The organism is Micromonospora chersina, from assembly GCF_900091475.1.
GTDB lineage: Bacteria > Actinomycetota > Actinomycetes > Mycobacteriales > Micromonosporaceae > Micromonospora > Micromonospora chersina.
On sequence record NZ_FMIB01000002.1, the window covers coordinates 1,011,405 to 1,238,686 of the forward strand.

Here is a 227,282-nt window from a genome sequence, read left to right on the forward strand (position 1 = left end):
CGCAGGCCTGCGGGCGCTCGACGTGCCCGCCGAGCCGGTGGCCAGGCTCTGGCACGCGGCGACGCTGCTGCGGGAGCACCGCGGGGACGGCCACAACGTCGCTCTCCTCGCCCACGGCATCGGCGGCACCGAAGCCCACGTGCTGCTCGCCCTCTCCCTCGGCATGCGGGCGCAGGAGTTCGGCCGCACCCACCACCTGCCCACGGCACAGCTCGCCGCTGTCGTCGACGGTATGCGCCGCCGCGGCCTCGTGGACGCCGCCGGCGGGTTCACCGACGCCGGCCGCCAGACCAAGGAGCGAATCGAGGCCCTCACCGACGAGCTGGCCGCACCGGCGTACGACGTACTCACCGCCGACGAGCTCGACGAGCTGATCGCGGGGCTCGAGCCGATCGCCGCCGCGACACAGGAAACCGACCACTGAGCGGGCGCATCAGACGACGGCCAGGAGATCGCCCTGGACGAGAGCCGGACTTGTCAGCTGTTTACCGCCGGCCCCACCGCCAACCCACCCCCGCTCACCTGATCGCCGACGCTGGTGCCTGACCCACTCTGCGCGGGTCAGGCACCCGGCCAGGGTCGGCTCAGCTGCGGGTCCAACGCTGGTTGTCGCCGCCGTTGCAGGTCCAGATCGCGACGGGGCTGCCGTTGCTGGTCGCGGCGTTGGTCACGTCCAGGCACAGCCCCGACTCCACCCCGACGACGGTGCCGTCGGCGTTGAGCCGCCATTGCTGGTTCGTTCCGCCGTTGCAGGTCCAGATCTGCACCCTGGTGCCGGCGGATGTCGCGTGTCCCGGCACGTCCAGGCACTTGTTGCCGTACACGATCAGCTGGTTGCTGGCCGTGGCCGTCCACTGCTGGTTGCTGCCACCGTTGCAGTCCCAGATGTTCAGCAAGGTGCCATCGGTCTGGCTGGCGTTCGGCACGTCCAGGCACCGGCCGGAGCCGACCCCCCGCAGCACGCCGCTGGACCCGCCGGTGCCGCCGCTGCCCGGCGTCACGGTCAGGTTGTCGAACTGGGCGGTGATGCCCTGCCCGGTGGCGTAGCCGACCTGCCCGGCACCCGACGTGTAGTCGGTCACGGTGCCGACGGTGGTGCCGTCGATGCTGGCCGTGATGGTCGCGCCGCTGAACTTCAGCGCCAGGGTGTGCCAGCGCCCGGTGCCCAGCGCCGCGACGGTGCCGCTGGCCAACGTTTGCACCTGGCCGCTGGTGTTGTTGCTCAGAATCGACCACGACCCGCTGCTGTTGACCCGCAGGTAGTAGCCGTTGAGGTTGGCCGGCGACTGGAACTGGTACGCGGCCGCCCGGCCGATGAGCTGGGCGTAGCCGGTCTTCTCCAGCATCACGTCGGACGAGACGGTGTAGTTGGTCCAGCTAAGGTCGCCCAGCAGCGTGTACGGCTCGGCCAGCTGCGAGGTCCATTTGATCGGTGCCTGCTCCGACATCTGCCGTACGCACCGTCCGGACCGGCCACCTCCACACGTCACGATCTCGAACGAGCCCTGCGCGTCCATCAGGTACCGGGCCTCGCGGGCGACCGGGTAGCTGTCGAAGGTGTCGCTGTAGGGCAGCGGCAGCGTCCCCTGCGCCGGACTGGTCGCGGTGCCCTTCCCCTGCCCGGTCGTCGTGGTGATGCTGTAGACGTAGCCGGGCTGGACGGTCAGTGACATCGCGCCGCCGGACGGCGTGAGGTCCGCGCCGCGCACGAAGTGATCCGCCGGGTTGTTGGACCGCACATTTGTGGACCAGACGTGCACGGTGCCCTGGGACAGTCCCCCGGTGACGGTGAGGTTGAGGGTCTGTGCGCTGGTGGCGTCCATCGTCTCGATGATGGTGCTGTAGTCGCTTCCGGTGGGCGACCGGAGGGACACGTAGCTGCCGTTGTTGCGGTTGCCGCCCAGGTAGCCGCTGGAGGAGTCGAGATAGCGCCAGCCCGGGGCGGTGAACTGCGTGGTCTGCGCCATCACCCAGGCGTTCTTACCGATCGAGTAGTAGCCCGACCACGGCTGCGGGGCGACCGCGACGCCCATGGTGGCCCACGGGATGTTCGGCGTGATGGCCGCGATGATCGGCCAGTTGATGTACGCGGTCATCTTCCCGTCGAGGTAGCCGCGGTTGATGCCTCGGGCGAGCGCGTTCGCGCCGGCGTTGTAGTCGTCGGACCCGTTCTCGCTGGCCCACAGCGGCTTGCCGCTGTTCACGGCGTTGCTGGAGCTCGGGCAGTCGGTCTGGGCGCTGCGGTACCCACACACGTAGTGCGAACCGAAGACCGCGACGGCCCGGCCGAAGGCCGGATCGCGGAGGGCTTCGTCGGCAGCGCCCCAGCCGAAGTCGTCCGAGGCGACGATCTTCACGGCGGAGTACCCGCCGGCGTCGAGCGCGGCCCGGAGGTTCTTGTACCAGGTGGCGTTGAAGCCCTTCTCGTTCCAGCCGCCGAGGTAGTCAACGGTCAGTCCGTGGGAGGTGGCGCACCCGAGCCAGTGCAGGAGGTAGTTGATCGAATCCGTCGTCCAGAAGTCGCTGCCGATCCAGCCGGGAGCACCCCAGGTCAGGCCCACCAGCTTGACGCCGGGGTTGCGGGCCCTGGCCTGTTCGGCGAGCCACCACTGGTACCCACGGTCGCAGTTCACCACGCCACGCGTGTGTTCGTGGCTCGGCTCGGCGCCGGACGTCGTGTTGGTGTCCCCGCCGATCTCAAGCTTGAGCAGTTGCACCGCCGCGCCGTAGCCGGGCTTGAACAGGTAGTCCAGGAGCTGGGTGCGCTGCGGTTCCGGATAGTCGATGAGCAGACGGCTGTTGCCGCCACCGCCGCTGATCGCGCCGACGCCATCGAACACCCGGCCCCCCGACGAGCCGTTGATGGTGATCGCCGTGGCTGCCTCGGCCGGCGAAGCCGTCACGAACGTCCCGGTGGTGGCGGCGACGATCACCATGACCAGCGCCAAGGTAATCGTTCGGCCGCGGGTCAGTTGGGCGGTGACGAGACGGCGCAGGGCGCCGCCACGATGAGACCTCATGTGTCCGTCCTTACCTCAGAGTCCACTGTTGGTTGGTCTGGCCGTTGCAGGACCACAGGACGACCTTGGTGCCGTTGGCCGTGGCCGCGCCGCTGGCGTCCACGCACAGCCCCGACTGCACACCGGTGATCGTGCCGTTGGCGTTGACGTTCCACTGCTGGTTGGTCTGCCCGTTGCAGTCCCAGATGATCACCTGGGTGCCGTTGGCCGTGCCCTGACCCGAGGCGTCGAGGCACTTGCTGCCGTACACCTGGAGTTGCCTGCCCGACGTGTACGTCCAGAGCTGGTTGGCCTGGCCGTTGCAGTCCCACAACTGCAGCTGGGTGTTGTTGGCCGTCGTGGCGTTCGGCACGTCGACGCAGCGGCCCGACTGGCCGCCCACGACCGGCGTCGGTGTGCCGACGGTTGCGGCCGAGGCGACGCCGTGCGCGGCCGCCAGGGAGATGCCGCCGGCGACGACGGTGACGATCAGCGCGCCGAGCACCGGCGACAGTCGCCGGCGGCTGCGCCGCGGGTACGAGAAGGTCATGAGGGTTCCTTCGAGGGGTAGGGCCCGGCGACGGGTCAGACCGCCGTGATCGTCCATTGGTTGTTGGTGCTGTTGTTGGGCGCCCACATGCACACGGTCGAGCCGGACGTGCCGTTACCCATGCCGTCCAGGGCCGTGTTCGTGCCCCGGTTGACGAGCTGGTAGCGGCCGTTGCCCAGGTTGGCGAGCCGCCACTGCTGGTTGTTGCCGCCGTTCCACGGCGCCTGCCGGGCGTTGGCGCCGTTGGCGCTGTTGCCCCAGCTGTCGACCACCATCCCGTTGGTCCGGTTGACGATGCGGTAGTAGCCGCTGCCCACGTCGACCAGCTGCCACTGCAGGTTCGTGCTGCCGTCCCAGTTCCACTGCTTGAGCACCGAGCCGGACGCCACGTTGCCACCGCTGTCGAGCACCAGGCCGGTGGTCACGTTCGCGATCCGTACGTAGCCCGTGATGCTGCCGGCGCCCAGGGTCGGGATGGCCCCGGCGAAGGTCAGCTTCACCACGTACGCGGGGGCGCTGAACGGGGCGCTGGACGGGAGGGTGACCCGCAGGCCGCTGCCGTCCTGGGTACGGTTGGGCAGGTCGATGTAGGTGCCGGCGGTCGAGCCGAGCAGTTGCACCGACATCAGCGAGCTCAGGTTGATCCGGTTCGCGTTCAGGGTGGTGATATTCAGCGTCGCGCCCGGCCAGCCCAGCACTGTCGCGTACAGCACGCGGTTGTCCTTGCTGCGGGTGAACCGGATGTCCTGCGCGGTCCCGGCGCGCGGCGTGCTGAACGAGCCGCCGCCCATCTGCGTCGGCCCTTCCCCGAAGGCCGACCAGGCGCGGGTGGCGTAGATGGATTCGCCGAAGCGCTTCAGGTAGTCACCGATGCCGAGCAGGATGCTGCGCTGACCGCCGGGAATCGTGCCGTCGGCCATCGGCGCGATGTTGAGCAGCATGTTGCCGTTCTTGCTCACCCGGTCGATGAGCGAGTGCAGCATCTGGTTGAGCGAGTAGTAACCGATGCCCACCGTGTAGCACCAACTGGAGCTCGAGATGCTGTCGTCGGTGAGCCAGTACGGCGTCTGCAGGCCGGCCGGGCCGCCCCGCTCGTAGTCGACAACCTCGCCGTTGGTGTTGAACCCGTCCTTGTACGTGGCGACGACGTCCCTGTTCCAGGCGACCGCGCGGTTGTAGTAGTAGGCCAGGAAGTCCAGCCGGTACGACTCGGGGATGGCGCTGAGGTTGAAGTCCTGCCAGATCAGGTCGGGCTGGTAGCCGTCGACGATCTCGCGCAGCTTGTCGTACCACAGCTGGTACTCCCCCGGGGTGCCGAGCTGGCCGTAGAGCTTGCGCAGGCTGGCGTCGGACTGCTGCGGCGCCCACTGGTAGAAGCCGGTGAAGTTGTACGCGTGGTGCATCGCGACGAGCAGCCGGAGGCCCTTGGCCCGGATGGCGTCGGCGTGCAGGCGCAGCAGGTCGAGCCGGGGCCCCCGGGCCACCGAGTTGTACTCGTTGACGCTGCTGTTCCACATGGAGAATCCGTCGTGGTGCTCGGCCACCGGCCCGGCGAACTTGGCGCCCGCGTCGGCGAACAGTTGCGCCCACTCGGCGGGGTCGAAGTTGCCGCCTGCCGACCGGAGCTTGGGAGCGAACTGCACCCAGTTGCCCGCCCGGTCCCGGGCGCCGTTGATGAAGTTGTGGTACGGCCACGTCGACGGATCGCCGTACACGCTCTTGTGGTGGTTGTTCTCGGCCGAGCCGTTGTTGTACATGTTCCGCGGGTACCACTCGTTGCCGAACGCCGGGACGCTGAAGGCGCCCCAGTGGTAGTAGATGCCGAACTTGGCGTCCTGGAACCATTCGGCGGCGGCCGGGTGTTGGTCGACCGACGACCAGCTGGCGGTGTAGCTGCTCGGTCCGGCGGTGGCCTCGGCCACGGCGGCGCGCAGCACGCCGCCGGCTGCGGCCGCGCCGGTGATCCCGGCTGCCGCGAGCAGCCGTCGGCGGCTGATCCCTGAGGGGGTTGAGGGCATGGCAGGTCCTCTCGGACGGAATTCGGTCGGTGGGGGGCGGGTGGTGCGGTCCAATGTCTCTCGGGGTGGTGTTAGCGCTAACAACATCCGGCCGGTGGCGCCGGTTGTCGATCTGAGGACGGGGGGGCTCGACGTAGGACGTCTGATGACTCAGCAGACTGCCAGAATGCTCACGAGCATTCAAGAGGATCGTTTTCTAATTCGGCCTGTCCGGTGTGGTGAGTCGATCGGCAGGCCGGCGCCGACCGGCAGAACAAAGCGTTCATAACAGTTTTCCGGCGGTTTATTTGACACCGCGGCAGCCCTCATGTCCCGCAGGCGTACTCCGACGATCGCCGACCCCTGTGGATCAGGTGAGAGCAATAGCCACGTGAAAGAGTTGCTACGCCGAGCTACCAGATCAGACCTGGCCGCCGCGGCGGACCCGCGCCGGCAGCGGCTGCTCGAGCTGGGGCAGACACCCGCCGGTAGCCGCGAGGATTACGTAGGCATCTCACCGCCTGGGCGCGCGGCGGGTCGGATATCAGCCGCCGGAATCCCTACCGACTCCGCCGCGGCGGATCCTCGAGCGGTACACCGATGCAGCATGGCACCTCAAGCAGTGTTAGCCGTCACCGAAGGTGACGGCTAACAGACCTGGCGCGGTACCGGCGCCGGAGTGTCGACGATCTGGCAGGTCAGGTGACCCCGACGTTCAGGTAGAAGTGGCCGAGCTTGAGCGAGAGCGAGGCGCCTCCGAAGTGGTGAATGAGCAGCGCCAACAGGATGACGATCAAGATGCAGACGACGAGCCAGATCAGGAACCACACGAACCCTGGGATCCCGTAACGACCGACGCGAGCCATCAGGCCCGCCCCCTCGCGGTCGGCGCTGCGACACGCGCCGCCACGCATGGACGTGTCGGCTGTCGATTACTGCACCCGACGCCAACGGACGTATCCATACAGCCTCCTTCATCAAGGTGTCCGCGAAATTTCCCTACCGAGGCGCGCGTCAAACTGGGACGGAGGAGCCCTGATCCTGTCCAGCGGCTCAGGCGTGTCAGAGCCCCCCCGAACTGGCGTCCGCGCCGCGTGACTTCCTGCACGACGAACGCACGCATCCGCCGCCGATCGCCTGCGTCCGTCCCACGCTCTGCCGGCCCAGCAGACATCGAGGTTGGCGGCCCGACGCGCGAACGAGCCCCGCTTCCAGCGGAGTTTGCGTCATGCGCTTCTGACGCCACCTTTGCGCCGGTTGGCTTCGGGGCCGCGGCTCCGAGCAATGCTCGATCGCCCTGGAGCGCCTCTATATGCGTAGTGCGCCGTACCGGTCGAGGAGGATCAGCACTCCCGTGTGCGACCACGGGAGGTGAACGTGGCCGGCGGACATAGCAGCCGTCCCGCCGAGCCCTCGCGAACGCCGTAACTGATTGCCCGGCATGCACACGGGCGCGGTCGCCCGCTCATGCCTGGATCGACCGTGCCCGGCACGCTGGCCCGGCTTTGTTCCAATCGTGGGATCAGCCGCGGGTTCGGATCTGGCTGAGCCACTCGGCGCCCAGCCGGCGTCCCTCCGGAAGCCGGTCGTCCCGGTCCCAGCGCCACGTGGTGGCCATTGCCAGCGTGAGCGTCCGGCAGTCGCGCAGCAGGTCGTGGTCGAGACCCGGATAGTGCCCGGCTACTTCCTCGGGCGCGTGCGCGAGATCGAATTCGACCGGTCCCCGGCAGCAGGTCTCCAGATCGATGAACAGTGGTCCCGTCCTCGTCGGCAGCAGATTGCCTGGGTGTGGCTCGCCGTGCAGGATCTGCTCGGCGCGGTCGCGTCCGGCGACGGCGTGGCGAAGCCGGCGCAGGGTCGAGTCGAGAAGCTCACGGTCGGCGTCAACAAGGTCGGGCGTACGGTCGCGGTCGGCCACCAGCCGCTGTGCCTGCTCGACGCGGTCCGTGAAGTGCGGCGTCGGCGTGCGAAGGTCGCGCATGCCGGCGTGCAGCCGCAGGAGCGTCGCGGCGTAGTCGCCCGGCGTGATCGTGCGAGTGGACGGCTCGTAGTGGCTCCACAGCGTGACCGTGTAGCCGTCCTGTTCGTAGGGGCGCGGCTGCACGCGAGGGTCGAGAACCGCCACCGGGCTTCCAGCGGCGGTCAGCCGTTGCGCGAGCTCGATCTCGAACTGGGCGACGAGGTCTTCCGCCGGTGAGACCCGGGCCACCACGTCACACGGCAGCAGGCGCAGCGTGATCCGGTTCGATTCCTGAAGAATGATGGCGTCCTGGCTCGGCAAACCGAGCGACGACGCGATCGATCGGGCCGCGGCCACGGCATGCGTCGTCGCCAACTCAGTCTCCGCACGGCGGGATCTCGGCGGCGGCCGGTGGGCCATCGACCGTCGCGATTGGCGAGGCGGCGGAGCGCATGGCCCAGTGTCGCGATGGTACGGCGTAGCCGATGAGCATATCGTCGAGATCGAGCGGGACCAGCGGCACGCGGTCGACCCTAAGCGCCAGCGGGGCGAAGGCCGAGCCATTTGCGGAGACGAGAGAAGTCCTGTCGGTGCCGCTCGGATGACGTCCCCGCCCGGCTCGCCCGGATGACAAGCACGTATGGTCCGGGCATGATCGAATCCCAACGCGAAGCCGTGCCGCGCAACGACGGTGGGGAGCTCGACACATCCCTCGCCTTCTTGTCCTTCGCTCGATCGTGCGTGCTGAAGAAGGTCGCTGGGCTGAACGAGGAGCAGCTGCGGCGCCGGCTGGTCGTCTCCGACACCACGCTGCTGGGCCTGGTCCAGCACCTGACCGACGCCGAACGGTACTGGTTCGGCTACACGTTCGCCGGCGACCCGCGCTACGCCGACGTCGACTTCGATATGGTGGTCGAGCCGGACCGGTCCCCGGATCACATCATCGCCGGCTACCGGGCGGCGATCGCCGACAGCGACGCTTACCTCATCGCAGCCGCTGGCCCCGACGTCCTCACCGCGCAGCCGGTCGGTGACGCGCCTCGTACGCTTCGCTGGGTGCTCGCCCACATGACGAGCGAGACCATCCGGCATGCCGGTCACGCCGACATCCTGCGAGAGCTCATCGACGGTGCCACCGGCCGGTAGGAGATCACGATTCGGAGCCGTACCCCATCCGGCGCGATGAAGCCTCGAGCTGTCGGAGACCAGAAGGGTCGGCCAGGTGACGGTGAGGAACGCAGGGATCTGCCGCTTCCAGGGCTGTCGGTGACGAGCGGAGACCTCACACTCCGCAAGCGTCACCAGCTCGCCAGACTCGACGAAGGGGCTTGTCGGGAGGGTAGGCCGTTGGCCCTTCTGCTGTTCAGCGGTGGCTGACGACGTTGACCACCTTGCCGTCCGGGTCGCGGACGAAGAAGCGCCGGACACCCCACTGCTCGTCGGTGATCGGGTGCACGATCTCCGCGCCCGTCGCGCGTACGGCCTCGTAGGCGGCGTCGACGTCATCGACCTCGACGCTGAGGTCCGGGTTGACGGAGGCCGCGGCATCTTTGGTGATGAGGATGACCTGGGCGGTGGGGTTGGACGGTGAGACCAGGTTGACCACCCAGCCCAGGTTCATCTCCTCGCGAAAGCCCAGAAGCTGGTAGAAGCCGCTGCTCGCGACCGGGTCGGCGGTTGTGATGTCGGGCACGGCACGGCGGATCGTCATGCCGGATTCTGGCATGCGAAGTTCGGGCTCGTACGGGTAGTGGCCCCGCTCACCAGGCGCCAGGGCGGATGTGGCGGAGCGCTCAAACCTTGGCGTGCCGCGGCATCGTGATCTGCCGCTTATCGGCCGCCCGCCTCTGCATCCCAGCCAGCAGTGCGCGGCGGCGGCCTTGAGGCTTCGCACCTGTTCGACCTTGCGCTCGGCGTCCTGCCGTCGGGCTGTCGAACAGACGCGGGATGCATCGGAGACCGCGCGGTGCGTACAGTTCCGGGTCGGACTTGGGGTGGGCCGGGTAGATCCGGCGCAGGGAACGGGACGAGACAGCGACAGAATGACGGCGGACAACATCACCGAAACCGGTCAACACGGCATTGACCGCGAACGGCTGGAGACCTGTCTCAGCGTCTTCGAGGCGTTGGAGGATCTGCCTCCCGATCACCCCGACGTGGTGCGGGTGCAACGGGCCACCGCGAAGCTCTACAAGGTGATCAAGCAGCGACGACGCCAGGGACGGCGGGATGCCATCGTGGCGGCCGACCGCGCGGTGACGGCGGCCACCGCCACCGGCGCCCCGGGCCGGATCGACGACGAGACCCAGGGCATCCCGCTCGCCTCCCCCACCGCCGGTGCCACGGCCGGCTTCCTGCACAATCCGCGCGGCTGCTACGTCTGCAAGCAGCGTTACCGCGAGGTGGACGCCTTCTACCATCAGCTCTGCCCGCCCTGCGCCGCGCTCAACCGGGAGCGTCGGAACGCCCGCACCGACCTCACTGGCCGGCGTGCGCTGCTCACCGGCGGCCGAGCCAAGATCGGCATGTACATCGCGCTGCGACTGCTGCGCGACGGCGCGCACACCACGGTAACCACCCGGTTCCCGCACGACGCGGTCCGACGATTCGCCGCGATGCCGGACAGCGGGGACTGGCTGCACCGCCTGCGGATCGTCGGGATCGACCTGCGCGACCCCGCCCAGGTGATCGCCCTCGCCGACTCGGTCAGCGCTCAGGGACCACTCGACATCCTGATCAACAATGCGGCGCAGACCGTCCGCCGCACGCCAGGGGCATACGCGCAGCTCGTCGCCGCGGAGGCGGCGGCCCTGCCGGACGGCCCCTTGCCGGAGCTGATCACGTTCGCCAAACCTGCCGGCCAGGGCGACCCGGCGAGCCTGATCGCCTCGCCGCAGTCGACCCCGGTCACCCCACAGGCGCTCACCGCGCTGGCCCTGACCAGCGGCTCCGCCTCGCCGGAACGGATCGCTGCGGCCACCGCCATCGACGCCGGCGGTCTGGTCCCGGACCTCGACCCGGTCAACAGCTGGGTGCAGCGGGTGCACGAGGTGGACCCGGTCGAGCTGCTCGAAGTGCAGCTGTGCAACGTGACCGCGCCGTTCGTGCTGGTCAGCCGACTGCGACCGGCGATGGCCGCAGCGACCGCCCGCCGTAAGTACGTGGTGAACGTATCGGCGATGGAAGGCCAGTTCGCCCGCGGCTACAAGGGGCCGGGGCACCCGCACACCAACATGGCCAAGGCCGCGCTGAACATGCTGACCCGGACCAGCGCCCAGGAGATGCTGGCCGACGGCATCCTGATGACCAGCGTCGACACCGGCTGGATCACCGACGAGCGGCCCCACCCGACGAAGATGCGGCTGGCGGACGCGGGCTTCCACGCCCCGCTGGACCTGGTCGACGGCGCGGCCCGGGTCTACGACCCGATCGTCCGCGGCGAACAGGGCGAAGACCTGTACGGCTGCTTCCTGAAGGACTACGCGCCCTGCGCCTGGTGATCAGCGCGCCCACCCCCCGTCGGCCGCCCAGGCTCAGGCCGCCACGGTCAGCCCCGTCGCCCGTCCACCACCGTCCAAGCTGCGGTGGCTGGTGCAGCGTGGCGTTCAACGGGGCCGCGACACTGCCCCCCCCCCCCGGCGCTCATCGGCCAACTCGTCGGTATTGAACCAGGTCACCGGAGCGTCAAGCTGGGTAAGCGCCTCGTCGAGCCGGCCGACGGTGGCCAACAGGCGAGCGCCGGCAACCCGGACCGCTCCGGGTACGACGACGACGCCGGCTCGCATGCGTGGCTGTACATCGACGCCGAGCCGACATGCATGCCGCGATCGGCGCCACCGGCCGACACGGTGTCTGCCTACATCGACAACCTCTGACATATCCGCGAACCTTGCGGTGCCCGCCAGCAGCGCACTCCTCACGGCATCCGCTCACAGCCGCGGTTCAGGGCGCCGCCTCACCGGTCGCTGAGCTACCGGATCTGCCGATGACAGCGGGTCACGACCCCGTACGTTGACGCCATGGCGACTTTCTGGACCTTGGGATGCGATGCCTACGATCCGCAACGGATCGCTGCTTTCTGGGCGCTGGCCCTCGGCTATGTCAAGGAGTCTGGCTTCGACGAGCTCGATAACGCGTCCATCGTCGACCCGGATGGCCGGGGCCCCGCCATTAGTTTCCTGAAGGTGCCCGAGGGCAAGTCCAGCAAGAACCGCATGCATATCGATGTTCGGGTGGCCGGTCCAGGTCCCTGGGACATGGTCGAGCGCGCCCGACTGATCCGGCAGAAGGTCCCCGAGTTGGTCGCCGCCGGCGCGACGGTGATCCGCGAGGTGTGGCACGGCGACGTGCTCGGCCACGTCGTCATGCAGGACCCCGAGGGCAACGAGTTCTGCGTCGCTTGATGCCACGGCCGCCGTCCGCGTTCCGGTATCCGGAGCTGCCGCGTAGCGCTCGTCACGCAAGGCGACGAGCTTACGGGTGTACGCATCCGGACGCGCCGAGTACAGCGGAGGCAAGCACTCGTCCCTGCTCGTCCGGCCCTGGCCGTCACTGTTGATGTCAACAATGGAGGTAAATCCCCGCTGCTTCCCCGCCTCGCCGGCGCGCCTGGGTAGTTGAGTGCGGGCCTGGCGCGGAACGCAACCCTGAAGGGGCTTCCGCGCCAGGCCCGGTAACGGTCTTCAGGCGTCGCTTCAGACCTTTTGCTCGGTGAAGAGGCGCTGCACGTCGGCGTCGCTCAGCTTGCCCTGGTATACGCCGAGGTCATCGACCTGCCCGTACAGCCATCCGTCCGGTCCGGCCGGGGTGGTCGACCGGCCGACCAGCAGGGCACCGGGTGCCTGTCGGGGCTGCCAGGCGGCGTTTAGTCCGGCTGCCCCGGCCGAAGTCCCGTCGACGTAGAGCCGCACCTGCCGGTGCGTGGCGTCGACGACCGCGACGAGGTGGTGCCACTGGTCGACGCCGGTCGCCGGCGTGGTCGCGTAGGTGGTGGCGGCGCCATCCGCCCCGGCGGCCACGCCGAACACCCACTGTCCGCCGTTGTCCGGCTCGTATCCAAGCCGGAAGGCGCTGTGGTCGGTGTCGTCCTGGGAGATGACCGTTTGTGCTCCGCGTGCCGGGTCGAGGCGCACCCAGGTCGCCACGGTGAACGACTGGTCGGTGCGGAGCACCGGCCCGTCCTGCCAGACCGGATTCCAGTCCTCGCCCACGTTGTGCTGGGTACGGGCGTACTCCCGGGTGGCCTCGCCGTAGTGCGGGTCGGACGGGTCGTCAATCCAATGGGTGTCGTCGAGAGTGAGGGCCAGGTCCCGGTGTCCGGAGTCGATAAAGCTGCCCTGCGTGAGGGCGAGTTGGCGTCCGAAGGCGGTGGAGTCCGGCGCGGAGCAGAGTGTCGGGTCGAGGTTCTCCTCGTAGCACGGGGTCGCCGCCTCGAAGTTCCATCCCCCGACCTGCCATGGCCGCAGCAGGCCCGGCTCATTGAACCCTCCGGACGCCGGGTCGTCGGCGAACCAGCCGGTGAAGTCCTGGCCGACGAGCACCCGGTCGTACACCCGGACGTCGGCCAGGTTGCCCTGCCACCAGGCGGTGTCCCCGCGGCCCAGGCGGACCTCGCCGGACGGGTCGTTGACAGCGGTCACGTTGCTCACCGTCGCCTCAGCTACCCCGTCCACCCACAGGGTGAGCGTCTGTGCGGTGGCGTCGTGCACCACAGCCAGGTGGGTCCAGAGCCCGACCTGCGGCGCGGAGGTCGACCGGGCGATGGAGAACTTGGCGCCCTTGCCGGTCTTGGACGGCATCTGGACCTGCCACCGGTTGCTCGCCTTGTCGTAGCCAAGGGAGAGGGTGGCCTGGCCGGCGCTGGCCTTGCTGGCGAAGACGCGGCTGACGGAGGTGTCGGTGAGCCTTACCCAGGCCGCGACTGAGAAGGTCCCCGCAGTGTTGAGAGCCGAGGGCGATGTCGACAGGTACGACGACGTTCCGTCGAAGGCGACCGTCTGGCCGCCGACGAACCGGGCGTCGTCCTGCCAGGCGATGTTCGCGCCGGTCAGCGGGGTGTCGCCGCCGAGCGCGGGCTGCTGGTCGGCGAGTCCCTGCGCCTGGCTTATCCCCGGGTAGGCCTCCAGGAACCACTTCGCCGTCGCCGGCGACGGCCGGTCGAGGGTGGTGGTGACGCGGGGCTTCGCGTCCGCGGTGGTAGCTGCGGCAAGGGGCAGCAGGGCTGCGGTGAGGGCCACGGCCAGGCGCAACGCGGCCCTGCGGGCCGGGCCCTGGGCAGGGTTGAAGATGGAGCTGTTGTTAGTCATCGGACCTTCCCCCGTGAAAACTGATGGCTGTGATCGGCGGGGAAGTGACGAGCGCCCGCCGGATCGTCGAGACAGTGTCACAGGACGATGCATGCACCGCTACCCCGAAATCGGACCAGCCCCTGCGCCTGGATATGGGTTGCAGCGGGCGAGCGACGTGCGCACCAGTTCACCAACTGCCCCGGACGCTCCTTGTCTTTCAGGTCGTCCAGTCCACGTGTCCTGTGCGTCCACATCCCCACGTCATGCAGCACCATGACCCCATGGACCAGGCGACTGCGCGGCAGCGGTGGATGCAGCAGCACATGACCTCCTGGCTCCGCCTTGCCGCCACCCTGCGAAGCGAGGGCTGGGAGGCGCAGGTGACATGTGAGGCGGCTCCGGTGCAGGTGGAAGGCCGCTTGCCGAGTGGCGAGCGGTTCTACTTCCGTGCCCGTCACAGCGATGTGTCGCTCGGCATCGGAGGCGAGGACCCTGCCGACATCCCTGAGTGGGAAGAGAGCGAATCACACGAGGAAGCAAGCTGGCTACCAGCTACCGACGGGGAGGCCATCATCCGACGGCTTGCGCTCCGCTATGCGGGCGGGTGAGCTGAGCGGGCCACCGTCAGTCGGGAATGCGTCCAGTGTCAGCTGGGAAGTGCGTTGATCGGCGGCAGGTCCGCAGACAATGCAATCTTTTCGGGCCGCCAATCATGCTGTCCACATGCGTGAGGTGCGGTCAGGTGTCGCCGGGCGTGACGAGGCCGGTCTCGTAGGCCAGGACGACCGCCTGCGCACGGTCGCGGAGGGCGAGCTTGGCGAAGATCCGCGCCACGTGGGTCTTCACCGTCGCCTCGCTCAGGGTCAGCGCCTGGGCCAGTTCAGTGTTGGAGAGACCGCGGCCGACGAGCGTCAGCACTTCCAGTTCGCGGGGCGTCAGTGCGGCGAGATCCCGGTGGATGGCGCGCTTCGGTCCGTCGCCGGGCAGTTGGCCCGCGTTGGCGAAGCGCTGGACGAGCCGCCGGGTGATCGAGGGTGCGAGAAGTGCGTCCCCGGTGTCGACGAGGCGCACCGCCGCGGCGAGGTGGTCCGCGGTGACGTCCTTGAGAAGGAATCCGCTCGCGCCGAGCGACAGAGCAGCGTAGACGTACCGGTCGAGGTCGAACGTGGTGAGCATGAGCACCCGGCAGCGTGAGCTGTGGCCCAGGATGCGTCGCGTTGCCTCGAGCCCGTCCATCACCGGCATGCGGATGTCCATGAGCACGACGTCGGGACGCAGCCGCCGCTCGGCCGCCACCGCCTCGACGCCGTCGGCGGCCTCGCCGACCACGTCGATGCCGCGGGTGACGAGGATCAGCCGGAAGCCGGTACGGATCAGCTCTTGGTCGTCGGCGATGAGCACGCGGGGCGATGCCGGCGACGTGGACCCGGGCGGGCTGGACGGGTCGGGCTGCGCCTTCACGGGTGCTCCACCGGGATGCGGGCGCGGACCCGGAACCCGCCGCCGAGCCGCCGGCGGGCGTCGAGATCGCCACCGTAGACCGCAACGCGCTGTCGCAGCCCCAGCAACCCCCGCCCGGCGCCGTCTCCGCGGCGCGGTGCAGGTCGGTCGCCCGTCAGCACGCTGGGACCCGTGGTGAGCACCTCCACCCGCAGCGAGTGCCCGGCATAGCGGATCGTCACCTCCGCCTTTCCTCCAGCGCCGTGCTTCAGCGCGTTCGTCAGCGCCTCCTGCACGATTCGGTACGCGGTAACGTCGATCCCGGACGGCAGCGGCCGCGGCTCACCGGAGATACGCACCTCCACCGGCAGACCGGCGAACGCAATTCGGTCGATCAACGGACTGAGCCTGCTGAGGCTGGGCTGCGGCGCCAAATCGGCTCCATCCGTGCCCTCGTCGCCGTCCGCCGCGGGCGCCAGCAGGCCGAGCAGGTGCCGCAGTTCGGTCATCGTGGTCCGTCCGGCGCCTTCCACTGCCGACAGCGCTGCCGCGGCCTCGTCGGGCATGGCCACGAGTACCTCGCGTGCGGCACATGCCTGCACGATCATGAGGCTCACGTTGTGGCTGACGATGTCGTGCAGTTCCCGGGCGATACGGGCACGTTCGGCGTCAACGGCGGTCCGGGCCACGCTCTCCCGCTCCCGCTCGAGGAGCCAGCCTCGCTCCTCCAGCGCCCGACGGTGCCGGCGTCGCGCGCGGACGAGTGTGACACCGAGCCATGCCGCGGTCGCGCAGGCGGCGACGAGCGCGCCGGCCAGCCACACCGCCCCCGATCTCACTCACGAAGTTTCGCAGACCCGGACCGGTGCCACATCATCCCCGGTATGCAGCCGGTACATCCCTGGGATGACAGCTCCGACGGATTACATCCCGGGACCGACGACCGGCGCTACCCGCGGCCATAACGTGCTGCCATGACCACTGACACCTGCGTTGTGCGGCTGGACAACGTCTGCAAAGAGTACGGCGACACGACCGCCCTGGACGGCGTGTCGCTCGAGATCCGTACCGGCGAGGCGGTGGCGGTGATGGGCCCGTCGGGCTGTGGCAAGTCCACCATGCTAAACATGATCGCCGGATTGGACCGGCCGACATCAGGGTCGGTGCGCGTCCACGACGAGGAGCTGAGCCGCCTCAACGAAACGAAGCTGGCGCTGTTCCGGCGGCACCGGATCGGCATGATCTTCCAGTTCTTCAATCTGCTTGACGACCTACCGGCGATAGACAACGTGACTCTCGCCGCCCAGCTGACCGGTACCAAGGCCGGCCCGGCACGCAAGCGGGCCATGGAACTGCTCGACGAGCTCGGCATCGCCGACCGGCGCAACGCATATCCGGCGGCCCTGAGCGGCGGCGAGCGCCAGCGCGTCGCGGTGGCCCGGGCCCTTGTGAACCGTCCGGAGCTGCTGCTGGCCGACGAGCCGACCGGCGCCCTGGACAGCCGCTCCGGCGAGCAGGTGATGGATCTGCTGCTGGACCTCAATCAGATCGGGCAGACCCTGCTCATCGTCACCCACGACGAGCGGCTCGCGACGCGGTGCGCGAGCCGCGTGGTCGAACTGGCCGACGGCCGGATCACCCGTGAACGCAGTCTGGAACGCGCATGAGTGCCGTGTGGCGGGCGTCGCGGTCCGCGGTCCGGCGACGCCGGGTGCAGACGTTCGTCATCGGCTTGGTCGTGCTGCTCTCCACCACGACGATCGTCGTGGCGCTGGCGCTGCTCGAGGCCTCCTCGGCGCCCTTCGACCGCGCCTTCGCCAGGCAGCAGGGCCCACACGCGATCGCCGTGTACGACCCGGCCAAGGTCACCGATGTGCAGCTCACCGGCCAGCGGACCGGCGTGGCAGCCGCGGCGGGACCGTTCGGGCAGGTAACGCTCGACCTTACCGAGGGCGGCGGGCCGGGCCCACAGGGTCCGCTGACCGTCGTGGGGCGCGCCGACCAGGACGGCTCGGTGGACCGTCTCAACCTCTGGCAGGGGCGCTGGCCCACGGCACTCGGCGAGATCGTCCTCAACCAGCCCGAACCCGGCGCCGACTCGAGGGGATTTCCGCCAGACAGCGGAGAGGTGACCCTCGGCGGCAAGCGGTACACCGTCGTCGGCCGGGCCCACAGTCTCAGCCAGACCGCCGACGCATGGGTGTCACCGGAACAGATGACCGCGCTGCACCCCACGTCGGTTCAGATGCTCTACAGGTTCACCGGTGACGTGTCTACGAAGTCCGCGGTCCACGCCGACCTGGCGGCCGTCACGGCCGGCCTGCCAGCGGGCGCGCTGATCGCCGCGCAGCCGTACCTCGTCGTCAAGGAGAAGGCCGCCTCGGACATCGGCGTGTACGTGCCGTTCCTCGCCACGTTCGGCATTCTCGGACTGATCGTCGCTGTCGTCATCGTGGGCAACGTGGTCAGCGGCGCAGTCGTCTCCAGCTTCCGGCACATCGGGATCCTCAAGGCGCTCGGATTCACACCGCGCCAGGTTGTCGCCGTCTACCTCGTCATGGTGTCGGTACCCGCCCTCATCGGCTGTGTCCTTGGCACCGTCGCCGGCACCCTCGCCGCACAGCCGCTGCTGAGCGACGGGTTCGCGGGCCTCGGACTCGACGTCGGCATCAACGTCGGCGTCTGGATCTGGGTCGCCGGGCTGGTCGGCGTGCCGACACTCGTCGCCCTGGCGGCGTTCGTGCCCGCCGTCCGGGCACACCGACTGTCAGCCGCCGAGGCGATCAGCGCCGGCAGTTCCCCACGGACCGGGCATGGGACGCGAATCCAGCGCCGGCTCGCCAGTGTCCGGCTGTCGCGTCCGGTCACCCTCGGGCTGGGCCTGCCGTTCGCGCGACCGGGCCGGACCGTCTTCACCGTCGTGGCCGTCCTGCTCGGAGTGACCACCGTGACGTTCGCGACCGGGCTGGCCGACACGCTGACCCGGATCTCCACGATCGAAGACCGGGCCTCGGGACAGATCGGGGTCCGGCCGTCCGACGGCCGGACGCGGATCGCCCCCGAAGGTCAGCTGCCGCCCACAGGGCCGCAGGCCACCACCACTCGGACCGACGCCCAGGTCGAACAGCTGCTGCGCGGACTGCCGGACGTCGCCCGGGTCACCCCCGTCTTCAGACTGCCAGTCCCCACCATCGGGCAGACCCAGCCGCTGACCGTCAACTTCGTCCGCGGTGACTACTCGTCGATGGGCTACCAGGATGAGCTCACCGCCGGACGCTGGATGACACGGGTGCACGAGACAGTCGTGCCGTCGGGACTCATGCGTGAGCGCGGACTGAACGTCGGGGACAACCTCACCCTGGAGCTCGGCGGACGGCGGACGGTGGTGACCGTGATCGGCGAGACGATGGACGGCGCGGCCGGACCGCCCGGCATGTTCGTGGACTGGCGCGTCCTCACGGAACTCGCGCCGGACCGCGCCGTCAAACCGCACGAGGTGTACTACCAGGTCCAGCTCAAGCGTGGCGGCGATGTCGCGGATTACGTCGCCGCGGTCAAGGCGGCCGACCCGGCGATCGACGCATGGGACACCTCCCAGCTCAGCGACTTCGCGGTGACCGTGATCGGCTTCTCGTCGGTGCTCTCGCTGCTGCTGTCCATCGTCGCGGCCCTCGGCGTCTTCAACACGGTCGTGCTCAATGTCAGGGAACGCCGCCGCGACCTCGGCATGCTCAAGTCGATCGGGATGACGCCACGCCAGGTCGTCACGATGGTGCTGACGTCGATGGCCGTCGTCGGCGCGGCTGGCGGTGTGCTCGGCATCCCCCTGGGGATCGTTGCGCACCGGTACATCGTGCCGACCGCCGCCGACGCGGCCCAGGTCGCCATCCCACACTCGGTGCTGGAGGTGTGGCAGGCGCCGACGCTCGCGCTCATGGCCCTCGCCGGCGTCGTGATCGCAATCCTCGGTGCACTGGTCCCGGCCCGCAGCGCGGCCCGGCTCAGGATCGCCGAGGTGCTCCACAACGAGTGAGCCGTCGGGTCGGGGCCTGCGGAGGCGATACCGCAGGCCCCGAGCCGACAGGGCCGAGAGTGGACCAGCCTGTCCGTCTGCCCCCGGAGCGCGGGGCCGGCCTCCTCGTACGCTTTGTGACGGGCATTGTGTCCACTGTCGAGGACTACGTCGCGCAGTGCACGGTCATAGCATGTCCGCACACCGACTAGCCGGGCGGAGCCGTGACGTCGCGTAGCGGACGGATCGCGGCAAATCAGGATGCTGGCGCGACACGATTCGAGACACGAATTCGCACGACCGCCTCACGGTCCTGCGTGAGTAACAGAGTCTCTCGGGTCGTTTGTTGCCACGACGGCGTCCACCTCGAACTCCACCAACCACTCTGGATCGATGAAACGCGAAACTTCCACGAAGGTGCACGCCGGTCGTACCTGAGAGAACCGTTCGCCATGTGCGCGCGCCGCCTCTCGCCACCGGGCGATGTCAACAAGCATGACCCTGGTTCTGATGACGTCTGCCAGCGTTGCGCCGGCCTCGCGCAGCGCCTGCTCGGCGATGTCCAGGCAACGCACGGATTGCGCGTACACATCTCCCGGACCGGCTGTGGCACCGTCGTCCGCGATCGGCGCGGTGCCGGCCACGGATACGTACGGCCCTATCCGCACGGCGCGTGAGAAGCCGATCTCCGGTTCGAGCGGTGATCCTGAAGTCACCAAGCGACGAGAAGAAGACACGGTACAAGAGCATTGCAGAGCAGCGACCGCGCCACGCGTCCGCCCGGCGCCTACTACCTAGGTTGGACCCCGCTTCGATACCTGTCCGCCGGGGGCGTACCAGCGCATTGAGGGCGTCGATGTCGGCGGCGTGAAGCTCGGCGCCGTTGTGGGCCACGAACATCCGGCGGAGCACCTCGCGCAGCCGATGCAGCCGGGCGAGGTCTACGACTGTCAAGGCGAACTGCGGGCCGAGCAGGCCACGCGCCCGAAGCCGGCCCGCGGCATCCTGGGGGCCCGCCAGGTCGTCGCGCCCACGCCGCACGTCGAAGCTGTTGGCGAGTTCCTGGATCACCGCCAGCCGGCCCTCCCCGGCCGCCGACCCGCGCCGACCGACCTACCGGGCGACCAACTCCTCGACCTGCGGCACCAGCTGCCGGCGGTCCGGCGCCGGCGTGGTGGGCCGGCCGGACCAGAGCACCCGGGCGACGATCGCCGGCGCGAAGAGCCCCGACGGTGGCGTCATCAGATTGGCGACGCTCAGGAAGCGCCGCCCGACGACGGGGTGCCGTGCGGCGGCGGCGTGCAGCCGGGTGACGTACCCGTTGAGGAAGCGTGTCCGGCCGCTGCGTGGCCCGACCACGGCCGGGTGGCGCAGGTCGGCGCCGACGGCCATGTCCCAGGGCACGTCCACCACCTTCGCCGCTGCGGCGAAGAAGCGGCGGGGCAGGTCCCGCCGGCCGCGGCGCAGGCAGTCACGCAGCACGACCGCCTCCGCCGCGGCCACCGTCATGCCCTGCCCGTACGCGGGATTGAAGCTGCACAGCGCATCGGCGACCGCGATGAACCCCTCAGGGAGGCGGGCGAGGCGCTCGTAGCGGCGGCGCTGGCTCGTGGGCAGCCGCATCCGCTTCGGCGGGCCGAGCGGCTCGGCCCGGCTCAACAGCGCGTGCAGCTCCGGCGCGGGCAGCCGACCGGCGAAGGCGAGGTAGCCCTCGGAGTCGACCGGCGGGGCGTGGTCCGGGCCGACGCCGAGGAGCGTCACCATCCACCGGTCGCCCTCTGCGGAGATGGCCACCCCGCCGTACGGGGCTGCCGGCGACGGGCTACTGATGACGGCGGCGAAGTCGGTGTCGCCCGGAGCGCGACGGTAGTCGCGGGAGACGTACACCGTCCGGGGGTCCACCCGCTCCTCTGCGGGCGGCTGGTAGCCGAGCTCGGCGAGCCAGGTGGGACCCCGGTTGCCGCGGCCGGTCGCGTCCACGACGAGCTCGGCGTCGTGGCGCTCCTCGCGGCCGCCGCGAGGAAGGACCCGCGCGCCGGTCACCGCGCCGCCTTCGGCGAGCAGCCCCACGGCCTCGCACCGGTCTCGGATCTCCACGTTGGGCAGCGCACGGACCCGATCCCGGACGTACGCCTCCAAGGCGCGCCGGCTGACGCAGAGCCCCGCCAAACCGGAGGCGACCCGGGGGATCCGGTGGCCGTCGTTGATCCATAGGCAGTCCCGTTGGATGTCGACGGGGACGGCACCGTAGGCGGTCAGGTCGGCGGTCAGGCCGGGGAACAATTCCTCGAGGATCTGGCGACCCCGGGCGAGCAGGCCGTGCGAGTGCTCGCTCTGCGGCACACCCTTGCGGTCGGCGGCCTCGGCCGGCAGGTCGTCCCGGTCGAAGACGGTCACCGTCGCGTACGACTCGCTCAGCACCCGGGCGACGAGCAGGCCGCCGATGCTGCCGCCGAGGACGATCGCCCGCCCGGTCTGGTTGGTGGTGGACACGGCTGACTCCGTTTCGCTTTCAATGGATGTCTCCACAGTCAGCGGCACGCCGTGTGCGGAAGGGAAGCGAATTGGCGGACGACTAGCTGACAGTGAAGTTCCGGTCAGGAGCGCCGCCGGCTCCGACCCGTCCGCCGATCACCCGACGGTGGGTGAAACTCCTGGTCAGGCCTTGTCTTCCGGCTCGGCCGGTCCGGCGGTGACCGACATCTCAGTCGACTAGCGGTCAGTCGTCCCGGGCCGTCGGCTCTGGGCGGACCACCGTGGTCAGGGGCGGGAAAGGATGCACGTTTCGCTTTCGCCCGGCGTCGGGCATGATGTGCGGGCCAAGCGGCGGTCGAGGTCGAGCGGAGAGAACGTGGGCGCGTCGGGATGGTCGTACAGCGTCGCCTACCAGCCGGACGTCGCCGCTGCGCTCGAACAGTTGCGTCAGGACGCGTACAACCGGGGCGCGTACTACCGCGAGGAGCCCGACCCGCTGTACGCCCTGACCGAGGACGAGTTCCGTGCGCGGCTCGATCCCGCCGATGACGACAGCGGGATCAACGAGTGCCTACTCGACGAATGGCGCGCCGCCCAGCGGCGACCCAAACCGATTGACCCGGACACGCTGTTCGCAGCGCAACCCCACTCAGGCACGCACTCCATCATCGATATGGCGAAGGGCGTGTCGGCCAAGCCGGCGCTGTTCACCGTCTCTCCACTGACCGACGAGCAGACGCTTGAGTTCTTCAAAACCCGAACGCCGGCCCCGGATCAGGTCGTGGAGTGGATGAAGACGTTCGACCCGTTCTCAATCCGCGAACGATGGCAGGGCGTATACGTCGTCAGCTACCTCGACGGCCACCCCGAGCAGATCCACTTCTCCGGGTTCTCGGGCGACTGAACGCCGAGATCCGGTGGACTCAGCGGTGTGTGCCGGCACGTAACATCTCGATGGTCTTGGTGACGCGCTGCGCCCGGGTGGCCTCCCGCTTGGCCTCGGTGATCCAGCGGACGAACTCCTTCCGATGCGAGGGGGCCAGCGCCTCGAACGCCACCTGCGCTTCGGCGTCGCCGGCCAGAGCGCCGGCCAGGTCCTCAGGCACCTCGACAGCACGCGTCCCCACGTCGGGGGCGATGCCGACCTCGTACGCCGACCCGATGCTGACCGCGGCCTGCTCCCGCGCCGCGCGGGACAACCCGATCAGGTTCTCGCCACCCATCCGAGCCACCCGCAGCGGCAACGTCACCCCATTGACACTGACCCGCACCGGGAACGCCTTGCGCCCCTCCCCCACGACGGCTACCTGCTCGTCGGACAGCACGAACGCCCCCGCCGGACCGCGCTGCTCCAACGTCAACGTCAACGTGAGGTTCTCGGCCATGACGCCATCGTAGCCGTCAGGTGTCCGGCAAAATCCCCGCCGGATCACCTACAGTCGGCCTGAAGTTGCTGCTTCACGGCGGTCCTGGTGACGGCCAGGTGGCCTCCGGCGCCGGCAAGGTCGGTGAAGAGGCCAGGGCTGACGCGGGCTCTTCGCGGGCAGCGGAATGGGCCCGCCCGCGAAGAGTTCCGCGTGGTGTGGCTGTCAGCGGTGGTGGCAGAGCAGGAGACGGAGGGGCGGTCGCCGCTTGGGCGGGGACGACGCCGTTGCCGAGGACGCGCAACGCGCCGGTGCGGGGAGATCGAGGGTGGGGTCGGTGACCCAGTGGGCGGGTAGGCCCATGAACCATTCCGCGAACGGAGGTGCGACCACGGGCTTGCCGTGCTGGCCGGATTCGGTGGGCGCGGGAGCGGGCCGGCCGATCAGAACCTCCCAGCGTGCGACCGCCGATGCGTAGATCCCCCAGGTCGCCTCATCGGGCGTTCCCAGGCTGCTGGTGGCGAGCTGGGCGACGGTGGTGCGTAGGTCGGGGCCGCCGTCGCCGTAGTGGCCGGGGCCTCGCGCGTCGGAGGCCGGGGCGTCGGTAGGGCAGGCGCTGCGCATCGCACGGCTGCGGACGGCAGGGTGAGGTCTCCGTGGGAGCCCCGTCGTCCCTTGCGGCCTGTCTGGCCGTCCGTCGCCCGTGGGATGGGTAGGAGCCCCTGTGACAGCGGCGGCCGGAAGCCGGCACTGGCTCGGCGGCCGGGGGTGCCGGTGTCGCTGGGGCGTGGGGTTGGCAACAACTTCTGGCGGGTGCCGTGGGGTTCGATGACGTCGGGCAGCCCGTTGTGGTGTCCGGGTCCTTTGCCGTCACGGGCGCAGGGCGTGGGCAGCGCGCATCGTCTCCCCCGCCTCTGGTGGCGAGCAGGAACAGCCGGTCGCGTCGATGGGCGGCGCCGATGTCGGATGCGCGTAGGCACAGCCGGCTCGTGTCGTACCCGAGCGCGGCCAGGTCGGCGTGGACGACGTCGAGTCCGCGCCTGCGCAGGGCGGCGACGTTCTCCACGAACACGAGCGGGGGTCGATGGCGAAGGGCGTGTTGATGTGCTGCCAGAGGCTGGAGAGGGCCGGTGATGCCGGCGCGTTTGCCGGCGTTGGAGATGTCCTGGCAGGGGAAGCCTGCCGTGAGGACGTCGACATGCCGGACGCGGGTCCAGTCGATGGTGCGGATGTCTCCGAGGTTGGGCACCTCGGGCCAGTGGTGGGCGAATACGGTGCGGGCGTGTCGGGCGGTTTCGGCGTACCAGGCGAGGCGGCCGCCGAGCACCAGCTCGACGGCCCGCACCACACCGCGACCAACCCGCACCGGTACACCGGAGACTCCGACGTCAGCTGAGGGGCGGGCCGCTTTCCCACAGCGCTCGTCCGAGTTGACCTCCTAGGCGCGCCCTCCGGAACGGGTCACGCGGGGGATACCGAACCCGGCCGGCCGCGGATAGTGTCCACGCATCGACCGCCCGTTCGTCCGGAGGGCTCCGTCATGAGATTCGGACTGCCGTGGCTGCCCCGAACGGTGGCCACCGTGCTGCTTCTTCTCGGCGGGGTCGGCGTGCCCGCCGCGTCCGCCTCGGCGGCGCCGACGGGCACGGACCTCACCGTCGACCTGGCCGGCGGGACGATTCCGCTGGGGGTCACGAAGAAGACGCTTCACTTGAAGATCAGCAACCGGGGCGACGCGACCCCGACCCAGGTCGTCGTCCGGGTCGACGCGTCGGAGCTGGACCCCTCGAGTTTCAAGATCACGCTCTGGCCGACCGGCGGGCTGGGCGAGTGCGACGGGGATGTCTCCGGCTGGTACTGCGACCTGCTGCGGGATCAGCTTCCGGGGCCGGGCGAGACGGTGGAGCTTCCCGTCCTCGCCACCGTTCAGACCGGAGAGCCCTTCGCGGGCCGGATCAAGGTGACGGTCGAGGTCGAACCGGTCGACACGAATCCGGCCGACAACACGAAGTGGTTCCCGATCGAGGTGGTGGACCACCCCGAAGCCGACCTTTCGGTGGTCGCGCCGGACGTGACGCAGTCGGTGCAGATCGCTGCCGACGGCAGCCTCAAATCCACCGGCACGTTGAATCCGGGCGAGACGGGCGCGGTGCGCTACACGATCGCCAACCAGGGGCGGAAGCCGGTCGGTGGCGTCAAGGTCGAGCTGCGCCTGCCCACGGGCGCGACGTTCACCAGGCCGCCGAGTGAATGCGTCCTCGGTGCCGCCGGTCGCACGGCGGTCTGCACCTACGACCGGCTGGTCCTCATTCCGGTCGACCAGGACACCGACCCGAACGACCAGCTCCACTCCGCCGTCGAGCTGTACCACCTGGCGACGGTGTCGGCCGCCACGAAGGCGCCGGTCACGTTGCGAAACGGGACCGTCCGGGTCGAGGGCCTGAGCGAGCCTCCGTCGGACCTTTCCGGTCTGTCGCGGAGCGACCTCCCCGCGAATGCGGTCGCCGTACCGGCGGTCGACGTGGACGACAGCGACAACCAGGACGGGTTCGCGGTCGTGGTGGTCGCGGACAGCAGCGGCGGAGGTAGTGGCGGCGACCCCGGTGGCGGTGGTGGCGGCGGCCACCCCGGTAACGGTGGTGGCGCTGGTAGTGGCGGCAGCTTGCCGATCACCGGGATCCGGGCCGGGCTGACCGCCGGGACCGGCTTCGCCCTGCTGGTGGGTGGCGGCGTGCTGCTGCTCCTGACCCGACGGCGCCGGGCCATCCGGTGACCATCGAGGGGCGACCGGTGTTGGCGGTGCGCAACTAGCCCTGCGGGACCCCGACCGCCAGGCCGACGATCCAGATGGCCGCGAGGAGCCGGAACGCGGCCCCCGGCCGCGCGCCGCCCACTTGGTCCGGCATCGTCCACTCAAGTCGAGTGATCGGATGACCAGGTAAAGGCACTTCAGGGCGGCCTGTTCGGCCGGGAATTGCCCGCGAGCCCGGACCCGTTCGGCGGTCGCGGGCGTTGAGGGACTCGATGGCGTTGCTGGAGCACATGATCCGGCGGATCTCTGCGTCGAGGTCCAGGAACGGGATGAACTCCGGCCGGTCCGCCCGTCACAGCTTGACGATGGCCGGGTACTGGCCGCCCCAGGCGGCGCTGAACTCGTCGAAGCCGGCCGCTGCCGCGGTCTCTGTCGCGGCGGTGTAGACCGGCCGCAGGCTCTTGGGCTGCACCACCGCTTGCGGCCGGGCGGTCGGCGATCGCCCTGACGTCGACGGGGAGCAACCCCGCCGGCGATCGTCCCGCCTCAGCCCTCGTCTCTATGGTCCCGTCAGCGTGGGCCGCCAGCCCGGCCGATGCCGGCCGGAGGTCGCCAGCAGGCCGGGGCCTGGCTGGCGCGGCCCGCTTGTGGGCCGCCTTGATGCGGTCCGCCCGGCTCGTCGGCACCATGCCTGACCAGGGTGTTTCCGTGGTGCGGCGGGCGGGACTCGAACCCGCGACCGAGCGATTAGATCAAATTGCCATCGCTGACGACCTGCGCGCATAGGGCACTACCAGCGAGACCAACTCTCGGCATCTCACACCACTCCCCCGCCGTCGCCGACCTCTTGCGGACCAGATGCGGATCGATCACCTGTCGGGCGGGCTGGGCGTCAGCTTGGCCTGGGTAAGTCGAGAACGGCTGCGGTACTTTGCCGGAGTGAACCGCGAAGAGGTCGTCCTCAGGCTAAGTCACGACCAGGCGCTGGTGCTCTCGGACTGGCTTGAGCGGATGGAGTCCTCGCGGGCATTCGCTGAAGTGGTGGACGATCGAGCCGTCTGGTCTGCCCTGCACTGCATCGGCGGGACCCTCGACAAGTCTCTAGTCGACATCTTCAGCGCCGACTACACGCAGCGCCTCCAGGCAGCCCGCCTGCGGCTGTCGGAGACGCTAGGCGACTTCGATCCGGGGGCTGACGAATAAACTAAGCGGCCTGCTGATGGTCAAATTAGGCCAGAGAGTCTCGCTTGGCATTCAGCCAAGCCTCAGCCGCCTCGACCTCGCTCGGCTTATCAACGGAGGCCGCCATGGTTTGTCGGATCACAGCGAGCACCGTAGCGAACGGGAGAGGGTAAACACCTCCTCTGCCTGAAGCCCATCTCTGTCGAACGTCCCCGCCGGAGGCATCGGTCTGGGCACCTTGGGCAGTCCGCAGCTATCGGCCGGCGCGTTGGCCGACGCCGGCGCTTGCGCCGCCAGCAGGCCGAGCGCGACCCGCCGCCATGACGGCTCAAAGCCGAACTCGGCAACCGCCGCGGTTAAGCCTCGCGACGCGTTCGGTGGAAGATTGATCGGCGGGCGGTGAGCTGCCCGTCAGCCCTTGCTGAGCTGCTGCGGCAGTCCGCGGCGTCCGAGTACGTCCGTCGGCGTGCGTACCGATCGTCACTCAGTTGGGCGCCCAGACTGGCCGACTCCGATCGATATCAGACGCGGTCACTAAGCTGCGCGCCATGATCACACGACCCACCGTGAAGTGGGGCCGCGAGGTGCAGGACCAGAGAGGCCGCATCGCTGCAGGAACCCTTGCTGAGGATGACGCCTACGCCCTGAACCTGTGGCCAGACGCATTCATCACTGCTGTCGATACTGCTCTTGACGCCTATGAAGCAGACCTACATTCATTCTCGTCACCGTCGGATGATGAAGTCTTCGCGTCGGTCGAGCGGGTCGTCATGGCTCTCAACATGATCAATGAGGAACACGGAAGCAGGATCGAGACGGGCGAGCGCGAGGAGCTGTGTGAGTACATCGACGATGTCCTGACAGACGCGGGTATTGATGTCGATGGTCTCACCTCCCGACGAAACATCGACCGGGCAGAACTTACCGACGAGTGGCGCGACTGGTGAGGCACTGATCCAGCCAGCGAAGCCTCGCCATCCCGTCGCCGTCGACCCACCCTTGCGGGAGCGGGCCGCCGTCGGGGCCGCCACGTCAAGACGGCCTTGACGCACGGACGGACGCTGGCAGCCCTGACGGTCTGCTCGGCTCGTCCGGGTCGTCGGCGGTGGCATGGCGCTACCGCAACCACCGACGGATCGCGACCCGCCGACGGGTGATGCTGCATCCGCTCGCTACGGTCAGCTCGCGCTACGAGGCTGCCCGGCACACCAGGCCGCGAGAGCCTCCTCTGTACAGGGGAGATTGCACTCTCCGATGGCCCTCGGCATCATCGGGCCCTGCCTGAGCAGGCGGACATGTATGACGACGCGAACGACCTCCTGCTGGAAAGGTGAGAGATCATCGAACGCGACGCCGTCCGGAAGCGGACCGTCGGGAAAGGCCAGGCCGAGCAGGAGCCGCAGCGCCAGGAAGTCATGCCGATGCGGGTCCGGAACCCGCATCCGCTCCAGCAGCAGACCAGCGAGCTGTGGCACCGAGTTGGCGGTGAGACCGCCGAGGGCCGAGGCGGTGGCGTTGGCCATCGCGCCATCCGGTGAACCCCAATCCACAACCGGTTCCATCAGGCAATCGGCCAGTTCGGCCAGCAGCGCCGTGTCGGGCGCCGGGACCAGCCGCACCAGTCCGATCAGCGCCGCCCGGTGAACAAGCCAGTCGGAGTTGCCACGCCACCGGCGTACCCCATCCACGATGGCGCCGTCAGAGGGGTGGCCGGCGAGTCCCGCCGCGATGCACATCTCCGCGGCTACGGCCGGGTCCATCTCCACTGAGAGCTGTTGGCCCAGAACGGGTGACATGGTTGCCCACTCCTGCGGGAAGGCGGCGAGCAGATACGCCATCCCGAGACGAAGGTGCGGATCACGATCCTGCAGGACCCGCAGGTACGCGGGGACACCCGCCCGCACCGCCTCATACGCCGCGGCGTGCCAGGGAGCAGTGACCGGGCGTCGGTATCCGCCATGCCTGCGCCACTCCGGCGACCTGGACAGCCACCAGTCCGACCGCTGCGACGCGAGTTCGCTCAGCGTCGGGACGTCCGCCGCAGGCCTCGGCGATTCGTACAGCTCGGCACAATCGAGAATCGTCCGCAGGAGGCGGTAGGCCACCAGCCGATCCGGTGCCTCCTGGTCGGCCAGCAGATCGATCAGGTACGGCGCGGCGGCCGCCGCCGGCTCCTCCACCAAGCCTTGGTGCTGGAGATGGTCTTCGACCTGTTCTTCCGCCTCGGCCCGCGCCGCCGGGTCGTGAGATCGAAGCATCTGCAACAGCCTTGGCACGTCCGAGGCCGGTCCGTACGGACCTTGCAACGATTCCCAGTCGACGGCGCACAGGTAGTCATTCACGGCCGGCAAAGTAGCAGCAGGGACCGACCGCCAGGCTGATCGAGAACCGCCAGCCGTATAGACCCGCGTGCCCGCGCCGGTGGGTCGTCACTCCCCCGCTGACCGTTTCTGTACAAAGCTGCTTTTCCGCAAGCAGAAAGGCCACCTCCCGAATCCGGGAAGTGGCCTTTGACTGGAGACCGTGTTCTGGGGCGCCGGCACCGCCCACCTGCTGCCCCGGCTGATCAAGGGCCGTACGCGCGGGCCGGTGTTCGTCGCCCACCGCCGGCCACCGCCGGGGAAGGTTTCGCCAGCCGGCGCGACGTCTGCCCCGAGTTCGAGCTCATCTGGCTGTCATACGGCCAGGCCCGCGCCCTGCTGGATGAGCACACCGCACTCGGCGGCGTGCCGGGTACAGGCTGGGATCTGCAGGATCAGCGGTGTCGGGCGCCGCCGTCGACGTGGACCGTCTCGCCCGTCACCCATCCCGCACTCAGGAGCCACAGGGCGGTGTCGGTGACGTCCTCGAGCGTCCCGACCCTGCCTGCGAGGGAGGCCGCGGCGGCACTGTCGTACAAGGCACGGCGACGCTCGTTCGGAAGCCGGTCCCAGGTGCCAGAGTCGGTGATACCGGGCGCGATAGCGTTGATACGCAGCGGCGCGAGCTCGACGGCCAGGTGAGTGACCAGCGCGGACAGGGCAGCATTCGCAGTACCTTTGACGACGGTGCCGGGCTTGGGCTGCCAGCCCACTATGCCGGAGAAGAACAGAAACGACCCGTCGGCAGGCATCCGTGGGGCGAAGTGCTTGGCCAGCAGCAGCGGGCCGACGACCTTGGCGGAGAACGCGGCCTGGATCTTGTCGTGTTCCAGGTCGGGCACCGGCACGTCATGGTGAGCAGACGCGGTGGAGATCACGTGGTCGAAGGCGCCGAGCGACTCCGCGGTCCGCGCGATGGTGGTCTCGTCGGTGACGTCGATCTGGACCTCGGGGCCAGACCGTGTGGCGACGACGACGTCGGCGCCGGCCAGCCCGGTCCGCCGGACGATCTCAGCGCCGATACCGCGGGCCCCGCCGACGACCAGGATCCGCTTGCCTGTCAGGTTCTCGCTCATGACCGCGACGGTATACATTTGCTACCGGTATCTTCAACGCTACCGAGAGGACCTCCGTGGGCAAGGCGTACAACGTCATGGCGGCGACGTGCCCGAGTCGCACTGTGCTGCACCGCATCGGGGCGCGTTGGACGGTGTTCGCCATCAACGCCCTGGAGGACGGGCCGATGCGGTTCACCGAGCTCAAAGCGCACATTCGCGGGATCACCCCGAAGGCCCTCACCGAGACGCTGCGCGCCATGGAGGCTGACGGCCTGCTCGCCCGTACCGACCTGGGCGGCAACCCGCCGCACGTCGAATACGCCCTGACCGAGCTCGGCCGCTCCCTGCTGGTTCCGCTGCGTGCCGTACGACAGTGGGCCGAGACGCACGTCCCGGACATCCTCGCTGCGCGTGAACGAGCCGGCATCGTGGAGGCCTCTAGCTGAGGAGGCCTCACCGAACGCCGGCAGCAGCGCAAGGTGCCGACGACAGCGTCATGTCGAGCCTCTCAAGCGGTCTGGTCGCACAGCGAGGAGGGCGACCAGTGCTCCTGGCCTGAGGTCAGGAGCGTGAGTTCTTCCGTTGACCTCACGAGACGGTCGCTGCCGACCGCCCCGTCGCCCGGCATTCATCCGTCAACGGCCGCATGGCGTTCAGAGTCGTGCGTCCACGGCTTGTGCGGCACGCCCTCCCGCTGCTTCCCGCAGGAGGGACACGCATGTCAAGTGCGCCTGGAGCGCCCCAGGGGGCGATCTGACCGGCCCGAACCCGGTCAACCGAGGCAAACCAGGCAGCAAGATCCATGTCGTCTGCGACCGGGCTGGTCTCCCCTTGGCCGTTGGACGACAAACGGTTGTAGGAAGGGCGCGCTTCATCGCTTCCCCAGGTGGCAAGCGCGCTGGACATATCTCCGGGCGCGCGCTGCCGGCGTTATGAACTTCGGTGCAGATTCGAGGCCCAAGCGTAAGCACCGTCGGTGGAGAATGCCGGCGTGCCCACGCCGCTGCTCCTCGCCCGGATCCTGCTGGGGATCCAGGCCCTGATCCTGTCGTCCATCACCCTGTTGGTGGTGCAGGCCCTGTTCCAGGCGGACCCGGAACTCCGTTCGCCGTGGCAGGATCTGCTACTCGGAGCGGCCACGGTCGGCCCGGCCGCGCTCGCCATCACCGCGGTGATCCGGCTCGGCGCGCCCCGCCCGTGGAGCTGGACGGCCGCGGTCTCGGCACACCTCGTGGCGCTCACCGGCTATGGCTGGTTCATGTTCCAGGCGATGACGGCCGACGTGCCAGAGGGCATGCTCTTCTTCTCGGCTGTGGTCGTCGGAACCCCGCTGGTGCTTCTCTCGGTGGCGGGACTTGTCCTGCTCTTGGTGCCAGGGTCAGTGAAGCACGGCTTCGGCCGGCGGGCGACGTGAAGACGGCTGTCTCATCGACGCCGGCCGAAGGAATCCTGCCTCCAAGATCAAGCACCGGACACTCCGGATTACCTGCGCGGCGCTGCTCAAGCACGGCGCGGCGGCCAAATCAGCCAGCTTGGTCGGCGTGCCGCGGTCAGATCGCACTCGCGGAACTCCGCACCGTGTGGATCCTCGTCTACATACCGCGTCATGCTCCGCATACTAGGTCCGAGCACGGCCGCATAGGGCGGTCGGTGTGATCAGGGAAGCCACACGGTGGCGGCGATCAGGACGAGGCTGGCGCGGTAGAGGACGGGCTTTGGCGGTTTCTCCGGGCGACGCTGGTCGTCATCGGTCAATGTCGGTTGGCCTCTGATGGCCCGATGACTGCCCAGGCGGTCCAGCGACGGCCTGGAGTCGTCATCGGCGGCATGCCATAGGGCATGTCACTGCCACAGGTCGGCATCCTCGTCGCCGGACCGGTCCGTCTCCCCCAGAGATTCATGGAGCCCGCCGACTTCGCGGCCCGTCGGGTTGCAATCTGCGTCCGTCTCGATCAGGTGCCAGCCAGGGTCGCCCTCGCGCGCGTCCGGGTCCCGGCCCTCGTCGAGGACGCACACTGCGGCGACGACTGCCTCGTACGCTCCGGCTCGCGCGACGAGCAGCACGTCGTGGGGATCCGCGCCTGCGTCGATCAGCCGCTGGGCGGCCGCCACGTCGCTCAGAGCGCTTGCATCCATCCACGGAGATATCACCTCCCGCCACAGGGCGCGCAAAACCATGAACCGAGCCAGCTGCGGAATGTTCTCGCTGATCTCCGACCTAGCCCACTCCTCCGGGTCTTGGGCTCCAAGCTCCTTGAACCTCTCCGCCAGCGATACAGCAGAATCGCGGACATCCGGCGGCAGAGTGGCCAGCCACTCGCCCCAGGTAGGCCATGAAAACACCAAGTGATCATGCCTTCGCCTCGTCCGCTAGCCAACCCCCAGCGCTCGGTGCGGCGTCTCTCGGCGCCAAGGGAGATGACGCGCCGGAGACCGACCACTTCGGTGTGAAGCAGGACGCTGCACCCACTCCGACCTGTGAAAACGAGCACTCGCAGGTCGTGCTGGGTGCAGTTGGATGCCCTTCAGTGCCGTTGGACGCGGTTCAACGGCGTTCAGTGCATCCGTCTGCTCCCAACCTGCTCCCCCCAATCTCGGCAGGAGACCACCGGCAGCTGATCGGGCGGGCACGGTCCCCCATCGCGTAGGCCGGCGCTGGTCGCCGCCGCCTGCTCCGCACCTTTATCCGCCTATCCGCCATTTCTGGACTCCGCGCCAGGCGTCGCCCGGCCGCCCCGCCTCGCCGAGCGGCGGCCCGGACTGTCCATCCCGACTAGGCCGTGCTCCCGCTCGATGACCCGTACCGCCGCCATGGTGCGCGGGTAGTCCGGGCTGTCGCGTCAGACCTCGCCATAGGCGTTCGCCCGACCCTGGAGTTGCCTCGGTCATGGCGCGTGGTCCGTGGTTGGTGCGGCATCGTTGATCAACCCGGTTAGTCCTCGGCGCCGGCGCGGGTGAGCCGTTGAGCGAGCGCGCGGATGTGGTCCTTGAGTTCGGGTGGGTCGAGGACTTGGAAGTCGATGCCCTTAAGAGCCACGAAGACGGCGATGCTGTCGAGCGAGTCGCCGCCGGCGTAGAAGAGGCAGCTGTCGGCGTCGCGGGGTTCGAGCCGGCCGGCGGTGGGTGAGGTGTGTTCGGCGACGGCGTCGAGTGGTGCGTGGAACAGGATGGTCGCCCGGTGCCGGTATGGGGCGGCGGTGAGCGCGTTGGAGACGTACGCGTGCACGCCCTCGGCGGGTTCGGGCCGGGGTGTGAAGCGCGGGCCGGGCTGGGGGGCGCGGTCGATGCGGTCGACGCGGAAGGTGCGCCAGTCGTCGCGGTCGAGGTCGAAGGCGAGCAGGTACCAGCGCCGGCCGGTGTGGACGAGGCGGTAGGGCTCGGCGCGGCGGGTGTGTTGCTGGTAGCCGAAGCGGATGCCTTCGTGGGCGCGGCAGGCGGCGGCCAACGTGGTGAGGAGCTCGGGGTTCACGGTGGGGCCGGGGCCGGTCAGCGGCAGGATGGCCGACTGCATCGCGCCGACGCGGTGGCGTAGCCGGGACGGCAGGACCTGTTCGAGCTTGGTGAGGGCGCGCAGCGAGGTCTCCTCGATCCCGGTGACTGTGCCGGTGGCGGCGGCGCGCAGGCCGACGGCCACGGCGACGGCCTCGTCGTCGTCGAGTAGCAGGGGTGGGAGCGCGGCGCCGACGCCGAGCCGGTAGCCGCCGGTGGTGCCGGTGGCGGACTCGACGGGATAGCCGAGGTCGCGGAGCCGGTCGACGTCACGGCGCACGGTCCGGGTGGTCACGCCGAGGCGCTCGGCCAACTCGGCGCCGGGCCAGTCGCGGCGGGACTGCAACAGCGACAGCAGCCGCAGCAACCGTGCCGAGGTCTCCAGCATTCGCGTCCAATCTCCGCAACTTGAGGACCGAACCTGTCCTCAACGATCTCTAGGGTCACTCGTACGGGCTCACCCCGGTACCGCGAAGCCAAGGAGAACCCATGATCCTCGTCACCGGCGCCACCGGAAACGTCGGCGGCCACGTCCTCGCCCTGCTGGTCGCCAGCGGCCACGACGTGCGCGCCCTGAGCCGGTCCCCGCAGGCGGCCGCGTGGCCGGCCGAGGTCGGCGTCGTCGCCGGCGACCTGGCCGACCCCGCGGCGCTGGCCGCCGCCCTGGCCGGCGTGGAGTCGGTCTTCCTGTTCGCGGTGCCGGGCAGCGGGCCCGCCTTCGTCGCCGCCGCCCAGCGGGCCGGGATCCGCCGGGTCGTGCTGCTGTCCTCGGGCGCAGTCGACGACGAGGCGGAGGTCCAGGACGGGCCGATCGCCGCCTATCACGCCGAGATCGAGCAGGCGCTGCGCGGCTCCGGCCTGGCGTGGACGTTCCTGCGCCCGGACGTGTTCGCCGCGAACACCCTGATGTGGGCCGGGCAGACGAAGGCCGGTGACGTGATCCGCGGGGCCTACGCCGAGGCGGCGTCCGCGCCGGTGCACGAGGCGGACATCGCCGCGGTCGCGGTGGCCGCCCTCACCGAGGACGGACACTCCGGCCAGGTCTATCGGCTGACCGGGCCCGAGTCGCTCACGCACGCGGAGCAGGCCGCCATCCTCGGCCGGGCGCTCGGCCGGCCGATCCGCTACGAGGAACTACCCGCCGAGACGGTAAGCCAGGAGATGAGCGCCCACGTGCCGGCCCCGATCCTGGACGACATCCTGGCCACCTGGGCCGCCGCCGTTGGCCGTACCGCTCCCACCACCGCCGACGTCGAGAAGCTGACCGGTCGTCCCGCGCGCAGCTACCACGACTGGGCCCACGACCACGCCGCCGCGTTCTGACCAGTGTTGAGGAGCAGTCGAGCCATGACCCGCGTCTACCTGGAGAAGGGCCGTACGAAGATCGTCGCTTGCGCGCTGGACTGGCCCGGCTGGGCGCGCATCGGCACCACCGAGGACCGCGCCGTGGCCGCGCTGACCGCCTACGCCGACCGGTACCGGCGCATCACCGCCGATGCCGGGCTGACCTTCGACCCCGGCCCGGTCGAGATCGTCGCCACGGTGACCGGCGTCAACACTACCGACTGGGGCGCGCCCGGCGTGCCTGTCGCCGAGGACAGCCGGCCCTACAGCGCCGCGGCGGCGCGCCGTAGCGCCGCGATCCTGCGGGCCGCGTGGCGAGCCCTCGACGAACTCGCCCAGACCGCACCGCCGACCCTGCGTAAGGGTCCTCGCGGCGGCGGACGCGACCGGGACGAGATCGTCACCCACGTCGTCGACAACGATCGCGCGTACGCCCGCAAGATTGGCATCCGGCACCGGCCGTTCACGCCCCAGGACCGCATCGCCCTGACCGCGCTTCGCACCGCGATCCTCGATGTCCTGGGCAACCCGGCCGACGGTGGGCCGCTCAATGGCGGCGGCTGGCCACCGGCCTACGCCGCCCGCCGCTTCGCCTGGCACACCCTCGACCACGTGTGGGAGATCCAGGACAAGTCTTGAACACGCGCCGCGAACGAGCCCGCCATGCAGCATGGCGGGCTCGTTTCCGTTGTACGATCACACAACAAGGCGGAAGAGTTGAGGACCGAACCTGTCCGCAGTGTGCGGCAGGCTGGACCCATGACAGCGATCAGCGAATTCCGTATCGACATTCCCCAGACCGACCTCGACGACCTGCGCGAGCGTCTCACCCGCACCCGATGGGGCGGGCAACTGCCGGGCGCGGCGTGGGAGCGCGGCGTGCCAGTCGGCTATCTGCGGGAACTGGCCGAGCACTGGGCCACCACATACGACTGGCGCACCCACGAGGCGGAACTCAACGCCCACCCGCAGTACGTCACCGACATCGACGGGCAGCAGTTGCACTTCGTCCACGTGAAAGCTGCCGAACCCGGCGCATTGCCGCTGCTGCTGGCACACGGATGGCCAGGCTCGATCGTGGAGTTCCTCGATGTCATCGGCCCGCTGACCGACCCACGGGCACACGGCGGCGATCCGGCCGACGCGTTCGATGTGGTGATCCCGTCGCTGCCCGGATTCGGGTTCTCCGGACCGCTGTCCGGGCCGGGCTGGGACAGCCGGCGGATCGCGACCGCGTTCGCCGAACTGATGCACCGCCTCGGCTACCAGCGGTACGGCGCGCAGGGCGGCGATTTCGGCGCGTTCGTGGCGCCGGACCTCGGCCGGGTCGATCCGCAGCACGTGGTCGGCGTGCACGTCAACGCCGCCTCGATGGGCTTCATCCCGTTCGGCGAGCTCAGTGAGGCCGAGCTGGCCGAGCTCACCGACGCGGAACGGGCGCGCGTGGCGCGGATGAAGGCGTTCTTGGGTGAGGGCAACGGGTACTTCCAGATCCAGGCGACCCGTCCGCAGACCCTGGCGTACGCACTGCTCGACTCGCCGGTCGGGCAACTGGCCTGGATCGTCGAGAAGTTCAAGGAATGGACCCACGGCGACCTGCCCGAGGAGTCGGTCGACCGGGACCGGATGCTCACCAACGTCATGCTCTACTGGCTGACCGGCACGGCCGGCTCCGCAGCGAACCTCTACTACGAAAGCATGCACACCCGCAACTGGCCCACACCGAGCGAGGTACCGACCGGCGTCGCCGTGTTCGCCGAAGACATCGCCATCCGCCGGTACGCCGAGCGCGGCCACACCATCGTGCACTGGTCGGAGTTCGACCGAGGCGGACACTTCGCCGCCATGGAGGCACCCGACCTGCTCGTGCAGGACATGCGCACCTTCTTCCGCCGCTTCCGCTGACCCCCGGGGTGCGTGCGGACGCGCCCAACAGCCAACCAGCTAAATCAACGGCAACGCTGGTCAGAACCGTCTGGAGTTCAGCCGCAGCGAACGCTACGGGCGGGCCAACGGCCGGCTCGGCGTGACGTCCCGGCCAGGAAGTCTTCCACTGGACGGCAGCACCGTTGCCACTCAGAGGAGCGGGTACCAGGGCCGCCTACGAAGAACAAGATCACCGGCGGTTGAGGAAGATCCCGACGACGTCGGTGCGGTGGCGGATCTCATTGTTCAGCCGTTCCTGCGGGTTGTTCGACCGGATCCGGCGCGTGGGCCATGTGCGGGCCACCAACAGTGGCGCGCAGCGGGCACAGGCGGAATCAGTGGCTGCGGCTCGGGCAGTCACTATGTCGTCCCAATCCCGCCAGATCACCGGGGCTGGCTCTTCCTACGGTCGTCGGGTGAATGCTCATCCTGCCGACGCAGCCCGGACCCCTCCTCGCATCAGCGGCCTCGTGGTGCTGTTCATGTCGATCGCGGCGGCCCTGGGGACATCGACCATCTATCCGATGCAGCCAGCAATAGCTCAGGTGGCGGACTCGTTAGGCTCGCCGGTCGCTGCTGTCGGGGTCGCGCTCGCCTGTGGACCGACCGGGTACCTGGTCGGCCTCTGCCTGCTCGTCCCGCTCGTTGACCGATACCCGCCTGGGCGGGTCTTCGCAGCCCAGTTCGGGGTTATGGCAGCAGCGCTCGCGGCGAGCGCCGCCGTGGGCGGCGTGCTGGCGCTGGGCGCGGCGATCGGTGTGGTCGGTGCCTGTTCGGCGGTGGGCGCCGGCCTCAGCTCCGTCGCCGGCCGTTTGGCTCCGCCGCATCGGCGCGCGACGGTTCTGGGGTTCGTGACCGCTGGCATCTCCGCTGGAATCCTCGCAGGCCGGATCGTTGGCGGATGGCTCGCGGATGAGATCGGCTGGCGTCGGATGCTCCTGGTCTTCGCCGCCGCCTCGGCGCTCGTCGCTGTGTGGTGCCTGACGGCGCTCCCCGCCGTGCGCGGCACAGCGGCCGGCGACTACCTCTCCAGCTTGCGGTCCCTTCCCGGGCTGTTCGTCCGGCACGCGACACTCCGGGTTGCCGCGCTCCGCGGCGCCCTGTGGTTCTTCGCCTTCTGCGCGGTGTGGGCCGGGCTCGCCGTAGCTCTCTCACAAGCCCCGTACTCTTACCCGGCCGAGCGGATCGGCCTGTATGCCCTGGCCGGACTTGCGGGCATTCCCGCCACTCAGGTCGCGGGCGCCTGGACAGACCGCGTAGGTAGCCGTCGCGTCATCCTCGCGGGCCTGGTGTCGGCTGGGCTGGCCGCGGCCGTCATGGGCTTCAGCCTCGCGAACACCGTCGTGGCCCTGATCTGCTTGGCGCTCTTCGACGCCGGCCTGTTCGCCGCTCAGGTGGCCAACCAAAGCACGGTCCTCGCCATCGATCCTGCAGCACCGGCAGGGTGCAACAGTGCGTACATGTCGGTGTACTTCGTCGGAGGAAGCCTCGGGACCGCCTTCGGTGCTGGCTCAGTCGAATGGTTCGGCTGGCCGGCCACCGCGGTGATTACCCTGGCAGCGATCTCGGTTGCCGGGACGATCACGGCGTTCACGCGTCATGCGTCCACGGGCCTGGTCCCGGTCGGCCAGCAGGCGAGATGACGATGGGCACACCGACCTGAGCCACGACAATCACCGGTACCTGCGGCCCACAAGACGACAAGCAGCACCGCAGCGTCCACTCGCTTGCGAGTCCGTGAGCCATGGCCGGTTGGCCTCGTGCCCGGTGCGCTGCTGGACCGGACAGCCATCGCGATCGTGTCCGCGGTCGCTTCCGCCGCCGGCTGGACTGGACCGCCGCCCTCTGCACCGAGGGCGGCGTCCTGGCCGTCGTCGCGATCCGGACACAACGTCGGGTGGCCCGGTGCGCAACAGGGCGGCGAGGAGGTGCTCGGTGCCGATGTGCTCGGCCCGCTCCTCCAGCGCGACGAGTACCGCCTGCTCCAACACCGCCCGTGCCTCGCGGTCGAAGCGGAGGCCCGGCGCGGCACCGCTAACGCTCGCGGGCGGCACGGTGCCGGCGGTCCTGCATTCGGTGGCGAGCGGCTCGGCCGTGGGCGGGGGTGCTGCGGTGGGGGCGTGCCAGAGCGCGGCGGTGTTGCCCGACGGTGCGGGCAACGCCGCCGCCAGGTCCCAGGTCGGCACCGCACTACGCGCCAAACCCGCGCCGGTCCTCGCAGCCGCCGGCGCCGCAGCCGCCCTCACGCTCGTGGCCTACCGACGCCGCCGGATGAGACAGCCAACGGCGCCGGATCGCTTCGGACGAAGGTGGGCCTGATGGAGGAGCGGTAACGGCCTCCGTCGCTCAACCTTCCGTCAACTCGCGCAGCTTTCGACTCCGCTCGACCCGCTCCGGGTGCAGCTCTTCCTTCAAGACGTGCCGCGGCAGGTTGATGCAGTTCTGACCGGGATTGGCATTGCAGATGGGGCACCCTACGTACGCCGCGCTAAACGGCAACGGGATGCCCTGGGACAAAGCGGCCATGCCCGTCTTGCGGGCAGCCCGGTACAGCTCCTCGTTGCGGTGGGCGGAGGCAGCATCGGTTATGTATTGCAGGGCGGACCAGAACCACAGCCCAGCCTCCTCCCTGCTCAGCCCTTTCAGCTTTCGCATTTCCCGGCTCTCGGGGGACTCCTCCGGATGCTCCATGCGCCGGGTCCCCCCGCCCTTAGGTCGGCAAAACCTCAGGCCAGGACGACCCCGGGCCAACAGTCGCGGTGTCACGAAGGCCATGAGACGGCGTAGCCGACAGTCGGCCAGGTCGTACGCTCCGCCGGTGCCAGTGACGCTGCCCTGGGAGATGCCGGGCGGTCCACCGGTCACCGTCAACCTGGTCATCCACGGTCAGAGGAACGTCGCGATAGATCGGCACACGATGAACCCGCGACACGGCCCGCACGTCCTCAGGCATCCGAGGGTCCGAGCCAGCGGCGCAGGTAGGCACGTAGGCCGATCAGGTCGGTGCCGCCCGCGCGGTAGCCCACGTGCCCGTCCGGACGCACGAGATAGCCGGCGTGCGCGCCGGGATCGACGCCGAGCCGGCGCAACACCTGGTCGTCAGCCTCGGGCGCCGCTCCAACCAGGCCGGCGAGGTGATGTGCGGTGAGCCTGCCGCCGTGGCGCCGGGTCAGGTCGTCGATCTCGTGGGCGGGCCAGCCTTCGGGTGGGCCGCAGAGCAGCAGGTGCCAGCCGGGTGTGGCGGTGAGCCGGTGCAGCGAGCCGCCGCCGGCCAGAGGGGCGTCGGGCAGCCGGTCGCCGGCTCGCGGGCCCGTCCGCGGCGCGTGCCGGGCCTCGGTGGACAGCGGGCTGTGCCGGTAGCGAATGGCAAGCTCGGCGACCGTGCGGAAGGCGGTGGCTCGCACGATCCGGGGCGCGAGGACCGCCGGCAGCAGGGCGGGCGCGAGCCGGGTCCGGGCGAAGCGGACAAGAGGGTTGGCGGTCGTGGCGACGGTGAAGGCCCGGTCGCTGAAACGGAGCACCATCCGGCCGACCGGTGCCCGCTCCGCGTGGTAGCTGTCCAGCAGGGCCGGGTCGGCGTCGCCCTGCAGTGCCTGGGCGAGTTTCCAGCCGAGGTTCACCGCGTCCTGGATGCCGGTGTTCATACCCTGCGCGCCGGCCGGGCTGTGGATATGCGCGGCATCTCCGGCCAGGAAAACCGGTCCGGCCCGGTAGGCGGTGGCGGCCCGGTGGTGCAGCCGGAAGTTCGTCGCCCACACCGGGTCGTGCAGCCGCAGCGCGCCGCCTGCGTACGCGTCGGCCAGCGTCTGCAGCTCGGTGAGATGGACCGGCGCGCTCGGCGGGGTCGCGTCGTTGGCGGGTCGCATTGCCACCATCCGCCAACTGGCCGGGTGTCCGAGCGGGAAGAGGAGCATCAGCCCTCGCCCGGCGAGGAAGGCGTGCGCCGCGCCGGGTTCGACGCCGTCGACCTCCAGGTCGGCTAACACGAACGTCTGCGGGTACGCGCCGCCCTCGAAGCCGATCCCGGCGAACTGCCGCACCGCGCTGTGCGCGCCGTCGCAGCCCACCACGTATCGGGCCGACACCCGCTCCTCGCGGCCGTCGCGGTCGCGCAGCGTGGCGACCGCGGCCTGGTCGGTACGGTCCAGGCCGACCAGCTCGATACCGCGTTCGACACTCACGCCGAGCGTGCCGAGGTGCTCGCCGAGCAGCCGTTCGGTCTCCGCCTGCGACAGGAACAGCAGGTACGGGTACGCGGTGTCGGGCAGGCCCAGGTCGAACAGTCGCACCGCACGCTGCCGCCGTCCCGCGTGCACGATCAGCCGGACCGCTGGGTTGCCGGCCGCCACCATCTTGTCGGCCAGACCGAACCCGGCGAGGACCTCCAAGGTGCGGGGCTGGACCGCGAGCGCGCGGGACTCGTGCACCCGGTCGGTTGTCCGGTCGACCAGGCGCACCCGTACGCCGTGCCGGGCGAGTTGCCCGGCCATGGTGAGGCCGGTCGGCCCCGCGCCGACCACCAGCACGTCGGTTTCCGAGCCCGCGGCGCCGGTCATCGGCAGCTCCCTGGTTCAGCGGTGGGACGTACCGCCTGTCGGGTCAGGGTAGCGCCAGGCGTGTCGTGTCGGGGCGAACCTCAGCTGCCCGGAGCGGGGCTGCTCATGATCGGGGTGGCGGCACCGCAGGCTATTGCGGCGGCGGGCCGGGTTTGTCGTCGTGCTCGTTCCAGTCACTTCTGCTCCCTACGAACCGCATTCCGACGGCGGCCAGGAGGCATGCGGTGGTGACCGCGGCGAGTAGTAGGTGGTAGCCGCCGTGCGGTAGGAGCGTGGCGGCGAGCAGGGGTGCGGCGGCTTTGGCGGTGGTGACGGGGGCGGTGAGTCGTCCGGCGATGGTGGCGTAGGCGGCGGTGCCGTAGCGGTCGGCGAGCAGTGCTGGGGTGGCGAGGCTGGCGATGCCGAATCCGAGTCCGAATCCGGTGACGGTGATGACGGCGCCCACGCGGCTTCCTGCGGTGAAGGGCATGGCGAGGACAGCGACCGCCTGAATGGCAAAGACCGTGGCGACGATGGTGGTGATCGGGAGGCGGCGGCGGGCGCTGGTGAGGACGAGTCGTCCGGTGACGGACAGGACGCCGAGGAGCCCGGCCGTGGTGGCGGCGAAGGTGGCGGGATGGCCGCGGCTGGTGAGGTAGCCGACGAGGTGGACGCCGATGGTGCTGGTGGCGGCGCCGTGGGCGATGAGGGCGGCGGCGAGGATCCAGAAGCGGCGGTCGCGCATCGCGGCGCGCGCCGCGATGCGTCGCAGAGTGTGGTCCGGTCGCGCCGCCGGGATGGGTGCCCTGCCCTGGGGCGGTTTACGGATCGTGAGGGCATGCAGCGGCACAGTCACTACGCCATGGACCGCGGCTAGCGTGAGCAGGGCTCCGCGCCAGCCGAGCTGCGCGACGAGCAGGCCGGTGAGGGGCATGAAGATGGTGCTGGCGAATCCGGCGACGACGGTGACCGCGAGCAGGGCGGTGGGGCGCCGGTCGGGGATGAACCAGGAGACGATGACGGCGAAGGCGGGTTCGTAGAGGACCATTGCGCCGGAGATGCCGATGCCGATCATGACGGCGTAGAGCTGTCCGATGGTGTGGACCTGGGACCAGGCGATCAGGAGCGCGGTGGCGGTGATCGAGCCGGCGGTCATGAGGGCTCGTCCGCCGTGCCGGTCGAGCCACCTGCCGACCGGGATGGCCATCAGCGCGCCGGCGAGGACGCTGGCGGTGAGCGCGCCGGTGACGGCGGTGGTGGAGGCGTCGAGGCTGGCGGCCATGGGGCCGAGGAGGACGGCGAATGCGTAGTAGAGGGTGCCGTAGCCGATGGTGGAGGTGATGGCGAGGGCGGCGACGATGCGCCACCCGTGGCGCCCGCCGACCGTGGGGTCGGCGGGCGCCGTCGTGGTGGTGGTCATCAGCTGGAGCAGCAGCCGCCGGTCTGGCCGCTGGTCGGGGTGTCGAGGCTGATCAGGGTGAGCGGTGCGGAGAGCAGGCCGCCGGAGATCCCGGTGGCGAGCCCTTGTGCGGCCGGCTGGGCTGCACGGGTGGGGCCGCAGCAGCTGTCGGTTCCGGTGGAGTCGGCGGGGTTGCTGTTGCAGACGCCGGTTTCGGGCAGGTCGAGCTGGACGTCGCGGGCGGCGTCCCAGTCGCCGGCGAGGGCGGCGACGACGGAGCGGACCTGCTCGTAGCCGGTGGCCATGAGGAAGGTGGGCGCGCGGCCGTAGCTCTTCATGCCGACGGCGTAGTAGCCGACCTCGGGGTGTGCGAGTTCGTCGGCGCCGTGCGGTGGGACGGTGCCGCAGGAGTGCTCGTTCGGGTCGATCAGCGGGGCGAGGGCGCGGGTGGCGCCCATGATCGGGTCGAGGTCCAGGCGCAGCTCGGCGGCGATGGAGTGGTCGGGGCGGAAGCCGGTGGCGGCGACGATGCGGTCCACGGTGATGGACTCGTCGGTGCCGTCGGCGTGGCGGACGACCACGGCGACGCGGCCGTCGGTCGGGGTGAGCGCGTGGACGGAGAAGCCGGTGAGCAGCCGGATGCGGCCGGCGTCCACGTGGTCGCGCAGACGGGAGCCGAGCGCGCCGCGGGCGGGCAGGGCGTCGGCGTCGCCACCGCCGTAGGTGCGGGCCGGGGACGCGGAGCGGATCGCCCAGGTCACCTCGGTGTCGGGCTCGGCGGCGGCCAGCTCGGCCAGGGAGAGCAGGGTGTTCGCGGCGGAGTGGCCGGCGCCGACGACAAGGGTGTGTCGGCCGGCGAAGCGGTGCCGGTCGGTGCCGAGCACGTCGGGCAGGGCGTGCTCGAGGAACGCTACCGCGTCCTTCTCGCCGCGGGCGGGCAGGCCGGAGGCGCCGAGGACGTTGGGGGTGCCCCAGGTGCCGGAGGCGTCGATGACCGCGCGGGCCAGCAACTCGTCGCCGTCGGCGAGGCGGATCAGGAACGGCGTCTGCTCGCGGCCGGCGGTACGCAGCCGGTCCAGGCCGAGTCGGCTGATCGCCTCCACCCGCGCGCCGTAGCGCAGGTGCGGCTTGAGCTGCGGCAGCTCCGCCAGGGGCTGGAGGTAGTCCGCGACCAGGTCCGCGCCGGTGGGCAGCGCGTCCTCGGCCGGGGAGACCCAACCGGCGTCGTCGAGCAGTCGGCGGGCGGCCGGGTCGACGTTGTAGCGCCACGGGGAGAACACCCGCACGTGCCCCCACTGCCGCACCGCCGCGCCGGCGGTGTCGCCGGCCTCCAGGACAAGGAAGGGCAGGCCACGCTCGTGCAGGTGGGCGGCGGCGGCCAGGCCCACCGGGCCCGCGCCGATCACCACGACGGGCAGTTCGTCCAGGACAGTCATCGGAAACTCCCTTGTGTTGAAAATTGTCGAATCAAGAAGGCGCAGCGGTGCTGTGGCGGGCGGAACTGAACGGGTTCAGGTGATGACGGGGCTACGCCGCTCGAGGAGAACGACATCGCGCCACCGGCCGTGGTGCCGGCCGACCCTTTCGCGGGTGCCGATGACGCGGAACCCGGCCCGCTGGTGCAGGGCGAGGCTGGCGGCGTTCTCCGGGAACACGCCGGACTGGATGGTCCAGATGCCGGCGGCCTCGGTGGAGGCGATCAGCGCGTCCAGCAGCAGCCGGGCCACGCCACGACCTTGGGCGGCGGGGTCGACGTAGATGGAGTGCTCGACCACCCCGGCGTAGACCGCCCGGGTCGACGTCGGTGACACCGCCACCCACCCGAGGATGTTGTCGTCCGCGTCGACGGCCACGAGGCGGTGATCAGGCAGCTTGCCCGAGTCGAATGCGGTCCAGGTCGGTGCGGTGGTTTCGAAGCTGGCGTCGCCGCCGTCGAGGCCGGCCTGGTAGATGGCGAGGACACGATCGGCGTCGTCCGGGGTCATCGGGCGGACGGTGGTGTCGGCCATCAGCAGGCTCCCTTCGGGGTGGGGGCCGGGCGGCCCATGACGACGTCAGCGGCGGAGGGGAAGCAGCCGACGCAGGCGTCGTTGATGCGGTAGTGACGGGCGGTGCCGACCGGCTCGACGAGCACGAACCGCACCTCGGTCAGGATCTTCAGGTGTTGGGAGACGGTGGACTGGGCCAAGCCGACGGCGCTGACGATCTCCCCCACGCTCATCGGCCGGGCGTGCCGGGCGAGGTACTCGACGATCTGCACCCGGGTCGGGTCCGCCAGGGCCCGGAACCACGAGGCGTAGGTCTGCGCGGTGCCCCGGTCGAGGAGGTCGCCCACCATCACTCCCTCTATCGTTTATCGCCGATTGGCGATGAAAGTGTAGCGGGTGCCGCTGCCGCGAGGTGAGCGGTCGCGACAACGAGACGGGCGATGGCGTCGAGAGTGGCGGGGTCGACCTTGTCGGGGGTGTCAGCGGGGCTGTGGTAGCCGCCCATGCCGGCACCGATGCCCACAGCGGCGAAACCGGCGCCGCCGTAGCGGCGGTTGTCTGATGCCACCGGACCTGCGGTCAGGGGGATACCGGTGTGGCGCCCGGCCTGGTCGAGCAGGGCGAGGAGACGGTGGGCAGAGCCGCCGGCCTCCACCGCGGCCGCCCCCTCCAGGCGGCCGGCGCCGTCGACGTTGATGACCATCGGCGCGGCACCCGCGGCGCGGAGTTGACCGGCGTGGTGGGCGGAGCCGAGAGCGCCGACCTCCTCCCCGTCGAGCAGCGCGACGGACAGTCCGGCGCCGTTCGGCAGCGCGGTGGCGAGAATGCGGGCGGCTTCGAGGACCACGGCGACGCCGGTGGCGTTGTCCGAGGCGCCGGGCAGGCGAAGCCCGGGGTGGTCGCCGACACCGTCGTAGTGCGCGGTCAGCAGCAGGTCGGCGCCAGCGGGGACAGGCTGCCGGAGGCAGGCGTGGATGTTGGCGCCGGTGACGTCGTCGCGGCGCAGCGGCGTCGCGCCAGCCAGCCAACCGTCCCCCGCGGTCGCGGCGGTGAGCACGGCGTGGTGGGTGTCCGGGTCGAGCGTCAGCACGGGCAGCGGCCCCGGGTCCGGGCCGGCGAGCATGGTGAACTGCCAACCCTCGGCGTCAACCGGGCGGCGGACCAGCAACCCGGCAGCACCGCGGGTGTCGCGGTAGGCGTCGAACAGGCTCATGTCGGCCGGCACGACCAGCCACCGCCCCGCCGGGTGGTCCTTGCCGGCGACGCCGAGGGCGCCGCGTCGGATGTCCGGCGTGTCGGCGGAGGCCGGGTGGATCGCGACCTGTCGCCCGAACGCCAGCTCCATGGTGCCGTTCCGATCGCCCCAGGTGACTGTCGGCGCCTCATACACCTGCGGCACGGCGCGGACCGGGAACTCCTCGGTGCGCACGCCAGCGCCGAGGGCGGTGAGCTGGTCGACGAGCCAGGCGCGGGCCGCCGCCCCGCCCCGCGAGCCGACCCGTCGCCCGGCTAGCGGGTCGGAGGCGAGGACGGCGATGGTGGCGACCATCCGGTCGGCGCTGACCTGCTCGAGCAGGTCCGCGAGGTTGCTTGAGCCGGTCATGAGCAGCAGCCCTGTCCGGCGGCGACGGCGTCGGCCTTCGCCTCGGCGCCACAGCAGGAGTCAGCCGCCCCGGCGGCCTGGCGGGTACCGCAGCACGGGTCACCGCTGGCGGTTGCGCCGGCCGGCGGGAGCATGCCGCCGACGGCCTGTGCCGGGCTGCCGCAGCAGGCGCCGGAGCCGGTGATCTGCAGGGCCGCGGCGGGGTCGCCGGCGAAACCGCCGGCGGTGGAGGTGTTCTCGCTCATGTCGGTCATCTCCTCAACGGGGGCTGATCAGCGTGTAGGCACTGGTGCGGGCGCGGTCGAGACGGCGCTCGGCGCGCTGGGCGGCGGTGGACACCTGGGCACAGGAGTCGCAGAACCGGACACCAGGCAGCGGTGTGCGCGAGCGGCGGGGGAAGCCGAACATGGCGGTGCCTCTTTTCCTCAAGGACGCCTGTCTCGACGTCCGTCGAATCAGAGAGTTGCACGTTGATTAGAGAGATGTCAACCTAGAGGTATGTCGAAGCAACAGGCGCCGCTCGCCCTCATCGACCTCAACGCCGACGCGCCGTGCTGTCCCCCGCTGGCGCAGAGCCAGGTTCCCGCCGAGACGGCCGCGGTGCTCGCGCCCGCGTTCAAGGCCCTCGGCGACCCGGTGCGGCTGCGGCTGATGTCGATGATCGCCTCCGCCGAGGACGGGGAGGCGTGCGTGTGCGACTTGACGCCGGCGTTCGACCTGACCGGGCCGACGATCTCGCACCACCTCAAGACGCTGCGCGAGGCAGGCCTGGTCGACGCCGAACGGCGCGGCACCTGGGTCTACTACCGGGCTCGACCGCAGATCCTGCGCCAGCTCGCCGCGCTGCTGTCGATCGAGCCGGCAGCCGCGGCCAAGGCCTGACCTCGCTCCCCCATCGCCGTCATCCGCCCGCACCGTCCCTGGCTCGATCGGGGGGCACGGGCGGCGTCAAACGCTTCGCACCGGAGGCCGTGGGGCGTGCCTGACGGGAGAGGCGCGGACGCCGGTCCACGCGTGCGGCGAGGGCTGCCATGACGTGCGCGGCGTCGCGTCCGACGCCGCGCAGGGTGTTCGAGGCGAAGGATCGCTGGAATTCCAGCCCCAGGTAGACCAGGCCGGGATGGGTGGTGGAAATGCCGCTCGCCTGCCGCGGTACGCCCTGGTTCAGTGCGCCGAGTGGGGCGAGGTAGTCGAGGTTCGGGCGGTAGCCGGTGGCGAAGATGACGGCGTCGACGGCTTCCGCGGTGCCGTCGCTCCAGACGACACCGTCGGCGGTGAAGCGGGTGAACATCTCCCGCCGGGGAAGCTCGCCTGAGGTGATGGCGTCGTGGTAGCGGCCGGTGTCCAGCACGGCGGCGTGCCGGATGAGCCGGGTGATGACCGGGCGCGGAAGGCGGTCGGCGCCGGTGACGCGCAGCCAGTGGTGCAGGTCCCGACCGCGGATGCGCTGCGGCAGGAACCGGACCGGTTCGCGGGTCGCCAGCGTCACCCGGGCACGCCCGGTGAGTTCGTAGGCGACCTGGACAGCGGAGTTGCCGGCCCCCACGACCACGACCCGCTTGCCGTCATATGCCTCGGGTCGGCGGTATTGGGCGACGTGGCGCAGATCGCCGGTGTACTCGCTCTGCCCTTCCAGGGTTGGCAGGTACGGGTTGCCGAAGGAGCCGGTAGCGGCGACGACTCCGACGGCGGGCAGTTCGTCGCCGGTGTCGGTTTCGACGAGGTATCCGCCGCTGCGACCGGGACGTACGGCGATGACTCGGGTGCAGGTGCGGATCTCGGCGTCCAGGGCTTCGGCGTAGCGGCGGAGGTAGTCGACCACCTCGTCGCGGTGGGGGTAACGGTCCGGGTCGCCGTCGAAGGGCATGCCGGGCAGGGTGCTGTAGCGGGCGGGCGAGAACAGCGTGAGGCTGTCGTAGTAGTCAGGCCAGGAGCCCACTGGTTCGGCGCCGGAGTGCAGGACCACGGGTCGCAGGCCAGCGTCCAGGGTGGCGCGGGCGGCGGCGAGGCCGGACTGCCCGCCGCCGACGATGATCACGGGATTGGCTTGATCGTTCACACCACGATCATATCGTCGTTTTGTTGAATGACAATATGATGATGGCGAGGGAAGGTGTGACCATGAGTCAGACCGCCGACGACCAGCCGGCCGGGCCGCAGAGCGCCGCTTCGGGCCTCGCGCCGCAGACGCAGGAGTTCCTCAAGGCCCTCGGCAGCCCTACCCGGCAGCGGATCATGATGCTGTTCGCCCGCGGCGCAGAGATGTCCGTGGGCGAGGTGGCCGAGCGGGCCGGCATCAGCCAGGCCACGGCGTCGCAGCAGCTGACGCTGCTGCGACGCGGCGGCGTGGTCACCTCGCGGCGAGACGGCAAGACGGTGTTCTACCGAGCCGACCGGGACGGCGCCGTCGCTGCCCTGACGGATCTGCAGTCCTACCTGGCGACCTGCTGCTGATCAGCCGGCACCAACACCTGCCCCGGTGAGATCCGGGCCTTCACGAGGTCGGCTTGACTCGGCAAAGTTGCTCAGCGATAGTTGACTCAATGAACGCTGAGCCTTCTTCCCTCGACGGGCGAGCCCGCATCCATGCCGCCCTGGGTGACCCGGCGCGCCTGGCGATCGTGGACGCGCTCACCTTGGGCGACGCCTCGCCTGGGGAGATCGCACAGACGCTCGGCATGCCGACGAACCTGGTCGCCCACCACGTCAAGGTCCTCACCGACGCCGGCCTGGTCATCAAGGGCCGCTCCGAGGGCGACCGGCGCCGCACCTACCTTCGCCTGCGCCCGGAGACGCTGGCCGCTCTCGCCACCCCGCGGCTGGGCGGCGTGGGCCGGGTGGTGTTCGTGTGTACCCACAACTCGGCCCGCTCGCAGCTGGCCGCCGCGCTGTGGAAGCAGCGCGCCCACGGCGATGTCGCCTCCGCCGGCACGAAGCCCGCCAGGCGGGTGCACCCGCGGGCGGTGGCCGTGGCCCACCGCCACGACCTCGACCTCGACCCGACCGGCACCGCCCACGTCGCCGATGTCGTCCGTCGCGACGACCTGGTAATCGCCGTCTGTGACAACGCCCATGAGGAACTGACCGGCCCGCTGCGCCCCCGCCTGCACTGGTCGGTCCCGGACCCGGTGCGCGTGGACACCGACGAGGCGTTCGAGGCCGCCTACGCCGACCTGGCCGACCGCGTCGACCGGCTCGCGCCCGCCATCCGGCCCGGAGGTCTCCGATGACCGACCTCACCGCCCACCCCCTCCAGGAGATCACCCTCGACCAGCAGGTCGCGCTGCACACCGTCGCGACGCGACTGGCTGAGGAGTTCGACGGCATCTACGGCACCGAGACCATCGAGCGGTTCCTGCAGACCAGCTACGAGCAGTTCGCCACCGCCGCCAGCATTGCGAACTTCCTGCCGCTGCTCGCCGAGCGCTTCGCCCGCCAGCGGCTACGGGCTCTCGCCCGGGTCGAGGGACACCACCGCGACGGGCGCCCTGTCGTGCTGTTCCTGTGCACCCACAACGCCGGCCGCTCCCAGATGGCCCTGGGTTTCTTCACCCACCTGGCCGGCGACCAGGCGATCGCCTGGTCCGGTGGCAGCGAACCCGGCATCGAGATCAACCCCTGCGCGACCGCGGCGATGACCGAACGCGGCATCGACATATCGGAGAGTTCCCCAAGCCGTGGACCGACGAGGTGGTCCGGGCCGCCGACGTCGTGGTCACGATGGGCTGCGGCGCGCGTGCCCCATCTTCCCCGGCACCCGCTATGAGAACTGGACCGTGGACGACCCCGCCGGGCTCGACCTGGCCGACGTGCGGCCGATCCGCGACGAGATCGAGCGCCGCGTCCGTCGCCTGCTCGACGAGCTGAACGTTTCCGCCACCCGATAACCAATCTGCCCGACGATCCGGGACAGCACCATCATGGGAGATAAAGACTGATGACCATCGCACCTTGGCGGCGCCTGCTGGCCGAGTTCGTCGGCACCGCCCTGCTGGTCACCGCCGTGGTCGGCTCCGGCATCATGGCCGCCACCCTCTCCCCCGGTGATGTGGGCCTGCAGCTACTGGAGAACTCCACCGCCACGGCGTTCGCTCTCGGCGCGCTGATCCTGATCTTCGGCCCGGTCTCCGGCGCGCACTTCAATCCCGTCGTCTCCGCCGCTGACTGGTTCCTCGGCCGCCGTGCCGGCACCGGCCTCACCGCCCGAGACCTGGGCGGCTACGTCGTGGCGCAGGTGCTGGGGGCGATCGCCGGGTCCGTGCTGGCCAATCTGATGTTCGACCTCGCCGCCGTCGACTTCTCCGGCAAGGACCGCGCCGCCGGTCACCTCTGGCTGGGTGAAGTTGTCGCCACCACCGGCCTGATCCTGCTGATCTTCGCCCTCGCCCGCTCCGGCCGCGCCGCGGTCGCACCCGCCGCCGTCGGCGCCTACATCGGCGCCGCCTACTGGTTCACCTCGTCGACCTCGTTCGCCAACCCGGCGGTCACCATCGGCCGCGCGTTCACCGACACCTTCGCCGGCATCGCCCCCACCTCCGTGCCCGGCTTCGTCGTCGCGCAGCTTGTGGGACTTGCCGTCGGTGTCGGCCTGCTCGCCGCCCTCTACCCCGACGCGGGCGCCGCCGCCGACCAGGTCGTCGTCCCCACCGACGAGGACGCCGCCATCGGCCGCCGCTCATGACAACCCCGCACCCACACGGCACCCGCGGCGCTCGGCCTGATGCCGGATTGGTCAACCGCCGCTGTGACCCCGGCCGCTACCGGACGCTCGACCGCAACAGCGACCCAGCCCACCTGTTCCCCGACCCCGACGACAAGCCGGTCAACCGGCCCTCGCACCGCATGGAAGGCACCCGATGAGCGACAAGCCCAGCGTCCTGTTCGTCTGCGTCCACAACGCCGGCCGCTCCCAGATGGCCGCCGGCTGGCTGCGCCACCTCGCCGGCGACACCGTCGAAGTCCGCTCCGCCGGCAGCGCCCCCGCCGACCAGGTCAACCCCGCCGCCGTCGAGGCCATGCGCGAGGTCGGCATCGACATCACCGACCAGACCCCCAAGCTCCTGGAGTACGCGACCGCGCAGTCCTCCGACGTCATCGTCACCATGGGCTGCGGCGACGCCTGCCCCGTCTTCCCCGCCAAGCGCTACGAGGACTGGAAGCTCGAAGACCCCGCCGGCAAGGGCGTCGACGCCGTCCGGCCGATCCGCGACGAGATCCGTTCCCGCGTGGAGCAGCTGCTCACCGAACTGCGCCCCACCGCCTGACAACGCCTTCGTTGCCGCCCACCGGGTCCCACCCCGGTGGGCGGCTCACCCCTGAGCAGGAGCCCCTCGTGTCCGACCCACACCGCCTGATCATCATCGGTTCCGGACCCGCCGGATACACCGCCGCCGTCTACGCCGCCCGCGCCAACCTCACGCCCAGGACATCGCCGTGGTCGGCGGTGGCGACACCGCGATGGAGGAAGCCACCTTCCTCACCCGATTCGCTCGCAGCGTCACCATCATCCACCGCCGGGACACCTTCCGCGCCAGCCGAATCATGTCTGAGCGGGCGCTGACCAACGACAAGATCCAGGTGGCGTGGAACAGCGTGGTCGAGGAGATCCTCGGCCACGACGGCGCCGTCGCCGGAGCTCGGCTACGGGACGTCCGCACCGGCGAGACCCGGGTCTTGGACGTCACCGGCGTGTTCGTCGCCATCGGCCACGACCCGCGCAGCGAACTGTTCCGCGGCCAGGTCACCCTCGACGCCGACGGCTACGTCACCGTCGAGGCCCCCGGCACCCGCACCAACCTGCCCGGCGTGTTCGCCGCCGGTGACCTCGTCGACCACACCTACCGCGAGGCGATCACCGCCGCCGGCACCGGCTGCGCCGCCGCCCTCGACGCCGAGCGCTACCTCACCGCCCTGGCCTGACCGGCGCCGCCCGAGGTCCGGCCAGCTCGGCCGGGCCTCGGGCCGACGATCATCCGCCCAGGCGGGCGGCGATGTCGGCGACCGTCGCTTTCGCTGTCCGGCCGGCACCCACCAGTGTGGCTGACGCCGGCCCCGTCCAATCGCCGTAACCCAGCAGGTAGAGGCGAGGCTCGTCCACCGACCGGGTGCCCTCGGTGGCCACCTCCCCTTGCCGCCATCCGGGCAGCAGCGGCGCGAGGTGGGTGAGGTTGGGCTGGAAACCCGTACACCAGATGATGGCGTCGCAGGGCTGCTCGGCGCCATCGGCCCACCGCACGCCACGATCGGTCAGCCGCGCGAACATCGGACGGGCGTGCAGAACTCCGCGGTCCCGCGCCTGGCGGACGCTGGGCACCATCACGATGTCGCCGAGGTCGCTGACACCGCCACCGGCACCACCGGCGGCCTTGCGGGTAGCCACACCGAACAGCACCCGACCGTCGACGTCGTCGGGCATGAACCGCGCCGGCCGCAAGGTGACCCAGCTGGCCTCGGCGACCCGGGACACGTCCGCCAAGATCTGCGCCGCGGAGTTACCTCCACCGACGATCACGACCCGCTGCCCCCGGAACTGCTCTGGCGAGGTGTAGTGCACCGTGTGCAGCTGCCGGCCGGCGAAGTCGTCACGGCCCGGGATGTCGGGAACGTACGGGCACTCCCACGTACCGGTGGCGGAGATGACGTACCTGGCCAGCCAGCTCCCGTCGCCGGTCTCCACCGCCAGGCGCTCCCCGGAACGCCGCACCTCATGGACCCGGACCGGCCGACGCACCCGCAGGTCGTACCGCTGCTCGTAGGACCGTAGGTAGTCCACGACATGCGCAGCGGTGGGGAACTCCTCGCCCTCCTGCCGAGGCATCCCCCACCCCGGCAGCGGGCTGTACTCGGCCGGAGAGAACAACCGCAACGAGTCCCAGCCATGCCGCCACGCGCCACCCGGCTGCGACTGGCCGTCGAGGATGACGTAATCCAGACCGGCACGGCGCAGGTAGTAGCCCGCCGCCAAACCCGCCTGCCCGCCCCCTACGACCACCACGTCACACGATCCGGACACGCTCCGGCACCTCCTCCGTCCCGCTGATCATCATGCCGAGCGACCCAAGCTCTCTACACGCGGGCCGATGCACACACCCTGCACGCGGGGGCAGGCGGCGCAGCGGCTTCCCCAGCTGACGGGTACGGCCACCAGTACTCGGGGAGCCCCTACCCGCCGGCCGTCGGCGGCCTGGTCGTGGGTTCCGCCAACGTATTGATGGTGTTGGTGGGACGATGGATGACGTGGGAACCCCGAAAACCGCCGTACCTGCTGTCTCGCCGCTTGCCGGTGAGCCGATCAAGCGTGCCGACGCCGAACGCCTCGCGGGAGTGCTGAAGGCCGTCGCCGACCCGGCCCGGCTGCGACTGCTCAGTCTGATCCAGTCCGCTCCCGAGGGCGAGGCGTCCGTCACCGACCTCACCACCCCGCTCGGCCTCTCCCAGCCGACCGTCAGCCATCATCTCCGGATCCTCACCGAGGCCGGCCTGCTCGAGCGGGACAAGCGGGGCGTCTGGGCGTACTACCGCCTGGTGCCGTCCGCGATCGCGGCGATCGCCGAACTGTTGACGCCGCCCCGCAAGCGGGCGACAAGGAAGACTCGCTAAGCGCAGTGTCAGAGACCGCCGGCACCAGAACGGCGGCGAGCCATCGGCGGCGTCCGAGGTTCGGACGCCGCCGATGGCTGGAACCGCACACGGGCTCGCCGCCTTTGCGGGATCGTTTTCCGGTCCGGCTCAGTCCCCCCGGGGGCCATCGGCGTGTTCCTGCCTGCGCCCACCTTCTCCCGTTGACGCATCGGCGGGAACGACATGTCGGCGAGGTGCATCGGTTCTGCAGTGGCCGGAGAGGCGCCCCAAGCAGTCGGCAGTCCCACAGGTGACTGGTCAAGGGGTGGCCTGCGCGCGGCTCCTTTGGTCAGCAGGCTCGGTCGCTGGCCCGATTCCCGGCGAAGCAGCAAGACCGCGGCTGCTACGAATCCCAGGTCGGAACATGCTCAGGTCATGTGGGCAGTCCCTGTTCAGTGCGCATGGGCCGTCGCGCCCGTGGATGGCTTCAGGTTCGGGACGATGAGCAGCGATACGACGGCGGCAACAGCGGCCGTCGCTGCGGCGAAGGTGAAGGCGCGGGTGAAGCCGACGCTGCTGCTGTCAGCGATACTCGCCGCCGCGATGCTGGACACCACTGCGACGCCGAGGGCGGCGCCGAACTCGTGGAAGGTGCTGAGAAGACCGGAGGCCAGTCCGGCTTCGTGATGAGCGACCTGCGCCAGCGCGGTTGTGGAGGCGGCGACGAAGGCGCCGCCGATGCCCGCTGCGCCGACGCTGATCCCGGCCACCACCGCAGCCGCACCGTCCCAGAACACGGGCAGCGCGGTGCCGAGCGCGGCGATCGCAAGCCCTGTGGCCGCGACCGGCCGGGCACCGAGGCGGCCGATGGCGTGACCGGCGGCCTGGGCTCCGATGATCGTTGCCAGGGCGACCGGCAGGAACAGCAGCCCGGTGTGCAGCGCCCCGTAACCCTTGTGGTGTTGCAGGTAGAACGACCCGAGGAAGAAGATCGCGATCATCAGAGCCGTCGCGGCCAGGATGAGGAACGTGCCGGCGGCAACCGGCCGGCGAGTCAGGATCCGCAGGTCCATCAGCGGTGAGCGCACGGCGCGTTGCACGACGGCGAACACGAGGTACAGGACGACGGCACCGGCCAGCGTCCCGAGGGTCGTCGCGGTCAACCAGCCGCGGTCCCCGGCGTTGATCAGAGCGTAGATGGCCGTGCCGGTCGCGGCGGTGACGAGGATGGCGCCCGGCACGTCGAGGCGTGCTCGGGTCGTCGGCGGCAGGTGCGCCGGCAGCATCCGGGCAAGTGCCACCAGCACGATCAGACCGATGGGCACGTTGATGTAGAACACCCACTGCCAACCAGGGCCTGCGGTCAGTACGCCGCCGAGCAGTACGCCGATCGCCGAGCCGGTACCGCCGAGCGCGGACCAGATGCCGAGGGCCTTGTTGCGTTCGTCCCCGTGGAAGGTTCTGGTGAGCACCGACAGCGCCGCGGGCGACAGCATCGCCGCACCGACACCTTGTGCGACTCGGCCGCCGATCAGCAGCGCGGCGCCAGGGGCCAGGCCGGTGATCAGGGATGCGGCGGTGAACACGAGCAAGCCGAGCAGGACCACGCGGCGGGCGCCGAAGAGATCGGCTGCCCTACCGCCGAGAAGCATCAGGCCGCCGAACATCAGGGTGTAGGCGCTGACGACCCAGGTCAGTGTGTCGCGTGCCAGGCCGAGGTCCGTTCCGATGTGCGGCAGCGCGATCGCCACCACGGTGACGTCCAGGATGAGCATGAACTGCGCGACGCCGAGCAGTGCCAGCATGCGCCAGCGGCGTGGGTCGGCGGCGGTGGTGTCGGGTTGGTCGACGGCCTGAGCGGACACAGGGTGGCCCCCAATTCGAACAGTTGTGTTTGAGTTGTGTCGGGTACAGTAACTCGTACAGCACTGTTCGACAAAGGGGTCCGGATGGCCGCAAGGGGGCAGGCGAAGACGCCGGGCAGGCGAGCCGACGCGCAGCGCAGCATCACGGCGATTCTTGAGGCCGCGGTGAAGGCCTTGAGCCGCAACCCGGAGGCCAGCGTCAGCGAGATCGCCAAAGCCGCGGGCGTCGGCAGGGTCACGCTCTACGGCCACTTCCCCAACCGCGACGAGCTGGTGGAGGCGGCATTCGCTAGGGTCATCGACGAGGGTCACGGCGCACTCGACGCGGTCGATCTGAGCGGCGATGCCAGGCAGGCACTCACCCGGCTGATCCATTCCAGCTGGCTGCTGGTGAATCAGTCCCGGTCCCTCCTACTGGCGGCTCAGAAGGTTCTACCGCCCAGCCGGATCCGCGACCTGCACGCCGGCCCGGCGGAGCGCGTCGAAGGCCTCGTCAAACGCGGTCAGGACGAGGGAGTGTTCCGCAGCGACCTCTCGACTGCCTGGCTGGTAGGCGTCATGCACAGCGTGATGCACAATGCCGCCGACGAGATCAACGCCGGCCGCTTGGACAGCGACGAGGCCGCCGCGTTCATCACCGCGACCGTTCTGGCCGCCTTCACCCCGCCCGGCAGCCGCGTTCCCGCCTGAGCAGCCGGCTGTTCCCGGCGCGAACTAGCGGGGACGGGCGCCCATCCCGGCCAGGGTGACGGTGACCAGCCGCTGGACGGCGTCTTGGGGAACGGTGCCGGCTGCCGCGAGGGCATGCAGGCAGTAGTTGGCTAATTCGTCGGCGGCCACGTCGTCGCGGAGGTCGCCGTCTCGGACAGCCTCGGCAATGAGGTCTCGGACGAAGCTGCGGAGTTCCTGCTGGGCGTGGTGGACGTGTCCGCTGCCGTGCAGGTGCGCGGCGAGTTCGCCGCCGTGGTGGCGCGCGGAGTGGTGCTGGAGGCGGGCGTAGGTGTTCAGGGCAGCTTCCAGGCGCGCGATGGCCGGGGCGGCGGGGTCGACGGCGGCGGCGAGTTGGTCGAGGTGTGTGGCGATCTGACGTTCGTGCCACGCGGTGAGGACGGCCTGCGCGTCGGGGAAGTACTTGTACAGCGTGGCGCGCCCGATCCCGGCCTGCTCGGCGATCTGGGACATCGTTACGGCGACCAGCCCGTGCTTGGCCACTAGTGCGGCCATGGCATCCATGGCGGCGTCGCGAACCGCTGCGCGGTGCGCGTCGATCGTTTCGGTCCACAGCTTGGGCACACTCACATGCTACATGCCGTTCACGGGCGGAACAGGTTGCTGTTGACGTAGACAGGTTGTCTCTATAATTTGGGAGGCACCACGACCTGCCGGGCGACACGAATTCCACCCTGACCCTCCACCACTGGGGAGCGGGCCCGCGAACCGCTGGGGTTGCTCCTCGCAACCCACGACCGAGAAGGAACACCGTGCCAGTCCTGCAAGCCCAGATTCAGGCCGACCGAGCCACTCGCTATCTCGTCCAGTTCTGCAAGCACGCCGCCGCCATGGGCAGCGGTGGCCATTCCGCCCGCATGCACATGCGCCGGGAGGTGGAGGTGGCCGCCGAGTGGAGCGACACCAGCGGAAGGGTCACCTTCGGCCCGTGGGGCGAGGCGACGCTCACCGCCGACGGCAACTCGCTCACGGTGCGGATCGACGCGGGGGACGAAGACGGTCTGACTCAGATCCGCGACATCATCGCCCGCGATTTCGAGCGGTTCAGCCGCCGGGACCCTCTGGCCGTAGCGTGGCAGCGTCTCGACTCCCCCGACGAGGCCCCCGTTCGAGACGCCGTCGGCATGCCATCCGGGAAACGGCGGGGCTTCCGGCGATCCCACCTTCAGAGCGCTGTCCTCGCGCTGGCCGTGGTCCTGGTCGCCGCTGTGCATGTGGGGCTGGCGGGCTCGGTCTTGGCGGAGTCGCGATGGACGGGCCTGGCCGCGAACTTCGTCGTGGTGCTCATCGCTGTCAAGATCGCGCTGTTCGCGGTGGCCCGCTTAAGGATCCGTCAGCGCGGGGCCGCCAAGCGCCCCTGACCACACCTGAGCCGGGCGGCGGTCACGGCGGGGCGCCACTTCGTGACGGCTGCCGCCGTTGCGAGTCGTTGCCCCTTCTCCCGACCGGAGCTCGCAGGAGGGTCGAGCCTGACCCGGCCCTACTATGAGCGGGTAGTAGTTGCCCTGGGACGGCGACCGCATCCGGTAGGAGCGATGTGTGGGCGTCGGGTCCACGCCTCCTCGCGGAAGGATCAACTGTGCCTTTCCAGCGGCGTCACCGGGCGGCCTGACCTTGCTTGCCGCATCATCGGGTCTCGCCTGCAAACAGCCGTCAGCGCGTCAGCGCCGCGCGCTGGGCACTACGGGTGTCGCTGGCGCTGTTTCCCGCTCTCGTCGTGGCGTTTGCGTTCGCCTCTCCCGCCGCCGCGCATTTCAAGCTGCTGAAGCCCACATGTCGCTGCGCTGCCTCGCCTCGGCCACCAATAGGCCAGCCACCTTGGTCGGTCCGGAGAAGGGTTCGTTGGAGGCGATCACGACGCTGTTGCGTTCTTCTCGCTCCGTCAGGACCTGCAGGAGGCCAGATCGAGCGGGAAGGCTGGCTTGTCGGTGCTCGGACCTAGTATGCGGAGCATGACGCGGTATGTAGACGAGGATCTACACGGTGCGGAGTTCCGCGAGTGCGATCTGACCGCGGCACGCCTGATCGGCGTCGTCATGCAGGATGCCGTGATCGACGGGCTCGTCACCAACCTCATGGTGAACGGTGTCGAGGTCACCAAGTACGTCGAGGCAGAGCTCGACCGGCGTCATCCGGTGCGAGTGCTGATCCGCTCCGAGGACCCCGCCGATCTGCGCGAGGCATCGCGTCAGCTCCATGCCGGGTGGGCCGCCACGATCGAGCGAATCCGCCGTACGCCCGGCATCGAGCGCCGCAGCGTCAACGACGAGTGGTCGGCGGTGCAGACGATGCGCCACCTGGTCTTCGTCCACGACTCGTGGTTCCGCCGCTGCTGCCTGGGCTCGACAGAGCTGTTCACGCCGATGGGCATCGGGCCGACCGTCGAGCCCTACCGTGGAGCGCACGGTCTTGACCTCTCGCTCGATCCCGCCCTCGACGAGATCGTGAGCGTGCGCGACGCACAGGCCGCCGAACTCGAGGCCTGGCTCGACGAGGTCACCGCTGCGCAGCTCGCAGCGCCAGCGCCGGTGCCCGACGACGATGTCTGGCCGCCGTACGCCCGGGGCCGCTCGGTGCGGCAATGCCTCGGCACCGTGCTCAACGAGACCTTCGAGCACCACCGCTTCTGCGTCCGCGACCTCGACCTGATCGAGTTACAGGACGTTGAGTAGGGCCGGCTACGGACTCAGCATCTTGCGGAGCGGGGCATCGCTGACCGTCTGCGCGGTGCCGACCGTCCGGGACCCCCGGCGGACCCGCTCCCCACCCCTGGCCGACCTGGACGTGCACCCTCGGGTGGCGATGCAGACCCTCCGGCACGCACAGTTCGCCATCACCATGGAGATCTACACGGTGGTGTCCTCGGCAGCCACCCGCGCGGCCCTCAAGCGACTCGGCAGCGCGCTGGACCGATAAGGCGCTACTGCTCTGCTGTACCGGCCCGAACTAGGGCAACAGCGGCCCTGGAAAGGGTCGCTGAGCTACGGAGGAGTGGGCCGTAGGGACTCGAACCCTGAACCCGTCCACGGTCTGTGGATCATCTCAGATCGGGCGGATCGGCGTCCTGACCTGGGCTGGGTCTCTCGTTGCCTGACTGCACGATCTCGTACTGGCACTCGCTACACGGCTCCGGTGGGGATTGCTCCGCACCCGGTGGATTTCCTGCCACGGCTGCGTGGCTGGCTGGGGCACCGCCAGAAACGCAAGGAGAAGCCAGCGCTACAAGGCCCTCCAACCCCAAGGGAACTGAAGGAAGCCACCCGCGACACCGGACATGTGTCGCCACGATCGCAACTGGGCCACGACATCGGCAGGACCGGCACAATGGCGGGCGTGACCACGGACCAGCCCGGAGAAATCAAGCCCGGAGACATCTACGAGGACTGCTCGTTCCACCCCGTCCTCTGCACCTACATCAACGACGGCGACGAAATCGGCGGGATCTCCCTCATCGACGCGAGCAGCCCACGCGCCTGCTCCCTGTCCGGCTGCGGCGTCATCAAGCTATCCATCGCCGACGTGATCGTCGCCCGCGCCGACTGGCCCGCCTACCAGGCACGACGGAAAGAGGAACTCGCCGCCGAGCAAGACCCGACGACCGCCTGACCCATGGCTGGCAGCCCAGTGGCATCCCGTCTGCGACGCCACAGCGCGGCTTGACCACGTGCGCTGTCATCGGCAGATCCGTGCACACCCAGCGGCAGATGCGGATGCCTGCCTCGACCGCTGGCGGCTTAGTCAATCGCTTGAGCGCCAGCCGGCTGGCATCGAAAAGCAGCCGTGTTTACCAAACGGCACTGCGTGGGCTTAGGCCGTGTTTCGAAAGAACGTGGTGCTGCGTTGATGATGAACGCCAGGGTCCGATAGAGACCACGGAGATCGGTGTAAACCGACGGCACAGGATCTTGTTCCCCTGAGGTCCTCAGTAGTCGAACGTCCGTAGCCACCAGGGGAGGTGGGGATGGGCAAACGGGTTATTCAGCCAGAGCGTCTGCAGCCTCTCGTCGGCTGGAGTGACCAGTCGACGCAGCTCCCGGCGGGCCTTCTTGGAAACCCGGCCGAAGGCGATTTCGATGACAGCGCGTGGATCTTCCGAGTTGGCTCGCCAGTCGTAGTCACTGTGCCAGGGGACTTGGGTGCGGGGATAGCCGTAGTCGCGATACTTACGCGGCGGTCGGCACCAGCCCACGATGGCAGAGGCGGTCCAATTGTCCGGCCAACTGTAGAGGCGATCGAGCGCGCGTAGCTGTCGCATTGTCGAGGCGGACAAGCCACGCACATCGAGCCGAACCTTGACTCTGTGTGCGGGCCAGGGGGCCTGCGGTCGTCGCCGGTGGTGACGTTGGAGGGTGGCTCGAACGGCGGCAGGAGGCCGACGGGGCATGCGCACTTCCTGAAAGGCGGTCGCCGTCCATCATGTGGGTTCAACCACACCGTGTCCAGGCCGTCCTGGTGCACGTTTGGGCGCTGCTTCACAGCTTGGTCAGAGCCATTCGTTGATCGCAGCGACGTGGAGTGTGGCCTGGTACCGGACGGCGAGTTTGTCGAACCTGGTGGCCATGGCTCGAAGGCGTTTGAGCTGGTTGATGCCGCACTCGACGGCGTGACGCTGCCTGTAGGTCACGGGGTCGAAGGTCGGCGGTCGGCCGCCCTTCGACCCCTTCCTCCGCCGGTTGGCGGCCTGATCGATCTTGATCGGGATCGTGGCCGGGATGCCGCGTCAGCGTAGCTCCGCTCGGTTGCCGCGGGAGCTGTAGGCCTTGTCCGCGAGGACCCGGTCGGGTCCAGTGCGGGGCCGGCCACCATCGGGCCTGGGGACCCGGATGCGGGCCAGGACCCGGGTGAACTGCGGGCTGTCGCCGCGCTGCCCACCGGTCAGCAGCATCGCCAAGGGTTTGCGGCCCTGCTCGCAGGCCAGATGCAGCTTTGTGGTCCAGCCACCCCGCGACCGGCCCAGAGCGTGATCAGCCGGCTCGTCGTCGACCCCGCCGGGTGGTTCCTTCTGCAGCTCGGGTTAGGTGCGGGCACCAGCGGCGTGCTGGTGCACCCTAGCGATGGTCGAGTCGACGCTGACGTCCCAGGTGATCAGACCGGCGGCGTCGGCGCGGGTCTGCAGCCCGGTGACGATGCGCTGCCAGACTCCCGCGCGTTGCCAACGGCGGAACAGCCCGTAGACCGTCTGCCAGGGCCCGTAACACTCCGGAAGTCCCGCCAGGGCGAGCCCACCCGCACCCGCCACCGGATCCCATCGATGAGTTGCCGTTTACTCCACTTCGGCGGCCGTCCTGGCTTCTCGCCCCTCGGCAGCAGCGGTTCCAGCGCCGCCCACTGCACATCAGTCAGGTCAAACCGTCTCGTCACCGCTATCGTGGCCACGAGGTCTCCGGTGTTCAGGGTGTCGTTTTGGTCGATGAACCCTCTACCGGAGACCTCACTGCGTATCGACCACCGACACGCCAGCAGCCACAGCTGCCCCGTCTGGTCAAACGAACCTATGAAACACGGCCTAGAGCCGAACCCACTCTCCGAGTCGTTCGGCTGGAGCACCGTCCATGAAGGCGACGACCGCCGCCGTTGCCCTGGTCACATTGGAGACGACGTCACCCGAGAATGTGCAGTCGCCGCCGAGCACCGGCACGTCGACGCTTTTCGTCGCGGGCCGCCCGCCATCCCCACGAAGAAGGCGGCAGTCGTCTGGGGACGCGAACAGGTGCATGACCGCGTAGCCCCCTCTGTATGAGAACGTCAACTGGGGGTAGTCCGTATCGACGCGGCGTACCTCCGTGTATCCCTGTCCGACGCTCAGAAGGTGCCGGAGCCGGGACATGAAGCCGTCGACGTCCGACCGGTTTTCCTTGAGGGCCAGGTCGCCACTTCCAGGATCGGTCGCGATCCATGCAACATCCATGCGTGTCTCCAGCAGGCGAGTCAACGCGTCGCATAACAGCGCACGGAGACGCTGTTCTCGGCGCGTCCGGATGCGCGCGCCGCGTGAGCTGGGTACCTTGCGTGACGAGCGCTCAGCGGCAGATCCGGATACGTGACCTTGGCAAATCCGCGCGGCGGTGGTGGCAACAGCCGTGACGGTGACATTCGGTCGTGGTTCAGGCCGGTCAGGCGGCCGGTTTGCTGGTGTGCGACCGGTGGCCTCCGTGGGACGCGACCAACGCGTCTGCCACGATCTGAGCGTCAGCTTCTGCGACGTCCGCTGGGTACTCCGGTAGCAGGTCGTCCCAGACGACCAGCCACGACCCGTACAACTGGGCCTGTCCTTCGGGCCGAGCGAAGAACCAGACGTGCAGGTGGGCGCCACCATCTCCGATGCGGTAGACGTGGGCCCGCGAGATGTGCGGCAGTGCCTGGATGTGGCGGACGATGCGGGTGCTCAATAGCCCCAGTTCGGCGGCCAGTTCGTCAGGTAGATCCGCCATGTCGTAGTGAGCGCGCGGATACAGCATGAGCACCAGCGGAACGCCCACTCCCGGAATCCGGGCCAGCCGCCAGTGATCGTTGAACCAGATCCCTTCGTCCCGGTCGCGGCAGGCGTTGCAGTCCGACGGATCCTCGCCGTGCCGCGCGGGCTCCGGGAGCACCGGCGGGCGCAACGGCGCTACGCGAAGTCCGTCCGGCTCGAACGGACTGATCTCCCATCCCGTCATGCGTGCCAATGGGAGCCGGCGCTCGCTGTCCGCGACGGCGACTGCGTGGTCATAGAACTCGTCCGGTCGCAAGGCCATACGGCGAAGACTAGTACGACAAGATTCCAAGTGATCGCTAGCCCCGTTGTGGCTGCCAGACACCGCCCGATGGTCACGTACTCGATGGTCCGGATGAACCCGGAGCATCCCCTCGTCGGCATGTGAGTGCGCCCGCAGGCATCGAGATGTCAACGGCTTCAGCCGGGGGACGTAGCCGGCGTTGAGGTTGGTGGATCTCTCTGGGCCTGGACGCGGTCGCCAACCGGCTGGACGAGGTGGTGGCGACACGCGACAAGGACCAGTCGAGGACTGGCACGGCCGCCGGCGAGGTTGTCGACCTCCGGAAAGGGCGAAGCCCAGGCCAATGGCCCGGGCTTCTGTACCGAGCGGCCTGACGGAACCGATCCGTCGACCTACCCATTTACGAGATCACATTGCCAGGGCCGCCGACCTGGGCGCATGCAGCCCTTAGCAGCGGACAGCCCTCTCGGCATCTCACCGGGGGCGTACGAATCGGGGCTGGTCGCGCAGCGCGGCCACTGACCGCCGGGCCTACGTCAGCTCAGTTGCGCGAGCTGGACGCGCACCACGTCGGCGTCCGGATGATTCAGCTGTTCCAGGATCGCCAGCGCGTGGCGCCACGCCGCGCGCGCCTCCTCCCGGTCACCGGCGGCGCGGCGGGCGCTGCCGAGATGGGTCAGGACGATGGTCTCGTCGTACCTGATGCTCAGTTGCCGGGTCAGGGCGAGCGCGTTGCGGTAGCACTCCGTCGCCCGTTCGTGGTCGCCCAGGTTGCCGTGGACGTGACCGAGGCTGTCCCAGGCCTGGGCGGCACGGCGCCGGTCACCGGTCCGCTGGTGCAGGTCGAGGGCACGCCGGCAGTGGCCGAGGGCCTGCCGGTGCTCCCCAAGGTGGGTGAGGTACCACCCGATGGCGTTGAGTCCGTCGGCCTGCCCGGCCACGTGGCCGAGAGCCTCGTAGAGCGCGAGCGCCTCCCGCGCGTGCGGCAGCGCCTCGGCGTAACGGCCCTGCCGGTCGAGCACCCAGGCCAGGTTGAGCCGGGTGTGCGCCTGGCTGGTGCGGTCGCCGGTCAGTTCGAACAGCTCCAGCGCGCGCTGGAAGTGCCGGCGGGCGTCCTCGTGGTCGCCCAGCTTCGCCCTGGCCCGCGCCAGCCCCCAGTGCGCGTGGGCCTCACCGAGGCGGTCGCCGAGACGCCGGGCGGCCGTCATCGCAAGATCCTGCACCGCGGCCAGGTCGTGCCAGTACGCGTGGGCGTCGAGGAAGTCGAGTAGGGTCCAGGCCAACTGCCAGGCCCGGCGGTCCGAGCCGGTGCGGGTTGCTTCGGCGACGGCGGCCAGGAGCACCGGTCTCTCCGCGCGGAACCAGGCGAGTGCCTCCGCGTAGCCGGCGAGGACGGTCGGGACCGTGCCGGGCTCGTGTGTCGAGTCGGTGATCGGATCCCGATGAGGGTCCAGGAGGCGGGCGGCGCCGTCGGCGGTGTGCAGGTAGTGGTCGAGCATCCGGTGCCGGGCGCGCTGCCGGTCACTGGCGTCGTCGTGAGTGTGGGCCAGCTCCGCGGCGTACCGGTCGAGCAGGTCATGGCAGGCGTAGCGCCCGGGGGCCACCTCGCCCAGCAGGTGCGCGCGGGCCAGCTCCGCCAGGAGTGGCTTGACGAGTGCGGCCGACCGGCCGGCGAGGCTCGCCGCGGCCGGCGCGGCAATGTCCGGGCCGGCGTGCAGGCTCAGCAGCCGGAGCAGACGGGCGGCCTCGGTGGTCAGGGTGCGGTAGGACCAGGAGAAGACGGCCCGGATGTCGGTGGCGAGGTCCCCGCCGTCGAACGGGTCCAGCGCTGCGTCCGGTTCCTCCGCGGCGCGCCGCAGCTCGGCGGTCAGCGTGGCGAGCGGAAAGTCGGGCCGGGTGACGGCGCGCGCGGCGACGACGGCCAGCGCGAGCGGCAACCGCGCGCACCGGGCGATGAGGTCGTCGACCGCGCCCGGATCGGTGGCCAGCCGGTCGGCGCCGAGACGCCCGGCCAGCAGCTCCCGGGACTCCTGCGTCGACAGCAGGTCCAGGGTCAAGGGATCCGCGCCCTCGCTCACCACCAACGGGGTCAGCTCGGTGCGGCTGGTGACCAGGACCAGGCAGCCCGGCGTGGCGGGCAGCAGCGGCCGGACCTGCGCGGCGTCGCGGGCGTTGTCGAGGACGACGAGCACCCGCCGGCCGGCCAGCATGCTGCGGTACAGCGCGGCCTGCGCGGTCGGCTCGACGGGAATCCGCTGCGCCGGCACCCCGAACGCGTCGAGGAAGCCACGGATCGCCGCGGCCGGATCCACCGGGCAGCCGTGATCGGCGAACCCACGAAGGTCGACGTACAGCTGCCCGTCGGGGAACTCGCCGGCCACCCGGTGTGCCCAGTGCACGGCGAAGGCGGTCTTGCCCACACCGGCGGTGCCCGACACCACCGCGATGGGCAGGGTGCCGGGCTGGTCGGCGCGCGACGTCCGCGCGGCACGCAGCAGGGCGTCGAGTCGCGCCAGCTCCGGACGGCGGCCGGCGAATCCGCGAACGGCCATGGGCAGTTGGGCGGGCACGGGACCCGACGGTGCCGGCTGGCCGGCCGGCGCGCCAGCCACCCGGCACGGCTCGCCCATGGCCGGCGGTGCCAGCTCGGCGTCCTGCCGGAGGATGGCGGCGTGCAGCCGACACAGTGCCGGGCTCGGGTCGACGCCGAGGTCCGTAGCCAGGGTCGTACGCAACCGCTGGTAGGCCGCCAGCGCGTCGACCTGCCGGCCGTCGCGGTACAGCGCGAGCATCAGGCGGTGGTGGATCTGCTCGTGGTAGGGATGCTCGTCGGCCAGGCGTGCCAGTTCCGGTACGAGCGACGCGTGTTCACCCAGCGCCAGCCGGGCGTCGAGCAACGCCTCCCGGGCCGACAGCTCGAGCCCGGCCAACCGCTCGGCCTGCTCGTCCAGCCAGCGGAGCCCGGCCAGGTCCGCCAGCGGCCGTCCCCGCCAGAGGGCCAGCGCGGCACGCAGCGCAACCGCGCGTTCGGCGGGCTCCGCCGGATGCCTGCTTTCGCCGATCAACCGCTGCGCGAGGTGCAGGTCGGTGGCCTCCGGCGGCAGGTCGAGGACGTAGCCGTGTGGACGTACCGCGATGGCCGTTCGCCCGCCGAGCACGCGGCGCAGGTACGAGATGTGCCGTTGCAGCGAGTTCTTCGCGGTGGCCGGCGGCGTGCCGTCCCAGACGATGTCGATGAGCAGGTCGGGGTGCACGGCGTCACCGGCGTGCAGGGCGAGTGCCGCGAGCAGGGCCTTGCGTCGTAGGCCGGGCACCGGCCGAGCCTGATCCCCCTCGGTGACGTCGACCGGCCCGAGAAGACGGACCTGAATGGTCGCCACCTCCGCTCCTCAGTGGTCGGGCGATCGAATGCTACCGATCGCCGGGGCGCCCCGGGTCAGCGCGCGTCAGGTTCACGTCAGCGGCGGATGCCATCGTGCGACGGCGCGCCGGCCGGCCGCCGCGGCGCGGTCTCCGCGCGCAGGACAAGCCCGACCAGAGGAAGTGAGGGACCAAGATGCTCAGGCATGCCATCCGCAGGACGTTGACCCTCCTCACCGCGGCGACGGTGCTCGCCGCCGGAACCGTCGCCGCGAGTGCGGCGCCCGCGCTCGCCGTGACCGCGAAGCTGGAGATTTTGCTGGGGTGCCAGACCAGCGACGGCCGCTACTGGGACTACACGGTCCGGGTGAGCGGGACCACCGCACGCAGCTACTACGACCGGTGGATGGTCGAATTTCGGGTCTGGGGCGACGACGAGTGGAGCGACGACCTGCTCGGCGGCCCGTACCGGACGTACTACGAGGGTCTCGGGCAGGGCTCCTACTCCGTCGGCGTGTGCATGAACAGCTCGACCTTGAACGAGGACGTCGGTCTCGACGACATCTACGCTGGCGTGCGCATCTACAACGCCAGCGGCGTGAACACCGAAACGGCGGAGTCGAACCGCTGGTACGGCTACTTCTGAGGGGCGGAGACCTCGCCGTCGGGGCGGCGTCCGGTCCCCGGCGGCGAGCCCGGTCGCGGCGACCGTCGCCGCTGGCGGATTCCGCAGACGCCCCGGCCCCGCCTGCGGATTGGCGTGGTCACGTGAGCGGTCAGCCACCCCGGTCATTGCGGGGCGAGTTGCGGCGGGTCGCCGGCCTTACCCAGGAGGAGTTGGCCGAACGCACCGGGCTGACCGTGCGCGGCATCCAGCAACATCGAGCGGGGCCGGTCCTTCGACCGCGCCGGCGTGCGGTGGAGGCACTCGCCCTCGGGCTCGGCCTCCGGGGCGACCAGGTCGACCAGTTCGTCCGGCACTACTGCCCCGAGGCCGCCCGCCTGCCAGCCCTCGGCAGGCGGTGGTAACCGTGCCGGCCCGCACCGTCGTCGACGAGCACTCACGGGCGTGCCCTCCATGGCCCGTCTGTGCCGGCTGGAGGCCGTTAGGCTACACAAATGGTCCGGGATGAACTGCTGCGGCTGCGAGCGAGGGCGGAGGCTGAGGCGGCGACGCTGGCCCAGGATCTGGAGGCGCTGTTCCTGGCATCGCGGGATTCGAATGCCGACGACGAGCACGACCCGGAGGGCGCCACCATCGGCTTCGAACGCGCCCAGTTGACCGCGCTGCTGGCCGGGGCACGGCAGCGGATCGCCGACGTTGACGACGCGCTGCGTCGGGTGGACGCGGCGACCTACGGCGTCTGCGAACGATGCGGGCAGCCGATCGGCGATGAACGGCTCGCCGCGCGGCCGTTCGCCCGCTTCTGCATGGCATGCGCATAGGGCATCAAGGAGAGTGAACACTGGGGGCGCTCACTAATTCCAGCGGAGCGTTTACGGGCCACGACCAGACGCGCTCAATGCCGCGCTCGCGCGGTTGCAGCTGCACGGTTGGGTCCGACTGGGTTGTTTTCGGGAGCCCGCTCATTATGAGCGGGCTCCCCGGAGCCTGGCCCGACTCGAACGGTGCTGCCACCCCTGGGCTCAGTGACGCGCGGTACCGGCGCAGCGCGTTGGGCAGGCCGGCCTCAAAGCGTAGTTCACCCGGGCCCAGCCAGGGGTATCCGCACATGCCGCCGACGGGCGTCACGGAGCGCGGCAGGCTGTCCGCGGGTGGCGGCGCGCGGACAGCCGAAAGTAGTACGCCGTTTCGCATGCCGACGTTCGAAGAGATCACTGCATGGCGGTGGCTGGTGGGTGATCGAACGAGACCGGGCAGCAGAAGATATACAGGGCATAACCCCTGCCGATGGATACATCGGTGGGGTTGGGCGTAGCCCCCGCCGGATCTTCCACCGGCCGCCAGCTGCCGCCCGACCCGTGCCACTCGCTGGAGTCGACGGTGAACAGCAGCGTCATGGCGGTGCCGCACTCCGTGCAGTCCGTCGGATGCGGGTCGGTCAGCGACCAGTTCGCGAAGCCGCCCACTTTCCAGCCCGGTGCCAGTGACAGGTCGAACTGATAGTCGATTCCCTCCTCGTCGTCGCATTCCTCCCCGGATTCCCCCTCCCAGGCGATGATCCGGGCGTCGAGTTCCTCGGGCAGCAGTCCGCCGTACTGGTACTCGCGAATCTGTTCCGGGTACACGACGCAGGGAGTCGGCAGATACGAGTCGTTGACGACGGACGGTGCGGGAGCCGCGGCCAAGGGCCGGCTGACGTCGGCGCTGCGCCGCCAGTACAGCCGTACCCGCGGGTTGTAGCCCTCCTCGGGGTGGTCCAGCGGGCACCACAGCACCTGCAACAGATCGGCGCCGTCCGGGCCGGCGAAGTCGGGAACGTCCCGGCGGTACAGCTGCGCCACCGGGACCAGCGAGATTGGCTGGTTCACCAGGCCGTGCGGCTCGGAGAAGTCGAGGCCCGGCAACTGTGCTCGCTCCTCGTCGGTCAGGGCGTAACGAGTGCCCGTCGCGTCGGCACGGGCCTGCGCCGCCGCGTAGATCTCCCGGCTGCGGCGGACCGTCGACGGCGTCTGGAGCCGGAAAATGTAGTGGGCATCGCCATCTGTGCACACTGGCCAGGCCTCATCGGCCGGCCAGAGCAGCGGGCCACCGACCGAACTGTCGGCGGCCGTCGGCGTACCGGGCCGGGGATGCAGCCGCGTCGCCGTCGCCGAGTGCTCGCTCAACTCGGGGAAGAGCTCCGTGATGTCCAGCGGCCGCGGCGGCGTGGTGCGAGTCATGGCGAGTGATCCTAACGATCGGATACGACAACTCATGCGGTTCGCTGAGCCTCGACGCGCTCTAGCATCTGCCGCCGACGGCCCAACGGCCACGCCGACTTCCTCCGCGAGGCCGTCGACGGCGTCTGAACACGAGACATCGCGCCCGCTGTCGGAAGCCCGACCTCGCCGAGCGGGTTCTTGACCGGCCGGTCCGGTGCCGGAATTCCCGACCCATGGCGTCGCCCACCACCGACCGGCCGGAGCTGTTGGCGCACGCGGAACGGCGGCGCGCGTCGCTGACCGAGCTGTACCGGCGGCTGCACGGCCATCCGGAGCTGGGGTTGTGGCTGCCGCGTACCCAGGCGACCGTGCTCGACGCCCTGCGCCCCCTGCCGCTGCAGGTGCGCACCGGCACCACCTCCAGCGCCGTGGTCGCCCGGCTGGCCGGCCGGGGCGACGCCCCGCCGGTGCTGCTGCGCGCCGACATGGACGCGCTGCCGCTGACCGAGCGGACCGGCCTGCCGTACGCCTCGGCGGTGGCCGGCGCCATGCACGCCTGCGGGCACGACGCGCACGTCGCCATGCTGGTGGAGGCCGCCCATCTGATCGCGGGGGCCGATCCCGGCCCGCCCGGTGACGTGATCCTCATGTTCCAGCCCGGCGAGGAGGGCCACGACGGCTGCCGCACCGTGCTCGACGACGGGCTGCTCGACGGCGATTTCGCACCGGCCCGCGCGTACGCCCTGCACCAGTTCCCGGGGCTGCCCGCGGGGACGGTGAGCACCCGACCCGGCGCGCTCCTGGCCGGCGCGGACGCGCTGACCGTCACCGTGCACGGCGCGGGCGGCCACGTGGCCCTGCCGCACCTCGGCGCTGATCCGGTGCCGGTGCTCTGCGCGATCGTGCTGGCCGTGCAGCAGATGGTGACCCGCCGGTTCGACGTCTTCGACCCGGTGGTGGTCACGATCAACCGGCTGGACGCCGGCGTCTCCGGCGCGGGCGTCATCCCCGACACCGCGACGGCCGAGGGCACTGTGCGAACGTTCAGCGACGCCGCCCGGTCCCAGGTGGCCGAGGCGCTTGCCCAGGTCGCCGCGGGCGTTGCCGCCGCACACGACTGCACCGCCGAGGTGAGCGTGCACCCCGGCTACCCGCCGACCGTCAACGACGCGGTCGAGGCGCGGTGGGCGCTGGCCACGGTCGCCGGGGCGCTCGGCCCCGACCGGGTCAGCGAGCTGCCCACCCCGTTCCCGGCCAGCGAGGACTTCGCGTACCTGCTGCACCGCACGCCCGGCGCGATGCTGATCCTGGGCACCCGGCCCGAGGCCGGGCCGGTCGCGCCGGTGCACTCACCGCAGATGCGACTCGACGAGTCGGCGCTGACCGCTGGGGTCGCCGCGCTCGCCGCGCTCGCCCTTACCCAGCGCTGACCACCGCGGGCATCATTCCGTACCGCAAGCCCGCCGACGGCACCGCACTGCCGGCCTGGAGGGACGGCCTCAACCGCGAACACCGCACCGTCCGCGCCAGGGCGGCTGTCAAGGCCGCCGGAGCCCATACGGCATGGCCCTACCGGCCACTGCTCGGCGACATCGGCGGCCTCAGCCGGTTCGCCAGCCGCGTAACGCCGTAAATGTCTCCATCACCACCCTTACGGAGCCTTCGCGCGCAGCAGGACGGGGAGCCTGTTCCCATCACTGGCGACCGAGCCGTGGGCGTCCGTATCGGAGGGGCCACACGGACCATTGCCCCACCGCCGATGACGATCAGCAAGACCTTGAGGCTATCCCAAGCCTAGGCCTACGTCGGGGCCCCTCATCGTTTGTGCGCTCTTGCGCCCTAATCGCGCATCACGACCGACAACGAGCCCAAGGTAGCGTGCTAGCAGAGAGGGGAGCCCACATGGAACGCAGGTACGCCCACGGCGAGTCGAGCGAGCCCACCCCCGCCCGCGCGGGTGTCGCGACCGTCAAGCTGACCCTTAAGGCTGACCTCACCAGCTGGGCTGAGCGCAACGGCGTGACGCTCGAGGAAGCTGACCGCATCTTTCGCAAGCGACTGACCGAAGCCAACACTCGCGCCCTGGCAGCTCTCACTGAGGGGCTGGGCGACATGAGCGACAGCATGGCGACCGCTGGCATCAGCACCGGCTAGATACATGGCGACGCGGCCACCCGGTGGCCGCATGCGGGTGCGAGTAGGGCGCAGGTCAGCACCTGGTCGATGAGGGCGTGAAGCTGGTTGGTGCCGTCGAGGTGGCCTGTCTTGAGTTCCACGATGGTGGTGCCGGCGAGCGTGCCGCGGGACCTGCGCGGACGAGGTTTTCGGCAAGGGCAAGGTCTGTACCCAGCACTCCATGATCGAGTTCATACGGGGCATCCGGAAGCCGCTGAGGACGACATCGATGCCCGCGTCTGTCAGGACGGCGTCGATCAGGGCGGGGAACTTCCCGTCACGGTCTTGGATCAGGAACCGGGCGCGGCGGCCGGGGTCTTCGAGGTCCATGACGAGGTTCTTTGCTGCTTGCGCCACCAAGGTGGTGGCCGGGTGCGCGGTCGCGCCCAGGACTCGGGCCCTTCGGTTGGTAGCTTGACTCCGCTGTGAGGTACAGATGGGACGGGTTCAGCTGCGCGGCTCGTACGCGCTACCGCGCACGACCAGGTTCGGTGCGACGACGACATGTCCCGACACGCCCGACCCACCTGCCGAGAGCCGGTCGACGAGCAGTTGCAGGGATCGCCGGCCGAGCTCCCCGAAGTCCTGGCGGACCGTGGTCAACGGCGGCATGAAATAGGAGGCCTCGGGGATGTCGTCGAACCCGATGATGCTGACGTCGCCGGGCACCTGCCGGCCCGCCTCGTGCATCGCGCGCAGCAGGCCGAGCGCCATGTGGTCGTTGGCGCAGAAGACCGCGGTCACGGTCGGGTCGGCCGCGAGCCGCCGGCCGGCCAGGTAGCCGGAGCGACAGCTCCAGTCACCCGGAACCGGCTCCGGCACCGGCGCGCCGGCCCGCTCCAACTCCTGACGCCACCCCTGCATCCGGCCGATCCCGTCGAACCAGTCCGTCGGCCCCGCCACATGGTGGACGGTGCGGTGACCGAGCTCCAGCAGATGGCGGGTCGCCAGCACCGCGCCCGCGCGCTGATCGATCCCGACGGTCGGCACGCCCTCGGTGATCCCGCTGGCCGCCCCCACCAGGGGTGTGCCGGCCGCGGCCTGCTCCAGGGCGCCGGCCACCGCGACCTGCGGGGCGATCACCACTATGCCCTCGACGGCCTGGTCTCGCAGCCGGCCGACCGCCTCCACCAGGGTGTACCGGTCTATCGACTGAAGACTGGCGATGCTGACGAAGTAGTCCGCCGCCCGGGCGGCCTGCTCGATGCCGTAGAGCATCGACGCCGGGCCGTAGAGAGTGGTGTCAAAGTTGATCACGCCGAGCGTCTGCGATTTACGAGTGACCAGCGTGCGGGCGGCGGAGTTGGGCCGGTAGCCCAACTCTGCGATCGCCGCGAGCACCCGGCCGCGGGTCTCGGCCCGGACGTTGGGATGGTCGTGGAGGACGCGGGAGACGGTCTGGTGCGAGACCCCAGCCAGCCGGGCGACGTCCGCCATGACTGGCGGCTGCTGGACTGTCATCGGCCCCCTCCCTGTTCCTGCCCAGTCCGGGGACTCCGCACGCGAATTGGCGATCTTCACCCGGTCCTCGTCAACCCGTCGCTCGGTTCATCGCACAGTCCCCGCACGACGCTTGGTGAAGACGTCGAAGGCCACCGCGGCCAGCAGCACCAGGCCCTTGAAGAGCATCACCTGCTCGCTCGGCGCACCGATGAGGGACATGCCGTTGTTGATCACGCCCATGATGAGGCCGCCGGTGATCGCGCCGACCACCTTGCCGACACCACCTTGGACGGCTGCACCGCCGATGAACGCCGCCGCGATCGCGTCCAGCTCGAAACTGTTACCCGCGGTGGGCCCGGCCTGATTGAGGCGCCCGGCGAAGACGATGCCGGCCACCGCGCCGAGTACGCCCATGTTGACGAACAACCAGAACGTGACCGACTTGACCTTGATACCGGACAGCGTGGCGGCGTTGAGGTTCCCACCGATGGCGTAGATGTGACGGCCGAACACCGCGCGGTTGGTGAGCAGTGAGTACGCCAGCACCAGCACGGCGAGGAGGACGAGCACCCACGGCAGGTTCTTGAACCGGGCCAGCTGCACGATGACGAACATGACGACGGCCGCGGCCACCGCCATTTTCGCGATGAACAACGGCAGCGGCTCGACCGACTGGCCGTACCGCGCCCGGCCGGTCCGGCTGCGCCAGTTTGTCATCACGATGCCGGCGATGAAGGCAAGTCCGATCAGGAGGGTGAACAGGTCGGCCCCGTCCAGCGGGCCGAGACCGATGTTGCCCAGGTATGTCGGCATGAAGCCGTTGGCGATCGTGCGGACCTCGTCCGGGAACGGGCCGATCCCCTGGTTGCCCAGCACGGTGAGGGTCAGCGCCCGGAAGACCAGCATGCCGGCGAGCGTCACGATGAACGCGGGGATCCCGAAGTACGCCACCCAGTATCCCTGCCAGGCGCCGATGACGGCCCCGGCGATCAGCGTGATGACGATGGCCAGAGGCCAGGGCATGTGGTTGTTCACCATGAGTACGGCCGATATCGCACCGGTGACGGCGACGACCGAACCGGCCGACAGATCGATGTGGCCGGCGATGATGATCAGGATCATCCCGATCGCGAGAATCAGGATGTAGGAGTTCTGCACCACGAGGTTGGAGATGTTCTGCGGTGCGAGCAGGTCCCCGTGGGTGAGGATGGAGAACAGCGCGATGATGAGCGCGAAGGCAAGGTAGATACCGTTCTGGCGCAGGTTCGCCGAGAAGAGCCGGCCGGAGAACCGGTCCGGTGCGGCGGGCGCCGCGAGATCACTCGCGATCGTCGCCGACACGGCGGTGCTCGGGCCGGTCGTGGGGCCGACGCTGGTCATCTGACTATTGCTCCTTTACCTTGGTCATGAACTGCATGAGTCGCTCGGGCGTCGCTTCGGCACGGGTCACCTGGCCGGTGATACGCCCGGCGGACATCGCGTAAATGCGGTCACAGATGCCCAGCAGCTCGGGTAGCTCGGAGGAGATGACGAGCACGGCCTTGCCCTGGTCCGCCATCTGGTTGATGATCGAGTAGATCTCGTACTTGGCGCCGACGTCGATGCCGCGGGTCGGCTCGTCGAGGATCAGCACGTCGGCGTCGGTAAAGATCCACTTCGACAGCACGACCTTCTGCTGGTTGCCGCCGCTGAGCTTCACGGTGATTGCCGAGACGTTCGGCGCCTTGATGTTCATGCTCGTGCGGAACTCGTTGGCGACCCGGTACTCCTCGTTCTCGTGGATCCAGCCCCGGGTGGCCAGCTTGGTCAGCGCGGCCGCCGACACGTTGCGCTTGATGTCGTCGATCAGGTTCAGGCCGTAGCGCTTGCGATCCTCCGTCGCGTACGCGATGCCGTGCTTGATCGCGTCGCCCACTGTCTTCAGCTGGATCTCGCGGCCGTCCTTGAAGATCCGGCCGGAGATGCCGATGCCGTAGCTGCGGCCGAAGACGCTCATCGCGAGTTCGGTGCGGCCGGCGCCCATCAGCCCGGCCAGCCCCACGATCTCGCCCCGGCGCAGGGTGAGGTTGGCGCCGGAAACCACGACCCGCCCGTGCTGGGTGGGGCTGTGCACCGTCCAGTCCTCGATACGCAGCACCTCTTCGCCGATCGTCGGCTCGTGCTCGGGGAACCGGTGCTCCAGGTCCCGGCCGACCATGCCGGAGATGATGCGGTCTTCGGTGATGGCGTCGTTCTTCATGTCCAGCGTCTCGATCGTGCGGCCGTCGCGCAGGATCGTGGTGGAGTCGGCGATCGCCTCGATCTCGTTCAGCTTGTGCGAGATGATCACGCAGGTGATGCCCTGCTCGCGCAGCTCACGGAGCAGATCCAGCAGGTGCGCGGAGTCCTCGTCGTTGAGCGCGGCGGTCGGCTCATCGAGAATGAGCAGCCGAACCTGCTTCGACAGCGCCTTGGCGATCTCGACCAACTGCTGCTTGCCTACGCCGATGTCCGACGCGAGCGTGGCCGGGTGCTCCCGCAACCCCACGCGCTCCAGCAGCGCGGCAGCCTCCGCGTGGGTGCGGTTCCAGTCGATGAAGCCGCGCGGGGCGCGCTCGTTGCCGAGGAAGATGTTCTCCTCGATCGACAGGTTCGGGCAGAGCGCCAACTCCTGATGGATGATCACGATGCCGAGGCGTTCGCTGTGGCGGATGTCGGAGAACTGGACCGGCTGGCCGTCGAAGAAGATCTCTCCGGTGTACGAGCCGTGCGGGTAGACCCCCGACAGCACCTTCATCAGCGTCGACTTGCCGGCGCCGTTCTCACCGCAGATCGCGTGGATCTCCCCACGTCGTACCGTGAGGTTGACGTCCTTGAGGGCGGTGACCCCCGGGAACGTCTTGGTGATGTCGCGCATCTGCAGAATCACCTCGGTCAAGGTGTCCTCCTTCTCCCCCTGATCGATCCGTCCGGCCACGCCAGGCGCGGCGCCCGGCCGGTTGGGCACCGGCCGGGCGCCTACGGCACTACTTGAGCTGACCCTCGGTGTAGTAGCCGGTGTCGACGAGAACCTTCTTGTAATTGTTCTTGTAGACGACCACCGGTTCGAGCAGGTACGACGGGACGACCTTGACGCCGTTGTTGTAGTCCTTGGTGTTGTTGACCTCGGGCTTGCCGCCCTTGAGCACCGCGTCGGCCATCTTCACGGTGACCTTCGCCAGCTCGCGGGTGTCCTTGTAGATCGTGGCGAACTGCTCGCCGGCGATGATCGACTTCACCGAGGCGACCTCGGCGTCCTGTCCGGTCACGACCGGGTAAGGCTGGCCGGCGGTGCCGTACCCGTTGCTCTTGAGCGCCGACAGAATGCCGATGGAAAGACCGTCGTACGGCGAGAGGACGCCCTGCACCTTGTCACCCTTGGAGTAGGTCTTGGTGAGCAGGTCCTCCATGCGCTTCTGCGCGGTCGCGGGGTCCCAGCGCAGGATGGCGACCGTCTTGAAGTCGGTCTCGCCGCTCTTGACCTTCAGGATGCCCTTGTCGATGTACGGCTTGAGGGTGTCCATCGCGCCGTTGAAGAAGAAGGTCGCGTTGTTGTCGTCGGGCGAGCCGGCGAACAGCTCGATGTTGAACGGGCCCTTGGCGGTGCCGTCCGAGCCGTCCTCGTTCTTCAGGCCCAGGCCGACCATCAGCGAGGTCGCCTGCTGTACGCCGACCTTGTAGTTGTCGAAGGTGGCGTAGTAGTCGACGTTCGGCGAGTTACGGATCAGGCGGTCGTAGGCGATGACCGGGATCTTCTTGTCGGCCGCCTCCTGCAGCTGGGTGGTGATCGCGGTGCCGTCGATCGAGGCGATGACCAGCAGCTTGGCGCCCTTGGTGATCTGGTTCTCGATCTGGTTCACCTGGGTCGGGATGTCGTTCTCCGCGTACTGCAGGTCCACCTTGTAGCCCAGCGCCTCGAGCTGGCTCTTGACGTTCTCCCCGTCGTGGATCCAGCGCTCGGAGGACTTGGTCGGCATCGTGACGCCGACCAGCGCAGCGGCGTCACCATTCTGCGCCTTGTCGACAGTCTTGGTGGCAGAGCCGCAGGCGGCGAGGCCTGTGGCGACGATCAGGCCGACCGTGGCGGCGGCCAGCTTCGCAAGCTTCATGTCACTCCTCTGGGGGAACGGCCCGGGGACCGGAAGATCAGGTTGCTAACGCTCACATCAGCAACTGGCGGGGGACGTTTACGAGGGCGAGATGGGATTGTTAGCGCTCACATGCTTGGTTTATCGGCCACTCCTGGTCAATGGCACGGAGGTAACGGTTACGTTACGGCCACGAGCCTTGACGGCACCTCGCCGACGTCCCAGCCACTCGGGCCGCAGCCGGCCCCGGCGCCTGCTCGCTCGATCCCGACCAACTCCCGCACGGCCAGCCGCGGATCCCGACGCGGCCCGGCGGCAGGGTTTTCCGCTCGCCGACCATCACCCCGCCGTGATGGAGTCGCTGACGCCCTCGCCTCCGCGTTTCCTTATGCATGCGCCCATCTGATCCGTAGGAGCGAGCGTGGCCGGCGGGTGTGCCGATCACCTCGCCGCCGGCTTGGTGCCGGCGTTTTTGGGATGGCGCGGCGTTGCGCTCCGCTGGGGTCAAGCTGGGGTCACCTGACCCCTGCCGAGGATCACGGTTTAGGAAGTGTGGACACGGCCGGAACTCACTCGGCGGTGACCTGGCTTGGCCTGCGCCGCCATGCCGGGAGCCACGTCCGGGAGCTGACCGCCGTTGACCCTCGGCTCCCGTCCGAACGGGCACGCAACGGGCACGCGGGGCACAGGCCGACTGTCAGCTTGGGAATCGCACCAGATTGGGCGGACCTGCGGGGTGCCCGCTGTTCGGCGCGGTCATGCACGGCCTGACTTGGCCCCTAGTTACACCGGCTTGTGGCCCATCGATGACCCGGCAGGTTCGACGGCGTCAGGAGTGCGTAACTGCCAGCCGGCTCAACTCCTTGAGGTTGTCGGACGGGCGCATTTGGCCAGGTTTGCGGCTTGGCTGTCCACCTTGGTACGCGGCTTGGCATTCGGAAAGCTGGGACCGGGGACGCCCAAGCGCCGCGACCCGTCCGTCGGCGTCAGGGAACCTGGTTCAGCGCCAGCCCGCCGGCGAGGAGGAGCAGCGCTGTCGCCACCGGCCAGGGCCACCAGCGGCGGGTCGAGCCAAGCCAGATCAGCGACATCCCAAGGCAGATGGCCGCCGGCAAGCTCACCGCAGCGGTCACGATCCAGAAGGTCCGCTGCTCCGGACGCCAGCAGGCTCCAAATCCGTCGACCGCGGGATCGCAGGCGTTGGGACCCGGGCCGGTAAGCGCAGAATTAAAGTAGAGCAAGTTGAATGCGTATACCGCCAGGAGTAACCCGCTGACGATCACTAGGGGGATCACCACCCCGAGTCGTATCGCCCGGGTGCGGGCACGGATGGTTGCGGGCTCGGCGCCCTCCGGTCTGCCGTTTACCGTGGTCATCCCGCCATCATGGTGGGTTGGCGGCCGCTGGTCGTCACCCGACCGCCTTGGGTCGGGTGGCCGGCCGTCCCGTCAGCGACCTGCGCATCACGAGATCAAATTGCCCGTACCGTCGACCTGGACACTTGGCGGTCTAGCAGCGGAAATGCCTTCCGATATCTCTCACCGCTCCCCCGCCGTCCGTCGACCTCTTGCGGACTAGATGGCGACTGATGACCGCCGCGCTCGCGCCTCGCTCGACGGTCACCGACGCAGCCGCTCATGGCCCGTGAGTGGCCCGCCAAGTTCGGACTACGAAGACCACTGGCGCGATCAGCACCAGGACCACCCACTGGAGCGCTAGGTACATCGCAACCAGGACTTGAATGAGCACGTAGTCAAGCGCCAGCGGAACATCCATGCTGGCCGTCGGCCCGGCGATCGGTACCCAGCTGGGCTCACACGGCCGCCACAGAAGCCAGCGGGACGAACGGTTGCGCCGACTGCCGCCCGCATCGTCGGAAGCTCCGTCCATGGGTCTGATTGTGGCCGAGCTGGCGATGGCAACGCACCCACAGCGCTGACGGATCTTCGAGGAGGCTCCACGGGCCTAAGGGTTAGAAGAAGATCTGTGCTGGCTGGTCGGGGTACGGTGCTGCTGCTGAAGGCGTCCGTTGGTGTCGGTCCTGGTCGACGTTGGCTGGCGGTCTTGGCTGTACGAATGGCTGTACGGCGCAAGTCGTCGGGCGTGGCTGGGAGGGGTGGTCCGTGGCGCTGAGCAAGCGGGGCAGTAGGCCGATCGTCGTCGACGGCAACCGCTACCGCTGGCTCGTCCGCCGTAAGCCGACGTACAGCCAGGGTTTGACGTGGTCTCCGCTGAGCTTCGCAGTCGAACGTGCGGACATGCCTGGCTGCGCCACCCTTGTCGTCCAGGTGGCATCCCCCCGTCCGGACAACTGGATGAACGCTGCAGCCTTTCCGGTGCTGCCGTCGATGGTCGCCACCGCCGTCCGACAAGCGCTTGAGCGGGGATGGCAGTCGGATCGGCCTGGCTCGCTATTCACCCTTGATCTCGGCAATGAAGGCAGGTTCTAGGGCAGGGCGACGTACGCATCGCGCTGCCTGGCTGTCAGCTGGGGAATCTCACAAGATCGGGTCTTGGCACGGGGTCTTCACTTGTCGACGTGGTCTCGGGTGGCCTGCTTTGGCCCCTGCTGACACCGCCTTGTGGCCCGTGGATGGCCCTGGCCAGCGGGCTACTACCCGACGCCCGTCCCAGCCCGTCCGCGGGCGTTGCCGAGCCTGTGCCTGAGAACCCACACGGCGAGCATCGAGGCGCCGAAGACCAACCACAACAGCGGCGCAATATCCCACTCGTGCCAGATCGCCCAACCCCACAGGAGCCATACACCAACGTGAGCGGCCAGCACCAGCCGGTAGGACGTGCGAAGCAAAACCACAGGGAAGTAAACCATGTCTGGCTCCGCTGGAAGGTCCTGGAGCCTAGTGGGCGGAGGACTTCAGCTCCCGTGAACGACTGTCGCTTGTTCGCTCGGCACTGAAGGCAGTCAATTCGGCAAGACCGGACGCCGGCTCAATCCGCTTGCCGTGACGCTGCGTAGCGCACGGTCGGCGGCATAGAGCGGACGTTGCGGTGTATCCGTCTCGTCCGGCGGCTCTGGCTAATTGCGGGGTGGCAGTGGTGTGACCGGGCGGACCGCGGTGAACTGAGCGTGCTCATATCGGGTTGCGGCGAGCAGCAGCAGCCATTCGTCGCAGCCCTGCCACGGGTAGAGGTCGGCGGCGCCGCCACGTACCGCCCTGGGACCGTCACCGGCGCGTGGGCGGGCATCCGTCGGCGCGCCCACGAAACCGGGAATCCACACGTCGGCGCAGATTTCGTTCGCCGAGCCCATTGCGGCGAGCCCGAACGTGTTCTCAGCGGCGGCTGTCCGCTGCTCATCGTCGAAGTCGTCGAGCAGTTGGTCCTCGCCGGGTTTCCCGTCGCCGCGGAAGGTCAAGGTGGTGGTGCCGGCTCGGGCTGCGTACTCCCACTCCGCCTCGCTGGGCAGCCGGAACGGCATCGCCTCGAGCAGGTCGTCCAGGTCATCCTCGAGCCGGGCCGTGCCGGAGTCCGCCTCGGCGTAGGCGTCCTCGTACTCCGGCAACCAGTGCTGGACCTGCGCGACCGTCAGCGGGTGCCGGGCGATCAGGAATGGTTCGACCCGCACCTCGCGTAGCGGCTGGGCGACCCCGGCACCGGTGAAGAACGGCTCAAGAGTGTCCTCGGCTCCTCCACTGCGCTCGATTGCGCGTACCGCCGCCAGTTCAGCCTCGGACAGACCCATGAGGAAGGTCCCGCCCGGCACCTCCCGAAAGACCACGCCAGATGGGACGTGCCGCCAGGCCGGCCGCCCGGCCACGATCTCCTCGGTCCACATGGCGCCGAACGTTAGCAGCCCGGGCGCCACCAACCGCACCGTCTGGTACGAGTACGAGCGCTCGGTCGGCACGCACGCTCATCGGCGAATGCGCGCGTCTCGCTTCGGTCACTCGTGCACGCCCGATGGAAAGTCAGTGGCTTAGCCTTGGCGCCTAGCGGAAAGATCTTGGCATGGCTTTGCACCAGAACGAGGTCCCGGTCGACGCGGGCCTCGTCAGGTCGCTGCTCAATGAACAGTGCCCGCAGTGGGCCGGCCTGTCGGTGTCGCCAGCGGGTGCAGGCACCGACAACATCATGTACCGGCTGGGCGACGATCTGCTCGTGAGGCTCCCGCGAACCGCTGACAAGGCGCGGTCTCTGCGCAAGGAGCGGGAATGGCTGCCCCGGCTGGCGCCGCTGCTGACCTGTCCGGTCCCAGAGCCGTTGCACGCCGGAACGCCCACCAACGTCTACCCGCTGCCTTGGTCGATCTACCGGTGGATCGACGGCGACGAAGCCCAGCCGGACAGTGTCCAGGACTGGTCGGCCTTCGGCGCCGATCTGGCGGCCGTCGTGCGGGACCTTCACCGTATCGACCTCATGGGGGCAACCCGCACGGGCGACCTGAGTTGGTACCGCGGGGGACATCTGCGGGCCTGCGACGAGTGGATCAGCAGGTCACTTGCGGACTGCCGGGCCACCGTCGGCGGGGACATCGACGTCGAGACCCTGGAACGGTTGTGGCGCGAAGCGCTCGCCCAACCCGAACCCTCCGGTCCTCAGGTGTGGCTCCACGGCGATCTCAGGCCCACCAACCTCCTGGTGCGAGACGGCAGGTTGCACGCGATCATCGACTTCGGCGGCCTGTCGATCGGCCTGCCCGACGCCGAGCACTCCACGGTGTGGGACCTACCGCCCCAAGCACGACACGCCTACTGGGACGCCGTCGGCCTCGACGACCTGAGCTGGACGCGCGCCCGCGCCTGGGCCATCGCGGTCGGTGCCAGCGGCATCTCGTACTACTGGCACACCTACCCGGCATTCGTCGCCGAATGCCTAAGCCGCCTCCAGGCGATCCTCACCGACGCCGCCACACGCTGAGCACAGTCGCACGTACACGCACTGTCATCGGGGAGACCGCGCGCTGCCTTGCCGATCAACTGCGACGTTGCGTGACGCGCGCTCGGCCCCCCTCACCGGCGCAGAAGACTGCGCTCGATCTTGTTTTCCGGCCGGGCCAGGCTGCTGGTCAGGATGCGCCGAGGGTCTGCTGGCGCATCGGGGAGCGCAGGATCGGCACCCACACCAACGCGAGCGCGGCGCAGGCAACCCAGGTGGCGGCGCGTGGACCGGCGTAGTGACCGACGACTGCCGTCATCGCGGCGCCGAGTGTGAGCGCGCCACTGAAGACCACGCGCAGGGTGCCGTTGACGCGTCCCAGGAGGCGGGACGGTGTGACGTGCTGGCGGAACGATGTCAGGACCACGCTGTCGAAGCCGACCTTGAAAATCACCAGTGCCCAGGCGGGCGCCGCGACCAGCCCAGGAACGGGTTGACCGACGAGCGGCAGCACGAGCGAGGCGGGGGCGATGGCCAGCCCGATGGCAAGCACCGAGCGGCCGGCGCCGAAGACCGTCGACAACCGCTGCCCACAAAGCGCCCCGAGCAGGCCACCGACTCCGCCGGCACCGAGGAAGAGGCCCAGCTGGCTCTCCGACCAGTGCAGTTGCTGAACCAGGAGAAGCGGCAGCATCGCGACCGTGCCTGCGGTCGCGAAGTTCACGAGCGCGCCGGCGACGGCGATCGCACGCAGGGTGTGGTTGCGCCGGACGAACGACAGACCTTCCCGCACCTCGGCCGCGAGCGAGCGTCGTACGACGTCAACCCGGCGCGGCTCCGGCCGCTCGATCCGTCGAATCCACAGCGCCGACCACAGGTAGCCCAGTGCCGTCGCGACCAGAACCGCCGCCGCTGTCGACAGGCCAACCAGCCAGCCGGCCAGCGCGGGACCGCCGATCAAGGCCATCTGGTCCACGATGCCGAGCCTCCCGTTGGCCGCGACCAGGCGTCCCCCGTGCCCATCCCCGACAAGGTCCGGCAGGTGGCTCTGCATCGCGACGTCGAAGAACACGGTCGCGACGCCGTTGAGGAACACCACCACCCACAGTTGGGTCATGGTCAGAGCGGAAGCTGCGGCAGCGATTGGTACCGAGCCGATCAGCACGAACCGGGTCAGGTCCATGGCGATCATGACTGGGCGACGAGCAACCCGGTCCAACCACGCGCCCGCCGGCAGCCCGAGCAGCAGGAATGGGACGGTGCCCGCAGTGGCCAGCGCACCCGCCGCGCCCGGACCGGCGCCGAGCGACGTGATCGCGACGAGCGGAACGGCCACCTTGGCGATGTGGAAACCCCATTTCGCGGCTACGGCGGCAACGAGGTAACGAGCGAAGTCACGAGGCAGGGCCCGGGCGGCGTCGCGCCCCCGACGAGAGGCGTGCTGGATCGACATGACCGAACCTTCGGTGTCGGCCACCCCCGGGTGCCAACGATTCAGACTACGGTGAATCCTCATGAGGCCGGTCTGATGCTGAAGATGTCGTTGTCCCTGGCCGATCTCGCCAGTGTCAGGTTCGCGATCTCCCCCGCCTGGGAGGTCGTCGCGAGCCTGCGCGTACTCCGCGACCCCGGTGCGCACGCCGTGCACCTGCCATGGGTGACCCGACACCGGGCCAGGGTGCTGGCCTCACCCGACCTGCGTCAGCTGCGCGACCTGGCGATCGCACCCGGGCGGCACCTGCCGGGCTTCCTCGCGCCGGCGCCGCACTCACCCGTCGCCGAGCCTGAGGCGGAGTTCGCGGCGGTGCGGGAGACGCCGGCGACGGTCGTACGCGAGGAGCTCGCGGCGGTGTACGGCGACCGGCTGCCGGCCTCGCTGTCGGACCTGCGCCGCGCGCCGCGCCGTAACCTGCCGGTGATCGTGGGCCAGATGCGGACCTACTGGGACCTCACACTGGCGCCGTACTGGGGGCGGATACGGGGGATCTTGGAGGCCGACGTGATGTTTCGAGCGCGCCGCTGGCGGACGACGGCCCGCACCGCATGTTCCCCGAACTGGATCCCGCGGTCTCGTGGTCGGACGACGTCCTGTCGGTGGACCGGCCCAACCTGAACCGGAACTACGAACTCGGCGGTCGCGGTCTGGTGCTCGTGCCGTCGCTGTTCGCCTGGCCGAACGTCTTCGTCAAGGCGTCCGAGCCCTGGGCTCCGGTGCTGCGATATCCCACTCGGGGCGTGGGCTCGATGTGGCACACCCCTTCACCCGCGCCCGATCTCGCCCCGGTGATCGGTCAGGCTCGCGCGGCACTGCTGGTCGAGCTGGCGACTGCGTCGACCACGACGTCGCTGGCCCGCCGCACCGGACTGACCCCGAGCGGAGTCTCGGCCCACCTCGCGCGGCTCGTGACCGCCGGCCTGGTCACCCGGCACCGAGCCGGCCGTCTCGTCTTCTACGTGCGCACCCCGCGCGGCGACGCGCTCCTCTGCGAGTGATCCGGCTGGCACGCGAGCGACGTCGCCCAGACGATCACGTCCGACCCCGCGTCCGAAAGTCGGTCAGGTGCCCACGATGCAACCACGCAGGACGCTCGCCGCCATGGTCGAGTATCGGCTCATCGACAGATCCGGTCGTGTCTCGCGGCAGTGAGCGGACGTCTCAGGCGAGCCACATCGCCGCACGTCGTCGACGAGTCCGGACATGGATAGTCAGCAGCCGCCCCTACCATGGCCGGCATGGCCATCGCTCGCTTTCCCAGCATCGTCATCGACTGTCCCGATCCTGGTGCGCTCGCGAGGTTCTACGGCGCGATGTTGGAGTGGAAGGTCGACGTCTCCCCCGACTGGGCTGAGGTCCGCGCGGAGTACGGTCAGTGCATCTCCTTTCAGCAGGTGGATGAGTACACCCCGCCCGTGTGGCCAACCCAGGAGCCGCCCCAGCAAATGCACCTCGATGTGATCGTTGACAACCTCGATGCCGCCGAGGCGGCAGTGCTCGATCTCGGCGCAACCAAACACCCGCACCAGCCCGGTACATCCTTCCGGGTCTTCCTCGACCCCGCAGGTCACCCGTTCTGCCTCTGCTTGAACTGATCCCGACGGCGATCCTCAATCACAAGAAGCCTTGCTTATGCCTTGAACCTCGCCGCCCTCGCCGCGACGGCAATCACTGCGCTGGCCGCGGCAACCGGCCGCAGGCCCATGGAGGTGCTGCGGTCGATGCAGCCCGAGGGGCGGGACTTGCCCAGATAGCCCTTGCACGGGGCGCCGATCGGCGGCAAATGCAGATGTCCCTCTGCGGCGCCTACCCCGATCAGGCCCCGAGGAAATCGTCTGTCACACGCTCGAACTCCTCGGAGTGCGTCCAGATGAGCGCGTGGTCAGCATCATCGATGACGACCAGCTGGGAACCAGCGACACCGTCGTGGAGCATGTGCGCGTGGTGGATCGGTACGGCCTGATCGTTCGACCCGGCGATGACGAGCGTCGGACACCTGATCTCCGCCAGCCGGCGCCTGCTGTCGAACGCCATCGTCTCCTTCCAGGCAGACACCATCAACTTGCGGTCCTGGTCCGCCATGATTCCGGCGAGCCAGTCGGCACGGTCCCTGCCGAGCTGCGGCGCCGCCTGTGAGACGACCAACTTCGCCAGCAGCCGCATGCCGAGGACCTGGAGTACCAACGGCAGGAGGCGCCCCTCAACCTTCTCGCGACGGGTCGCCATGTTGAACGCGAAGGTGCAGGCGAGCACGAGGCGGTCGCATCGGTTGGGGAAGTCGAGGATCAGTTGTTGAGCGATGGCACCGCCATGCGAGTAGCCGAGCACGGCGGTGGTGTCGATGCCCAGATCGTCGAGCAGCTGCGCTAGGTCGGTGGCGAGCTGCGTCGCCGCGTACGGTGGCGGAAGCCGCCGACTGCGCCCGTGGCCGCGCAGGTCGGGAACGATCACGCGATGCCGGTTGGCGAAATGCTCCATCACCGGCTCGAACATCTCGCCGGTGACCATAAGCCCATGCACGAGCAGGAGTGGCGGCCCCGATCCGCGCTCGGTGAAGTAGAGGGGCTCTGAGGGTGATCGTGCAGAGCTCATGGCAGTTTACGGCCTCCCGCGCAATGCTTGCGATCCCCCATCGCTACCCCGGGCCGACGTGGTCTCAGCGACACGCACTCTTGATCGAGCTGATGATCTGTTGCACCGCCAGCCTATTGGAGCCTGGCGAGGGGTGAACGTCCGCAGCTCGGCAGGGGTCGGACGTGCCCGGTCGGCGAGCTGTCAACGCCCGACCGCGGCGTCGCCACCCGCTACGACAAGTTAGCCGTCCGGTTCCAAGCCGTCCTGACTATCACCATCATCACCGAGTGGCTCTGACCTCGTTATGAAACACGCTCTAGGTCCTGGCCGTGCCGTGGTAAGGCGGCGAGCGCTAGCGGATGCCTGACAGGCGTTTTCGATGGTCGGTTCCCTCACCCGCAGGAGGCGACGTGGCCGCCTTCCTTGCTGCACCAGCCAGGATGGGAGCGCTGGTAAGTCGCCAAGTTGTCACTGCCGCCGGAAAAGAAGTCGAGCGACCAGAATGGCCGGTAAGGAGCCCAGGCATGCCACGGTCATCCAGGTAGCCCACACCTGCCGGAGCCATGGAGGGGCGAGGTCTGGGTTCTGGGAAAAGAACCCGATCGTCGCGGCACCGACAAGGCACATCAGCAAGGGTGTCAGGAGGATCACCAGGCTGACAGGACCGGGCGGCTTCAGCGCGGCTCGCGACCCCCACCTATCGGGCGCAGCCGCGGTGGCCTGCCTGAACAGGCGCGCGGATGGAGGCGGATCGGTCGACGCCTTGGCTTCGGCGGTTGGTTCTTCGGAAGGTCGAGGGTATTGGGTGCTTAGGCGCCAGGCGCTGGGGTTCGCGGCGGTCATGAAGCCGTCGAGTGAGTAGACGAACAGGGCGATGTCGTGTTCGTCGGCGTATGTGACAGCAGTTGAGGTGTAGTTGCTGCCTGTGAAGAAGATCAGCTGCTTATGGATGGCATGGCCACGGGCACCGAACAGCAGCTGCAGGGCGGGCCGACCGACAGCGATCGCTTGGTACTTGACCTGAGCGAGCGCGTCCGAGGCGTGGACGTCGATCCCGCCATCGGTGCCTCCCGGTCTCGCCTGTGCATCTCGGTAGCCCCAGTACCGCATCCAGGCGGCGGCGTTGTGCTCGGCATCCTGCCACGTCTGGATCTGCCGTGGGGCCGGGCGTTGCGGCCTGCTGCCCGTGCTGCTCACGGCCGGCAGTATGGCAGGAAGCAGGTTGTGCCACACGTCGAGGTCAGCCTGGCCTCCGGTGGCAGACATCGAGAGCCGCTACCCGCTGAGTTGCGAGTATCCATAATGACGGGACGCTTCTTCGGTCTCCACTGCCTCCATCACGCCAGGTTCAGGCAGTACAAGTGCGAGACGGGGCGCACCCGAATTGCGCCTTTTGATGCCTGCGGCTCCCCTGCGGACGGCCGATGCGCGTAAGCCAAACAGCCGGACGTCGTCCCGCATCGGCTGGACACACCGAATCCCCATAGTGTCGTAACGCCCTGTGCCGATACGGTCACCGCAGATGTAGGGAGTCTTCGCGCTTCTCTGCATGTGACGTTCGATGCCGCTCGATTGGGGGCCTGATGGTCCACTCATGTCATGCCTACCTCCATAGGTCGAAGAGACTGTCGCGCAGGGGTGCGCTGGCGATTGTCGTCAGCTCCGTGCTCTTGGCCGGTCCCCTGAACGCCGTCGCCGTCCAGGCCGCTCCCAAGCCGTCCGGCCCACCGATACCACCTGCGGTCGCAACACCGGCCGCCGCAACGCTGCCCGAGGTTGCCATGACGTGCGCCGACGGACAGACCAACATCAACACCGCGTCGGTCGATGAGCTCGTCGGGGCGTTTGGCCTCGACACGGCGGTGGCTACCCGACTGGTCGGATACCGGCCGTACCTGACGGTGAACGACCTGCTGGTAGTAGAAGGTATCGGGGCTGACAAGCTAAGCCAGATTCAAGCCGCCGGGCGTGGCTGCTCCACCCCGATCAGCAGTCCGCCTCCGGCACTGAGCCCATGTGCCAGTACTGACAAGGTCGACTTGCAGTCGGCCACCGCCGACCAAGTCTCCCGTGTGACTGGCGTGAACAAGAACGCAGCGGAACGCCTTATTGCCGCTCGGCCGTTCGCCAGCCTCCGGCACATCACCCCTGAGCGCGTCCCTGGCGTCGGCAAGGGCATCCTCGACACGATCGTTGCCCGCTCCTGTTTGACGCCGCAGCCCATTCGGGACGCCGGCACCAGCTGGCGCTGGGGATACCCGGCTTACACCACGACAGCATCCCGGGACGGCTACGCACTGACTGCGCCGGCCGGCGTAATCGACGCGACTAGCGGCGCCTGGCTGAGCATCACGCCACTAGGTACGCCAAGCACGCTGCCCGGCCCCGCCTACCCGCGCGCCGACTTGCACATCCACGGCGCGTGGACAGGTCCGCGGGAGCCCGGCGGAGCACCGGACGAAGTCCTGGCCACCGTTCCCGCTGCCACCTTCGCCGACGACTTCGACGCGGCCGAGTACAAGCCCTACATCAAGCACATCAGCCCGGAGGGCGTGCCGGGCGGCGGGGAGAACGTCTACGACAGCAGCAAGGCCACGGTCGACCCCACCACTGGCGCGGTCACCGCCTCACTCACCAGCCTGTCCATCGTCGAGTGGGCCACCCGCGCCCTGAATTTCGTCATCGAACCGGCAGAGGGCGTATTGTTCGGCAATCGATTCCCCGCCCCGAACTGCTCTAGCCCATGGGCGCAACGTCCCAACATAGCCTCCTACGTCAGCCCGACAGGGGCGCACGCCGATCTGACCGGTGCATTGTTGAACCTGCCCGGCAACACGCCACCCGTCGGCGGTTTCCTCATCAAGCACTGCGTTCAGGACGGCCCTGGCACCGGCGGCTACAACGGCGGCAAGGATGCCCGAACCCTCCTGCGAAACACGTCCGGGACGGTGCAAGTACTCAAGCCTTACGTGGGCGATGTGACTGTTTCCGAACAGGGCGGGTCAACGCCAGAGTTCGACATCGTCAAGTTGCTGGTGACCAGGATTAACACCGGCGGCAACACCTACCTGGGACCGGGGGATGCTGGCACCGCCGACGTCCCGGCCGGAACAATGGGCAGCGTCCGCATGCAGCCCGACCGGCTCCGCTCCTTGCTCAAGGTTGGCGGGGACAAGACGCTAGGCATGCTCTTCGACAAACTCGGTGCGAACAAAATGTACAGCGATCCAATGATCCTAAACTGGATCGCCCAGATGTCCTCCTGCCTCTACAACAGCTACAACTCGCTTACCAGCCGGAACGGTTTTGCTAACACTGCCCGCGATTTCGCTACCGCACTGTACGGATGCTTCGACTATGAAGGCATTTACGCCCTGATCGAGAGGTGGATGCGCGACTCGCTCGCCAGCGGAACGCTAGACGGCGCGGGAGCAGTACGGATTAACAAAGGACTCGAGAACATGCGCGAGGCCTTCAAGTGGATCGAATTCGGCCAAATCGCCGTAGATGTGTCCGATTCGCTAATCTGGGGCTCACTGCCGGACTCGCCGATCCTCATCGAGCACTATGCGGCCAGACCATCGCGTGACGACCTCGGCCGCACCATCCAGCCGGCATGTATCAGCCCATACCTCTACACCTGGCACGTCGACATGAACTGCCAGAACGCGGCGTACAGCCAGCAGCAGCAGCCGACCGGCGGCGGCGGAGACACCGGCGTCCCGCTGGGCAAGATGATACGCGACCCTGACGGGCACGCATGGCTCGTGACTACTGCCGACCAGAAAATGCACCCGATAGGCGACGGCGGCACCTACATCTGCCTCAGTAAGCACTACGCCATCGACTGGGACGTAGACTCTGATGACCTGGCGGGCTACATCCAAGCGTCGGGGCCCGAGGGCGACAACGCCACATGCGACGGCTCTTTGCCACCCACACGGAAAATCACCAAGCAGGCTGCGCCGAACCTGTTCGCGGTCCTGCGAATCAACGGGGGCCCCGAGTCGTGGATCGTTATGGGCGGCTCCCGCTGGCCGATCCCATCGGGCGGCGAATTCAATTGCTGGGTGAACCCGCAGTACCGCGCCAACATCGAAGTAGACGTATTCGACTTCGTCAGCCCCGCCGATCTGGAGACCTGGCCGATCGGCAACGGATCCATAAGCAACTGCGGTGACCCGGAGAACCCGACTTTCTGACCGCACCTCCCGCACCTCCCGCCCCTCAGGCTGCCGCTCGTATGGTGCCGCCGCCCCGGTCGCCTCCTAGGTGACCGGGGCGCCCGTACCTGAGAGGGCGAGTCGAGGGGCAGTCGAAGAGCCAAGGAGCAGGTAAGGCCACGCCGGTTGCGATGGCCATGGAGGATCTCATCAACCTGGACATCCCTGATCAACGTCACGTGTAGCGCGGCGAGGAGCGGTGGGATAGGCACCCGATAGTGGGCGCCGGCGCGGATCAGTGGCACGGGGAAGGCGTCGCGGCGGGCCAGCTTGTAGGCTGCTGACCGGGAGATGCCGAGGATGTCGGCGGCGGTGGAGAGGTCGGTGGTCAGGCCGAGAGCGCGCACCTGGTCCGCGGTCGACGCCGACCGCTTTCGCTCGGCGACGGGGTTCAGTGGTGGCGACATGAGCACGACGTGTGCAAGGCATCGTTGGCCCTTCGCCAGTAGATCGCCGGCGCAGGCTGGCGCCTCGGGTTACGGCGGGTTGAGTGAGGCAGGTGTGGATGCCTCGCGCGAGGTGGGGCCGGCCCGCTCCGGGCAGGCCGGCCCCACGATCGGCGCTCTCAAGGCTGGAATGCCGGGTCATTGGCCAGACCGGTCAGGACACAGCCCCGTCCGGGGTCGAGCAGATCTGGACAGCGTGGCCGGACGATGCGATGAGGGCTTGCCGGCGCTCGTTCGGTCCCTCCGGCCGGGTGCGCCATCGGTGTGGGCACAGCAGCAGCTGTAGCGCGGCGGCGGCTTGTTGGGGGACGACACCGTTGCCGAGTACCCGCAGCGCGAGGGTGCGGATGAGAATCCGCAACGCTTCCCGCACGCCGACCGACCGTGGCCGCCAGTCCTCTCGGCTGGCGGCCACCGTCGCACCCGGCTCGGTCGAGGTGACCCCGCGGATGCTGCGCGTCGGCGACGGCTACGCCGCCACCCTCGTGGTCACCGGCTACCCCGCCGAGGTCGGCCCCGCCTGGCCTGTCCTGGCCCGGCCGCCTGGATCTGGCGTTGCACATCGAGCCGCTGCACGCACCGGTCGCAGCGTCGCGGCTGCGCACCCAGCGCGCCCGCTTCGAATCCTCCCGCCGCGCCGACGCCGAACGCGACAAGCTGCCCGACCCCGACGTTGATGCGGCAGCCGACGCCGCGGACCTCGCCCAGCGGCTCGCCCGCGGCGCGGCCAAACTCTTCACCGTCAGGCTGTATCTGACCGTGCCACGCCCGCACCGAAGACGAGCTCCTCGAGGCGTGCGCCCAGGTCAAAGCCGCCGCCTCCACCTTGATCGAGGTGCAGCCCGCTACACATCGCCACGATCAACGAATGGCTCCGACCCGGCTTATGAAACACGGCCTAGTCTTCACGCGTCGTCGACACGGTCAGATCATCGGCCCGTGAGGATTAATTGCGCTGCCCTTCTGACTGCTTTGCCGGTGCGCGAAGCTGCTTGGCCCTCTCTAGGATCGCACGCTCGAGGTCCAGCTCGCTTTGAAGATCACGGGACCGGTCCCGTCGGCGCAGCTTGTGCAGCTCATCTTTGAGATCTTGCTCTCGTTCCTCGATCGCGAGTCGGTCCCCATAGGTCGTGTCGAGTTCGGCGCGTTTGATTCGGACGAGAGCGATGTTCCGCTGGCTCTCCAGTGTCGCGTCGAGTACCTGGTCGTAGGCGTTTTTACCGCTCGAGATCTTCACGAGTACTGGCGCGCATTCGATGGCGGTAAGGAAAAGTCGGAGCAGCCAGGTCGCGGAGGTCAGGTAGACATTGCCGGCGCGTAGGGCGTCGAAGGCTGCCATCCGTTCCAAGAGGCCTATTTCTTGCTGCGCCTCGCGGAGCTTGTCGAGCTCCACTGTCGTTTGCGCTGCAACCTCCTGAGTGTAGCGTTCCACTGTTTCGCGGACAGCCTGCTCAAGTATGGGCAGCTGTTCCTGCAGTTTACTGATTTGCTCGCCTTTTTGGGCGAGCTGGTTGGTGTTATAGAAGGCCTGCTGCTGGTCACGGAAGTTCCGGCACTCGGGTCCGACTCCGGGTATGCCCGTGACGTCGCCGCCCTTGACGCCGTTGCACTCGCGCCATGTGCGTTGCGTCATCTCCAGGTAGGTAGCCTGGTCGGCTTTGAGAGTGTCCTGTAGCGATTTGAGGTTCTGCTTGGTCTGCCTGAGCTGATCCGTGGGGGCGGCGGGGTCGGCCGTCACGCTGACAAGGTAGTCGTGGCACTGCGGGTCGTTTTGCCCGCTCCTGCGGTTGTCGGGAGTCAGGGCGTTGCATCGCTGGTATGCGCTTTCGGCGTTGCTCAGTTGTGTAGCCCGGTCGGTGTGGATGCGTTCTTCGATGGCGGTGTGAAAGATTGTCAGCAACAGTGGCTCCGCGAGAATTACGCCGAATAGGACGGCCAGGACCACACGCGGTGCAACCATCCTAAACTTGCTGCTCCACTGACTGCCTGACAGCCGTATCATCAGCAGCCGGTCGAAGCTGAGAATGAACGCGAACCAGGCGGGCACGAGCACGAGGGCGAAGGGTGTGAAGCCGCCGTGCACGGTGTGGATCAGCAGATACATCTCCAACGCCGATAGCAGTGCCGTTCCGAAGACGACACCACCCAGAGCGCTGGCGTATGGTCGCTCAGCGGGAAGCCGGGCGAGGGTGCCGCTGTCGCTTGCCGCGATTCTGGTTAAGAGGCGACCGGAGGACAGGGATCTCACTTTAGCTGTCCATGGTGTCCCACGCTGCTCAGAGGTCATCCTCGATCTCCTGCGGCTTTGAGCTGCCTCGCCACGCGTCCTCTTCGTCTTGCCTGGTTTCTGTTTTGATCGGCGCTTGAGCGGCGGCCGGCCGGCCGGCGATCGGCTTGGCCGGTTCGTCGTCAGCCGCAGCGGCGTCTCGGTAGGTTACGGACTGTGGTTTGCCAGTGATCCTGGTGACGATTTCGTCGATCACGAGCGCCGTGTCGACCGAGACTTGGTCGGCATGCCCGTAGGTCGCGAGATTGGTGAGGATCTCCAGGAGCCGAGCGGTCGACTTGTCAGCCTCTCCGTAGCTGCGGGTGGTGGCGTTGCCGACACTAACCTCGCCCAGGCGAATCGCGAGAGCCTCCACAGCGCGGGGGCCGCGGTCGAGGATCTTTTCGATGAGGTCGGCCTCCGCGCGATCGAAGTCACGATGGAGTTTCTCGAGAACCTGTTGCCGGTGCACCTGCTGGCGCGACCGCTCGAACTCGGCCACGTCTTCGGGTGTGAGCACGTCTACATCGTTAAGCGTGATCTCGATGCCCTCCATCGCCAGGGGCTTCAGGCTGAATCGCGCTTCGATCTGCGCGGAGAGCGCGTCGTGGGCGTCCGCCAGCTGGTCGAGTGTGAAGCTGGTGCTCAGGACACGCAGTTGCCGATCCTGCCGTAGGTAGGAGGCCAGTTCGTCGATGAGGTCGGCGTGTGTGGCGACGAACGTCTCCGCATCACGTACTCGGCAGCTGAAGGTCACTCGGACAGCGAAGGCGTTGGCCGGGTTTGCCGAGGGCAGAGCGATGTGCGCGGGCACCATGCGCTGCCGGACGTCGACGACACTGACGGACGCGGCGTTGACCACTACAGGCTCGTCACCTCGCAGCCGCTGGCCCGGCGCCACGACGTAGCTGTTATTGACCTGGAAGACCAAGACGGTGCCGGGGCGCTGTCGGGGCAGCTGGCCCACGTCTCGGCGCGATCGCCGGAACAGTCCACGCCGCACCTCGTGAAGTTGAAGCTCCTCGATGATGGGATACAGCACGGGTTTCACCTCTTCAGAAGGCTGCTTGCAGAGCGAGCAGGATGCGGACGGTGCGGTCGTCGTCGTGGCGGCTGCGGCGCTGGAGGCAGCGCGTGACGTCCGTGTACAGCAGCTCGCGTTCCTTCTCGGTGGGCAGAGCGGCCAGGATCGAGCGGCCCAGCCGTTCGATCAGCGGGTCGGACGCTGTTCCTCGCCGGTGGGGTAGTGGCTCTGCGTCTCTTGGGCCACGTTCGAGTTCTCGCAGGCAGGCGCAGAGGGTGTCGAGGGCCGCCCGGCGGACGGGACGCGTAAGGAGGGTGTGAGCCCACAGTTGGCCGAGTGCCGTGGCGCTGTCGGGCACCAGCCGGAGGCACGTCGTGGGCAGGAGCAGTCCCCCGCACCGAACCGCGAGGATGTCGGTCACGAGGCGGAGCGCATCGCGGCGGACTAGTGGGTTGCAGGGTAGGCCGTTGACGAGCGCTAGGACTTTACGCACGACTGCGGTGAGCGTTTCGACGTCGGCACTGGCTTCCGCGCAGAATTCCACGACCGATGAGCGGGCTAGCTGTAGTTCCTTGTCGTTGGTGGCAGCGGTGGCGGAGCGCCACATCCATTTGAGCGCGTCGGAGGGAAAGCGCAAGCCGAGAGCCCCGCTGAAAGCGACGATGGAGGTGCGCCGCTGAGACGCCGTACCCTTGGCCGCCCAGTCGGTGGCGCATTGCAGTGCCGCGTCTTCAGTTCGACTGTCGAGACCGAGCCACCACAGTGCGAGGGCGGCGGTGAGCTGTTCGGCGGCGGTGCCCTTAGACCAAGGCGTGAGGAACGAGCATTCGGCGACGGTGCGGTCGACCTTCCACAGTTGCGCCACTCCTCGTGCGATGGCTGCCTGCAGTTGGGGGTCGCGACGCCGCGCGAGCGTTCGTAGCCATGTGGTGAGTGGGTTCCACAGCTGGGGACCGTAGCGTTCGTGCAGGCAAGAGACAAGGCGTTCGTGACTGACGAACTGCTTGAGTTCGACTCTGCGGCCGGTGGTGCCGTAGTCGTCGGTTTCGCTGGTCACGGTGGCCAGAGAGTCCGCCGTGAAGCGATCGTGTCGTTGCTGTGGGATGACGGTTTCCGCCGTTATGGCTTCTGGAGTTGCGGGGGTCGGTGTCATGGCTTGGGTGAGTTGCTCGAATGCTGCCTCGAAGGCCGATTCTGTGGTCTGGTCAAGGAAGGCTAGGGCGGCGATGAATTGAAGTTGACCGAACGTGGGGCGTTGATCGAACCACTGACCGACCCGGGCGGCATTCTCTTCGCTGAGCGCGCCGAGAGCCTCGATGCCGCTGTGACCGGCGACGAGGCGTTTGCCCACCGCGACGACTTGGCTGGGGGTGGCGTCGGCTGGCAGCTGGGCGATAGTTTCTTCACGCTGCCTCGCGTCGACGTTCACGCCGTGTCGGTCGAGGTAGGTGGCGAGAAGCGTATTGGCGACGGGTGCTGGCCAGTGGCGTAGGGTGACACCTACGTCGGAGGCGGCCGTCATGGTGGTCAAGGTGACCACAAGGAAGGCCTGGGCGTCTGTGAGTGCCTCCGTGAGGTTGTCGAGTTCCGCTCGGCTGATTTTCCGCTCACCGAGTTTGTCCGGTAGCAGATACCCCTGTTTGTGGAACTTCTTCGTGCACAGCTCGCTGAAAGTGCTCGTCGGCGAAAGGCTGACCAGCGGTAGACCGGGTGCAACGTGGCGCAGGAGTTGAATAGCCCCGGCGCGGCGGCCGCTGCCCGGCCGACCTTCAAGCAGGAGGATGCGCTCTTGGGCGAGCTCTTCCGCGAGACGGACGAATGCCTCGGGCGGCTGAAAGAAGTGGTCCAGTCTGTTCAGCTCGGTGGCGCCGATCCGGCCAGTGCGTTGGCGGACCTCGCTGCGGGCGTGGCCGTCGACGCCGAATGTCGCGCTGCCGCGGAACTCGGCGCGTTGGATGATGTTGTAGACAACTTGACGGCCGGCGACGGCGTCATGCCCGTCGATATATTCGCTGTCCTGGCTGTCTTTGGTCGACGACGGGGTCTCAGCCACGGTTTTGGAATCCGAAGACGATGTTCTCGCCGTGCACCGTGTCGACGTGGGTGTGCACGCTGTGCTGGTTCCCATCCACGCCGGCAGGCTGGGGTGAGGCGGAGTGCGATGCCAGCGCGGCGAGAGCGGGCAATCCCGCGAGCTGGTTGACCAGCCGGTCGATATCCGACTCCGGGTCGCGCGCCCGGATGGAGACGTACTGGTAACCGGGCAAGGACCGCAATGCCGGGGGGAGGTGTTCCGGCTTCGGCAACGGCGTGTCGCCAATCAGCACCGGTACGATATCGAGGTCAAGTCGCAACGCCTCGACGATCTCGCGATGCACGAAGTCTTCCGGGTCATCGATGCGGCGTCCGCCCCTGGTTGCCTCCGACAACCAGTGCGGTCCGATGACAACGATCACGATGTCACTGGACCGCAAGCGCTTCCACAACACGGGCTCGAATTTGTTTCCGAGGGATAGGGATCGATTGTCCCGGAATACCGCGCTCTCCCCGAAGCGCTCCACAAGCTTCTGGTCCAGCATGACGGCGCCAAAAGCCGAATCGGCCGTGCGGTAATTGATAAATATCCCACCCACGTCTGAGCCCACCCGTCGTCAAGATTGACCGTCACATCGAACCGTCACTCCGTCTGCCACTATCGTCAGCGGGACTCATGATCAACAGGTGTTGCCCGTTGCCTCTTGCTCGGTGAGACTAGGGACCTGCAGCCGGGAGCGCCCACCTCAAGGCGGAACGGCGGTTACGAGCGGCGACGTTACGGTCACTGGCCGACGTTGTCGAGGGTTCCCTCCCCGCATAAGGCGACCTTGCCTGATTGGCGGAGTACATCATGGCCAGTCATCCCGCACCACCGTCATGACGGGCCTCACGCGACTGCCAATTCGCGTTCGATTCGCATCCGAAAGTTGTTCAGCTCCACGTTGCCCGGCCACCGGCGCACCATGACGGCCAGCAAACCAAGCTGCTGGCGTACCGAGGCCGAATCCACGTGACGAGCCTCATCGAGCGCGATCATGCCGCGATCACGGGCACGCCGCAGCTGCCCGCAGGCGGCATAGGACAGAGCAAGCCGGACGCCGTAGAGGGCACGAGCGCGCCGAGCAGCCGCCGGCATCCGAGACAGGCCAGCCTCAAGGGCGATCGTCGCATCCTGCGGGCGTCCAAGATCTAAATAGCACCAACCGCGAACGATTTCCATGAGTCGACCGCCTCCCCCGGAGCCCAAAACGATGCCCGAGCCGGATGCCACTTCGTCGGCCGCAGCCATAGCATCGATCGCGAGTTCCAACGCCGACAGACATCGCGACGCGTCACCCAGCACCGCCCACCCCTGCGCCATGCGCTGCGCCGCCAACCCACGCACCAGTGGTGAGGGGCTGCCCCTCACCACACGGCTCGCCCACTCGACCACCAACCGACCATCACGCTGATAGAGCGCGATGTCCGCGCGCCGCAACAACGCGTACTCGGCCAGCGCGTCGTCGCCGGCGGCGCGAGCTAGAGCCGCAGCGGTATCAGTGAGGGCCAGGGCACCTACCCCATCGCCAGCCTCCTGAACCATCCACCCCGCATACTCGGCGTAATGAGCACCGACTCCAAGTAGCTGCTGCCGAGCCAGCCCACGCGCCGATCCCGCAGCGGCCCGCAACACACCGAACTGAGCCGCCAACGCAGGCAGCAGAGCCGCCGGCGACGCCGCGTGCCCCTGTTGACGCAAGACGTCGAACATGCCCCGAGCGCTCTCCGCCGTGCGTCCACGACCCGTTGCGAAGGCGGCGCCCGCTGCGGCGGTGGCCTCAAACGCTTGCACCAGTTGCGTCGCCGGCACACACCGAATGGGATCGTCTCGGGCGGCGGCGCCCGAGGGAGCGGATTCGTGCGCCAAGGCGATGAGTTCACCGTCCGCCGACACGGCCGCATCGAACAACCGAGCGACCAAGGAGGTCGGCTGCCGCAGCCCTCGCTCTACACGACTCAAGTAGCTCGCACTACACGGCACGGCCGCAGCGAGATCCCGAAGTGAGAGCCCCCGCTCTAACCGCCTGCGCCGCAGCTCCGGACCGAACTGGCTCTCCGCCCGCATCTCAACCCCCGAGCACCCGTCAGGAACCACCATCACACGGTTACGTCGCGACGCCGACGCCTCCCGGCGGCGATCGACGAGGACATACAGGCCGACAGATCTCCATCTTCCGCTTTCCGCCCTACTTGAGCGCTACGGAGACACTGACTGCGGTTGTGGCGGCAAGCGACGCACCATACAGCAATGCAATAGAGGGGCTACACATCGCCCGTAACACCTCGCGCACCCCAGGCCGCTGAATGGCGAACGACCAAGGCTCCACTTTCTCATCCGCAGCCAACCTGTAGAGGGCGCGATGCGCCCTCTCGAGACCTAAGTAGTAGCCGTCGAGGAACGCGAAGACAAGCACTACATAAAAAGCGACAACGGAGACCATCACAGAAGTGGCGTTAACTCCGAATCCCAACAAGGCAGCAGTAACCGTGACACACCAACCCTTGATCGTCGTTGACTGGGTCGACAGACGCGTGATTACTGCCTGAATCATCTGCAGATACCCCTCGACTACCACCCTCACATCGTCGCACGCGCGGGCCAGGCCGCGACAAACCGAATCCGACCACGACGGCCCTGTCTCTTCGTCAGCGCGGGAGAGGTGCCGGGAGGGCGGACCCGAGAGCAACTTCCTACATGAGGAAGGAGCGGGCCAGCCATAGCCCGCATGTTGACCTGCTAACGCTGAGCCGCCGGCCCTCCGGCATAGGTGCGGGCAGGGGCGAGGCACCGCCTTCAAGGCTGGGCACGCGCGCCAACTCCGGCAAGGAGACCCCGCGAGCCACCTGGGCTCGACAGCGGCGCTCACAAGACCGGCGACCGCGTGGTGGAGCATCGACATGTAGGACCTCGCCGCCTGCTGTTGCGAGCACCTGCCGGGGCGGCGTGCCGATGATCCGCTCAACAGATGCGCTCAAGCCGAAGGGCCCGGGAGGGTGATTTCGGATGGCTGGTCCGCGCCTCCTGCGGACCTGCGCGGTCACGCCTTCCGGGCCCTCGTGGTGTCCCGGCCGCCAGAGGCAGGGCGGCCGGGCTTCACAGGAGGAATGTTCAGCCGGAGCAACTGCTCCGGATCGGGCGCCCAGCCCGAGTCAGTGGCCAGAGCCTCGGCCCACTGGGCAGGTGCAGCGGAAGATCCGGCCGGTAGCTGTGCTGGCAGAGCAGATCTCGGGCGGCCTCGGTGGTGACGACGGCATAGACCGGGTGGCCGGTCCGGTCGACCACCCGGTGGTGCTGGCGCAGCAGCTCGTCGGCGACCGGCCAGCCGTATCCGGGCTGCACGGCCAGCCAGGACCGCCAGTGGTGCGGCGCGTCGGACCGATAGCTGCCCATTGCGGCGTTCAGCTCACCGAAGCGGGGAGCCGCCTGGCCGGCAAACGTGGTCAGGTGGTAGTCGCCGAGCGTCCACCGTTGCGCGTCCAGGTCGTGGCGTCGCCACACTGCGACCGCTGACCAGTCCCCCGCCACGTCGACGTGGCCGGTCTCGATGGCGTGGTCGACGTCGACGGCGAGGAGCCGGTGCAGGACGTCTGCTCGGTCGCCTGCGTCTGGCACGAGCCACTCGGCGATTGGGTCTCGGGACAGTGCGTCGACGAGCAGCGCGGTGACGGCGGGACCGTCGGCGGGGCGCGCCCGGCGTACGGAGGTGGTCATGGCGGCGTTCACCGCGACCGCGGGGCACCCCCGGCATCGCCCGCGCCCAGCAACTCACCGCACAAGCCCTGCACAACATCACACGCCAGCACCTCGCCGAGACCGCATTCACCACCTGCGTCACCGACCCCGGACAGCTTCGGCGGCTCACCGACCGCGGCCTGTGCCACGGCACCGCAGGGCTGCTGGCCACCGCCCGCCGCATCGCTTCCGACGCCCTCACCCCCATACCCCTCGATCTCGTCAACGATCTCCACCGGCAGGCCACCCCCACCACCAATGAGCCCGAGGGGCTCCTCGACGGGAGGGCAGGAGCTGACCTCGTCACCGCTGCCACCACCGCCTGGGACGCCTGCCTCCTCCTCACCTGACGAAAGAGCCGCCGTGGACCACACCCCCTGGCACCAGGTCAACATCACCTTCCCCGGCCAGACCGCCCGAGAGCGCGAGCAACAGGCGGTCACCCACCTCAGCCGACTACTTCCCGCCGCCGAGACAGCCGGCCTGATCACCTGCTGGTGGTTCATTCGCAAAGGCGCCTGGCGCACCCGCTACCTCCTCACAGACAGCCCAGACAGCGGAGACCGGGCCCGCCGGCTACTCACCGAAGGAGTCAACTGGGCTGGCGACATCTACGAACCCGAGACCCATGCCTTCGGCGGCCACGACGCCATGACCACCGCCCACATGCTGTTCCACCACGACAGCCGCCACCTCCTCACCTACCTCCACCAGCACCCCACCACCCGGCGCGAACACTCCCTGATCTTGTGCATCCGCCCTGATGCGCGCAGCAGGGCTGGACCTCAACGAGCAAGGTGACGTATGGGCACAAGTCGTCGGGCACCGCGCAGCACACCTCAACCAGGCACCCAGAACTGATGCCCGCAGGTGGGAGAGGTTCACCGGAGACGTTCGGCGCCTGCTGCTCGGCGCACCTCGCACCGCCGGCGACTGGCACACCGCATTCGCGCATGCCGGCGCAGCCCTACACCGCCAACGGGAGAGGGGCAGACTCACCCGTGGCCTGCGGGCAGTAATCGCATTGCACGTGATCTTCCACTGGAACAGGCTCGGACTCCCCGCCACCACCCAGGCCACCCTCGCCCAAGCGGCCCAGGAAGCCATTCCCGGCCCTGCCCGATCCGCACCTGCCAGACCCCGGGGTAGACGCCCCAGGAACGAGTGGAGGAAGGTGCCATGCCCGAGAAGGTGATCACCAATAAGGTTCTCTGCTATGTCGTGCGGGAAGGGCACTTGCTCGTCTTCCGGCACAGCGACTTCAGCTACGAGGAGGTGGGCATCCAAGTGCCGGGCGGCAGCGTCCGCCCGGGTGAGGACCCGGCGGACGCGGCGCTACGGGAGGCCCGCGAAGAGACCGGGCTGACGGGGCTCAGCGTCGTGCGCAAGCTGGGGGAGGTCGAGTACGACATCAGCCCGCTCCGCTTCGAGATCCAGCGTCGGCACGTCTTCGAGTTGACGCTGCGCGGGGCGACGCCCGAGCGGTGGGCGAGCCAGGAAGACCACGACGGCGAGCAGCAGCTCACCCGGTTCGAGTGCTTCTGGATACCCTTACGGACCGCGCACGTCCTGCAGTCCGGCCAAGGTGCCCTCGTGGGCCGATTGTTCGACTAACCAGGAATCCCAACAGCGGCAACGAGGGGAAACAATGCGGGAAGACGAACTGCTGGACCTCCTCCAGCGCAGCCCGTGGCTGATCCGGGCGCTCGGCGTCGTCCGGGACTCCGGACTGCCCGATGCCTGGATCGGCGCGGGCGCCATCCGCGATCTGGTCTGGAGCGAGCGGTACGGCGACGGATTCGACCCGTCATCGGTGCGAGACGTCGACGTCGTGTTCCTGGACGCGGCGGACCTGAGCCGCGACAACGACGACCGGGCCACCCGGCGGCTCGTGGCGGCCTGGCCGGAGCCACCGTGGGAGGCAAAGAACCAGGCCGCCGTGCACACCTGGTACCCGGCCAAATTCGGCGGCGGTCCGGTGGCGCCGTTGCGGACCATCGCCGATGCCGTTGCCACCTGGCCCGAGTACGCCACCGCCGTGGCGGTACGCCTCAACGCGTACGACCAGATCGCGGTGTGTGCGCCGCACGGCCTCGACGACCTGCTCGACGGGGTGTGGCGGCGCAACCGGAACAGGGTCAGCCCGGAGATCTCCCGGCAGCGACTCGCCCGCCATCGCCCCGCCGAACGCTGGCCCGGCGTCCGCGTCGTGACCTGAGCCGGCGTTCGAAGCCCGCCCGCGGCCATGCTCGACGAGGCATCCCGCGCCGCCATACAACTCGGCTACGACGGCAACGAACGATGGACCGGCTTTGGCGCCACCAACGTTCTGCTGCACCGCGTCAACATCGCCCTGACCCTCGGCGACGCCGGCACCGCCATAGCCCTCACCCGCCAGGTACCACTGGACAAGATCAGCCTCGCCGAACGGAAGGCATCCCTATTCGTCGACGTGGCCCGCGCCTACCCAGTGGGGTCGCTACGAGCACGGCCTGAACACACTACAGCGCCTACCAGGTGGCACCGGAGGAGATACGGTGTCGGCCGGCGGTGCAGCGCATTGTCAACGACCAGGCAGTCCTCACCCGCGGGAACGTCCGTACCGCCGTCATCGACTTCGCCCAGCAAGCCGGGATGCACCTATGACTCACGGCCACCTACAAATCGTCGTCTGCGCTGCCGGGCCCGCCGCAGACGTGACTCAACTGATCACCAACGCGACGCAACAGTCGTGGACAACGGCTGTCACCGCCACCCCAGCGCCCTCGACTTCATCGACGCGGAAGCGGTCGAGCGGCTGACCGGGCGCCCGGTCCGGTCCACCTACCGGTCGTCCGATCGGAACCACCGTTCGCTCCCCGTCGCGGACGCGCTCATAATCGCCCCCGCTACCTACAACTCCATCAGCAAGATCGCCCTCGGCATCGCCGATAACTACGCGTTGACAACAGTCGCCGAGCTGATCGGCCGGCAGGTTCCGACAGTGGTCGTCCCGTTCGTCAACGCCGCTCTGGCAGCCCGCGCGCCGTTTCAGCGCGCGGTGGCGGACCTCCGCGACGAGCGCGTACAGGTCTTCCTCGGGGCCGATTACGGATGGGAGCCTCACCCGGCCGGCAGCGGCAGCAGTCGCCAGAGGGCGTTTCCCTGGGCTGCGACATTAGAAGCGGCGACCCGCATGGCAAGCGGCGCGCCCGCCAACAGCACCAATCGGGGCTGAACTTGCCTTACATTCAGCGCTGAAGCAGGAACCGCGCTGGTCGTTTCGTGGCTGATCGGCCGCGGCCACGAGGCCCAACAGGCAAGAGCGTGACTGGCCTAGTTTCCGGCATGGACTGCGGCCAGCTGGCGAGGTCTCGGATGACTTCGCGCCCAAGAACGCATCGATGGGGTCGGCCAAGTCTTGGCAGAGCACCGAGAGTTGAGTACACGGCCTCGCCACGCGAACCGGCGGCCGAGCGGCCTACGGGAGCGACGCCATCGGTCAGGCCAGGGAGCCACAGCCGCGGCCCAGGTCGGCGCGTTCGGTTTGATTGCTGGACCACATTGTGTGGAGCATTTCGCAGCCGAGCCGAAACTGATCCGGCACAACCGACTTTTCACGCGATTGTGGAGGCTAATAGTAGTAGCAGCCCGGGCGAGTCCGAGTCCCCGCGCGACCGCTTGACTCGACAGTTTTGCCTGGACAATGCTGTGCCACCGCGACCGCATCAAGCTGGTCGACGAATCGAGCAAGCCGATGGAGGTCGCCGAGCCGGAGTTCCGGCAGGGACATAGCCTCCAAAGCAGACTGTCCGATTTTCGCCTGGCTGCGCGGACGTAGCGATCTCTAGTAATCGCCGGGGGCGGTCCCCTTGGCGGCAGCCGGGCCGGCCCAGGGCTGCGCCGGACGGAGATCGCGCTCGCGGCGTCGAGGGGTAGGTAGCCCCGACGTCGCAGGTGCGAGGGGGGCACTACCCGTCCGGGCGGTAGCGGTCGGCCTTGACGATCAGCGCGACGGCGACGGCGCGTGCGACCGTATCGGTCGCCTGATTGAGCAGGGTGCCCCAAACCGACATGGCGGTCGAACCTCCACCATTGAGCTTAATCGCGTAGCTTAGGTCGACGGTGTGCTGCATCTACCGTCAACCATGCACGAGGTCATTAGGCTAGGGTGTCTAGTGATGGATCCCTACCGGACGGACCCGTGACCAGCTCATCCAGCAACGCAGGAGAAGGCTCCGGCATCGGCCCAGGCACGGCCGGTGCTCTTCTCGCGACGATCGCGGCGGGTCGCGCCGCCCTCGTCCTTGGTCAGCGACACAGCACCGGCCTCGTCGGCAACCTCATCCGCGACGTCGCCGCCCTCTCTGGCGCGGTGGAGCGGCCCACCCTGCAGGAGCAGCTGCAGGAGCTGGAGACGGCTAGTCGGGTCGAAGAAGTCCGACGGGCGTTCAGCTTGCACCGACCCGACGAAGACCTGCTCGAAATCGCGCGGTGCCCATGGAGCATCGCGGCCATCTCCGCCATCGACCCGTTGCCCATTGAGGCGTTCAACCAGGTGGGCAGCGACTCCGGCCGGCGACTACGGGTGCTGTTTCCCTCTCAGGCAAGATCTCTGACTGCGTCAGCAAATCCGGCTTCGCTCACCGTCATCCGGCTCTTCGGATCGACCGACGAGGATGCGCCGTCTCACCTGCCCCCGTTGACCGCTATGGCGCTACGCCAGCGACGCGCGTTCGACGTGGCACCGGTCTTCCGGCAGCTTCCCTTCCTCGCGGCGTCCGGCATGGTCGTCATCGCGGGTGTCGGCGAGGACGACTGGATCCCGCTCGACCTGGTGGAGCTCGCGTGCAGCGTTCTGCCTGTCGGTTCGGTCCACTGGTTCCTTGGCCACGAAAGGCCGGTAAAGCGCTCCGACTTCGCCGGCTTCGGCGACGCCCTCGTACTCCATGAGGGCTCCCTGCCCGATTTCCTCCGGGACAACGCCGCGACAGACGCGGGTCGAAGGCTCACGGAGGCTCAGGAGACCGCACTTTCACCTGACGACCACATCATCTCTTTCGGTCGGCCGGGTGAGAACAAGCGCATCGTCTTGACGGCGCAGGAATGGCGCAGCGTGGCGCAGTCCGTGGTAGTCCTCGACGACGCCGCTACCGCCACCCCGCCACCCCTCTCGCCGGACGAAATGCGGACGGAGTTCCGCCAGTTCCTCCGAGGTGCACAGCGTCCCCCCGACTGGTCGGCGATCGTCCGGGGTTTCCTGTACAAGCGCAAGGTCAGCGAAAAACTGACGGCGGAGGTGGAGACCGCGCTCACCGAGCTCGGCTCGGTGAACCCGATAGATACGACCGAGCAGTACACGGTCAACTATTCGCGCCGCCCGATCCTGCTGACAGGTCCGCCGGCCTCCGGCAAGAGCCGCATAATTCACTGGCTAGCGGTGCACCTGCGGCAGCGTGGCCACGTCGTTCTCTACGTTGCCCCCGTAGGCGGCCGGTTGAAGGTCGAGGCGATCGAACGGGTCTGCCGCCTCCTGCAGTCCCGCGGAGCTCCAGGTGTGGCCGTGCTTGCCGACGAGATCGACAATACCGAGTACGTCCAGCTAGCCGAGGCGCTCGCCGCAGCGGGCCGTAATGCGGTAGTGGTTGGCACTGCCCGGCATAGTCCGGGGCAACTCAGACCGGACGACGATCCGAGGTCTACCGGCGACCGCGAGCCGGACTACAAGTCGGTCTCGATGGAACGCCGGTTGTCGCCGAAGGAAATTACCGAGTTCAGGGAGTATCTCGAAGAGCAGGGTCAGAGAACCGATGGACTCACCACTTCTGTCATCGGCGACCCGCACTTCCTCCTGCTGCTCTACCGGCTGCTGCCCGATGCCCAGGGAAACGTCCGGCTGCGGATTGGAGAGGCATACGACCGGTTGGCCCGCGCCCTTGACGTAGCTGGACGGGCGGCCGCGGAAGACCCCAGGTCCACAGGCGACAGCGAACTTCGCGAACAGTTGAAGGCCGTGGCAAGCCAGCTCTTCCCTGGCATCGACTTCGATCGTGACGACGACGGGGCAGCGACCTCGCCCTTCGCGCATAGCGAGGCGACCCGCACTGCACTTGATCTCGCCCTGCTCTGCGCGCGGCTGCAGCGGCCGATCCCCGTCGACCTCCTACTGCGGACCTTCGGTACGGACTTCATTCGGCACTACGCTGCGTTCAGCCGACATCTTGGCGATTCGGAGCTCATGGACGAGGTCGTGGACGAGCACGGGATCCTGGTGCTGGACACCGACCACAACGAACTCGCCCGTCTTGCGTTGGGGATCGTGCGACCGTCGGCACCGGACCAGATGGGTCTCCTCAATCGCCTTGTCGACGCAGTCCAATGGAACGGAAGTAATTTCCCGGGTGACGACCCCGATCAGGACTACTGCATCGAGATTCTACGTCTGGTCGGTCCGCGCGGCACCTATGCCGACTTCTATTCGAGCCCAGCCAGCATCGAGCAGCTGGCGCAGATACTTGAGCGGATTCGGGAGGGCCTTCAGGTACGTATACCGAAGCTGCTGCTCCTTGAGGCGCAGGCCCTGCGACTACTGGCCAACCGTGACGCCGACTACGACGCCTCAATGCGCCATATTGGCGACGCCATTGAGGTCCTGGAACAAGCCGAAGAGGTGCTCCAGTCCCGCCGTGCAACGGATATACGGAACCTCGAGCTAAACAACCTTCTGACCACGCGGGCCGCTACGCACGGATACAAGATTGGCGCCCAACTGAGCCGCCTCCAGCAGGTGTACCAGGCCGCGCCCGCGTCTCCCGAGGTGCTGACCCTTCGCAAGGCGATCGCGGACGAGCTAGAACTGGTAGACCTCTACGTCGGGCGCACCCGCGCCCTCGGCCACACAAGCTTCTTTCCGCTGGACGTCAACTTCTGGACGATCCGAGATGTCGTCAACCAGATCCCGGCGCTCTCGGACGTCGAGCGGATCGGTTTCATCGAACGGATGGCCTTCATCCTGGACGCTGCGGTGGAGGAGCCGCTGGAGCCGCGGCAGGTCCAGCGATTTAAGCACCGTCGCATCGAGCTGGCCGAGTTGGAGGGGCGGCATACTGTCAGCGCTGAGCTAGCCGAGGAGATGCGCCAAACGGGTGACTTCTCTGGCTACTGCCAGATCATCAGAACCCAGGTCTACGACTCGAGAACACGCCGTGCGCAGTCGCCGGCCACGGCCCAGCAGGGCTTGAACCGGCTGCTGACTGTGCACGAGGACGTGTGGCGCAGCCGAGTCGCGATGGGACTCGCCCATCGTCTCTGGATGGACGCGCACCTTCCCGGTGGCCGAGTTGGCGGCGCCGACCCGGTATACGCCTCCTGCACTCGCGAGGAGTGGGAGCAATGGAGCCGAATCCTCCAAGCTCGGCTGGTCTTCTCCGAGGAAGAGGACAGCGCGTTCGTCAACTTCTGCCTCGTCTGGGCGCTACTCCAGCTCTCCGAGCCACACGCGGCCCTCAGGCACCTTGCGGCACTAGAGGCTAATTCGGCAGGTAGCCGGCGGCGGGTCGGGTGCCTGGCAGTCCTCACCAGCGACGACGGCACTCCGAGGCCGTATCGCGCGGTAGCCCGTCGACGCCAAGGCGATGTATGGGTCTGCTACATGCCACAGTTGCTGACGGAGATCCGGGTGTCACTCGCGTTCCTAGGTCCGGCGGTTGAACTCCAGGTCGGGATGGAGATCCCGATCTTCGTGGGCATCAACTATCGCAGCTTGCTCCCTTGGGACCGGCGGACCGATGCAAAGCGCCTTCCAGCCGGGCTCTCCAGTGACAAGAAGCCTGCCAGGACGGACGAGCCCACCCGCTCCATACCTGCCGGGCCTTTGCCGGTCCGGGCAACGCCTGCCACAATGCCGCCGAGGCGACCCCCGGGCCGATGAGACAGGCGGAATGGGCACAACGCTTTCGGGACACCACCGGCTGGCGGCGTGACTTCGGCACCAGCGGTGTCCCCGTCCAGGTCGTGGCGGCCAGCCCGGAACTCGTCCAAGCATGTGACCTGATCAACGATCTCGGGCGTGGCGACTCCCGGTTCGTGCTCATACAGGCACCAGCCGGCGGCGGCAAGTCAACACTCATCGCGGCGGCGCTGGCGGCCTTCACAGAACTGGATCTCCCCTACGAGCGCATCCAGGCCGACCACGATTTCGGTCCGATCATGAAGCGGCTCAGCCAAGGTAACCTCGACACGATCGTCGTGGTGGACGACTGCGACAAGCTTCAGGCGTCAACGTTGCGCCAAATCGTCGCGCGCCGGCGGAACTGCCGCGGCCTATTCCTCACCGCGACCAAGGTCGGGAGTGAAACGTCCTCGGCGCTCGACGACGAATACGATCGCTACCTCCGCATTCCACATCTTGATCGGCGGCCGGACGATCTGCTACTCGTCGCCGCCATGATCTGGAGTCGGATGTCGATGCCGCCGCTTGCGGACGCCTGCGACGAGTCATTCACGGAAGTCCTGCTCCAGGGCACGTACCCCAAGGGCGCGCGGTCGCTCGAAGCCATTTTGACGAGCATGGCGGAGCTGTTGGAGACCAGTGGAGACATGGCTGGCGGTCATCTCAACCGGAAGATCACCTCAGGTGACGTCACGCCGCACCTGCTCCGTCTGTTCAGGGCCCAGGCAGAGCAGGCGACCGTCGCGCCGACCGACGCCGTCCTGATGGTCGAGGGCGAAACCGACGAGGTCTACCTGCGACGGGCCGCCGAACTCGCCCTCCAAGAACACGGATGGCGCCTGCTCGACGGGCTTCAGGTTGAGTCGCCCGTCGGCCGCACCGGAGGTGGTAGCTCCGTCGTGGACCGCCTTCTCGACCTCCGGCGTGACGGCATCAACGGGATTGGCCTGTTCGACCGGGACCCTCCCGGCTCTGCCGCGATGGATATCGCTCGCAAACACAATCTCAAGCGCTACCAACTACCCACTAAGTTCGATCCGCTGGACCGCGGAGACGAAGGCGCATTGGTGGAGATTGAGGATCTGCTGCCCGTCGAAATGTTGAACCGCTACTACGAGGAGCACCCCGACGCGTCCGCCGAGGAGCGGCACTGGCGCCTAGGCCGATGGCGGATCGTGCCGCTCGGCAAGGACAAGGGTGATCTCGCCGCATGGGTCTGCTCAGTCGCCACCTACGATGACCTTGAACGGTACGTGTACCTGCTAGTGGCGGTCCGACAAACGCTAGGCCTGCCGCGCTACGTGTCGATGTCCGACAAGTCCTGGCTCTCTCGGCTTCAACAGCGGCCGGCCGGGGCGAGCCAACCGCCCATCGCCCCGTCCACTCCTCCCGCCGTATCCACTGCCGGCCCCGCATCTGCTGACCTGTCGGACGACAGGGACACGGATACACTATCTAGAGTGACGCCGCACCCTCCGCGGCAAGCGCCGGATCGCGAAGAGGCACCGGATCACGCAACATCAGCCAGCGAAAGCCCGATTGCGCAGCGCCAAAGGTAAGCTGCGGCCACGAACATCCCGGACTTCGTCCAGGCTGTGCTCCAGCCCGGTGGCGAGCTGTCGGTCCACACCTTCGCGACCCGTCCCCCGCTGCGATGGCCGGCACGGCTACCCCAATTGAGCGGACGCGATTCGCGCCGAGCTGAGGCAGCGGGATCCCACAAGTCCTCATCACTCGTGAGATGCTCAAGTTGCTGGCACGGTGGGAGCGCATCATGGACTCAAACCAAGCGACCGCCAAGCCGATTGCGGACGACGTGATCGCTTCGCTAGAGGATTGGCGGGAGATCAAGCGCGGCAAGAAGGGCACCATTCCGCCAACGTGTACGCCCCCCGCGCAAGATCCGGAACCCGGCCACCTGGCGTTCGTGCAGGCCACCCAACCTCGCCCTGCTCGGCCCACCCGGAGGGTTTCTCGCTCTCGCCTGTGCCATCATCTGCTGGCGCCGGCTCCAACGCTCGGAGAGCTAGGAGCTGAAAGTCATACCGGGTCGGGCGACCGGGCCGGAATCGCCGACGGTGTGCAAGCTGCTTCCTTCACGGGCACCATCGCGGCGACGGATCAGCATGCCGGCAGAGCAATGCCGAACAAATTCAGGCGAAGTCCCAGATGCTCGCGAGGCAGCGGCCGTTGGATGGTGCATTCGCTCGGGTGTCACGCGCCAAGTGAGCTGTATGTCCTCGACGGCACGCACGTCTCGCGGATCGGCGATGGGGAGCAGACCTCGCTGGGCTAGTGAGGCGACGACGACACGCGTGTGAAGCAGGCCGTTGCCGCTCAACCACGGAACACCCGAAGCCCGTCGGCTGTGGCTCGACGTCCGGCGATGCGGCGCAGGATCGGCGGCAGCTCCTGAATACGCGGACGCAGGATTGCCAGCTCGCCTAACACGGTTGCCGCGGTAACCCCCGGTAAGCCCACGCGCGCGTCGATTGTCGCGGCGAGGTTGGGCCCGTAAGCGTGGTCGAGGGCATGATCGTCGATCGCCGACATGAGGGCCGCCAGCTGGGTGGCGAGCTGGCCGTGCTCGACGAACCATGCCAATACCGGTAGCACGACTGGGTGCAGCAACGGATCGGGCCGTAGTGCGGGTCTATGCAGCGCCGAGCGTCACCAGCACCGCAAGAGGGCTTACCTGTTACTCGGACTTGGTCAGTTCGTTGGTCGCCCGTTTCATCAGCCCGGGACGCATGGCGGGCCTCGTGACGCCGTACGTGGCGCTTGGGTGGAGCGGACACGTCCGAACGTGGAGCAGCCCGCGTAGCGGGCCTGGCCATCCCGGTCTCGCTTCTATAGAGGTCAGGCCCCGCTTAGGCCCCGCCGGCCGTCTGACCGGCGGGGCCTAACCTCTTCGTCCCGAACTCTTGGCGGTGGCTCCTGGTGCGGCTACGTCCGAGGTCAAGCGGCTTGTACCGGCCGAGAGCGGTTGGGGCGCCGTCTCCACGGTTGCTGTACTCCCGAAGGTGCACAGTCTTCAGCCGGCTGACCCTGCCACCCTGTTCGGGCGTCAGCGAGGATGATGGCACGCGCCCGAGCAGCGGGCCGCCCTCTAGTGGACTGCTCGTGCCTGTCCGTTCTTCTCAGGCGGCCCCTCGGAGAAGTTTCTGCGTCCGATGCAGGTAGGTGTAGTCGGTGACACCCCTACTCACGTCGCGCCGCGATTGTGTCGTTGCGAGGTTGACCGCTCCGTTGGATAGCACCATCAGAGGTACGTTCAGATCTGGTTGCGCGGATGCTGCGAAGCTGGTGGTAAGGGCGACAAAGGCCGCGACTGGACGGGTCACCCAACTCCACTTCGTGCTGCGTGCCGCGGCAGCCAGTTCCGCTGTCGCGTCGGCCAGTTCACGCTCCACCAGGCGAAAGGCATCCTGTGGGTGGCGGCCGGCTTGCTCGAGCTGGTGAAGGAGCTCGTCGATGGCAAGCATCAGTCTTTGCCGCTCGGGGTCGTACTTCGTTCTGAAGCGCACGAGATCACCGACCATCACGTCGGCTCGTGGTACCGGCAGGAGTGGACCCACATTGACCTGCCAGCACGCTGTTACGTCGTAGCCGGGAGTCGGTTCAGTGCCAAGCTGATGGGCCGCGGTGATGTCGGTGTGTGGGCGTAGCCCTTGTGGGCCGGTGCAGCCCGACCGAGCGTTGTTGTCGGCAGCGATGCGCCGGGCGATGAGGCTGACGACGATATTCAGCAGGGCTGGCGCGGCGACCAGTCGCGACGGGCTGTCTCGGTGCGGGTAGACCAGCTTCTGCTGGAGTAGTTCCTTCACGACACTCTTATGCAGCTTGTCTACGTGAAGGGTGCTGAACTCACCATCCGCCGGTTCAGTTGGCGGATTCAGGGCGTCGAGCGGTACTTGCTTCAGAGCGTGGTCAAGTTCCACCTCGATCTCGTGCAGCTCGAAGGGCCCGAACGCCCGCTGCGCCTCGAGCGGCCGATAAAGGCCTGCGTCTTGAACTTCCTTCATCCGGTCAGTCAACCGGTCTTCCCATCCCGGGGCGACGACCGTAGCGAGATCGTCCCAGTACAAGATCGCTTGCTGCAGAACGGGCACCGGCGCGTTTGCAAACGGGTAGTACAGCATCCCGGCCACGCCAACCTCCACAGGAAAGGGCTCGCGGTGATCGATGCCAAGAAATCTAACGCTTGCTGCGCCAGAATCGCCCAACGCATGCCGGCGAGTTCGGGAGTCGGACGGGCACCGGCGGCCGCCGCTGGCCCCTATCGGTCTGCGCGCTAGCGCTTCGAGACAGGCCCGACGGCAGAGTTCGCGCTGCAAGGCCCGGGACGGGGGCCCGCACGAGGCAGGATGGGCTGCGTCGGCAGCCGCTCCCTTCATGGGCGGAGTCACAGGTCGGCCTCGCTTGCAGCTGGCTTCTCGCCTGTGCCTGTGCGGCCTACAGCAGCCGCGGCGTAGCGCGTCACAGCTCTTCGACGACCTGCCGCAGTTCCGGGTTGAGTGTCCAGCCGTGCGTGTCGAGCAGGCCGCGCAGCTCGGCCAGCGCGGCGCGCGCCGGTGTGCCGGTGGTCAAGGTTGTGTAGCGGGCGGCGACCGCCGGCGTGCGACTCTGACCGGCGGCGCAATGCAGCAGCACGACATGGCCCTCCTTGCGCAGCTCGAGCAGCATGCGGGCGGCCTGATCGACCACGAAATGCGGGTGTGCGTTGGCGCCGGGCTGGTCGACCAGCCACGCCCCGACCCTGTTGGCGACGGGCACGTCGTCGAAATCGTCGCAGCCAACGCGACACAGGGAGATCACCGCGGTGGCGCGCGCTGCGGCTGCGTCGGTGTGGAGGTTGCCGAGGATCACCCCGGGGTCGTGCGGGTGTGCCTGCATCAACGGTGCAACGGCTTGCCGTGGCGCGCGGGCGCAGCCCGGCCAACCGCCCTGGCCGGCACGCCCTCCTTGGGCGGTCAGCACGCTCAGGCGGATCAGGTCCGCCGCGCGCCGCCTCGGCCAGCCGTGAACGACGCGCTGCCAGGCCAGGGGCACCGCGGACGAGCCCCACCTGGCGCCGAGCAGTGCCCCGGCGATCGCCGCGACGGTGTCGGTGTCGTCGCCGACGCGCACCGCTGCCGCCAGGGCGCGTTCGAGATGCTGGCAGGGGAAGCTGCCATGGCCCGGGTTGTGGTCCGGGATATCGGTGTGTGTGATCGCCGACCAGGCGGCCTGCAACGCGGGGACGACAAAACCGTTGGGTCGGAACTGCTCCGGCGGCTTGGACTCCGCCTCGGCCAACCAGCCCGACCATCGGTCACGGCGTTGCGCGGGCAGCAGGTCCAGACCCTCGCGTACCCCGTCGAAGGTCCCGTCGAGCACCGCCCGGCGGATCCCGGCGCACCACAGCACACACGCGTCCGCGGCCAAGGGGTCGTAATGGGTCAGCTCACTGACTGCGCGGGCGGCTTCCGCGAGCGCTTCCGGGTCGCCGAGATAGGCCAGCGCAACCGGCGCGGTCCGCATCAGCGACCCGTTACCGGCGCTGCGGCCAGTCCGCCGGTGCAGATCGGCGGCTGCGTCTCGCATCGCCGCGGCAATGCCCGGCCCGCTCACGTGCGAGACCGCGTCCAGAACCTTGCGGGTCTGTGCCCCGATGTCGCTGGCGCCTTCCCGCTTCCACCGGAGAAAGTTGCCGGCGATGCGGTCGAGGGAGTCGCTGCGGCGCAGGTCCGCCCCTGCGGCGGACACCTCCCCGATGCACATCGCCATCTGGGTGTCATCGCTGTACTCACCCGGCGCGTACGGGCCGAGTCCCCCACCGCGCATCTCAGGCTGCTCGTTCGCCGGAAGCGCCGGTCCGAACTCGTACGGCACGCCCAGCGCGTCCCCGCACGCCGCAGCGAGGAGAACGCCGGCAGCCCGGTCGCTCTGGATCGCATCCAGCGGCACAGTCGCTGTCATCAACTCCCCCACCCTCGCAACTCCCACATCCTCATGGCCGTCGCCACCGCCACAAGGCCGCTGGTCACTGTGTCAGCCGGGTACGACGTTCTGTACGCCGCTCCGGCCTCCATCAACGCACTGAACCAGGCGACCTACGGGCGCCTGTCCACCTTCGGTCGGACAGGGGAACGAACCACCGCGCCTGCAGCAAGGTCAGCAGGAGCAGAAAATGGAAGATACTTCCCACTAGCCACGAGTCGTGCCGCCACTGTGTCAGTTAGTTTGTCCGGTCGGTAGGTGCCGGCCGATGTAGCCGACATAGATCCGTCCGCTCTGCGCCGCGTGGTCGTAGTAGTGCATGCGGGGGCTGATCATTGCGAACTGAGCGATCTTGAAGTGCGCACCCATGAAAATCCTGCCCGCCTGCACGACGGAGACCGGCACGGGGAGAACCCGCTTTCTCCAGAACGCCGGGTTGGTCCGGACCTCCTCGCTCTCGTCACGGGCGTGTCGTCGCGTCGGCCACTCGTGGCAGCCATCCGGAGTGTTTTCCAGGAAGCCATGCACGTCCCGATCCCAGCGCCCGTCCGCCTTCGCCGCTGCATAGTCCTGGAGCACCAACAACGCGTCCCAGGTCTTCGAAGCCCAGGCGCCCAGGGGGTCGTTGCTGTCGAGTTCCTCAGCGCAGTCAGGATCGCCCGTGAACACGACGTGCTGGAGCCTTGGCAGCCAACGGAGCAACTCGCCGAAGCTGTCCGGGCGGGAGACGTCCGCTTCCGATGGCTGTGCCGTCCAGGCCGCCTCTGCTTGCCCCATAGAGGCGAGCCGGTGGCGTAGCGTCCGTTCAGTCTCCGCAGACCGGGTCAGGCGGTCGACCGCGTCCCGGTTCTCGATCTGCTCATCATCCAGCTGCCATTTGACTTCGTGATACGCCTTCTGTGTCTCATCGAGTTCGGCTTGGAGCTGCGCGAGTCGTGATGCGATGTCTTTCTGTGCCTCCTGCGATGACCGACCGACCTCGATCAAACGCACGAGCTCGTCGATTCGGTCGACGGTCAGGTCATCGATTCCTACCTTGATCTTCAGGTAGTCCAGCAACATGCCTTGCTGCGCGCTGACGTCGTCTTGCCGGCGATCACTCTCTCGCGTCTCGACGGCCGCCGCCCGCGGCTGCAACGGAACGAGCGATGGCCGCTTCGAACCGACGTCGCCGAGCCGGTGCACCAACATGTCGTCGGCGATACGTTCCAGCATCCGGTGTACCCGCGCCACCGATGCGGGTAGCGGCTGTTCGAGAGCCTGAAGTTGGGCATTGGAGGCGAGGACCCGCGCGAGCCGGGGCTGTTCGTTGTCGTCGGCGATCCGTTCGGCGCTCAAGACCCGGTGCCGCAGCCCGTCAACGACGGAGTCCGGTTGAACCTGAGAGCGATAGGTCCGGAGCCGGCCGGGCAGTACAGCGTGCGCCTGGCCGAGCCGGTCGTTGAGCAACTGTGTGGCCTCCCCGTCCAGCACGTAGCACGAGGCCATACCGATGGTGAAACGGGTCAGGTTGGCGATCCGGTTCGTCCATGGGACTGACGGCAGCGAGTCGTCGTTGCCGGCGACAAAGACGACACCTCGTCGCTCGGTGTCGATGAGCGCTCGGTGGACCTCGTCGACTTCGTCGCCGCGGATGACGATTGGTCGCGTCGTGAGGCGTGCGGGACCGTCCCAGGCATCGATGATGTCGAGCATGGGGGCGAGAAAGCGGGGGGTGCCGGCGCGGCGGGGGCGGCTGCGTGGGTCCTCGCTGTTGGGGTCGGGGGATTCGATGTCGACCCAAGCCCAAGCCGCACGCTCTCTCGCGTTGGGCGCATGTACGGTTAGTTGGGTGATCCACTGGCCGTCCGGCTTCGTCTCGACGATCCGTACGCGCGTGGAGGCCGATCCGTCCTGTCCTTCGTGCTGCAGTAGCAGGGCCCTGACGTTGTCGCCGATGGTCGCCCACCGGTTCTCATGAAGTGCAGAGGGATCCCAGCCCTTGGGGTTCGCGATCCACCTGTCGAGTTGTTCCCGAACCAGTGGCTGCAGATGGTTGCGTTCGCGGTGGGTCGTAAAGACCGCTCTGAATCCGAGCATTGTGCCGTCCCGAGGGGTAGAGGCGAGTGGTTCCACCGAAGGCGTCGCCGCGCTGCTTGATGCGGCCCGCTCGCCTCCGCCTACGACTCCAGCATCTCGTTCGTTCCTCGGAGGCTGGAGTCGCGGCGGCGGCGCCGAGGCCGGCATCTGGACAAGTAGAGGTCGGTCCGCTTGCTGGCTGATAGACGAGATAGGCCTGTGGTCAGGGGGCGGATTCCAGGTCATTGAGGAGCGCGTGCACAGGTGCCCAGCACATCCGCACCGTGTCCAGGTCGGGCACGAGCCCGTAGTCGATCTGGTGACGGGGGTGGACGAAGTTGCGGTAGTCCCGGACCTTCTCCATGAAGTCCTTGGCGTCGGTCTGGACCCACTCTTGTCGATGCGCGTACTCGAGGAGCAGGTGAAGGCCCGCTCGTTCGGCCGGAATCCGTCGGCCGTTCCGGCCGACCAGGCCGTTCCTTCGCACGGTTTCGTCGCGGTCAGTTACCACGACGTGCAGCAGGCCTTCTACGAAGCTGCCGATGCCGATGATCGCCAGTGCGTAGGCTCCGTTGTTCTGGCAGATGGATGCTTCGTCGGCGCGCGCCATGAGGATGTCGACCGCCTTGCTGTTGCGGGTTAGTCGTCGCACCCGCTCGTGGAGGTCCGGCGGCGGCCCGTACAGGGGAACGTCACTGGTCTGGCTGAGCTGACCGAGCACGGGGCGCCCGCCGACGTAGGTAATGGTGAGCTGTTCAGGAGCCAGGATGCGGTTCAGCTCCTGCGCGATCGGCTCGGCGGCCTCGACGCCGCCGTCGTACTCCAGCGGATCACCGATGCGACAGAGCAGCCGGTCGAGTGCGGCGGCATCGTCGGCATGGGAACTGAGCACTTCTGTCAGCCAGGGGATCCGCGGAGAGCCGTCGTATTGCGGATCGCCAGGCCACCGGACCCGGTGCAGGAACCGCTCGACCTGCGTACCGGTCCGCTCGTAGGGACCATCGACATCGCAGATCAGGCGAGCAACGCGTTCCAGAGTGAGCAGATCGAGGGCCACCATCAGGAAACCTCCTGGTCGGCGCGCCGCTGCGCGATGTCGAGTGCTTCGGTCAGGCGCTGGATGATGATTGAGCCCCTCTTACGGAAGCCGAGCTCGGTCATGGCCTCCTGGAGGCGCTCATCCCGATCACGCTGAAGCTGGTCGCTCACTAGCCAGGTGCAGATCTGTACCAGCTGTTCCCGGGTGTAATCAGTGATCCGCAGGCCGATCGGCACGTCGGGACGCGGGCCAGGGCGGGACGCTGGCGGCGACGGTGGCCGAACGGGCCGCCGTGCTGCCAGTATCGGCCGGCTCCTCGCAGCGTTGTTGGCGCGGTCGACCGCCTGCTTCCAGCGGGCGACGAGCCGTGCTGTCTGGCCTGCTGGGTCCACGTACCAGTCGGTCGACCAGATCCGGTGGAACTCCCACCCGAGGCGCTCGAGGTGCTGCTGACGTAGCCGGTCTCGGTCCCGGGCGCTGTGTGCCTGGTGGTACGAGTGGCCGTCGGTCTCCACAGCGAGGACCATGCGGCCGGGCTGGTCTGGGTGGGCGAGGGCCAGGTCGATGCGGTAGCCGGAGACGCCCCACTGCGGCACGGCGTTGATGCCCTGCTGCTGGAGAGCCTTCAGGACGCTGCGTTCGAGGCCGTTGAGCTCGACCCCGGTGTGTTGTCGCGCGCCGAGGTCGCCGCCGAGGTCGACGAACTCGAGGTAACGGCGGAGCAGTTCGGGTCCGCGGTTCCGTGTTGCCGCGGTCTGGTTCGGGTCCATGTCGTGGTGGGAGAAGGCGCTCACCACGGTCAGCCGACTCCGCGCCCGGGTGACCGCGACGTTGAGGCGCCGCTCGCCGCCCTCCTGGTTGAGCGGTCCGAAGCGCAGCGGAAGTCGACCGTCTCTGGTCTTGGCGTAGCCGATACTCAGGATGATGGCGTCCCGCTCGTCGCCCTGGACGTTCTCCAGGCTCTTGATGAAGAACCGCTGGCTCGCGGCCCGGTCCTGGGAGAAGAAGTCGTCGAGGTGCTCATGCTCGCGGCGTCGGCTGCGCAGGGTCGCCTCGATCCGCAGGGCGTGCTTCTGCCCCATCGTAATGACGCCGAGGCTCTCGTTCGGTCGCTGCTCGGCGTGCTCGAGAATCAGCTCGACCGCCCGGTTGACCTCCTCCGTTGATGAGCCGCTCTGACCGGGGGCGACACGGCCATCCACCGTCTCCAGACGCAGCGGGCTGTCGACCTGCACGCCAGGGAACGTGACGAGGGACCGGTGGTAGATCTCGACGTTAGAGAACGCGATCAGACGCTCGTCTCGGCTGCGGTAGTGCCAGGTCAAGCGGTACCTGTCCGAGATCAGGCCACCGAGGACGTCAAGAACGGACTCGTAGTCCTCGAGGCTGTCGTCGCCGAGATCATCGTCTTCGCCACCGGGGCTCTGCTGAACGAGACGCCGGAAGAACGGCGTGGGTGGGAGTTGCTTCGGGTCGCCGGCCACGACGAGTTGGGTGCCACGCATGATCGACGCGACCGCGTCGTGCGGCTCGATCTGGCTCGCCTCGTCAAAGATGACTACGTCAAACGACCGCTCGGGCGGCAGGATGCGGCTGACCACGAGTGGTGACATGGCCCAGCACGGGAACGCGGCGAGCAGCACCTCCGGTGCGCTGCTGAGTAGCTTCCGAAGAGAGAGGTGCCGGCTCTTCTTGGCCGCCTCCCGCCGGACGAGGCCGTTCTGGTCAGGATAGGCGTCTCGGGCCTTCCGGAGGTTCACTGCCACGTTGCGGCGCACGTGCCGGGCGGCCATCTCGATGTGCCGGCTGTCCGCGACGCGGAAGTCCTGGACCACTGCGGCATGCTGCTGCCCGACGAACTGACCGAGGTACGGGACTCGCATGCGCATCTCGTCAAGGACCACCTGCAACCAGGAGCGCAACAGGGTGTCGGCTGCCTCGTCGCTCGAGACCTGCCGAGCGGCCAGGTCATCGAGCATGTGGCTCAGTCCCAACGACCGGAAGAGTTGCTGCTGTTTGTTCAGTTCGGGCATCAGGAACAACGTCTCGCGATCGGCATTCAACTCGGCGAGGGTGTTGGCCGCACTGGTGGTCGGTCCGCGCTCGAGGCCGTCGATCCGGGCGCATGCCGCCACCGCGGCGAGGTGGTTACGCACCTGCGTGAAGGACGACATGCACAGGTCAGCCCCCGCTAGAGCAATGGGTGCGCTGTCCTGACGGCTGAGCTTTCGCCACCGCTCACGCTGGTCCACCGCGGCGACCAGGCCCTGATACATCTCGGATCGCTTCCCGGGAGCGGCCGGACAAGTCCGCCGCAGCTCGCGACGCAGTTGGAATCGGCGGAAGATCCCGAGCGGTTCCGGCCGGCGCGGCCGGGACCGGCTTGGTGCTGTCGCATAGACGAGGTCGTCCAGATCCGGGCCGAAAACCTGCTCGCCGTAGCTGGCGATGGTGCGGTCGACCTCGCTGAGCAGGTCGAACAGATCCTTCCAGGCACCGAGGTCGTCCGGCACGTCCAGCCCCGCCCGATCGACCAAGTCCCGGATCTGCCGCTGTGCGCCCTGCAAGGCGCCGGCCGCGAGTCCGTCGAGATGTACCAGCACCTCGCCGACATCGTCCGAGTTGCGGATAGTGGCCTTCGCCCACGGCGACTCCCCGCGCCAGATCCTCAGGCCGCCACGATCTACAAACGTCCGAAGGTCCTCCCGCGCGGACTCGATCCTCGACCGGTCGAGGTTCCGCAGCTCGGATGCGCGCAGGTTGTAGCCGCTGACGTCGCAGGTCGGCAGCGCGAGGAGCTGCTCGATGACCTGAAAAGCGCTCATGCCCCAGGGCTGCCGTACCTCGTGCAGCTCCGCCGGGTGCCGTTTCGCCGCGGCCCGGCGGCTGTGTAGTCGGCGATGCAATTCGTCGGTGTCGACGGGGGGTTCGGCGCCGGCTTGGGTGAGGACGTTGGCGATGCGCTGGGCGACCTGCCGCTTGCTGATCTTGCGGTCGTGCAGGTCGAACACCAGGTTGTCGAGCCCGACGTCGCCAAGGCGGTTCATCACCGCTTCGATGGCAGCCCGCTTCTCCGAGACGAACAGCACGCTGCGGCCCATCGCGGCCATGTACGCGATGATGTTCGCGATCGTCTGGCTCTTACCCGTGCCGGGTGGACCCTCGATGACCACATGCCGGCCGGACAGCACCGCGTCGATCGCTGACTGCTGAGAGGAGTCCGCGTCGTGGACCAGAAACTCCTTGGCCGGATCGATCCGATCGGCACTGGAGCTTGACCCCTGAACTTGCTCCGTGCGCAGCTGTTGCCGAGCGTCCCGGTCGCCCGCCATCGCGCCGATAACCGGATGTGATGCCAGCAGCTCGGCCGAGTTGCGCAGGTCCTCGACCATGGGCAGCTTGTCGAAGCTGAAGACGCCGGCAACCACCGCGGGCTCCAGCCGGAGAGACAGGCCACTGGGAGCGACTGCCTCGGCGATCAGCTCGTATGCAGCACCGAGCTGCTGGTCCGGGTCAGCGACCTCGGACAGCATCGCGCTCAGCTTCTCGCCGAGGGCGCTGATATCCGCCTCCACGCCGTACTGCCGCTCCAGCGCGTACAGGAGGACGGGATTGATCTCGGGTGACTCCGACAGCTCCAGCGTGAAGTCGTTCTCGGTCGCCGTCCTGCTGTCCAGCGCAAGCTGCTGCAGAATCAGCGGCGCCCGCAGCGGTTGCATCGGCACGGACCCCCGGGTGTACTGGCCGACCATGCAGAGCAGGCCGCGGGTCACCCAACCGGCCTGGATGCCCTGCTCCTCCTCCAGCTCGACCAGCTTCCGGCGGAGGCTGCGGGCAGTGTTGCAGGCGGTGTTGTGACGGTCCTGGTCCGGAAACAGCGTCCGCAGGCGGACCTTTTGCCCAAGGAGCAGGTCGGCGACCGCGCTGGCAGCTGCCTCCGCGAGATCGAGGGTGGTTGCCTGGCGCTCCTTGAAGTAGAGCAGCGTGTTGCGTGGGCCGAAGTCGATCAGTTGGTCTGCCCACCGGCCGGCGGCCTGGTGGACGAGGTTGAGCACATCCGGTTGGGTCAACAGCATCTCGTCTCCAAGTCAGTCGACGTACGCCAGTGTTTGTCCGCCGGGCCGTCGGCCCGAGGCAAAGCCCTCAAGGATATGACGGATGACATGTCGGTCTATGCGTCGGATTTCCGACACCGACGTGATCGGAACGACGCCCTCAGTAACCTCCACCTCCTCGCCCGGAGTACCGCCGCGCCTTGTCGGCTCATCGAGCAGGCCGGGATGTTGCAGCGTCGAGGCGCCGCCATCCTGCGCGAGTACGGCCGGGTCTACGCCGACTCACCTGCTGAAGGCTCTGGCACCCTCACCCTCGATCCCGGTCCAGGATGAGTGACATACGGCCACCACAACGACGTGCTGACCTACGTAGGGCCCGGCGAGATCTCGGGCAGCAGCGATCTGGCCGTTGGTCTGTACGGACGCTGGAAGCGAGACCAGGACGGCCCTGAGCTTGACGTCGTGCACGTCGAGGACAACGGCCACGCTGAACCGGGGCCGAGCTTTCGTTGTCGGACGTTGAAGCGGAACTAAGAGCCGCTGTCTCGCTACCAGCGGAAGAAGCCCGCACCTAGTCACAGCGCATCTTGGGCTGCCATGGTTCGTCGCTGGTTCACGACACTTCGCGGTGTCTTATGCGCGGCGGTGTGCCCAGACCCCGCGCGCTACCACTTCCGGCGCCATTCGAGGCGACCGCGATGCGGCATCGCCGGGGCGTCTCGCTGGACGTACAACACCTCATCCTCGACCCACCAAATGTCGCCGGCGCGAAGGAAGACCGAAGCTTCCAACGTACGGGCAAGGCGACAGCCGCCAGAGCTACCGGGCAAACCCTCCAGGTCGTCCATCAGCTTCGCCCGGCCTGCGGTGACGGGCTCGGTCCTCACGGCGGCATTTCTGGCGGCTCCCCGACCAGACGCTGACGGATTACACGTGTAGACGGTTTGCTGAGGGCATAGCCGGCGAAGATGCGGTTGATCCTGAGCGGCTGCTCGGCCAGCCGCGCCCGCCTGTCGCACCAGCACCTCGCCGCCGCATCGGTGCGCGTGCCCGTTGCCACCCCCGCCTGGGCCACGCCGCCGGTTCCGATTTGAGCCGAGTCGGCGCTTTGTGGCAGCTCCGCGGCGAGTCCGCTCAGCCTCGCGGACCTCCTACTCGCCCCTACTCACCTGACCAATCACCTCCACCGCGCAGCTGAGCGTGTCCGGCCTGGAATGTTTGCATGTAGCCGCCCCCGCCGCGCCGCCTGGCCGACGTCCAACGCTCAGCGCGCCGTATCGGGCCTCGGGCGGTGCGGCTCCTCGCCGAGTTCGATTCGGCCGCAGTCGGCGGCCGGATGGGACGCCCGCCTCGCCGCTGCGACTTGACCTTCAGCGATAGGTGAGCGTGGATCACTAAACCCGCCGCTTGTGCGGCGTGGGATGCCACTGGAAGCTCGGCCGCGTCGGTGCAGAACACCTACCCCCGGCCCCGACGGACGTAGGAGGTCCGACGCCATGAGTCTTGCCGTTAAAGTCGCTCTTCTCGCGACAAGAGATCTTGGGAAGAACGAGCGTGCCGTGGCTATCGCCATCGCCGCACACGCCAATCATGAAGGTAAGGCTTGCCCTTCCGTCGCCACCATCGCCAACTACGCCGGCTGCTCGGAGCGGACGGCGCAGCGATGCCTCACCAAGCTGGTGCAGCTCGGCCACCTGGCCGTCTCCAAGGTCGTCGGCATCGCCACCCGCGTCTACCGCCTGGTCACCGGAGCCAGGCGGACGGGAACCGCCTCTGGGGCGACAAATCAGCAGGGCAGGGTGACAGATTCGGCCATCGGGGGTGACAGACAGGGTGTCACCCGAAGCCTTGAAGACCAATCGAAGAAAGACGGGCGGGCGCCGAATCGCGACCGGTTCGCTTGGCAGGGGAAGCAGGCCCGCGCTCTGGGTTGCGCCGAGCGAGGCGGCACGGCGCCGCCCATGACCGGTGGTGGCCGCCGCTGCTCGCGTCCGGGGCACATCGGCCAGCCTGCTGGCAGGTGCATTCCCTGCCGCTCGGAGGCGATCGAGCGCGGGGCATGATCTCGACCATCGCTTATGCCATCGCGGGCTTCCACGGTCAGTGGCGTGACGACGGCCTCGTCCGCCGTCGCCTGCAGGTTGTCGGGGCCTCGGAGGCGGACCCACGCGAATCTCGGGATGATCTCGAGGCCCGGCGGCCGCGCGTCGCGGCCCATCGGGCAACTGATCGCGACCTGCGCTACCGGACATGACGGAACCGCTACGCCCCGTTTCACCGTCGGCGGATGGGCACGCGGAAGTCGGCCGGCGTAGGCGGGGAGGACTCCGCTGAGGCGCGGTCACATCGGTGACCCAGGTCAACCCAGGGTGAGGCGTCCCTCTTGGTCGAACCGGATTCGGCCGCTGGTCACGGCGACGTGCAGGCCGTACCGGAGCAGCTTGTCGATCTTGTCGGTGCGCCGCCGGTATCCGAGGCGTTCCAGCCCCGTGCGCAGCAGGCGCTCCTCGCCCATGCTCGGCACGCTCTCCAGAACGTCAACGAACGCGTTGGCGACCTCCTCGGGCGGCACCTCCTCAAAGGCTCGGTCGTTGCTGGCCTGGGTGACCCGGTACGCGCGGTACGTCTGCGGATCCGTCCCCTCGGGCCAGGCGTACCGCCCCACGGTGGGGTGGTCGTACAGCCTGCGGACGTCGACGAGTGCGAGCACGGCGAGGCGTCGGTCCTCCCGGGTCCGCAGGAAGCCGAAGCGGGCGAGGACCAGGCGGGCGAGCCGGTGCTGCTCGACGGGTCACTCGGCCGCGATGATCTCCCGCAGCGCCTCCCGGACGAGCCCGCGCACCCGCTGGTCGGTGGCGAGCAGGTCGAGGTCGCTCTGGTCGCCGAGCGGCGTCGGAGCGTACGGGACGAAGGGGCTCACTTCGATGACGCCGGCCGTCGCGGGCTCAACCGCGCCCGTCGGGTGTCGTCCACCACTCGCTCGCCGTGGATCGTCCACCGAGTCAATTCCGCCATCCGGCCAGTATCGAGGCCGATGGGTTGCCACACCAACCTTTCACAAGTGAGCAGCGGCTCGCCTCCTAACCTTGGCTCACCGAAACAACTGGCCGTTACCTTGTCTCGTCGCGGTGCAGTTGATGAAGCTAGATACCTTGAGCCCGTGAGCAACTTCTTGGCCGGGGCAATCGGCGCCCTGCTCGGGCTAGCCGGCGTTGCCTTAGGGGGATGGCTTCAGCGACGTGGAGAACACCAGCGCTGGCTGCGCGACCAGAAACTCCAGGCTGCCATCGGCTTCATCGGCGCCACCGGGGCTATCTACGATCGTCGGCGACGGGTTGAGGCGGCCCTTCCGACTGCGACCAGCCAGGGGACGGATTGGGCGCGGGCCCAGGATGCGCGGTCCGCGCTGTACCTGCTCTGCGACGAGGCGACGATCGAAGTGGCGGAGGCTTTGATTAAACGGGTGAGGAGCCTCCAACCTGCAACCGACGGTTCCCCGGACGAGGAAGCCATTAGTCTGCTGCGTGAGCTGGTTCGCCGGCTCAGGACCGAACTAGGCGCGGGTCTAGGCAAGTAGCGGTAAGAGCGGCTGACCCACCTGCATTGGAGGTGCGATGGCGGTATGGGAGTCGTTGCTGTTGACCGCACTCGGCGGCGGTATTGGCACCGCAGGGACGTGGCTCGGATCGCGCATGCAGGCCAAACAGGCTGAACGGGTACAGCGGGAGCAGCACGACCGTGAAGATCGATTTCGTCTCCACAAGGAGCGCATCGAGGCGTACTCGGCGTTCTACCTAGCAGCCGGCCATGTGAGGCAGATTCTTGCCGGAGATAGAACCCTGGCTGACAAGCGCGCGGCTCGTTCGGAACTGTGGCAAGCCTTTACAACTGTCCTATTAGTCGGCCATCCGGATGTCTTGGATGCCACTAGCGATATCTTAGGGTACACAGACAGCGTGATAAGCAACCAGCAAGACTTTGAACAGGATTACTACTCTTGGTTGATTCACCGCCTGCAGTATGCCGCCAGAACTGATCTTACAGGGGCCAGTGATCTGATGCCTCCCCCGCAGCATCGTCCTGATCATCAGACGCCCGCACGGCAGTCGAAGGGAGACTGACACATGTGATGGCGAACCTGGGGAGCACTTAGTCGGGCGTGGCAGTCAGGGAGGGCTGAGCAGGAGAACCTTGGCCTAGCAGACTGGCAGTCTCTGAAGTACGCCCGACGCCGGCGTGGCGAGCTTGCCTGCATTGCTGACATTCAGGTAGCAGCGATGCGAGGGCATGCGGTCTTCGATCGTCCTGCCAATGCCGACCCTCGCCCTCAGCCCGGGCCGGCCGCATCAGCATGGGCTGACCTTCATACTTGCACCAGGTCGTGTCACGCATGTTGCGAAAGGGAACCAGGGAATGCCCGGGTGGCCGAGGATCGGGTCGATCCTGCCACGCCAGCAACTCGGCTGGCAGCTGCGCCAGTTCCGCACTGGAGGGGCGTGACGCTCGCCGCCGCCGATGTGGCCGAATACAGTCGGCAAAAGATCCGACGAATTGAGTGCGGCCTTGGCGCGGTACGAGTGCTGGGTGCCAAGCGACGAGCGAGGTCGGGCCAGAACCCCGGCGACGCGGTCACCGGGTGGCGGCTAGGCAGCCAGCGGTATCAGTGCCCTCGGGTCTTCGCTCCTGTGCCCGCAAGCCGATACCGTCCTCGCTCGTCCCGGACTAGGTCGGCGAAGCGGGTTGCGTGATGCGCCGGAGCATTCGCGCACATGCGGGAGGTGACGTGGGTACGGATGGTGCTCTCCGCGTAGGCAGTGCCTCTGTCGACAAGGAGCCGGACGATATGGTCAGGTGTGAAAGTGCTGTCAGAGCTTCGGGCTGCAAGCTCCGTCGCTGCCTGAAGAACCTCGTCACGGCAGGTCCACGTCGGCATGAGCAGACTCTACGAGCACAAAGCCTGGAGTAGATCCGCCGAATGTATACCGCTCCGGTGCCTAGCGGCAGCAGCGAGTCGCTCGTAACTCACCCCGGCCAAGGACCGTCGGCCCAGGTAGGGCGGTGTAGTTGGTTGGTGGCCCTCGCTTCGACATGCCGTCTCGCGGTGGCTGCCCTGAGTGCCCGCCGGCAGAGTGTTTCTACCTGGCGAAGCGATCGGTGACGTTCCGGCCGTCGGGCAGGACGTCGGCGAGCCGGATCTGGACACCAACCCGGACCACCTCGGTGCCCGCCCCGAACGAGGTCGGCATGCGCCACGTATGCCATGTTCGCAACGGCACCGCCGCCTCCCGCTTCTGCCGCTTCAGGATTGCCTCGGCGGCGATGACGTCGGCGTGGCGACCCTCGACGACCTCGACCAGCTCAGCACCCGCCAGGAGGTGCTCCCGCACCCGCCGCGGGCCGCCGACCCCGAACTTCAGCAACCCACGATGACGCACCAGATAGAGCAGGTAGGTCGTGTCTTGCAACGCGGCGAATGACCGGTCACCGGGCTCGGGCGGACACGCCTTGCAGGATCGGCTGCGAAGCGGCTGCCACAACGCGCAGCGAGCGTGGACGCCCCAGGTGCCGTGGGACCGCGTTCCTCGGCGTTCGCCGTACCACGGGAGTCCGCGGACGTCGCCGGTCAGATCGCTCCAGCCGTCACGGCGATGCCGGTCGAGCTCCTCGCCGAGAGCGATCGCGGCCTGGAATTCGGCGGCGGCGCGAACGGGGATGGCGTCGGTGGCAGTCACGCCGGCGAACCGGCGAACCTGATCTGCGAGGGCGGGCTGGTACGGAAGCCGGGATAGCAGTCGCTCTCCGGCCGCAACGGCCAGGCCGGAGGAGCGATCGTCTAGGCAGACGTGGCAACGGGTCCGCCAACCCTTGTGGCACACCCGGTGGGTGCCGCAGTTTCGGCAGCGGTAGATGTCTGCACCGCTATCGGCTGGCAAGAGGTCGAGCGGTTCCATCTGGTCGGCTACCAAGGCCGCGCACGAGTGACAGTGGACGAACCACGCGATGTCGGGGCCGCGATAGGGTGAGTTCGCCCGGCCGTGAACGGCTTCCCCGCAGTTGACGCAGGCGCGTTCGGCGAAGCGCCTTGCGCTCTTCACTTGACGCGTCATTCACGCGAATCGGCACGATGGATGCCGGTCTGGTCCGCGCCGGCCGCGATCGCCTGCGGGGTGCCGCGTCGACCACCATTCGACCACGACACCTGGCTGTATTCGTCCCACCGCTTGTCGATCTGGGCTGGCACCGCCTGATCATCTGGCGTGACGGTGAAGTCGAAGCCGATCGCATTCATCTGCATCCAGATCGCGTTCACGATGTCCGCGTAACGCTCCTCGCTCACACCGTCGACTCGAACCGTGATCTCACGCATTTCGTCCCTCCCCACTCTGATCCTCAGATGTCACGGCAGCTGCAGTCCGGGGCATGCACTGCCGCGGTGAACGTCTCGGTGCCGCATCCAGAACACGACGTCCAAAACGCGAAGTCGGCCGACCGCCGCTGGCAAGTCAGCCTCCTCGTGCACGACCCGGAGGCGCTGCGTCAAGATGCCGCCCTCCTCACGGAGCTTGCAGTGCAGCCACTTCCAAAAGCCGGTTCCGGTGCCGAAGGCGCAGGACACAACCTCGTCGTACACCGGCACTAGCTTGGGGCGTTTGCGGGCGAGCAGCTTGCCGGCGATTACCCACCCGATCCCGACCTCGTTGCGCAGCAGTCGCCACGCGCTGTCGGCGTGGCCGCCTTCCAGGATCAGCGATAGCGCGTCGTCGGCGCCCAACTCGACATCGACCGGGATTCTCGCCAGCTGCGCTCCAAGATCCTTGCCGAGCTGCCCCTGTAGCAAGTCGAGCGCCCGCCGCGGAGGCACCTGCACGCTCAGCAATTCCGCCGCGATCAGATCCTCGGCGAGGATGTTGTTCGCCACCGCCGGACGATCACCGCCACCACCAAGTCGTTCGAAGTACCCACCGGTAAACGCCGCATCATCAATCCCCAGGAAGTAGCGCTGAAGGTCGGGGACCGAGCGAGGATCATCGAGCACTGCCAGGATCTCGGCGAGTGTCAGCGGGTGCGTCATGCTTCTCCTTCGGGATTAGCTGGGCTCGCTGCGAGAAGCGAACGACAGGAACGGACTGGGCATCCCGCTCCACGACACGTGCAGGGCTTCCCGGGCGCGGGTACTCGCGACGAAGAGCAGACACCGCTCCCTGAGCATGTCGCTGTCGTGCTGCAGCTGATCAACCTCGCTCGGCGTGACCTCCTTGGCGAAGGGAACCGCCTTGGCCGTTGCCCCTACGACCGCCACGCACCGGAACTCCAGACCCTTCATCGCGTGCATGGTGGCGAGCCGCACCCCGTCGACGTCGGCGCCGGGCTGGTCCCTGACCCGCACTGCCGGAATTCCCGCCCCGGTGAGCTCGTCGTACACGCTGGTCAGCAGAGTGTTGAACCGTGCGCAGACGGCGATTTCGCTCGGCTGGACGCCCTGTTCCAGCCACTCCCCCACTCGCTTGACGAGCGAGGTGACCTCGGCCTGGGATGTCGGATACCCCTGCGCGTGCGGCCGCTTGCCGTGCAACAGCGACCGGTAACCAGTGAGGCTGTCCTCACCCTCACCACCCAGGTCCTCGACCCGCGACCCGACGAGCACGCCCGTGGACCAGGAAAGGATCTCCTCGGTGCTGCGGTAGTTGATGCGCAGCCGGCTGCTGCGGCCGGCGACGGAGATACCGAGGGCGCCCAGCGACACCCGAGAGTCGTAAATGCGCTGGTGCGGGTCGCCGGTGATGAACAAGTCGTCGGGGCCGGGCGCCACCGCGGCGCGCAGCACCCGCCACTGCGCGGGGTGCAGGTCCTGCGCCTCGTCGACCACCACGTGGTCATACCCGTGAACTGTCAGATCGGTGTCCTGGAGAAGCTGGGCGGCCTTCGCACATACCTGCAGGTGCGTCATGGTGCCGGCCGCCGACAGCTCGGCCGAGAACATCTCGACGGCGTCCCACACCTGATCGCGTTGCCGGGCGCCCAGCGCCGCCCCTCTTCCTCGCCGGCTGGCCGCGCTGTACTCCTCCCGGCTCCGCACGTCCTGGGCTAGGACGACGTGCCGGAACTCCTGAGCGAGGAACTGCTCCGTCCAGGGCAGCTTCAGCCGCCGGCACACCCGCCGCCAGACCTGCCGCTCGTCTGCGTCCCCGATCGGGGTCGGCACGCGACCGGCGAGGGCGCGCACGGTGCGGTTGGCGAAGGCGTTAACGGTGGTTACCTCCACCCGCGCCAACTGCTGGTCGTCGTGGAGGAGCAGCGCCAGGTTCTCCCGCAGGGTCGCGGCAAGGGCGTTGGTGTACGTGGTGAGTAGCACCCGGTTATCGGCGGAGCGGGACAGCAGGTGCTTGACCCGGTGCAGGGCGACCACCGTCTTGCCCGTTCCCGGTCCACCCGTCACCTGCGCCGGCCCCTTGTACGAGACCCGGTACGCGACGCGCCGCTGCGATGGATGAAGGAATACCCGCCAGGCCGCGAACGGCTTGTCCAGGATCTCGGCGAGCTCATCGGGCCGGGTCACCAGAGTGATGCGGCTCTTGGTGTTGGCGATCGCCACCGCCAGGTTCTCACTCGGCTCCGGCGTGGCATCCGCCGGTCGGCGCTCGGCCACGACGTCCCGGTAGACCTCGTCGGGAGAGAAGCCCTCGGCGAGGTACTCGAGAACCTCGAACTGGTCCTCCGGCAGCAGCATGCCGAACGCCTCGAGCTGTGGCTTGTCGATGATCGTCCGGACGGCCCGCAGGACCTGCTCGTCGATGCCGAGGTGCCGGAGCACTGTGTCCGAGTGCTTGGCGAATAGCAGCGTCGGCGCTTGCGCCGCCGCCTTCTCCAGCGCCGGCGTGAGCTGTTCGATGGCGACGACGTTGCGAACCTCCAGCGCCCGCGTCGCCGTGTTCACCGTGTACAGCCGCTTCGCCGCCCAGGTGTACGCGTTGTCATGCGGCACGACGTTGAGCAGCAGGAAAGTGTCGCTGCCGTCGTCGGGGGCCAGCACCACCCCGCGCCAGAAGTCAGTGATCCGGATAGTCCGCATCCGCGGGTCCCGGGCATTGTTCACCGACTCCAGGTGCAGGCCTTTGTCGGCGTGCAGCTCGGCAATGCTCAGCTGCTGGAACTTCTCCATCGCCTTCCGGACGCCGGCCCTCACCGGCTTCTCCAAGACGTCGTAGCTCTGCCAAAAGCTGTTGGCGAAGGCGAGCTGCGGCACGGCGCGGCCTCCTGCTTGATCAGTCGAGGACGGTGGCTGCGACCCTACCGGTCGCCTGCGTGCCGGGGCTGTCCGGCAATGCGCCTTCGAGCCTTGCTGATGCTTGTGACGGAGAACGGGCCGGACGACGGTCAGCACCAGAGGGCTGTTGCGTCAGTTCGGCCGCCTGCCCGAGAGGTGCCAGGCGAGCAGGGCCGCTCCAGACGTTAAGTGGTCGAACCGTTCAATCTCCTGAGCAACATCGATGATCTGCTCGAGAAATCCTTCGTGTGCGCCGGTGTCGGGATCTTCCGCCGTGCGTTTGACGTACAAGATGATGAATGTCGCTGGGCGCCCGTCGGCCTTCGGGCGGATGACGCGCCCCATGCGCTGGATCATCTGGCGCTTGCTTCGGCTTCCCGCGATGATGACACCGACATCCGCCTGCGGGACGTCGATCCCCTCATCCAAGAGTCGAGGGGCCGCCAACACCTTCGCATGCCCGTCCTTGAACGCCGCCAACCGTTGCTTGCGTTCCAGCGTGTTCATGCCGCTGGTGATCTCCATCGCCTGCAGACCGCTCGCCCGCAGCACCGCCGCCGCGTGTTCCGCACTCCGCCTGGTTTCGCCGAACACCAGTCCCCGGTCCGCGGTGGCCAATACCGGCGCCAAGTAGGCAAGCGCCACCTGCTTGTTCCAGCACTCGGCTAGGACCTCACGCCTTTTGGTGAAGGCGTCTAGGTACTTGCGGGCATCCCAGGCCGCACGCGAGTCCCCTTCTCCGCCGACGCGGAGGTGGTTGACCGAGGCCATGAACTCACCGAAGGGTTCCGCCGGGCAGCCGTGGTCGACGATCAGACGGCGTCGAAGACGTCTCACGCGATCGTCGTACTCGTCATGGGCTTTCTGTTCGTCTGGAGTGAAGTCGACTCCCACGAAGGCGACACGGAAGGGCGCCAAGATCTCGTCGGCCAGCCCGCGATCGTAGCTGCAGTCTGCCACCACGCCGCCGAAGTAGGGTTCCAGGTGCTCGATGAAGCCATTGTCAGGTCGGTCGTACGTCGCCGTCAGCCCGAGCCGGCCATCGAAGTCCGGCTCCAGAGCACGCGCGAAGTATGGTGCCCCATAGCGGTGCACCTCGTCGGCAACCAGCAGGCCCGACATGCCGAGCGGCAGCATCTGGTATTTGGCTGCGGAGTTCACGATGGCGATCACGATGGAATGGTCGTCGAGCCCGTCCTCGTGGCCGTCCCCGTGTCGACCGACAAGAACACCGTGAAGATCCCGTCGCAACACGTCATACCACTGGTCGAGCAGCTCACGACCGGGCACGAGCACCAGCACCCTCTCGCCGGCATCCACCGCGGCCGCAGCTGCCAGCACACCCACGGTTGTCTTGCCCGTCCCGGTGACTGCCTCCACCACGCCTCGTCGGTCGTGAGCTCGCCATGCGGCCAACGCCTCAATCTGCCAGGCCCGCGGCTCCTTGCCGACGTAACACCTGGGCAGCGCTGCCGGCACCGCGGCAGGAACTGCTCCGCCGTTCCAGGATGCCGCTCCAGTCAGTCGCCAACGCGGCGGTGTGGCGCCGTCACGAGCGAAGGTCGCTGTGTTGGCGTACAACGTCCGGTTTACGTCCGTCGTGGTCAGCCCATGCAGACCCATGCGCTGCAGCCCGGCGAGCAGTTGCCGCTTGTTCTGACCTGGCGTCGCCGCCAGCAACTGCCACAGCGCCACCCACACCGGCCCCGGCTGCATCTGCCCCTCCCCGCTACCCAGAACTCTGCCGACTTCGCCGGCGATTCGCCACGCACCGTGCAACGAGGCTAGGCCGTCGTCGCGGCGTCCGAAGGAACCATCTGCGCCTCCTGGTAGAACCAATGGAGGTGGTCGAGCAGCGCCTCTCGGGCGTCGGCATCCGCGAGGACCGCCAGGGGGAAACCGGGGCGTAGGGCGATCTTGGCGGCGGCGATGTCCACGCCCGGCAGCTGGTTGAGCCGCTGGCGCAGCTCCTCCCGAATTGTGATGTCGTCGAACGGCGGGCGCACGCTGAGGTGCTGGAACACGACTTCGAACTTGCCGCTCGGATAGATCGTCGCCGGCCAGATGTTCCCGAGCTCGTGATCCCTGCCGCGTGCTATGAGGAAGCAGGAGGTCTCGCTGCCGGAGCCATAGAGCAGGGTGCCACCCATCGAGGTCCAGGCTTCCAGCACGACGAGCGTGGCGGTGGCGACGGCCGAGTTCTGCAGAGCGGTCACCTGCTCGATGAACCGCTCCCTATAGGTAGCGTCGTCGCCGGAACGCGGCCGAGGCAACCGCTCAGGCAGGTCTTCCGGCGTGAGACCGGCGAGTTGCGCCAGCTCTTCGGTGCCGATGCGCTGGGCCTGGTCGGCGCGGCCGTACTGGTCAAACTCCACGCCCTCGGCGCGCAGGACGTCCCGCGGGTCGTCGGTGCGGCTCGGGTCGGACCACCGGAAGTTGGGCGAGACGGCGCCCTCGACCTGCAACACGCGGTGGCCGTTCGGAGTTGGATGGGTCGCGAGGCGGGCACCGACTGGCACCGCATGGCTTCCGATCAGCGCGGCCAGGTCGCCGTACGTGGTCCAGGAGCCGGCAGGCAGCTCGGCGAGGGCCTTGGTCATGACCTCCCACGGCACGTCCGACTGCTCAGCCGCCTGCTCCATCGGTCCCGGCCAGATCGAGATGATGCGCTCGGCGAGGGCATCGGCGCGTGCCCGGATCTCGAGGCGCCCCCACCGGTCCTGCGCGGTGATCTGCTGGCTCAGCCTGATCCCGCTCTTCGCCATCTCGACGCGCTTCGCGGCAAAGGACTTGTTGCTCAGCTCCGAGTTGTAGCCGGTAAGGGTCAAGTTCCCGAGCGTGTGGACCAGGGCCTCGTGCGCCTCGCCAAAGTTCTCGTCCGGCCCAAGGTCGGCGGCGAGCATCTGCCGCCACTCGGCGGTGGGGGTCTGCGGCAGCACGTGCTCGATTGTCAGCGAGTCCGGCGCCACCGGCTCCTTGCTGCCGTACGACTCCTCTAGCCACTGAAGGATTAGCTTGCGCTGGTGCGCGCGACCGTTGAGGTAGTACGGGATGGACCGGACTGCGGCCCGCACGCTTGCGTCGGTGGAGTAGTACTTGCGCCCGGTCGAAAGGTAGGCCCGGACCGCCTCGTCCACCGGGAGGTCCTTGTCCATTTCAGTGACGACGGCGAGCAGGATTCGGTTGAGGTTGTTGGTGGGACGACCAGTCAGCAGGCGTCGGACGAAGAAGCTCTCCACGTACAGCATCGCCGAGGTGACCTGCTCCGACGTCGCAGTTCCGTGCTGGCGACGGTCGAGCAGATGCAGCAGCAGAGGGTAAACGGTCGTCGTACCCCAGGCGCTCAATCGCTCCAGTCGCCGCCGTACGCCCATGTCCTGCTCCTCGCCTGGGTGGAGGATGACCCGGAGTAGGGCGCCGAGGCGGCTGAACCGCTGTACCTCTGCCTCTATCTCCTCCTCGGAGCGCAGCCGGTTCAGGCGGGCCTGCTGGGCCGCGTAGACGTCGGTCTGCTTGACCCGCTGGTCCCGGTGGACGAGGTCGAGCCAGAAGAGCAGTACCAGCTCGTCCGACGACAACTGCCTCTGTAGCGGTAGCCACAGGGCCTGATATACGGTCTCGCCGCGGGTGGGCAGCCGCATGAAGAGGTAGTTGCGCAGCAGGTCGGCCTGGGTGAGCTTGAGGCCAGTGTTGTTGAGGGACTCGAAGATCCGGTACACGTTGTCGCTGGGCTGGGCGGTGACCGACACCAGTGCCAGGCCGGAAATGACTGCACTCTCGATGCGTTCGATGTCGAGCGGGTCATCCGGGTCGTCGGCGGCGGCCAGCTGCGCGACGAAGAAGCGGTACGCCGCGCCCACCGGGTCGGCGCCGCCGGCCTGCGGTGTCGAGTCTAAGCAGGCCAGGTAGGCGTCCCGGTCAGCCTGGGTGGGGATAAGCTTCAACCGCTGCGGCTCCGGCTTCCACGGGTTGACCAGGTACTGCTGGTTGAGCCGGTCCCGGTGCATCAGGCCCTCGTGCTGCGCTCGGTAGTCGCGGATAGCGCAGAGCAGGATGGTCAGGGTGGTGAGCCGCTGCTGGCCGTCCACCACCAGATACTCGGCAACGCCGACAGGCCCGATGGTGGGGCTGGGGGCGAGCACGAGCGAGCCGATGAAGTGCGTGGCGCTCGGATCATGGGTCCGGTCGTCGGCCAGTTTCAGAATGTCGTCCCAGAGCCGCTGCAACTGCAGCGTGGTCCACGAATACGTGCGCTGGTAGAGCGGCACCTGATACTGCTTCGCACCCTCCAGCAACTCCTGCAGCGTCGTCTCGCGTGCCGCAACCACACCGGTCCCCCGTCTACTTTCGTGCCCCGAGCTGGCAAGACAACCAGATCAACAACGGACCGAGCAACCTACGAAAGGCCCAAAACGCCGCCAGACCGTATGCTCGCTTTGTCGGCTTTCTGACAGACAGCTATCCGTCGTCCACAAAGGAATCCATGATGTCGAGCCGGGGCGGAGGAGGCAGCCGTCGCCGGAGGAGGGCCTGCCGTCGCAGCCGCACCTCGACCCAGGCGCTCCCACTCGTCGTCAGTCATGTCGGACCGGTGCTGGTAGACGCGGGACGCGTGGCCAGCGTCTGCACAAGTCCGGGTATCAGCGTCTCCTTTACATGACCTCGGGGCTTGCTGCTTCCCTGATCACATGCTGTATGCCCAGCCGCCTTGGCGCCAGATCAGGGAAGATCTCCGCGCCAAGATTCGGGCCGGAATCTACCCACCAGGAAGTCAGCTTCCGTCGGCTCGACTCCTCGCGCACGACACGAGCCATGTGACGGGCGCCCTCGACTCCATGATCGAGCTTGGCGAACTGGTCGGCCGAATGGGCATCGGTGTCTTGTCCTAAAACCAGGAACCAAGATTCACAACGGCGAAACCCGCCCCAGGAAGTCACCCCCCTGGGGCGGGCCGCGAAGAGACTATCCCGCCGTAGTTGCGTTCGTGATCGCCGCGTGTCGAGGGCCATGCCCCGGAGGTGGGTTCACCGTCGACGTGTAGTTCTCACCGTCCGCGAGCGGGTTGATTAGGCTCACGCCCGCTGCAGCCATCCGGTCGTACTCGGCGATGATCAGTTCCTTGGTGCGGTATCTGCCGTACCTCGCCTCATCCTTCCGCTTCACAATCGAAAACGTCTCCATGATGTAGTCAACGTCATCGCGATCGATCCCGTAGAGGTGAAAGAACAACGCGTCCAACTCGGCCCGGATGATCGCACGCCGATCCTCATCCCATCGGAACGGCGCTCCGTCATCACCTAGATCATGGGCGAAGGGAGCCATATCACGCGCGGCGTAGGTAAGCTCCAAAACCCGCACGACGAGCCATGAACTATGAGACGTTAGGACATCCGGGGAAAGGGTAGGCAATTGCTGCCAGATGAACATACTCATACTTGCACCGCCAATCTTTTGGCGGCTCACGTAATCAAAAACAAACGACGTCTGACATGCATACAAACAGGCCACAGCTTCATTTTTGACAGCCGGAAACGATAGCGGGAATTTGTTGCCGACTGCCGAACTAGGAAAGACGCTAGCGATGACTGTGCGTTCATCTGCAGCGCGGCAGATCTCACGCCATCCAAGAAGCCAGCCAGCCCTCCACCCTTTCGCCGACAATTTTTCTTCCACCTCCCGTCCCGAGACCCAGTACCGAGGCATTGTCACAACATCCGGGTCGTCGTGCTGATCGGGAGTCAGTCTAGGAAGCGTCCCCTTGTTTAACTGCTCTTGGGTAGCTCCATCATAGGTAGAGAACCTGTGGTCGTAATGATGCAGGAGCTTTGCTTCGCAAAGCGGCAACATGGTCGCTGCATCTCTAGTGAAGATGTTCCCCGTTAGGACCCAGCCAGCGGATTCCAGTTCCTCGCGGCTACGGAAGAGGTGAGAGTCGTTGGCCATATCGAACATCTTCATGAACGAGATGCCCCAGAGATTCCCCCTCGGATCACCCTCCTTGACGAGGACCGGAACTCGGCGGTAGATGCCGAGCGTGATCTCGGCGTCTCGGCGGGAACGAAATACGGGGCAGGTGCCAGTGTTGGGATTGAGCAGTGTGATCTCTTCTGAGGACAAGGCGAATCTCTTGCTCGGGATCTGATCTACCTGGCGCACCTTGAAGACAAGAGAGATAAGCGCCGCCTGATACGCGGGGCCAGAAAGCGTCAAAAGGCAGAAACGGAATTGGTTATGCACTTCCGAGAAGACTTTATCTTCATTCTCGAAGTCATACAACGACACCAAGGATTTCCTCGTTACACAGTCGCGGAAAAACATCTGTGTGGTGGCGTCTGTGCCGATGCCCGTTGGTACGATCACGCCCATGCGTCCACATGGACCAATAAGGGCCCGGTCAGTTTCGGAGAACACTGCGTAGGTGTTGATGTCGCCTCGACCGGTGAGCGGGTAACGACCGCCATTGCGCAGGAAGTGGCTCTCACCTTCTGACCTCCGCTTGGCCGCCGCGAACTCCTCATACAACGAGCGGCGATCCTCGTCGTCCTTCAGTTCAGCGATGAGCCTCTTGCGCGCTGCCGCGTTCTTCGCCGTCGCGATGGCCTCGTCTCGCTGCGCGAAGAACTCTTGTTCTTGGAGCTTGATACGCTCCCACGGCGGGTTCCCCAGTACACAGGCAAACCCGCCAGACCAGCCAGTGGCGGGGTCGACGTTAGTACCGCTCCCGTGGACGTCGAAGACGTCGGGGAACTCCAGATGCCAGTGGAAGAAGCGGTATTGGTCGCGTAGTCGGACGATCTCGTCGTGGGTCTCCCGCGACGCGGCCGACGCGTCCGGGTCCTCCAGCGCACGGAGGACTGCTTGGGTGACGGCTGGCGGTGCGTCCTTCGTCTTCCGCCACATGAATGCCGCGCACCAAGCGTCGGCGACGTGGCGGGCGCGCACGTAGTCCGCGGATTCCTCCCAGTCCCGATAGGCGGCCTCCTGGCTGCGCACCGCGCGAAGGTCGTCCGACGGCGCGTTCAGGATGCGGCGTAGCCCGTCGGCGAAGACCCGGTTGGCGACCTTCACGCCTTCGTCCACGTCGAAGAGGCTCGCCTGCCCCGCCCGTTCCTGGAGATTTTGTTTCTCCAGGGCCTTAGCGTGCTTCCGGTCGTCGCCCTCGATCGGTTTGAACGCCTCGTCCGGGACGCCCTGCTTGAGTAGCACGGGCGTGGCGCCAATCAGGGCGTTGCCGTGCTTGACGTGCGCGTCCAGGAAGCTCAGCGGCTTGCCCGGCTCCAGTGCCTCCATCCACAGGGACACCTTGGCCAGTTCGACCGCCATCGGGTTGAGGTCGACACCGTAGATGCAGCGCGCAACGACCTCGCGCAGGGAGTGGCGGACGGCGTCGATGGTCGGCTCGGGGTTGCGTTCGCGGACCGCCGCGACACGCTTGGCGATGCGGCGGGCCGCCGCGACGAGGAAGTGGCCGGAGCCGCAAGCCGGGTCGCAGACGGTGAGCGACAGCAGTTCGGAGACGATCGCGTCGCTCGGGTCGGGCTGCCCGACCGCGGTGGCGGCGTGCTCGCCGCGCTTAACCGCATCGTCGATCACCGGATCGAGGGTCGAGTCGAGCAGGCAGTCGATCAGCGAGGACGGGGTGTAATAGGAGCCCGTGGTCTTACGGGTGTTGCCGGCGAGTTCGACCAGCTCGAAGGTGCGGTCGACCGCGCTGTGCTTCGGCACCAACTCCAGCAGGGACTCGTAAATCGAACCCAGCTCCTCGGCGTCCAGGTTGCGGTAGTCGACCGATCGCCAACGGCGCGAGCCCGCGTCGCGCACCAGCGACAGGCGCCGGACGGCCGTCAACAGGTAGTCGTTCGACAGCGACTGGTCCTTCAGCGGGTTGTCCGCGACCGAGTCGTAGTCGAACAGGCCGCCGAGGCCGCGCAGGCCGAGCTCCGGACGGCCGTTCTCGTCGCCGAGCGCGTCTAGCACGATCCGCAGTGCCTGGTAAAGGTCGCTGTGCGTCGTACCCCGGCGGCGTCGCGCCTGTGCCCTCAGCCGGGCCGAGGAGAAGTAGGCGGCATACCGTTCGCGGGTCTGCTGGTCGGCGTCGGGGTGGTGCAGCGCGTCGCGGTCCTCGGCGACGAAGAGGAAGAGCAGCCGGTAGACCAGGCGCAGCAGGGCGTTGTGCAGGGCCTGCGGGTCGACGTTCTCCCGCAGCGCGGCGTTGTCGGGGTGGCGCAGGAAGCCTGTGCCGAGTGCGGTGATCGCGTCCTGGACGCCCTTTCGGAGCTGGTCGAGCGCCCGGGTGCCGGCGGTGATCGCCTCGGTGCGCCACTTCTCCAGCCAGCATGTCGACGGTGCCACGCCCTCGGCAGCCTCGAAGCGGGAGACGTGCAGCAGGCGATACAGCAGCACGAACTCGCTGAACAGCTCACCGTCGAAGATCGCCTCCAGGTCGAACTCGACGTAGGCGGCGGTGGCGAGCGCGCTGGAGTCGCGCAGCAGCCGCAGCTGGCGGCCGTTGGTGAGGACACCCCACAGGTGAGCGTCGGAGCGGTTCAGCAGCTCCTGCACCATCGACTGCGGCGGCACGCCGCCCGCGCCCGCAGGCCGCTTGTCCAACGCCGCGTTCCACGGGGCCAGGTGGATCGGCACGTGGCTCCAGCGGTGGCTGATTGCGAAGGTCTTGGCACCGTCGTCCGAGATGATGCCGCTGGCGCCGAGCGCGGTCAGCCGACCGAAGCCGAGTTCCGCGAAGAGGGGCTCCAGCCACTGCGTGGCCGCCACTCCGGTCGGGTCGGCAGGGGTTTCCGCCTCCGGGGCGACGGGGAGCCGGTCGCGCAGCTCCTTCCACACCGACTTGAGGTAGTCCCAGTGCCGCTCGGCGTCGTCCCGCACCGAGCGGGAGACGATCACCCGGTAGTCGGCGGGCTTGGAGCCGCTGACGTCCTTGCCCTCGGCGATCCGGACCAGCATGTCGGCGGGGATCAGCCCGCCGATAGTGTGGACGGCCGAGAAAACCTGGTTGTGGGCGGTGGCGGACATCAGGCGTTGCCTCCGGCGGCGGTGGTGGAAGCGGGCAGGTAGACGTAGGCGCCGAGGATGTCGGCGGGCTTCTGCGCGGTGACGGTGAGGCCGCGGACGATCTCGCCGGCGGCGCTGCGCACCCGGCGGTGCGAGGCGAGCAGGTCAGCAGCCAGTTCCTCGCCGTACGCCTCGAGGTGGTGGGCGACCTCGGGCAGCCCGTCGAGGATCCGGCTCATGGTGCGCTCGCCGAAGTCGGGGTCGGTGTTCTCGTCGGCGGTGGCGTCGAGCAGCTGCAGCGCGTCGTCGGTGGGTAGCCAGGTGGCGTTGGCGGGTGCGCCGGCGAAGGCGAGCAGCCGGGCGTCCTCGGCGACGAGCTGCCGCGTCCCGGTCCGGGACGGCAGGGTGAGGTGGAAACGGTAGCGGACCAGCAGAAGTGTCGTACGGCAGGTGACGGCCCTGGTGCGGATGACCCCGCAGCGGCGGGCCGGGCGCGGGCTGCTGACCTGGTCGTCCAGGGCGGCGTTGAGGACGTACCCGGCGAGCGCCACCACGGCCGGGTCGGTGCGGACCAGCGCGGCCTCGCCGCGCGCGACGGCGGCCGTGGTGCGGAACGGGACCTTGCGGCCCTGCTCGACGTCGCCACCGAGCACCGGGGCGAGCGCGTCGCGGAGGCCAGCGGGGGTGCCGCTCAGGTCGGCGGTGAAATCGCTGGTTCCGCCCGGCTCGTCGCGGAGCACCCCGTCGAGCGCGCGCAACGCCTGGCGTACGAAGTCTCGGATCTCGGCGGCCCGGCCGAGCGTGTCGCGAATGGCGGCGACCTCTTGGGCCACCTCTTCGGGGCGGATGGTGTGCTGGGCGAACCGGGACCGGGAGGTCTTCTCCTTCTCGGCGGCGGACTGCCACTCGGTCGCCAGGGCGGCGGCCCTCTTGTCGATGGCGCGGTACTCCTCGACGTCAAAGAGGCTGCCCTGTTCCTGCTCCTGGCCGCGCAGCAGCAGCCACTCCACGATCGCGTCGGTCACGCCCTGTGAGGCGGCGTCGGGGACGGAGACGGAGACGCCGAGGTCCTTGCGGATCTGCCGGTGCTTGCGGATGAGGACGTCGAGAACCTTGCCGTCGATGCCGTTATCGCTGCCCCAGAGGGTGATGACCCGGACCTCGTCGCGCTTCTGGCCGTATCGGTCGACGCGGCCCTCCCGCTGGTCGTGGCGGGTGGGGTTCCAGGCGAGGTCGTAGTGGACGACGGCGTCGAAGTGGTGCTGGAGGTTGACGCCCTCGGACAGGCAGTCGGTGGCGATCAGGACGCGGCGGGCGTCGGACGCCTCGCCGGCCGCCTCCGCGAGTTCCTCAATGCGCTGCAGGCGCTGCTGCGGGGAAAGCGTGCCGGTGACGGCGCGTACCACGACCTTCTTGCCAAGTGCGCCCTCCAGGTGCTCGGCGACGTACTCCGCTGTGGGAATGTAGCGGCAGAAGACGATCGGGTGGTAGCCCTCCTTGAGCAGATCCTTGAGGTGCTTAACCAGCGCGGCAAGCTTCTTGTCCTCGGCCGGCCCCTCTAACTCGGCCGCCCGGTCCGCGAGTTCGGCCAGCCGCCGACCGGCGTCGACATCCACACCGCCGGCCTCGGCGCCGGGCGCGACATCCAGCCCCTCCAGCGCGTCAGTGTCGGAGAAGTCGCTGGTCAGCGGGGCACCGAGCCGATCGGCCTCCTCGGCGCTGACAGCGGTCGCGGTCGCGGAGCGCGTGCGCAGGGTCTGCGCGGCGGCGCGCGGCGACGACACTAGCGACCGCAGCAGCGCGATCGCCGACCACCAGGCGATCCGGGCCTCCCGACGGCCCTGGCTGTCCGCAGCGGCGACCCGCTCGCTGGCGTACGCGATGGCGTCGTCGAGCAGCGCCCGGTAGGCCGGGGAAAGCTTGTAGGTCTCGTCCTTGAAATGCCGGTCGGACGGGAAGGCCGTCTCCTCGGCGAGGCTGTTGTCGGCCAGGCCGTCTTCCTTGGTGAGGTACTGCCGCACGTCGGCGCGCTTGCGGTGCACGAAGTGCCGGGCGAGCATCCGCCGGCCGGACTCTGAGCCGAGGTCGACGGTGGCGAGTTCCGGCCGGACCAGGCCGAGGAGGTTGCGGAAGGCGCTCTCCTTGCCGCTGTGCGGGGTCGCCGTGACCAGCAGCAGGTGCCGCTCGGTGTCGGCGGCGACGCGCTGCAGCAGCTCGAAGCGGAGCTGGTTCTGCGCCGAGGTGTTGTCGTCGGCGGCGACGCAGGTGTGGGCCTCGTCGACGATGACCAGGTCCGGGCAGTGGCGGACGAAGTCGTCGCGGTGCCGGGTCGACTTAATGAAGTCGGTGGAGACGATGACGTGCGGGTGCCGGTCGAACAGCGACTGGCCCAGGTCCAGCGCGCGCTCCAGCTTCGACACAGTGGAGGCGAGCACCAGCTCGGCGTCGATACCGAACTTGGTGCGCAGCTCCGCCTGCCACTGCTCGGCGAGGGCCGGTGAGCAGAGCACGGCGAGTTTGCTCGCGCTCCCCTGGGCCAGCAGCTCGCTGGCGATCAGGCCGGCCTCGACGGTCTTGCCGATACCGACGTCGTCGGAGATCAGCATGCGCACAGTCTTTTGCCGCAGTGCCATCAGTAGTGGCACGAGCTGGTAGGCGCGGGGCTCGACGGCGATCCCGGCGAGCGAGCGGAACGGGCCGGCACCGGAACGGAAGCCGATCCGCAGCGCCGACCGAAGGAGGCCCGCCGCGTACGCGTCACCGAGGTCGGAGGGCGCGGGCGGGGCGAACTCGGCGCTCTTCACCTGCTCGAAGGCCGGGAAGACGGCGGCGATGTCGTCGTCGGCGCCGCCCAACGGTCGCAGGACCAGCATGTCGGGGGCGCTTTCGGGCAGCACGACCCAGTCGCGGCCCCGGGCGGAGACCAGCGTTCCGGCGCTGAAGGTGGTCATGAAGCGGTTCCTCGCGTTGTCGTCATCGTGAGTGGCGGTCGGGTGGTCAGGCGCTGGCGCCGGTGCCGAAGTAGCGCTTGTTCTTGGTGGCGATCGCGGACCAGTCGGCGTTGTGTGGGAACCGCACGACGTCCCAGCCCATGTCGAACAGGCGCTCCTCCGCTTCGCGGTCGCGTTCGGCGACCGACTCGTGCTCGTGGACGGGTCCATCGACGAACACGGCGACGTTGGCTCCGGGCAGGCGGTAGACGTAGTCGGGGCGGGCCAGCGCCTCGGTGATGAACACCTGCGCGTCGTCCGGCAGCCGCAGTCCGCGTTCCTTCAACCACGCGACGAGCTTCCCCTCCAGCTTGGTGTCCGACTGCGCGGTGAGGCGGGCCAGCTGTTCGGTCCGGGATTCGCCCTCCCCAGTGGTTCGCGCCGCCCCGTGGGCGAACTGCAGCAGCAGGTCGCGGACCAGGTGCCGGTTGATCGAGTGGTGGTTGAGCTGGTTGCCATACGTCAACAGGCACTCGTAGCAGCCCCAGGCGCATGGGCGGTCCTTGTGCGGCCCGCCCCGGTCGGTGCCGTCCGGGTCGAAGTGGCAGATCTCGAGGGCCGTGGCGGCGGCGCGGGCCAGAGCCTCCGGGTCCGACTGCATGAGCCGGAGTACGCCGGCGCCGCCCTCGGCAGCCTCGGTGAACAGCATCCGGTCGCGAGGACCGTCGTCTGGCGGAAGCAGCTCGGTGGTGAGCTCCGAGTCCTCCAGTTCGAAGGCCGCCTCGATGCCGCGCTCGAGCGCGTACATCAGGGTGAGCGCAACGTCGTGGTCTAGCGGTTCGTCGAGCTTGAGGACGAGAATGTTCCGGCGGTCCTCGACGTACGGGATGACCCGCTTCTTGCGGCGCTTCTCGTTGCCGTCGGCGTCGACCACCGGCATCTCGCTGGAGTCGCCGGACGCCTCGCCGGCGTCGCGTTCGTTCATCCATCGCCCGTCGGCGGGGTCAAGCCAGAAGCCGTCGGGCTCGTCCTGCTTGGAGCGGACCCGACCGATGTTGGTGATGCGGACGGTCGCCGAGTCGCCGTAGGAGAGGGTGGCGAGCCGGTCGTCGCCGTCGGAGACGATGGCGTCCTGCCGGCCTGGCCGGGCTCCGTGGTCTTGGAAGCGGTACGACGTGACCAGCCGGAAGCCTGCCCGGCGGCGCTCCTCCTCGTCGGAGGAGATCCGTTCGCGGCGCTTGGTGTAGACGGTGTGCAGGTGTAGCAGGCCGTAGGTGGTGTCGCCCAGCGGTTCATTGCACATCTCGCAGCGCACGGCTCCGCCGCGGATGTCGTGGTGGTAGCCGCAGCTGGTGCATCGCCGGGCCTCGCTGGTCACCACCTCGCCGGCTGCGTCGGGTGGCAGCTGGATCCGGGTGACCTGGTAGCGGGCGCCCTCGTGGTAGATGAGCGCGCCCGGGCCGAACTCCCGGATTGCGAGGAACCGGGGGCGCTGCAGGTAGTCTCCGTCACCGGACCGACGGCCGGTGGTCGGCACGTACGCGGCCAGGGGCAGGCGCGGGAAGGAGTAGCCCGGCAGGAAGCCCTCGCTGGCCAGGTAGCGGTACGGGTTGAAGTCCGACAGCACCGACCTGCTCTCGACCGTCTCGTTCTTCAGCAGGTTGAGCTGCGTCTCGGCTTCTTTGCGGCGGCCGACGGCGATCCTTCGGTCGCGCTCGGAGAGAGTGTGGTCGAGGACGCGGCGGTTCTGCTCCGCCTGGTCGACCAGCGCCGCGCGGAACAGGTCCCGCCAGCGGTCGAACGCGCGGTTGAACCGCTCCGGCGTGGTCCGGACCGTGTCTTCGATCCAATTGTCGTCCCACCAGGTCGACTTCTCGAAGTCGGGCAGCAGACCGGCGAACACCGTGCGGGCCGCAGCGGCGGCGCGGTTTTGCGCGTAGGTGTCCTGAAGCGCCGCGGCGACGTGGTCCTGCAGCTCCAAAGCCGGGTCGGGGCGGCGGCTGTCCTCCAGGTAGCTGATGTCGATGATCTCGGGGATCGCCCGGCCCAGCTTCAGGCCCGCCTCGGCCAACCAGACGGCGTGCACGTGCGAGCGCACCAGGTCCTCGTTGGCCAGGTCCAGCCGTGGAGGTGCCACTGCCCCCGCCACCATCCGCTCCGAGCGCCGGAAGTAGTACTGGTCGTGGCTGTTGCCGGTGGCGCAGTAGGTGGTGACCAGCGCCGGTTGCCCCGACCGTCCGGCCCGGCCACTTCGCTGCGCGTAGTTGGCCGGCGTCGGCGGTACGTTGCGCATCATGACGGCGTTGAGCTCGGAGATGTCGACGCCGAGTTCCATGGTCGGGGAGCAGTAGAGCAGCTTCAGCTCCGCCTTGCGGAAGGCCTCCTCTCGCCGCTCCCGCTCGACGGGGTCGACCTGTGCCGTGTGTTCTCGGGCCGTCAGTCCGGCAAGGGTGCCGGCCGCCGTCCGGTACAGCTCGCGGAAGAACGTGTTGACCCGAGGACCGTCGCCGCTGGCATAGGTCCGCGTCAGCGGGTCGTGGCTGCCGGTCTGACCCGTCCCGGCACGCCAGATGAGCGCGGCCGCAGAGACCTGGTACCCGGTGATTGGCGTGCCGGCAGAACGCCGGTAGCGACCAACGCGTTCCGGCGTCTGGACTACCTCGGTGACCTGGCCGCCTCGCTTGAGCACCTCCAGCAGGTCGGCGATCACTTCCTGGGCGTCGCTCCACGACAGGTCTGGGAAGTGCACCCTGCGCAGGTACTTTCCGACCTTCCCTCGCCCGGAGAGGAACAGGTTGGACCGGTCCAGGCCCCGCCCGGAAGGCTGGGGGTAGGCCGCGCCGACCTTGGGCTTGTCACTGGCGGAGAGCACCCAGGGGTCGACGAGGCGTTCCTCGCTGGCCCGCTGGAGCGAGTCAAAGTCATCACGGAAGTACTGCACGTCGATCGCCAGGGCCCGGCGCATCTCGTCGAGCAGCACCCGCATGATCCTGACCCGCTCGTCAGGCTCCGCCTCGCGGAGCTTCTCGTGCGTGTTGGACCAGCGGTCCTGCTTGTCCGCGAGCCAGGCCAGATCCTGATAGTCGATCTTGAGGAGACCGGTCTGCTCCAGGTTGGGCATCGTGATGCGCCAGCCGCGTTCCAGATCGAGATACAGCCGGAACGCGATGACGTCCCGCAGGGTCTTCGCCGCCAGGCTGGCCAGCGACGGCGGGAGGTCCGCCTCCCGGGCGTAGTCGCCGAGGCTCAGTCCGAGCGCGGCGGTGACCTGGGTGGCGAGGTCCTCGTGGGTGATGCCTCTGTCGCCCGCTTCGACCACCGCCCGGTAGAGCGCGCCGCGAAGCTGCGTGACCTGGACGAAGTCGTTGAAGTGGCCGGCCTGCAGCGAGGCGTCCTGCCGGTTGTCCACGAAGGTGAGCAGCTTGCGCGCCTTCTTGCTCAGCGCCTCCGGCGGCGCCTGCATCAGCGACCGGACGATCGACGCCGACACCAGCGAGGTGGCCGAGGAGCGACCTTCCTGGTCGAGCGTCGCGAGCTTCGCGAAGTCCTTCCCCCGGGTCTGCTCGTAGCTCACGCCGCAATGCAGGCAGAAGAGGAACGGGGAGGGAATGAACGCCGCCCGCAGGTCGCCATGGCCTTCCCAGCCCTGCGGGTTGACCGTGATCGCCTGAGGCAACCGCTGCCGGTAGGAGCTCTTGACCACCTCCCGGCCGCCGGAGTCAACCTCTAACCACGATTCGGGGATCCGGCGGGCCTCGATCGCCTCCTCCTCGTTGGCCGGCCAGGGTCGATCCGTGTCGATGTGGAGGTAGCCGTCGTCGCCGCGGCCGCCGGTGGCGGCGGTGTCCCGGCGCGGTGCGTATACGACCTTGCCGTCCTTCTCAGATCGCCACACGGTGAGGTACTCCTGGCCGCACTCCCGACAGAAGGCCAGCGGCAGGAGGATCTTGCCGTCCGACCCCGGCAGGACAAGCTGGTACTCGCGGGTGAGGTGCCGCGTGAGCTCGTCCTCGAGGGTGACGTACACCGTGTCGCCCTTGGACAGGAACTGGTGCAGGCGGAAGGCGAACAGCGGACGCTCGGTGACGGGGTGTCGGGCTTCGGACCCCGCCTTGAGGGTCGCCCGAATCGCTTCTCCGCATTCTGCAGCGGTAAGCCCACTCTGCCGAGCCAGCTCGAGCGCGGCGTCTTCGATCTTGGCCGGCTTCTGCCGCACCAGGTGCCCGCTAAGAGGATCGGTGGCGAGGCCGAAGCGGGTCTCGATCCAGCGGGCCAGCGGATCGTTCACCAGGTCGGCGTATGCCCGGGGAGCGCCAGGGGCCTTCAGCCTTTCGACCGGGACCGCGTCGGGCGCCTCCCCGGTCGCCCGGATCAGCGTCTCGCCGATCACGTTCTGGCCGCTGACCGGATTGCCGAAAAGGGTGGTGGCGACACGGGCCACCGCCACCCGCTGGTCGTCGACGGTGCCCTCGGTCGACATGGTGGCGGACGTGCCGATGCACTGAAGCTCAGCCGCCTGACAGGCTTCACGGACCCGTCGGATCAGCAGCGCCACGTCGGCGCCCTGGCGACCACGGTAGGTGTGCAGTTCGTCGAAGACGAGGAACTCTAGCCCTCGGGCCATTTTGATCAGCGACCGGCGGTCGTCCGGCCGGGTCAGCATCAGCTCGAGCATCACGTAGTTGGTGAGCAGGATGTCAGGCGGGTTGTCGCGGATCTCCTTGCGCCGCTCGTCGCTCTCCTGCCCGGTGTACCGGGCATACGTCACGGGCTCGCGCCCCGCCCCGTATCCGTCGCAGAGGTACTTGTCGAGCTCCTTGAGCTGGCTGTTCGCCAGCGCGTTCATGGGGTAGACGATGATCGCGCGGACACGCTTCGAGGCCTTCGGGCCCTCCTGTTCGCGCGCCTTGAGCACCTTGTCGACGATCGGAACGATGTAGGACAGGGACTTGCCGGACCCGGTGCCGGTGGTGAGGACGTACGAGGTACCCGACTGCGCCTTTTCGATCGCCTCGCGCTGGTGAAGGTGCAGAGTCAGCGGTCGTCCGTCGCAGGAGGCGCCGCCCTCCGTCTTGTTCGCCTGGAAGATGCGCGCGCACTCCGGATGCAGCACACCCTCGTTGACGAGTTCCAGCATGCTGCCGCCGGAGGCGAAGAAGGGGTTCAGCGACAGCCACGGGTCGGGCCACTGCGACTTCGCGTCGAGGTCGCTCTCTACGAAATCCGCAATCCGGTCATTACGGATGGTTGTGCCGCCCTCGGTGAAGGCCCGGTAGTCGCTGATGAGCTGCCGGTGCACCTCGAACACGTCCATGCCGGGAGCCGGACGGGAGAGCGGCGCCGAAGCCGGACCGGCCGGCGGAGTGGCCGCAGCCCCGACGGTGTACGCAGCGCGGAAGTAGCCGACCGGGTTGAAGTCGTCCCAGCCGGGAACCTTGTCCTCCCCCTGCACCAACGGCAGCAGTGCCTCGCGGACGGCCGCCGCATCCTCCGGCCGCTCCGCCGGGTCCTTGGCGAGCAGCCGCTCGATGAGTCGTTCGAGACTGCGCGGAACGTCCGAGCGCAGCACCCGCACCGGCGGTGGGGCCTCCTCCAGGTGCTTCTGTCCCACCTCATGCGCCGAGCCGCTGTGGAAAGGCGGCACACCGGTCAGCAACTCGAACAGGACGCAGCCGAGGGCGTACAGGTCGGCTGCCTGGGTGACCGATGAAGCCCGGAATTGCTCGGGGGCCATGTAGCGGGCGGTACCCACCGTGACGCCGGTGCTGGTGAGCTTCTCGGCTTCGTCGGCGTCGATGATCCGACCCATGCCGAAGTCCAGGACCTTGACAAGTCCACCGCGCAACAGCATGACGTTGGATGGCTTGAGGTCGCGGTGGATGACACCGGCAGTGTGTGCCGCGATGAGGGCGTCGGCGATCTGGGCACCGATAGCGGCGACCCACGAGATCGGCAGTTGCGGCTGCTCGGAGATCAGGTCCCGCAGCGTCTCGCCGTCGAGGAACTCCATGGCGATGTATGGAAGGCCGGACGGATCGACACCTCCCGCGATAGAACGCGGCAGGTTCGGGTGGGTGAGGCGACGCATGATGCGGGCCTCACGCTCGAATCTCTGGACCGCCTTGTTGTCGGCAGTCGAGTCGATGACCGCGCCGGACCGGCTTCGGAGGATCAGCTTGACCGCGGCGACCCGATCGGGAGAGCCCTCCGCCGCCTGCAGATCCTCCGCCCGGTGGACCTCACCCATATTTCCCCTGCCGAGCGCGTTCAGCAGGCGGAACCTGTTCGCCACCAGTTCCATCTCCACGGCCACCCCTACATCCCCCACTAGCCGCCGCTATGCGTACGTCAGCGTCCCCGCGACCCGGTCGATGTCAGCGCCCGCTCACGCCATTCGAGCCTTCTCACCGGGTTCCTTTGGTTTTCCTTAAGGCAGGCAGTATGCCTGCTGGTCTGCATCGTTGTAGTCCCCCACCCGGCCGAGATGATCAACCCGCCTGGCGGGGCGGGCAGGGGCGCCCTGCCCGCCCCGCCAGGCTTCCGCCTACGTCACCGAGGCGCTGCGCCGGCGTCGGATATCCGACGACATGCGTGCCGCGTTGCAGGCTGCGGGCCACGGCGACTTACTCCTCGTCGGGTCGGATCGTGCCCCGGGCCAGCCCATCGGCGGTGAGCTGCACCAGCTCCGCACCGAGCGATGCCGCCCGTCGGATTGCCGACTCGAAGGTGTCGAGCCGCTGAAATGCCTTCCCGTGCACTCGCTGCTCAGCGGGCGGCAGGCGCCGCACCTGCGCGCGCCGGATGTCGATGCGCAGCGTCCCTGACAGGCTCGACGCCTGCCTCTCGTTGGCCGACGTCCGGAGCTGCCCGGCGAGGAACCACGAGTCGAGTGCCGCAGGGTTGGGCCTCAGCAGGTACAGGTTCCGCCCCAGCAGCGCGCCCTCGGACGTCACCACCCGCGCGGCGAGCTGCCGGGCGATTGTCGGCACCACCACGTCGCCGGGAACCAGCGAGATCTCCTGCCCGAGCCGGCCATCGTCCCGACCGGACGGGCCTTCACCGTTCAGCACGTCCTGCACGGTCAGCACCGGCGGCCCGCCCGTTGACGGCGCGCCGCCCTCGGATGACGGCGCGCGTATGGGACCGATCAGTTGCAGTGCCCCAGCCCGGGCCAGCTCCCCCACCGACAGAAAGTCCCCGCCCGGCCCTTCGGGCGTGGGCGTGACCTGCGGCATCAGCGCCGGTAGGTCGCCGACGATGGCAGCGAGGCGCTCTCTGGTGCGTACCAGATGCTCTCCGGTGTCCTCGCCCCCGACGGCGGGTTGGCGGCGCGCGGGAGTGAGGTCGACCTCCTCGTCGAGAAGCTCGATGACCGGCACCGCCCGGGCGAAGCCAGTCTCCTCGACGCCGGCGTCCGGCGCGGCGGTGAAGGCCCGCCAGACGACGAGGATCCGCGCGTAGGTCTCGGCAGCGTCACCGGAAGCGGCGTCCACCAGCAGCGTCCGCGCCGGCAGCGGCGCGTCGGGCGACGGCCGCCGCAGCACCCACAGGTGCAGGGGTACGCCGTGCGGCGCGGCTACCCCCGGCGGGAGCGCGATGACGGCGCGCAGGGCGCCGCGGCGTAGCAGTTCGGCGCGGATGCGCCGGCCGGCACGGCGGCTGGCGACGGTGGGTGGCATCAGCAGGACGGCGTGTCCGCCGGCGCGCAGGTGGGCGAGGGCGTGCTGGGCCCAGGCCAACTCCGGTTCGGTACGCGGGGTGGTGCCGACGATCCAGCGGGGGTCGTGCCCGAGTTCCTCGTCGCCCCAGTTGGTGGCCCCGAACGGCGGGTGGCAGACGACGGCGTCGAAGGTGCGGCCGGCGAAGGCGTCGGCGCGCAGCGAGTCGCCGGTGCAGACCTCCCCTGCCACGTCGCGCAGCGCCAGCCAGAGTCCGGCGAGCCGGGCGAGGTCCTCGTCGATCTCCTGCCCGTAGGCAGAGGTGCAGCCGGCGCGGACGGCGGCGCGCAGCGTGGCGCCGGAGCCGGCTGCCGGGTCGAGGACGGAGCCGCCGCCGACGCCGGCGAGCCCGGCCATCAGGTCGGCCAGGTCATCCGGGGTGGCGAACGGGCGGCCCGGTCCGGGCGCGGAGAACCGTTGCCACAGCGCGTCGAAGGCACCCTGGGGTCCGAGTTCGTCGGCGAGCGCGTCGATGTCGGGCAGCAGCGGCTTGAGCTGCGGATCAGCTGATCGGCCGGGACGTTGACCGCGTTGCCGGGCCAGGAGCAGGGCGCCGACGGCGGCCAGGCCGGCGGCGGGTGACTGGCTGGCGGCGGCGAGGTGCCGCCACAGCCGGTCGGCGCTGGCCAGTTCGGGGAGTTTTCCCTGGGCGTGGAGCCACTGTTCGACCTGTCCCAGGTCGAACTCGGGGCTGGCCGCGGTGCCGCCTACGGGGGCGGGGAAGTCGGCGTGCCGTTTGCGCCAGTTGCTGACTGCGGCCCGACCGACACCGGCGAGCCGGGCGATCTCCGCTGCGGTGATGGTCGGTGTCTCCTGCACGTTTGGAGTGTGTCACACCTGTCAAGCGTCATGTATGTTGACAGCGTTCACAGATGATGTTCTCATTGACGCCGCCACGTTCACAGCAGGAGGAAAACGATGCGCAAGGTCACCACTCTCGCTCTGCTCGCCACCGGTCTCGTCGCCCTGGGCTGCGGCGCCGGCTCCACCGACGACACCACCTCCAGCAGCAGCAAGGCCGACTCCACCAGCAGCGAGGCCGACGCCGGCGGCGCCAAGGGTGACGACAAGCCGAAGACCGCGAAGATCGGCCAGCCGGCCCGGGACGGCAAGTTCGAGTTCACGGTCAAGTCGTCCAAGTGCGGCGTCGCCAAGATCGGCACCGACATGCTCGGCGCCAAGGCGCAGGGCCAGTTCTGCCTGGTCACGGTCAACGTCAAGAACATCGGCAAGGAGTCGCAGATGTTCGACGGCAGCAGCCAGAAGGCGTACGCCGCCAACGGCACCGAGTACTCCGCCGACGGCGGGGCCGCCATCTACGCCAACAAGAACGCCGAGACGTTCCTCAACGACATCAACCCCGGCAACCAGGTCACCGGCGTGGTCGTCTTCGACATCCCGAAGAACGTCAAGATCGCCAAGCTCGAGCTGCACGACTCGCCGTTCTCCGGCGGCGTGACCGTCTCCCTCACCTGACCCGCCGCCAACCCGGGGCGGGCAGCCCGCCCGCCCCGGCCCTGTCCCGTGTTCACAGAGGAGACCGTCATGACCGACCCGACCAGCTCCGCGCCGCCCGACCAGCCCGCCAACGAGGCCGGCGTCTCGCCGCAGCCGGACCCGACCCTCGCCGGTGCCGCCGCGGCCCCGCCCACCGCCGGCCCTCAGGACGCCACGCTCGCCGAAGCGCCCACCCCGACCACTCCCCCCACCCGCTCCAACGCTCGCGCCTGGGCCGTCGGCGGCATCGCCCTCGTCATCGCCCTCGGCATCGGTGGTGCCGTGATCGCCACGTCTGGCGACTCGGCGAACCCGGCCGGCGCCGCGGCGTCCGCTAGTCCGAGCACCGCCACGCCGACCACTGCCGCACCCACCACCGCTGCCCCGACGACGGCGGCTCCCACCAGCGCCGCTCCCCTGCCGACGAAGACCGCTGCGCCGCCGAAGCCGAAGCCGCCGTCCTACAAGACGCTGACCGCGCGGCAGTGGAAGCTCATCGCCAAGAACCCCGACGGGCACATCGGCGAGCACTACGTCGTGTACGGCCGGGTGACCCAGTTCGACGCGGCGACCGGAACCGACACGTTCCGCGCCGACGTCGCCCACCGGCGGATGTCCGACGAGTTCGACTACGAGACCAACACCATGCTCTCCGGCGCCGGCTCGGACCTCGAGAACCTCGTCGAGGACGACATCTTCCGCGCCAACGTCATGGTCCTCGGCTCGTACAGCTACGACACCCAGATCGGCGGCTCGACGACCGCGCCGCTGCTCCAGATCGACTCGATCAAGGTGCTCTGACCCCCTACGACACGACAGGAGGCGTCGTGCGGCCCGATGAGTTCCTCCGCGCCCTGCACCTGCTCCCCGCTGCACTGCACGCCCGCGCCCTTCCGCTCCGGAGCTACGTCCGCCGTACCGCCTGCGTGGACTGCCTGCGGATCGGCGACGCGCTGACCCTGGCGCTCACCGCCGTCCATTACGACGAGATCGGCTCGGCCGAGCAGCTCCTGGACACCGCCGTGCGGCTCGCCGCCGCGCACGGCACGGCCTGCCGGCCGGAGCCGGACCAGGAGCGCGGTCGCGGGCGGGTCGGGCGCTGGACGGCGGTGCCGGCGCCGGTCGTCGCCGCGACCGACGCCAGCTGGAAGGGGCGCGGCGGCGGGATCGCGTACGTGGTCAGCGACGGCCACTACGGCCTGCGCGGCCGGGGCACCGGCCGGCTCGACCCGACCGGGGCCTCCCGGGTGCTGATCAACGAACTGCGCGCGGTCGACTTCCTGCTCTCGGCCTACGAGCAGGCGCCGTCGGGGATGACGGTGCTGGTAGACAGCATCGTCGCGCTGCGCTGGCTGCGCCGCTGGCAGGCAGGCGGGGTGACCGCGATGCCGGCCGGCTACAGCCTGCGGCCGCGCCGGTGGGCCGAGCAGCCGACCCTGGTCCGGCTCGCCGAGCAGGTGAGCCGTCGGCCGGACCTGTCCTTCCAGCACGTCAAGGGGCACAGCGGGCACGCCGTCAACGAGGCCGCAGACGGCCTGTCCCACATGGCCCGGCGCCGACTCGAGGAGACCTTCGACGTACGCCCGCGGGCGCACGCCCTGGCGGAGGCGTTCCTCAAAGACTGGCACGCCAGCCTCACCCGCTGAGCTCCCCGCGACTCCACACCACCCAGCAGCGAATCGACGCACTGTCGATCCGCGGATCGCACGCGCCTGGAGATCGTGATGACCTTCCCCCGCCCCGACTCCGACCGAACCCGCTGGCTCGGTCCCGGCCTGCTGCGGCGGCGTCCCGCCGGTCTGCTGCTCGCCGCCACGCTCGCGACCGTCGGTCTCAGCGCGTGCGGCAACGGCGGCACGACGCCCGCCGCCCGGTTGACGCCGTCGGCCACCCCGTCGACCTCCGCGGCCTCCCCCACTCCGAGCCCGACGCCACCGGCCGACCAGGACCGCGACGGCATCCCGGACAGCAGCGACACCTACCCGACCGACCCGAAGAACATCCCCCAGCAGGAACCCTTCGTCCTCACCTGCTACCTCACCGACGGCTTCGACCAGAGCCGGCCGTTCACCATCCTCACCGGCAAGGACGGCCGTCCCGACTTCACCGAGGCCTGGGCCGCGAAGCCCGTGTCCTGCGACGCCGGCCAGGAGATCCGTCCGGTCAGCCCCGTCGAGGAGGCGGCGTACAAGACCTCCGGCTACGACGACAGCAACATCGCGGTGCTCTACCAGATGTGCGCCGAGGTCGACGCCGATGACGCGTACGTCGAGGCGGGCTTTGCCGCGAGCAGCGAGCAGATCCCGGAAATCAACGCGGCCCTGACGCTGTGCCCCGGCCACCCCTACGCGAAGAAGTGGCGTGCCGCGGTGCGGCAGGGCAAGGCGGACGCGGAGCTGGCGGCGCAGGGGCGGCTGTTCGAAGACGGCACCTACCGAGTCGGCAAGGAGATCAAGCCGGGCACGTACGTCACCACGGACGTCGACGGCTGCTACTGGGAGCGGCAGGACCGCTCGGGCAACACGATCGACAACTACTTCACCAACGGCGCCCGTCGCGTGCAGGTCACCATCCGCTCCTCCGACTACGCCTTCCACTCGGAGAACTGCGGCGAGTGGCGCCCTGCCCGCTGACACACCGCGCAAGGTGCACGTTGCACTGCCGGCCTGACCACCGATGCACATAACAAGAGCAACTACACAACGTCCCCACGCCATCACCGCCGGCCAACCGGCCCGAGCCGACACCGCCCGGCACCCGCATGCCTTCCCACACCCGCATCGGCACTCGTCGGAGGTCGCCTGATGAACCGCACCGATCCCCTGGTCGCGCTGGTCTTCGACCGGCTCGCCGCCGACCGCGTACCTGATGACACCGCTGAGGTGGTCCTCGCCGCGCTGAGCGGCGAGGCCGACCTGGACGCGGCGCTCGCCGGCGCGCCGACCGCACTAGAGCCGCAGCGTGCGGCGGACGAGCCGCGGGAGCGGATCTGGCTCTCGTCGGTCACCGTCGCCGGGTTCCGCGGCGTCGGACCGGAGCGCACCCTCGCCATCGAGCCCGGCCCTGGGCTGACCGTGGTGGTGGGCCGCAACGGCTCTGGCAAGTCCAGCTTCGCCGAGGCGGTGGAGCTTGCCCTGACCGGGGACAGCGCGCGCTGGGCGGATCGCAACAGCGTGTGGCGTACCGGGTGGCGCAACTTGCACGCCGGCGATCCGTGCCGGATCGCGGTCGAGCTGCGGGTCGACGGGGTGGCCACGCCCACCCGGGTGGTCCGTTCCTGGCCGTCGGAGGCGGAGCTGGGCGACGCCGAGGTGGCGGTGACCAGCGCGCGCGGCACCCATCGGGACCTCGCTGAGCTGGGGTTGGCCCGGCCGCTGGAGCTGTACCGGCCGTTCCTCACCGCCGCCGAGCTGGGCCGGCTCACCGCCGGCACGCAGAGCCAGCTCTTTGACGCCATCTCCGCGATCCTCGGCCTGGAGGCGATCACCGACGCCGACCGCCGCCTGATGGCCGCCGCGCGCCCCGTCGACACCACCATCAGGGAGGTACGCGGACAGCGCGCCACCCTGACCGACACCCTCGCCGGGATCGCCGACGACCGGGCCCGGCGGGCCGCCGCGCTGCTGCGCACCCGGGGCGCGGCCGACCTGGCGGCGCTGACCGCGATCCTCGACGAGCCGGACGAGCCGACCGACGACGAGGCGGTGCTGCTGTGCCGGCGGCTGGCGGCGATGCAGCTGCCCGACGCCGACGAGGTGACCCGCCTCGCCGAGCAGCTGAGGGAGGCCGCCGCGCAGGCGCGCCGGCACGACGGTGGCCGTTCGCGGGCGTCGCTGCGCAGCGCCGAGCTGCTCCGGCTGGCCGTCGAGCACCACGACGACCAGGGCGACGGGCCGTGCCCGGTCTGCGCGACCGGCCGCCTCGACGGCGACTGGCGGACCAGGGCGGCCGCGTCCCTGGCGGAGCTGCGCGACCGTACCCTCGCCGCCCAGGCCGCCGCGTCCCGGCTGACCGCGCTGCTGCAACGGGCCCACTACCTGATCGACGACCTGGACGTGCCCACCGGCGACGCCGACGGGGTGCCCGTCGGCGAGCTGCACTCGGCGGTGACGGCGCTGCGGCTGGCGCCGGGCGGGCCGGAGGAGCTGGCCGACCACCTGAGCGCCCGGTACCCGGCGGTGCTCGCGGCGGCGCAGGCCACGCAGGCGTACGCGAAGGGTCTGCTCCGCCAGCGCGACACCGGCTGGCAGGCGGTGGCCGGCGAGCTGCGGGCCTGGATCGCGTCGGCCGTAACCCTGCCGGAGCAGGAACGCGCCCTGGCCCGGTTGAAGGCCGCGCGGACGTGGCTGAAGGCGACCGGGGCGCAGCTGCGCAACCAGCGGGTGGCGCCGTTCGCCGAGCACTCGCAGCGGATCTGGGCGCAGCTACGGCAGGAGAGCAACGTCGAGCTGGGCGCCATGACCCTGGCGGGCATGAACACCCGGCGGCGGGTGGTGATCCCGGTCAGCGTGGACGGCGCGGACAACGGCACCGCCCTCGGGGTGATGAGCCAGGGCGAGATGCACGCCCTCGGGCTGGCGACTTTCCTGCCGCGCGGCTGCGCGCCGGAGAGCCCGTTCCGGTTCATCGTCGTCGACGACCCCGTGCAGAGCATGGACCCGGCCAAGGTCGACGGGCTGGCCCGGGTGCTCGCCGAACTAGCCGAGCAGCGGCAGGTGGTCGTCTTCACCCACGACACCCGGCTCCCCGACGCCCTCGCCCGCCTCGACCTCGGACGGTCACGCATCGTCGAGGTGACCCGCGCGGAACGGTCGGTGGTGACCCTGCGGCCCGGCTCCGACCCCGTGACCCGCTACCTCGACGACGCGCACGCCCTGGCCCGCACCGAGGAAATCGCCTCCGAGGTGCGCGGGCCGGTCGTGGCGGAGTTGTGCCGCTCGGCGATCGAGGCGGCCTGCCACCGGATCGTGTGGCGGCGGCGAGTGGCGCGAGGTGTGCCGCACGACGACATCGAGGCGGCCGTCGTGGCCGCGTCCCGGCGGCTCACCACCATCGTCGCGCTGGCGCTGTTCGACGACGCCAACCGGGGCGGTGACGTGCTCGGGTACCTGAGTCGCCGGCACGGGTCGCGTGCCGTGGGCGCGTACAAGGCGTGCAAGGAAGGCGTGCACGGGGCGTACCTGTTCGACCTGCCCGAGCTGGTCTCCGACGTCCGGCACCTGGCGGCGGTGTTGCAACCCCCACCGGCTGCCGTGCCCGCGCCCCGCGACGGCGCTGAGGTGCGGTCATGACCGCGCCGTCGCCCCGGCGCTGCCTGGCGGCGGCCGACCAGATGCTGCGCGGCGCCGGCCCGCTCGGCGCGGCCGCGGTGACCGCCGGCTGGTGGCCGAGGGCGTGCGCCTGCCTGATCCGGCTCGCGCTTGAGGGCGGCATCGACGCCTACTGGCGGCGGACCCGCCCGGTGGTGGCCGCGTGCCGGCAGGGCCGGGCGAAGCAGCTGATGCTGCGCGGCCGGTTCGGGCCCGGCCCCGCCGTCGCCCGGCGCGTCGCCTTCGCCTGGGCGGCCCTGTCCGCCGCCGCCCACCACCACTGCTACGAACTCGCACCGACCGCCGCCGAGCTGCGTCGCCTGCACACCGAGGTGAGCGCCCTGCTCACCCACCTCGACGGAAGAACGGAACCACGCCGATGACCTACCCGCAGCCCGGCCTCGAGCCCACCCGCCGGCAGCCGCCGCTGCCCGCCGTCCTGGGCCCCTATCCCCCGGTGTCCGCGCCCACCGGCGCGTACGCGCCGGTCCCGGCCCAGCCCTACCAGGGCCGCGGCTACCCGCCGGGCATGCAGCGGCTCACCGTCCAGCCCGTCCTGACCTCGGGCATGGCGACGGCGTCGCTGGTGCTCGGGATCCTCGGCGTGCTCGGCGGCTGGTGCCTGTTCGGCCTGCCGTGCGTCCTGGCCGTCATCCTCGGCCACCTGGCCCTGCGGGAGACCCGCGACGGCATGCGGTCGGGGCACGGCATGGCGGTCGCCGGCCTCGTCCTGGGCTACGTCTTCGTCGGCCCGATGATCCTCTTCACCGTCATGGTCTTCTTCGGCAGCGTCCTGACCGCCGCCACCCCGGCGCCCTGAACCGGGCGGAACAACAGGTGTGACAGCAGCCGCCACCGCGGCCCGGAAACAGGCGCCCACAAGGCCGCCGGAAAGACAGGAATGCATGTCCCAGAAGCATCCCCTCCACGCCGTGCCCGACCCGTCCCTCGAACTGTCCCGCCGGGACGACGGCTTTGTCGTCACGGCCCGCTGGCAGAGCGACACCGGATCGGACGAGATCAACGGACCCGACGAGGTCGTCATCCGCATCCACGACGAGGCAGGCCCCGAGGTACGCCGGCACGGCATCACCTCGGCGGTCCTGCACCGGACGGGCCGACAGGTCGACGACATGGTGGCGGAGTTCCACGACATGCCCAGCGTCGGCGCCTACCAGGTGATGGTGGGCCGCTACATCGAGAGCCGGCTCGCCGAGCTGGCCCAGGCCCGCGGTGCGACCGCGGACGGGTTCGAGGCCGACCTGCTCGCGGTCTACGAGGACCTCGCCAGCCGCCGGCACGCCGACCCGCTCGGTGCCCTCGCCACCGCAACCGGCCGGACCCGCGCAGTCCTCAGCCGCCTGCTCGACGTCGCTCGTCAGCAAGACGACCAGAAGGGACCCTCGCGTGAGCGGCTCGCATAACGCCCCGGTGACACCTTCGGAGCAGGGCCGCGTGTGGTCGAAGGTCTTCCGCCGCAGCCACATCTCGCCCCACGTGTTCGTCGTCGCCGAAGCCGCGGCCGGTCAGGTCGACCAGGTGGTGGCCGGCCTCGGCCTGCCGCGGGCAACCTCGAACAGCCTGTTCGACAACGCCCACTGGGCGACCCCGCTGCTCGACGGCGCCGTGACGCGGCTGCTCACCTACGGCCTGCCCGCCCTGCCCAGCGGCACCCGGTGTACGGGCACCGGCCGCTGCGACTGCTCTGCCACCTCATGGACCTCCGGCCACCCGCCCGCGCGCTGACCGGCGAACGACAAGTACCGGACATTGACCAGTTGCTGGCCCATCTCGACCGGCAGCGGCAGACCGAACCCGAAGTCCTACTCGTCCAGGCGCGTACCGCCATGGCCAACGACGCGCAGGAGGTGCTGACCGCGGTCCGGGTGTTCTTCGGATACCCCGCCACCCCGACGCCGCCACCAGGTCAAGCTCGGCCTGCGCGGTCGGCCGCCACAGGGTGATCGTGTCGGAGTCGCCGATGGTCTGCTTCTCGCCAATCGTGGCTGCGGGTGGTCGTGGCGAGCCACGGTCGGACGTTCCGGTGGTATCGGCCCCGGGCATTGCCGTGGCCGGGCCGGCTCGGCCATCCGAGAGGCGCAAATGAACCCCCGTATGCTCTCATCTGCCGCCGGCCGTCGTGGGGCAGCCTGAGTCAGGTCATCTTCCGTCGGCCGCAGCCGGCGCGCTGTTCGACGACGGGGACACCCCTTACCACTTCCGGGCGACAGCAACGGAGGTCTTTCCCGCGGGCGTGATCCGCGTGATCTACGCTCCGGTCGCGGACCCCGCCAAGGTCGGCTACGACGACGTCAAGGACCAGGTGCCCGGAGGGGACCAGCACTCCAGCCGTAGATCGTGATCTTCATGGCTGCGTGGCTGCCTGCCGCCAGTAGCGGCATGCACGAGCTTGTAGCCGTCGACGCCCCCGCCCCCGGCGCGATCGGTGCGCGAGATCGCGGACCGGGCTGATCCGCGCTAGCGCCTAATCATCAATTGCAGCCTCACCTGCTCGGACGCCAGCGGAACCAGAAGCCGGGGCCCTCGACCCGGTAGTGGGCGCCGGTATCGAACCGCAGCTCGCCCTCAAGCCGGCGCGCGTCGTCCGGCACCTGGCGGTACGGCGCCAGCAGCAGGTCCAGTTCGTCGTAGCGGGCGTCGATTCCACCCTGTCCAGGATGGCTCTCCGGCCCCACCGTCCCCGCCTCGTAGCGCTCGTTCCACCTGGCGAAGATCGCCCACTGCTCGCGCTCCAGTTGTACCGTGGCCTCGCTCGCCGGCCAGACGCGGTACTCGTCGGCTTCATCGGCGTGGTCGTAGTCGAGGCCCTGAAAGTAGTGGGGCCTGCCGTTGACTTCGGCGATGCCGGCACGAGGCCCGTCGTACCACTCCAACTCGACGTACACACGCTCAAAGCCGTCCGCGACCAGCTGTTCCTCATCCCAGGCCTCCGCCACACAGGCAGGGTACCGAGGAGCGGCCCCGGCACCCATGACGACGATCTAGGGCCGGAGTACTCGGCTCCCGCTCGTTGATTCAGCTTGGGCGACGATCCTGAGCTGTTCGCGACCGGCGCGGGTCTGTCTACCGACGCCCGCCCCACCCACACGATCACCACCGGCAACGCCGTCCAGGGACGCAACTGAGGAGGGCACCGGCGCCCTGCTCCTGCTGCAACTCGGCGCTACGAGCTGCGGCGCCGCCCGCCACCGGCCCCCACCGGTTCGATCACCTGCGAGAACTCCTCGGGAAGTTGGGCCATGGCGTTCTCGAACTCGTCTCGGGTTACAGCCTCACGTAGGGTGGTGAGCACCGCGCGGACCCCGGCACCGGCGAGTGCACGGTCGATCTCCGGGCGATCCCCCACCCGCCGCACGAACTCGTCGAGCCCGAACGCGGTGGCCATCTCCCCTCCGAGCGGTCTGGTCAGGTGTCCGGCGAGTCGATCCGGAAGCTGATAGGCGAGGTCCTCAGCCTGGCCGGCGCTGATCCGATCCGCCAACGTCTCCAACGTCACGCCGGTCAGTGTCGCCGCCTGATCGGTCGACACCTTCGCCCGCGTGGCCACGGCGTTGATGAAATCCTCGTATTCCACCTGATTCTCCTCTCCGGCCAGATCCCCCGCCGAACGACTGGAACGCATCACATCGCTTCGTGAGCGAACTGGTACCTCGACAGCCTGCTGGAACGGGGGGTGATGCGGCCTCATCCCAATCGGGCGAATCACCACGGCGCCCTGCGGCGACATCCTCGGCATTCCGTTGGAACGGCGGCCAGGTTTAGTGAGGCGTTGCGATCGCGGTCCATGATTAGGCCGCACGCCTCGCAGTGGTAGGTGCGCTCGCGTTCCCGACCGTCCAGTGATCCGCACGTTTCTTCGCCGGGAAGCGGGTCACGCCGTACGCAGCCAACCGAGGGTCTTCATGGTGGTGAGGCTGGTCGCCTTGAGGCCGGCGTCGGACACGGTCCAGAGCACGCCGTCGACCACCAGTGACCGCCGGATCATCACCACGTCCCCGGGAGGTCCGCCGCCGAGTGTGTGGTCGACGGTGCCGGCCTCGGTGAATCCGCCGTCGCCGACCCGCAACGCCAGCGCCAGATTGCTCGGCAGGCCCGGCTTGCCCACGGCGGCAGAGCCGTGGACTGTCAGGGGGACCACGACCAGGCGTTCGGCCGGCCAGTAGAGGAAGGCGTGCGGGTCGAACTCCGCTTCGGAGTGCCCCTGCCGGACGTGGTACTGCGCGATCCGGCTCGGCTCGACCGGATCGGCGACGTCGAAGAGCGAGAGCTGGGTGCCCTGGACCCGGCCCTGGTCGGTCGCCTCCTGCCCGACGCCGAGCAGCCGTCCTTCGCCGACCGGGTGCAGATACGCCGAATACCCGTTGATCTTCAGTTCCCCGCTCACCTTGGGCGCGGTCGGATCACGCAGGTCGACGGTGTAGAGCGGGTCGGTCTGCCGGAACGTGACGACGTACCCGGTGCCGCCGACGAACCGTACGGCGTGGATCCGTTCCCCCCTGCCCAGTCCGGTGACCTTGCCGACCTGGGCCAGTGTCGAGCCGTCGGCGCGCAGGACGTACACGCTGGACGTCGAGTCGGGCTTGGTGCCCCAGGTACGGCCACGGGTGGTGGCGACCCGCAGATGCCCGTCCCACTCCGACATGGCGTACTGGTTGACCAGCCAACCCGGAACGGTGGCGGCAGCGACGTACCGCGGTGCGCCCGCTCCCCCGGTGTCGAACTGGTAGATCTCCGTGGTCTCGTCCCTGGGATCGGGTGCGACGTCGCGGGCGGTGAGCATGGGCAGCACCCGCCAGCGCTGGTCGTTGGCGACGTACAGCCGGTCTCCGGTGCTGTAGACCGTGTCGCCGTCGGCCAGCACGGTTACCGGGTCGCCAGCGCCGAGCATGGCCGCCGCGAGGTCGAAGCTGAGCACGGTCACCAGCGAGGTACCGGAGTAGCTGGCCGGCCGGCTCACCCGTTCGCAGCCGACCCGTCCCGTGCTGGTTCGTTCCCCGGAGGTGACCTCGTACCGGGGCACCCAGTCGTCGACCGTGGACCTGTCGATGATCTCGCGGTTGGCGGCGGTGCGCTGCGCGTCGGTGGCCCGTTCCCGGTGCGGGAACGTCAGCCGGGGCGCGGATCGGACCACGACCCGGACCATCGTGCCGACCTGGCGGGCGTCCACCAGACTGCCGTCGATCCGGTACTCGCCGATGACTTTCGGCGCCCCGGCGAGGTCCACCATGACCAGGCGTGGACCGACGATGTCGCCGCGGGCCGGACCGGCTGCGGCGGGCCGCCCCTCGGGGATGGCCGGTTTCGCGATCGCGGCCCACCCCTCGCGGAGCAGCACGAGCGCCCGGTCGCCGTGGAGGAGGAGACTGCCGTCGGTCCAGCCGTCGGCACCGGGCGCCAGCTCCAACTCTCCGGTCAGCCGCCGGGTGGCCGGGTCGATCACGTACAGCTTGCCCCGGGTGACGCTGACGATCCGCTTGCCGTCGGTCTTGACCAGGTCCGGTTCGTCGACCCCGGCCTCGTGTGTGTTCGTGCCCGAGTGGCCGGGGGTTCCGGCTCCGGCCGCGTTGGCCTCGGGCACCGCGTCCGCCTGCTTCGCCGCTGCGGGCACTCCGGCCTGTTCCGCCCGGCCGAAGGTACGGAAGTCCCCGCCCGGCCCGAACCCCCAGGGCCCGACGTACGCCTTGGCCGCTGTCTTGAGCTGCCGCATCGCCTGCCCGCAGGAGTCGAACGCGACGAGCCGGAACCCGCCGGCCGGCACTCCCCCGTCCCGACGTGGCGTGGGAACCGCCTCCGCCGTACACCCGCTGATCAGCGACAGGCTGGCGACCAGAGCCAGCCCCATGACCCGGGGAACGCCGGTCGTTCGATGCCGTAGGGGGACGCTGCTGCCTGTCATGCCCCTAGGACGTGTCTGCCGTAGGCCGGGTTCCCCGGCAGAGGCATGGGACTGAGGCCGCTGCGGCTGACCTGACCCACGACCCGCAACACAACAGCCGCCGAGCGGAGCGATAGTGGATCTCGTCCCGGTCCACTCGCGGGCACAATGAACGGCGTGCTCGCCGCCACCCGTACCCTCCTGGCTTCCCTCGATCCGCTGCCGTACCCCAAGCGGATGAACCGCCTCGCGGAGCCCGAGCTGCGTGGGAGAGTCCGCTCGACGCCCGTCTAGAAGACCGCGGGTGCCCCAGCAGCGGACGTTCTTCCGGCGAAGAGGTGCGCCGGTCCACTCATGGGAGGCCGCTGCCGTTTCCGTCCATCACCAGCCGGGCGGCGGTGTCGGGTAGCGCCACCTCGTGCCCCTCTGCGCACTTCACCACGACGCCGAGCGGACTCCCGCAGCCGGCGTGCACGAGTTCGACGCCGCCGTCCCGACCGAGCCGCTCCCCCCACTGCAGCAGAGCGACGAGCACGGGAAAGAGCTCTCGGCCCAGTTCGGTGAGGACGTACTCGTACCTGGTCCGCTTGCCCGGTTCCTGGTAGGGCCGTCGCTGCAGCAGACCGTCGGCGACCAGCTGCTTGAGCCGTTTGGCGGCCACCGCCTCCGTCAGGCCCGTACGCCGGGCCAGTTCGTCGAAGCGACGGCCGCCGTAGTAGATCTCGCGCATCAAGATCATCGCCGACCGGGTGCCGATCAGCTCCAGCGCGTGCTCGATGCGGCACCAGCCCTCCGCCTGCCACGCGTCGCGATCGGCGAAGCGCCCGGTCAAGGCGATGACGGCATCGGTGTCGGGCCCGGCCGGCCCGGCTGGCGGTGTCATGGCTACCACACCCATCTGGCTAGGCGTTTGCATAGCCAGGGGTGCTACCGTCCTGGCTATGGTTTCCACTAGCCAGCCTAACACTGGCGCAGAGCCCCGCCCGGCGCCCATGACCGAGGCACGGCGGCGCTGGTTCGCCCTCTTCGTCGTCTGCCTGGGCGTGATGATGACCTTCGTCAACGTCTCGTCGACCATCTCGGCGCTGCCGCCGATCCAGGACGACCTGCGCATGTCCGCCAGCACGCTGGTCTGGGCGAGCAGTGCCTTCAGCCTCGCCGTGGTGAGCCTGGTCCTCTCCGCCGGCACGCTGAGCGACCTACTCGGGCGGCGCCGGGTCTTCTGCTACGGCGTGGTTCTCTTCACGCTCGGCAGCGCGCTCGCCTTCGCCGCGCCGAACTCGGGTGTGCTCATCACGGCCCAGGCCGTGATGGGCGTCGGCGCCGCGGCCGTGTTGCCGTCGAGCCTGTCGATCGTGAGTCACGCCTTCACCGACCACCACGAGCGGACCGGCGCCATCAGTATCTGGGCCAGCTGCGCAGGTCTCGGCCTGGCGATCGGGCCGCTCGTGGCGGGCGCGCTCCTCGACCAGACCTCCTGGCACGCGGTCTACCTCACCAACCTCGTCGTCGGGGTGCTCGCCCTCGTGCTCGCCCCCCTGTTCGTGGCAGAGAGCAGGCACCCGACCCGACGACTCGATCCCGCCGGCGTGCTGCTTGGCACCATCGCGATCGCGTCGGCGACCTACGCCATCATCCAGGGGGGCGCCAGCGGCTACGACCAAGCCCCGATCATCCTGGCTTACGTGGTTTTCGGCGTCTCGCTGGTGGCCTTCGTCCGGCTCGAACTCCGTCACCACGACCCCATGCTGGACCTGCGGCTGTTCAAGAGCGCCTCGTTCGCGACCGTGATGGCCGTCAGCGCCGTCACCATGTTCGGCTTCGTCGGCATCTCCCTGCTCACCGTCCTCTACCTGGAACGGATCGCCCACGCGAGCGCCCTGGAGACCGGAGTGAAGCTGCTCCCCATGTTCGTCCCATACATCGTCGTCAGCGCACTTGCCGGACGCGTGGCCCGCCGCGTCGGCATCGCCTCCGTGCTCGCCGCGGGGCTCTTCCTCATGGGCGCCGGGGCCCTCGCGCTGCTGATGGTCGGCCCGTCCAGCGGTTACGGGGCGATGTGGCCGGGGCTGCTCGCCGCAGGCGTCGGCTCGGCGCTGCTGGTGGCGCCGTCGACCGCCGCCGCCGTCAACAGCGTGCCGCCGCTGCAGGCCGGCATGGCCGCCGGCTCGGTCAACATGTTCCGCCAGCTCGGCAGCGTGCTCGGCCCGAGCATCCTCGGCACCCTCGCGACGACCCACTTCCCGACGTACCTGGGTGAACAGCTTGCGACGGCCGGAGTGCCGTCCGACACGGCCGGAGCGGTCGCCGCGGGAGCCACACACGCCGGCAGCACGGGTCAGCTCCCGGCCCCGCTGGCACACGCGCTCTCCCTGGCCGCGCCGCGTGCCTTCACCGACGCCCTTCACCTCGGCTGGCTCGTCGGCGGCGTCGTCCTGCTCGTCATGGTGATCCCGACAGTGCTGTTCGTCCGGCGCCCCGCCGCGACTTCCTGACCCGCCGATCGCCCGTCGTCCCTCAAGATCGAGAGGGGCGTCCCAGCTCAGGCTGGGATGCCCCTCTGCCGCCGATCGAGGCCCCGCGCATAGCTGGCCGCGTCGCGAGCGTCGGCGCCCTGCACGTCGGGGTGATCCTGTACCTGGGCGGCGGGCTGAGCTTCCTCCTACGCACCACCCGCTCGCTGGCCCCGGGCGGGAGTGGTGGCGCTGATGCGCATTGATCCCAGCCGCCGCTCGGGTGCCAAATTTGCGGCCTGGCTCCTCGGGCTCCGATCCTCACGGATCCGACAAGGCCCTGACGTTCGTGCCCGGTGGCGCCTCCTTCGTCAGCCCGTATCGGTAGAACTGGAAGAGATTGTGCTCGGGGCCGGACCACGCCGTCATCTGCGGTTGTCGTCGGGATTCGATTCGTTCCCTGTTCAGGCTGGGGGTGCGGCGGCACTTCCCCGGACGGCGAGCGTGGTGGCGAGCCCGAGGCCGGCCGTACCGCGACGGCGAGCAGGTTTCGCCGGAGCCGCGAGTGGTGATTGTCGGCGAATGTCATCGCTGTCCTCGCGGGCTCGCGGCGCCGTCTCCCGCGCAGCCGACAACCCTGGCCTGGAGCACCTCACCCGGGCCGGCTTCATCGGCTACGGAATCCTGCACCTGCTCTTCGCCTGGGTGATCGCGCGGGTCGCCTCGGGTGGGCCGAGCGCCGACCGCGACCAATCCGGCGCCATGCAGGAGATCGCCGACGAGCCGTTCGGGCTGGCGCTCATCCTGGCGATCGTCGTCGGGCTGGTGGCCATGGCAGTCTGGCAGGTGCTGGAGATGTTCCGGGGGCGCTTGCTGACCGAGCGGATGGCGTCGGCCGGCAGGGCCGCGTTCTACCTCTACCTTGCCTTCAGCGGGATCAAGGTGCTGCGCGGCAAGAAGTCGTCGAGCGCCGACACCCAGCAGGACACCGCCGAGGGTCTCCTCGCCTCGAGCGGCGGGCGCGTCACGGTCATCACGGCGGGGCTGATTCTGGCCGGGATCGGCGGATGGCTGGCATTCGTCGGGTTCACCGGGCGTTTCGAGAAGCACCTGCGGGTCGGCGAGATGGCGGCCGGGACGCGGCGGCTCGTGCGCCGGCTCGGCGCGGCCGGTTTCGTGGCCAAGGGCCTGGCGTACGGGATCGCCGGCGCGCTGTTCGTCATCGCGGCATGGCGGTACGACCCGGACAAGGCACGCGGACTCGACGCGGCGCTGCGGACGCTGGCCGGCGAGGCGTACGGCACCGGCCTGCTGCTCGTGATCGCGGTCGGCTTCGCGGCGTACGGCCTGTTCGCGCTGACCGAGGCCCGCTACCGCAAGGTCTGACCGGTCAGCGAAGGCCGGGCCAGGCGGCGAGGTAACCGAGGTCGGTGAGCACCACCCAGCTACCGGGCTACCGCTTCCGACCGTGACCGCGTTGCGGCGTCCGCGTGGGCGGTCAGGCGGACGCCGCCGCGGGCAGGTCCACCACCAGGAGCCGGTCGTCCAGGCCGACCAGCACGCCGTGCCGCCGGGCGTACGCCTGCGCGGCCGGGCCGAATGCCGGATCGTCCGGCGAGACCACCCGGCCGAGGCCGGCGCGGCACCGTCCGCCCCGGCACAGCTGCACCTCGGCCGGCCGGCGGAAGTGTCGCCACCACCGCTTGTCCGAGGCATCGCCGACGAGCACGACGTACTGCTCCTCCGCCGCGGCATAGAGCACCGGCAGGCTGACCGACCGCCCGTCGGCGGCGCGGTAGCGCACCTCACACAGTTGCCCGTCGAGCAGGCCGTGCAGGCGCCGGGAACGCAGGACCGCCAGGATCAGCCGGTTGACCACCGCCGGCGGCCGGTTGCCGTGCCGGTGCCGTCGGGCGGGACGGGCGTCGCTGTCAGCCATGAGCTTCCTCCTGATCTTCGTGCCCTCTTGATGCTCGCCCCATGCGCGGCCCAGGTGCAGGGTCTTGCGGCCCGGTCTGTCCGAGGCGTCCGCGCCGGGTCAGCCGGTGTGGACGTGGGGCCGCCGAGTCGGGTCGGGTTCCTGCCGGCGCAGGATCTCGCGCGTGACGGGAGCGATCTCACCCTGACCGAAGATCAGGTAGCGCAGGAAGTTGCCGGCGGGGTCTCCCTCAGTCCACTCGAAGTAGATGTGTGGGCGGTGGTGGGTGAGGTCGCGGATGTGCAGCAGGAGCGCGGCGAGGGCGTTGGGCACGGACGAGCTGGCCAGCCGGAGCAGCCGGTACCTGCCGTGCACGATCGTCCCGGTGACGTGCAACTCGGTTTCGAAGTCCGACGGGTCGGTGACGGTGACCTCGACGAAGATGACGTCGCTGCCGGCGGGGAAGTCGTTGTCCTTGACGATCTGCGCGAGTTTGTCGCGGTACTCGGCCGGGTTCCCCGTGCTCGACTCGTGAGCGATGAGCCGAATTCGCCGCCGGGCGCAGTCAGTGATGAACTGCCGGGCCGTGGCGTCCAGTTCTACCGTGTCGACCCGGAGGTCGAAGGCCCGGAACAGCCGGGATAGCAGCGACACCGCGATGATGCCGGCGATGAAGGCGGCCGCGATCTTGACGCCGTCGGGCCGCTCGACGATGTTCGCGATCGTGGTGTAGACGAAGATCACCGTGATGATCCCGAACGCGACGGTGCGGCCGTTCTGGCGTCGGTGCCGGGCGGAGAGCGTCACTGCGGTCGCGGCGGAGGTGATCAGCACGAGCACGCCGGTGGCGTAGGCGCCGCCCTGGGCGTCGACGCTGGCGTCGAAGATCACCGTGATCAGGAACGCCACGGCGGTGAGCACCAGTACCAGCGGTCGCACCGCGCGGGCCCAGGTGGGGGCCATGCCGTAGCGGGGCAGGTAGCGCGGGACCAGGTTGAGCAGGCCGGCCATCGCCGAGGCGCCGGCGAACCAGAGGATCGCGATGGTGGACAGGTCGTAGATGGTGCCGAACACCTCGCCGAGGTGCCGGTGCGCCAGGTACGCCAGGGCCCGCCCGTTGGCTGGCCCGCCCGGCTTGAACTCGTCAGCCGGGATAAGGATGGTGGTGACGATGCTGCTGGCGATCAGGAAGATACTCATGATCACGGCGGCGGTGGTGAGCAGCCGCCGTGTGCCGCGGATCCGCCCGGTCGGCTTCTCCTCGGTGTCCTCCGGGTCCCCCGTGACGTGCGGCATCACCGCGACGCCGGTCTCGAAGCCGGACAGGCCGAGCGCGAGCTTGGGAAAGACGAGCAGCGCGATGCCGACCATGAGCAGCGGGTCGCCGTGCTGGGCGGTCAGTGCGGTGGTCCAGTCACCGATCATGGTGGGATGGGTGAGCACGCGCCAGAGCGCGTCGCCGACCACGACCGCGTTGAGCGCCAGGTAGACGCCGACCAGCCCGACGGCGATGCCGATCGCCTCGGTGAACCCCTTGAGAAATACCCCGCCGAGCAGCGCCACCAGCAGCAGCGTGATGATCACCGGGTGGCCGCGCAGGCTGTCCGGCCAGAACGGGTTCTCGTCGATGTGCGCGGTGGCGTCGGCTGCCGACAGGGTGATCGTGATGATGAAGTCGGTCGCGGCGAAGCCGAGCAGCACCAGCACGAACAGCTTGCCCTGCCAGTAGGCCAGCAGCTTCACCAGCATCGCGATGGAGCCTTCGCCGTGCGGGCTGTCGTGCGCGACCCGCAGGTAGACCGGCAGCGCTCCGAGCAGGGTGACCAGGACCAGTACCAGGGTCGCGATCGGGGACAGCACGCCGGCGGCCAGCGCCGCGATGCCCGGTTGGTAGCCGAGGGTGGAGAAGTAGTCCACGCCGGTGAGGCACATGACCTTCCACCAACTGTGGCGGTGGTGCTCCGACGGTCGAGCGTGGGGACCCTCGGTCCGGGCGGGCCGCGCGGAGGTGTCGGCCAGCAGCCAGCCGCTGAGCTGGCGTTTCTTCCGTTCTCGTACCCGGTCCCGCGCGTCAACGCTCACGGTGTCTCCCCAGTTCCTCCCGTCGCCGGGAGAGTGGGCCCTGCACGTACCTGCTGGCCGGGAGAGACCCAGACGTTGCCGCACGGCTACCGGACCATCGCCCGGTCGACCACGACGTTCCGTCGCCCATGATCGGGCCGGGAGGCCGGATCGACGGCCGCTGCTACGCCGATTTAACGCGTACCGCCGTTTTTTTCACGCCTTTCATACGCCGACGCCCTTGACCCGTCGCAGGCCGAGACCCGTACGGACCTTCGGGATCCTCGGCCGGCTTCGACCAGTCGCCAGCACGCTCGACACCGTCGGTGTGGCCGACGGAGGCGCAGGCGACCCCGCGGCAGTAGCGGCGTTCCCGGTCGTGGCGGCGGCTGCTGACTGGTCCCGTTTCCGCTCTCCGGCGACCTCCGCTTTTATAGGTTGGCGAAAGAAGCGTGCCTCCGCCCCCGAGGGGCGTACCGAAGGAGGCAGACGCGTGAGGCCCAGCCCGCTCCCCCGGATCCTTCGCCGGCGCGGCGAGCCTGACTATCCGACGTTCCTGGAGCTCTTCTTCGACCTCGTCTACATCTTCATGCTCTCCAGGCTCTCGGCAGGGCTGGCCGGGGACCTCACCGTCCGGGGCGCCGCCCAGACCGCCGTCCTGTTGATGGCCGCCTGGTGGGTCTGGGTGCTGACCGCGTGGCTCACCGATCTGTTCAACCCGCGGCTGCCGGTCATCCAGGCCACCGTCCTGGCGGTCATGTTCGGCGCCCTGTTGATGGCGATCGCGGTGCCCTACGCCTTCGCCGACTACGGCTGGCTGCTCGTCGCCGCGTACTTCGGCATCCATCTCGTCCGGGACGCCGTCCTCATCCCCGGTACACGGGTGAACCGCCCGATCCAGGCCCGCAGCATCCGGGTGTTCTTCTGGTTCGGCGTCACGGCGCTGCCGTGGGTGGCCGGGGCGGTCGTGCACGGAACGGCCCGACTGCTGCTCTGGTCGGTCGCGGTGGCGGTCGACCTCGGGTCGGCCCGGTTGGGCTGGCCGACGCCGAAACTTGGTCGCACGGAACTGGCCAGTCAGATCTTCACCGGCGCCCACCTGTCCGAGCGGCATCGGGAGATCTTCATCATCTCCCTCGGCGAGCTGGTCCTGAGCGCCGGCATCGGGCTGGCCGGCAGCGGCTTCCAGGCCGGCCGGGTGGCCACGAGTTTCGTCGGGTTCGCCGGCGCTGTCGTGCTCTTTCAGCTCTACTTCCACCGGGTGCGGCAGCTGCTGGCGCCGCCGGCCGTCATGGTGGTGGAGCGGGTGCGGCCCGGCACCTCCACCTCGTACAGCCATCTGGTGATGGTGGCCGGGGTGCTGGTGGTGTCGACCAGCGTCTCGCTGGTCATCGACCAGCCGTTCGGGGCGGCACCGGCCGCCTGGATCGCCGCCATCCTGGGCGGGCCGGCGCTGTTCCTGCTCGGCAGTTGCCTGTTCGACGCCGTGCTCACGGGACGGGTCCTGTGGTCCCGGGCGGTGGGGATCGTGGTGCTGTGCGTCATCGCCCCGGTGATGGCGCTGCTTCCGCCGCTGGCCATCCTGGTCGCGGCGAATCTGGTGCTGCTGCTCATCCTGGTCTGGGAGACGCTGCCCGCACACGTGCGGCCGGTCCGGGTCACCGTGCCGACCTGAGGGTCACCCGAGCGCGGGTGGCATCGGCACGCGGGCGTGCCGGCGGGTGCTCACCAGGTTCGCCGCGGCGACCAGGGCGAGGATGCTCATGGCGAGCAGCGCGACCACGACCGGCGGCAGCAGGCCCGCGGCCGGCGCCGCGCCGGCCAGCAGGACCAGCCCGGCCAGCCGGGAGCGGGATATCCGATCGAAGACCGTGTAGTCCAGCGCCGCGCGGCCGACCAGGAACAGCGCCGGTCCGCCGAGGATGACCGCAGCCCACGAGGGCGGCGTCTGCCCGAAGGGACGCGTCACGACGAGGTGGCTCGTGACCGCCATGCCGCCGATGCCCGCCACCATGATCAGGTGAGTGACGGCGGCGGACTGCGTGAGCAGTGACGGGTTCGTCGATCGCGCGATGGCCTCGGTCAGCAGCTCGCCGGCCCGGTAGATGTAGATCCGCCAGGTCAGCACCACGATCGTGAACACCACCAGGAGCGCCCACGCCCGTTCCAGGGTGTAGTCGCTCATGGTGAAGGTCGTCCCGATGACGAAGATGGACGCGCCGAGCGCGATGATGACGAACTGCCGGTACCGTTCGGCCACCCGCTCGCCGACGAGCCGCCACTCCTGCGGCTGGGACCGCCCGAGCTTCGGCAGCGGCCAGCCGAGCGAGGCGGCGACGTACTCCATGGCGATGGTCGCCGCCCAGAGCAGGAGGCGGGTGTGGCCGGTGACCAGCGCGCCGCCGATCCAGCCGACGGCGGCGATGCTGTACCAGAACACGATCCGGCCGCTGCGACGCGGCTCGGCCGCGCTCGGCACGAGCAGGAGGTAGTAGGTGCTCGAACCGAGGTGGATCGCCAGGTAGGTGATCGCGAAGAGCAGTCCGCGCCCGTCGTAGGCCTCAGGTGCCGCGGCCGCCAGCAGCAGGCTGCCGGCCGCCACCCCGATGAACTGCACCTGGACCGCGGGTCGCGTCAGGTCCAGGGTGTCGGCGGCCCACGCGGTCACCGCCCAGACCAGGGTCAATGCGAGTAGCAGGACCAGCGTCTGACCGGCGCCGGTCCAGCTCACGTCGCCGGCGAGCGTCTTGACCAGGGAGATCATTGCGAAGACGTACACCAGGTCGAAGAAGAGCTCCAGGAACGCCGGGCGGGCGGGGTCCCGTGGTGTCGGAGCCGCCGTGTTGGCGCCGCCTTCGGTCACCATCGACGTCCTCCGGACCTCCGCACCGTCCTCGCCTGAGGACACCCTACGGGCACCGGCCCGGCCGCAGGCTCGCCATCGGCCTCATACCCCGCTACCGCGCGATCTTTCCGTCGTGACGGCCCGGTGGGCGATGGCTGCCGCCCTCGACGCCGTGCGGCGCCGTCGAGCTGAAGCCTGGTGCGTGGGCTCGTCCCGAGCCGACCCGCCAGGAGAGCGACGGCTCCCACCGGCGAGAGGCCGGCGGCGATGACGGCGCAGAAGAGGTTCGAACACCTGCCCCTTCCCGCGCCGTTCGGGTGACCACCACGTTCCCGACCTGGCGCGTGGCGACGTCAGCCTCCGAAGTCGTCGGAGGGGCTGGCAAGGGGTCGGTGGCGACGCGGGGGCCTGGAACAGGATCGCCACGCGGGAGCGGATGGCAGCAGGCAGCCGGTCACGGACACCGTCTGCGCCCGAATAGGCTCGAATCCCTCACCATCTGCTTGACCAGCTGCGGATACGGGCACGGCATGACACCTCACGGCCCGCGCCTCTCGATCCCGGTCCAACCGATCCAGCCACGCTCGGCAACGAGCTCCCGTAGCCGCGCGACCGCGGGGTGGGCACCGTCGGCGAACAAGTCCATCAGGTGTACGAACGCCGCGTCGGGCGTGAACTCGTCCTGCTGGGTTCCCCACGCTTGCCTGGATTCCTAGCGCTCAGGCAGTCGGCACCGGGAGGCTGAGGACGAGCGACCCACGCAGGTCGACCAGGACACGGCCGGCCGTGCGCACCACGCGCATGACGACGTCCTCGCAGCCGGGACATCGGGCGACGAGGCCGGGCGCTCGGTCGAACACCCGCATCGCGGCCAGCGGACGGGTCGCCCGGCACCCGGCGCAGGTGAGCTCGGCAACGGTGAGGTCGGTCCCCATGATCTCGCCGAGCGGTCCGGCGAGGGCGTTGCCGTCCACCCAGGGTGCGTCGTCGGCTCCGACGTTGGTGGTCGACATGGTCATCCTCCGGTGGGTCCGAAACGTTCGGTGCGGATGTTCGCGGGATCGTGGCCGATGTCGACGAGGAGGTCGGCAACGGTCTCGACGAATCCGGTGGGCCCGCAGACGAACGCCACAGCGTCGGCATCGCGGGGCCAGGCAACGCGGGCGAGGGCGTCCGCGTCCAGTCGCCGGGGTGGGGCCGGCCAGCCGGGCGGCGCGACCCTGGTATAGACGTGTGTGACGGCGACGTGCCGACCGCCTGCGGCTTGTGCAGTTGCAAGATCGGCGGTGAACAGCGCATCGGACGGGGATCGGGTCGAGTAGAGCAGCCTGGTGGGATTCGTCGCCGCACGCACCATCGACATCAGGGGCGCAACGCCGGACCCGCCGCCGATCAGCAACGCCGGGCGCGGATCGGCGGGTTGGCGTACGAACCAGCCGCCGAGCGGTCCACGGATCTCGAGTTGGTCACCCGGCTCTGCAACGTCGACGAGGTACGGCGAGACCTCACCGCCGGTCACCGCCTGGACGGTCACCTCGAGCCGGCCGGGCGCCGGGGCGGACGAGATCGAGTAGCTGCGGTACGCCGTGTAGCCGTCGGGAGCCGTCAACCGGACGTCGACGTGCTGGCCCGGCACGTGACCTGTCCAGCCGTCGACGTCGAGGACCAGGGTCCGCGCCGTCGCAGTCTCCGCTCGCGTGGCGGCGACGGCCGCCGGCTGCCAGGTCAGTCTGCCTGGTACCGCTGCTCGCGCCATGGGTCACCGTAGTTGTGGTATCCGGCCGTCTCCCAGAACCCGGGCTCGTCGTCGAGACGCAGTTCCAGTGCGCGCAGCCACTTCGCGCTCTTCCAGAAGTACAGGTGAGGAATGAGCAGACGAGCCGGCCCGCCGTGCACCGGCTCCAGCGGCTCGCCGTCGAACTCGTACGCCACCCAGGCCTGGCCGTCGAGAAGGTCCTCGAGCGGGACATTCGTGGTGTAGCCGCCGTAGGAGTGGGCGACGACGTACTCGGCCGCAGTCTCGACATCGGCCAGCAATGTGTCCACCGAGACGCCTCGCCAGCTCGTGCCGAATTTCGACCAGTGCGTGACGCAATGGATGTCAACGGTCGGCTCGTCGGCAGGAAGGGCGGTGAACTCCGCCCAGGACCACGTGCTTCGCTGGCCGGTCTCGGTGACGACGGCGAGTTCCCACTCGTCGAGGCCGATGCGTGGTGTCGGTCCCGCCGACAGCACCGGGAAGTCGTCGGTGCGGTACTGGCCGGGTGGGAGGTTGGTGTCGTCGCGTCTGCGGCCACCGAAGCCCCGTGTGATCACTGCCATGCGCCCCTCCCCAAGTGGCGGGGCGGCCGCGATCCGGCTGCCACTCGTGCTTGCACTCCGCCGGTGGATGTCGACGTGGTACCCGCCCATGACGTCATCATCAGCGAGTGCCCCGGTGATGAGATTCTCCCCGGCAGGGGCGTGGTCGCCCGCAATCCTGGATATATATACTGGACCATCCAGTCCAGGATAGGCTAGCGTGACACCGGTTCGCAACCGCCCCCGGACGTCGGTGTTCGAAACAGCAGCGCACCTGACGGTCGTGGCGATGCACCCTTATCTGCCAGCTGCCTCCGCAGGAAGAGTGAATGGACGATAGCGTCCATAGGGCGCAGTTAGAGATTGTTCCGGGTTGGTCGTACGACATGTCGTAGACGCTGCGAGATGACGACGGCCAGAGTCTTGTCCGATGCAAGGAGAACTCGATGGACCCTGTTCCCTCCGGTGGGGACGTTGTCGATGGCCAGCCGGTCGATGCGGTGGACATGATCGCCGCCCTGACCGCTGCACAGCTTGTGTTCTCCGACGGTGCAACTCAATCGTTCACGCCGGATGGTCGAACGACTTACGTCGACAGGGGCACACCGTCAGCTGGCGAGTGGTCCGTCACAGGTGACGGAGCCTTCTCTTCATTCTGGCCGCCGACGTACCGGGCGGCGTACACGGTTCGGTGGATCGTCGAGGACGGAGCGCGGGTGGGCGTCAGCTTCACCGATACCCGCAGCGGAGTCCGCTACGACGGCCGGTACCGATGACTGGACGAGATTCGGTCGCCAGCGTGGCACGATTCGGCGTTCGGCCTACTCTTCGCGGTGAGGGCAGGCGGCGGCGCCACCTACTCGAACGCGTCGGGCGGTTCCCCCTTGGTTCCGTGGTGGGCCGGCCACAACCTTTCGGCCAGGGGTCAGGCCACCGAGCTCACCCGAACTAGCGCCGACCGATGGAAGGAACTTGCCGGTTACACCCGTCGCCCGTCCGTGTAACGCGGGCCGATCGATTCCGGGCCACGGCAGCACGTCCGCAGTCGCCCCGCTGTGGCATGTGTCAGAATGCCCCAAAACTGGAGCAGAGTTGGCAGAACGGGCGAGCCGATGACGACGAGCAGGGCGGGCAAGCTGCTGCGAAGAGTCGGGGACCCGCAGCGGGCCACGTTCCTGGAACTCTTCTTCGACCTGGCGTTTGTCGTCGCGCTCGCTCAGCTCTCGCGCGGTCTGACCGAGGATCTCGGGTGGAGCGGGGCTTTCCGGACGCTGGTGCTGTTGTTGGCCATGTGGTGGGTCTGGTCCAGCACCGCGTGGATAACCGACCGGATGAACACGCAACAACCGGTGATCCAGGCGCTGGTCATCGCGACCATGGTCGGCAGCCTCGTGATGGCGGCCGCGCTGCCCGAGGCATTCGGCGACACGGGCCTGATCTTCGCGGGTACCTATGTGGCCATTCAGATCGGCCGCGGACTCGTTCTCGTGGTCGCCTTTCGTGGCCACGAGCTGCAACGCATCGGCGTGCGGGGGCTGTTCTGGTACGGCCTGTCGGCGCTGCCGTGGATCGCTGGAGCGCTCGTGCACGGTACGTGGCGTGGCGCGTTGTGGGCATTCGCGGTAATCCTTGACCACACGGCCGGCTCACGCGGCTTCCCCACTCCGGCGGCGGGCCGTACGCCCAGCCAAGACCTTGTGATCTCGGACGAGCACCTGTCCGAGCGCTACCGGCAGCTCTTCATCATCGCGCTCGGCGAGCTGATTCTGGTAACGGGGCTGGCGTTGGGCACCACCGGCTTCGCACCTGATAAAACCGCAGCCTTCGGAGTGTCGATGGCGACCACCGTGCTGCTGTGGCGGATCTACATATACCGCGCTGGGGAGGTTCTGGAGGGAGCGATTGCCGCGTCCGCCGAACCGGCACGCCTCGCCCGATTGGCGTCATACGCCCACCTGGTGATGGTGGCCGGCGTGGTCGTTGCCTCCGTCGGCGCCGAACTCGTTCTCGCCCATCCACTCGGGCACACCCCACCGGCCTGGATTGCCGTCATCCTCGGCGGGCCCGCGCTGTACCTTGCCGGGCGCGCCCACTTCGAGTACGCCGTGTTCGGCCGCGTGTCCCGGTCTCGAGCGATCGGCGTGCTTGTCCTGGGCGCCCTGACACCGGCGATGCTCCCCCTACCGCCGGTCGTGGTCGCCACCGCCGCTGCCCTCGTCCTGACCGGGATCGCCATATCCGACGCAGCCCGCGCCCGCGGACGCCCGGCCGAGCCGCCGTCACCACCCGGCTAGCCGGACGTGTCACCCACGTCCCGATACCGCCCGTGCCAGTTGCGGCACCCATACGGAGCCGAGCGACACCGGGGCTCCGGCAAACTCCGCGCGCAACCCCTGCCGCCGGATGTCGCACGGCCACGGCCCGAAGCGCGCTGACTGGCGCGGGATTTGCCGGAACCCGGCGGTAGCCCCGGGAACGAGCATTAGCGTGGGCCTGGACGGGGCTCACTTCCTCTGGCCGGTACCAGCCATGTGGATCATGGGGGTGTCCATGCGCGGGCCGAAACGTGGTCCGGTCTGGGCGGCCCAGTTGTGGATACGCCAGCGCCGGCGTAGGTGGCGTACGCGACGGGAACGGCACGCCGAGCGGAACCGCCGCCGGCGCACGGACCAGCGGCCCGACCACGGAATGAGCTGGCGGCACCACCGCGGGCTGCGGTGGGGGATCGTCGCCACCGCCGCGGCGCTCGTGGTGTGGACCGTCTTCTCCCTGGTCCTGACGGTCCTCAACAGCGAGCCCGGTTTCCTGCGGATGTCGAAGTGGTGTGCGGGGGACCAGCCCAGGTCGTACTACTGCGGACAGGTGGAGGGCTTCGTCAAGGGGCCACTCATCCTGGCGCTGGGGCTCGCGGTATTCCTGTTCTGGCGATACGTCCCAGTCCGTCGCTGGTACGACCGCCACGCCCTGCGCAACCTTCGGATGGTGCTTCCCACCGCCGAATACGACAGCAGAGCGAGCCGCGTGGTGGGCCGGGACGAACTGTGCGAACTGATGGTCCAGCGGCTCCGCGATGAGCAGCGCCGGCGGCCGCTGCTGCTGGTGGGCGGCATCGGCACTGGCAAGACCGCGACCCTCGTGCGCCTCGCGGAGATGCTGTTGGCCAGCGACGTCGTGCCGGTCGGGATCGACCTGCGCACGGTCACCGACCCCGCGAAGCTGAACTTCCACCAGCTCGCCCTCGAACAGTTCCAGACGACCATCGACAGCCAGTTGCACGCCGCCGGCGAGGCCGACAAGGTGTGGCGGCGGCTGTGGCTGGAGAACCGGATCGTGGTGCTGGCCGACGGCCTGGAGGAGGTGCTCGCCGACTCCGGCCAGCCCGCCGACCGGGACAGCATGCTCCGCGAGGCGGTGCGCGGCGCTGTCCGCGAGCGGCTCCCCCTGGTCATCGCCTCACGGCCGGACGATCCGCTGCGCGGGTTGGACGCGCTGCTGCTGCAACTGGAGCCGCTCTCCACCGGTGCCGCGCTGGAGTACGTGCAGGCCCGCAGCCACCGCTCGGACGCCGGCCAGCAGTGGGACCGGATCACCGAGCTGGTCAAGGCCGCTGACGTCGCGGACTCACCGTTCTACCTGCGGGTCATCAGCCAGCTCCATGAAGTGGACCGGCTGGAGCGGGTCGGGCCGACGGATCAGGGCAGGTCTGCGCTGCGCTGGTGGTTGCTGGAGGAATGGTGGGCGGCGATCGTCGCCGGGGATCTGTACGAGGACTACGGCATGCCGCAGACCGAGCGGGCCGACGCGATGGAGGTGCTCTCCGCGCTCGCCTGCATCGGCCTGCGCGATAACCGACTGTCCGTGCGTACGACCGATCTCGTGAGCGGCGACGGTGTGAAGGACGCTGGTCGGCGGTGGATACTGGCCGAGCTCCGGGCGCGGCTGCACAAGCTCAGTGCCGACAACCCGCAGGACCTCGGGCTCGCCGAGACCAGCGGGGAGGAGCTGAACCTCGTGGTGAAGCGGCAGGACGGGGTGCGTTTTCAGAGCGGGGTGGTCCAGGCGTACCTCGGCTCGCGCTACCTCACCGCCGCCCTCCGCGACAACGGCTTCCTGCAGCAGGCATTCACCGAAAACCACGGTCCCGGGCGGGAGCTGCTCGCCGCTCTTACCCTATACACGCGAAGCGCGGGCGCGTTCGAGCGGCTGGACGGGCGGCGCACGTCACCGGTGGCGCAAGGAACCCTGCTGAGGCTGCGCAACGCTCTCCGGCTGACGGTGGGACCGTCGGCGAGCGCCCGCGACACGAGGACCACCCGGGACCGGTCCATTGCTCTCGTCCACCGGCTCTGCGCCGCGGCGACCGGGACGCGCAACCGCACCCGGGCCCTGGAGCTGTTCGCGGCGGCGCTGGAGATGGACGCCGCCAGCGGGCACAGCGCGCACCAGAAACTGGCCGACGCGATTCTCGGTGCCTGGCCGAACTACCAGGGAGACGGCTCGGTCACCGACCGTCCGCTCGAGGACGCCAAGGTAGCCCTGGTGCACCGGTACGGCGACGCCGCCCGGCAACTACGGGACCGGCCCTCGGCGTCCACCGGATCCTGGAAACGGCCCCCCACACCGCAGTACCGGCAGCTGTTCCAGATGATGGCGCACGAGACCTCGTACCTGCCCCGGCTGACCGCAGCCCGCCAGATCGCCAGCGGCGGCAGCGCCGCAGTCCGCGCATTGCGCAACCTGCTCGATCAGCCGCCAGAGGCAGCTGACACTCAGGGCCGGGAGCGCCTGGAGGAACTGCGCACCTGGCTCGCCGCGCCCCTGTTCCTCTTCGCCGACGCCGCACACGCCCCAGGCGAACCGGACTGGCAGGGCGTGGCCCGGGATACCCTGCGCCGCTGGGTGGACCGCTTGGCCTCCGACTTCCGGGAGGGCGCCCGCGTCTACGAGATCACTCTGGCGCAGGGCTTCCGGATGGCGGCCAACTGCCGCACGTACCCGGCGCACCGCAGCGTGCTGATTGAGGAAGCCGAGAAGGCGCTGCGGCACTCCCGGTTCTGGTACTCCCACCTGGTGCTCATTCAGGCGCTCACCCTGCTCGCTCTCCCCCGCGACCCCAGCGAAGCGTTGCGCGAGCGGGGTCACGGCTCGGACCCGCGCGGCCTGGTGGGTTTCTGGACCTCCATTGCCGGGGGCGGGCTCCGCGCCCCACAGCCCGGCAGCGGTACGGCCCACCCCCTAGTCCTCGAGGTCGCGGACCTGTGCGTCGAGGCGCTCATCGACCGCCACCCCGAGCGGCACTGCTGGCTGGACGAGCGGGAGATCGTCAGCCGTATTGGGTCGGTCAGCCCTCAGCCGGGCGTCCGCCGGCACCAGGCCTCCTGGCTGCCGCCGTGGCACGGCTGGGCCGTCCTGGAACCGCGGGCCCAACGGCTGCTGGCCGACGTGATGCTGCTGCTCAACCTCGCCGACCGGGGACGGGACAACGATCAGCGGGCGCGCCGGCTCACCCGCGCCAGTCGGGCCGAGCTGCCCCCGTGCCTCACCATCGACCGCACCGCCTTGCGGGTCAACCTGAGCCGTCGCCAAGCACACGACGTACAACCGGGCGCCACCTGCATCGACGACTGCCCGTTCCGGCTGTGCCCGCTGCCGCCGAAGGGAGACGAGTTGCCGTACCAGATGGACGAGGCCTTCTGCGCCCACCAAATCGACCTGGTCGGACGCTCGCTCCGGTCGCCCGGGCGGGCGGACTGGCAGGCGGTCAACCGGCAGGATCTGCGGACGTTCTGGCGGGAGATGTCCGAGCGGATGGCGCCCGCCTGGCGGAAGTAGTCAGACCAGACTGCGGGCGGCGCGCTACTGCGCAGCCGGCGGCAGGAGCCGTTGCGGGAGTCGCCGCCATCACCGCCCGCCGGCTCGTGTTTGTCATAGCCCAGGTGCTCGGTCATCTCCGCTTCCAGGGCGGTCTCGAGCACCGTCTTGGTCAGACCGGACAGCAACCCGTCCGGGCCCACCAGGTCCACACCCTCGGCGCAAGGAGCAGGCGCCCGGAGGGAACTCAGGCCCATCTTGGGCGAAGCCGCATGGTCGCCGTCGGTCCCCGGCCTCCTGGAACACCCCCGGACCCACCGGATGTAGCCTCGACCCGATGAGTTGGCTACCTGACGATTTCGTCCACCCCGTCCACGTGCCGGTGCCCGACACCACGCTTCACCTGCGGCCGATCCGGGAAGCGGATAGCCCGCTCGACTACCCCGCCGTGATGGGCTCCCGAGAGCGCCTGTGGGAAATCTTCGGTCCGGCCTGGGCCTGGCCGCCGGAGACGATGACCTATGAACAGAACCGCACCGACCTGCGGCGGCACGAGAAGGAGATCGCCGCGCACCAGTCGTTCAACTACGCGTTGCTGGACGAGGAGGAAACCAGGATCCTCGGGTGCGTCTACATCGACCCGCCCGAGCGCATCGGCTCCGACGGCGAGGTCTCCTGGTGGGTGGTGGACGACCTCGTCGGCGGCGAGCTGGAGCGCGCGTTCGACGCGCTGGTACCGCGGTGGATCGCAGCCGACTGGCCCTTCCAGCAGCCCCGCTATCTGGGTCGCGACATCACCTGGCAGGACTGGCTCGCGCTACCGCGCGCCTCGTGACCCGGGGCGGGCGACGTCAGCGGCTCGGTCATCAGCGCGTGGTCGTTAGACCGGCGCCCAGATCGTGTCGTTACAGATCGCTCCCGACCGTGAACCGACCCTGATCCCGGTCGGTCAGGCGAGCGACCCACCGGCCGGGGGCGAATCCCCCACCATTGCTTGACCAGAAGCGGATACGGGCACGGCGTGACACCTCAGGGCCCGCGCCTCTCGATCCGGGTCCACCCGATCCAGCCACGCTCGGCAACGAGCTCCCGTAGCCGCGCGACGGCGGGGTGGGCAGCGTCGGCGAACGAGTCCATCAGACGCACGAACGCCGCGTCGGGCGTGAACTCGTCCTGCTGGTCCAGCTCCCCGTTGGCCGCCGCCTGCTCGAAAAGCTCGCTCATCAGGTCGGCCGTCTCGCGCAGCAGTGCCTCGTCCTCCCAGTCGTCCGCGATCCGACCGATGAGCTGGTAGAGCCGGACGACCTTCGGGTTGGCCAGCTGCGCCACCTTCTCGACCATGAGCGCGGGTATCACCTCCGGCCACCGCGCCGCCATGAGGATCCACGCGTCACGCTCCGCCTCGATGAGGGCCCCCGCCGCTCCGATGGCGCGTAGACGGTCGAGGTAGTCGAGCACCTCCGCGGGCACGGCCAGGGAGTCGCCGCCCCCGAGCCGGGCGATGCGCCGCCGGTGCTCCTGCAACTCGCGGATCTGCGTCCGCAACCGCCGGTCGATCTCGGTGGTCGCGGCGGCGAACGTCTCCGGGTCGGCGTCGAGGAGCTCGCTGACCCGGGCCAGCGGGACTCCCGCCTCGGCGAGGGTCCGGATCCGGATGAGTCGCACGACCGCGGCCGCGTCGTAGCTCCGGTAGCCGGAGGCGTCGCGCTCCGGCTCCCGGAGCAGCCCGATCTGGTGGTAGTGCCGCACCGCGCGGATGGTCACGCCGGCGTAGGAGGCCAGCTGGCCGATCGTCAGCATGACCTCAGCCTGCATGACCAGGGCCCGTCGTCAACTGATCTTCCGGCGGTAGATGGTCATGGCAAAGCCGTAGGCGACGACGAGGAGGCCGGCACACCAGGCGAGGGCGATCCAGATGTCGCCACCGACGTGCTGCTGGGCGAACAGGTCGCGAAGCGTGTTGACGATGGACGTCACCGGTTGGTTCTCGGCGAAGGCGCGCACCGGGCCGGGCATGCTCTGCGTGGGTACGAAGGCGGAGCTGACGAACGGCAGGAAGATGAGCGGGTACGAGAACGCGCTCGCGCCGTCCACGGACTTCGCGGTCAGGCCCGGGATCACGGCGAGCCAGGTCAGGGCCAGCGTGAACAGCAGCACGATGCCAACGACCGCGAGCCAGGCCAGCGCGCCGGCCCCCGAGCGGAAGCCCATGAGCAGGGCGACCAGCACCACCACCACGACCGAGATGAGGTTGGCGACCAGAGAGGTCAGCACGTGCGCCCACAGCACGGACGAGCGTGCGACAGGCATGGACTGGAACCGCTCGAAGATGCCGCTCTTCATGTCCAGGAACAGCCGGTACGCGGTGTAGGAGATGCCCGAGGCGATCGTGATGAGCAGGATGCCGGGCAGCAGGTAGTTCACGTACTTGTCCGACCCGGTCTGGATAGCGCCGCCGAACACGTAGACGAACAGCAGCATGAAGGCGATCGGCATGATCGCGGTCGTGATGATGGTGTCCGGGCTGCGGCTGATGTGCCGCAGGGACCGCCCCAGCAGGACGAGGGTGTCGCCGAAGAAGTGCCTGTTCATCGGGCTTCCTTGGTGGCTCGTGTGGTCGGGGTGGGGGCGCCTGCGGTGCTGTCGTCGCCGACGATGGCGAGGAAGACCTCCTCGAGGGTCGGCTGCTTCTCGACGTACTCGACTTTGGCGGGCGGGAGCAGTTGCTTGAGCTCGGGGAGGGTGCCGTTGGCGATGATGCGCCCCTGGTGCAGGACGGCGATCCGGTCGGCGAGCTGTTCGGCCTCGTCGAGGTACTGCGTGGTGAGCAGCACCGTCGTGCCCTGCCGGGCGAGTTCCCGGACGGCCTGCCACACCTCGAGGCGCGCCTGGGGGTCGAGCCCGGTCGTCGGCTCGTCGAGGAAGATCACTGGTGGGTTGCCGATGAGGCTCATCGCGATGTCGAGGCGGCGGCGCATGCCGCCCGAGTATGTCGACACCTTCCGCGCGGCGGCATCGGTCAACGCGAAGCGGGCCAGCAGGTCGTCCGCGATCCGGCCCGGGTCCCGCAGGTGCCGCAACCGGGCGACCAGCACCAGGTTCTCCCGCCCGCTGAGGATCTCGTCGACGGCCGCGAACTGCCCCGTCAGGCTGATCGACTCCCGCACTCTCGCCGCCTGCGTGACGACGTCGAAGCCGTTGACGCGGGCCGCCCCGGCGTCCGGCTTGAGCAGCGTGGACAGGATCCGCACGACGGTCGTCTTGCCCGCCCCGTTGGAGCCGAGCAGGGCGAAGATGCTGCCCCGCGCCACGTCGAAGTCCACGCCGCGCAGGACGTGGAGCTCTTTGTACGACTTCTCCAGGCCCTGGACCTGGATCACAGGCACGTGGCCCTGCTCGGTTGTCGTCTGGATATTCATGGACATGGCGCCAGCATGCGGGGTTGACGCTGCGTCAAGGTCAAGCCCCAAAGCATGGCACGACGTCTGCTCAGATTCCGGGGATGGCGTCAGGCCTGATCCACCGCTCGCTCATCGGTGCGGCAGCACCTTCGGCACCGAGCGCCCCGGATCGGTCGTAGCGACCGGTTGGCGGCCGCTGGGGACGTCCAGTCATGGTTGGTTGATCGCGCCGGGCCGGCCTCGATGAGGCGGTTCCCAGGGTGCGCGAACGTCAGTAGGCGGGCCCTAAACTTGCGGCTCGTGACGACATCCCCCACTGCGGTCGAGGTGGCCTTCGCGCTGTTGCGGGAGGGCCGTATGGGCGACGCCGAGAACCTGATGACGCGCGAGCTGCAGGCGGCCGCGGACCGACATGGTCACGGCAGCCCGCAATGGGCCTCGGCCCAGTGCGACCTCGGCAACGTGCTGCTCAACGCCGATCAACTCGACCGCGCGGTGGACTGCTACCGCCGCGCCGTCTCCGCGGCGCCACGCGATCACGAGTCCCGCAAGGACCGGTTGACCTACCGACTCAATCTGGGCTTGGCGCTGCGCATGGCCGGACGACTCGACGAGGCCGAGGCCGAGTTGCGCCAGGGCGTTCAGGAGCGGCTCGCCTTCTACGGTCGCGAGCATGCCGGGTACGCGTTCGGCCTCGAACCGCTGGCGGACGTGCTGCGGCAGCGTGGCGACGTGGCAGGTGCCCGGCAGGCCGTCGAGGAGGCGGTGGCCAACCTGTGGCGCAACGGGCACGAGCGGGTGGCCTCCGCGTTGGCGTTGCGAGCGGCGATTGTGCACGCCGGTGGCACCCGTGAGCCGCTCTTCGTGGGCCTGCAGCAACTGCCGGACGAGGTCGTCGAGGAGGTCGGGCGGGTCGTCACCCAGATGCTGGACCACGGCGACCCGGCATCCAAGCCGCTGCTCACCGCCCTGGTCGCCGCCTTGGAGGAGCGGCTCGGCGTAGACCATCAGGCGACGCTCAACGCCTTGTCCGCGCTGGCGAACCTCGGCCGTGATCTCGGTGACCAGGCTGGGCGGATCGAGGCGATCGAGCGCGTGCTCGCTTCCTACGACCGCCAGGGCCGGCAGGAGGAGGCGCTGATGGCTGCGCTCGGCTTGGCGATGGCTCAGGACGAGGCCGGCGACGCCGAGGCGGCGCTGCGCACGTACGCGTCGGCGTACGCGAGGGCGGAGCGCATCGGTCGTCCGGAGCTGCGGAGCCAGGTGCTGCGCAACTGGGGTCTCGCGCTGAAGGAGGCCGGCCAGGCGGGCATGGCGGAGCAACGGTTGACCGAGGCGGTGAACCAGGCGCGCCGCGGCGCCGACCATGACACCGTCGGGCGGGCCTGCATCGCCCTCGGTGTGTTCCTCCAGCATGAGGCACGGCTGTCGGAGGCCCGCACGGTTCTGGAGGAGGGCCTGACCGTCATGGATCCCGTCCACCCGGACGCGATCATCGGCCGCAGCCACCTCGGTGCGGTCCTGGATGGCCGGACCTGCGGGTGCGGCGACATGGCGGGCACGATCGCCGACGCGTTCCGCGAATTCGTCATTACCAGGCTCCCCGCGGACCTGCTCGACCGCCTCGACGTGGCGATCGTGGACGGCGACTTCAAGATCGAAGTCGGGCTGCGGCGAGAACCGACCCAGGGCGAGATCGATCGGCTCAACGAAGTCTTCCAAACCGCTCACGCCGAATTCCGCCACCGGATCAGCGAACCCCGCTACGCCGGCTGACCGCCCAGTAGCAGGTTATCGGCGCGCACGACCAGGCCTCGACCTCGCCACGATCACACGCACTGTTCTCGGCATGGTCGGATGCGTCCCACCTGCCGAGCAGCCAACACCCGACCAGCGGCTACGACAGGGAGGCGCTAGCCCAGTTCGACGAGTCTGGCGAGGTTCGCCAGGGCCATGCGCGTACCCGTCTCGTTGTCCTCGGCCGGAATCGCGTCGGGAATGCCGTCATGCACGACGACGACTTCGGTTGCGCCGTCCACCTCGGTGAGCGTCGTGGTCATGGTCATCGCGCCGCCCAGCGCGGGATCGTCAGTCTCGAACTCGACCACCTCGACCACCTGCCGGTCGGGCACGAGCTTGACGAACCGGCCGTGGTAAGTGTCGGTGTGCGCCGTCGACTTGCCGGTATTGTCCGGTGCCTCGTAGGTGAGCGAGACGCGCAACGAGCCGCCCTCGCGCGCGTCGAACTCGTGCACGTGGCCGCTCATGCCGGTGGGCACCCGCCACTTGGCGACCGCGACCGGGTCGAGCAGTGCCCGATAGACAGCTGAGCGCGGCGCCTTGACGAGTTGGGACACTTGCGTCGAGTACATGAGGTGAATCTAGTGCCCGGCGATGGGGGTCCTGCACCTCAGGCGCGTATGCGCAGGTCAAAGGCTATGCCTCTCTGGTGCTCGGAATGGCCAGGTGCAGGGTCCGGACCTGACCCCTTTCCCCCGAGGTGGCAGGCTGCTGTGATGTCTGCAGAGCCGCGCGGCGACTACTCCTGGCTGTTCGACCTGGTCACGACTGATCCGGTCGCCCGCCACCGTGCGCTGGCCCGCCATCAGGCGATCCTCGCCGCGGCGACCGACGCGCTGCACCGCTCGAATGCCCTCTGGGCGGCGCATTACCGGTCGAGGTCCAGCCAGACCCGGCTGGGCGCGGCATTGGATCAGGCGCGTGCCGATTTCCGGTGGCATCAGGAGCAGACGATCTACGGGCCTCTCCACGCCCTCCGCGATGCCGCCGATGGCGACGAGGCCGCCCGGGCGCTGTCGCTGCCGTTCGCCGCCCTTTACCTGCGGTGGGAGGCGGAGTATCCCGACGAGTGGGACGCACCGGAGTCGTGGATGTGGTCCCGCTGGGGAACCAAGGAGGCAATTCTCAGCCGGCTCGATCGCGGCGGTCTCCCGGAGGACATCCAGCCTCAGATCGCTGAGCTGATCCTCGCGGCGTTGAGGCGACCGTACCGGTGCAAGGACTGGGCGTACGCCTGCCTGGTCCGCCACCTCGACGACCCGTTGTTCTTCCACGCGGTGGAGATGCTGACTTCGGTCGACGACCCCTCGGTCCGCCTCCGAGCGCAGTTCGTTCTGCACGTGGCCGCGCACCCGGAGCTACGGATCACCCGCACGAGCTGGCGGCGGTGGCTCAACGCAGCTGGCGGCGGCCGCCCTCCAGCCCGGCGCGGCTGATCCGAGCGTCGTGGTCAAGGCCTGTACAAGAATGTCCCTGTATGCGTCGGGCTTACGATGACCCGGTGGCGACGGACAAGTGGGCCCAGTGGCTCTTGACCCGCCGGGACGGCAACAGCGTGAGCTTGCGCGCCCGCCACGCCTTGGAGCTGGCGGCGTTTCGTGACGGTGTCCTTGAGGGAGCTGGCCTTGCGGCCGACGACGTGGTCCTCGACGTGGGCTGCGGGACGGGATTGATCGGGTTCGGCGCGCTGGATCGACTCGGCCCGGACGGTCGTGTCATTTTCAGTGATGTCTCACTGGATGTGCTCGACGAGTGCCGGCGCACCGCCGGTGGCGACGGGCGGTGCAGCTTTGTGGTCGCGTCGGCCGATGATCTCGCCGGAATCGCTGACGCCTCTGTCGACGTCGTGACCACCCGGTCGGTGCTCATCTACTCCGATCGCAAGGCCGCCGCCTTCGCGGAGTTCTTCCGGGTCCTGCGGCCGGGCGGACGGATTTCCCTGTTCGAGCCCATCAACCGCTTCGTGGAGCAGCTCCGGCCCGATGATCTGTTCGGCATGGGCGACTCGCCCGTGAACGACCTGATCGCCAAGGTCGCCGATGTCTACCGGGGCACCACCGAGGGAACCACGCGACCGATGATGGACTTCGACGAGCGTGACCTCGTCGACTGGGCGGTGGCCGCCGGCTTCGAGGCGGTGGAACTGGACTACCGCGCCCAGGTCGACGTCCCCGCCGACCCGATTGGGGACTGGGAAACACTCAAGTGCGTGGCGCCCAACCCCTTGGCCCCCACGTACGGCGAAGCGATCGTCGCCGCCCTGACCGACGACGAACGCGAGCGTCTCGACACGTACATGGCAGCCCTGGCCGTGGCCGGCACGCCAACGCGACGCACGATGGCCACGGCGTTCCTTCGCGCACGGACTCCGCACTGACACCGCTGAGGACCCCGCACTCACCGACGTACCGGACACGCGTGTTCGTAAGGCCTGGAAGCCACCCACCGTAGCGCCCGGACCGCGGCAGATCCGGTAAACGACAGAGATCGAGAACGGTTCGGGAGGCGAACACGCTCTAGTCCGTCCGCGGGGCTCGTCGCCGCAGTCCAGCAAGGTCTCGGGGCATCTTGTCCATCGCAGGACAAGGGGCGTGGCAAATGTCCTTCACCCGTGGGGGTAGGTGACAACCGGCTCCGCTTCCGGATCGGAGTACGCCCAATGGGCGCCCGGCTGAGCCTGACGGGTGAGGACCGCAACTGACGGCTCCGACAGCGGCCGGTAGGGCAACTCATGAAGCAAGCGGCTTGCTTCTTCGACGGGGAACCAGCGGGCCTCCTGAATCAGACCATCTGGGTCGCGGACGTGCAGGGTCGGATCCACCACGTCGACGGTGAAGTTCCACACCCGGCTGACGGTGACTGCTCCGGTCACCGCCGCCGTGCCGTGAAGAACGAGGTCCGCGGTTGCGACGACCAGACCTGTCTCCTCGGCCAACTCTCGGCAGGCGCCCTCGAACGGCGTCTCGTGGTCCTCGATCCGCCCGCTCGGGATGTTCCAGTAGGGGCCGCCCCACCGTGGGTACTCCTCGTACACGAGAACGACTTTGTCGTCGTGATGTGCGAGAACGCCGGCGTACCGGGACCGACTCATGCTTGGCACGGGGGCCATTCAACCTCACCTCAGCACCGCGCACGGGCACGGGCACATCACTGCTTTCACTATCTGCGGCATGAGCGGACGTCCAGGGGGCGGCGATAGACTTGTCCTGCCCGTTCAACGATCATGAACCTCATGGAGGGTCAGCAGGCGCCGCAGTCGGCCGAGGGTGAGGCGAAGGTCATCACGCTCTGCGGCTCGACCAGGTTTGAGGCTGAGTTCGTGGAGGTCAACCAGCGGCTCACGATGGAAGGTTGCGTCGTGATCAGCCTCGGGATGTTCAGCCTCCCCGATCCGCCGGACTACGACTGGACAGTCGACAGCGCGGACCTGAGGGGGCGGCTTGGCGGCGTGCACTTCCAAAAGATTCGCATGGCTGACGAGGTGTACATCGTGGATCCGGGCGGCTACTTAGGTGAGTCGACCCGACGGGAGATTGCCTACGCGGAGTCGCTCGGCAAGCCGGTTCGGTATCTGAGTCGCGAGCGCTTGGCGCGAACGGGAGACGGCCCCCAAGAGTGAGTCCGACCGGGCGGTCCGCTCATTGGCGGTTCCGGATAGCGAGCGGCGGGCTCCAGACGTCACGCTGCGTGCCGCGCGGTTCACGGCATGAGCGGGCGTGGGACGTCGGCAAGCCCGGAAACTCGGAACCTACCGATCGAACTCCCAGTCGTCGAGCCGCGTGTGGATCGGGATCATGTTGATGTGCAGGTTGGTGAAGCCCTCGGACTCGAGTCGAGATAGGCACGCCTCAGCAGCATGCAGCGAGAAGAACGCGCCAAGTTGGCCAAGGATCTCGCCGCGCTCGTCTGTCTCCTCGACCGCATAGGCCAACTCAGGGCTGCGGTATCCCTTGGGAAGGATCATCACCAAGGACGGCCAGGTGCGGAGGTGCCACCGGCCAACTCGCAGACGCACGTGACGAACGCCTTGTATCTCGATTGCAAACACGCGCAGAGCCTATGTGCGCTCATCGGCACGTCCGCCTCGACCAGCACCAGGTTCGCCGCTGGGACTCCTGGCACCGCTTCACCACCCTCGCCCTGGCCGCGACGGCACCAAGCCCGAGCCCGAGCCCGACGAGCCCACTACACACGCCGCCTCAACCGCGGACTCCAGTCATGGTCTTACGGCGGCTGATGCGCTAGTCAGTGGTACTCGTCCTTTCCGTAGCGTCGCCGGAATTCTCGGTGCGGGTTACGGAGGCGAGAGACACGCCCCACGCGGCGACCAGCACCGGGACCAGTGAGTTCCACCAGTTCGGTGTCAGCCAGGGGAAGGAGCCCACGACGAATGCGGCTGCGGCGACGATGCCGACAGCTCGCCCGATCAGTCCGGCGCGTGTCGACCAGCTGAGCGTGACCGCAGCAACGGCGAAACCCAGGAACGCCAGATGCAGGGCGCCGAACGTCGAGCTGACGACCAGGGCTACGACCTCGGTTGACAGGTCGATCTCAAACACCGGGTAGACCAGACGCCCCACCGCGAGCAGTACGACGACGAGCGCGACGAGGGCGACCGTGAGAGCGGTCCCTCCCACGTCGATCCGCGCCGACGGTCCGGCCAGGCCCGCGCTGAAGAGACCGCGCGCACCGGCTCCCCAGCAGATGACCGCGAAGAACAGCAGTTCGTTGCTCCACAACAGTAACGAGCGGCCATGTTCGACCCACGCCGTCATCGCGACCGCTTCGGCAGGCGGGCCAGGGAGAAGCGACAACAGCAGGAGGGCGGCGGCGGTGAGGAGCGCCCCCACGATCATCAGCCAGCGGTGCACCCGTAAGTCGACCGCTTGGCGCGGCGTCGTGTCTCGTACCATCGGACCGCCTGTCGTAGCAGTCATCCCTCTACCGTGCCCTGCACACTCTGCCTCCCGTGAACGATCAGGTTGAGCAGTGCTGATGCCGCGCGCGTCCTGGAACTCTAGCCATGATCCCGAACGGCGGCTGCCGTACTAGCCTGCCTAGGTCAAGCATCCGGCCACCATGAGCCGGCGCTTCGGCGCTTCGACCCTCAACCAGCGGCAGATGCGCTCACGGCGATGGCTGGCCCGGGTCTGTGGCCCTCTGGCGTACGCCCTGCCGGTCAGCACAGTGTCAGGGGACGGCAGATCCCTGTGGCGGCGCCTACGATGCCGGCATGACGGGGGCGATCGACTACGCCGTGGCAGGTCCGTTGACGAGGATCGACGGGCTCCACGAGCCGGTGCTGGAGAGCCTTCCGAGCGACCCCGTCGAGATCTGCCGTGTTGTCCACGACCTGGTCATCCAGCCCACAGACGCGAAGAGTTCGGGGGTTCCCGCCGAGCGGTTCGTCGAGAATCAGCATCGTCCCGTTGACAAGCTGATCGGGGCCCTGCTGGCCCTCGATCCAGCCCCGGTGACCGTTCCGCGCGCCTCCGATCGGCGGGTCATTGGCACCTGCCGCCATTTCGCCGTGCTCAGCTGTGCCCTGCTGCGCTACCGCGGGATCGCGGCCCGGGCCCGCTGCGGCTTCGCCACGTACGTCCAGGCCGGGCAGGGCGTGGATCACTGGATCACGGAGTACCGGCACGACGGCCGCTGGGTGCGGATCGACTCCGAGATCTTGGACGGCTGCCTCGTGGCGAAACCCGAAGATCTCGCCGCTGGCGAGTTCCTCACCGGCGGCGAGGCGTGGATGGCTTTCCGGGACGGCCGCGTCGATGCCAAGGACTTCGGCGTGTACGGCACCGACAACTGGGGACCGGCCGAGATCCGGGGAAACGCGGTGAGGGATCTCGCCGCGGTGAACAGGGTCGAGATGCTGCCGTGGGACGAGTGGGGACGCATGGAGGCGTCCTACAAGGGCGAGACCGGCCCCGACTACGACGAACTCATCGACACGATCGCCGCCACCTGCGCCACCGACGATCCGCGCGCCATCGCGAGCCTCTACGCCTCCGAGGACCTCGCAGTGCCTACCGCGCTTCTGCGCTGACGATCCCCGGCGGCGATGCGGCGTAGTCGCCGCACGTGGTCCAACGCACCAGTCCGCACGACAAGGCGGCGGCACGGGTGTCAGGCACACTGATCGCCTGCACTCCGCAAGTGCGCCCGTAGGACGTGCTTGTACGGCCTTGCCACACGTTGTTCAAGCGGGCCCGCTATTCGCGGCCGACCCACGTGGCGATGCATGCCTCGTTGCCCTCGGCGTCGGCCAGCACCCACCACATCGGCGCATGCGCTGCGGAAATCACGCGGCCCCCGGCGGCCAGGGCAGCGGCGATGCGGTCCTCGGCTTGATCATGCGGGACGGCGATGTCGATGTGCATACGGTTGCGTTGCGATCGCGGCGCCGCCATGCATTGCAGTCCGAACCCTGGACCCCGCCGCGCCGGATCAGCAAGGTAATCGTCACCGATCTGTCGATAACCGAGCAGCGCCCGCCAGAACGGCAGCACGTCGGCGCTCACCAGGGCGTCCAGGGTGATGTTGATGAGCTGCACGGCAGTGGGATCGGCGGTGATGCCAAGCTCGAGGGCAGCTGCCGATATCCGTCGAGCCAGTGAGACGTCGCGCCGGGACAGCGACACGGTGACACCCGCGTGACGCAGGTCCACGTTGAGGTACTCCTCTTCGTCGCGCCCGGCGATCCGACCGATCTCGTCGACGAACGCGATCCCCTCCGACAGGGAGGCGGTCCGGAAGTGGGCCGAGACCAGGTGGTAGAGACAACGCCAGTCCTCGACACCGTCGGCCGCATGGAAACGCCCGGCGGTCATCTGCACTGTCATGGGTGCGAACCTAACACCGACGGCCGAACGCATACCCGCTGCGGCTTGGCGACCTCCGGAGACGGTCCGATACGGCATCCGCTGATCGGCAGACCCACGCGCCATCAGCGGCATGTGCGGGTGCTTCGCCACGCCGATCACTGTCGGCCCGCGGCTACGCGGGGAACAGCTTCCAGTGCCCCTCGGAGACGACCTCGACGCTGCCGTCGGTCACCTTGATGGCCGTCTGGTCGTCGATCGCGTACGCCGGACCGGCGATCTCGGCCGCCCACCGCTCGGCACCAGCCATGGTGTTGTCCGGCTCGAGACCCAGGTGCGGGAAGATCGAGAAGTCGACGACCCCCAGTGTGGAGTCGTCGGGTGCGAACTGCCATTCGACGAAGTCCGCACCGATCCGGGGGGTCAGCACCATGCTCCCCGCACTCAACCCCACCCAGACGGTGTCCCACAGTGACGGCAGGAGGTCCGCCAGCCCGGACTGCCGCATCCAGTGGCTCAGGTACGTCGCGTCGCCGCCGCCCACGAGCAGGACGTCAGCCTCCCGGACCCAGGGGACCCACCGCTCCTCGCCGATGCTGGGCAGCGCTGTCAACTCGAGGACGCCCAGCGACTTCCAGCCCAGGCCGGACATGGGTAGCGGCGTCTGACCGGCGATGAAGCGCCAGGCCGAGGCCGGCCCGCCCATGGGGTGGGTCGCTGTCGGGATGCACAGGGCACTGGATTCGGCGATCGGCTTGCCCAGCAGGTCGACCAGCGCATCGTGGATGCTCGGGTTCTGGACGCCCGCGGAGGTGAGAAGAAGCTTCACGCTTGCCTCCTGTACGTAGAGGTCATGAAACGCTCTCCCCGAGAGTCGGGAGACGGGTGCATGGGAGTACAGACTGGACACCGTAACGAAACTCATCGCCGTGGCGACCCGGTGCGTCACCAGCAGCGATGAACGCCGGTCCACCCAAAGCGGCAAATGTGTACGTGGGGATGATCCCGTGAAGCTGCGGATGAGCGGGCTGTTTGCTCGGTCCGGACGGGATGCGAGGCTGAACACGTGGCTTCCCGACCGACGTACACGTGGACAACCCCCGGCTGCCCGGCGGCTTGGTACGCACCTTGGACGCGTCGGTGTCTCTGAAGACCAGCGAGAGCGCAGTGGAGTGTCACGGAACTGGGCTCACCCTGCGGCAGGTCGATGACATCCTCGCCCAGGTGGTGAACCCCGCCGCCCCGGACGCCCGCCAGTCCCTCAGCCGGCGCGACGCCCGCCCGCCGGTAACGCCAGCATGAGTTTGGTGTCGGCGTTCGTACCGATCTGGATCCTTACCGCGGTCGGCTACGCGGCCTGCCGGTGGGGCCTGCTGGGCGAGGCGGTGGCGTCGGTGCTCGGCCGCTTCGTGTTCCACCTTGCGATGCCGTCCGCCCTGTTCCTGGCCCTGTCCCGAATGCCGCTGTCCGGGTTCGCCGGCCGATCGCTGCTCGCCTTCGGCGTGTGCACTGCCGCGGTCGTCGGGTTCGGGTGGGTCGGCGCGAGCCGGCTGTTCGGTCGCAAGCCCGGCGAACGGCCGATCTGGGGCATGGCCGCCGGGTACGTGAACTCGGCGAACCTCGGCATCCCGATCGCAACGCAGGTTCTCGGCAATGTGTCGTTCCTGGCGGAGGTGGTGCTGCTGCAGGTGCTGGTGGTGACGCCCGTGGTCCTGGTCGCCCTGGACCGGCACAGCGACCCGGCCGGGCGGGTACGGGTCCGCCGTATCGCCTCCCTGCCGGTACGCAACCCGGTGATCCTGGCTTCGCTGCTCGGTGTCGCGTGCTCGGCTGCCGGCCTGCATCTGCCGTCGGCGGCCGACGCGTCGCTCAGCCTGCTGTCGGGCGCCGCGGTTCCGGCCGCCCTGGTCGCGCTCGGCGCGTCGCTGCACCGCACGGCGCCGTCGGGGGCAGAACCGCCCGACCTGGCCGAGCTGGCCGTGATCACCGCGCTGAAGCTCGTCGCGCAGCCGGTCATCGCGTACGCGGCCGGGCTGGCCCTGCACCTGTCCGCGCCGCAGTTGCTCGCCGTGGTGGTGTGCGCGGGCCTGCCGACAGCGCAGAACACGTTCATCTTCGGCCAGGAGTACGGCGTCGGCGAGGCGGTGGCCAACCGGGCGGTGGTGGTGACCACGACGTTGTCGCTGGCGACCCTGGCTGCGGCGGCGGCGCTGCTCGGGTAGGTCCGTGAGCTGACTCGTCCAGCAATCATGGTGAGTCACGCCGACCATGGCGCTGGCGCACATGTCTGCAGCCACGATCATCGCCTGATGATCCGGCGGGCGATCTCGATGCCGTACTGGCGGTGAGAGTGTACGGACGACTACGGCCGCCGTGTTGGCCAGCCGGGGCTGGCGCCGTTGGTGTTGAGGCCACCGGCGCGCTCCGTGGCTATCGGGCGCGAAGTCCCGGGTTCAGGCGGTGCCGTGTTGCACCGGATAGTGAATGACGACCACGCCGCCGGTGGCGTAGTTGGCGACATCGGCGGTCACTTGCCGGCCCTGTGGCGACGCCCTCGCCGCGGTCATCGCCGCGGCGTCGGCGAACTCGGCTTCGAAGACCGCGAAGTACGGCGTCTCTCCCTGCGTCGCTGCCACGTCGAAGCTGTAGCGCCACGCCAGCAGGCCGGGCAGGCGGGTGACCAGCGGGAGGTGGTGGGTTACGTAGTAGTCGCGGAAGTGGTCGGGATCAGCGGGTTCGGGATACAGGACCAACAGCTTGTGAGTCGAGCCGTTCGAGTCGGGGCACGGGAGACCGCCGGAATCAGCGAGTCGTTCGGTTCCCTGGTTCACGGGTGCGTCCTTCCAGCCAGCCGGTGATGAGCGGGACGGTGTCACTGAGGGTGTCGACGCGGTGGTGTGCGCCAGCGAGCTCGTCGTCAAGGTGGGTGGTGCGTACCGCGACCACTGTCATGCCGGCGGTTCGGGCTGCTTGGACGCCGGCGGGAGCGTCCTCGATCACCAGGCAGTCGGACGCCGGCACGTCGAGGAGTTGAGCCGCGCGTAGGTAGCCTTCCGGATCCGGTTTGCCGCGGCGGACCTGGCTGCTGTCGACCAGGACTGGAGGGTCGGGTAGCCCGCCGGCGCGCAGGCGTTGCAGGACGGTGGGCGTTCGGCCTGAGGTCACGACGCCCCACCGCCGGTCCTGCAACAGGCGCAACACTGCGGCGGCGTCGGCGTACACGGGAAAGACGTCGCCTTCGTTCGCCATGAACTCCCGGATCAGCGAGTATTCGGCGGCGGCGTCGAGTTGTGGCGCTACGGCCTGGATGGTGTCGACGGGCCGGCGGCCGTGGGTGTGCGACCAGACCAGGTCCGGGTCGAGGTTGCGGTGGTCGGCCCATCGGCTCCAGATCCGGCGGTACGCGGGGTACGAGTCGACGAGCACGCCGTCGACGTCGAACAACACCGCCTTGTCATTCGCGCCCGCACCGATGTCGTGGAGGTGATGGAGCCCTTCGTGCGCGGCCTGCCGCACCATCCACAGGACGGTGCGGTGTTCCCCAGAAAGCCGGACAGCTGTCCGGCTCCACTGCGGCTCGCTGATCTCGCTCGCGAGGGCGGCGAACCGATCGGCATTACGGTCGAGATCCAGCAGGACGGCGGCCAGTGGTTGCTGGTTGTAGGCGCCCTGCTCGGCGCGCTCGTCGTTGCGCATCGGTTCGAGCGTGGGCTCGTGCTCGGTCAGCGTGCGGCGAACCCGGGTGTCGTAGACGTCGTAGACGTCGCGGACATGGCCGGCGTACTCCAGTGCCGACCACACCCCGGACGCGGGCCGCCGGCGCACGACGTCGGCCGGCAGGTGCTGCAGGCGCCGCCGGTACCGCCCGGGATGGCTGCGGATCAGCCCGAGGGCCGCGGACGGGGTCAGGTCGCCGTATCGCAGAGCACACGATTCGCAGAAGTGGTCCTCTTCCGGCAGGGGTGCAAGGGCCATCACCCCGCCCGGGCTGGGCGGTAGGCCGACCGTGGTCGCAGCCTGCTCGGCCAGGTCCCTGGTTGTCCCGGGTAGCGGTAAACGTCTCACGAAGCCATCCCCATCGCTTCGGAAATCGAATCAGCGCGGTGGACGCTACTGTATCGAAGATCGAAGCAGCAAGAGGGGGCACAGGCGATGACGGCACCCAGGCCGGGCCGGCCGGTACGCGGATCGAGCACCGGGCGACCCCTCATGGCCGCCCTCGACCTCTTCGGCCGCCGCTGGAACCTGCGCATCATCTGGGAGCTGCAGTACGGGCCGGTCGGGTTCCGCGCGTTGCAGCAGCGCTGCGACAACATGTCCTCCAGCGTCCTGCGGCAACGGCTGACCGAACTCCTCGACGCCCGCCTCGTCGCCCAGCAGCCCGACACGGCCTACACGCTCACCGACCTGGGCCACGGCGTCTACCAGGCATTGCGTCCGCTCGCCCGCTGGTCCGACGCGTGGGCCTCGACCCTGGGTGAGGACGGCGAACAACCGAAACCGTGAAGCGCCACCTCTGGCGCTTCGTGAACCGAATCGCTACGGTGCTTCTGAATCCGAATCACCGGAGGGGCCATGGCTCGCATCCTGGCGCTCGAACCGCCGTTCCCGCCGGACGTGGAGGCGCAACTCGCCACGATGATGCCCGCCGGCGTGCCTCCCATCGGCCTGTTCCGGACGTTCGCCAAGAACTTGCCGATGACCATCGCGATGAGCAACTGGGGCAGGTACGAACTCGGCCGCGACCTCACCCTGACACTCCGCGAACGGGAGATCGTCATCCTGCGCACCTGCGCACGCTGTCGCTGCGAATACGAGTGGGGCGTCCACGTGATGGTCTTCGCTGACCGTGCCGGACTCACGCCGGCCGAGGTCACCTCGCTCACCTACGGCTCGCCTGACGATCCCTGCTGGACGGCCGGCCGCGAAGCCATGCTCCTCCGGATGGTGGACGCCCTGCACGACTCGTGCGACGTCGACGACGAACTGTGGCAATCGGCGCAGGCGTTGTTCGACGAGCGTCAGCTACTCGACGTGCTCCTGCTGTGCGGGTGGTACCACGCGATCTGCTTCGCCGCCCGCACCGCTCGCGTCGACCTGGAGCCCGGCGCTCCCCGCTTCGCCGACGACACGGCTGCCTGATGGCCGGACCACCGGTGGCCGTGGTGAACGCCTGCACCCGCGACGGCCGAGGCGGCAGCCCCACCGCCGTCGTGATCGACGACGCCACCCTCACCGACGGCGACCGGCACACCATCGCCCGTACGACCGGCACCTCTCACACCGCGTTCATCGACACCAGCACAGCGGACACGCCCACGGTGCGCTTCTTCACCAGCGCCGGGGAACTCACGAACTGCGGCCATGGCATCATGGCCGCGCAAGCCGTCCTGCTGCACCGCAGCGGCGCCGCCGAGCAGCACGGCAGCCTGCGCACCCCAGGCCGCATCTTCGCCACGACCGCCATCCGCCGTCGCGACGGCGTCGAGGTCTGGTTCGACCAAGGCGTTACCACCCTGTCGAACCAGGCCGACGCCACCGACGGTGGCATCATCGCGGCCCTCGGCCTCCAACAAGCGGACATCGCCGCCGGCGTACGGGTCGCTTCGCCCGGCACGCCACGACTTCTTGTCCCCGTCCGAGATCACCGGACGCTGCTGTCCATGCAGCCCGACTTCGATCGGCTGGCAACCGCGTGCCGCCGACTCGGATATCTCGGCTGCTTCGCCTACGCACTGTCGCCGACCGCGAGAACGGCGGCAGCCCGCATGTTCGCCCCCGCGATCGGGGTCAACGAGGACATCGCGAACGCCAACAGTGTCGGCTGCCTCGCCGCCCACCTCCTCGACACCTCCGGCAACGGCGACATCGAAGTCCACCAGGGTGACACGCTCAAGAGGCCATCATCGATCTCCGCGAGCGCGACCCGTACCGGATCCGGCATCGTCGCGAGAATCGGCGCAGTGGTCGACACTTCACCCAGACCAGCGCGTCCTGGATGAACATGGTTGAGGTGTTCTACGGGATCATCAGTCGGCAGGCGATCCGGCGCGGGAGCTTCACCAGCGTCACTGACGCGCCCTGGCCAACTTTCCAGAACGCGAAGTCACTACTCACGACGACGACGCTAACCGTCAAAGGAAATCAGACACGCGACACCAGGGGTAGGCAGGCAACCCGTTTGGCCTCTGGCCTACTGCTGCGCTCTCTCCGTCTCGACGCCGTTCTCGTCCTCGCGTGAGTGGGGCATACTCGCCGGCGTGAGCTCGCCGCTGGAAGCTTTCGCCGGACTGCTCGATCGCTCTGTCCAAGAGATCGCCACCCTGGCGGCGGACGCCCGGAGCTTCGACGCGAGTCGCATCGGCCGGGTCGCCGACATCTGGGACAACAACACGGTGCCTCTGGTGGCTGCGGCAAGTGCCCCCTGGCCGCTTCGATCCAGGCGAGCCAGCGCCGGCCTGCGGTGGATGGCCGACCTCGGAGCCGACCGGCGCAGGCTGATTGTCGACCTGGACCCGAGCCTGGACAGGGTCCTTCCCGCCGCGAGGCCGGAGCGCTCCGTACATCGCGACTACCAGGGGCGCGTCTTCCCGGGCGCCTTCCCGCTGACCGCGGAGATCATTGCTGCGCTGGCCCAGGACTACGACCTGGACAACGGCACCGTGCGCGCGTTCACGGTAGGACCGGCGGATTCGGGACTGCAGGTGCAGCTGACCCTCGCCGCTCCGCGGCGGTTCACGCCCAGCACCGGACGCGTCGCACGGGACGGTTCCATCAAGCCCTGGCCGGCGGCGCCGCTGAGGTTCACCTTCGACGGCGTCACCGACCTGCGGTTCGACGCCGAGGATCGGCTCGGGATGGTCGTAAGCCGAGACAGCGTCGGCTCAGCTGTGGCGATCGGGCGGAGCGGACGCCTGCGGGCGATCGAGGCCTCAGTCTGGCCCGACGACCCGCGATGGTACGAGTCGACGGCAGGCCAGGCGGCCGACCTCACCACGCCGCACGGACGGCCGCAACGGCGGAAGTCGGTACGGACGTCGGCCCTGACCACACCGCAGCGGGCCGCCGCCCGGGCCCTCGTCATGTTGATGAGCCACGCTCGGCTCGTCCACCACTATCCGAATCAGGCCGCCGGCGTCCCGATCCTCGACATCTGCCGTGTCGCGGCCGGCGCCGGCAGCGCCATTCTCGCCGCGAGCGCGCGCCACGGGGCCGCGCGCCAGAAGGCGTACGCCGAGCTCGAACAACGGTGGCGTCACGTACCGCCCACGGCGCCACCCGACGCGGTCCGCTCCGGCCCGGTCCTGCTGCGTCATGCCCGGTACGACGAGCCCCACGACGACCACGACGTTCCTCGCCGCGGCTGCGCCGTCCTGCTCGCTGCGGTGCCGGACGCAGACCCCGCATCACCGTGGGCCCTCGCCAGCGAGGAGATCACCCAACCGTCGCGCTTCCGGATCGCCAGCACCGCATTCGACGGCGTGCAACACGTCAGCCATGACGCCGGAACGCTGAGCATCGGTGACAAACTCGTCGTCGGTTGAGCCCGCACGACTACCTTGGGCGGCGAATCGCAGCACTCTCACCCTACGTACCGATGATCAGTACCTGCCGGCAGACGCCCGGCCAACCATGGCCGCGTGGCCGGGGTGCGGCCGGCTCGGCGAGCCGGGCCCGGAGCTGATGAGCTTGTAGACCGCCCGCACCACAATCAGGTGCGGCCTGCTGGCTCGGGATGCGACCTATACCGATGGGCCCATGCTCGACCCTGGCTTCGTCGCCGCCGTGTCCAGCCGGCTGGGCCACCGGACCGTCCGACCATACGGAAAGCCCTAACCCTGGTTGCAAAGATCAAGGCTGCTGTCGAGCGACGTCGGGAACCGCCGTTATGTTGCTCATCCTGTAGCCTCCAGTCGGCCTCTGGCCCAGCGTAGGCGAGGCCGGCGCGACGCCCCCGGTCTCGAACGGTGATCCCAACCCTCCGCCACAGCTGCTTCGCCATCCGCCCCTCGGCGGCTCCGGTGCCGGTCTTGACGGTGACCCGGCAGGGTGGTTGCCGCAGACGGGGAATTTTGGCCGACACCAGAGCGAAGGCCCTCGCTGCCTATGCTTGCCGCCATGATCCGACGTCTGTCCTCTCTGGTGGCTTGCCTCACTGTTCTCGCCGCAACAGCGGGCTGCAGCCGGACCCCGGACACCGATGGGACGACGCCGACGGCTTCCGCCACCACCGCCTCCCTGGTCGCTCCCTCACCCACCGACGGCGGCGCAGCGCGCAAGCTTCGAGACCGGTACGCCGCCTCCGGGCGTCTGGTCGGGCTGGCCGAAAAGGCTGCCTACAAGGACGAGAAGCTCGACTCCGATGGGATGGCCTGCGGCCAGCCGCTACCGCTGCTGGAGCGACGCCTGACCGCGGTAACGCACGTCTTTGGCACCCCGGACGGCACCCCACCCGAGGCATTCGTCGAGCTCGCACAGGAAACCGTGGTCTACCCGACCGCCGCCGTAGCGGCCGACGCCGTGCGGCAACTGTTCGACCTGTTCGAGACATGCGACAGGGACGTGGAGGCGGATCAGATCACCGACGAGCACGCCCCCGCCAACATGCCGACCAGGGTCGACGTGCCGGGCCGCGCGACGACCGCCACCATGACGCTCCCTGACGGAACTCCGTTCCCGCATCGCTATGGCTGCATACACCGAGGCAGGGTGGTGCAGTGTGTCGCGGTCTGGACCCGCTCGAGAGGTAACACTGCAGCGTGGTTCGACAAGGCGGTCGTCGCCACCGGGGAAAAGCTGGGTGCCTGAAGTACAAGTCGTAATTGGTCCTGAGCCGGTGTCAGACGGGGTAATCGGTCCGATGAGCGTAGGTGAGCTGGCTCGGATCGAGGCCCCACGTTGTGAGCACCTGGTTGAGCGTCATCTCGTCTTGAGCGTGCGCGGTCCGCACGTCGGTCATGCCGTCACCTGGCCCGACGCACCAGCCGTTCTGGATGTAGCTGGTTTCGAACTCACGGTGGAAGAGGTTGAACCCGTGGCCGGTAGCGGCGGGGCTCTGTAGGGGGTAGATCGCGATCCAGGCGCGGCGGTCGGGCCGGGAGGCGGGAACCTCCGCGACGATTAGCTGCCCGCGTTGGAGCGCGGTGCGTGGTGCCGTGGGCCAGCTGTCGATCACGGCGATGATTGAAGCATTGCTGGCTTGCTGACGAGATGGTGGAAGGCTTCGCGGGCGATGTAGCGCTTGAGGCAGCGCATGATCTCGGTTCTGGTCTTGCCCTCTGCCGTCCGTCGGGTGACGTAGTCCTTGGTGGGCGCGGCAGATCAGTCCGTGTCTCACCCCCTACGCTGACGCTCGACCTCGGCCGGGCTTCGTCAGCTCAAAACGTGGCGACCGGGACGAAGGCGAGAGACTGGGACGAGGACATTGGCCAGCTTGGCAAGGGCGAGTCAGGACGCATGCGCTACGGCGCTACGGCGCTACGGCTTCGTCCCCAAGCGCAGAGGTCTTCTCCTTCAGAGGGGTGCTTCTCGGGCAGCGTCGGGATGGCTGGGACTCAATCTCGCCACGTGGTCGCTACCTCAGGTCCTGCACATCAACCCGGTGGTCGGCGTCAGGCACGACGCCCTGGAAGCCATCCTCGTCTCCACTGCCGGTTGGTCGGCTCCCGTAGCGTCCGTCAGCAGGCCCTTGGGCTACCTAATGCCGCAGAACACCTTCGTCCAGTGGGACTTCTCCGCGACTGGGGATCTGGCGGCGGTAGCGGAGGACCTCACTCATGCAGTCGCGACCTATGGCCAGCCCTTCATCGACCACTGGTCGGACTGGAGCACATTCTCCCGTGAGGTCGCCAGCTCCGATCTCCTCCTCGACCACGTCCGCTTCGTCATGTTGCCGGCTGTAGCCGCAGTCAACGGCGACTACGAGTTTGCGGACCGGCTGATCGGACAGGAACTCGAGCGCACGGCAGGCGAGCAGGACGCCTACTCGAAGGGGTATCGCGACTTCGCTGAGAAGTTCCGCAGGAGTGTGCTGACGTACTGATCTCGGCATGTCCCGACGGCATGCGGCAGGCGTGACGGGGAGTTGGTCGCCCCGAAGACGGCTGCCCGTGCGAGGCCGCTATGACCCCAGCTGAAGAAGCGTCTGCGGCACGGGATCCGTGCAGGCTCAGGTGCCGGTGCTGAGGAATCGAGCGCGAAACACTCCCACGCCGGACGCCAGGCCGCTGCGGCCGAGCGCGATGGTGGGGCACCGGTCGATGGTGGACGGCCAGACCGGCCCGGCTCCCCCGCTTGCCCCGCCCGCCTCCGCCGGCGCACCGCGTTCAGCGGACCGGTAGCGCCTTCGTGCCACCGCCCTTGATCGAGTGGGTCACCTTCGGGCCCCCCGACCAGTAGAAGCAGCGGATCCCCCGGTCACCGCGCGCCCACGCCTCCGCGGCCGGCACCAGGTACGAGGTGCCCGTCCGGTAGCGCAGCACGCCGTCGACCGGGACCTTCGCGTACCGGGCCACGAGGGCCCGGCACTTCGCGTGCACGCCGTCCTCGTCGCGGCCCGCGTCCGCGTACGGGGTGTCGGGCGCCGTCCACGAGCCGACGTACTCGAACGTGTGCGGCCGGGCGCAGGCGGTCTGCTCGAAGGCGCCGTACCGGTCCTCGTTCAGGCACCCGAAGGCCAACGGTGACGGGCCCTTCAGCGCGTTCCGCAGGCTGCCGGTGTGCTGCACGGGGTGGTCGTCCGGATGCCGTCGCGCGGAACCGCCGTCGGCCGTGTCCAGCTCGAAGATGTCGCACCGGAACCAGCGACTGCCGCCCTGCCACCCGCCCGGGGACGGGGGCGCGACCTGCACCGTCAAGCGGGCGCCCCGCCAGTCGCCACCGACAAACGCGGTCGCCTTCGCGTCGCATTCGGCGAACGCCGGTCGCAGCACCGCCGAGCCCACCGGCGGCGGGGTTTCCCGTTCGGCGACCGCGCCGGTGAAGGTGCCCAGGTGAAAGGTCTCCAGCAGGTGCTGCCGCGTGCAGTCGACCGGCTGGTAGCTGGTCAGGTAACTCGACGGGCCGGCGATCACGTGGCAGTCGCCCACCTTCGGGGTGAACTGCACGGCCGCCGCGGCGGGCCGCCAGTCGTCGGTCAGGTCGCCGTCCAGCCCGGCCGGCGCCCCGCACCCCGCCATCGCCGTCACCATCCCGGCCAGGGCGGCAACCGCCACCCGTACCCGCCACCATCGCATGTCAGCCTCCCCGCCGTGCCGGCGCAGCATATGCCACCCAGAAGCATCGCCAAGCTCCCGTCCGTCGTGCGACATCCGGCGGAGGCTACGCGCTGAGAGTGCGCGGGCGGCCCGTGACGACCCCGACGGCGAACGGCGTGGAGCGGAGGTGCGGTCGGGCCGGGCACAACTGGTGACAGCGCCGTGCGGCCGGAGATGTCGTCCCGGCCGCCGACGTGCGGGTCAGATGCTGCGGTGACTGCTGACGGCGGCTCGGAGTTCGGCGAGCTTCGGCGCGAGGGCGGCATCGACGGCGAGCGGGTCCCGTGCATTGAGGTCCGCCATCGCGCGGCGCTCGGGCAGTTGCGTGTTGATCTCGATCTGGCGGTCCTCGAGGCCGGCCACGATCTCGGCGACCACGTCGTCGACGGGACGCAGTCCGTAGCCGAGGTCCGGGCCGGCCTGGGTCGTCGCCATCATGGGCGTGTCGACCGGGCCGGGGAAGACCGTGGCCACGTGGATGCCGCTGCCGTACAGCTCGCGACGCAGTGCTTCGTCGAAGCGGGCGAGGCCGGCCTTGGTGGCCGCGTAGGTGGCGTAGTAGGGCGTGCCGACCAGGCCGGAGGCCGAGGCGATGCCGACCAGGGCGGCGTGTCCGTGTCGGGCGCCGGCGGCGCGCAGGTGCGGCAACGCCGCTCTAGTCGCGAGGATGGGTGCGAGCAGGTTGAGCCGGATCATGGCGTGGATGTCAGCCACGTCGATGTCTTCGAGCGCCGCGGCCCGCACGTTTCCGGCATTGTTGATCAAGATGTCGAGGCCGCCGAGTTCGGTGACGGCCGCTGCGACCACGCGTTCGGGCTCCCCGTCGGCGGTGAGGTCGGTGGTGATCGTGTAGGCGGTGCCGCCGCGCTCGATGACCAGTGCCGCGGTCTCGGCCAGTGGTTCCGGCCGTCGGCCGGCCAGGGCCAGTGTGCCGTGGCGGGAGGCCAGCTCGAGAGCCAGGTAGCGACCTATCCCGCTGCCCGCTCCGGTAATGAGGGTGCGGCGTCCCTGCAGGTCAAGGTGGGGAGAACTCATCGCAGGCTCCATTCAGATCGAGGAGATCGCGGGCGGCGGCCGGACCGCGTCGGCGTCCGGCTCCCCCTTTCCGCTGGTTCCATGTCGCGCAATGGTGAGACCGCGCGAACAAGGCGCAGGCTTGCGGGCGGCAGACCGGGAGGCGAAGGGCGCCACGGCGCCATGTTTGACATCCCTGTCATGATTGACATGCTAGTCAAGCTTGGCAGCAGTGTCAAACATGACGTAGGCTGGGGCCATGGCCGGACAGCGGCAGTTCGACGAGAGGCGCACCCTGGAGCGTGCCCGGGAGGTCTTCTGGCTCAAGGGCTACGGAGCGACCTCCATGCAGGACATCGCGGCGGCCACCGGTGTCCTGCGCGGATCGCTCTACAACGCCTACCACGACAAGGAAACCCTGTTCCTGCGCGTCTTCGAAGACTACGCCGAGCAGTTCCTGGCCGATGCAGCCCAAGCGCTTTCCCGACCGACCATCGACGATGCCCTCCGCGACTTCTTCGACTTCACCATCACCTCCATGACCACGGGGGTCCCCACGCGCGGATGCCTGACGACCAAGACGGCAATCGACATCAGAGCCGATGGAGAACGCATCCGCACCGCGCTTCGTGACCTGCTCGACAAGATGGAGCAGCTCTTGCACCAAAGGCTCTCCACCAACGAGGCCCGTTCCCGACTCGCCATCCCCCCGGCCGAGGCGGCGCGGTTACTGATCACGCTCACCCGGGGGATCGTCGTCATGGAACGCGTTTACCAGGACCCCGAGCGGCTCAGGGCCACAGCCACCTCGCTGATCGACGCCCTGCTCCCACCCGCAGCTTGAGTCTCAAGTCTTCGTCCCCGCCACATCGCTGCCGCCGGCGCACCCGCGGCACCGGTTGCTCCGGCGACGAACATCCCAAGCCCGAGCCCGCGGATCCCCAGTGCCAGCGCAGACAGGCCGAGTGATGGTGGAGTACTAACCCGCGGCGGTACGGCGCGTCGTGCTGAACCGGCGCTGGTAGGCGGCGGGACTGATCGACAGTTTCCGTGCGAAGACCCGTCGCATGCTCTCGTAGCTGGGAAACCCGGCGAGGGTCGCGGCCTGCGTCGCGCTGTGCCCCTGGTCGAGCAGTGCCCTGGCCATGTCGAACCGGATGTTCTCCACGTAGCGGGCTGGTGTCGTCGACAGCTCGGCGTGGAAGAGCCGGGTGAGGTGCCGGGTACTCACGTTGAGGTGTCGCGCGAGTTCGCCGAGCGAATGGTCCCCGCTCGGGTTCGCCGTCACCAGGTCGGTGATCGTGCGGAGAGCCGGCGATCGGGGCGGCGCTCCCTGCAGCGGTGCAGAGAACTGCGACTGGCCGCCCGCACGCTGCATGTAGACCACGAGGGCACGGGCGACGTCGCGCGCCACGTCCGGCCCGTGATCCTCTTCGACGAGGGCGAGCGCCAGATCGATTCCGGCCGTGACCCCTGCCGAGGTGTACGTCGTGCCGTCCCGGACGTAGATCGCGTCGGGCTCGACGCGGGACGTCGGATGCCGGGCGGCCAGTTCGTGCGCGACCTTCCAGTGCGTGGTCGCACGCTTGCCGTCGAGGAGTCCGGCGGCGGCGAGGACGAAAGCCCCGGTGCAGATCGACGCGACCCGACCGGCCGCGGCCGCCGGCGTCCGTACGGCGTCCACGAGGTCGGCCGGGACCCGAGCGCGCGGAAACCGGTCGGACCCGGCAACCAGCAACGTGTCGACGGCCGGCGCCTGCGAGAGGGCTCCGTCGGCCGCGATCCGGACTCCGAGGTTCGTCGTGACGCCCGCCCCGGTGGGCGACAGCAGCATGATGCCGTAGTCAGCGCCGAACCGGTTCGCCTCCTTGAACACCTCCGCGGGACCAGCGACGTCCAGCAACGTCACCCCGTCGTAGACGAGGATCGCCACGCGGTGGGTGCCGGCGGTCACCACAGCGGTCCCTTCGGAGCCGGATCCGATTCGTGGCGGCCGGCCGCCCGCGGCGTTGACCGCCGCCGGGTCGGCGCGACGGGAGGCTCGGACACCGCTCATTGGTAGCACGCGCCACCATTAGAGACCGCGGAATCCTCGAGGCGGAGTCGTTCCCGGTGACCGAGCTCTCCGTGACCTCAGGCGGGCCACGACCTGTCCGGATATGAGGGATTCCTGGCCAGACGAGGGCGGCGCCGCACGAGGATCGGCGGGCAGCATGGAGCTCCGACAACAGCGGGGACGAACAGTTCCGGGAAAGGTCAGAGATCATGCCAGAGGTCATCGCGGGGTGGGAGATTCCTGAGACAGCGGCCGTCGCCGAGGCGACCAGGCACATCCAGGAGACGACCAGCCCTCTCATCTACCACCATTCGCGACGGGTCTTCCTCTTCGGCCTCGTCCACGCACACCGGCTCGGCCTGGCACCGGACCCGGAGCTGCTCTACCTGGCGGCCATGTTCCACGACACCGGCCTCCTGACGCCCTTCTCCAACGTCGAGCAGCGCTTCGAAGTCGATGGGGCCGACCACGCGCGCACGTTCCTCCTGGACCGGGGATTCTCGACGGCCGCCGCGAACACCGTCTGGACAGCGATCGCGCTGCACACCACACCGGGCATCCCCGACCGGATGGCCCCAGAGATCGCGACCACGTACCTCGGCGTCCTGACCGACGTGCTCGGTCTCGGCCTGGACGAACTAGAACGCGATCAGCTGGAGGAGATCCTCGCCGTCCATCCCCGCGGCGACTTCAAGAACGAGTTCCTGCGCACCTACGTCGAGGGCCTGAAGAACCGCCCCGAGACCACCAACGGCACCGTGAACTCCGACGTGTTGGAACACTTCATCCCCGGCTTCCAGCGGGTGACGACGGTCCAGCGCATCGTCGGCTCGCCCTGGCCCAGCTGACCCTCCTCGGTTCCTGATTCCCCCGCTCGTGCTCCTCCTTGTCGCCGGCGGCTGGTTCACCAACTGGAGCCCGTTCCATCCAGCGTCATACCTGGGTCGCCCACCGCTGGGCTTTCAACAAGGTGGCGACGGTGTCCGACCGGGCCAGGTCGCACGCCCCGCGACTACTAAACGGAACCGTTCTGACCAGTCGGTCCGCCCCTGGCTTGTGGTCAGGCATGCTGGCTCTGGAGGTGGAACGGCATGGCAGGAAGGGTGCCGGAGCTGCACGACGAGATCCTCGCGGCCGCGGCGCGGCGTTTCGCATTCGCTGGCTACAAGGGCACCTCGCTACAGGACATCGCCCGCGAGGTGGGCTGCTCCAAGGCGGCGGTGCTCTACCACTTCCCCAGCAAGGAAGTCCTCCTGTCTGAGCTGATGGCCCCGGCGCTCGCGGTGATCCGGGCGCTTGAGGACAGCATCGCCGCCACGGTCGGTCCGGCCAGCGCGCAGCGAGTCGCCATGGAGGGGTTCGTCGACCTCGCGGTCCGGTTCCGGCGGGAGATGGCGCTGCTGCGCGGCGAGTTCCGGGAGTTGCTCGAGAGCCCCGAGTTCGCGCACCTCGAACAGTTCGCCGATCGACTCGTCGATGCGGTAGCCGGGCATTCCGATCGTCCGGCCGCCCGGATCGCCGCGCGCGTGATGCTCGCCGGGATCGCCGAGACGTCCGGCGACTTCGACGACGTGTCCGACGAGGAGCTACGTGAGACGCTGCTGGCGCTGCTACGCGGGGCGCTCGAGCCCACCGACTGACGATCCGACCACGTCGGCGGGCATGAATTCGTGCGCCTCCCACGCTGGGCTGGCCTGATCCCATTCCGCGGCGAGGATCGAGGTGGCCGCCACCACGCGATGGCTTCGACCCGCACGAGCCCGGTCAGCGGGACCGAATCGTCGGCAGGCCCACCCCGCCTGCCGGTCTGCCTGCGGGGTGGGAGCCGAGAGTGTAACGACCCGCGGTGGGTGTCAGGGCTTGAGAATCAGTCGGATCGGGCTGCCTTCCTTCTTCACGAGCCGTTCGACGCCCCGGGGTGCCTCGGCGAGCGGAAGCACGTCGCTGATCGACCCGGAGAGGTCCAGGCGGTGGTGACTCATGAGGGAGACGAGCTGCTCGACGTGCTCTGGTGCGCTTCCGTAGTGGCCGCGGACCTGCTGCCTGAGGTAGCTGAACAGGGTCGTCTGGTGGATGGTGAGCGGTTGGGGTGCCAGTCCGACCAGGACCAGCCGGCCCTCGCTCGCGAGAACGGTCTGGGCTTGGCTCCAGACCGGCGGGGCGCCGGCCAGGTCGAAGGCGACGTCGAGGCCGCGCCCGCCGGTGATCCGGCGGACCTGCTCGGCGAAGTCCGCGGCGCCGGGATCGAGGATGTGGTCGGCGCCGAGTGCGAGGGCCCGCGCTCGGGCATCCGGGATCGGGTCCACGGCGACGATGGGGGCGGCGCCAATCAGTCGGAGCAGTTGGACGGCGTGGGCGCCCAGCCCGCCCAACCCCCACACGCCGACGGCCTGCGTGGGACGCACGTCGGCGGTGGCGACGATCGCTCCCCAGGGGGTGGAGACCGCGTCGGGGATGATCGCGGCCTGCTCCAGGGGAAGGTCGTCGGGGATGCCCACGAGGGTGAAGTGTTCGGCGATGGCGTACTCGGCCCAGCCGCCGTCGTAGTCGACCCCGCGGGTGAGCGGGTGCCGGCACTGGCCTACCCGCCCCAGCAGGCAGGGCGGGCAGGCGCCGCAGGGCTGGCCGGCCTGCAGCAGCACGCGCCGCCCGGTCTGCCATTCGGCGGGCACCTGCTCGCCGACGGCGTCGATGACGCCGGCGACTTCGTGGCCCAGGGTCACCTTGTCGACGCCTGTTTCCAGCCGCAGGCTTCCGTCGATGAGGTGGACGTCGGACAGGCAGATGCCGGCCGCGGCGACCTTGATCCGTACCTGGCCCGGTCCGGGCTGCGGGACGGGTACCTCTTCCATCGCGAACTCGCCCGTCTTGTAGTCGAGTCGGCCGGCAAGCATGGTGGACATGGGATTCTCCTTGTCTCGCGGTGGTTGTGGTCGCCCCACCGCGTTGGCGTGGGTGTCGGGGCGGCCCGCGCCGCACCTCTGGCGGACGGTCAGGCGAAGACGTCCTGCTGGTAGCGCCCGTCGGACTCGAGCTGGTCGAGCCACTTCTCGGCGTCGTCGGCACTGCCACCGGTGTGGCTGCGGTAGATGCTGGCCAGCGCCTGGCGTACCGAGGGGGCCATCCGCCTGCCGTCACCACAGACGTAGATGTGGGCGCCGTTGTTGATCGCGTCCCAGATGCCGTCGCCGTCGGCGGTCATGGCGTCCTGCACGAACCGGTACGGGTGATCCGGCACGGTGGAGAACGCCAGGTGAACCTCGGCGATGCCGGCCTGCTGCCACGCCTGCATCTCCTCGCGGTAGAACCAGTCGTGCTCGGGGTGCCGGCAGCCGTAGAACACCTTTGACAGGCCGACCTCGGCACCGCTGGCCTGCTGGGCGCCGCGCTCCTCGAGGAAGCCGCGCAGCGGGGCGAACCCGGTGCCGGGACCGACGAGGATCATCGGCGTGGCCGGGTCGGTCGGCGGGTGGAACGGCGGGGACGGGACGCGTACGTAACCGAAGAACACGTCGCCGGGCCGCAGCCGGGCCAGGTACTGGGAGGCCAGCCCCCGGTACTCCCCGTCTCCGGACAGTGCCGGTCCCTCCACCAGGCCGACGGTCAGTCGCGGCCGGCTCGGCTCGACCATGGGGGCTGAGGAGATGGAGTAGAAGCGCGGCCTGATCGGACCTGCCAGCTCCAGGAAAACGGCGAGCGGCAACTCGACGGCAGGGAAGCGCTCCAGCAGGGTGAGGACCGAGAGCCGCTTGGCGAGAATCTCGTCCTGGTAGCGCTGACGCGCCTCGTCGGTGTCGCCGATGTACGCCTGCAACTGCGCGGCGGTCCAGGGACACTGGGTGTGCTCGGCCAGCGCCCGAAGGTGGGTACGGGTGGCCACCTCCTGCAGTTCGACGAACTCCGTCAACAGCAGCTCCGCGGTCACGGGCAGGTCGATCGGCAGATGGGTGGGCTGGTTGCCGTCCTCGCGGCGCAGCCGGACCACCTGGTCGCGGGGCACCCGCAGCAGTCCCAGCGCCCGCGCCACCAACTCCGGGTCGTTCTTGCCGAAGACGGCAAGGTGATTGCCGGTGTCGTAGCTGACCCCGTCGGGCAACTCCACGCTGATCGACAGCGCCTGCGGGCGGGGCGCCTCGACGCTGAAGTCCCACAGGCCCGTCGGGTCGCCGACCAGCTCCTCGCTGGCCACCACGGTGATCGGGTACGCCTTCTCGGAGACCACCGCCGGGCGCACCTGCGCCTCGGTGAGAACGTCCAGCTGCAGCCGCGGGCCGGCGGCGGCGCTGGTGTCCGCGCCGTACTGCGCGGCCAGCGCCGCCCACAGTGCGTCCATCCAGGTGGTCGCCATGCCGTCGAAGTCGCCGTTGGCGTCGACCTCGCCGCGCGGCACGATCGGCGTCGCTCCGGCCGCCAGCAGCGCCGCCTCCACCCGCTTGGGGAAGGCCTGGTAGGTGATCCAGTGGGTGTTGCCGTTGCCCAGCACCGCGAACCGCACCTGCGACATCGATCCGGCCGTCAGTCCGCCGGCGGCGGCGAGGGTGTCGAAGCGCTGGGCGTTATCGGGTGCCTTGCCGTTGTAGCTCGGCGTGACCACGACCAGAATCCCGTCGCGGGGCGGGTTGTCGGCCAGCTCGTCCAGCGTGAGCACAGTGGTGTCGAAGCCGGACTGCTCGGCTCGGCCGGCCAGCTGGCGCGCGAGATCCTCCGACGCGCCCAGGTTCGAGCCGTACGCGACGCGTAGCGTGACGCCGACGGCGTCGACCGCAACCGCTGGCGCCTGCGGCGCCTGCGCCGCTCGTACCTCGGTGCCGAATCGCTCGTACGGCTGGCGGGGGCGCACCCGCACCAGGAAGTTGTCCGGCTTGCGGGTGAGCGTCTCCTTGACCTTGATCTGGTAGTCGTTGGGGTCGGTGATCGCGAAGTTCTGCAGGACGAGGGCTAGCGCGAGCCGGGCCTCGGTGAGGGCGAACTGCCGGCCGATGCAGGCCCGCTCGCCGTTGCCGAACGGCTTGTAGGCATGTGGATGATGCTGGTAGATGTTCTCCGGCAGCCAGCGGTCGATGTCGAACTCGGTCGGCCGGTCCCAGGCGTTGGGGTGCTTGTGCAGCGCGGGAATCAGGACCATGACCTGCTGGTCCTTCGGCAGCGCGTATCTGCCGCCGATCACGGTGTCCTCGTACGGCGCCAAGGCGATCGCGGGGATGGGCCCCCACAGGCGCAGGGTCTCGTCCAGGATCCGCGGGATGACGTTCAGCTTCATGGTCGTCTCGTACGTCGGCACGGTGTCGCCCGGCAGCAGCCGGTCGACCTCGGCGTACGCCTGCGCGAGCACGTGCGGGTTGCGCAGCAGCTGGTAAAGGGCGTAGGAGAGCAGGCCGCTGGTGGTCTCGTGCCCGGCGATGAGGAACGTCACCACGTTGTTGCGGATGTTCTCGTCGGACAGCGGCTCGCCGGTCTCCGGGTCGACCGCGTTGAGCATGAGGCTGAGCAGATCGCGTCGGTCATCGCCACCACCCGCGCGGCGCTCGCGGATGACCTCCTCGACGAGGGAGTGCATGACCCGCACGTTCTCCTCGAATGTCCGGATCTGCCGGCGCCGCATCGCGGTGACGAAGGGCGGCTGCTTCAGCCGACCCATGGCCTCGTGCAGTGAGTCGGCCAGCGCCTGCAGGAACGGGTGCACCTCTTCGGTGCCGAAGGAGTCGAAGCGGTAGTCGAAACCGGTGAGCCCGATCGTGTCGAGGGTCAGGCGGGTCATGTCGGCGACGACGTCGAGGTCCCTGCCCTCGTTGCGCCGCCACTTGCTGACCAGGGCCTCGGCGACCTCGAGCATCTCAGGGAAGTAGGACTTCATCGACCGCTGACTGAAGGCGGGCATGAGGATCCGGTGGGCCTTGCCCCAGTTCGGTTCGTCCCCCCTGGCGGTGAACAGGCCGTCGCCGGCGATTGCGCGCACGTCACTGTGCGGTTTGTCGATCGGCTTGTAGAAGCGGGACTCGTCGCACACCTCCGCCACCAGGTCCGGGTCCCAGACGAGGACGATCTCGCGGTTGGGCAGGGCGAGCCGGTAGATGCCCTCGGGGAACCGACCGGTCAGCTCCTCGAAGTACGCAGCCGGTCCATCGGATGGGATCTGCAGCGCGTTGCCGACGATCGGAACCCCGCGCGGGGCCGGGATGGTCTTGAGACTGCTCGACACGTGGACTCCATTCCTTGAGGCTGCCGGCGATGGCCGGCCGACGAACACGGGCTCCGGATGCCAGCCATACACCGTATGGCTACTGCTACCATACGGTGTATGGCTACGACTGGACAGGCCTCAGGCGGCCGAGGAGACGGACGTCTCACGGAGAGAGGGATCTACACCGCGGCGCTGCGGCTCATCGACGCCGACGGCGTCGGCGCGCTGAGCATGCGGAAGCTGGCCGGGGTGCTGGGTGTGAACCCGATGTCGCTGTACCACCACGTGCCGAACAAGGCCGCGCTGCTGCGGGGCGTCAAGAACCTCGTCGCGGCGCAGTTCCGGCCGCGGGTCGACGGCGGGAGCTGGCAGGAACAGCTGCACCGGTTCGCGGCGGACTTCCGGGCGCTCGCGCACCGGCACCCGAACCTGATCGTCCACAGCCTGGCCAGCCCCGACTTCATCGAGCCGGAAGATCCGTTCTGGACAGGGCTGACCGGCCTCCTCCACAACGCGGGCCTTCCGGTCGCGGAGGTGGCCCGCGTCGGGGCGGTCCTCACCAGCCTCTTCTCGGGTTTCCTCCTCGCGGAGGCCAACGGAACCCTCGGGCGTCTCGCCACCCTGCAACCCGCACCGACCCAGGCCACGGCAGCCACCAGATCGGGCGCGGACGCAGATGGCGACGCCAGATTCGAGTTCGCGATCCAGACCCTCATCGCGGGTCTCGAGGCTCACCTCGGACCCGCGACCTCCCGCTGAGCTCAGCGACTTCGCCACGTCCTCCACGCTGCCGGCCACGGCGCCTGCAGCCGACCGAATGGCGCCTTCCAGGGACAAGCGCGCCAGCCGGGAACAGGCACGTTTATCGCCTTCCGCCACGGATACTCCGCCTCGTGTTCAGTGACCGGAGTTGTGGGATTGCCACAGCAGGGCGCGCTGCGTGGGCCCGCCACGAACGGGACTGATCACGGATGGGTGAGCCGCGTCGCGAGCAGTTGGCACGGGAGGAGCTCAGCTGGCACCGGGCGACCATTCTCGAGCTGTTCTTCGACCTCGTCTTCGTTTTCGCGCTCAACCGGATCAGCCTGCGGCTGTCGGCGGACTTCCACTCCGGCGGGCTGGGATTCACCCAGGCCGCCGAGACCCTCCTGCTGGCACTGGGACTCTGGTTCATGTGGCAGACGACCGCCGCCCTGACCAGTCGGGTACACCCGGATTCGTGGCCCGGTCAGTTCATCGTCTTCTCCTCGATGGCCGGTGCCACGGTCATGGCGGTTTCGGTGCCGCAGGGTTTCGAGGGGCGGGCTCTGGTCTTCGCCGGCGCCTGGGTCTCGGTCCGCCTCAGCCGCGTGCTGCTCTACCTCCTGGTACCGCGATTGCACACCGGCGGGTCGTCCCTACCCGGGCTGCTGTCACTGGCCGGGAGCAGTGCTCCGTGGATCGCGGGGGCGTTGGTGCACGACCCGCTCCTGCGAGGTGGGCTCTGGGCTCTCGCGCTCGCCATCGAGTTTCCCGGGTTCGTGGTCGGCTTCCGCCGCTGGGCCGGCATCCAGGTGGCGGGCGAGCACCTCGCCGAGCGGCTGCAGCAGATATTCCTGATCAGCCTGGGTGAGGCTGTGTTCGTGTCCGGCCGGGCGTTTTCCGACAGCGACCTCACGCTCCCCCACGGGGTGGGGTTCGCGCTCGCCTTCGTCGGCATCGTGCAGTTGTGGCGCATCTACTTCTACCGGGCCGGCCTGGTCCTGCCGCAGGCCATCACGGCCGCCCGGGATCCGGCCCGGCAGTCGGTGGGGGCCGCCCTCAGCCATCTGGTCCTGATCTCCGGGGTGGTCCTCAGCGGGGTGGGCTTCGAGCTGTACATCAGCGAACCCACCGGCCGGCCGGAACCGAACTGGCTGATCGCCATCCTCGGCGGCCCCGCGCTCTTCATCTTGGGGCGGGCCCCCTTCGAACTACAGGTGTTCGGCCGCATCTCGCTGTCCCGGCCACTCGGGCTGCTGGTCCTCGGCCTGGTGGTCCCCGCCGGGTGGCTCGCTCCCCCGGTGGTCGCCGGTGCAGCCGCCACCGCCGTGCTCGTCGGGATCGCGGTCGTGGACGCATGGCACGCCCGCCACCGGCGACCGGCGCCGCCCACCCCGCTGATGTGACGCTCCGACGACGCCCGCAGCATCGGGGATGGTGCGGCGCAATCGGTTGCACGCCAGCACGAAAGAGAGTCAGCTCCCGCCAAGGTCGAGGGCGATGTCCAGGATCATGTCCTCCTGCCCGCCGATGAGCCTGCGCCGGCCGACTTCCAGCAGGATGTCGCGGGCGTCGAGGCCGTGCTGGCGCGCGGCGGCTTCGGCGTGGCGCAGGAAGCTGGAGTACACACCGGCGTAGCCGAGGGTGAGGGTCTCCCGGTCGACGCGGACGGGTCGGTCCTGTAGCGGACGGACGAGGTCGTCGGCGGCGTCCTGAAGGGCGAACAGGTCGCAGCCGTGCTGCCAGCCCTGCACCGTGGCCACGGCGATGAACGGTTCGATGGGACAGTTGCCAGCGCCGGCGCCGTGGCCGGCAAGGGAGGCATCGACCCGGGCGGCGCCCTCCTCCACGGCCACGACGCTGTTGGCCACCGAGAGGGACAGGTTCTCGTGGGCGTGGATGCCGATCTCGGTGCCGGGGTCGAGGACGTCCCGGTAGGCCCGCACCCGGTCGCGGACGCCGTCCATGGTGAGCCGCCCACCGGAGTCGGTGACATAGACGCAGTGGGCGCCGTAGGACTCCATGAGCTTGGCCTGGGCGGCGAGTTCCTTCGGCTCGGCGAGGTGGCTCATCATGAGGAAGCCGGAAACATCCATGCCCAGCTCGCTGGCGGTGGCGATGTGCTGCGCGGCGATGTCCGCCTCGGTGCAGTGGGTTGCCACGCGGACCGACCGTACGCCCAGGGCGTGGGCTTGTCTGAGGTCGTGGATGGTGCCGATGCCGGGCAGCAGCAGGGTGGTGAGACGGGCGCGGGTGACCGCGGCTGCGGCGGCTTCGATCCACTGCCGGTCGGTGTGGCTGCCGGGGCCGTAGGTGAGGCTGCCGCCGGCGAGCCCGTCGCCGTGGGCGACCTCGATGCCGTCGACGCCGGCCGCGTCGAGCGCGGCGACGATCCGGGCGACGTCGGCCGGGGTGATGCGGTGCCGGGTGGCGTGCATGCCGTCGCGGAGGGTGACGTCCTGGATGAACAGGCGGCGGGCGGGTGCGGTGGCGGTCATCGGAGGGCTCCCTGGGCTGCGGCGAGGCGTTCGGCGACCCGGAGTGCCGCGGAGGTCATGATGTCGAGGTTGCCGGCGTAGGCCGGGAGGTAGTGGGCCGCGCCCTGCACCTCCAACAGGACGCTCACCTTGGTGGTTACCGCCGTCGCGTCGTCGGGCAGCAGAGTGTGGACGGGTTCCTCCGGCGCCACCGGGGTGAACTGCACGGGCTGTTTGAGCCGGTAGCCGGGAACGTAGGCGGCGACATCGGTGACCATCTGCTCGATGCTGGCGCGAACGGCGTCGTGGTCGGCGGGGCCGATGAGGCACTGCACGGTGTCCCGCATGATCATCGGCGGCTCGGCGGGGTTGAGGACGATGATGGCCTTCCCGCGCCGGGCGCCGCCGACCTGTTCGATGGCGGCGGCCGTGGTCTCGGTGAACTCGTCGATGTTGGCGCGGGTGCCGGGACCGGCGGACCGGGAGGCGATGGACGCGACGATCTCGGCGTACGGCACGGGCGTCACGCGGGAGACGGCCGCGACGACGGGGATGGTGGCCTGTCCCCCGCAGGTGACCATGTTGACGTTGCCGGCGTCGAGGTGCGCGTCGAGGTTGACGGCCGGCACGACGTACGGCCCGATGGCGGCGGGGGTGAGGTCGACGAGCTTCTTGCCGTACGGGGCGAGGGCGGCGGCGTTGGCCTTGTGCGCCCCGGCGGAGGTGGCGTCGAAGACCACGGCGATGTCGGCGAAGTCGGGCATCGCGACAAGTCCGGCGACGCCGTCGGCGGTGGTCGGCACGCGGAGGCGCCGGGCGCGCGCGAGGCCGTCGGAGGCCGGGTCGATGCCGACCATCGCGGCCATCTCCAGCGTGTCCGACAGGCGCAGAATTTTGATCATGAGGTCGGTGCCGATGTTGCCGGATCCGATGACGGCGACCTTCGTACGCGACATGAGCTGCCGCCTTTCGTCAGGGGGTGGTGAAGGTGGTCTCGACGCTGCCGAGGCCGGTGAGGTGTGCGCGGACGTGCATGGCGTGGGTGACCGGGACCATCGGTCCGAGTGCGCCGGAGAGCACCACGTCACCGGCGCGCAGCGGGTCGCCGTGGGCCAGGGCGGTCCGCGCGAGCCAGGCGAGGGCCTCCAGCGGGTCGCCGAGGCACGCCTCGCCGGTGCCGGCCGAGGCGGGCACACCGTCGACGGACATGGTCATCCGCACCGCCACCGGCTCGACGGCGCCGAGGGGAACACGGTCGGCGCCGAGGACGAACAGTCCGCTGGATCCGTTGTCGGCCACGGTGTCGGCGAAGCTGATGTCCCACCCGGCGATGCGGCTGTCCACGATCTCCAGGGCGGCCACCGCGTAGGCGACCCGCTTTCGCACCGTGACAGCGGTGACGCCCGCGTCGGTGACGTCGTCGGCGAGGACGAAGGCGACCTCGGCCTCGATGCGGGGTTGCAGCAGCCGGTCAAGGCTGATCGCCTCGGCCTGCGGGCAGGCCATGTCCTCGAAGAGCATGCCGAAGTCGGGCCGGTCGACCCCGAGTTGACGCTGCACGGCCGTGGAGGTGAGACCGACCTTGCGCCCGACCGCCCGCCCGCCGTCCCGGATCCGGGCCTCGGTCAACCGGTGCTGGACGGCGTAGGCGAGGGTCTCGTCGTCGGGGCCGATGAGGTCGCGTACCGGCGGGCACGGCGTGCGGGTCCACGCGGCGGTACGCAGCCTGCGGGAGGCGGCGGCGACAGGATCGGCGGTGCCGGTGGTCACGGGGTCTCCGTGGCGGGATCGCCGGCGGCCAGGCGGGCGAGGGCGTCGTGGAGGGCGCGGGCGTGCAGTTCGAACAGCGGCCTGAGGTCCACACTGTCGCCGCCGATCTCCTTGGCGATGAGCAGCCCGTCGGCGCCGGCGATGGCGTAGGTGGTGACCAGGTCGATCGCGTCGCGGTCGGCGTCCGGGGCGAGCGTGGTGAGTACAGCGGCGAGCCGCGCGCGGGCGGTGTCCCGGACCTGCAGGAACATGCGCCGGGCGCTGGGCTCCTCGGGACGGCGCTCGAGGGTGAGCATGAGCCCCAGCCGGAGGAAGTCAGGCGAGTCCAGCAGGGTTTTGGCGACCTGACCCGCGAGCGCGGTGACGCGTTCCCGCGTCGGGTCGGTGTCGTCGCCGGGGAGGGTGAGCGCCTCGGCCCAGATGTCGAAGCTGCGCTCGATCACGGCGGCGAGGAGGTCGTCCTTGTTCTTGAAGTGCCAGTAGATCGAGCTGGCGGGCAGCCCGCACTTTTCGCTGACCAGGGCGATGCTGGTGCCGTCGTAGCCCCGCACTCCGGCGACCTCGGCTGCGGCGTCGAGGATGCGCCGGCGTGACTCTTCGCCGTTGGCTCGGCGCTTGCGTTCCCCATGAGATTCCGTCATCGCGCCCTTCCCGGGTTTCCGGCTGATGTCTTGACGATGTCAACAGTGAAGCTTACCGTAGCGGCCACTACAACTGTAACGATCACTACATTAACGGCACAGCGGCTGCGGGAGGTCAAGTGAGCGTCGGGGAAAGCACTGCCGAGCAGCGGCTGGTGCGGGTGGGCGCGCGGGACATCGCGGTCACCGAGCGGGGAGCCGGTGAGGCGGTGGTGCTGCTGCACGGGGGTGGGCCGGGGGCCTCCGGGATGTCGAACTACAGCCGCAACGTCGACGCCCTGGCCCAGCGGTTCCGCGTGATCGTGCCGGACCTGCCCGGCTACGGCCGGTCCAGCAAACGGGTCGACCGGTCCGACCCCTTCGGTGACCTCGCCGGCGCCGTTGGTGTCCTGCTCGACGAACTCGGCCTCGACCGGGCGCACCTGGTTGGCAACTCCTACGGTGGGGCCGCCGGGCTGCGGCTGGCGCTGGAGCGGCCCGACCGCGTGGGACGCCTGATCCTCATGGGCCCGGGCGGGATCGGCACGACCCGACGTCCGCCGACTCCCGGATTGCAGCGCCTCCTCGCCTACTACGGCGGCGAAGGTCCGACCCGGGCCAAGCTCGAACGGTTCATCCGCGAGGACCTGGTCCACGACGGAAGCGCCGTTTCCGCCGAAATGATCGAGGAGCGCTACCGGGCGAGCATCGATCCGGAGGTCGTCGCCAACCCGCCGTTGCGGCGCCCAGCCTCGCTCCGCACCCTGCTGCGGATGGATCTGCTGCGGGACAAGCGGCTGTCCCGGACCGCCACGCCCACGCTCGTGCTGTGGGGCACCCACGACAAGGTCAACCGGCCGTCCGGCGGCCGGCTCCTCGCCGAGCGGATGCCCCACTGCGACCTGTACCTCGTCGCCGATGCCGGCCACTGGGTGCAGTGGGAGCGCCCGGCGCTGTTCAACTCCCTGACCACCGCCTTCCTCTCCGAGGAGTCCGCATGAGCGTCTTCGGCAAGGTCCATCTGGGCTACCTGTGCATCGAGACCACCCGGTTCGGTGACTGGCGCCGCTTCGGCGCCGACGGCGTCGGCCTGCACGTCGACGATCTCGACCGCGACCGGATGCGCTTCCGGCTGGACGATCATGAGTGCCGCCTGCTGCTGCAGCGGGGCCCCGCCGAGGACGTGACCACGGTCGGCTGGCACGTCGACGACCATGAGGCGTTCGACGACATCGTCGCCCGCATCACCGCCCGCGGCGTCACCGTCGAACGGGGCCACGACGAGGAGGCCGCGCTGCGCGGTGTGCAACGGCTGGTGCGCTTCCCCGGCCCGAAGGGCCTGATCCAGGAGCTGTACACCACTCCGGTCACCACCACCGCGCCGCTGCGCATGCAGGCCAGCGGCTTCGTCACCGGCGACGCCGGCATGGGGCACATCGCCATCACCTCGCGGCAGCCGGACGCCATCCACCGCTACTACGGCAACCTGCTCGACGCGCGGCTGAGCGACTTCATCGTCGAGACGATCGGCGCGGTGCGCTTCCGGATCCGGTTCCTGCGGGTCAACGGCCGCCACCACACGGTGGCAGTCGCCAACACCGAGGGCCTGCGCATCGACCCGATCCGTACCGCGATCCAGCACCTCAACACCCAGGTCGCCACGTTGGACGACATGACCACCTCCTACCAGCGCCTCAAGCAGGTGGGCTTCACCATGGCGCTGGGCATCGGGCAGCACACCAACGACAAGGAGCTCTCCTACTACGTGCGGACGCCGTCCGGCTTCGAGTGGGAGGTCGGCTGGAACCCGATCGTCGTCGACGAGGCGACCTGGGAACCCACCACCCATCAGGGGATCAGCATCTGGGGACACACCCCCGAAGGCCGGACCGTCATCGACAAGCTCCACCAGTTCCGCCACGGCGCGGCCTCACTGCGCCGCGCGGAGATCACCGTCCCGGCACTGAGCGGAGCCACCGCATGAGCACGGAACAGCACGACTACGACGTGATCATCGTCGGATACGGCCCGGTCGGCGTCACCGCCGCCAACCTGCTCGGCGGTATGGGCGTACGGGTGGCCGTCATCGAGCGCGACGCCTCGATCTACCCCCGGGCACGGGCGATCTCCACCGACGAGGAGACGATGCGGATCTGGCAGGCGATCGGCCTCGCGGAGCGGCTCAAGCAGGACATGCTCGCCGGCCGGCCGATCGACTTCGTCGACGCGCGGGGCCGGTCGTTCCTCAGCCTCGCGCCGGCTGCCCGGGGCAACGGGCACCCACCGCAGCTGTTCATCTACCAGCCGGCCACGGAGCAGGTCCTTCGCGACGGCGTCGGCCGCTATCCGAACGTCAAGGTTCTCCTCGGCCACGACTGCGAACTCGTCGAGCAGGACGACGAGACCGTAACCGTCACGACGCGGGACCTCACCGAGAGCACGCCCCGTACCCTGCGCGGGGCCTACCTCATCGCCGCCGATGGCGGCTCCAGCCCGATCCGGACCCGGCTGGGCATCGGCTTCGACGGCCGCACCTACCACGACCGGTGGATCGTCATCGACACCAAGGTCAAGCGCGGCTGGGACACCGTCGACCGACTGCGCTTCCACTGCGACCCCGCCCGGCCCGCCGTGGACTGCCCGACCCCTCTCGGCCACCACCGCTGGGAGTTCCCCGTCCTGCCCGGCGAGGACGAACAGGATCTGATCAGCCACGACTACATCTGGCGGTTGCTGCGCCGGTACGGCCGGACGCCCGACGAGGTCGAGATCCTCCGCGCGGTCGTCTACAGCCACCACGTCCGCTTCGCCTCCCGGTGGCGCGTCGGCCGGATCTTCCTCGCCGGCGACGCGGCCCATGCGATGCCGCCGTGGATCGGCGAGGGCATGTCCTCCGGCGTACGCGATGCGGGCAACCTGTGCTGGAAGCTGGCCGGGGTGCTGCGCGGCGAGCTGCCCGCCGACGTGCTGGACACCTACGAGGTCGAGCGCAAGCCACACGTGCGGGAGATGACCGCGCAGGCCGTGCGGTTCGGACGCATCATCACCGAGCGACGTCCCGGGCTGGCGGCCCTGCGCAACGTCGCGTTCCGGGTCCTCATGCGGGTCCCGGCCTTCCGGGCCTACATGCAGGAGGCCGGGTGGTTCCCGGCCAACAGCTACCGCAAGGGCCTGCTGGACCGCACCGGTGGCAACCGGGCGGTCGGCGAGCAGCTCCCTCAGCCCTGGGTCCACACCGGGGACGGCGACCGGGTCCGTCTCGACGACGTGCTCGCCGGTCGGTGGACGCTGCTGCACACCGGCCCGGCGCGATCCTGGCCGGCCTGGGCGGCCAGCGGCATCAGCTGCCTGCAGGTCACGCCGGCGGGCTCGGCCCCCGCTCCCGGCACGATCGTGGACGACGCGGACGTGCTCATCCCCTGGATGCGCCGGCACCACGCCACCGTGCTCGCACTGCGCCCCGACGTCGTCGTCTACGCCGCCGCCACCGGTGACGCCGACCTGCCCCGACCACCGTTCGTCACCGCGCCCCGGACGCCCGTCCGTGAACAGACGTCCCCATCCGCCGCGACGACAACGCCCTGACCCGCTCCACGCCTGGAAGGAGAGTCGCAGTGCTCAACCTCGCGCTCATGCTCGAAGGCACCGCCGAACGGCTGCCGGGCCGGGACGCCGTCGTGCTCGGTGACACCCGCATGTCCTACGCCCACCTCAACGACGCGGCTAACCAGGTCGCGAACCTGCTCGTCGACAGCGGCATCCGGCCGGGCGACCGGGTCGCCCTCTCCTGCCCGAACCTGCCGTACTTCCCGATCGTCTACTTCGGCATCCTGAAGGCGGGCGGCGTCGTCGTGCCGCTGAACGTGCTGCTCAAGGCCGGCGAGATCGCCTACCACCTGCGGGACTCGGGCGCCAAGGCGTACTTCTGCTTCGAGGGCACCCGGGAGCTACCCATGGGGACCGAGGGTTGGAGCGGGTTCGGCCAGGCCGCCGGGTGCGAGCACTTCTTCGCCATCAGCGCGTACCCTCACGCGCCGAGCCTGATCGATGGCGCCCGCACGCTGGCCAGCGCACTCGCCGGCAGGTCCCCCCGGTTCCAGACAGTGGTCACCGAGGCCACGGACACCGCGGTGATCCTCTACACCAGCGGGACGACGGGACAGCCCAAGGGCGCCGAGTTGACCCACGCCAACCTGGTCATGAACGCCCTCACCTGTTGGCGCCTCTTCGGCGCCGCCGACCAGGACGTCCATCTGGTGACGCTGCCGCTGTTCCACTCGTTCGGCCAGACGGTGCAGATGAACGCGGGCCTGTACGGCGGGGCCACGCTGGTGCTCCTGCCCCGGTTCGACGCCTCGACAGCACTGGCACTGATGGCGCGCGAGCGGGTCACCTTCTTCGCCGGTGTGCCCACGATGTACTGGGGCCTGCTCTCCGTCGACCGGAAGTCCAGCGATGTTCGCGCGATCGCGGCCAATCTGCGCATGGCGATCTCCGGCGGTGCTCCCCTGCCGGTGGAGATTCTCGAGCAGGTGGAAGAGGTCTACGGCGTTCGGATCCGGGAGGGCTACGGCCTCTCGGAGACGAGCCCCGTCGCATCGTTCAACCACCCCGGCCGCGAGGCCAAGCCCGGTTCGGTCGGGCAGCCGATCTGGGGCGTGCAGATGAGGCTCGTCGACGTCGACTGGAACGAGGTCCCGGACGGCGAGCAGGGCGAGATCGCCATCCGGGGCCACAACGTCATGAAGGGCTACCACGGCCGCCCCGACGCGACGGCAGAGGTACTCCGGGACGGGTGGTTCCGCACCGGCGACGTCGCCCGCCGCGACGCGGACGGCTACTACTTCATCGTCGACCGCGCCAAGGACATGATCGTCCGCGGTGGCTTCAACGTGTACCCGCGAGAAATCGAGGAGACCATCCTGAGGCACCCCGACGTGAGCCTGGTCGCCGTGGTCGGCGTTTCGCACGAGTCGCACGGCGAGGAGGTGAAGGCATTCGTGATCCGCAACCCGGGATCACGGCTGACCGAGGCCGAGTTGGTGAACTGGTGCAGGGAGCGGATGGCGAGCTACAAGTATCCCCGCCTGGTCGAATTCCGATCGGACCTTCCGATGACCTCCACCGGCAAGATCTTGAAGCGCTTGCTTCGCGACGCCCCCGGAAAGGGTCCAATGGCCGGCAGCGGCGAGTAGCCGTGACCGCACAGACCGAGACTGCGGCTTTTCCTTTGTCTCGCAGAGGGTAGTCGTGGCCCCATGAGCACTGCCGACGACCGGTTGACGGCCCGCCGGGCGCTGATCGTCATCGGTCTGGTCCTCACCACCCTGGTCGTGCTGGCGTTGGTGTGGCAGACCCGGCTTGTGCTGAGCTGGCTGGTGGCCGCAGCGTTTCTGGCGGTGGCCCTGAATCCCGTGGTGAACAGGGTGCAGCAACGGCTCGTGCGGCGGCGGGCGGTCGCCGCCCTGCTCGTGTTCGTGGCCGCCTTGGTGGCGGTCGCTGCGCTCGGCGTGGTCCTCGTGGTGCCCCTGCTGAACGAACTGGCCCGGTTCGCCCAGCAGGCACCCGATCTGTTGCGCGAGGCACGGGCAGGCCGAGGGCCGGTCGGCGAGCTGCTGGAGCGGTTCCACGTACGCCGGTACGCCGAGGCGCACGCCGACGAGTTCCGGCGCTTCGGCGGTCAAGTCGGCCGCTCGACGCTCGGCCTGGCTCGCGGGACAGCGCAGGCCGTCGCGGGAGTGCTGACCGTAGCGGTGCTGACGTACCTGATCGTGGTGCAGGGGCCGCAGATCACCGCCCGGACGCTGGACCTGGCCGGCGGTGGCGACCGGGCGGAACGGCTGCGCCGCATCGGTCAGGCGTCGGCTCACACCATCACCGGTTACGTCAGCGGAAACCTCGTGATCAGCCTAATTTGCGGCCTACTGACCTTCCTGGTGCTGCTGCTCACCGGGGTTCCGTACGCCGCGGTCGTCGCGCTGTTGGTCGCCGTCGCCGATCTGATACCGATGGTGGGTGCGACCCTCGGGGCGATCGTCGCGGGCGGCGCGGGCTTCCTGCACTCCCCTACCGCCGGGGTGATCGTGCTGGTCTTCTTCGTGCTGTACCAGCAGTTCGAGAACCACGTGCTGCAGCCAGCCATCATGTCCCACGCGGTCCAGCTGAACCCACTGACCGTGCTGGTCAGCGTGCTGGCCGCCGCGCAGCTTGGTGGCCTGGTCGGAGCTCTGCTGGCCATACCCGCCGCCGGAATCGCAAAGATCCTGCTGCAGGAATTCATCCCAGCGGCGCGCGCGGGCGCGGATCGGCGGCGCGGCAGCGACGGATCGAACAGTGGAGCTCCCAGCACGAGCGACCCAGGTTGACATCACCCGCTCCGAGTGACGCCAGCTCACCCACCGAACGCCGACTGTTGAGCTGAGTGATTTCGAGATGGCGTTGGCGCGTGATCCAGGAGGAAGAAATGGACTTCACCGAACGACTGAGCATGCTCGAGCAGCGCCTTGCGTTCACCAAGGCAGAGGTACAGGCAGCCACCACCGAGTCTCGTCAGCAGCTCCGAGATCGGATCGATCGGACGCAGAGCGAGATCGAGCGGTCCGCCATGGAGGCACAGCAGCGTGCAGACGAGGTCCGCGCAGGCGGGGGCAGCGTGTGGGCACAGATGAAGGCCGATGCCGCTGCCCACCGGGCGGATGTGAAGGCCAGGTGGGACGAGCGGACTCGGCAGATGGATGCCCAGGCTGCTGCGGCGGACGCGGGCTGGGCCGAGAGCGGCGCCGAGGATGCTCTCGACTACGCCGAATGGGCGGCCTACAACGCAGAGCTCGCCATGCTGGATGCGATTGACGCCCGGGCGTACGCCGACGAGCTCGCCAGGTCCGCGGGCTAGCCCTCACCGGCAATGCGCCGCCCGCCGTTCTGCCGGCCTCGGGACGTCCCGCCGCGCTGTCGCCGGGAGGCCACCGGGCTCACGCCCACCGGAGGCCGGCAAGGGGTGGGGCGCAGGTGGTACAGCCACGTCGCCGTCCCACGCCGGGCAGGGCAATCAGCCGGTTGACCACTGCCGCCAGGCGTGGCTGGTACGGCTGAGACCGGTAGATACGGCAGGAACGGGCCAGCGATGACGACGGGCAGGGCGAGCAAGCTGCTGCGAAGACCGAAGCAGGTACGGCCGGCATTCCTGGAGCTGTTCTTCGATCTGGTGTTCGTCCTCACGTTCTTCCGGCTCGCCGAGCGGCTGTCGGAGAATCCGAGTTGGACCGGCGCGTTCCAGACGCTGGTACTGCTGCTCGCCATGTTGCATGTCTGGTTCTACACCGCCAGGTTCACCGACCTGTTCGACCCGCGGCATCCGCTGATCCAGCTGCTGGTCCTGTCGACAATGTTCGCCGCGCTCCTGATGGCGACTGCGGCATTCGAGGCGTTCGACCGGAGAGGGCTGGCCTTCGCAGGTGTGTACGTCGCGGTCCGGGTTGGGGTCCTCGTTGTCGGGCTGCTGGTGTTGCGTGGCCACGAGGGGCAGCGCAACGCGGTGCGGCTCCTGTTCTGGGTCGGCATGGCTTCGGTGCCCTGGATCGCGGGCGCGTTCCTGCACGGATGGGCGCGCGGAGTGCTGTGGGCAACGGCGGCGGCCGTGGAATACGTGGGGATGGCACTCGGCTTTTCCACGCCACGGCTGGGACCCGCCGGTACACGCCGTCGAGCTGACATCGTGGTCGCCGAAGGCCACCTCGCCGAGCGGTACCAGCAGTTCTTCATCGTCGCGCTCGGGGCGCCGATCCTGCTGGCCGGACTGACGTTCGCTCAGGGCAGCTTCGGGGTCGACCGCAGCACCGCGACCCTGGTGGCGTTCGTTACCACGGCGCTGCTGTGGCGCATCTACATCCACCGTGCCGGAGCGCTGCTGGCCGACGCCATGGAAACCGTCCGCAACCCACGCCGCGTTGCCGTCCTGACGATCTACTCCCACGTGATCATGGTCGCCGGCATCGTCGCCATCGCCGTCGGCGACGAACTCGTCATCACCCACCCGCTGGGCCACACCGATCCGGCCTGGATCCCTGTCATCCTCGGCGGACCCGCGCTGTTCCTCGCCGGCCGGGCCACCTTCGAGTACGCGGTCTTCGGCCGCATGTCCAAGCCCCGGGTGATCGGCGCACTCACCCTTGTCGTCGTCACACCGGCGATGCGCTCGGTGCCGCCGCTGGCCGCAGCCACCACCGCCGCCCTCATCCTCGCCGGCGTTGCCGTGGCCGACGCGGTTCGCACGAGAAGATTCCCCGCCGAGCGGCCGTCACCTCCCGCCTAGAACGCCGCGAGAGGCAGAGGATCCCACGCCCTCGACCCTGCCCGCCGCAATCGCCCCGACAGGGGGCGGAGGTTTGCCGGGGCCGGGCGGGGTAACCACCGCCATGGCCCCTGACCAGAGTCCGCTGCCGCGACGCAAGGAGGTGGTCGAGAGGGCCAGAGGGTTGGCGACGCGGGCCGCACACCACGGAGGTAGGGCCGGCAGACTCCGGCTGCGACAGATAGAGACCATCCTGATCATCGCGGCCCAGTGCGGGCTCGCCGCCACCCTGGCCTGGGGGCTCGCGCACGAGATCGCGGGGCGGCCCGCGCCGGTCTTCGCGCCCAGCGCTGCCGTCGGCACGATCGTCGCCGCACTCGGACAGCGCACCCGACGTACGGCGGAACTGATGCTCGGTGTCGCGCTGGGTCTACTCGTCAGCGACGGCATACTCCGTCTCATCGGATTCGGGGCCTGGCAGATCGGCTTGGTGGTCGCACTGGCGATCGCCGTAGCTCTCCTGATGACCGGGCACAGCGGCGCGCTGGTCGCTCAGGCGGGCGGCACCGCCGTACTGTTGGCGACGCTGTCGCC

197 protein-coding genes and 13 pseudogenes (2 of these 210 cut by a window edge) are annotated in these 227,282 nt (G+C 68.9%); 97 read left to right on the top strand and 113 right to left on the bottom strand.

What is annotated here, in order from left to right; translation table 11 throughout:
- Window positions 1-424, top strand: the 3' portion of a protein-coding gene (locus GA0070603_RS04635; RefSeq protein ID WP_091307603.1) for an SCO6745 family protein. Its footprint begins 401 nt before the window's first position; only the last 424 of its 825 coding nucleotides appear in the window; its start codon lies off the left edge, out of view; it ends in the stop codon at window positions 422-424.
- 160 nt (window positions 425-584) lie between these two features.
- On the opposite strand, the gene GA0070603_RS04640 is transcribed toward GA0070603_RS04635, so the two are convergent.
- The 6 genes from GA0070603_RS04640 to GA0070603_RS31395 form a co-directional block, all read right to left on the bottom strand.
- Window positions 585-2,936 carry a ricin-type beta-trefoil lectin domain protein gene (locus tag GA0070603_RS04640; protein WP_091321549.1) on the bottom strand — a complete coding sequence of 784 codons (2,352 nt, stop codon included), beginning with the start codon at window positions 2,934-2,936 and terminating at the stop codon, window positions 585-587.
- 94 nt (window positions 2,937-3,030) lie between these two features.
- Window positions 3,031-3,549, bottom strand: a complete 519-nt coding sequence (locus tag GA0070603_RS04645) for an RICIN domain-containing protein (protein ID WP_091307607.1) — start codon at window positions 3,547-3,549, stop codon at window positions 3,031-3,033.
- Between the two features lie 35 nt (window positions 3,550-3,584).
- Complete coding sequence (locus tag GA0070603_RS04650) at window positions 3,585-5,567, bottom strand: alpha-L-fucosidase (RefSeq protein ID WP_091307610.1); 1,983 nt, start codon at window positions 5,565-5,567, stop codon at window positions 3,585-3,587.
- A 677-nt stretch (window positions 5,568-6,244) separates the two neighbouring features.
- Window positions 6,245-6,376, bottom strand: coding sequence for a hypothetical protein (locus GA0070603_RS32325; RefSeq protein WP_279627475.1), 132 nt, complete (start codon window positions 6,374-6,376; stop codon window positions 6,245-6,247).
- A gap of 692 nt (window positions 6,377-7,068) precedes the next feature.
- Window positions 7,069-7,881, bottom strand: a complete 813-nt coding sequence (locus GA0070603_RS04660) for a phosphotransferase (protein ID WP_244282400.1) — start codon at window positions 7,879-7,881, stop codon at window positions 7,069-7,071.
- Window position 7,882: 1 nt separating this feature from the next.
- The gene (locus GA0070603_RS31395; protein WP_167544454.1) at window positions 7,883-8,029 is read right to left on the bottom strand and encodes a hypothetical protein; all 147 of its coding nucleotides are present in this window, start codon (window positions 8,027-8,029) and stop codon (window positions 7,883-7,885) included.
- 128 nt (window positions 8,030-8,157) lie between these two features.
- On the opposite strand from GA0070603_RS31395, the gene GA0070603_RS04665 reads away from it, so the two are divergent.
- Window positions 8,158-8,652, top strand: a complete 495-nt coding sequence (locus tag GA0070603_RS04665; protein WP_091307618.1) for a DinB family protein — start codon at window positions 8,158-8,160, stop codon at window positions 8,650-8,652.
- A 217-nt stretch (window positions 8,653-8,869) separates the two neighbouring features.
- Here the strand turns inward: GA0070603_RS04665 and GA0070603_RS04670 are convergent, their stop codons facing one another.
- Window positions 8,870-9,217 (bottom strand): VOC family protein, encoded by a 348-nt coding sequence (locus GA0070603_RS04670; RefSeq protein WP_091307622.1) that lies wholly within the window; start codon window positions 9,215-9,217, stop codon window positions 8,870-8,872.
- 331 nt (window positions 9,218-9,548) lie between these two features.
- On the opposite strand from GA0070603_RS04670, the gene GA0070603_RS04675 reads away from it, so the two are divergent.
- Together GA0070603_RS04675 and GA0070603_RS04685 are read left to right on the top strand one after the other, a co-directional pair.
- Complete coding sequence (locus GA0070603_RS04675) at window positions 9,549-11,006, top strand: SDR family NAD(P)-dependent oxidoreductase (RefSeq protein WP_091307626.1); 1,458 nt, start codon at window positions 9,549-9,551, stop codon at window positions 11,004-11,006.
- Window positions 11,007-11,525: 519 nt separating this feature from the next.
- A complete protein-coding gene (locus tag GA0070603_RS04685; protein ID WP_091307634.1) occupies window positions 11,526-11,909 on the top strand; it encodes a VOC family protein in 384 nt (127 codons plus the stop codon).
- 291 nt (window positions 11,910-12,200) lie between these two features.
- On the opposite strand, the gene GA0070603_RS04690 is transcribed toward GA0070603_RS04685, so the two are convergent.
- Window positions 12,201-13,811, bottom strand: a complete 1,611-nt coding sequence (locus tag GA0070603_RS04690) for a LamG domain-containing protein (RefSeq protein ID WP_091307638.1) — start codon at window positions 13,809-13,811, stop codon at window positions 12,201-12,203.
- A gap of 263 nt (window positions 13,812-14,074) precedes the next feature.
- On the opposite strand from GA0070603_RS04690, the gene GA0070603_RS04695 reads away from it, so the two are divergent.
- Window positions 14,075-14,401, top strand: a complete 327-nt coding sequence (locus GA0070603_RS04695) for a hypothetical protein (RefSeq protein WP_244282402.1) — start codon at window positions 14,075-14,077, stop codon at window positions 14,399-14,401.
- A 130-nt stretch (window positions 14,402-14,531) separates the two neighbouring features.
- Here the strand turns inward: GA0070603_RS04695 and GA0070603_RS04700 are convergent, their stop codons facing one another.
- A complete protein-coding gene (locus GA0070603_RS04700) occupies window positions 14,532-15,254 on the bottom strand; it encodes a response regulator (protein WP_091307644.1) in 723 nt (240 codons plus the stop codon).
- Entirely contained in the window at window positions 15,251-16,057 is an 807-nt protein-coding gene (locus GA0070603_RS04705; RefSeq protein WP_091321551.1) for a sensor histidine kinase, read from the bottom strand. Before GA0070603_RS04705 ends, GA0070603_RS04700 begins: the two co-directional genes overlap by 4 nt.
- Window positions 16,058-16,207: 150 nt before the next feature.
- Here GA0070603_RS04705 and GA0070603_RS04710 point away from each other — a divergent pair, with 150 nt between their 5' ends.
- Window positions 16,208-16,900, top strand: a complete 693-nt coding sequence (locus tag GA0070603_RS04710) for an ABC transporter ATP-binding protein (protein WP_091307647.1) — start codon at window positions 16,208-16,210, stop codon at window positions 16,898-16,900.
- A gap of 44 nt (window positions 16,901-16,944) precedes the next feature.
- Entirely contained in the window at window positions 16,945-19,266 is a 2,322-nt protein-coding gene (locus GA0070603_RS04715) for an ABC transporter permease (protein WP_244282403.1), read from the top strand.
- Window positions 19,267-19,550: 284 nt separating this feature from the next.
- On the opposite strand, the gene GA0070603_RS31885 is transcribed toward GA0070603_RS04715, so the two are convergent.
- The 3 genes and pseudogenes from GA0070603_RS31885 to GA0070603_RS04730 form a co-directional block, all read right to left on the bottom strand.
- A complete protein-coding gene (locus GA0070603_RS31885) occupies window positions 19,551-19,961 on the bottom strand; it encodes a RidA family protein (protein ID WP_091307654.1) in 411 nt (136 codons plus the stop codon).
- A gap of 46 nt (window positions 19,962-20,007) precedes the next feature.
- Window positions 20,008-20,316, bottom strand: a pseudogene (locus tag GA0070603_RS32555) (ABATE domain-containing protein); the annotation flags it as partial.
- Between the two features lie 42 nt (window positions 20,317-20,358).
- Window positions 20,359-21,738 (bottom strand): FAD-binding protein, encoded by a 1,380-nt coding sequence (locus tag GA0070603_RS04730; RefSeq protein WP_139131801.1) that lies wholly within the window; start codon window positions 21,736-21,738, stop codon window positions 20,359-20,361.
- Between the two features lie 358 nt (window positions 21,739-22,096).
- Between GA0070603_RS04730 and GA0070603_RS04735 the strand changes: the two genes are divergently transcribed.
- Entirely contained in the window at window positions 22,097-22,624 is a 528-nt protein-coding gene (locus tag GA0070603_RS04735) for a hypothetical protein (RefSeq protein WP_139131802.1), read from the top strand.
- Between the two features lie 19 nt (window positions 22,625-22,643).
- Here GA0070603_RS04735 and GA0070603_RS04740 read toward each other — a convergent pair whose 3' ends face one another.
- Together GA0070603_RS04740 and GA0070603_RS31890 are read right to left on the bottom strand one after the other, a co-directional pair.
- Window positions 22,644-23,105 (bottom strand): YdeI/OmpD-associated family protein, encoded by a 462-nt coding sequence (locus tag GA0070603_RS04740; protein ID WP_091307662.1) that lies wholly within the window; start codon window positions 23,103-23,105, stop codon window positions 22,644-22,646.
- Between the two features lie 472 nt (window positions 23,106-23,577).
- A complete protein-coding gene (locus GA0070603_RS31890) occupies window positions 23,578-24,450 on the bottom strand; it encodes a DNA cytosine methyltransferase (protein ID WP_091307664.1) in 873 nt (290 codons plus the stop codon).
- A gap of 174 nt (window positions 24,451-24,624) precedes the next feature.
- Between GA0070603_RS31890 and GA0070603_RS04755 the strand changes: the two genes are divergently transcribed.
- Window positions 24,625-25,857, top strand: a complete 1,233-nt coding sequence (locus tag GA0070603_RS04755; protein ID WP_139131803.1) for a COG1361 family protein — start codon at window positions 24,625-24,627, stop codon at window positions 25,855-25,857.
- A gap of 108 nt (window positions 25,858-25,965) precedes the next feature.
- Here the strand turns inward: GA0070603_RS04755 and GA0070603_RS31895 are convergent.
- Window positions 25,966-26,293 (bottom strand): annotated as a pseudogene (locus tag GA0070603_RS31895) (transposase); the annotation flags it as partial.
- 401 nt (window positions 26,294-26,694) lie between these two features.
- Here GA0070603_RS31895 and GA0070603_RS04760 point away from each other — a divergent pair.
- Together GA0070603_RS04760 and GA0070603_RS04765 are read left to right on the top strand one after the other, a co-directional pair.
- Entirely contained in the window at window positions 26,695-27,039 is a 345-nt protein-coding gene (locus GA0070603_RS04760) for a hypothetical protein (protein WP_244282404.1), read from the top strand.
- A gap of 527 nt (window positions 27,040-27,566) precedes the next feature.
- Complete coding sequence (locus GA0070603_RS04765; protein ID WP_091307672.1) at window positions 27,567-27,965, top strand: hypothetical protein; 399 nt, start codon at window positions 27,567-27,569, stop codon at window positions 27,963-27,965.
- Between the two features lie 231 nt (window positions 27,966-28,196).
- Here GA0070603_RS04765 and GA0070603_RS04770 read toward each other — a convergent pair whose 3' ends face one another.
- Together GA0070603_RS04770 and GA0070603_RS04775 are read right to left on the bottom strand one after the other, a co-directional pair.
- Window positions 28,197-29,360, bottom strand: coding sequence for a hypothetical protein (locus GA0070603_RS04770; RefSeq protein ID WP_139131804.1), 1,164 nt, complete (start codon window positions 29,358-29,360; stop codon window positions 28,197-28,199).
- A gap of 413 nt (window positions 29,361-29,773) precedes the next feature.
- Window positions 29,774-30,454 (bottom strand): SDR family oxidoreductase, encoded by a 681-nt coding sequence (locus GA0070603_RS04775; RefSeq protein ID WP_091321555.1) that lies wholly within the window; start codon window positions 30,452-30,454, stop codon window positions 29,774-29,776.
- Window positions 30,455-30,510: 56 nt separating this feature from the next.
- On the opposite strand from GA0070603_RS04775, the gene GA0070603_RS04780 reads away from it, so the two are divergent.
- From GA0070603_RS04780 to GA0070603_RS04790, 3 genes and pseudogenes are all read left to right on the top strand, one after another.
- The gene (locus GA0070603_RS04780; RefSeq protein WP_091307680.1) at window positions 30,511-30,882 is read left to right on the top strand and encodes a winged helix-turn-helix transcriptional regulator; all 372 of its coding nucleotides are present in this window, start codon (window positions 30,511-30,513) and stop codon (window positions 30,880-30,882) included.
- Window positions 30,883-31,180: 298 nt separating this feature from the next.
- Window positions 31,181-31,276 (top strand): annotated as a pseudogene (locus GA0070603_RS31900) (IS5/IS1182 family transposase); the annotation flags it as partial.
- A 151-nt stretch (window positions 31,277-31,427) separates the two neighbouring features.
- Window positions 31,428-31,850: a hypothetical protein gene (locus GA0070603_RS04790; protein ID WP_091307687.1), complete on the top strand. Its 423-nt coding sequence runs from the start codon at window positions 31,428-31,430 to the stop codon at window positions 31,848-31,850.
- A gap of 428 nt (window positions 31,851-32,278) precedes the next feature.
- Here GA0070603_RS04790 and GA0070603_RS04795 read toward each other — a convergent pair whose 3' ends face one another.
- Window positions 32,279-32,779 (bottom strand): hypothetical protein, encoded by a 501-nt coding sequence (locus GA0070603_RS04795; RefSeq protein ID WP_091307690.1) that lies wholly within the window; start codon window positions 32,777-32,779, stop codon window positions 32,279-32,281.
- Window positions 32,780-33,368: 589 nt separating this feature from the next.
- Entirely contained in the window at window positions 33,369-34,313 is a 945-nt protein-coding gene (locus GA0070603_RS04800) for a helix-turn-helix transcriptional regulator (protein ID WP_091307694.1), read from the bottom strand.
- Between the two features lie 101 nt (window positions 34,314-34,414).
- On the opposite strand from GA0070603_RS04800, the gene GA0070603_RS04805 reads away from it, so the two are divergent.
- The 3 genes from GA0070603_RS04805 (at window position 34,415) to GA0070603_RS04815 (ending at window position 37,174) form a co-directional block, all read left to right on the top strand.
- A complete protein-coding gene (locus GA0070603_RS04805) occupies window positions 34,415-35,248 on the top strand; it encodes an NAD(P)H-binding protein (protein ID WP_091307698.1) in 834 nt (277 codons plus the stop codon).
- A gap of 24 nt (window positions 35,249-35,272) precedes the next feature.
- A complete protein-coding gene (locus GA0070603_RS04810) occupies window positions 35,273-35,908 on the top strand; it encodes a hypothetical protein (protein WP_091307700.1) in 636 nt (211 codons plus the stop codon).
- A gap of 120 nt (window positions 35,909-36,028) precedes the next feature.
- The gene (locus GA0070603_RS04815; protein WP_091307702.1) at window positions 36,029-37,174 is read left to right on the top strand and encodes an epoxide hydrolase family protein; all 1,146 of its coding nucleotides are present in this window, start codon (window positions 36,029-36,031) and stop codon (window positions 37,172-37,174) included.
- A 217-nt stretch (window positions 37,175-37,391) separates the two neighbouring features.
- On the opposite strand, the pseudogene GA0070603_RS32465 reads toward GA0070603_RS04815, so the two are convergent.
- Window positions 37,392-37,478: pseudogene (locus tag GA0070603_RS32465) on the bottom strand (transposase); the annotation flags it as partial.
- 187 nt (window positions 37,479-37,665) lie between these two features.
- Here GA0070603_RS32465 and GA0070603_RS04820 point away from each other — a divergent pair.
- Entirely contained in the window at window positions 37,666-38,838 is a 1,173-nt protein-coding gene (locus GA0070603_RS04820; RefSeq protein WP_244282405.1) for an MFS transporter, read from the top strand.
- A gap of 703 nt (window positions 38,839-39,541) precedes the next feature.
- On the opposite strand, the gene GA0070603_RS04825 is transcribed toward GA0070603_RS04820, so the two are convergent.
- The 8 genes from GA0070603_RS04825 to GA0070603_RS04860 form a co-directional block, all read right to left on the bottom strand.
- On the bottom strand, window positions 39,542-39,886 hold the full coding sequence (locus GA0070603_RS04825) for a zinc finger domain-containing protein (protein WP_091307705.1): 345 nt from the start codon (window positions 39,884-39,886) through the stop codon (window positions 39,542-39,544).
- A gap of 254 nt (window positions 39,887-40,140) precedes the next feature.
- Complete coding sequence (locus GA0070603_RS04830; RefSeq protein WP_091307708.1) at window positions 40,141-41,751, bottom strand: FAD-dependent monooxygenase; 1,611 nt, start codon at window positions 41,749-41,751, stop codon at window positions 40,141-40,143.
- A gap of 130 nt (window positions 41,752-41,881) precedes the next feature.
- The gene (locus GA0070603_RS04835) at window positions 41,882-43,150 is read right to left on the bottom strand and encodes an MFS transporter (protein ID WP_091307712.1); all 1,269 of its coding nucleotides are present in this window, start codon (window positions 43,148-43,150) and stop codon (window positions 41,882-41,884) included.
- Entirely contained in the window at window positions 43,150-44,565 is a 1,416-nt protein-coding gene (locus GA0070603_RS04840) for an FAD-dependent oxidoreductase (RefSeq protein ID WP_091307715.1), read from the bottom strand. The genes GA0070603_RS04835 and GA0070603_RS04840 overlap by 1 nt, the downstream gene beginning before the upstream one ends.
- Before the next feature lie 75 nt (window positions 44,566-44,640).
- Entirely contained in the window at window positions 44,641-45,138 is a 498-nt protein-coding gene (locus GA0070603_RS04845) for a GNAT family N-acetyltransferase (RefSeq protein ID WP_091307719.1), read from the bottom strand.
- Window positions 45,138-45,467 (bottom strand): ArsR/SmtB family transcription factor, encoded by a 330-nt coding sequence (locus GA0070603_RS04850; protein ID WP_091307723.1) that lies wholly within the window; start codon window positions 45,465-45,467, stop codon window positions 45,138-45,140. Before GA0070603_RS04850 ends, GA0070603_RS04845 begins: the two co-directional genes overlap by 1 nt.
- An 8-nt stretch (window positions 45,468-45,475) precedes the next feature.
- Window positions 45,476-46,720, bottom strand: a complete 1,245-nt coding sequence (locus GA0070603_RS04855; RefSeq protein WP_208862807.1) for a M28 family metallopeptidase — start codon at window positions 46,718-46,720, stop codon at window positions 45,476-45,478.
- Entirely contained in the window at window positions 46,717-46,965 is a 249-nt protein-coding gene (locus GA0070603_RS04860; RefSeq protein ID WP_091321561.1) for a hypothetical protein, read from the bottom strand. The genes GA0070603_RS04855 and GA0070603_RS04860 overlap by 4 nt, the downstream gene beginning before the upstream one ends.
- A gap of 253 nt (window positions 46,966-47,218) precedes the next feature.
- Between GA0070603_RS04860 and GA0070603_RS04865 the strand changes: the two genes are divergently transcribed.
- Window positions 47,219-47,602, top strand: coding sequence for an ArsR/SmtB family transcription factor (locus tag GA0070603_RS04865; RefSeq protein WP_091307727.1), 384 nt, complete (start codon window positions 47,219-47,221; stop codon window positions 47,600-47,602).
- Between the two features lie 19 nt (window positions 47,603-47,621).
- Here the strand turns inward: GA0070603_RS04865 and GA0070603_RS04870 are convergent, their stop codons facing one another.
- Window positions 47,622-48,758: a flavin-containing monooxygenase gene (locus GA0070603_RS04870; RefSeq protein WP_244282407.1), complete on the bottom strand. Its 1,137-nt coding sequence runs from the start codon at window positions 48,756-48,758 to the stop codon at window positions 47,622-47,624.
- An 83-nt stretch (window positions 48,759-48,841) separates the two neighbouring features.
- Here GA0070603_RS04870 and GA0070603_RS04875 point away from each other — a divergent pair, with 83 nt between their 5' ends.
- The 6 genes from GA0070603_RS04875 (at window position 48,842) to GA0070603_RS04900 (ending at window position 52,639) form a co-directional block, all read left to right on the top strand.
- Entirely contained in the window at window positions 48,842-49,174 is a 333-nt protein-coding gene (locus GA0070603_RS04875) for an ArsR/SmtB family transcription factor (protein WP_091321564.1), read from the top strand.
- Between the two features lie 89 nt (window positions 49,175-49,263).
- Window positions 49,264-49,950: an arsenate reductase/protein-tyrosine-phosphatase family protein gene (locus GA0070603_RS04880; RefSeq protein WP_091307733.1), complete on the top strand. Its 687-nt coding sequence runs from the start codon at window positions 49,264-49,266 to the stop codon at window positions 49,948-49,950.
- Entirely contained in the window at window positions 49,947-50,486 is a 540-nt protein-coding gene (locus GA0070603_RS32470; protein WP_341864929.1) for a three-helix bundle dimerization domain-containing protein, read from the top strand. The genes GA0070603_RS04880 and GA0070603_RS32470 overlap by 4 nt, the downstream gene beginning before the upstream one ends.
- A 171-nt stretch (window positions 50,487-50,657) precedes the next feature.
- A complete protein-coding gene (locus GA0070603_RS04890; RefSeq protein WP_091307737.1) occupies window positions 50,658-51,401 on the top strand; it encodes an aquaporin in 744 nt (247 codons plus the stop codon).
- Between the two features lie 175 nt (window positions 51,402-51,576).
- Window positions 51,577-51,984 (top strand): arsenate reductase ArsC, encoded by a 408-nt coding sequence (locus GA0070603_RS04895; protein WP_091307740.1) that lies wholly within the window; start codon window positions 51,577-51,579, stop codon window positions 51,982-51,984.
- A gap of 115 nt (window positions 51,985-52,099) precedes the next feature.
- Entirely contained in the window at window positions 52,100-52,639 is a 540-nt protein-coding gene (locus tag GA0070603_RS04900) for an FAD-dependent oxidoreductase (RefSeq protein WP_139131805.1), read from the top strand.
- A gap of 49 nt (window positions 52,640-52,688) precedes the next feature.
- Here GA0070603_RS04900 and GA0070603_RS04905 read toward each other — a convergent pair whose 3' ends face one another.
- Window positions 52,689-53,732 (bottom strand): ArsO family NAD(P)H-dependent flavin-containing monooxygenase, encoded by a 1,044-nt coding sequence (locus GA0070603_RS04905; RefSeq protein WP_091307743.1) that lies wholly within the window; start codon window positions 53,730-53,732, stop codon window positions 52,689-52,691.
- A 215-nt stretch (window positions 53,733-53,947) separates the two neighbouring features.
- Here GA0070603_RS04905 and GA0070603_RS04910 point away from each other — a divergent pair, with 215 nt between their 5' ends.
- Window positions 53,948-54,319 (top strand): ArsR/SmtB family transcription factor, encoded by a 372-nt coding sequence (locus GA0070603_RS04910; protein WP_091307746.1) that lies wholly within the window; start codon window positions 53,948-53,950, stop codon window positions 54,317-54,319.
- Between the two features lie 413 nt (window positions 54,320-54,732).
- Here the strand turns inward: GA0070603_RS04910 and GA0070603_RS04915 are convergent, their stop codons facing one another.
- Entirely contained in the window at window positions 54,733-56,085 is a 1,353-nt protein-coding gene (locus tag GA0070603_RS04915) for an MFS transporter (protein ID WP_091321567.1), read from the bottom strand.
- Between the two features lie 144 nt (window positions 56,086-56,229).
- On the opposite strand from GA0070603_RS04915, the gene GA0070603_RS04920 reads away from it, so the two are divergent.
- The gene (locus tag GA0070603_RS04920; RefSeq protein ID WP_091307750.1) at window positions 56,230-56,835 is read left to right on the top strand and encodes a TetR/AcrR family transcriptional regulator; all 606 of its coding nucleotides are present in this window, start codon (window positions 56,230-56,232) and stop codon (window positions 56,833-56,835) included.
- A 24-nt stretch (window positions 56,836-56,859) separates the two neighbouring features.
- Here GA0070603_RS04920 and GA0070603_RS04925 read toward each other — a convergent pair whose 3' ends face one another.
- A complete protein-coding gene (locus GA0070603_RS04925; protein ID WP_091307753.1) occupies window positions 56,860-57,438 on the bottom strand; it encodes a TetR/AcrR family transcriptional regulator in 579 nt (192 codons plus the stop codon).
- Between the two features lie 188 nt (window positions 57,439-57,626).
- Between GA0070603_RS04925 and GA0070603_RS04930 the strand changes: the two genes are divergently transcribed.
- The 4 genes and pseudogenes from GA0070603_RS04930 to GA0070603_RS04945 all read left to right on the top strand — a co-directional run bounded on the left by GA0070603_RS04930 (window position 57,627) and on the right by GA0070603_RS04945 (window position 60,480).
- A complete protein-coding gene (locus GA0070603_RS04930; RefSeq protein WP_139131806.1) occupies window positions 57,627-58,235 on the top strand; it encodes a DUF2218 domain-containing protein in 609 nt (202 codons plus the stop codon).
- 591 nt (window positions 58,236-58,826) lie between these two features.
- Window positions 58,827-59,546: a DinB family protein gene (locus tag GA0070603_RS04935; RefSeq protein ID WP_167544488.1), complete on the top strand. Its 720-nt coding sequence runs from the start codon at window positions 58,827-58,829 to the stop codon at window positions 59,544-59,546.
- Window positions 59,547-59,607: 61 nt separating this feature from the next.
- Window positions 59,608-59,790: pseudogene (locus tag GA0070603_RS04940) on the top strand (site-specific integrase); the annotation flags it as partial.
- 417 nt (window positions 59,791-60,207) lie between these two features.
- Entirely contained in the window at window positions 60,208-60,480 is a 273-nt protein-coding gene (locus GA0070603_RS04945) for a hypothetical protein (RefSeq protein ID WP_208862808.1), read from the top strand.
- Between the two features lie 316 nt (window positions 60,481-60,796).
- Here the strand turns inward: GA0070603_RS04945 and GA0070603_RS31400 are convergent, their stop codons facing one another.
- From GA0070603_RS31400 to GA0070603_RS04965, 7 genes are all read right to left on the bottom strand, one after another.
- On the bottom strand, window positions 60,797-61,129 hold the full coding sequence (locus GA0070603_RS31400) for a hypothetical protein (protein WP_167544489.1): 333 nt from the start codon (window positions 61,127-61,129) through the stop codon (window positions 60,797-60,799).
- 228 nt (window positions 61,130-61,357) lie between these two features.
- Window positions 61,358-61,498, bottom strand: a complete 141-nt coding sequence (locus GA0070603_RS32560) for a hypothetical protein (protein WP_425270407.1) — start codon at window positions 61,496-61,498, stop codon at window positions 61,358-61,360.
- A gap of 96 nt (window positions 61,499-61,594) precedes the next feature.
- Entirely contained in the window at window positions 61,595-61,759 is a 165-nt protein-coding gene (locus GA0070603_RS32565) for a hypothetical protein (RefSeq protein WP_425270408.1), read from the bottom strand.
- A gap of 200 nt (window positions 61,760-61,959) precedes the next feature.
- Window positions 61,960-62,421 (bottom strand): transposase, encoded by a 462-nt coding sequence (locus tag GA0070603_RS32570; protein WP_425270409.1) that lies wholly within the window; start codon window positions 62,419-62,421, stop codon window positions 61,960-61,962.
- Window positions 62,381-62,782, bottom strand: a complete 402-nt coding sequence (locus GA0070603_RS04955; RefSeq protein ID WP_091307768.1) for a hypothetical protein — start codon at window positions 62,780-62,782, stop codon at window positions 62,381-62,383. Before GA0070603_RS04955 ends, GA0070603_RS32570 begins: the two co-directional genes overlap by 41 nt.
- 205 nt (window positions 62,783-62,987) lie before the next feature.
- The gene (locus GA0070603_RS04960; RefSeq protein ID WP_091307772.1) at window positions 62,988-63,611 is read right to left on the bottom strand and encodes an HIT family protein; all 624 of its coding nucleotides are present in this window, start codon (window positions 63,609-63,611) and stop codon (window positions 62,988-62,990) included.
- 518 nt (window positions 63,612-64,129) lie between these two features.
- Entirely contained in the window at window positions 64,130-66,973 is a 2,844-nt protein-coding gene (locus GA0070603_RS04965) for an AfsR/SARP family transcriptional regulator (RefSeq protein WP_208862809.1), read from the bottom strand.
- 176 nt (window positions 66,974-67,149) lie between these two features.
- Here GA0070603_RS04965 and GA0070603_RS04970 point away from each other — a divergent pair, with 176 nt between their 5' ends.
- The gene (locus GA0070603_RS04970; RefSeq protein WP_091307775.1) at window positions 67,150-67,599 is read left to right on the top strand and encodes a hypothetical protein; all 450 of its coding nucleotides are present in this window, start codon (window positions 67,150-67,152) and stop codon (window positions 67,597-67,599) included.
- Window positions 67,600-67,742: 143 nt separating this feature from the next.
- Here GA0070603_RS04970 and GA0070603_RS04975 read toward each other — a convergent pair whose 3' ends face one another.
- Window positions 67,743-67,934, bottom strand: coding sequence for a hypothetical protein (locus GA0070603_RS04975; RefSeq protein WP_091307778.1), 192 nt, complete (start codon window positions 67,932-67,934; stop codon window positions 67,743-67,745).
- A gap of 138 nt (window positions 67,935-68,072) precedes the next feature.
- On the opposite strand from GA0070603_RS04975, the gene GA0070603_RS04980 reads away from it, so the two are divergent.
- Window positions 68,073-68,399 (top strand): TraR/DksA family transcriptional regulator, encoded by a 327-nt coding sequence (locus GA0070603_RS04980; protein ID WP_091307782.1) that lies wholly within the window; start codon window positions 68,073-68,075, stop codon window positions 68,397-68,399.
- A 390-nt stretch (window positions 68,400-68,789) separates the two neighbouring features.
- Here GA0070603_RS04980 and GA0070603_RS04985 read toward each other — a convergent pair whose 3' ends face one another.
- Window positions 68,790-69,797 (bottom strand): hypothetical protein, encoded by a 1,008-nt coding sequence (locus GA0070603_RS04985; protein ID WP_091307784.1) that lies wholly within the window; start codon window positions 69,795-69,797, stop codon window positions 68,790-68,792.
- A 215-nt stretch (window positions 69,798-70,012) separates the two neighbouring features.
- Between GA0070603_RS04985 and GA0070603_RS04990 the strand changes: the two genes are divergently transcribed.
- The 3 genes from GA0070603_RS04990 to GA0070603_RS31405 all read left to right on the top strand — a co-directional run bounded on the left by GA0070603_RS04990 (window position 70,013) and on the right by GA0070603_RS31405 (window position 72,383).
- Window positions 70,013-71,209 (top strand): M20 metallopeptidase family protein, encoded by a 1,197-nt coding sequence (locus GA0070603_RS04990; protein ID WP_091307789.1) that lies wholly within the window; start codon window positions 70,013-70,015, stop codon window positions 71,207-71,209.
- A gap of 472 nt (window positions 71,210-71,681) precedes the next feature.
- Window positions 71,682-71,933, top strand: a complete 252-nt coding sequence (locus GA0070603_RS31095; protein ID WP_139131807.1) for a hypothetical protein — start codon at window positions 71,682-71,684, stop codon at window positions 71,931-71,933.
- Between the two features lie 111 nt (window positions 71,934-72,044).
- A complete protein-coding gene (locus GA0070603_RS31405) occupies window positions 72,045-72,383 on the top strand; it encodes a hypothetical protein (RefSeq protein WP_167544490.1) in 339 nt (112 codons plus the stop codon).
- Between the two features lie 18 nt (window positions 72,384-72,401).
- On the opposite strand, the gene GA0070603_RS05000 is transcribed toward GA0070603_RS31405, so the two are convergent.
- From GA0070603_RS05000 to GA0070603_RS05020, 5 genes are all read right to left on the bottom strand, one after another.
- Entirely contained in the window at window positions 72,402-73,415 is a 1,014-nt protein-coding gene (locus GA0070603_RS05000; protein WP_244282410.1) for a LacI family DNA-binding transcriptional regulator, read from the bottom strand.
- 87 nt (window positions 73,416-73,502) lie between these two features.
- Window positions 73,503-74,777, bottom strand: coding sequence for a multiple monosaccharide ABC transporter permease (gene mmsB, locus GA0070603_RS05005; protein ID WP_091307796.1), 1,275 nt, complete (start codon window positions 74,775-74,777; stop codon window positions 73,503-73,505).
- 4 nt (window positions 74,778-74,781) lie between these two features.
- Window positions 74,782-76,293, bottom strand: a complete 1,512-nt coding sequence (gene mmsA, locus GA0070603_RS05010; RefSeq protein ID WP_425270499.1) for a multiple monosaccharide ABC transporter ATP-binding protein — start codon at window positions 76,291-76,293, stop codon at window positions 74,782-74,784.
- A 109-nt stretch (window positions 76,294-76,402) separates the two neighbouring features.
- Window positions 76,403-77,524 carry a multiple monosaccharide ABC transporter substrate-binding protein gene (gene chvE, locus GA0070603_RS05015; protein ID WP_091307798.1) on the bottom strand — a complete coding sequence of 374 codons (1,122 nt, stop codon included), beginning with the start codon at window positions 77,522-77,524 and terminating at the stop codon, window positions 76,403-76,405.
- A 965-nt stretch (window positions 77,525-78,489) separates the two neighbouring features.
- A complete protein-coding gene (locus tag GA0070603_RS05020) occupies window positions 78,490-78,879 on the bottom strand; it encodes a hypothetical protein (RefSeq protein WP_091307802.1) in 390 nt (129 codons plus the stop codon).
- 747 nt (window positions 78,880-79,626) lie between these two features.
- On the opposite strand from GA0070603_RS05020, the gene GA0070603_RS05025 reads away from it, so the two are divergent.
- Window positions 79,627-79,953: a hypothetical protein gene (locus GA0070603_RS05025; protein ID WP_091307806.1), complete on the top strand. Its 327-nt coding sequence runs from the start codon at window positions 79,627-79,629 to the stop codon at window positions 79,951-79,953.
- A 587-nt stretch (window positions 79,954-80,540) separates the two neighbouring features.
- Here GA0070603_RS05025 and GA0070603_RS05035 read toward each other — a convergent pair.
- Window positions 80,541-81,299: an SUMF1/EgtB/PvdO family nonheme iron enzyme gene (locus GA0070603_RS05035; protein WP_091321574.1), complete on the bottom strand. Its 759-nt coding sequence runs from the start codon at window positions 81,297-81,299 to the stop codon at window positions 80,541-80,543.
- Window positions 81,300-81,472: 173 nt separating this feature from the next.
- On the opposite strand from GA0070603_RS05035, the gene GA0070603_RS05040 reads away from it, so the two are divergent.
- Window positions 81,473-82,381 carry an aminoglycoside phosphotransferase family protein gene (locus GA0070603_RS05040; protein WP_091307813.1) on the top strand — a complete coding sequence of 303 codons (909 nt, stop codon included), beginning with the start codon at window positions 81,473-81,475 and terminating at the stop codon, window positions 82,379-82,381.
- Between the two features lie 148 nt (window positions 82,382-82,529).
- Here the strand turns inward: GA0070603_RS05040 and GA0070603_RS05045 are convergent, their stop codons facing one another.
- Complete coding sequence (locus tag GA0070603_RS05045) at window positions 82,530-83,792, bottom strand: MFS transporter (RefSeq protein WP_167544491.1); 1,263 nt, start codon at window positions 83,790-83,792, stop codon at window positions 82,530-82,532.
- Between the two features lie 75 nt (window positions 83,793-83,867).
- On the opposite strand from GA0070603_RS05045, the gene GA0070603_RS31710 reads away from it, so the two are divergent.
- The 3 genes from GA0070603_RS31710 (at window position 83,868) to GA0070603_RS05055 (ending at window position 85,429) form a co-directional block, all read left to right on the top strand.
- Complete coding sequence (locus GA0070603_RS31710; protein ID WP_208862810.1) at window positions 83,868-84,452, top strand: hypothetical protein; 585 nt, start codon at window positions 83,868-83,870, stop codon at window positions 84,450-84,452.
- A complete protein-coding gene (locus tag GA0070603_RS31715; RefSeq protein WP_244282412.1) occupies window positions 84,383-84,832 on the top strand; it encodes an ArsR/SmtB family transcription factor in 450 nt (149 codons plus the stop codon). Before GA0070603_RS31710 ends, GA0070603_RS31715 begins: the two co-directional genes overlap by 70 nt.
- Window positions 84,833-85,072: 240 nt before the next feature.
- Window positions 85,073-85,429 (top strand): VOC family protein, encoded by a 357-nt coding sequence (locus GA0070603_RS05055; protein WP_091321575.1) that lies wholly within the window; start codon window positions 85,073-85,075, stop codon window positions 85,427-85,429.
- Between the two features lie 220 nt (window positions 85,430-85,649).
- Here the strand turns inward: GA0070603_RS05055 and GA0070603_RS05060 are convergent, their stop codons facing one another.
- Together GA0070603_RS05060 and GA0070603_RS05065 are read right to left on the bottom strand one after the other, a co-directional pair.
- A complete protein-coding gene (locus GA0070603_RS05060; RefSeq protein ID WP_091307819.1) occupies window positions 85,650-86,426 on the bottom strand; it encodes an alpha/beta fold hydrolase in 777 nt (258 codons plus the stop codon).
- Window positions 86,427-86,876: 450 nt separating this feature from the next.
- A complete protein-coding gene (locus tag GA0070603_RS05065; RefSeq protein WP_208862812.1) occupies window positions 86,877-87,605 on the bottom strand; it encodes a restriction endonuclease in 729 nt (242 codons plus the stop codon).
- A gap of 467 nt (window positions 87,606-88,072) precedes the next feature.
- On the opposite strand from GA0070603_RS05065, the gene GA0070603_RS05070 reads away from it, so the two are divergent.
- Window positions 88,073-90,610: a helix-hairpin-helix domain-containing protein gene (locus tag GA0070603_RS05070; RefSeq protein WP_167544493.1), complete on the top strand. Its 2,538-nt coding sequence runs from the start codon at window positions 88,073-88,075 to the stop codon at window positions 90,608-90,610.
- A gap of 814 nt (window positions 90,611-91,424) precedes the next feature.
- Window positions 91,425-91,933 (top strand): annotated as a pseudogene (locus GA0070603_RS31915) (conjugal transfer protein TraC); the annotation flags it as partial.
- Window positions 91,934-92,023: 90 nt separating this feature from the next.
- On the opposite strand, the gene GA0070603_RS05085 reads toward GA0070603_RS31915, so the two are convergent.
- The 7 genes from GA0070603_RS05085 to GA0070603_RS05115 form a co-directional block, all read right to left on the bottom strand.
- A complete protein-coding gene (locus tag GA0070603_RS05085) occupies window positions 92,024-93,364 on the bottom strand; it encodes a DUF4407 domain-containing protein (RefSeq protein WP_091307830.1) in 1,341 nt (446 codons plus the stop codon).
- Window positions 93,354-94,385 carry an SPFH domain-containing protein gene (locus GA0070603_RS05090; protein ID WP_091307834.1) on the bottom strand — a complete coding sequence of 344 codons (1,032 nt, stop codon included), beginning with the start codon at window positions 94,383-94,385 and terminating at the stop codon, window positions 93,354-93,356. Before GA0070603_RS05090 ends, GA0070603_RS05085 begins: the two co-directional genes overlap by 11 nt.
- 13 nt (window positions 94,386-94,398) lie before the next feature.
- Window positions 94,399-96,420, bottom strand: coding sequence for a hypothetical protein (locus tag GA0070603_RS05095; RefSeq protein ID WP_091307838.1), 2,022 nt, complete (start codon window positions 96,418-96,420; stop codon window positions 94,399-94,401).
- Window positions 96,413-97,012, bottom strand: coding sequence for a toll/interleukin-1 receptor domain-containing protein (locus GA0070603_RS05100; protein WP_139131809.1), 600 nt, complete (start codon window positions 97,010-97,012; stop codon window positions 96,413-96,415). The genes GA0070603_RS05095 and GA0070603_RS05100 overlap by 8 nt, the downstream gene beginning before the upstream one ends.
- Before the next feature lie 278 nt (window positions 97,013-97,290).
- On the bottom strand, window positions 97,291-98,541 hold the full coding sequence (locus GA0070603_RS05105) for an NsdA family TPR-like regulatory protein (RefSeq protein ID WP_139131810.1): 1,251 nt from the start codon (window positions 98,539-98,541) through the stop codon (window positions 97,291-97,293).
- A gap of 88 nt (window positions 98,542-98,629) precedes the next feature.
- Window positions 98,630-99,019, bottom strand: a complete 390-nt coding sequence (locus tag GA0070603_RS05110; protein ID WP_091307849.1) for a hypothetical protein — start codon at window positions 99,017-99,019, stop codon at window positions 98,630-98,632.
- Between the two features lie 533 nt (window positions 99,020-99,552).
- Entirely contained in the window at window positions 99,553-100,155 is a 603-nt protein-coding gene (locus tag GA0070603_RS05115) for a hypothetical protein (RefSeq protein WP_139131812.1), read from the bottom strand.
- On the opposite strand from GA0070603_RS05115, the pseudogene GA0070603_RS05120 reads away from it, so the two are divergent.
- The 6 genes and pseudogenes from GA0070603_RS05120 to GA0070603_RS05145 all read left to right on the top strand — a co-directional run.
- Window positions 100,116-100,526, top strand: a pseudogene (locus GA0070603_RS05120) (lanthionine synthetase LanC family protein); the annotation flags it as partial. The gene GA0070603_RS05115 and the pseudogene GA0070603_RS05120 sit on opposite strands and share 40 nt — an antisense overlap.
- Before the next feature lie 13 nt (window positions 100,527-100,539).
- A pseudogene (locus GA0070603_RS05125) lies at window positions 100,540-101,371 on the top strand (thiopeptide-type bacteriocin biosynthesis protein).
- A complete protein-coding gene (locus tag GA0070603_RS05130; RefSeq protein ID WP_091307856.1) occupies window positions 101,356-101,790 on the top strand; it encodes an NUDIX hydrolase in 435 nt (144 codons plus the stop codon). The pseudogene GA0070603_RS05125 and the gene GA0070603_RS05130 overlap by 16 nt, the downstream one beginning before the upstream one ends.
- A 34-nt stretch (window positions 101,791-101,824) precedes the next feature.
- Window positions 101,825-102,394: a nucleotidyltransferase family protein gene (locus GA0070603_RS05135; protein WP_091307859.1), complete on the top strand. Its 570-nt coding sequence runs from the start codon at window positions 101,825-101,827 to the stop codon at window positions 102,392-102,394.
- A gap of 9 nt (window positions 102,395-102,403) precedes the next feature.
- Window positions 102,404-102,822, top strand: a pseudogene (locus GA0070603_RS31920) (hypothetical protein); the annotation flags it as partial.
- A pseudogene (locus GA0070603_RS05145) lies at window positions 102,819-103,393 on the top strand (flavoprotein). The pseudogenes GA0070603_RS31920 and GA0070603_RS05145, both read left to right, overlap by 4 nt.
- 733 nt (window positions 103,394-104,126) lie before the next feature.
- Here GA0070603_RS05145 and GA0070603_RS31105 read toward each other — a convergent pair.
- Window positions 104,127-104,291, bottom strand: coding sequence for a phosphodiester glycosidase family protein (locus GA0070603_RS31105; RefSeq protein ID WP_139131813.1), 165 nt, complete (start codon window positions 104,289-104,291; stop codon window positions 104,127-104,129).
- Window positions 104,292-104,359: 68 nt separating this feature from the next.
- Between GA0070603_RS31105 and GA0070603_RS05150 the strand changes: the two genes are divergently transcribed.
- Together GA0070603_RS05150 and GA0070603_RS05155 are read left to right on the top strand one after the other, a co-directional pair.
- Window positions 104,360-108,085: an ATP-binding protein gene (locus GA0070603_RS05150; RefSeq protein WP_091307862.1), complete on the top strand. Its 3,726-nt coding sequence runs from the start codon at window positions 104,360-104,362 to the stop codon at window positions 108,083-108,085.
- A complete protein-coding gene (locus GA0070603_RS05155) occupies window positions 108,082-109,665 on the top strand; it encodes an ATP-binding protein (protein ID WP_091307865.1) in 1,584 nt (527 codons plus the stop codon). Before GA0070603_RS05150 ends, GA0070603_RS05155 begins: the two co-directional genes overlap by 4 nt.
- 778 nt (window positions 109,666-110,443) lie before the next feature.
- Here the strand turns inward: GA0070603_RS05155 and GA0070603_RS05160 are convergent.
- The 6 genes from GA0070603_RS05160 to GA0070603_RS05185 all read right to left on the bottom strand — a co-directional run bounded on the left by GA0070603_RS05160 (window position 110,444) and on the right by GA0070603_RS05185 (window position 121,261).
- Window positions 110,444-110,737 carry a hypothetical protein gene (locus tag GA0070603_RS05160; RefSeq protein ID WP_167544495.1) on the bottom strand — a complete coding sequence of 98 codons (294 nt, stop codon included), beginning with the start codon at window positions 110,735-110,737 and terminating at the stop codon, window positions 110,444-110,446.
- Between the two features lie 509 nt (window positions 110,738-111,246).
- Entirely contained in the window at window positions 111,247-112,248 is a 1,002-nt protein-coding gene (locus GA0070603_RS05165) for a DUF6236 family protein (RefSeq protein ID WP_482805285.1), read from the bottom strand.
- A gap of 337 nt (window positions 112,249-112,585) precedes the next feature.
- Complete coding sequence (locus tag GA0070603_RS05170; RefSeq protein WP_091321577.1) at window positions 112,586-114,067, bottom strand: ADP-ribosylglycohydrolase family protein; 1,482 nt, start codon at window positions 114,065-114,067, stop codon at window positions 112,586-112,588.
- 255 nt (window positions 114,068-114,322) lie between these two features.
- Entirely contained in the window at window positions 114,323-116,167 is a 1,845-nt protein-coding gene (locus GA0070603_RS05175) for a hypothetical protein (protein ID WP_091307874.1), read from the bottom strand.
- A gap of 202 nt (window positions 116,168-116,369) precedes the next feature.
- Complete coding sequence (locus GA0070603_RS05180) at window positions 116,370-117,206, bottom strand: hypothetical protein (protein WP_091307878.1); 837 nt, start codon at window positions 117,204-117,206, stop codon at window positions 116,370-116,372.
- Window positions 117,206-121,261, bottom strand: coding sequence for a PDDEXK-like endonuclease domain-containing protein (locus GA0070603_RS05185; protein WP_091307881.1), 4,056 nt, complete (start codon window positions 121,259-121,261; stop codon window positions 117,206-117,208). Before GA0070603_RS05185 ends, GA0070603_RS05180 begins: the two co-directional genes overlap by 1 nt.
- A 947-nt stretch (window positions 121,262-122,208) precedes the next feature.
- Here GA0070603_RS05185 and GA0070603_RS32335 point away from each other — a divergent pair.
- The 3 genes from GA0070603_RS32335 to GA0070603_RS31110 all read left to right on the top strand — a co-directional run bounded on the left by GA0070603_RS32335 (window position 122,209) and on the right by GA0070603_RS31110 (window position 123,494).
- Entirely contained in the window at window positions 122,209-122,334 is a 126-nt protein-coding gene (locus GA0070603_RS32335; protein ID WP_279627476.1) for a hypothetical protein, read from the top strand.
- Window positions 122,335-122,736: 402 nt separating this feature from the next.
- Window positions 122,737-123,303 carry a helix-turn-helix domain-containing protein gene (locus GA0070603_RS05200; RefSeq protein WP_167544496.1) on the top strand — a complete coding sequence of 189 codons (567 nt, stop codon included), beginning with the start codon at window positions 122,737-122,739 and terminating at the stop codon, window positions 123,301-123,303.
- Window positions 123,300-123,494 (top strand): hypothetical protein, encoded by a 195-nt coding sequence (locus GA0070603_RS31110; RefSeq protein ID WP_139131816.1) that lies wholly within the window; start codon window positions 123,300-123,302, stop codon window positions 123,492-123,494. Before GA0070603_RS05200 ends, GA0070603_RS31110 begins: the two co-directional genes overlap by 4 nt.
- A 105-nt stretch (window positions 123,495-123,599) precedes the next feature.
- On the opposite strand, the gene GA0070603_RS05205 is transcribed toward GA0070603_RS31110, so the two are convergent.
- The 3 genes and pseudogenes from GA0070603_RS05205 to GA0070603_RS31115 form a co-directional block, all read right to left on the bottom strand.
- A complete protein-coding gene (locus GA0070603_RS05205; RefSeq protein WP_091307895.1) occupies window positions 123,600-123,950 on the bottom strand; it encodes a hypothetical protein in 351 nt (116 codons plus the stop codon).
- An 81-nt stretch (window positions 123,951-124,031) separates the two neighbouring features.
- Window positions 124,032-124,160 carry a hypothetical protein gene (locus GA0070603_RS32340; RefSeq protein ID WP_279627477.1) on the bottom strand — a complete coding sequence of 43 codons (129 nt, stop codon included), beginning with the start codon at window positions 124,158-124,160 and terminating at the stop codon, window positions 124,032-124,034.
- A 23-nt stretch (window positions 124,161-124,183) separates the two neighbouring features.
- Window positions 124,184-124,255 (bottom strand): annotated as a pseudogene (locus GA0070603_RS31115) (NUDIX hydrolase); the annotation flags it as partial.
- A 145-nt stretch (window positions 124,256-124,400) separates the two neighbouring features.
- Between GA0070603_RS31115 and GA0070603_RS05210 the strand changes: the two are divergent.
- Together GA0070603_RS05210 and GA0070603_RS31120 are read left to right on the top strand one after the other, a co-directional pair.
- Window positions 124,401-124,817 (top strand): hypothetical protein, encoded by a 417-nt coding sequence (locus GA0070603_RS05210; RefSeq protein WP_091307899.1) that lies wholly within the window; start codon window positions 124,401-124,403, stop codon window positions 124,815-124,817.
- Between the two features lie 37 nt (window positions 124,818-124,854).
- Window positions 124,855-125,361, top strand: coding sequence for a hypothetical protein (locus GA0070603_RS31120; RefSeq protein ID WP_139131817.1), 507 nt, complete (start codon window positions 124,855-124,857; stop codon window positions 125,359-125,361).
- A gap of 539 nt (window positions 125,362-125,900) precedes the next feature.
- Here GA0070603_RS31120 and GA0070603_RS32580 read toward each other — a convergent pair.
- The 11 genes from GA0070603_RS32580 to GA0070603_RS05265 all read right to left on the bottom strand — a co-directional run bounded on the left by GA0070603_RS32580 (window position 125,901) and on the right by GA0070603_RS05265 (window position 150,984).
- Window positions 125,901-126,173 (bottom strand): DUF7669 domain-containing protein, encoded by a 273-nt coding sequence (locus GA0070603_RS32580; protein WP_425270411.1) that lies wholly within the window; start codon window positions 126,171-126,173, stop codon window positions 125,901-125,903.
- Window positions 126,174-126,375: 202 nt separating this feature from the next.
- Window positions 126,376-127,347 carry a hypothetical protein gene (locus tag GA0070603_RS31125; RefSeq protein ID WP_167544497.1) on the bottom strand — a complete coding sequence of 324 codons (972 nt, stop codon included), beginning with the start codon at window positions 127,345-127,347 and terminating at the stop codon, window positions 126,376-126,378.
- Window positions 127,344-127,607 carry a hypothetical protein gene (locus GA0070603_RS05220; RefSeq protein WP_139131820.1) on the bottom strand — a complete coding sequence of 88 codons (264 nt, stop codon included), beginning with the start codon at window positions 127,605-127,607 and terminating at the stop codon, window positions 127,344-127,346. The genes GA0070603_RS31125 and GA0070603_RS05220 overlap by 4 nt, the downstream gene beginning before the upstream one ends.
- 30 nt (window positions 127,608-127,637) lie before the next feature.
- Entirely contained in the window at window positions 127,638-128,312 is a 675-nt protein-coding gene (locus GA0070603_RS05225; protein ID WP_091307908.1) for a DUF6308 family protein, read from the bottom strand.
- A gap of 15 nt (window positions 128,313-128,327) precedes the next feature.
- Window positions 128,328-130,484, bottom strand: coding sequence for a UvrD-helicase domain-containing protein (locus GA0070603_RS05230; RefSeq protein WP_091307911.1), 2,157 nt, complete (start codon window positions 130,482-130,484; stop codon window positions 128,328-128,330).
- Between the two features lie 153 nt (window positions 130,485-130,637).
- Complete coding sequence (locus GA0070603_RS05235; protein WP_091307913.1) at window positions 130,638-132,221, bottom strand: DEAD/DEAH box helicase family protein; 1,584 nt, start codon at window positions 132,219-132,221, stop codon at window positions 130,638-130,640.
- A 68-nt stretch (window positions 132,222-132,289) separates the two neighbouring features.
- Window positions 132,290-134,833, bottom strand: a complete 2,544-nt coding sequence (locus GA0070603_RS05240; protein WP_091307916.1) for a GmrSD restriction endonuclease domain-containing protein — start codon at window positions 134,831-134,833, stop codon at window positions 132,290-132,292.
- Between the two features lie 634 nt (window positions 134,834-135,467).
- Entirely contained in the window at window positions 135,468-139,538 is a 4,071-nt protein-coding gene (locus GA0070603_RS05250; protein WP_091307923.1) for an Eco57I restriction-modification methylase domain-containing protein, read from the bottom strand.
- Window positions 139,538-142,468, bottom strand: coding sequence for a DEAD/DEAH box helicase (locus tag GA0070603_RS05255; RefSeq protein ID WP_091307926.1), 2,931 nt, complete (start codon window positions 142,466-142,468; stop codon window positions 139,538-139,540). The genes GA0070603_RS05250 and GA0070603_RS05255 overlap by 1 nt, the downstream gene beginning before the upstream one ends.
- A gap of 46 nt (window positions 142,469-142,514) precedes the next feature.
- Window positions 142,515-148,760, bottom strand: coding sequence for a protein kinase domain-containing protein (locus tag GA0070603_RS05260; protein ID WP_208862813.1), 6,246 nt, complete (start codon window positions 148,758-148,760; stop codon window positions 142,515-142,517).
- Between the two features lie 310 nt (window positions 148,761-149,070).
- Window positions 149,071-150,984 (bottom strand): N-6 DNA methylase, encoded by a 1,914-nt coding sequence (locus tag GA0070603_RS05265; protein ID WP_208862814.1) that lies wholly within the window; start codon window positions 150,982-150,984, stop codon window positions 149,071-149,073.
- Between the two features lie 99 nt (window positions 150,985-151,083).
- Here GA0070603_RS05265 and GA0070603_RS05270 point away from each other — a divergent pair, with 99 nt between their 5' ends.
- The 9 genes from GA0070603_RS05270 to GA0070603_RS05310 all read left to right on the top strand — a co-directional run bounded on the left by GA0070603_RS05270 (window position 151,084) and on the right by GA0070603_RS05310 (window position 158,717).
- The gene (locus GA0070603_RS05270) at window positions 151,084-151,641 is read left to right on the top strand and encodes a DUF4352 domain-containing protein (RefSeq protein ID WP_091307930.1); all 558 of its coding nucleotides are present in this window, start codon (window positions 151,084-151,086) and stop codon (window positions 151,639-151,641) included.
- A gap of 69 nt (window positions 151,642-151,710) precedes the next feature.
- A complete protein-coding gene (locus tag GA0070603_RS31410) occupies window positions 151,711-152,463 on the top strand; it encodes a hypothetical protein (protein WP_167544498.1) in 753 nt (250 codons plus the stop codon).
- A 26-nt stretch (window positions 152,464-152,489) separates the two neighbouring features.
- On the top strand, window positions 152,490-153,308 hold the full coding sequence (locus GA0070603_RS05280; protein ID WP_167544499.1) for a ribonuclease HI: 819 nt from the start codon (window positions 152,490-152,492) through the stop codon (window positions 153,306-153,308).
- Window positions 153,309-153,386: 78 nt separating this feature from the next.
- Window positions 153,387-154,295: an Rv1352/Rv1906c domain-containing protein gene (locus GA0070603_RS05285; protein WP_091307940.1), complete on the top strand. Its 909-nt coding sequence runs from the start codon at window positions 153,387-153,389 to the stop codon at window positions 154,293-154,295.
- A gap of 171 nt (window positions 154,296-154,466) precedes the next feature.
- Window positions 154,467-156,953 carry an AAA family ATPase gene (locus GA0070603_RS05290; protein WP_091307944.1) on the top strand — a complete coding sequence of 829 codons (2,487 nt, stop codon included), beginning with the start codon at window positions 154,467-154,469 and terminating at the stop codon, window positions 156,951-156,953.
- Window positions 156,950-157,354 carry a hypothetical protein gene (locus GA0070603_RS05295; protein ID WP_091307948.1) on the top strand — a complete coding sequence of 135 codons (405 nt, stop codon included), beginning with the start codon at window positions 156,950-156,952 and terminating at the stop codon, window positions 157,352-157,354. Before GA0070603_RS05290 ends, GA0070603_RS05295 begins: the two co-directional genes overlap by 4 nt.
- Complete coding sequence (locus GA0070603_RS05300; RefSeq protein WP_091307951.1) at window positions 157,351-157,791, top strand: DUF4190 domain-containing protein; 441 nt, start codon at window positions 157,351-157,353, stop codon at window positions 157,789-157,791. Before GA0070603_RS05295 ends, GA0070603_RS05300 begins: the two co-directional genes overlap by 4 nt.
- A gap of 85 nt (window positions 157,792-157,876) precedes the next feature.
- A complete protein-coding gene (locus tag GA0070603_RS05305) occupies window positions 157,877-158,395 on the top strand; it encodes a hypothetical protein (protein WP_091307955.1) in 519 nt (172 codons plus the stop codon).
- Entirely contained in the window at window positions 158,379-158,717 is a 339-nt protein-coding gene (locus GA0070603_RS05310; RefSeq protein WP_139131821.1) for a hypothetical protein, read from the top strand. Before GA0070603_RS05305 ends, GA0070603_RS05310 begins: the two co-directional genes overlap by 17 nt.
- A 758-nt stretch (window positions 158,718-159,475) precedes the next feature.
- Here GA0070603_RS05310 and GA0070603_RS05320 read toward each other — a convergent pair.
- The 5 genes from GA0070603_RS05320 to GA0070603_RS05340 form a co-directional block, all read right to left on the bottom strand.
- The gene (locus tag GA0070603_RS05320) at window positions 159,476-159,928 is read right to left on the bottom strand and encodes a hypothetical protein (RefSeq protein WP_091307966.1); all 453 of its coding nucleotides are present in this window, start codon (window positions 159,926-159,928) and stop codon (window positions 159,476-159,478) included.
- A gap of 227 nt (window positions 159,929-160,155) precedes the next feature.
- Window positions 160,156-160,566 (bottom strand): DUF2267 domain-containing protein, encoded by a 411-nt coding sequence (locus tag GA0070603_RS05325; protein WP_208862815.1) that lies wholly within the window; start codon window positions 160,564-160,566, stop codon window positions 160,156-160,158.
- A gap of 128 nt (window positions 160,567-160,694) precedes the next feature.
- The gene (locus tag GA0070603_RS32585) at window positions 160,695-160,832 is read right to left on the bottom strand and encodes a zinc ribbon domain-containing protein (RefSeq protein WP_091307967.1); all 138 of its coding nucleotides are present in this window, start codon (window positions 160,830-160,832) and stop codon (window positions 160,695-160,697) included.
- A 31-nt stretch (window positions 160,833-160,863) separates the two neighbouring features.
- The gene (locus GA0070603_RS05335; RefSeq protein WP_244282414.1) at window positions 160,864-162,834 is read right to left on the bottom strand and encodes a beta-propeller domain-containing protein; all 1,971 of its coding nucleotides are present in this window, start codon (window positions 162,832-162,834) and stop codon (window positions 160,864-160,866) included.
- 385 nt (window positions 162,835-163,219) lie between these two features.
- The gene (locus tag GA0070603_RS05340; protein WP_091307970.1) at window positions 163,220-163,750 is read right to left on the bottom strand and encodes a winged helix-turn-helix transcriptional regulator; all 531 of its coding nucleotides are present in this window, start codon (window positions 163,748-163,750) and stop codon (window positions 163,220-163,222) included.
- A 109-nt stretch (window positions 163,751-163,859) separates the two neighbouring features.
- Between GA0070603_RS05340 and GA0070603_RS05345 the strand changes: the two genes are divergently transcribed.
- Together GA0070603_RS05345 and GA0070603_RS05350 are read left to right on the top strand one after the other, a co-directional pair.
- Complete coding sequence (locus GA0070603_RS05345) at window positions 163,860-165,362, top strand: MFS transporter (RefSeq protein ID WP_208862816.1); 1,503 nt, start codon at window positions 163,860-163,862, stop codon at window positions 165,360-165,362.
- Between the two features lie 540 nt (window positions 165,363-165,902).
- The gene (locus tag GA0070603_RS05350; RefSeq protein ID WP_091307980.1) at window positions 165,903-166,706 is read left to right on the top strand and encodes a DUF1206 domain-containing protein; all 804 of its coding nucleotides are present in this window, start codon (window positions 165,903-165,905) and stop codon (window positions 166,704-166,706) included.
- A 112-nt stretch (window positions 166,707-166,818) separates the two neighbouring features.
- On the opposite strand, the gene GA0070603_RS05355 is transcribed toward GA0070603_RS05350, so the two are convergent.
- Together GA0070603_RS05355 and GA0070603_RS05360 are read right to left on the bottom strand one after the other, a co-directional pair.
- Window positions 166,819-167,259 (bottom strand): hypothetical protein, encoded by a 441-nt coding sequence (locus GA0070603_RS05355; RefSeq protein WP_091307984.1) that lies wholly within the window; start codon window positions 167,257-167,259, stop codon window positions 166,819-166,821.
- 99 nt (window positions 167,260-167,358) lie between these two features.
- Complete coding sequence (locus tag GA0070603_RS05360; protein ID WP_091307993.1) at window positions 167,359-169,320, bottom strand: APC family permease; 1,962 nt, start codon at window positions 169,318-169,320, stop codon at window positions 167,359-167,361.
- Between the two features lie 472 nt (window positions 169,321-169,792).
- Between GA0070603_RS05360 and GA0070603_RS05365 the strand changes: the two genes are divergently transcribed.
- Window positions 169,793-170,974, top strand: coding sequence for a low temperature requirement protein A (locus GA0070603_RS05365; RefSeq protein ID WP_091307998.1), 1,182 nt, complete (start codon window positions 169,793-169,795; stop codon window positions 170,972-170,974).
- A gap of 3 nt (window positions 170,975-170,977) precedes the next feature.
- Here GA0070603_RS05365 and GA0070603_RS05370 read toward each other — a convergent pair whose 3' ends face one another.
- The 4 genes from GA0070603_RS05370 to GA0070603_RS05385 form a co-directional block, all read right to left on the bottom strand.
- Window positions 170,978-172,165: a low temperature requirement protein A gene (locus GA0070603_RS05370; protein ID WP_091308001.1), complete on the bottom strand. Its 1,188-nt coding sequence runs from the start codon at window positions 172,163-172,165 to the stop codon at window positions 170,978-170,980.
- A gap of 698 nt (window positions 172,166-172,863) precedes the next feature.
- A complete protein-coding gene (locus tag GA0070603_RS05375; protein WP_091308005.1) occupies window positions 172,864-173,157 on the bottom strand; it encodes a DUF6510 family protein in 294 nt (97 codons plus the stop codon).
- A gap of 2 nt (window positions 173,158-173,159) precedes the next feature.
- On the bottom strand, window positions 173,160-173,900 hold the full coding sequence (locus GA0070603_RS05380; RefSeq protein WP_091308008.1) for an FAD-binding oxidoreductase: 741 nt from the start codon (window positions 173,898-173,900) through the stop codon (window positions 173,160-173,162).
- Entirely contained in the window at window positions 173,870-174,466 is a 597-nt protein-coding gene (locus GA0070603_RS05385; RefSeq protein WP_091321587.1) for a molybdopterin-dependent oxidoreductase, read from the bottom strand. Before GA0070603_RS05385 ends, GA0070603_RS05380 begins: the two co-directional genes overlap by 31 nt.
- 425 nt (window positions 174,467-174,891) lie before the next feature.
- On the opposite strand from GA0070603_RS05385, the gene GA0070603_RS05390 reads away from it, so the two are divergent.
- The 3 genes from GA0070603_RS05390 (at window position 174,892) to GA0070603_RS05400 (ending at window position 180,277) form a co-directional block, all read left to right on the top strand.
- Entirely contained in the window at window positions 174,892-175,221 is a 330-nt protein-coding gene (locus tag GA0070603_RS05390) for a hypothetical protein (RefSeq protein ID WP_244282415.1), read from the top strand.
- A 336-nt stretch (window positions 175,222-175,557) separates the two neighbouring features.
- On the top strand, window positions 175,558-176,739 hold the full coding sequence (locus tag GA0070603_RS05395) for a low temperature requirement protein A (RefSeq protein ID WP_091308011.1): 1,182 nt from the start codon (window positions 175,558-175,560) through the stop codon (window positions 176,737-176,739).
- A gap of 394 nt (window positions 176,740-177,133) precedes the next feature.
- On the top strand, window positions 177,134-180,277 hold the full coding sequence (locus GA0070603_RS05400) for an NACHT domain-containing protein (protein WP_167544500.1): 3,144 nt from the start codon (window positions 177,134-177,136) through the stop codon (window positions 180,275-180,277).
- A 47-nt stretch (window positions 180,278-180,324) separates the two neighbouring features.
- Here GA0070603_RS05400 and GA0070603_RS31130 read toward each other — a convergent pair.
- Window positions 180,325-180,474, bottom strand: a pseudogene (locus GA0070603_RS31130) (transposase); the annotation flags it as partial.
- 119 nt (window positions 180,475-180,593) lie between these two features.
- Between GA0070603_RS31130 and GA0070603_RS05405 the strand changes: the two are divergent.
- The gene (locus GA0070603_RS05405; RefSeq protein ID WP_091308017.1) at window positions 180,594-181,091 is read left to right on the top strand and encodes a GNAT family N-acetyltransferase; all 498 of its coding nucleotides are present in this window, start codon (window positions 180,594-180,596) and stop codon (window positions 181,089-181,091) included.
- Window positions 181,092-181,285: 194 nt separating this feature from the next.
- On the opposite strand, the gene GA0070603_RS05410 is transcribed toward GA0070603_RS05405, so the two are convergent.
- The 3 genes from GA0070603_RS05410 to GA0070603_RS05420 are packed head-to-tail and all read right to left on the bottom strand — an operon-like array spanning window position 181,286 to window position 183,675.
- The gene (locus tag GA0070603_RS05410) at window positions 181,286-182,056 is read right to left on the bottom strand and encodes a MerR family transcriptional regulator (RefSeq protein ID WP_091321591.1); all 771 of its coding nucleotides are present in this window, start codon (window positions 182,054-182,056) and stop codon (window positions 181,286-181,288) included.
- A 30-nt stretch (window positions 182,057-182,086) separates the two neighbouring features.
- Window positions 182,087-182,848, bottom strand: coding sequence for an ABC transporter permease (locus tag GA0070603_RS05415; RefSeq protein ID WP_091308020.1), 762 nt, complete (start codon window positions 182,846-182,848; stop codon window positions 182,087-182,089).
- Window positions 182,845-183,675 (bottom strand): ABC transporter ATP-binding protein, encoded by an 831-nt coding sequence (locus tag GA0070603_RS05420; RefSeq protein WP_091308022.1) that lies wholly within the window; start codon window positions 183,673-183,675, stop codon window positions 182,845-182,847. The genes GA0070603_RS05415 and GA0070603_RS05420 overlap by 4 nt, the downstream gene beginning before the upstream one ends.
- 282 nt (window positions 183,676-183,957) lie before the next feature.
- On the opposite strand from GA0070603_RS05420, the gene GA0070603_RS05425 reads away from it, so the two are divergent.
- Window positions 183,958-185,433, top strand: a complete 1,476-nt coding sequence (locus GA0070603_RS05425) for a tetratricopeptide repeat protein (RefSeq protein WP_167544501.1) — start codon at window positions 183,958-183,960, stop codon at window positions 185,431-185,433.
- A gap of 137 nt (window positions 185,434-185,570) precedes the next feature.
- On the opposite strand, the gene GA0070603_RS05430 is transcribed toward GA0070603_RS05425, so the two are convergent.
- Entirely contained in the window at window positions 185,571-186,029 is a 459-nt protein-coding gene (locus GA0070603_RS05430) for an SRPBCC family protein (RefSeq protein WP_091308028.1), read from the bottom strand.
- 144 nt (window positions 186,030-186,173) lie between these two features.
- On the opposite strand from GA0070603_RS05430, the gene GA0070603_RS05435 reads away from it, so the two are divergent.
- A complete protein-coding gene (locus GA0070603_RS05435; RefSeq protein WP_244282416.1) occupies window positions 186,174-186,893 on the top strand; it encodes a hypothetical protein in 720 nt (239 codons plus the stop codon).
- A gap of 65 nt (window positions 186,894-186,958) precedes the next feature.
- Window positions 186,959-187,834, top strand: a complete 876-nt coding sequence (locus GA0070603_RS05440; protein WP_167544502.1) for a class I SAM-dependent methyltransferase — start codon at window positions 186,959-186,961, stop codon at window positions 187,832-187,834.
- Between the two features lie 228 nt (window positions 187,835-188,062).
- Here the strand turns inward: GA0070603_RS05440 and GA0070603_RS05445 are convergent, their stop codons facing one another.
- On the bottom strand, window positions 188,063-188,566 hold the full coding sequence (locus tag GA0070603_RS05445; RefSeq protein WP_091308037.1) for an NUDIX hydrolase: 504 nt from the start codon (window positions 188,564-188,566) through the stop codon (window positions 188,063-188,065).
- A 123-nt stretch (window positions 188,567-188,689) separates the two neighbouring features.
- On the opposite strand from GA0070603_RS05445, the gene GA0070603_RS05450 reads away from it, so the two are divergent.
- Window positions 188,690-189,076 carry a hypothetical protein gene (locus GA0070603_RS05450; RefSeq protein WP_091321593.1) on the top strand — a complete coding sequence of 129 codons (387 nt, stop codon included), beginning with the start codon at window positions 188,690-188,692 and terminating at the stop codon, window positions 189,074-189,076.
- Between the two features lie 129 nt (window positions 189,077-189,205).
- On the opposite strand, the gene GA0070603_RS05455 is transcribed toward GA0070603_RS05450, so the two are convergent.
- Together GA0070603_RS05455 and GA0070603_RS05460 are read right to left on the bottom strand one after the other, a co-directional pair.
- Window positions 189,206-189,505 (bottom strand): hypothetical protein, encoded by a 300-nt coding sequence (locus GA0070603_RS05455; RefSeq protein ID WP_139131826.1) that lies wholly within the window; start codon window positions 189,503-189,505, stop codon window positions 189,206-189,208.
- A 193-nt stretch (window positions 189,506-189,698) separates the two neighbouring features.
- The gene (locus GA0070603_RS05460) at window positions 189,699-190,328 is read right to left on the bottom strand and encodes a hypothetical protein (RefSeq protein ID WP_091308042.1); all 630 of its coding nucleotides are present in this window, start codon (window positions 190,326-190,328) and stop codon (window positions 189,699-189,701) included.
- Between the two features lie 362 nt (window positions 190,329-190,690).
- Between GA0070603_RS05460 and GA0070603_RS05465 the strand changes: the two genes are divergently transcribed.
- Complete coding sequence (locus GA0070603_RS05465) at window positions 190,691-191,509, top strand: transglutaminase-like domain-containing protein (protein WP_091308047.1); 819 nt, start codon at window positions 190,691-190,693, stop codon at window positions 191,507-191,509.
- Window positions 191,510-191,675: 166 nt separating this feature from the next.
- Here the strand turns inward: GA0070603_RS05465 and GA0070603_RS05470 are convergent, their stop codons facing one another.
- On the bottom strand, window positions 191,676-192,305 hold the full coding sequence (locus GA0070603_RS05470; RefSeq protein ID WP_091308051.1) for a 4a-hydroxytetrahydrobiopterin dehydratase family protein: 630 nt from the start codon (window positions 192,303-192,305) through the stop codon (window positions 191,676-191,678).
- Between the two features lie 154 nt (window positions 192,306-192,459).
- The gene (locus GA0070603_RS05475) at window positions 192,460-193,113 is read right to left on the bottom strand and encodes a Type 1 glutamine amidotransferase-like domain-containing protein (protein ID WP_091321595.1); all 654 of its coding nucleotides are present in this window, start codon (window positions 193,111-193,113) and stop codon (window positions 192,460-192,462) included.
- A 469-nt stretch (window positions 193,114-193,582) separates the two neighbouring features.
- On the opposite strand from GA0070603_RS05475, the gene GA0070603_RS05485 reads away from it, so the two are divergent.
- Complete coding sequence (locus tag GA0070603_RS05485; RefSeq protein WP_091308059.1) at window positions 193,583-194,506, top strand: AEC family transporter; 924 nt, start codon at window positions 193,583-193,585, stop codon at window positions 194,504-194,506.
- 231 nt (window positions 194,507-194,737) lie between these two features.
- On the opposite strand, the gene GA0070603_RS05490 is transcribed toward GA0070603_RS05485, so the two are convergent.
- Together GA0070603_RS05490 and GA0070603_RS05495 are read right to left on the bottom strand one after the other, a co-directional pair.
- Window positions 194,738-195,115: an EthD family reductase gene (locus tag GA0070603_RS05490; RefSeq protein WP_091308061.1), complete on the bottom strand. Its 378-nt coding sequence runs from the start codon at window positions 195,113-195,115 to the stop codon at window positions 194,738-194,740.
- Window positions 195,087-196,259, bottom strand: a complete 1,173-nt coding sequence (locus GA0070603_RS05495) for an HAD-IA family hydrolase (RefSeq protein WP_139131827.1) — start codon at window positions 196,257-196,259, stop codon at window positions 195,087-195,089. The genes GA0070603_RS05490 and GA0070603_RS05495 overlap by 29 nt, the downstream gene beginning before the upstream one ends.
- A 177-nt stretch (window positions 196,260-196,436) precedes the next feature.
- Between GA0070603_RS05495 and GA0070603_RS05500 the strand changes: the two genes are divergently transcribed.
- From GA0070603_RS05500 to GA0070603_RS05525, 5 genes are all read left to right on the top strand, one after another.
- A complete protein-coding gene (locus GA0070603_RS05500; RefSeq protein WP_091308068.1) occupies window positions 196,437-196,790 on the top strand; it encodes a winged helix-turn-helix transcriptional regulator in 354 nt (117 codons plus the stop codon).
- Window positions 196,791-196,859: 69 nt separating this feature from the next.
- Window positions 196,860-197,426 carry a carboxymuconolactone decarboxylase family protein gene (locus tag GA0070603_RS05505; RefSeq protein WP_091308071.1) on the top strand — a complete coding sequence of 189 codons (567 nt, stop codon included), beginning with the start codon at window positions 196,860-196,862 and terminating at the stop codon, window positions 197,424-197,426.
- Window positions 197,426-198,286, top strand: a complete 861-nt coding sequence (locus tag GA0070603_RS05510; protein WP_091308075.1) for a PhzF family phenazine biosynthesis protein — start codon at window positions 197,426-197,428, stop codon at window positions 198,284-198,286. The genes GA0070603_RS05505 and GA0070603_RS05510 overlap by 1 nt, the downstream gene beginning before the upstream one ends.
- Window positions 198,287-198,544: 258 nt before the next feature.
- Window positions 198,545-199,828, top strand: coding sequence for a hypothetical protein (locus tag GA0070603_RS05520; RefSeq protein WP_091308087.1), 1,284 nt, complete (start codon window positions 198,545-198,547; stop codon window positions 199,826-199,828).
- Window positions 199,829-200,402: 574 nt separating this feature from the next.
- The gene (locus GA0070603_RS05525; protein WP_091321597.1) at window positions 200,403-201,092 is read left to right on the top strand and encodes a hypothetical protein; all 690 of its coding nucleotides are present in this window, start codon (window positions 200,403-200,405) and stop codon (window positions 201,090-201,092) included.
- Window positions 201,093-201,123: 31 nt separating this feature from the next.
- Here the strand turns inward: GA0070603_RS05525 and GA0070603_RS05530 are convergent, their stop codons facing one another.
- Both GA0070603_RS05530 and GA0070603_RS31925 read right to left on the bottom strand, forming a co-directional pair.
- Window positions 201,124-201,459, bottom strand: coding sequence for a hypothetical protein (locus tag GA0070603_RS05530; protein WP_091308090.1), 336 nt, complete (start codon window positions 201,457-201,459; stop codon window positions 201,124-201,126).
- A pseudogene (locus tag GA0070603_RS31925) lies at window positions 201,456-201,599 on the bottom strand (IS110 family transposase); the annotation flags it as partial. The gene GA0070603_RS05530 and the pseudogene GA0070603_RS31925, both read right to left, overlap by 4 nt.
- 286 nt (window positions 201,600-201,885) lie before the next feature.
- Here GA0070603_RS31925 and GA0070603_RS05535 point away from each other — a divergent pair.
- Complete coding sequence (locus GA0070603_RS05535) at window positions 201,886-202,326, top strand: hypothetical protein (protein WP_091308093.1); 441 nt, start codon at window positions 201,886-201,888, stop codon at window positions 202,324-202,326.
- A 283-nt stretch (window positions 202,327-202,609) separates the two neighbouring features.
- Here GA0070603_RS05535 and GA0070603_RS05540 read toward each other — a convergent pair whose 3' ends face one another.
- Complete coding sequence (locus GA0070603_RS05540) at window positions 202,610-203,518, bottom strand: septum formation family protein (protein ID WP_091321598.1); 909 nt, start codon at window positions 203,516-203,518, stop codon at window positions 202,610-202,612.
- 222 nt (window positions 203,519-203,740) lie between these two features.
- Entirely contained in the window at window positions 203,741-204,574 is an 834-nt protein-coding gene (locus GA0070603_RS05545) for an SDR family NAD(P)-dependent oxidoreductase (RefSeq protein WP_167544504.1), read from the bottom strand.
- 238 nt (window positions 204,575-204,812) lie between these two features.
- Between GA0070603_RS05545 and GA0070603_RS05550 the strand changes: the two genes are divergently transcribed.
- A complete protein-coding gene (locus GA0070603_RS05550; protein WP_091308100.1) occupies window positions 204,813-205,397 on the top strand; it encodes a TetR/AcrR family transcriptional regulator in 585 nt (194 codons plus the stop codon).
- A gap of 135 nt (window positions 205,398-205,532) precedes the next feature.
- Here the strand turns inward: GA0070603_RS05550 and GA0070603_RS05555 are convergent, their stop codons facing one another.
- Window positions 205,533-206,507, bottom strand: coding sequence for a GlxA family transcriptional regulator (locus GA0070603_RS05555; protein ID WP_244282418.1), 975 nt, complete (start codon window positions 206,505-206,507; stop codon window positions 205,533-205,535).
- 311 nt (window positions 206,508-206,818) lie between these two features.
- Here GA0070603_RS05555 and GA0070603_RS05560 point away from each other — a divergent pair, with 311 nt between their 5' ends.
- Complete coding sequence (locus GA0070603_RS05560) at window positions 206,819-207,457, top strand: HD domain-containing protein (protein ID WP_091308107.1); 639 nt, start codon at window positions 206,819-206,821, stop codon at window positions 207,455-207,457.
- 243 nt (window positions 207,458-207,700) lie between these two features.
- Complete coding sequence (locus tag GA0070603_RS05565; RefSeq protein ID WP_091308110.1) at window positions 207,701-208,249, top strand: TetR/AcrR family transcriptional regulator; 549 nt, start codon at window positions 207,701-207,703, stop codon at window positions 208,247-208,249.
- 213 nt (window positions 208,250-208,462) lie between these two features.
- On the opposite strand, the gene GA0070603_RS05570 is transcribed toward GA0070603_RS05565, so the two are convergent.
- Window positions 208,463-209,512: a zinc-binding dehydrogenase gene (locus GA0070603_RS05570; RefSeq protein ID WP_091308113.1), complete on the bottom strand. Its 1,050-nt coding sequence runs from the start codon at window positions 209,510-209,512 to the stop codon at window positions 208,463-208,465.
- A gap of 89 nt (window positions 209,513-209,601) precedes the next feature.
- A complete protein-coding gene (locus GA0070603_RS05575) occupies window positions 209,602-212,808 on the bottom strand; it encodes a bifunctional cytochrome P450/NADPH--P450 reductase (RefSeq protein WP_091308116.1) in 3,207 nt (1,068 codons plus the stop codon).
- A 99-nt stretch (window positions 212,809-212,907) separates the two neighbouring features.
- Between GA0070603_RS05575 and GA0070603_RS05580 the strand changes: the two genes are divergently transcribed.
- The gene (locus GA0070603_RS05580; RefSeq protein ID WP_091321600.1) at window positions 212,908-213,549 is read left to right on the top strand and encodes a TetR/AcrR family transcriptional regulator; all 642 of its coding nucleotides are present in this window, start codon (window positions 212,908-212,910) and stop codon (window positions 213,547-213,549) included.
- A 212-nt stretch (window positions 213,550-213,761) separates the two neighbouring features.
- Window positions 213,762-214,937, top strand: a complete 1,176-nt coding sequence (locus tag GA0070603_RS05585; RefSeq protein WP_091308119.1) for a low temperature requirement protein A — start codon at window positions 213,762-213,764, stop codon at window positions 214,935-214,937.
- Window positions 214,938-215,006: 69 nt separating this feature from the next.
- Here the strand turns inward: GA0070603_RS05585 and dmpG are convergent, their stop codons facing one another.
- From dmpG to GA0070603_RS05605, 4 genes are read right to left on the bottom strand one after another with little or no spacing between them, the layout of a single operon-like run.
- The gene (gene dmpG, locus GA0070603_RS05590) at window positions 215,007-216,029 is read right to left on the bottom strand and encodes a 4-hydroxy-2-oxovalerate aldolase (RefSeq protein ID WP_091308123.1); all 1,023 of its coding nucleotides are present in this window, start codon (window positions 216,027-216,029) and stop codon (window positions 215,007-215,009) included.
- Window positions 216,026-216,964, bottom strand: a complete 939-nt coding sequence (locus GA0070603_RS05595; RefSeq protein WP_091308126.1) for an acetaldehyde dehydrogenase (acetylating) — start codon at window positions 216,962-216,964, stop codon at window positions 216,026-216,028. The genes dmpG and GA0070603_RS05595 overlap by 4 nt, the downstream gene beginning before the upstream one ends.
- Before the next feature lie 16 nt (window positions 216,965-216,980).
- Window positions 216,981-217,778: a 2-keto-4-pentenoate hydratase gene (locus GA0070603_RS05600; protein WP_091308131.1), complete on the bottom strand. Its 798-nt coding sequence runs from the start codon at window positions 217,776-217,778 to the stop codon at window positions 216,981-216,983.
- Entirely contained in the window at window positions 217,775-218,419 is a 645-nt protein-coding gene (locus GA0070603_RS05605; protein ID WP_091308133.1) for a TetR/AcrR family transcriptional regulator, read from the bottom strand. Before GA0070603_RS05605 ends, GA0070603_RS05600 begins: the two co-directional genes overlap by 4 nt.
- 119 nt (window positions 218,420-218,538) lie before the next feature.
- Between GA0070603_RS05605 and GA0070603_RS05610 the strand changes: the two genes are divergently transcribed.
- From GA0070603_RS05610 to GA0070603_RS05645, 8 genes are all read left to right on the top strand, one after another.
- Window positions 218,539-219,399, top strand: coding sequence for an alpha/beta fold hydrolase (locus tag GA0070603_RS05610; RefSeq protein ID WP_244282419.1), 861 nt, complete (start codon window positions 218,539-218,541; stop codon window positions 219,397-219,399).
- Window positions 219,396-220,382 carry a VOC family protein gene (locus GA0070603_RS05615; RefSeq protein WP_091308136.1) on the top strand — a complete coding sequence of 329 codons (987 nt, stop codon included), beginning with the start codon at window positions 219,396-219,398 and terminating at the stop codon, window positions 220,380-220,382. The genes GA0070603_RS05610 and GA0070603_RS05615 overlap by 4 nt, the downstream gene beginning before the upstream one ends.
- The gene (mhpA, locus tag GA0070603_RS05620) at window positions 220,379-221,983 is read left to right on the top strand and encodes a bifunctional 3-(3-hydroxy-phenyl)propionate/3-hydroxycinnamic acid hydroxylase MhpA (RefSeq protein WP_091308140.1); all 1,605 of its coding nucleotides are present in this window, start codon (window positions 220,379-220,381) and stop codon (window positions 221,981-221,983) included. The genes GA0070603_RS05615 and mhpA overlap by 4 nt, the downstream gene beginning before the upstream one ends.
- A gap of 29 nt (window positions 221,984-222,012) precedes the next feature.
- Window positions 222,013-223,593: a long-chain-fatty-acid--CoA ligase gene (locus GA0070603_RS05625; RefSeq protein ID WP_091308144.1), complete on the top strand. Its 1,581-nt coding sequence runs from the start codon at window positions 222,013-222,015 to the stop codon at window positions 223,591-223,593.
- Window positions 223,594-223,656: 63 nt separating this feature from the next.
- A complete protein-coding gene (locus GA0070603_RS05630) occupies window positions 223,657-224,763 on the top strand; it encodes an AI-2E family transporter (RefSeq protein WP_091308147.1) in 1,107 nt (368 codons plus the stop codon).
- A gap of 80 nt (window positions 224,764-224,843) precedes the next feature.
- Window positions 224,844-225,290 carry a hypothetical protein gene (locus GA0070603_RS05635; protein ID WP_091308149.1) on the top strand — a complete coding sequence of 149 codons (447 nt, stop codon included), beginning with the start codon at window positions 224,844-224,846 and terminating at the stop codon, window positions 225,288-225,290.
- Window positions 225,291-225,521: 231 nt separating this feature from the next.
- Window positions 225,522-226,709, top strand: coding sequence for a low temperature requirement protein A (locus GA0070603_RS05640; RefSeq protein WP_091308153.1), 1,188 nt, complete (start codon window positions 225,522-225,524; stop codon window positions 226,707-226,709).
- A 103-nt stretch (window positions 226,710-226,812) separates the two neighbouring features.
- Window positions 226,813-227,282, top strand: the beginning of a protein-coding gene (locus GA0070603_RS05645; protein ID WP_091308156.1) for an FUSC family protein. Its footprint extends 694 nt past the window's final position; 470 of the gene's 1,164 nt are visible here — the first part of the coding sequence; its start codon is at window positions 226,813-226,815; the stop codon falls past the right edge of the window.

What these genes read in the sequence shown, in the direction of transcription:
- GA0070603_RS04640 (WP_091321549.1), bottom strand. Translation starts at nt 2,936, where the DNA reads ATGGTGATCGTCGCCGCCACCACCGGGACGTTCGTGACGGCTTCGCCG.
- GA0070603_RS04645 (WP_091307607.1), bottom strand. Translation starts at nt 3,549, where the DNA reads ATGACCTTCTCGTACCCGCGGCGCAGCCGCCGGCGACTGTCGCCGGTG.
- GA0070603_RS04650 (WP_091307610.1), bottom strand. Translation starts at nt 5,567, where the DNA reads ATGCCCTCAACCCCCTCAGGGATCAGCCGCCGACGGCTGCTCGCGGCA.
- GA0070603_RS04665 (WP_091307618.1), top strand. Translation starts at nt 8,158, where the DNA reads ATGATCGAATCCCAACGCGAAGCCGTGCCGCGCAACGACGGTGGGGAG.
- GA0070603_RS04670 (WP_091307622.1), bottom strand. Translation starts at nt 9,217, where the DNA reads ATGACGATCCGCCGTGCCGTGCCCGACATCACAACCGCCGACCCGGTC.
- GA0070603_RS04675 (WP_091307626.1), top strand. Translation starts at nt 9,549, where the DNA reads ATGACGGCGGACAACATCACCGAAACCGGTCAACACGGCATTGACCGC.
- GA0070603_RS04685 (WP_091307634.1), top strand. Translation starts at nt 11,526, where the DNA reads ATGGCGACTTTCTGGACCTTGGGATGCGATGCCTACGATCCGCAACGG.
- GA0070603_RS04690 (WP_091307638.1), bottom strand. Translation starts at nt 13,811, where the DNA reads ATGACTAACAACAGCTCCATCTTCAACCCTGCCCAGGGCCCGGCCCGC.
- GA0070603_RS04695 (WP_244282402.1), top strand. Translation starts at nt 14,075, where the DNA reads ATGGACCAGGCGACTGCGCGGCAGCGGTGGATGCAGCAGCACATGACC.
- GA0070603_RS04710 (WP_091307647.1), top strand. Translation starts at nt 16,208, where the DNA reads ATGACCACTGACACCTGCGTTGTGCGGCTGGACAACGTCTGCAAAGAG.
- GA0070603_RS04740 (WP_091307662.1), bottom strand. Translation starts at nt 23,105, where the DNA reads ATGGCCGAGAACCTCACGTTGACGTTGACGTTGGAGCAGCGCGGTCCG.
- GA0070603_RS04755 (WP_139131803.1), top strand. Translation starts at nt 24,625, where the DNA reads ATGAGATTCGGACTGCCGTGGCTGCCCCGAACGGTGGCCACCGTGCTG.
- GA0070603_RS04760 (WP_244282404.1), top strand. Translation starts at nt 26,695, where the DNA reads ATGCGGATCGATCACCTGTCGGGCGGGCTGGGCGTCAGCTTGGCCTGG.
- GA0070603_RS04765 (WP_091307672.1), top strand. Translation starts at nt 27,567, where the DNA reads ATGATCACACGACCCACCGTGAAGTGGGGCCGCGAGGTGCAGGACCAG.
- GA0070603_RS04775 (WP_091321555.1), bottom strand. Translation starts at nt 30,454, where the DNA reads ATGAGCGAGAACCTGACAGGCAAGCGGATCCTGGTCGTCGGCGGGGCC.
- GA0070603_RS04800 (WP_091307694.1), bottom strand. Translation starts at nt 34,313, where the DNA reads ATGCTGGAGACCTCGGCACGGTTGCTGCGGCTGCTGTCGCTGTTGCAG.
- GA0070603_RS04805 (WP_091307698.1), top strand. Translation starts at nt 34,415, where the DNA reads ATGATCCTCGTCACCGGCGCCACCGGAAACGTCGGCGGCCACGTCCTC.
- GA0070603_RS04810 (WP_091307700.1), top strand. Translation starts at nt 35,273, where the DNA reads ATGACCCGCGTCTACCTGGAGAAGGGCCGTACGAAGATCGTCGCTTGC.
- GA0070603_RS04815 (WP_091307702.1), top strand. Translation starts at nt 36,029, where the DNA reads ATGACAGCGATCAGCGAATTCCGTATCGACATTCCCCAGACCGACCTC.
- GA0070603_RS04825 (WP_091307705.1), bottom strand. Translation starts at nt 39,886, where the DNA reads ATGGAGCATCCGGAGGAGTCCCCCGAGAGCCGGGAAATGCGAAAGCTG.
- GA0070603_RS04830 (WP_091307708.1), bottom strand. Translation starts at nt 41,751, where the DNA reads ATGACCGGCGCCGCGGGCTCGGAAACCGACGTGCTGGTGGTCGGCGCG.
- GA0070603_RS04835 (WP_091307712.1), bottom strand. Translation starts at nt 43,150, where the DNA reads ATGACCACCACCACGACGGCGCCCGCCGACCCCACGGTCGGCGGGCGC.
- GA0070603_RS04840 (WP_091307715.1), bottom strand. Translation starts at nt 44,565, where the DNA reads ATGACTGTCCTGGACGAACTGCCCGTCGTGGTGATCGGCGCGGGCCCG.
- GA0070603_RS04845 (WP_091307719.1), bottom strand. Translation starts at nt 45,138, where the DNA reads ATGGCCGACACCACCGTCCGCCCGATGACCCCGGACGACGCCGATCGT.
- GA0070603_RS04850 (WP_091307723.1), bottom strand. Translation starts at nt 45,467, where the DNA reads ATGGTGGGCGACCTCCTCGACCGGGGCACCGCGCAGACCTACGCCTCG.
- GA0070603_RS04855 (WP_208862807.1), bottom strand. Translation starts at nt 46,720, where the DNA reads ATGACCGGCTCAAGCAACCTCGCGGACCTGCTCGAGCAGGTCAGCGCC.
- GA0070603_RS04860 (WP_091321561.1), bottom strand. Translation starts at nt 46,965, where the DNA reads ATGAGCGAGAACACCTCCACCGCCGGCGGTTTCGCCGGCGACCCCGCC.
- GA0070603_RS04865 (WP_091307727.1), top strand. Translation starts at nt 47,219, where the DNA reads ATGTCGAAGCAACAGGCGCCGCTCGCCCTCATCGACCTCAACGCCGAC.
- GA0070603_RS04875 (WP_091321564.1), top strand. Translation starts at nt 48,842, where the DNA reads ATGAGTCAGACCGCCGACGACCAGCCGGCCGGGCCGCAGAGCGCCGCT.
- GA0070603_RS04880 (WP_091307733.1), top strand. Translation starts at nt 49,264, where the DNA reads ATGAACGCTGAGCCTTCTTCCCTCGACGGGCGAGCCCGCATCCATGCC.
- GA0070603_RS32470 (WP_341864929.1), top strand. Translation starts at nt 49,947, where the DNA reads ATGACCGACCTCACCGCCCACCCCCTCCAGGAGATCACCCTCGACCAG.
- GA0070603_RS04890 (WP_091307737.1), top strand. Translation starts at nt 50,658, where the DNA reads ATGACCATCGCACCTTGGCGGCGCCTGCTGGCCGAGTTCGTCGGCACC.
- GA0070603_RS04895 (WP_091307740.1), top strand. Translation starts at nt 51,577, where the DNA reads ATGAGCGACAAGCCCAGCGTCCTGTTCGTCTGCGTCCACAACGCCGGC.
- GA0070603_RS04910 (WP_091307746.1), top strand. Translation starts at nt 53,948, where the DNA reads ATGGATGACGTGGGAACCCCGAAAACCGCCGTACCTGCTGTCTCGCCG.
- GA0070603_RS04915 (WP_091321567.1), bottom strand. Translation starts at nt 56,085, where the DNA reads ATGCTGGCACTGCTCGGCGTCGCGCAGTTCATGCTCATCCTGGACGTC.
- GA0070603_RS04920 (WP_091307750.1), top strand. Translation starts at nt 56,230, where the DNA reads ATGGCCGCAAGGGGGCAGGCGAAGACGCCGGGCAGGCGAGCCGACGCG.
- GA0070603_RS04935 (WP_167544488.1), top strand. Translation starts at nt 58,827, where the DNA reads ATGACGCGGTATGTAGACGAGGATCTACACGGTGCGGAGTTCCGCGAG.
- GA0070603_RS31400 (WP_167544489.1), bottom strand. Translation starts at nt 61,129, where the DNA reads ATGCGACAGCTACGCGCGCTCGATCGCCTCTACAGTTGGCCGGACAAT.
- GA0070603_RS32565 (WP_425270408.1), bottom strand. Translation starts at nt 61,759, where the DNA reads ATGCTGCTGACCGGTGGGCAGCGCGGCGACAGCCCGCAGTTCACCCGG.
- GA0070603_RS04955 (WP_091307768.1), bottom strand. Translation starts at nt 62,782, where the DNA reads ATGGATGTTGCATGGATCGCGACCGATCCTGGAAGTGGCGACCTGGCC.
- GA0070603_RS04960 (WP_091307772.1), bottom strand. Translation starts at nt 63,611, where the DNA reads ATGGCCTTGCGACCGGACGAGTTCTATGACCACGCAGTCGCCGTCGCG.
- GA0070603_RS04970 (WP_091307775.1), top strand. Translation starts at nt 67,150, where the DNA reads ATGCTCAGGCATGCCATCCGCAGGACGTTGACCCTCCTCACCGCGGCG.
- GA0070603_RS04980 (WP_091307782.1), top strand. Translation starts at nt 68,073, where the DNA reads ATGGTCCGGGATGAACTGCTGCGGCTGCGAGCGAGGGCGGAGGCTGAG.
- GA0070603_RS04985 (WP_091307784.1), bottom strand. Translation starts at nt 69,797, where the DNA reads ATGACTCGCACCACGCCGCCGCGGCCGCTGGACATCACGGAGCTCTTC.
- GA0070603_RS04990 (WP_091307789.1), top strand. Translation starts at nt 70,013, where the DNA reads ATGGCGTCGCCCACCACCGACCGGCCGGAGCTGTTGGCGCACGCGGAA.
- GA0070603_RS31095 (WP_139131807.1), top strand. Translation starts at nt 71,682, where the DNA reads ATGGAACGCAGGTACGCCCACGGCGAGTCGAGCGAGCCCACCCCCGCC.
- GA0070603_RS05000 (WP_244282410.1), bottom strand. Translation starts at nt 73,415, where the DNA reads ATGACAGTCCAGCAGCCGCCAGTCATGGCGGACGTCGCCCGGCTGGCT.
- mmsB (WP_091307796.1), bottom strand. Translation starts at nt 74,777, where the DNA reads ATGACCAGCGTCGGCCCCACGACCGGCCCGAGCACCGCCGTGTCGGCG.
- mmsA (WP_425270499.1), bottom strand. Translation starts at nt 76,293, where the DNA reads ATGCGCGACATCACCAAGACGTTCCCGGGGGTCACCGCCCTCAAGGAC.
- chvE (WP_091307798.1), bottom strand. Translation starts at nt 77,524, where the DNA reads ATGAAGCTTGCGAAGCTGGCCGCCGCCACGGTCGGCCTGATCGTCGCC.
- GA0070603_RS05020 (WP_091307802.1), bottom strand. Translation starts at nt 78,879, where the DNA reads ATGACCACGGTAAACGGCAGACCGGAGGGCGCCGAGCCCGCAACCATC.
- GA0070603_RS05035 (WP_091321574.1), bottom strand. Translation starts at nt 81,299, where the DNA reads ATGTGGACCGAGGAGATCGTGGCCGGGCGGCCGGCCTGGCGGCACGTC.
- GA0070603_RS05040 (WP_091307813.1), top strand. Translation starts at nt 81,473, where the DNA reads ATGGCTTTGCACCAGAACGAGGTCCCGGTCGACGCGGGCCTCGTCAGG.
- GA0070603_RS05045 (WP_167544491.1), bottom strand. Translation starts at nt 83,792, where the DNA reads ATGTCGATCCAGCACGCCTCTCGTCGGGGGCGCGACGCCGCCCGGGCC.
- GA0070603_RS31710 (WP_208862810.1), top strand. Translation starts at nt 83,868, where the DNA reads ATGCTGAAGATGTCGTTGTCCCTGGCCGATCTCGCCAGTGTCAGGTTC.
- GA0070603_RS31715 (WP_244282412.1), top strand. Translation starts at nt 84,383, where the DNA reads ATGTTCCCCGAACTGGATCCCGCGGTCTCGTGGTCGGACGACGTCCTG.
- GA0070603_RS05055 (WP_091321575.1), top strand. Translation starts at nt 85,073, where the DNA reads ATGGCCATCGCTCGCTTTCCCAGCATCGTCATCGACTGTCCCGATCCT.
- GA0070603_RS05060 (WP_091307819.1), bottom strand. Translation starts at nt 86,426, where the DNA reads ATGAGCTCTGCACGATCACCCTCAGAGCCCCTCTACTTCACCGAGCGC.
- GA0070603_RS05085 (WP_091307830.1), bottom strand. Translation starts at nt 93,364, where the DNA reads ATGACCTCTGAGCAGCGTGGGACACCATGGACAGCTAAAGTGAGATCC.
- GA0070603_RS05105 (WP_139131810.1), bottom strand. Translation starts at nt 98,541, where the DNA reads ATGGTGGTTCCTGACGGGTGCTCGGGGGTTGAGATGCGGGCGGAGAGC.
- GA0070603_RS05115 (WP_139131812.1), bottom strand. Translation starts at nt 100,155, where the DNA reads ATGACCACCTCCGTACGCCGGGCGCGCCCCGCCGACGGTCCCGCCGTC.
- GA0070603_RS05130 (WP_091307856.1), top strand. Translation starts at nt 101,356, where the DNA reads ATGCCCGAGAAGGTGATCACCAATAAGGTTCTCTGCTATGTCGTGCGG.
- GA0070603_RS05135 (WP_091307859.1), top strand. Translation starts at nt 101,825, where the DNA reads ATGCGGGAAGACGAACTGCTGGACCTCCTCCAGCGCAGCCCGTGGCTG.
- GA0070603_RS31105 (WP_139131813.1), bottom strand. Translation starts at nt 104,291, where the DNA reads ATGCAGCACACCGTCGACCTAAGCTACGCGATTAAGCTCAATGGTGGA.
- GA0070603_RS05155 (WP_091307865.1), top strand. Translation starts at nt 108,082, where the DNA reads ATGAGACAGGCGGAATGGGCACAACGCTTTCGGGACACCACCGGCTGG.
- GA0070603_RS05165 (WP_482805285.1), bottom strand. Translation starts at nt 112,248, where the DNA reads ATGCTGTACTACCCGTTTGCAAACGCGCCGGTGCCCGTTCTGCAGCAA.
- GA0070603_RS05170 (WP_091321577.1), bottom strand. Translation starts at nt 114,067, where the DNA reads ATGACAGCGACTGTGCCGCTGGATGCGATCCAGAGCGACCGGGCTGCC.
- GA0070603_RS05175 (WP_091307874.1), bottom strand. Translation starts at nt 116,167, where the DNA reads ATGCTCGGATTCAGAGCGGTCTTTACGACCCACCGCGAACGCAACCAT.
- GA0070603_RS05180 (WP_091307878.1), bottom strand. Translation starts at nt 117,206, where the DNA reads ATGGTGGCCCTCGATCTGCTCACTCTGGAACGCGTTGCTCGCCTGATC.
- GA0070603_RS05185 (WP_091307881.1), bottom strand. Translation starts at nt 121,261, where the DNA reads ATGCTGTTGACCCAACCGGATGTGCTCAACCTCGTCCACCAGGCCGCC.
- GA0070603_RS32335 (WP_279627476.1), top strand. Translation starts at nt 122,209, where the DNA reads ATGCGGTTGATCCTGAGCGGCTGCTCGGCCAGCCGCGCCCGCCTGTCG.
- GA0070603_RS05200 (WP_167544496.1), top strand. Translation starts at nt 122,737, where the DNA reads ATGAGTCTTGCCGTTAAAGTCGCTCTTCTCGCGACAAGAGATCTTGGG.
- GA0070603_RS31110 (WP_139131816.1), top strand. Translation starts at nt 123,300, where the DNA reads ATGATCTCGACCATCGCTTATGCCATCGCGGGCTTCCACGGTCAGTGG.
- GA0070603_RS31120 (WP_139131817.1), top strand. Translation starts at nt 124,855, where the DNA reads ATGGCGGTATGGGAGTCGTTGCTGTTGACCGCACTCGGCGGCGGTATT.
- GA0070603_RS32580 (WP_425270411.1), bottom strand. Translation starts at nt 126,173, where the DNA reads ATGCCGACGTGGACCTGCCGTGACGAGGTTCTTCAGGCAGCGACGGAG.
- GA0070603_RS31125 (WP_167544497.1), bottom strand. Translation starts at nt 127,347, where the DNA reads ATGACGCGTCAAGTGAAGAGCGCAAGGCGCTTCGCCGAACGCGCCTGC.
- GA0070603_RS05220 (WP_139131820.1), bottom strand. Translation starts at nt 127,607, where the DNA reads ATGCGTGAGATCACGGTTCGAGTCGACGGTGTGAGCGAGGAGCGTTAC.
- GA0070603_RS05225 (WP_091307908.1), bottom strand. Translation starts at nt 128,312, where the DNA reads ATGACGCACCCGCTGACACTCGCCGAGATCCTGGCAGTGCTCGATGAT.
- GA0070603_RS05235 (WP_091307913.1), bottom strand. Translation starts at nt 132,221, where the DNA reads ATGCAGCCGGGGCCGGTGTGGGTGGCGCTGTGGCAGTTGCTGGCGGCG.
- GA0070603_RS05250 (WP_091307923.1), bottom strand. Translation starts at nt 139,538, where the DNA reads ATGTCCGCCACCGCCCACAACCAGGTTTTCTCGGCCGTCCACACTATC.
- GA0070603_RS05255 (WP_091307926.1), bottom strand. Translation starts at nt 142,468, where the DNA reads ATGACCACCTTCAGCGCCGGAACGCTGGTCTCCGCCCGGGGCCGCGAC.
- GA0070603_RS05270 (WP_091307930.1), top strand. Translation starts at nt 151,084, where the DNA reads ATGCGCAAGGTCACCACTCTCGCTCTGCTCGCCACCGGTCTCGTCGCC.
- GA0070603_RS31410 (WP_167544498.1), top strand. Translation starts at nt 151,711, where the DNA reads ATGACCGACCCGACCAGCTCCGCGCCGCCCGACCAGCCCGCCAACGAG.
- GA0070603_RS05285 (WP_091307940.1), top strand. Translation starts at nt 153,387, where the DNA reads ATGACCTTCCCCCGCCCCGACTCCGACCGAACCCGCTGGCTCGGTCCC.
- GA0070603_RS05290 (WP_091307944.1), top strand. Translation starts at nt 154,467, where the DNA reads ATGAACCGCACCGATCCCCTGGTCGCGCTGGTCTTCGACCGGCTCGCC.
- GA0070603_RS05295 (WP_091307948.1), top strand. Translation starts at nt 156,950, where the DNA reads ATGACCGCGCCGTCGCCCCGGCGCTGCCTGGCGGCGGCCGACCAGATG.
- GA0070603_RS05300 (WP_091307951.1), top strand. Translation starts at nt 157,351, where the DNA reads ATGACCTACCCGCAGCCCGGCCTCGAGCCCACCCGCCGGCAGCCGCCG.
- GA0070603_RS05305 (WP_091307955.1), top strand. Translation starts at nt 157,877, where the DNA reads ATGTCCCAGAAGCATCCCCTCCACGCCGTGCCCGACCCGTCCCTCGAA.
- GA0070603_RS05335 (WP_244282414.1), bottom strand. Translation starts at nt 162,834, where the DNA reads ATGGGGCTGGCTCTGGTCGCCAGCCTGTCGCTGATCAGCGGGTGTACG.
- GA0070603_RS05340 (WP_091307970.1), bottom strand. Translation starts at nt 163,750, where the DNA reads ATGACACCGCCAGCCGGGCCGGCCGGGCCCGACACCGATGCCGTCATC.
- GA0070603_RS05345 (WP_208862816.1), top strand. Translation starts at nt 163,860, where the DNA reads ATGACCGAGGCACGGCGGCGCTGGTTCGCCCTCTTCGTCGTCTGCCTG.
- GA0070603_RS05350 (WP_091307980.1), top strand. Translation starts at nt 165,903, where the DNA reads ATGTCATCGCTGTCCTCGCGGGCTCGCGGCGCCGTCTCCCGCGCAGCC.
- GA0070603_RS05355 (WP_091307984.1), bottom strand. Translation starts at nt 167,259, where the DNA reads ATGGCTGACAGCGACGCCCGTCCCGCCCGACGGCACCGGCACGGCAAC.
- GA0070603_RS05370 (WP_091308001.1), bottom strand. Translation starts at nt 172,165, where the DNA reads ATGGTGACCGAAGGCGGCGCCAACACGGCGGCTCCGACACCACGGGAC.
- GA0070603_RS05375 (WP_091308005.1), bottom strand. Translation starts at nt 173,157, where the DNA reads ATGTCGACCACCAACGTCGGAGCCGACGACGCACCCTGGGTGGACGGC.
- GA0070603_RS05380 (WP_091308008.1), bottom strand. Translation starts at nt 173,900, where the DNA reads ATGGCGCGAGCAGCGGTACCAGGCAGACTGACCTGGCAGCCGGCGGCC.
- GA0070603_RS05385 (WP_091321587.1), bottom strand. Translation starts at nt 174,466, where the DNA reads ATGGCAGTGATCACACGGGGCTTCGGTGGCCGCAGACGCGACGACACC.
- GA0070603_RS05390 (WP_244282415.1), top strand. Translation starts at nt 174,892, where the DNA reads ATGGACCCTGTTCCCTCCGGTGGGGACGTTGTCGATGGCCAGCCGGTC.
- GA0070603_RS05395 (WP_091308011.1), top strand. Translation starts at nt 175,558, where the DNA reads ATGACGACGAGCAGGGCGGGCAAGCTGCTGCGAAGAGTCGGGGACCCG.
- GA0070603_RS05400 (WP_167544500.1), top strand. Translation starts at nt 177,134, where the DNA reads ATGAGCTGGCGGCACCACCGCGGGCTGCGGTGGGGGATCGTCGCCACC.
- GA0070603_RS05405 (WP_091308017.1), top strand. Translation starts at nt 180,594, where the DNA reads ATGAGTTGGCTACCTGACGATTTCGTCCACCCCGTCCACGTGCCGGTG.
- GA0070603_RS05410 (WP_091321591.1), bottom strand. Translation starts at nt 182,056, where the DNA reads ATGCTGACGATCGGCCAGCTGGCCTCCTACGCCGGCGTGACCATCCGC.
- GA0070603_RS05415 (WP_091308020.1), bottom strand. Translation starts at nt 182,848, where the DNA reads ATGAACAGGCACTTCTTCGGCGACACCCTCGTCCTGCTGGGGCGGTCC.
- GA0070603_RS05420 (WP_091308022.1), bottom strand. Translation starts at nt 183,675, where the DNA reads ATGAATATCCAGACGACAACCGAGCAGGGCCACGTGCCTGTGATCCAG.
- GA0070603_RS05430 (WP_091308028.1), bottom strand. Translation starts at nt 186,029, where the DNA reads ATGTACTCGACGCAAGTGTCCCAACTCGTCAAGGCGCCGCGCTCAGCT.
- GA0070603_RS05435 (WP_244282416.1), top strand. Translation starts at nt 186,174, where the DNA reads ATGTCTGCAGAGCCGCGCGGCGACTACTCCTGGCTGTTCGACCTGGTC.
- GA0070603_RS05445 (WP_091308037.1), bottom strand. Translation starts at nt 188,566, where the DNA reads ATGGCCCCCGTGCCAAGCATGAGTCGGTCCCGGTACGCCGGCGTTCTC.
- GA0070603_RS05450 (WP_091321593.1), top strand. Translation starts at nt 188,690, where the DNA reads ATGGAGGGTCAGCAGGCGCCGCAGTCGGCCGAGGGTGAGGCGAAGGTC.
- GA0070603_RS05465 (WP_091308047.1), top strand. Translation starts at nt 190,691, where the DNA reads ATGACGGGGGCGATCGACTACGCCGTGGCAGGTCCGTTGACGAGGATC.
- GA0070603_RS05470 (WP_091308051.1), bottom strand. Translation starts at nt 192,305, where the DNA reads ATGACAGTGCAGATGACCGCCGGGCGTTTCCATGCGGCCGACGGTGTC.
- GA0070603_RS05485 (WP_091308059.1), top strand. Translation starts at nt 193,583, where the DNA reads ATGAGTTTGGTGTCGGCGTTCGTACCGATCTGGATCCTTACCGCGGTC.
- GA0070603_RS05495 (WP_139131827.1), bottom strand. Translation starts at nt 196,259, where the DNA reads ATGGCCCTTGCACCCCTGCCGGAAGAGGACCACTTCTGCGAATCGTGT.
- GA0070603_RS05500 (WP_091308068.1), top strand. Translation starts at nt 196,437, where the DNA reads ATGACGGCACCCAGGCCGGGCCGGCCGGTACGCGGATCGAGCACCGGG.
- GA0070603_RS05505 (WP_091308071.1), top strand. Translation starts at nt 196,860, where the DNA reads ATGGCTCGCATCCTGGCGCTCGAACCGCCGTTCCCGCCGGACGTGGAG.
- GA0070603_RS05510 (WP_091308075.1), top strand. Translation starts at nt 197,426, where the DNA reads ATGGCCGGACCACCGGTGGCCGTGGTGAACGCCTGCACCCGCGACGGC.
- GA0070603_RS05525 (WP_091321597.1), top strand. Translation starts at nt 200,403, where the DNA reads ATGATCCGACGTCTGTCCTCTCTGGTGGCTTGCCTCACTGTTCTCGCC.
- GA0070603_RS05540 (WP_091321598.1), bottom strand. Translation starts at nt 203,518, where the DNA reads ATGCGATGGTGGCGGGTACGGGTGGCGGTTGCCGCCCTGGCCGGGATG.
- GA0070603_RS05545 (WP_167544504.1), bottom strand. Translation starts at nt 204,574, where the DNA reads ATGAGTTCTCCCCACCTTGACCTGCAGGGACGCCGCACCCTCATTACC.
- GA0070603_RS05550 (WP_091308100.1), top strand. Translation starts at nt 204,813, where the DNA reads ATGGCCGGACAGCGGCAGTTCGACGAGAGGCGCACCCTGGAGCGTGCC.
- GA0070603_RS05560 (WP_091308107.1), top strand. Translation starts at nt 206,819, where the DNA reads ATGCCAGAGGTCATCGCGGGGTGGGAGATTCCTGAGACAGCGGCCGTC.
- GA0070603_RS05565 (WP_091308110.1), top strand. Translation starts at nt 207,701, where the DNA reads ATGGCAGGAAGGGTGCCGGAGCTGCACGACGAGATCCTCGCGGCCGCG.
- GA0070603_RS05570 (WP_091308113.1), bottom strand. Translation starts at nt 209,512, where the DNA reads ATGTCCACCATGCTTGCCGGCCGACTCGACTACAAGACGGGCGAGTTC.
- GA0070603_RS05580 (WP_091321600.1), top strand. Translation starts at nt 212,908, where the DNA reads ATGGCTACGACTGGACAGGCCTCAGGCGGCCGAGGAGACGGACGTCTC.
- GA0070603_RS05585 (WP_091308119.1), top strand. Translation starts at nt 213,762, where the DNA reads ATGGGTGAGCCGCGTCGCGAGCAGTTGGCACGGGAGGAGCTCAGCTGG.
- dmpG (WP_091308123.1), bottom strand. Translation starts at nt 216,029, where the DNA reads ATGACCGCCACCGCACCCGCCCGCCGCCTGTTCATCCAGGACGTCACC.
- GA0070603_RS05595 (WP_091308126.1), bottom strand. Translation starts at nt 216,964, where the DNA reads ATGTCGCGTACGAAGGTCGCCGTCATCGGATCCGGCAACATCGGCACC.
- GA0070603_RS05605 (WP_091308133.1), bottom strand. Translation starts at nt 218,419, where the DNA reads ATGACGGAATCTCATGGGGAACGCAAGCGCCGAGCCAACGGCGAAGAG.
- GA0070603_RS05615 (WP_091308136.1), top strand. Translation starts at nt 219,396, where the DNA reads ATGAGCGTCTTCGGCAAGGTCCATCTGGGCTACCTGTGCATCGAGACC.
- mhpA (WP_091308140.1), top strand. Translation starts at nt 220,379, where the DNA reads ATGAGCACGGAACAGCACGACTACGACGTGATCATCGTCGGATACGGC.
- GA0070603_RS05630 (WP_091308147.1), top strand. Translation starts at nt 223,657, where the DNA reads ATGAGCACTGCCGACGACCGGTTGACGGCCCGCCGGGCGCTGATCGTC.
- GA0070603_RS05640 (WP_091308153.1), top strand. Translation starts at nt 225,522, where the DNA reads ATGACGACGGGCAGGGCGAGCAAGCTGCTGCGAAGACCGAAGCAGGTA.